This is a genomic window from Lacrimispora indolis DSM 755 (assembly GCF_000526995.1).
In the GTDB taxonomy this organism is placed as follows: Bacteria; Bacillota; Clostridia; order Lachnospirales; family Lachnospiraceae; genus Lacrimispora; species Lacrimispora indolis.
This window is the reverse complement of record NZ_AZUI01000001.1, coordinates 3,195,343-3,426,028: the sequence shown is the minus strand read 5'-3', so window position 1 is coordinate 3,426,028 and position 230,686 is coordinate 3,195,343. Positions and strand designations below refer to the sequence as shown.

196 protein-coding genes, 6 pseudogenes and 1 riboswitch (1 of these 203 cut by a window edge) are annotated in these 230,686 nt (G+C 45.7%); of the genes and pseudogenes, 53 read left to right on the top strand and 149 right to left on the bottom strand.

Translation table 11 applies throughout. The features are described from left to right. Positions 1–129 precede the first annotated feature (129 nt). A complete protein-coding gene (spoIVB, locus tag K401_RS0116425; protein WP_024293971.1) occupies positions 130–1,404 on the bottom strand; it encodes a SpoIVB peptidase in 1,275 nt (424 codons plus the stop codon). A 1,010-nt stretch (positions 1,405–2,414) separates the two neighbouring features. Here spoIVB and K401_RS0116420 point away from each other — a divergent pair. From K401_RS0116420 to K401_RS0116405, 4 genes are all read left to right on the top strand, one after another. Next, entirely contained in the window at positions 2,415–2,849 is a 435-nt protein-coding gene (locus K401_RS0116420; protein ID WP_024293970.1) for a phosphotransferase enzyme family protein, read from the top strand. Between the two features lie 25 nt (positions 2,850–2,874). Beyond that, entirely contained in the window at positions 2,875–4,254 is a 1,380-nt protein-coding gene (locus K401_RS0116415; RefSeq protein ID WP_024293969.1) for an aminotransferase-like domain-containing protein, read from the top strand. A gap of 95 nt (positions 4,255–4,349) precedes the next feature. Continuing rightward, positions 4,350–5,066 carry an AzlC family ABC transporter permease gene (locus tag K401_RS0116410; RefSeq protein WP_024293968.1) on the top strand — a complete coding sequence of 239 codons (717 nt, stop codon included), beginning with the start codon at positions 4,350–4,352 and terminating at the stop codon, positions 5,064–5,066. Beyond that, positions 5,059–5,391 carry a branched-chain amino acid transporter permease gene (locus K401_RS0116405; protein ID WP_024293967.1) on the top strand — a complete coding sequence of 111 codons (333 nt, stop codon included), beginning with the start codon at positions 5,059–5,061 and terminating at the stop codon, positions 5,389–5,391. Before K401_RS0116410 ends, K401_RS0116405 begins: the two co-directional genes overlap by 8 nt. Positions 5,392–5,450: 59 nt before the next feature. Here the strand turns inward: K401_RS0116405 and K401_RS0116400 are convergent, their stop codons facing one another. From K401_RS0116400 to K401_RS0116240, 32 genes and pseudogenes are all read right to left on the bottom strand, one after another. Beyond that, the gene (locus K401_RS0116400; protein WP_024293966.1) at positions 5,451–6,245 is read right to left on the bottom strand and encodes a YdcF family protein; all 795 of its coding nucleotides are present in this window, start codon (positions 6,243–6,245) and stop codon (positions 5,451–5,453) included. Between the two features lie 55 nt (positions 6,246–6,300). Continuing rightward, positions 6,301–7,017, bottom strand: coding sequence for a DUF554 domain-containing protein (locus tag K401_RS0116395; RefSeq protein WP_024293965.1), 717 nt, complete (start codon positions 7,015–7,017; stop codon positions 6,301–6,303). A 46-nt stretch (positions 7,018–7,063) separates the two neighbouring features. Next, entirely contained in the window at positions 7,064–8,722 is a 1,659-nt protein-coding gene (recN, locus tag K401_RS0116390) for a DNA repair protein RecN (RefSeq protein ID WP_024293964.1), read from the bottom strand. An 11-nt stretch (positions 8,723–8,733) separates the two neighbouring features. Further along, on the bottom strand, positions 8,734–9,183 hold the full coding sequence (gene argR / locus K401_RS0116385) for an arginine repressor (RefSeq protein WP_024293963.1): 450 nt from the start codon (positions 9,181–9,183) through the stop codon (positions 8,734–8,736). Between the two features lie 11 nt (positions 9,184–9,194). After that, positions 9,195–10,052 (bottom strand): NAD(+)/NADH kinase, encoded by an 858-nt coding sequence (locus tag K401_RS0116380; RefSeq protein ID WP_024293962.1) that lies wholly within the window; start codon positions 10,050–10,052, stop codon positions 9,195–9,197. Between the two features lie 10 nt (positions 10,053–10,062). Further along, positions 10,063–10,929 (bottom strand): TlyA family RNA methyltransferase, encoded by an 867-nt coding sequence (locus tag K401_RS0116375; protein ID WP_024293961.1) that lies wholly within the window; start codon positions 10,927–10,929, stop codon positions 10,063–10,065. Between the two features lie 25 nt (positions 10,930–10,954). After that, complete coding sequence (gene dxs / locus K401_RS0116370) at positions 10,955–12,856, bottom strand: 1-deoxy-D-xylulose-5-phosphate synthase (RefSeq protein ID WP_024293960.1); 1,902 nt, start codon at positions 12,854–12,856, stop codon at positions 10,955–10,957. 55 nt (positions 12,857–12,911) lie between these two features. Further along, a complete protein-coding gene (locus K401_RS0116365) occupies positions 12,912–13,799 on the bottom strand; it encodes a polyprenyl synthetase family protein (protein ID WP_024293959.1) in 888 nt (295 codons plus the stop codon). Then, the gene (gene xseB, locus K401_RS0116360) at positions 13,789–14,001 is read right to left on the bottom strand and encodes an exodeoxyribonuclease VII small subunit (protein WP_024293958.1); all 213 of its coding nucleotides are present in this window, start codon (positions 13,999–14,001) and stop codon (positions 13,789–13,791) included. The genes K401_RS0116365 and xseB overlap by 11 nt, the downstream gene beginning before the upstream one ends. A gap of 14 nt (positions 14,002–14,015) precedes the next feature. Further along, positions 14,016–15,368 (bottom strand): exodeoxyribonuclease VII large subunit, encoded by a 1,353-nt coding sequence (gene xseA / locus K401_RS0116355; protein WP_024293957.1) that lies wholly within the window; start codon positions 15,366–15,368, stop codon positions 14,016–14,018. Positions 15,369–15,373: 5 nt separating this feature from the next. Next, a pseudogene (nusB, locus tag K401_RS0116350) lies at positions 15,374–15,814 on the bottom strand (transcription antitermination factor NusB); the annotation flags it as partial. A 65-nt stretch (positions 15,815–15,879) separates the two neighbouring features. Next, complete coding sequence (locus K401_RS0116345; RefSeq protein ID WP_024293955.1) at positions 15,880–16,794, bottom strand: D-isomer specific 2-hydroxyacid dehydrogenase family protein; 915 nt, start codon at positions 16,792–16,794, stop codon at positions 15,880–15,882. A 59-nt stretch (positions 16,795–16,853) separates the two neighbouring features. After that, on the bottom strand, positions 16,854–17,639 hold the full coding sequence (locus K401_RS0116340) for an aspartate dehydrogenase domain-containing protein (protein ID WP_024293954.1): 786 nt from the start codon (positions 17,637–17,639) through the stop codon (positions 16,854–16,856). Between the two features lie 146 nt (positions 17,640–17,785). Beyond that, positions 17,786–19,213 (bottom strand): sensor domain-containing diguanylate cyclase, encoded by a 1,428-nt coding sequence (locus K401_RS31940; protein ID WP_051464040.1) that lies wholly within the window; start codon positions 19,211–19,213, stop codon positions 17,786–17,788. Positions 19,214–19,376: 163 nt separating this feature from the next. Continuing rightward, positions 19,377–19,763, bottom strand: coding sequence for an Asp23/Gls24 family envelope stress response protein (locus K401_RS0116325; RefSeq protein WP_024293952.1), 387 nt, complete (start codon positions 19,761–19,763; stop codon positions 19,377–19,379). A 144-nt stretch (positions 19,764–19,907) separates the two neighbouring features. Beyond that, positions 19,908–20,696 (bottom strand): SpoIIIAH-like family protein, encoded by a 789-nt coding sequence (locus tag K401_RS0116320; protein WP_027352419.1) that lies wholly within the window; start codon positions 20,694–20,696, stop codon positions 19,908–19,910. 15 nt (positions 20,697–20,711) lie between these two features. Beyond that, positions 20,712–21,338 carry a SpoIIIAG-related protein gene (locus K401_RS0116315; RefSeq protein WP_024293950.1) on the bottom strand — a complete coding sequence of 209 codons (627 nt, stop codon included), beginning with the start codon at positions 21,336–21,338 and terminating at the stop codon, positions 20,712–20,714. Further along, positions 21,286–21,969: a stage III sporulation protein AF gene (locus K401_RS0116310; RefSeq protein WP_024293949.1), complete on the bottom strand. Its 684-nt coding sequence runs from the start codon at positions 21,967–21,969 to the stop codon at positions 21,286–21,288. Before K401_RS0116310 ends, K401_RS0116315 begins: the two co-directional genes overlap by 53 nt. Before the next feature lie 5 nt (positions 21,970–21,974). Continuing rightward, positions 21,975–23,150: a stage III sporulation protein AE gene (locus tag K401_RS0116305; RefSeq protein ID WP_027352421.1), complete on the bottom strand. Its 1,176-nt coding sequence runs from the start codon at positions 23,148–23,150 to the stop codon at positions 21,975–21,977. Positions 23,151–23,167: 17 nt separating this feature from the next. Then, on the bottom strand, positions 23,168–23,554 hold the full coding sequence (gene spoIIIAD, locus K401_RS0116300; protein ID WP_024293947.1) for a stage III sporulation protein AD: 387 nt from the start codon (positions 23,552–23,554) through the stop codon (positions 23,168–23,170). A 9-nt stretch (positions 23,555–23,563) separates the two neighbouring features. Continuing rightward, entirely contained in the window at positions 23,564–23,758 is a 195-nt protein-coding gene (spoIIIAC, locus tag K401_RS0116295; RefSeq protein WP_013273849.1) for a stage III sporulation protein AC, read from the bottom strand. Between the two features lie 10 nt (positions 23,759–23,768). Continuing rightward, on the bottom strand, positions 23,769–24,299 hold the full coding sequence (locus tag K401_RS0116290) for a stage III sporulation protein AB (RefSeq protein ID WP_024293946.1): 531 nt from the start codon (positions 24,297–24,299) through the stop codon (positions 23,769–23,771). Next, the gene (spoIIIAA, locus tag K401_RS0116285; protein ID WP_024293945.1) at positions 24,292–25,299 is read right to left on the bottom strand and encodes a stage III sporulation protein AA; all 1,008 of its coding nucleotides are present in this window, start codon (positions 25,297–25,299) and stop codon (positions 24,292–24,294) included. Before spoIIIAA ends, K401_RS0116290 begins: the two co-directional genes overlap by 8 nt. A gap of 170 nt (positions 25,300–25,469) precedes the next feature. Continuing rightward, positions 25,470–26,015 carry a C40 family peptidase gene (locus K401_RS0116280; RefSeq protein WP_024293944.1) on the bottom strand — a complete coding sequence of 182 codons (546 nt, stop codon included), beginning with the start codon at positions 26,013–26,015 and terminating at the stop codon, positions 25,470–25,472. Positions 26,016–26,041: 26 nt separating this feature from the next. After that, entirely contained in the window at positions 26,042–26,581 is a 540-nt protein-coding gene (locus K401_RS0116275; RefSeq protein WP_024293943.1) for a DUF3877 family protein, read from the bottom strand. Positions 26,582–26,858: 277 nt separating this feature from the next. Further along, complete coding sequence (gene ahpF, locus K401_RS0116270) at positions 26,859–28,388, bottom strand: alkyl hydroperoxide reductase subunit F (protein WP_024293942.1); 1,530 nt, start codon at positions 28,386–28,388, stop codon at positions 26,859–26,861. Positions 28,389–28,400: 12 nt separating this feature from the next. Then, positions 28,401–28,964 (bottom strand): alkyl hydroperoxide reductase subunit C, encoded by a 564-nt coding sequence (ahpC, locus tag K401_RS0116265; protein ID WP_024293941.1) that lies wholly within the window; start codon positions 28,962–28,964, stop codon positions 28,401–28,403. 419 nt (positions 28,965–29,383) lie between these two features. Next, positions 29,384–30,031 carry a DUF1062 domain-containing protein gene (locus K401_RS0116260; RefSeq protein WP_024293940.1) on the bottom strand — a complete coding sequence of 216 codons (648 nt, stop codon included), beginning with the start codon at positions 30,029–30,031 and terminating at the stop codon, positions 29,384–29,386. A gap of 126 nt (positions 30,032–30,157) precedes the next feature. Beyond that, positions 30,158–30,442: a CD3324 family protein gene (locus K401_RS0116255; RefSeq protein ID WP_024293939.1), complete on the bottom strand. Its 285-nt coding sequence runs from the start codon at positions 30,440–30,442 to the stop codon at positions 30,158–30,160. 229 nt (positions 30,443–30,671) lie between these two features. Continuing rightward, on the bottom strand, positions 30,672–31,331 hold the full coding sequence (locus K401_RS0116250) for a pentapeptide repeat-containing protein (RefSeq protein ID WP_024293938.1): 660 nt from the start codon (positions 31,329–31,331) through the stop codon (positions 30,672–30,674). Between the two features lie 230 nt (positions 31,332–31,561). Further along, positions 31,562–32,488 carry a DMT family transporter gene (locus K401_RS0116245; protein WP_024293937.1) on the bottom strand — a complete coding sequence of 309 codons (927 nt, stop codon included), beginning with the start codon at positions 32,486–32,488 and terminating at the stop codon, positions 31,562–31,564. A gap of 19 nt (positions 32,489–32,507) precedes the next feature. Next, a complete protein-coding gene (locus K401_RS0116240; RefSeq protein ID WP_024293936.1) occupies positions 32,508–33,068 on the bottom strand; it encodes a helix-turn-helix domain-containing protein in 561 nt (186 codons plus the stop codon). Positions 33,069–33,308: 240 nt separating this feature from the next. Between K401_RS0116240 and K401_RS0116235 the strand changes: the two genes are divergently transcribed. Then, positions 33,309–33,782, top strand: coding sequence for a peptide-methionine (S)-S-oxide reductase (locus K401_RS0116235; protein WP_024293935.1), 474 nt, complete (start codon positions 33,309–33,311; stop codon positions 33,780–33,782). Between the two features lie 181 nt (positions 33,783–33,963). Here the strand turns inward: K401_RS0116235 and K401_RS33605 are convergent, their stop codons facing one another. Beyond that, on the bottom strand, positions 33,964–35,271 hold the full coding sequence (locus K401_RS33605) for a hypothetical protein (protein ID WP_242842314.1): 1,308 nt from the start codon (positions 35,269–35,271) through the stop codon (positions 33,964–33,966). Positions 35,272–35,545: 274 nt separating this feature from the next. Here K401_RS33605 and K401_RS0116220 point away from each other — a divergent pair, with 274 nt between their 5' ends. The 9 genes from K401_RS0116220 to K401_RS0116180 all read left to right on the top strand — a co-directional run bounded on the left by K401_RS0116220 (position 35,546) and on the right by K401_RS0116180 (position 45,247). Then, positions 35,546–35,944: a PaaI family thioesterase gene (locus K401_RS0116220; RefSeq protein WP_024293932.1), complete on the top strand. Its 399-nt coding sequence runs from the start codon at positions 35,546–35,548 to the stop codon at positions 35,942–35,944. A gap of 258 nt (positions 35,945–36,202) precedes the next feature. Further along, on the top strand, positions 36,203–37,387 hold the full coding sequence (locus K401_RS0116215) for an acyl-CoA dehydrogenase family protein (protein ID WP_024293931.1): 1,185 nt from the start codon (positions 36,203–36,205) through the stop codon (positions 37,385–37,387). A gap of 71 nt (positions 37,388–37,458) precedes the next feature. Beyond that, entirely contained in the window at positions 37,459–38,685 is a 1,227-nt protein-coding gene (locus tag K401_RS0116210; RefSeq protein WP_024293930.1) for a CaiB/BaiF CoA transferase family protein, read from the top strand. A 26-nt stretch (positions 38,686–38,711) separates the two neighbouring features. After that, a complete protein-coding gene (locus K401_RS0116205) occupies positions 38,712–39,854 on the top strand; it encodes an acyl-CoA dehydrogenase family protein (protein ID WP_024293929.1) in 1,143 nt (380 codons plus the stop codon). 12 nt (positions 39,855–39,866) lie between these two features. Then, a complete protein-coding gene (locus K401_RS0116200) occupies positions 39,867–40,655 on the top strand; it encodes an electron transfer flavoprotein subunit beta/FixA family protein (protein WP_024293928.1) in 789 nt (262 codons plus the stop codon). Between the two features lie 16 nt (positions 40,656–40,671). Then, complete coding sequence (locus tag K401_RS0116195; RefSeq protein WP_024293927.1) at positions 40,672–41,682, top strand: electron transfer flavoprotein subunit alpha/FixB family protein; 1,011 nt, start codon at positions 40,672–40,674, stop codon at positions 41,680–41,682. Positions 41,683–41,722: 40 nt separating this feature from the next. Next, positions 41,723–43,357, top strand: coding sequence for a medium-chain fatty-acid--CoA ligase (gene fadK, locus K401_RS0116190; protein WP_024293926.1), 1,635 nt, complete (start codon positions 41,723–41,725; stop codon positions 43,355–43,357). A gap of 6 nt (positions 43,358–43,363) precedes the next feature. Beyond that, a complete protein-coding gene (locus K401_RS0116185) occupies positions 43,364–43,918 on the top strand; it encodes a hypothetical protein (protein WP_024293925.1) in 555 nt (184 codons plus the stop codon). 27 nt (positions 43,919–43,945) lie between these two features. Next, a complete protein-coding gene (locus K401_RS0116180; RefSeq protein ID WP_024293924.1) occupies positions 43,946–45,247 on the top strand; it encodes a GntP family permease in 1,302 nt (433 codons plus the stop codon). 70 nt (positions 45,248–45,317) lie between these two features. On the opposite strand, the gene K401_RS0116175 is transcribed toward K401_RS0116180, so the two are convergent. The 13 genes from K401_RS0116175 to K401_RS0116115 all read right to left on the bottom strand — a co-directional run bounded on the left by K401_RS0116175 (position 45,318) and on the right by K401_RS0116115 (position 58,429). Then, positions 45,318–46,202, bottom strand: a complete 885-nt coding sequence (locus K401_RS0116175; RefSeq protein ID WP_024293923.1) for a LysR family transcriptional regulator — start codon at positions 46,200–46,202, stop codon at positions 45,318–45,320. 210 nt (positions 46,203–46,412) lie between these two features. Further along, the gene (locus K401_RS0116170; protein WP_024293922.1) at positions 46,413–47,555 is read right to left on the bottom strand and encodes an iron-containing alcohol dehydrogenase; all 1,143 of its coding nucleotides are present in this window, start codon (positions 47,553–47,555) and stop codon (positions 46,413–46,415) included. A 17-nt stretch (positions 47,556–47,572) separates the two neighbouring features. Beyond that, the gene (locus K401_RS0116165; protein WP_024293921.1) at positions 47,573–48,460 is read right to left on the bottom strand and encodes a dihydrodipicolinate synthase family protein; all 888 of its coding nucleotides are present in this window, start codon (positions 48,458–48,460) and stop codon (positions 47,573–47,575) included. Positions 48,461–48,468: 8 nt separating this feature from the next. Next, positions 48,469–49,728 carry a GntP family permease gene (locus K401_RS0116160; RefSeq protein ID WP_024293920.1) on the bottom strand — a complete coding sequence of 420 codons (1,260 nt, stop codon included), beginning with the start codon at positions 49,726–49,728 and terminating at the stop codon, positions 48,469–48,471. Positions 49,729–49,757: 29 nt separating this feature from the next. Beyond that, positions 49,758–51,431, bottom strand: a complete 1,674-nt coding sequence (ilvD, locus tag K401_RS0116155) for a dihydroxy-acid dehydratase (RefSeq protein ID WP_024293919.1) — start codon at positions 51,429–51,431, stop codon at positions 49,758–49,760. Between the two features lie 183 nt (positions 51,432–51,614). Then, entirely contained in the window at positions 51,615–52,367 is a 753-nt protein-coding gene (locus tag K401_RS0116150; protein ID WP_024293918.1) for an IclR family transcriptional regulator, read from the bottom strand. 72 nt (positions 52,368–52,439) lie between these two features. Beyond that, positions 52,440–52,919, bottom strand: coding sequence for a 23S rRNA (pseudouridine(1915)-N(3))-methyltransferase RlmH (gene rlmH, locus K401_RS0116145; protein WP_024293917.1), 480 nt, complete (start codon positions 52,917–52,919; stop codon positions 52,440–52,442). A gap of 11 nt (positions 52,920–52,930) precedes the next feature. Next, positions 52,931–53,959, bottom strand: coding sequence for an alpha/beta hydrolase (locus K401_RS0116140; protein WP_024293916.1), 1,029 nt, complete (start codon positions 53,957–53,959; stop codon positions 52,931–52,933). 29 nt (positions 53,960–53,988) lie between these two features. After that, a complete protein-coding gene (locus K401_RS0116135; RefSeq protein ID WP_024293915.1) occupies positions 53,989–55,845 on the bottom strand; it encodes a DUF6320 domain-containing protein in 1,857 nt (618 codons plus the stop codon). Between the two features lie 12 nt (positions 55,846–55,857). Further along, positions 55,858–56,364 (bottom strand): GNAT family N-acetyltransferase, encoded by a 507-nt coding sequence (locus K401_RS0116130; RefSeq protein WP_024293914.1) that lies wholly within the window; start codon positions 56,362–56,364, stop codon positions 55,858–55,860. 114 nt (positions 56,365–56,478) lie between these two features. Continuing rightward, on the bottom strand, positions 56,479–57,177 hold the full coding sequence (locus K401_RS0116125) for a response regulator transcription factor (RefSeq protein WP_024293913.1): 699 nt from the start codon (positions 57,175–57,177) through the stop codon (positions 56,479–56,481). Positions 57,178–57,199: 22 nt separating this feature from the next. Then, positions 57,200–57,901, bottom strand: coding sequence for a helix-hairpin-helix domain-containing protein (locus K401_RS0116120; protein ID WP_024293912.1), 702 nt, complete (start codon positions 57,899–57,901; stop codon positions 57,200–57,202). Positions 57,902–58,003: 102 nt separating this feature from the next. Continuing rightward, the gene (locus tag K401_RS0116115) at positions 58,004–58,429 is read right to left on the bottom strand and encodes a DMT family transporter (RefSeq protein WP_024293911.1); all 426 of its coding nucleotides are present in this window, start codon (positions 58,427–58,429) and stop codon (positions 58,004–58,006) included. A 134-nt stretch (positions 58,430–58,563) separates the two neighbouring features. Next, positions 58,564–58,662, top strand: a riboswitch (TPP riboswitch). A 26-nt stretch (positions 58,663–58,688) separates the two neighbouring features. Between K401_RS0116115 and thiT the strand changes: the two genes are divergently transcribed. Further along, positions 58,689–59,360, top strand: coding sequence for an energy-coupled thiamine transporter ThiT (gene thiT, locus K401_RS0116110; protein ID WP_024293910.1), 672 nt, complete (start codon positions 58,689–58,691; stop codon positions 59,358–59,360). A gap of 83 nt (positions 59,361–59,443) precedes the next feature. Here thiT and K401_RS0116105 read toward each other — a convergent pair whose 3' ends face one another. Both K401_RS0116105 and K401_RS0116100 read right to left on the bottom strand, forming a co-directional pair. Continuing rightward, entirely contained in the window at positions 59,444–60,280 is an 837-nt protein-coding gene (locus tag K401_RS0116105) for a bifunctional 5,10-methylenetetrahydrofolate dehydrogenase/5,10-methenyltetrahydrofolate cyclohydrolase (protein WP_024293909.1), read from the bottom strand. A 14-nt stretch (positions 60,281–60,294) separates the two neighbouring features. Then, the gene (locus tag K401_RS0116100) at positions 60,295–60,927 is read right to left on the bottom strand and encodes a cyclodeaminase/cyclohydrolase family protein (RefSeq protein ID WP_024293908.1); all 633 of its coding nucleotides are present in this window, start codon (positions 60,925–60,927) and stop codon (positions 60,295–60,297) included. 165 nt (positions 60,928–61,092) lie between these two features. Between K401_RS0116100 and K401_RS0116095 the strand changes: the two genes are divergently transcribed. Further along, positions 61,093–62,724, top strand: a complete 1,632-nt coding sequence (locus K401_RS0116095; RefSeq protein WP_024293907.1) for a PucR family transcriptional regulator — start codon at positions 61,093–61,095, stop codon at positions 62,722–62,724. A 3-nt stretch (positions 62,725–62,727) separates the two neighbouring features. On the opposite strand, the gene K401_RS0116090 is transcribed toward K401_RS0116095, so the two are convergent. The 10 genes from K401_RS0116090 to K401_RS0116045 all read right to left on the bottom strand — a co-directional run bounded on the left by K401_RS0116090 (position 62,728) and on the right by K401_RS0116045 (position 73,991). Continuing rightward, a complete protein-coding gene (locus tag K401_RS0116090) occupies positions 62,728–63,687 on the bottom strand; it encodes a DUF1177 domain-containing protein (RefSeq protein WP_024293906.1) in 960 nt (319 codons plus the stop codon). A 74-nt stretch (positions 63,688–63,761) separates the two neighbouring features. Beyond that, positions 63,762–65,015, bottom strand: a complete 1,254-nt coding sequence (locus K401_RS0116085; protein WP_024293905.1) for a M20 family metallopeptidase — start codon at positions 65,013–65,015, stop codon at positions 63,762–63,764. Between the two features lie 22 nt (positions 65,016–65,037). Further along, positions 65,038–66,024, bottom strand: coding sequence for an ABC transporter ATP-binding protein (locus tag K401_RS0116080; RefSeq protein ID WP_024293904.1), 987 nt, complete (start codon positions 66,022–66,024; stop codon positions 65,038–65,040). Next, positions 66,017–67,051: an ABC transporter ATP-binding protein gene (locus tag K401_RS0116075; protein ID WP_029700846.1), complete on the bottom strand. Its 1,035-nt coding sequence runs from the start codon at positions 67,049–67,051 to the stop codon at positions 66,017–66,019. The genes K401_RS0116080 and K401_RS0116075 overlap by 8 nt, the downstream gene beginning before the upstream one ends. Continuing rightward, positions 67,044–68,231 carry a M20 family metallopeptidase gene (locus tag K401_RS0116070; protein WP_029700845.1) on the bottom strand — a complete coding sequence of 396 codons (1,188 nt, stop codon included), beginning with the start codon at positions 68,229–68,231 and terminating at the stop codon, positions 67,044–67,046. The genes K401_RS0116075 and K401_RS0116070 overlap by 8 nt, the downstream gene beginning before the upstream one ends. 9 nt (positions 68,232–68,240) lie before the next feature. Then, entirely contained in the window at positions 68,241–69,137 is an 897-nt protein-coding gene (locus K401_RS0116065; RefSeq protein WP_024293901.1) for an ABC transporter permease, read from the bottom strand. Next, positions 69,138–70,091: an ABC transporter permease gene (locus K401_RS0116060; protein ID WP_024293900.1), complete on the bottom strand. Its 954-nt coding sequence runs from the start codon at positions 70,089–70,091 to the stop codon at positions 69,138–69,140. Between the two features lie 152 nt (positions 70,092–70,243). Beyond that, positions 70,244–71,869, bottom strand: coding sequence for an ABC transporter substrate-binding protein (locus tag K401_RS0116055; protein WP_024293899.1), 1,626 nt, complete (start codon positions 71,867–71,869; stop codon positions 70,244–70,246). Between the two features lie 118 nt (positions 71,870–71,987). Continuing rightward, on the bottom strand, positions 71,988–73,157 hold the full coding sequence (locus K401_RS0116050; protein ID WP_024293898.1) for a M20 metallopeptidase family protein: 1,170 nt from the start codon (positions 73,155–73,157) through the stop codon (positions 71,988–71,990). Positions 73,158–73,319: 162 nt separating this feature from the next. Then, positions 73,320–73,991 (bottom strand): AroM family protein, encoded by a 672-nt coding sequence (locus tag K401_RS0116045; RefSeq protein WP_024293897.1) that lies wholly within the window; start codon positions 73,989–73,991, stop codon positions 73,320–73,322. Positions 73,992–74,326: 335 nt separating this feature from the next. Here K401_RS0116045 and K401_RS0116035 point away from each other — a divergent pair, with 335 nt between their 5' ends. Then, positions 74,327–74,866 carry an ECF transporter S component gene (locus K401_RS0116035; protein ID WP_024293896.1) on the top strand — a complete coding sequence of 180 codons (540 nt, stop codon included), beginning with the start codon at positions 74,327–74,329 and terminating at the stop codon, positions 74,864–74,866. Between the two features lie 41 nt (positions 74,867–74,907). Here K401_RS0116035 and K401_RS0116030 read toward each other — a convergent pair whose 3' ends face one another. The 10 genes from K401_RS0116030 to K401_RS0115985 all read right to left on the bottom strand — a co-directional run bounded on the left by K401_RS0116030 (position 74,908) and on the right by K401_RS0115985 (position 85,721). Next, positions 74,908–75,795 (bottom strand): ribokinase, encoded by an 888-nt coding sequence (locus K401_RS0116030; protein ID WP_024293895.1) that lies wholly within the window; start codon positions 75,793–75,795, stop codon positions 74,908–74,910. Next, on the bottom strand, positions 75,792–76,823 hold the full coding sequence (locus K401_RS0116025; RefSeq protein ID WP_024293894.1) for a LacI family DNA-binding transcriptional regulator: 1,032 nt from the start codon (positions 76,821–76,823) through the stop codon (positions 75,792–75,794). Before K401_RS0116025 ends, K401_RS0116030 begins: the two co-directional genes overlap by 4 nt. Beyond that, a complete protein-coding gene (locus tag K401_RS0116020) occupies positions 76,792–77,982 on the bottom strand; it encodes a M20 family metallopeptidase (RefSeq protein WP_024293893.1) in 1,191 nt (396 codons plus the stop codon). Before K401_RS0116020 ends, K401_RS0116025 begins: the two co-directional genes overlap by 32 nt. A gap of 10 nt (positions 77,983–77,992) precedes the next feature. Next, positions 77,993–78,739, bottom strand: a complete 747-nt coding sequence (locus tag K401_RS0116015; RefSeq protein ID WP_024293892.1) for a glutamine amidotransferase — start codon at positions 78,737–78,739, stop codon at positions 77,993–77,995. Beyond that, positions 78,732–80,015 carry a M20 family metallopeptidase gene (locus tag K401_RS0116010; protein WP_024293891.1) on the bottom strand — a complete coding sequence of 428 codons (1,284 nt, stop codon included), beginning with the start codon at positions 80,013–80,015 and terminating at the stop codon, positions 78,732–78,734. Before K401_RS0116010 ends, K401_RS0116015 begins: the two co-directional genes overlap by 8 nt. Positions 80,016–80,020: 5 nt before the next feature. After that, the gene (locus K401_RS0116005) at positions 80,021–80,959 is read right to left on the bottom strand and encodes a nucleoside hydrolase (RefSeq protein ID WP_024293890.1); all 939 of its coding nucleotides are present in this window, start codon (positions 80,957–80,959) and stop codon (positions 80,021–80,023) included. Between the two features lie 14 nt (positions 80,960–80,973). Continuing rightward, a complete protein-coding gene (locus K401_RS0116000) occupies positions 80,974–81,906 on the bottom strand; it encodes an ABC transporter permease (RefSeq protein ID WP_024293889.1) in 933 nt (310 codons plus the stop codon). 14 nt (positions 81,907–81,920) lie between these two features. Beyond that, positions 81,921–82,952 (bottom strand): ABC transporter permease, encoded by a 1,032-nt coding sequence (locus K401_RS0115995; RefSeq protein WP_024293888.1) that lies wholly within the window; start codon positions 82,950–82,952, stop codon positions 81,921–81,923. After that, the gene (locus tag K401_RS0115990; RefSeq protein WP_034620688.1) at positions 82,949–84,466 is read right to left on the bottom strand and encodes an ABC transporter ATP-binding protein; all 1,518 of its coding nucleotides are present in this window, start codon (positions 84,464–84,466) and stop codon (positions 82,949–82,951) included. The genes K401_RS0115995 and K401_RS0115990 overlap by 4 nt, the downstream gene beginning before the upstream one ends. Before the next feature lie 139 nt (positions 84,467–84,605). After that, a complete protein-coding gene (locus K401_RS0115985; RefSeq protein ID WP_024293886.1) occupies positions 84,606–85,721 on the bottom strand; it encodes a BMP family lipoprotein in 1,116 nt (371 codons plus the stop codon). Between the two features lie 309 nt (positions 85,722–86,030). Between K401_RS0115985 and K401_RS0115980 the strand changes: the two genes are divergently transcribed. Further along, entirely contained in the window at positions 86,031–87,929 is a 1,899-nt protein-coding gene (locus K401_RS0115980; protein WP_024293885.1) for a PfkB family carbohydrate kinase, read from the top strand. Positions 87,930–88,045: 116 nt separating this feature from the next. Here K401_RS0115980 and K401_RS0115975 read toward each other — a convergent pair whose 3' ends face one another. The 6 genes from K401_RS0115975 to argC all read right to left on the bottom strand — a co-directional run bounded on the left by K401_RS0115975 (position 88,046) and on the right by argC (position 93,392). Further along, the gene (locus tag K401_RS0115975; protein WP_024293884.1) at positions 88,046–89,245 is read right to left on the bottom strand and encodes an aspartate aminotransferase family protein; all 1,200 of its coding nucleotides are present in this window, start codon (positions 89,243–89,245) and stop codon (positions 88,046–88,048) included. After that, positions 89,235–90,131: an acetylglutamate kinase gene (gene argB / locus K401_RS0115970; RefSeq protein WP_024293883.1), complete on the bottom strand. Its 897-nt coding sequence runs from the start codon at positions 90,129–90,131 to the stop codon at positions 89,235–89,237. Before argB ends, K401_RS0115975 begins: the two co-directional genes overlap by 11 nt. 105 nt (positions 90,132–90,236) lie before the next feature. Then, positions 90,237–91,460, bottom strand: coding sequence for a bifunctional glutamate N-acetyltransferase/amino-acid acetyltransferase ArgJ (gene argJ, locus K401_RS0115965; RefSeq protein ID WP_029694925.1), 1,224 nt, complete (start codon positions 91,458–91,460; stop codon positions 90,237–90,239). Between the two features lies 1 nt (position 91,461). After that, positions 91,462–91,854, bottom strand: a complete 393-nt coding sequence (locus K401_RS0115960) for an ACT domain-containing protein (protein ID WP_024293881.1) — start codon at positions 91,852–91,854, stop codon at positions 91,462–91,464. 14 nt (positions 91,855–91,868) lie between these two features. Next, the gene (locus K401_RS0115955) at positions 91,869–92,312 is read right to left on the bottom strand and encodes a GNAT family N-acetyltransferase (protein ID WP_024293880.1); all 444 of its coding nucleotides are present in this window, start codon (positions 92,310–92,312) and stop codon (positions 91,869–91,871) included. A gap of 39 nt (positions 92,313–92,351) precedes the next feature. Further along, positions 92,352–93,392, bottom strand: a complete 1,041-nt coding sequence (argC, locus tag K401_RS0115950; RefSeq protein ID WP_024293879.1) for an N-acetyl-gamma-glutamyl-phosphate reductase — start codon at positions 93,390–93,392, stop codon at positions 92,352–92,354. Between the two features lie 312 nt (positions 93,393–93,704). Between argC and K401_RS0115940 the strand changes: the two genes are divergently transcribed. Beyond that, positions 93,705–94,931 carry an argininosuccinate synthase gene (locus tag K401_RS0115940; protein ID WP_024293878.1) on the top strand — a complete coding sequence of 409 codons (1,227 nt, stop codon included), beginning with the start codon at positions 93,705–93,707 and terminating at the stop codon, positions 94,929–94,931. Positions 94,932–95,008: 77 nt separating this feature from the next. Here the strand turns inward: K401_RS0115940 and K401_RS0115935 are convergent, their stop codons facing one another. Beyond that, complete coding sequence (locus K401_RS0115935; protein WP_029700843.1) at positions 95,009–95,482, bottom strand: GNAT family N-acetyltransferase; 474 nt, start codon at positions 95,480–95,482, stop codon at positions 95,009–95,011. A gap of 289 nt (positions 95,483–95,771) precedes the next feature. Between K401_RS0115935 and K401_RS0115930 the strand changes: the two genes are divergently transcribed. Beyond that, a complete protein-coding gene (locus K401_RS0115930; RefSeq protein WP_024293876.1) occupies positions 95,772–96,461 on the top strand; it encodes a helix-turn-helix transcriptional regulator in 690 nt (229 codons plus the stop codon). Positions 96,462–96,617: 156 nt separating this feature from the next. Here K401_RS0115930 and K401_RS0115925 read toward each other — a convergent pair whose 3' ends face one another. The 5 genes from K401_RS0115925 to nifS all read right to left on the bottom strand — a co-directional run bounded on the left by K401_RS0115925 (position 96,618) and on the right by nifS (position 101,728). After that, positions 96,618–97,505: a patatin-like phospholipase family protein gene (locus K401_RS0115925; RefSeq protein WP_024293875.1), complete on the bottom strand. Its 888-nt coding sequence runs from the start codon at positions 97,503–97,505 to the stop codon at positions 96,618–96,620. Positions 97,506–97,667: 162 nt separating this feature from the next. After that, positions 97,668–98,807 carry an N-acetylmuramoyl-L-alanine amidase family protein gene (locus K401_RS0115920; protein WP_024293874.1) on the bottom strand — a complete coding sequence of 380 codons (1,140 nt, stop codon included), beginning with the start codon at positions 98,805–98,807 and terminating at the stop codon, positions 97,668–97,670. After that, positions 98,804–99,883 (bottom strand): tRNA 2-thiouridine(34) synthase MnmA, encoded by a 1,080-nt coding sequence (gene mnmA, locus K401_RS0115915; protein WP_024293873.1) that lies wholly within the window; start codon positions 99,881–99,883, stop codon positions 98,804–98,806. Before mnmA ends, K401_RS0115920 begins: the two co-directional genes overlap by 4 nt. A 154-nt stretch (positions 99,884–100,037) precedes the next feature. Further along, complete coding sequence (gene nifU, locus K401_RS0115910; RefSeq protein ID WP_024293872.1) at positions 100,038–100,475, bottom strand: Fe-S cluster assembly scaffold protein NifU; 438 nt, start codon at positions 100,473–100,475, stop codon at positions 100,038–100,040. 68 nt (positions 100,476–100,543) lie between these two features. After that, positions 100,544–101,728: a cysteine desulfurase NifS gene (gene nifS / locus K401_RS0115905; protein WP_024293871.1), complete on the bottom strand. Its 1,185-nt coding sequence runs from the start codon at positions 101,726–101,728 to the stop codon at positions 100,544–100,546. A 167-nt stretch (positions 101,729–101,895) separates the two neighbouring features. Between nifS and K401_RS0115895 the strand changes: the two genes are divergently transcribed. Then, the gene (locus K401_RS0115895; protein ID WP_024293870.1) at positions 101,896–103,446 is read left to right on the top strand and encodes a putative polysaccharide biosynthesis protein; all 1,551 of its coding nucleotides are present in this window, start codon (positions 101,896–101,898) and stop codon (positions 103,444–103,446) included. Between the two features lie 86 nt (positions 103,447–103,532). Here the strand turns inward: K401_RS0115895 and K401_RS0115890 are convergent, their stop codons facing one another. From K401_RS0115890 to modA, 4 genes are all read right to left on the bottom strand, one after another. Continuing rightward, a complete protein-coding gene (locus K401_RS0115890; RefSeq protein WP_024293869.1) occupies positions 103,533–103,742 on the bottom strand; it encodes a TOBE domain-containing protein in 210 nt (69 codons plus the stop codon). Between the two features lie 229 nt (positions 103,743–103,971). Beyond that, the gene (locus K401_RS0115880) at positions 103,972–105,024 is read right to left on the bottom strand and encodes a sulfate/molybdate ABC transporter ATP-binding protein (RefSeq protein WP_024293867.1); all 1,053 of its coding nucleotides are present in this window, start codon (positions 105,022–105,024) and stop codon (positions 103,972–103,974) included. A 1-nt stretch (position 105,025) separates the two neighbouring features. Further along, positions 105,026–105,724, bottom strand: coding sequence for a molybdate ABC transporter permease subunit (gene modB, locus K401_RS0115875; protein ID WP_024293866.1), 699 nt, complete (start codon positions 105,722–105,724; stop codon positions 105,026–105,028). A 29-nt stretch (positions 105,725–105,753) separates the two neighbouring features. Beyond that, positions 105,754–106,650, bottom strand: a complete 897-nt coding sequence (gene modA, locus K401_RS0115870) for a molybdate ABC transporter substrate-binding protein (RefSeq protein WP_024293865.1) — start codon at positions 106,648–106,650, stop codon at positions 105,754–105,756. A 276-nt stretch (positions 106,651–106,926) separates the two neighbouring features. On the opposite strand from modA, the gene K401_RS0115865 reads away from it, so the two are divergent. The 3 genes from K401_RS0115865 (at position 106,927) to K401_RS0115855 (ending at position 110,315) form a co-directional block, all read left to right on the top strand. Next, positions 106,927–107,901, top strand: a complete 975-nt coding sequence (locus K401_RS0115865) for a substrate-binding domain-containing protein (protein WP_024293864.1) — start codon at positions 106,927–106,929, stop codon at positions 107,899–107,901. A gap of 178 nt (positions 107,902–108,079) precedes the next feature. After that, complete coding sequence (locus K401_RS0115860) at positions 108,080–109,621, top strand: DUF1538 domain-containing protein (RefSeq protein WP_024293863.1); 1,542 nt, start codon at positions 108,080–108,082, stop codon at positions 109,619–109,621. Continuing rightward, positions 109,608–110,315, top strand: a complete 708-nt coding sequence (locus K401_RS0115855) for a hypothetical protein (RefSeq protein ID WP_024293862.1) — start codon at positions 109,608–109,610, stop codon at positions 110,313–110,315. Before K401_RS0115860 ends, K401_RS0115855 begins: the two co-directional genes overlap by 14 nt. 88 nt (positions 110,316–110,403) lie before the next feature. Here the strand turns inward: K401_RS0115855 and K401_RS0115850 are convergent, their stop codons facing one another. Further along, entirely contained in the window at positions 110,404–111,762 is a 1,359-nt protein-coding gene (locus K401_RS0115850) for a glycoside hydrolase family 18 protein (protein ID WP_166435276.1), read from the bottom strand. Between the two features lie 324 nt (positions 111,763–112,086). Here K401_RS0115850 and K401_RS0115845 point away from each other — a divergent pair, with 324 nt between their 5' ends. Beyond that, on the top strand, positions 112,087–112,653 hold the full coding sequence (locus tag K401_RS0115845; protein WP_024293860.1) for a nitroreductase: 567 nt from the start codon (positions 112,087–112,089) through the stop codon (positions 112,651–112,653). 281 nt (positions 112,654–112,934) lie between these two features. On the opposite strand, the pseudogene K401_RS31305 reads toward K401_RS0115845, so the two are convergent. The 4 genes and pseudogenes from K401_RS31305 to K401_RS0115820 all read right to left on the bottom strand — a co-directional run bounded on the left by K401_RS31305 (position 112,935) and on the right by K401_RS0115820 (position 118,521). Continuing rightward, positions 112,935–114,520 (bottom strand): annotated as a pseudogene (locus tag K401_RS31305) (transposase). A 243-nt stretch (positions 114,521–114,763) separates the two neighbouring features. After that, positions 114,764–115,699: a homoserine O-acetyltransferase MetA gene (metA, locus tag K401_RS0115830; protein WP_024293859.1), complete on the bottom strand. Its 936-nt coding sequence runs from the start codon at positions 115,697–115,699 to the stop codon at positions 114,764–114,766. 73 nt (positions 115,700–115,772) lie between these two features. Beyond that, positions 115,773–117,743, bottom strand: coding sequence for an NAD-dependent DNA ligase LigA (ligA, locus tag K401_RS0115825; protein WP_024293858.1), 1,971 nt, complete (start codon positions 117,741–117,743; stop codon positions 115,773–115,775). Further along, on the bottom strand, positions 117,733–118,521 hold the full coding sequence (locus K401_RS0115820; protein WP_024293857.1) for a pseudouridine synthase: 789 nt from the start codon (positions 118,519–118,521) through the stop codon (positions 117,733–117,735). The genes ligA and K401_RS0115820 overlap by 11 nt, the downstream gene beginning before the upstream one ends. Before the next feature lie 246 nt (positions 118,522–118,767). On the opposite strand from K401_RS0115820, the gene K401_RS0115815 reads away from it, so the two are divergent. Then, positions 118,768–119,169 carry a bacteriohemerythrin gene (locus K401_RS0115815; protein WP_024293856.1) on the top strand — a complete coding sequence of 134 codons (402 nt, stop codon included), beginning with the start codon at positions 118,768–118,770 and terminating at the stop codon, positions 119,167–119,169. A gap of 93 nt (positions 119,170–119,262) precedes the next feature. On the opposite strand, the gene K401_RS0115810 is transcribed toward K401_RS0115815, so the two are convergent. The 7 genes and pseudogenes from K401_RS0115810 to K401_RS0115770 all read right to left on the bottom strand — a co-directional run bounded on the left by K401_RS0115810 (position 119,263) and on the right by K401_RS0115770 (position 132,419). Beyond that, the gene (locus tag K401_RS0115810) at positions 119,263–119,490 is read right to left on the bottom strand and encodes a hypothetical protein (protein WP_024293855.1); all 228 of its coding nucleotides are present in this window, start codon (positions 119,488–119,490) and stop codon (positions 119,263–119,265) included. Between the two features lie 66 nt (positions 119,491–119,556). Next, positions 119,557–120,291: pseudogene (locus K401_RS0115805) on the bottom strand (nucleoside recognition domain-containing protein); the annotation flags it as partial. 53 nt (positions 120,292–120,344) lie between these two features. Beyond that, positions 120,345–121,970 (bottom strand): recombinase family protein, encoded by a 1,626-nt coding sequence (locus tag K401_RS0115800; protein ID WP_024293853.1) that lies wholly within the window; start codon positions 121,968–121,970, stop codon positions 120,345–120,347. Positions 121,971–122,166: 196 nt separating this feature from the next. Next, positions 122,167–123,873 carry an AAA family ATPase gene (locus K401_RS0115795; RefSeq protein ID WP_024293852.1) on the bottom strand — a complete coding sequence of 569 codons (1,707 nt, stop codon included), beginning with the start codon at positions 123,871–123,873 and terminating at the stop codon, positions 122,167–122,169. A 504-nt stretch (positions 123,874–124,377) separates the two neighbouring features. After that, positions 124,378–129,984: a bacterial Ig-like domain-containing protein gene (locus K401_RS31935; protein WP_024293851.1), complete on the bottom strand. Its 5,607-nt coding sequence runs from the start codon at positions 129,982–129,984 to the stop codon at positions 124,378–124,380. 259 nt (positions 129,985–130,243) lie between these two features. After that, a complete protein-coding gene (locus tag K401_RS0115775) occupies positions 130,244–131,755 on the bottom strand; it encodes an ABC transporter substrate-binding protein (RefSeq protein ID WP_242842312.1) in 1,512 nt (503 codons plus the stop codon). Then, a complete protein-coding gene (locus K401_RS0115770) occupies positions 131,727–132,419 on the bottom strand; it encodes a polysaccharide deacetylase family protein (RefSeq protein WP_024293849.1) in 693 nt (230 codons plus the stop codon). Before K401_RS0115770 ends, K401_RS0115775 begins: the two co-directional genes overlap by 29 nt. Before the next feature lie 239 nt (positions 132,420–132,658). Between K401_RS0115770 and K401_RS0115765 the strand changes: the two genes are divergently transcribed. After that, positions 132,659–133,432 carry a sialate O-acetylesterase gene (locus tag K401_RS0115765; protein ID WP_024293848.1) on the top strand — a complete coding sequence of 258 codons (774 nt, stop codon included), beginning with the start codon at positions 132,659–132,661 and terminating at the stop codon, positions 133,430–133,432. A 104-nt stretch (positions 133,433–133,536) separates the two neighbouring features. Here K401_RS0115765 and K401_RS0115760 read toward each other — a convergent pair whose 3' ends face one another. The 6 genes from K401_RS0115760 to K401_RS0115735 all read right to left on the bottom strand — a co-directional run bounded on the left by K401_RS0115760 (position 133,537) and on the right by K401_RS0115735 (position 142,489). Beyond that, on the bottom strand, positions 133,537–134,388 hold the full coding sequence (locus K401_RS0115760; RefSeq protein ID WP_024293847.1) for a carbohydrate ABC transporter permease: 852 nt from the start codon (positions 134,386–134,388) through the stop codon (positions 133,537–133,539). A 4-nt stretch (positions 134,389–134,392) separates the two neighbouring features. Continuing rightward, entirely contained in the window at positions 134,393–135,295 is a 903-nt protein-coding gene (locus tag K401_RS0115755; RefSeq protein ID WP_024293846.1) for a carbohydrate ABC transporter permease, read from the bottom strand. Positions 135,296–135,362: 67 nt separating this feature from the next. Then, the gene (locus K401_RS0115750) at positions 135,363–136,754 is read right to left on the bottom strand and encodes an ABC transporter substrate-binding protein (RefSeq protein ID WP_024293845.1); all 1,392 of its coding nucleotides are present in this window, start codon (positions 136,752–136,754) and stop codon (positions 135,363–135,365) included. A 175-nt stretch (positions 136,755–136,929) separates the two neighbouring features. Further along, on the bottom strand, positions 136,930–138,456 hold the full coding sequence (locus tag K401_RS0115745; RefSeq protein ID WP_024293844.1) for a response regulator transcription factor: 1,527 nt from the start codon (positions 138,454–138,456) through the stop codon (positions 136,930–136,932). Beyond that, positions 138,446–140,209: a sensor histidine kinase gene (locus K401_RS0115740; protein ID WP_024293843.1), complete on the bottom strand. Its 1,764-nt coding sequence runs from the start codon at positions 140,207–140,209 to the stop codon at positions 138,446–138,448. Before K401_RS0115740 ends, K401_RS0115745 begins: the two co-directional genes overlap by 11 nt. A gap of 219 nt (positions 140,210–140,428) precedes the next feature. Then, positions 140,429–142,489: a glycosyl hydrolase 115 family protein gene (locus tag K401_RS0115735; protein WP_024293842.1), complete on the bottom strand. Its 2,061-nt coding sequence runs from the start codon at positions 142,487–142,489 to the stop codon at positions 140,429–140,431. A 291-nt stretch (positions 142,490–142,780) separates the two neighbouring features. Between K401_RS0115735 and K401_RS0115730 the strand changes: the two genes are divergently transcribed. The 3 genes from K401_RS0115730 to K401_RS0115715 all read left to right on the top strand — a co-directional run bounded on the left by K401_RS0115730 (position 142,781) and on the right by K401_RS0115715 (position 144,019). Further along, complete coding sequence (locus K401_RS0115730; RefSeq protein ID WP_024293841.1) at positions 142,781–143,011, top strand: HPr family phosphocarrier protein; 231 nt, start codon at positions 142,781–142,783, stop codon at positions 143,009–143,011. A gap of 451 nt (positions 143,012–143,462) precedes the next feature. Beyond that, positions 143,463–143,603 carry a hypothetical protein gene (locus K401_RS32915; RefSeq protein ID WP_156945286.1) on the top strand — a complete coding sequence of 47 codons (141 nt, stop codon included), beginning with the start codon at positions 143,463–143,465 and terminating at the stop codon, positions 143,601–143,603. 206 nt (positions 143,604–143,809) lie between these two features. Further along, positions 143,810–144,019, top strand: coding sequence for a hypothetical protein (locus tag K401_RS0115715; protein WP_024293840.1), 210 nt, complete (start codon positions 143,810–143,812; stop codon positions 144,017–144,019). Positions 144,020–144,257: 238 nt separating this feature from the next. On the opposite strand, the pseudogene K401_RS34330 reads toward K401_RS0115715, so the two are convergent. The 17 genes and pseudogenes from K401_RS34330 to ilvD (K401_RS0115625) all read right to left on the bottom strand — a co-directional run. Further along, positions 144,258–144,380 (bottom strand): annotated as a pseudogene (locus K401_RS34330) (nucleoside recognition domain-containing protein); the annotation flags it as partial. Positions 144,381–144,392: 12 nt separating this feature from the next. Further along, complete coding sequence (locus tag K401_RS0115705; protein WP_024293838.1) at positions 144,393–146,027, bottom strand: recombinase family protein; 1,635 nt, start codon at positions 146,025–146,027, stop codon at positions 144,393–144,395. Then, positions 146,024–146,167, bottom strand: coding sequence for a hypothetical protein (locus K401_RS32910; RefSeq protein ID WP_156882234.1), 144 nt, complete (start codon positions 146,165–146,167; stop codon positions 146,024–146,026). Before K401_RS32910 ends, K401_RS0115705 begins: the two co-directional genes overlap by 4 nt. A gap of 79 nt (positions 146,168–146,246) precedes the next feature. Further along, positions 146,247–147,080, bottom strand: a complete 834-nt coding sequence (locus K401_RS0115695) for a DUF6544 family protein (RefSeq protein ID WP_024293836.1) — start codon at positions 147,078–147,080, stop codon at positions 146,247–146,249. Positions 147,081–147,084: 4 nt separating this feature from the next. Continuing rightward, positions 147,085–147,546 carry a MarR family winged helix-turn-helix transcriptional regulator gene (locus K401_RS0115690; RefSeq protein WP_024293835.1) on the bottom strand — a complete coding sequence of 154 codons (462 nt, stop codon included), beginning with the start codon at positions 147,544–147,546 and terminating at the stop codon, positions 147,085–147,087. Positions 147,547–147,686: 140 nt separating this feature from the next. After that, the gene (locus K401_RS0115685) at positions 147,687–148,253 is read right to left on the bottom strand and encodes a bifunctional transcriptional activator/DNA repair enzyme AdaA (protein WP_029694929.1); all 567 of its coding nucleotides are present in this window, start codon (positions 148,251–148,253) and stop codon (positions 147,687–147,689) included. Further along, on the bottom strand, positions 148,247–148,924 hold the full coding sequence (locus tag K401_RS0115680) for a DNA-3-methyladenine glycosylase family protein (protein WP_024293833.1): 678 nt from the start codon (positions 148,922–148,924) through the stop codon (positions 148,247–148,249). The genes K401_RS0115685 and K401_RS0115680 overlap by 7 nt, the downstream gene beginning before the upstream one ends. Next, a complete protein-coding gene (locus tag K401_RS0115675; protein ID WP_024293832.1) occupies positions 148,911–149,381 on the bottom strand; it encodes a methylated-DNA--[protein]-cysteine S-methyltransferase in 471 nt (156 codons plus the stop codon). Before K401_RS0115675 ends, K401_RS0115680 begins: the two co-directional genes overlap by 14 nt. A 298-nt stretch (positions 149,382–149,679) precedes the next feature. Beyond that, positions 149,680–151,197 carry a response regulator transcription factor gene (locus tag K401_RS0115670; protein ID WP_024293831.1) on the bottom strand — a complete coding sequence of 506 codons (1,518 nt, stop codon included), beginning with the start codon at positions 151,195–151,197 and terminating at the stop codon, positions 149,680–149,682. 22 nt (positions 151,198–151,219) lie between these two features. Continuing rightward, a complete protein-coding gene (locus K401_RS0115665) occupies positions 151,220–152,989 on the bottom strand; it encodes a sensor histidine kinase (RefSeq protein ID WP_024293830.1) in 1,770 nt (589 codons plus the stop codon). Between the two features lie 132 nt (positions 152,990–153,121). Continuing rightward, positions 153,122–154,492 carry an ABC transporter substrate-binding protein gene (locus K401_RS0115660; protein WP_024293829.1) on the bottom strand — a complete coding sequence of 457 codons (1,371 nt, stop codon included), beginning with the start codon at positions 154,490–154,492 and terminating at the stop codon, positions 153,122–153,124. A gap of 19 nt (positions 154,493–154,511) precedes the next feature. Continuing rightward, on the bottom strand, positions 154,512–157,592 hold the full coding sequence (locus tag K401_RS0115655; protein WP_024293828.1) for an alpha-mannosidase: 3,081 nt from the start codon (positions 157,590–157,592) through the stop codon (positions 154,512–154,514). Between the two features lie 15 nt (positions 157,593–157,607). Next, positions 157,608–158,459 (bottom strand): carbohydrate ABC transporter permease, encoded by an 852-nt coding sequence (locus tag K401_RS0115650; RefSeq protein ID WP_207641462.1) that lies wholly within the window; start codon positions 158,457–158,459, stop codon positions 157,608–157,610. 12 nt (positions 158,460–158,471) lie between these two features. Beyond that, positions 158,472–159,362, bottom strand: a complete 891-nt coding sequence (locus K401_RS0115645; protein ID WP_024293826.1) for a carbohydrate ABC transporter permease — start codon at positions 159,360–159,362, stop codon at positions 158,472–158,474. A gap of 558 nt (positions 159,363–159,920) precedes the next feature. After that, entirely contained in the window at positions 159,921–160,058 is a 138-nt protein-coding gene (locus K401_RS32905; RefSeq protein ID WP_156882235.1) for a hypothetical protein, read from the bottom strand. Beyond that, entirely contained in the window at positions 160,039–160,197 is a 159-nt protein-coding gene (locus K401_RS32900; RefSeq protein ID WP_156945285.1) for a hypothetical protein, read from the bottom strand. Before K401_RS32900 ends, K401_RS32905 begins: the two co-directional genes overlap by 20 nt. Positions 160,198–160,343: 146 nt before the next feature. Beyond that, positions 160,344–162,059 carry a dihydroxy-acid dehydratase gene (ilvD, locus tag K401_RS0115625; protein ID WP_024293824.1) on the bottom strand — a complete coding sequence of 572 codons (1,716 nt, stop codon included), beginning with the start codon at positions 162,057–162,059 and terminating at the stop codon, positions 160,344–160,346. Positions 162,060–162,354: 295 nt separating this feature from the next. Here ilvD (K401_RS0115625) and K401_RS0115620 point away from each other — a divergent pair, with 295 nt between their 5' ends. After that, a complete protein-coding gene (locus K401_RS0115620) occupies positions 162,355–163,047 on the top strand; it encodes a FadR/GntR family transcriptional regulator (protein WP_024293823.1) in 693 nt (230 codons plus the stop codon). Positions 163,048–163,135: 88 nt separating this feature from the next. On the opposite strand, the gene K401_RS0115615 is transcribed toward K401_RS0115620, so the two are convergent. The 3 genes from K401_RS0115615 to K401_RS0115605 all read right to left on the bottom strand — a co-directional run bounded on the left by K401_RS0115615 (position 163,136) and on the right by K401_RS0115605 (position 166,244). Then, positions 163,136–164,449: a redoxin family protein gene (locus K401_RS0115615; protein ID WP_024293822.1), complete on the bottom strand. Its 1,314-nt coding sequence runs from the start codon at positions 164,447–164,449 to the stop codon at positions 163,136–163,138. 167 nt (positions 164,450–164,616) lie between these two features. Continuing rightward, positions 164,617–165,939: a ferrous iron transporter B gene (locus tag K401_RS0115610; protein WP_024293821.1), complete on the bottom strand. Its 1,323-nt coding sequence runs from the start codon at positions 165,937–165,939 to the stop codon at positions 164,617–164,619. Beyond that, positions 165,930–166,244, bottom strand: a complete 315-nt coding sequence (locus tag K401_RS0115605) for a FeoA family protein (RefSeq protein ID WP_024293820.1) — start codon at positions 166,242–166,244, stop codon at positions 165,930–165,932. Before K401_RS0115605 ends, K401_RS0115610 begins: the two co-directional genes overlap by 10 nt. A gap of 263 nt (positions 166,245–166,507) precedes the next feature. On the opposite strand from K401_RS0115605, the gene K401_RS0115590 reads away from it, so the two are divergent. The 3 genes from K401_RS0115590 to K401_RS0115580 all read left to right on the top strand — a co-directional run bounded on the left by K401_RS0115590 (position 166,508) and on the right by K401_RS0115580 (position 170,580). Further along, complete coding sequence (locus tag K401_RS0115590) at positions 166,508–168,256, top strand: LytS/YhcK type 5TM receptor domain-containing protein (protein ID WP_024293819.1); 1,749 nt, start codon at positions 166,508–166,510, stop codon at positions 168,254–168,256. Continuing rightward, positions 168,253–168,996, top strand: a complete 744-nt coding sequence (locus K401_RS0115585) for a LytR/AlgR family response regulator transcription factor (protein WP_024293818.1) — start codon at positions 168,253–168,255, stop codon at positions 168,994–168,996. The genes K401_RS0115590 and K401_RS0115585 overlap by 4 nt, the downstream gene beginning before the upstream one ends. Positions 168,997–169,140: 144 nt before the next feature. Beyond that, the gene (locus K401_RS0115580) at positions 169,141–170,580 is read left to right on the top strand and encodes a carbon starvation CstA family protein (RefSeq protein ID WP_024293817.1); all 1,440 of its coding nucleotides are present in this window, start codon (positions 169,141–169,143) and stop codon (positions 170,578–170,580) included. A gap of 50 nt (positions 170,581–170,630) precedes the next feature. On the opposite strand, the gene K401_RS0115575 is transcribed toward K401_RS0115580, so the two are convergent. The 3 genes and pseudogenes from K401_RS0115575 to K401_RS31930 all read right to left on the bottom strand — a co-directional run. Beyond that, entirely contained in the window at positions 170,631–172,628 is a 1,998-nt protein-coding gene (locus K401_RS0115575; protein WP_024293816.1) for a heparinase II/III domain-containing protein, read from the bottom strand. A 14-nt stretch (positions 172,629–172,642) separates the two neighbouring features. Further along, positions 172,643–174,238, bottom strand: a complete 1,596-nt coding sequence (locus tag K401_RS0115570) for a response regulator (RefSeq protein WP_024293815.1) — start codon at positions 174,236–174,238, stop codon at positions 172,643–172,645. After that, positions 174,238–176,220: pseudogene (locus tag K401_RS31930) on the bottom strand (histidine kinase); the annotation flags it as partial. The pseudogene K401_RS31930 and the gene K401_RS0115570, both read right to left, overlap by 1 nt. On the opposite strand from K401_RS31930, the pseudogene K401_RS34410 reads away from it, so the two are divergent. Continuing rightward, positions 176,137–176,343, top strand: a pseudogene (locus K401_RS34410) (DUF6783 domain-containing protein). The pseudogenes K401_RS31930 and K401_RS34410 overlap by 84 nt on opposite strands. Here K401_RS34410 and K401_RS0115560 read toward each other — a convergent pair. From K401_RS0115560 to K401_RS0115550, 3 genes are all read right to left on the bottom strand, one after another. Continuing rightward, complete coding sequence (locus K401_RS0115560; RefSeq protein WP_024293813.1) at positions 176,287–177,150, bottom strand: carbohydrate ABC transporter permease; 864 nt, start codon at positions 177,148–177,150, stop codon at positions 176,287–176,289. The pseudogene K401_RS34410 and the gene K401_RS0115560 overlap by 57 nt on opposite strands. Before the next feature lie 12 nt (positions 177,151–177,162). Beyond that, positions 177,163–178,101: a carbohydrate ABC transporter permease gene (locus K401_RS0115555; protein WP_024293812.1), complete on the bottom strand. Its 939-nt coding sequence runs from the start codon at positions 178,099–178,101 to the stop codon at positions 177,163–177,165. Positions 178,102–178,165: 64 nt separating this feature from the next. Next, positions 178,166–179,608, bottom strand: a complete 1,443-nt coding sequence (locus tag K401_RS0115550) for an ABC transporter substrate-binding protein (protein WP_024293811.1) — start codon at positions 179,606–179,608, stop codon at positions 178,166–178,168. A gap of 179 nt (positions 179,609–179,787) precedes the next feature. Here K401_RS0115550 and K401_RS0115545 point away from each other — a divergent pair, with 179 nt between their 5' ends. Both K401_RS0115545 and K401_RS0115540 read left to right on the top strand, forming a co-directional pair. Then, positions 179,788–180,171 carry a BlaI/MecI/CopY family transcriptional regulator gene (locus tag K401_RS0115545; protein ID WP_024293810.1) on the top strand — a complete coding sequence of 128 codons (384 nt, stop codon included), beginning with the start codon at positions 179,788–179,790 and terminating at the stop codon, positions 180,169–180,171. 2 nt (positions 180,172–180,173) lie between these two features. Beyond that, the gene (locus K401_RS0115540) at positions 180,174–181,970 is read left to right on the top strand and encodes a BlaR1 family beta-lactam sensor/signal transducer (RefSeq protein ID WP_024293809.1); all 1,797 of its coding nucleotides are present in this window, start codon (positions 180,174–180,176) and stop codon (positions 181,968–181,970) included. A gap of 969 nt (positions 181,971–182,939) precedes the next feature. Here K401_RS0115540 and K401_RS0115530 read toward each other — a convergent pair. The 4 genes from K401_RS0115530 to K401_RS0115515 form a co-directional block, all read right to left on the bottom strand. Next, positions 182,940–183,272 carry a DUF2019 domain-containing protein gene (locus K401_RS0115530; protein WP_024293808.1) on the bottom strand — a complete coding sequence of 111 codons (333 nt, stop codon included), beginning with the start codon at positions 183,270–183,272 and terminating at the stop codon, positions 182,940–182,942. 11 nt (positions 183,273–183,283) lie between these two features. Then, the gene (locus tag K401_RS0115525; protein WP_024293807.1) at positions 183,284–188,731 is read right to left on the bottom strand and encodes an RHS repeat-associated core domain-containing protein; all 5,448 of its coding nucleotides are present in this window, start codon (positions 188,729–188,731) and stop codon (positions 183,284–183,286) included. A gap of 16 nt (positions 188,732–188,747) precedes the next feature. Continuing rightward, positions 188,748–189,803: a hypothetical protein gene (locus K401_RS0115520; RefSeq protein ID WP_024293806.1), complete on the bottom strand. Its 1,056-nt coding sequence runs from the start codon at positions 189,801–189,803 to the stop codon at positions 188,748–188,750. Positions 189,804–190,413: 610 nt separating this feature from the next. Beyond that, positions 190,414–190,836: a hypothetical protein gene (locus K401_RS0115515; protein ID WP_024293805.1), complete on the bottom strand. Its 423-nt coding sequence runs from the start codon at positions 190,834–190,836 to the stop codon at positions 190,414–190,416. 1,227 nt (positions 190,837–192,063) lie between these two features. Here K401_RS0115515 and K401_RS31925 point away from each other — a divergent pair. Both K401_RS31925 and K401_RS31920 read left to right on the top strand, forming a co-directional pair. Beyond that, complete coding sequence (locus K401_RS31925; RefSeq protein WP_156945284.1) at positions 192,064–192,534, top strand: hypothetical protein; 471 nt, start codon at positions 192,064–192,066, stop codon at positions 192,532–192,534. Further along, on the top strand, positions 192,531–192,779 hold the full coding sequence (locus tag K401_RS31920) for a hypothetical protein (protein ID WP_024293803.1): 249 nt from the start codon (positions 192,531–192,533) through the stop codon (positions 192,777–192,779). The genes K401_RS31925 and K401_RS31920 overlap by 4 nt, the downstream gene beginning before the upstream one ends. 450 nt (positions 192,780–193,229) lie before the next feature. Here K401_RS31920 and K401_RS0115505 read toward each other — a convergent pair whose 3' ends face one another. Both K401_RS0115505 and K401_RS0115500 read right to left on the bottom strand, forming a co-directional pair. Next, positions 193,230–195,347, bottom strand: coding sequence for a penicillin-binding transpeptidase domain-containing protein (locus tag K401_RS0115505; protein ID WP_024293802.1), 2,118 nt, complete (start codon positions 195,345–195,347; stop codon positions 193,230–193,232). 26 nt (positions 195,348–195,373) lie between these two features. Further along, a complete protein-coding gene (locus K401_RS0115500) occupies positions 195,374–198,238 on the bottom strand; it encodes a penicillin-binding transpeptidase domain-containing protein (protein ID WP_024293801.1) in 2,865 nt (954 codons plus the stop codon). Between the two features lie 335 nt (positions 198,239–198,573). Here K401_RS0115500 and K401_RS31915 point away from each other — a divergent pair, with 335 nt between their 5' ends. The 6 genes from K401_RS31915 to K401_RS0115470 all read left to right on the top strand — a co-directional run bounded on the left by K401_RS31915 (position 198,574) and on the right by K401_RS0115470 (position 203,891). Then, positions 198,574–199,104 carry a hypothetical protein gene (locus K401_RS31915; protein WP_024293800.1) on the top strand — a complete coding sequence of 177 codons (531 nt, stop codon included), beginning with the start codon at positions 198,574–198,576 and terminating at the stop codon, positions 199,102–199,104. Between the two features lie 228 nt (positions 199,105–199,332). Then, complete coding sequence (locus K401_RS0115490) at positions 199,333–199,752, top strand: metal-dependent transcriptional regulator (protein ID WP_024293799.1); 420 nt, start codon at positions 199,333–199,335, stop codon at positions 199,750–199,752. 72 nt (positions 199,753–199,824) lie between these two features. Further along, on the top strand, positions 199,825–201,021 hold the full coding sequence (locus K401_RS0115485; protein WP_024293798.1) for an NADP-dependent isocitrate dehydrogenase: 1,197 nt from the start codon (positions 199,825–199,827) through the stop codon (positions 201,019–201,021). Between the two features lie 41 nt (positions 201,022–201,062). Further along, positions 201,063–201,992 (top strand): LysR family transcriptional regulator, encoded by a 930-nt coding sequence (locus K401_RS0115480; protein WP_024293797.1) that lies wholly within the window; start codon positions 201,063–201,065, stop codon positions 201,990–201,992. A gap of 107 nt (positions 201,993–202,099) precedes the next feature. Further along, a complete protein-coding gene (locus tag K401_RS0115475) occupies positions 202,100–203,260 on the top strand; it encodes a cobalamin-independent methionine synthase II family protein (protein WP_024293796.1) in 1,161 nt (386 codons plus the stop codon). A gap of 82 nt (positions 203,261–203,342) precedes the next feature. Further along, positions 203,343–203,891: a GNAT family N-acetyltransferase gene (locus tag K401_RS0115470; RefSeq protein WP_024293795.1), complete on the top strand. Its 549-nt coding sequence runs from the start codon at positions 203,343–203,345 to the stop codon at positions 203,889–203,891. Between the two features lie 314 nt (positions 203,892–204,205). Here K401_RS0115470 and K401_RS0115465 read toward each other — a convergent pair whose 3' ends face one another. The 5 genes from K401_RS0115465 to K401_RS0115445 form a co-directional block, all read right to left on the bottom strand. Further along, positions 204,206–204,973: a FadR/GntR family transcriptional regulator gene (locus K401_RS0115465; protein ID WP_029700823.1), complete on the bottom strand. Its 768-nt coding sequence runs from the start codon at positions 204,971–204,973 to the stop codon at positions 204,206–204,208. Between the two features lie 161 nt (positions 204,974–205,134). Next, on the bottom strand, positions 205,135–206,325 hold the full coding sequence (locus tag K401_RS0115460; protein WP_024293793.1) for a mandelate racemase/muconate lactonizing enzyme family protein: 1,191 nt from the start codon (positions 206,323–206,325) through the stop codon (positions 205,135–205,137). Between the two features lie 23 nt (positions 206,326–206,348). Continuing rightward, complete coding sequence (locus K401_RS0115455; protein ID WP_024293792.1) at positions 206,349–207,530, bottom strand: mandelate racemase/muconate lactonizing enzyme family protein; 1,182 nt, start codon at positions 207,528–207,530, stop codon at positions 206,349–206,351. 74 nt (positions 207,531–207,604) lie between these two features. Next, positions 207,605–209,002: an APC family permease gene (locus K401_RS0115450; RefSeq protein WP_024293791.1), complete on the bottom strand. Its 1,398-nt coding sequence runs from the start codon at positions 209,000–209,002 to the stop codon at positions 207,605–207,607. 35 nt (positions 209,003–209,037) lie between these two features. Beyond that, positions 209,038–210,234, bottom strand: a complete 1,197-nt coding sequence (locus tag K401_RS0115445; RefSeq protein ID WP_024293790.1) for a mandelate racemase/muconate lactonizing enzyme family protein — start codon at positions 210,232–210,234, stop codon at positions 209,038–209,040. A gap of 481 nt (positions 210,235–210,715) precedes the next feature. Here K401_RS0115445 and K401_RS0115440 point away from each other — a divergent pair, with 481 nt between their 5' ends. After that, positions 210,716–211,594, top strand: coding sequence for a LysR family transcriptional regulator (locus tag K401_RS0115440; protein WP_024293789.1), 879 nt, complete (start codon positions 210,716–210,718; stop codon positions 211,592–211,594). Here K401_RS0115440 and K401_RS0115435 read toward each other — a convergent pair. Then, on the bottom strand, positions 211,591–212,529 hold the full coding sequence (locus K401_RS0115435) for a LysR family transcriptional regulator (protein ID WP_166435275.1): 939 nt from the start codon (positions 212,527–212,529) through the stop codon (positions 211,591–211,593). The two genes, K401_RS0115440 and K401_RS0115435, sit on opposite strands and share 4 nt — an antisense overlap. Before the next feature lie 236 nt (positions 212,530–212,765). On the opposite strand from K401_RS0115435, the gene K401_RS0115430 reads away from it, so the two are divergent. The 3 genes from K401_RS0115430 to apgM are packed head-to-tail and all read left to right on the top strand — an operon-like array spanning position 212,766 to position 216,311. After that, positions 212,766–214,253 (top strand): SLC13 family permease, encoded by a 1,488-nt coding sequence (locus K401_RS0115430; RefSeq protein WP_029694941.1) that lies wholly within the window; start codon positions 212,766–212,768, stop codon positions 214,251–214,253. A gap of 42 nt (positions 214,254–214,295) precedes the next feature. After that, a complete protein-coding gene (locus K401_RS0115425; protein ID WP_051464037.1) occupies positions 214,296–215,033 on the top strand; it encodes a hypothetical protein in 738 nt (245 codons plus the stop codon). Between the two features lie 24 nt (positions 215,034–215,057). Beyond that, entirely contained in the window at positions 215,058–216,311 is a 1,254-nt protein-coding gene (apgM, locus tag K401_RS0115420; protein WP_024293785.1) for a 2,3-bisphosphoglycerate-independent phosphoglycerate mutase, read from the top strand. 90 nt (positions 216,312–216,401) lie between these two features. Here the strand turns inward: apgM and K401_RS0115415 are convergent, their stop codons facing one another. From K401_RS0115415 to aspS, 5 genes are all read right to left on the bottom strand, one after another. Continuing rightward, positions 216,402–217,694, bottom strand: coding sequence for an aspartate aminotransferase type Ic (locus K401_RS0115415; protein WP_024293784.1), 1,293 nt, complete (start codon positions 217,692–217,694; stop codon positions 216,402–216,404). Between the two features lie 31 nt (positions 217,695–217,725). Beyond that, complete coding sequence (gatB, locus tag K401_RS0115410; RefSeq protein WP_024293783.1) at positions 217,726–219,159, bottom strand: Asp-tRNA(Asn)/Glu-tRNA(Gln) amidotransferase subunit GatB; 1,434 nt, start codon at positions 219,157–219,159, stop codon at positions 217,726–217,728. After that, on the bottom strand, positions 219,160–220,725 hold the full coding sequence (gene gatA, locus K401_RS0115405; RefSeq protein WP_084492900.1) for an Asp-tRNA(Asn)/Glu-tRNA(Gln) amidotransferase subunit GatA: 1,566 nt from the start codon (positions 220,723–220,725) through the stop codon (positions 219,160–219,162). A gap of 11 nt (positions 220,726–220,736) precedes the next feature. Then, complete coding sequence (gene gatC, locus K401_RS0115400) at positions 220,737–221,030, bottom strand: Asp-tRNA(Asn)/Glu-tRNA(Gln) amidotransferase subunit GatC (RefSeq protein WP_024293781.1); 294 nt, start codon at positions 221,028–221,030, stop codon at positions 220,737–220,739. 119 nt (positions 221,031–221,149) lie between these two features. Then, positions 221,150–222,481 (bottom strand): aspartate--tRNA(Asn) ligase, encoded by a 1,332-nt coding sequence (gene aspS / locus K401_RS0115395; protein ID WP_024293780.1) that lies wholly within the window; start codon positions 222,479–222,481, stop codon positions 221,150–221,152. Positions 222,482–223,176: 695 nt separating this feature from the next. On the opposite strand from aspS, the gene K401_RS0115385 reads away from it, so the two are divergent. The 3 genes from K401_RS0115385 (at position 223,177) to K401_RS0115375 (ending at position 225,787) form a co-directional block, all read left to right on the top strand. Beyond that, complete coding sequence (locus tag K401_RS0115385) at positions 223,177–224,547, top strand: MATE family efflux transporter (RefSeq protein WP_024293779.1); 1,371 nt, start codon at positions 223,177–223,179, stop codon at positions 224,545–224,547. A gap of 20 nt (positions 224,548–224,567) precedes the next feature. Next, positions 224,568–225,089: an NYN domain-containing protein gene (locus K401_RS0115380; protein WP_024293778.1), complete on the top strand. Its 522-nt coding sequence runs from the start codon at positions 224,568–224,570 to the stop codon at positions 225,087–225,089. 134 nt (positions 225,090–225,223) lie between these two features. Next, on the top strand, positions 225,224–225,787 hold the full coding sequence (locus K401_RS0115375) for a manganese efflux pump MntP (RefSeq protein WP_024293777.1): 564 nt from the start codon (positions 225,224–225,226) through the stop codon (positions 225,785–225,787). Here K401_RS0115375 and treC read toward each other — a convergent pair. The 3 genes from treC to treR all read right to left on the bottom strand — a co-directional run bounded on the left by treC (position 225,784) and on the right by treR (position 229,674). Beyond that, the gene (gene treC, locus K401_RS0115370) at positions 225,784–227,442 is read right to left on the bottom strand and encodes an alpha,alpha-phosphotrehalase (protein ID WP_024293776.1); all 1,659 of its coding nucleotides are present in this window, start codon (positions 227,440–227,442) and stop codon (positions 225,784–225,786) included. The genes K401_RS0115375 and treC overlap by 4 nt on opposite strands. Beyond that, positions 227,443–228,852 carry a PTS system trehalose-specific EIIBC component gene (treP, locus tag K401_RS0115365; RefSeq protein WP_024293775.1) on the bottom strand — a complete coding sequence of 470 codons (1,410 nt, stop codon included), beginning with the start codon at positions 228,850–228,852 and terminating at the stop codon, positions 227,443–227,445. It abuts the gene before it with no gap. A 108-nt stretch (positions 228,853–228,960) separates the two neighbouring features. Beyond that, positions 228,961–229,674, bottom strand: coding sequence for a trehalose operon repressor (treR, locus tag K401_RS0115360; protein WP_024293774.1), 714 nt, complete (start codon positions 229,672–229,674; stop codon positions 228,961–228,963). Between the two features lie 334 nt (positions 229,675–230,008). Between treR and K401_RS0115355 the strand changes: the two genes are divergently transcribed. Continuing rightward, positions 230,009–230,686: the 5' portion of an HD-GYP domain-containing protein gene (locus K401_RS0115355; protein WP_024293773.1), read on the top strand. It continues 648 nt past the right edge of the window; 678 of the gene's 1,326 nt are visible here — the first part of the coding sequence; the start codon lies at positions 230,009–230,011; the stop codon falls past the right edge of the window.

The following is a 230,686-nucleotide window of genomic DNA, read 5'->3' as shown; positions in this document are numbered from 1 at the left end:
AACACCGAAAATCTCAGTTCTTTCTCGAAAATCTGCCGTAACAATTATTTTTAAACTAAAATGTGAAAAAGAAAAGAACGGCGCTGCAAATATTTACGCTCCGGTTCTTTTCTTTCCTTGTTGTCAGACTCAGTGATTGATCATGTTTTCTATGAAGATCCCATATCCTCTTGTTGAGTCCTGGATGAACACATGGGTAACGGCTCCGATCAGCTTGCCATCCTGAATAATGGGGCTTCCTGACATGCCTTGAACAATTCCTCCGGTCAGGGCCAGAAGATCCGGGTCAGTGACCTTGATCACCATTCCCTTGCTTTTATGAGTTGTGGAATAATCCACTCGCTGTATCTCAATCTCATAATCCCGGACCTTACCGGATACATCGCTTCTGATGTGGGCCGTTCCCTTCTTCACATCCTGCCGGTAGCCGATGGGAATGGCATCCTGCGCCAGACTCTGCTTAAATCTGTCATTTACACTTCCAAATATTCCTTCTTCCGTATTGGCGCTGATGGTACCAAGAGTAGAACCTGGTCCGTAGTAGATGATGCCGCTCATCACTCCCGGCTTTCCAAAGGTTCCCTTTTCAATTCCAAGGATCGCTGTTTCATATAGTGCTCCATCTGTGATCTGCACCACATTACCGGTATCGCTGTCGCTGATTCCATGACCCAATGCGCCGAACTGACCGTTCATATCCACATAGGTCATGGTGCCGATTCCCTGAGTATCATCCCGCACCCAGACACCCAGCTTATAGGTTCCGTCTTCCGCTTCCGTGGGATTCATTTTTACATCAATGGTTTCCCCGTTCCGTCTGATTTTTAACACTGCCTCGGTAGGGCCGATTTTGCTCAGTTCACTCATCAGCGCTTCCTTGTCCTTTAAAGGTGTTCCATTGATGGCCTCGATGTAATCTCCGGACTGAAGAATCCCGAAGGCCGGTTCCACAACCATTCCGTCTTTTTTTGTTACATCTCCGGTACCGATCACCATGATACCATCTGATTTTAAGTAGATCCCAATGGGAGTGCCGCATGGAATGGCATATTTGGTATCTACTACATTCACCTGTATATCTTTTAATTGAATCCATCCAAATAGCTTCAGCCCCAGCTTGTAGCTTCCCTGATTTTCCGAATATACGGAAAATGGCTGGTTTACCTGAAGATGGATCTGATCGGAAGGGATATTTGATCCGTTATTTAATACCACTTCCTCGCTGTCGGAATACAGCGTCACATCAAAAGGCATGGAGAAATGAAACTGTTCTTCTTCCTGTGCAACAATATTCAGTTTGTCAGGAATTACCCGCTTCATATAGAACCAGGAAAATCCGATGCAAAAGATCAAGCTGATCCAAAATGCTCTTATAATAATCCTATGAATTTTATTTTTTCCCATCTCACATACCTCCTTAGGTGAATGAAAGGAGACAATTTTTTTGCTCCTCTCTTAGTATGTGAGAAATTAATTAAATCACACTGTCATATTTTAGTTGTAACTATTTTCTTTCGGTGGCAGCTATTGCAACAGAATGAAAATCTTTTTACGCATTTTGCTTGATTCGGCAGGGATATTTTTTTGTATTTCAGATATGGCTTTTTCAGTTATAAAGACATACCTTGGAAACACATGATAATCCGTCCGTAGGATACAAACTAAAATTAATTCTCACAAAAAGGATGATGCACCATATTCCCGCATTTTATTAATTGCATTTCCTTTTTGTCCACAAAAGTTTAATAAAATAGGATGAAACTCCTTCTAAACAGTCGGAACCTATTGACGTATTTTCCAGGTTCTATATACTTGTCAGGCTTTATGAGACTCAGGCTTTGGATAATTCCGGCGACAGCCTGCAGCTGCCCGGCTGAATATTGTCTGGTTAAATTGTCCAGGTGAACAGTTTCTTTCATGAGAATGTTTCGCATTATGACTTACATATTTTTCCAGGGTGCCTTACTTTTCTTTGAAAAATTTTCAGTTACTCTATGTTGGTATAAAGCCTTTTTCTGTGATAAAACAATCTTTATTCTATCCCTTTTGGAATCATCATTTTATTTATAATTATAATCTCCAATTTTTAATTTTTTATTGATAAAATAGGTGAACTGAGATTTATAAATGACTACAAATCCCTCAAAAGGGCGGTCTAAATCAGAGGTTTTTTTACACTTTCTTATATTTCTGCATAACTCGTTACAGTGCAGTTTTCAGAGGTCCGGCATCACAAATATTGCTACAATATCAGTTAAAATGTTCTATTTTATTCGTTTCATTTTCTTTCCGGTATGATATATTTTGAAGAGCACTCATAAAAAATAAGTATCCTATTTTGTAAATGTGGTGGCTGGAGTCAGCCCTGACCCCTGCTGATTTTCAGTAATCATTATTCATGACTGTGACATAAAATGAAATTGTCAAGCGGACTTGAGGAGTATATTCAGGCAGTAAATTTGCAAAAGCCCATTTTGGAAACATTATCCGATAAGTTCTTTTCAAACCTTCCGCAAGGTATCACTCATTCAGACTTTGCTGCTGATAATATATTATTTAACGGTGATGACGTATCGGCAATTATTGATTTTGATACGAATAGATATGGGTATGTCTGGAGAGATATTGGACGGGCTTTGATTTCATTTACATTAAATAAAAATACCATAAGCAAAAATAAAATAATTTCGTTTATAGAAGGCTACTCTCAGCACATGCCTCTTGATTTTTCTGACGCACTTAATTCCTTACGCCTAACGTGGTGCCTTGAAGTAACATGGTGGATCCAACTCCATTGCTTCCAGGAAAAACATGATATTCATTGCCTTATGCACCAAACAATATTATAATTGTATGGTATAAGGAGGTCACTTTATGCCATTTAACTCTTTTGAAAACTACCCCATGTCATGGAAACCTGTTATAGACAAAAGCCAAAAATCCCTCTATTTGCAGCTAGCCCGTCAATTAGAGCAAGATATTATAAAAAGCCGGTTATTGCCGGGAACAAAACTGCCTCCGCAAAGAGAGCTGGCTGATTATCTTGACATCAATGTGAGCACTGTTTCAAAAGCCTTTCGTGTTTGTGAATTAAAGGGGCTCTTGTCCTCCACAATCGGGCGGGGAACCTTTGTGTCATATGACGCTCTGGCTAACAACCGTTTATTAAGCGAGGGAAATACCGGGAAGTTAATTGAAATGGGGGCCACGGTCCCTGAAAAATCTTCAAATGAATTATTATTGGAATTATTAAAGACAATGCTCAGCGAACACGACGCCGGTAAATGGTTCAGCTACAACCGGCCTGCTGATACAATATGGCAAAAAGATGCTGCCGTACGGTTCCTTTCCCGCTGCGGCCTAGCAGTTTCCCATGAAAACATTCTATTTTCAAATGGTGGACAGAATGGGCTTACAGCCATACTAGCCGGTTTATTTCATTATGGAGACAGGATAGGCGTCGACGCTCACACCTATTCAGGCATTAAGACCAGCGCTGCCGCATTGGGAATACAGCTGATTCCCATAAAGCAGCACAACGATGAAATGGATCTGGATTCACTTATTAATGCCTGCAAAAATTCCGGAATGAAAGGAATCTATGTTATACCGGCACATCACAACCCTACTGCAAAAACCATGTCATTGGAGAAAAGAAAGGACATTGCCCGAATAGCAAATGAATATGACTTGATTGTCATTGAGGATGGCACTTATCAGTTTATGGCTGAAACCATTACTCCAGTCGCATCCCTTGTTCCCCATAGGACCATTTATGTAGCCAGCCTTTCAAAATCAGTTGCTCCGGGGCTTCGTCTGGCATATATTGCTTCACCGCCTCTGTACCGCTCAGAAATCTCAGAGGCACTTTATACGTTGAACGTCTCTGTATCTCCTTTGATGACAGAGCTGTCTTCAAGAGTCATCGTATCTGGTCTGTTAGATGATATAATTCAAAGACACAGAACAAATACAAAAGAACGCAACCTGATTGTAAACAGATATTTGAATCAGCTGGATTGTAAAGGAGATCTCTGCTGTATATTTCGATGGTTAAAACTTCCTGGGAATATTTCCGGCTTGGAATTTGAAAGAAATGCGCGTTTAGCAGGCGTACAAGTATACGCAGCCCAGCGATTTGCCGTAGGAACCACGGCTCCGGAACATGCGGTGCGCCTGGCAGTTTGTGCGCCTGAAACAATCACGGAGCTTGAAACAGGCCTGAGGATCCTGAAAGAATTACTGGAGCAATAATTGTACGCCATACAATTATTATATTGTATGGCTCACCGATGGACGATATAATAATTGTAGAATCAGAGTAACTATTACGAAAAGGAAAAGACTTTGTGAAATCACTGAATTATGCCATAAAACAAATAATCCCGTTGGTTTTTTCTTATGTATTTGTGGGCCTGGCAAGCGGTATTCTGCTGAATAAAGCAGGGTATTCACCTATATGGGCATTTTTATCCGCCTTACTGATCTATGCAGGTTCTATGCAGATTGTTATGGTAACACTTATGACCTCCGGTGCTCCGTTATACATGATAGCTCTTATGACACTGTTCATTAATGCCAGGCACATCTTTTACGGCATAAGTTTTATTGATGAATTCCGCAACATAGGAAAACAAAGGAGATCATACTGGAAATATCCTTACATGGCTTTGACAATGACAGATGAAACATACTCTGTCCTATGTGCTTTAAAATGTCCAATTGGGCTGGATAAACAAAAGGTCCAATTCTATATCTTATTCCTTTGCCACATCCTTTGGATTATCAGCTGTTCATCAGGTGCAGTGATTGGAAATGTACTGCCAATTGACATGGCAGGTATTGAATTTTCCGCAACAGCATTTTTTACAGCAGTCGTTGTTAATCAATGGAGAGAATTTGAATCTCATATTCCGGCTGTCATCGGTTTTATAAGCGCAGTATTATTTTACTTTTTAACAGGGCCTGATCATTTCATCCTTCCGGCCCTGTCTGTAAGCATGATTTTATTAGTTATCCTTAAAAACCATATTCATAAAGGGACTCTGGAGGGCAGAAATGAGTAAGAATCTGATGGCCGCAGCAACCATTGGCATTGTTGCAATGATAACATGGATCTCGCGAGGTCTGCCTTATCTTCTGTTTATGAAAAAACGTCCTCCGCAAATAATATCATATCTCGGTACCGTTCTTCCTGCTTCCATTATGCTGATTCTGGTCATCTATTGCCTTAGGAACACTCAATTTACGGTATATCCCCATGGCGCCCCGGAGATTATTCCAGTGGTGCTTGTTATCGTCATGCAATTTTGGCACAAAAATACGCTTATCAGTATCTTTTCAGGAACCCTTTGCTATATGGTTCTGATTCGTACCGTGTTTCCCATATAAGGAATGTTAAACCGGCCACCAAAACCGGAACCGGAAAATCAGCACAGAAAAGGGAGAAATCATTCCGCTGACGCATACAAGGGATTTGCTGTCCGTATTTTATCAGCGAATTCCTTTTTCAATTCCTTAAAAGCATCCTTTACTTCTTTCGGCATATCCACATGAGCAATATAGCCTTTTCCCTTCGGCCCATATCCGTTCCCATCATCTGATAATCGGGGAATCTCGCCCATTAACAGCGTTATATATCTGTCCATGTCCCACATTCCCCATATTTCTTTTTCAAAAACAAGCTTTGAATCCTTTACAATCACATGGGCACAGTAGACGGCATAATTAATGATGGTCACATCGTCAGAAACATACTTCCGGAGTCCTGCCTCCATTCGATGCTGCATTGTTGCGTCCTGTGCAAGAATAATACTTTTAAAAGGAATATTATGTTCCTTCAGCAATTCCAGAAGATATGTTATGTTGTTTCCGCAGTTTGTAGAATTGCATTCCAGAATATCTGCTTTTAATCCATACCGGTGCTCAATATATGCATCAAATATTTCCGCTTCCGGCAAACCGGCCGTTTCTATATCCGGGAACTCCTTATGCATTTTCAGGCGCAGGGTTTCTGTTGTGTGACCTGCTCCGCCTGCAATTACATATTTTTTTGCTATCCCTGCCTGCATTGCATGTGCCAGGACATCCCCGCCGCACATAATGCTGCCGCCGAAAAGGACCATTACATCTGCCTGTTGTATTCCATACTTTTTTCTCAGCCCATCACAAGTCAATGCAGGAATATCTCTCTTCCCGCAAAAACTGCCTAACATGTTTATGCATTCAGCAATATTATCCTTCAATGATTTTTCCTTTCAACGCCAATTCATGGTGATACAACTCAAGCGCCAAGAGATACTAAAAAAGAAAAGCAAAAGCGACGGACAAAAAGATGGCCGGAAGCAAATTTGCCACCTTTATCATCTTCCCCCAGACCAGATTCACGCCTACACAAAAAATCATAACCGAACCGGTTAAGGACAGATTTGACAATGCCTGCTCCGTCATAAGGGGTTCAATAAGTCTTGCCAGAAGCGTTATGGTTCCCTGAAATATGGCAACCGGAATCGCTGAGAAAATACACCCTTTTCCCAGAGACGCGGTCATGACCAGAATGATAATCAAATCCAGGAGCGCTTTGGCTGCAAGAACCGTATAATCTCCAGAGATTCCATCCTTGATGGAACCTACCACTGCCATGGCGCCGATGCAGACCGTTAAGGAGGCTGTTACAAATCCGTCTACAAATCTTGTATCACCGCTGCTGTTGGTTTTTATCTTAAGCCATTCCCCAAACCGTTCCATGGCTGATTCAATGTCCAGCCACTCCCCAAGCAGGGACCCAATGAAAAAAGACAGGATCAGCATCATCGTTCCTCTGCTGGTAAGCTCTCCCTGCCGGATGACCAGCATTTCTCCCATAACGCCCTCAATACCAAGAAACACCACGCAGATACCGGCCGCATTCATCAGCGTGCGCTGGTACCGCTCCTCCATCCTCTTTCCAAAGAGAAGACCTCCCAAGCCTCCTGCCGTAATTCCTACCACATTTATCAGCGTTCCTAATCCAATCATGCTTTCATACTCCCGGTTTTCATTATCATTTGCAAAAATTCACAGCTTATCTGCTTTCTTTTGCAAGCCGCTTCATTTCCCTTGCATTGGCTCTCACAGCCTCGGTGATCTCCGCACCGCCTAAAAGCCTTGCCAGCTCCTCTACCACCTCTTCTCCGCCCAGGCGGTGTATGGAGGTGGCTGTCCGGCCTTCTTCCACCGCCTTAGCGATCTCGTAATGGCAGTCAGCCATGGCGGCGATCTGAGGCAGGTGGGTGATGCAGATCACCTGATGGTTCCCGGCAATGTAAGCCAGCTTTTCCGACACCTTCTGGGCCGTGCGCCCGCTGATGCCGGTGTCGATCTCATCAAAAATCAAAGTCGGAATGTCATCCGTATCTGCCAGCACAGTTTTAATTGCCAGCATGATCCTGGACAGCTCGCCGCCGGAAGCTACCATTCCCAAAGGCTTTAAAGGCTCACCGGGATTCGTGGAAATCAAAAATTCGGCCTCGTCAAAGCCGTTAGCCGTATAATGTCCAAGGCGTGAAAATTCCATGGAAAATTCCACATCAATGAAATTTAAGTCCTTTAATCCTTCTCTTATCTTTTTTGTCAGCTCCTTAGCCGTATGCTTTCTCATTTCAGATAATTGCCCGGAAAGATGTTCCAGCCGGTCCGATACCCTTTGAAGCTCTTCTGCCGTTCTCTTTTTAGCCCCGTCATAATCTTCCAACTCGTCCAGGCGTTTCTGCTTTTCTTCCAGATTTATAAAAATCTGATCCAGACTTCCCCCGTATTTTGCTTCCAGATTGTGAATGACATCAAGCCGCTCCTCTATCTGTCCGTATTCCTCTTCATCAAAAGACATGTCATCCATATAAGAGGTTATTTCCCGGTTGATATCACTTAAGATGGAATCCGCATCAAAAAGCTGGTCCCTTATGGCAGAAAGTCTTTCATCGTAGGAAGCAACTGACTCCACTTCTTTTAAAGCACGGCTGATAAAGTCCGAATCCACGGCGGAATAAGCAATGGAAAGGCTTTCGGTTATTTTTTTTGCGTTCACAAACAGCCGGTACCTGGAAGACAGTTCTTCCTTTTCTCCTTCTTTTAGACGGGCATTCTCGATCTCTTCTATCTCGTAACGGATAAAATCCATTTCCCTGAGCCTGACCTCTTCGTCTAGCTGGAAGGCGGAAAGGCGGTCTTTCAGCCGGACATATTCCTTATATGTATCTGCAATATTTTCTTTTAGCTCATGGGACTTTTTCTCCTGGTAGCGGTCCAGAATCTCAAGATGTTTGGATTTGTAGAGTAAAGACTGATGTTCATGCTGTCCATGAATATCGATGAGAAGGCCCGTTATATCCCGCAGCTTCCCTGCGGTCACGGTTTCGTCATTGATTTTGCTCAAGCTTCTGGAGGGCATGATCTTTTTTGAAATAATGACCGTACCATCTCCGTCAGGATAAACGTCCAGCTCTTTTAACAGGCGGACTTTCTCTGTGTCCCTGACCGTAAAGATCAGTTCAATATAGGCGTATTCTGTGCCCTTTCTAATAATATCCTTTGGCGTCTTGCCCCCAAGAGCAATGGTAACGGAGCCGATAATAATGGATTTACCGGCTCCGGTTTCGCCGGTGAGGACATTAAAACCCTGTCCAAACTCCACATCGGCTTTTTCGATCAGGGCTAGGTTCTTTACGTGTAATTCTGAAAGCATGGCGGCCTCCTTTATCCCGTAATGAGTTTTTTAAGCTTGTCCATCATGAGTATGGTATCATCAGAGCTCCGAATGGCGCACATGATGGTGTCATCTCCTGCAATACAGCCCACCATTTCACTGAAATGAAGGGCGTCTAACGCAGCAGCCACCGCCATAGCCATGCCGGATACGGTCTTTATGACCAGAATGTTCTGTGCCATGTCCATGGATAAATAGCCATCCCGCAGGATCCGGATGTACTTATCACTGAAGGAACTCTGGTTTTGAAGCACCACATACCGCTGCTTTCCTGACTCAGACTGAACCTTTGTCAGCTTCAGCTCCCTGATATCTCTGGAAACCGTTGCCTGGGTGACTGCAAAGCCTGCCTGATTCAAATAATCCGCCAGCTCCTCCTGAGTTTCGATCTCGTATTTTCCGATGAGTTCCACAATTTTGCTGTGTCGTTCCAGTTTCATAGTGCCCCTCCCTATATACCAGCCATTTTGTTGCGCAGGTTATCTAAAAATGATATGTTTTTCAGCTTTATCAGAATGGTCTTAACCTCTGACCGGCGTATCTCTATGCAATCCCCCGGATAAAGCTCTGTAGCGGTGTCTCCGTCAAATACTGCAGCCTGACATACGCCCTTTTTTCCCGTCATCTCGATCTGGATCCAGTCATCGGCAGAAAGGACGATGCTCCTTGCCCCAAGGGCATGAGAGCAGATAGGGGTCAGAACCACCATTTTGGAATCCGGAACAATGATCGGCCCTCCTGCGGAAAGATTGTAGGCAGTGGAACCGGTAGGCGTTGCTGCTATAAGCCCATCCGCCCGGTATTCATTTAAGAATTCCTGGTTCAAATAAACCTTAAACTGCAGCATCTTTAAATTATCGCTTCTGGCTACCACGATCTCATTTAAAGCGATATCCTGACATACAGGCTCTCCTTTTCGGTAAATACAGCCGTCCAGCATCATCCGTTCTTCCAGCTTATAGTCATTGGCAAGAAGAGCGGAAAGGGCGTCATTGATTTCCTCTGTGCGGGATACCTGGGTCAGATACCCAAGGGTCCCCCGGTTGATCCCGATCATAGGGATATTCCGGCCTGCCAGATCTCTGGCAGCCTGTATAAGGGTCCCATCGCCGCCTAAGGTGATAAGGCACTCCGTTTCTTCCGGCACCATGGCAGCATCAGTATAATGGCTCTTCTGATGCCGCTTATCCTGGCCTTCTCCCCCGATCAGGCAGACGGCTCCATGATCTGTAAGATAATCGCGAATGGCTCTTGCAGTCTCTCTGGCCCCCTCTTTATCAGGGTTCATGATCACATAAAAATACTTCATAATAAACTCCTTACCTGCAAGAATAATCCGGGTCCCCTTCGGTGCCTTCTCGTGGCAGACCGTTCTCGCGTCCTGTTAAGTCTGCATGAGCTTCTTTTACGATCTTTTCCGGATCCACCTGGCTCTCCGGTTGTTCTTCGCCTGGCCGGTGGTTTTTTAAGTGAAGAAGATACTCAATATTTCCTTCCGGTCCCTTAATTGGGGAATATTCCAGATGAAGCACTTCAAACCCAATGCTTTCCGCGTGGGAAATAACCATTCGGATCACTTCCAAATGGACGGACCTTTCCCTTACCACGCCCTTTTTTCCCACCTTTTCCCGACCGGCTTCAAACTGAGGCTTGATCAGGCAGACAATCTCCCCTTCATCCGTAAGAAGGGCTTTTACAGGGCCCAATACCTTTGTCAGGGAAATAAAGGAAACATCGATGGAGGAAAATTCAATAGGGTCGGCCAGATTCTCCGGAGTAACGTAACGGATATTGGTTTTTTCCATACACACCACACGCTCATCGTTCCGAAGCTTCCATGCAAGCTGGCCGTGGCCCACATCCACCGCATAAACCTTTACGGCCCCGTTTTGAAGCATACAGTCCGTAAAACCGCCTGTGGAGGAGCCTACATCCATGCATACCTTGCCTTCCAGGGTCACGCCGAAATGGGTCATGGCCTTTTCAAGCTTCAAGCCGCCCCGGCTCACGTACCGCAGGGTGCTTCCCCTTACCTCAATAATTGAATTTTCATCAAATGTGGTGCCGGCTTTGTCTTCCTTCTCCCCGCCTACATAGACGATCCCGGACATGATGATTGCTTTGGCCTTTTCCCTGGACTCAGCCAGTCCCTGCTTTACTAAAAGCACATCCAACCGTTCTTTCATTCCTTTTCATTTCCTCTGTTTTATCTTAATAATTTGTCCTTTTCCATTCCGCGTTCTGACGTTCTGTGTCCAGATATTCCTTTTTAAGCCTCCATATGATGGAATCACTGTCAATGCCCAGTCCCTTGCGAAGAAGGGACACGTTGCCATGCTCCACATAGGAATCCGGCAAGGCGATGTTCATGACCTTTACATATGGATAATGCTCATGAATATAGCTGGCAACCGCAGGGCAATAACCTCCCTGAAGTACATTTTCTTCCATGATCACCAAAAGCCAGTGATTCTTTGCCAGCCGGTCCACCAGTTCTTTGTCAAAAGGCTTCACGAACCGTCCGTTAGCCAGAGTGCAGTTCCAGCCTTCCGCCTTCAGCTTTTGCCTCACATGCTCTCCCGTGCTCACCATGCTTCCCACTGCCAGAAGAGCGATATCACTTTCCTCATAAATCATCTCTCCCTTGCCGTATTCAATGGGGGCGCGGAAATTCTTTAAACCCTGGTATGCCTCTCCTCTTGGATAGCGCACCGCAAAAGGGCCATTATAGGAAAGAGCAAATTCCATTCCATCCATGAGCTCCCATAAATTTTTCGGTGCAAACACGCTCATATTGGGGATGGCAGTCAAATAGGACAAATCAAAAATCCCCTGATGAGTCTCCCCGTCGCTGCCTACAAGTCCCGCACGGTCTATAGCAAAGACAACCGGCAGGTTCTGGATGCATACATCATGAAGAATCTGGTCAAAGCCACGCTGTAAAAATGATGAATAAACGGCCACAATCGGCTTTAAGCCGCCGGCCGCCATTCCGGCCGCCGAGGTCACCGCATGTTCCTCCGCAATTCCCACGTCAAAAAAACGGCCCGGATATAGACGGGAAAACCGCTTTAAACCTGTTCCATCCGGCATGGCCGCCGTTACCGCCACGATTCTTTTATCTTGTTCAGCCAGACGACAGACGGTTTTGGAAAACACATCCGTATAGCTGGGATTTTTCTTCTTCTTTTTCGATTCTCCGGTGATAATATTGAAAGGCTCCACTCCATGGAATTTGGAAGGATTCCTCTCCGCCAGGGCATATCCCTTGCCTTTCTGGGTGATCACATGGACCAGAACCGTATGCGGAAGCTTTTTCGCCTCCCTTAAGGTCCTGGAAAGAGCCTTTACATTATGGCCATCCACAGGTCCAAGATAGGTAATTCCCATGTTTTCAAACAGCATCCCTGGTATGAGAAGCTGCTTGATGCCGTCCTTTGTCCTGCTGATCTTATCGATGATCTGCTCTCCGATGACCGGGATCCTGGACAGCACATTGGTCACGTGCTTCTTTAAATCCAGATACCCCTCTCCGGTACGGATGCTGTTTAAATACGTAGACATGCCTCCCACATTTTCGGAGATGGACATGTTATTATCGTTTAGGATAATGATGAAATTTTTCTTTATCCTGGCCGCATTGTTTAAAGCTTCATAAGCCATTCCGCCTGTTAAGGCTCCGTCTCCGATGACGGATACCACGAAATGATTCTCACCCAGCACATCTCTTGCCTGGGCCAGTCCCAGCCCGGCGGAAATAGAGGTAGAGCTGTGACCGGTATCAAAGGCATCACAAGGGCTTTCTTTTCTCTTTGGAAAGCCGCTTATGCCGCCGTACTGCCGCAGATCATCAAACTCTCCTCTTCTGCCGCTTAATATTTTATGGGTATAGGACTGATGTCCTACGTCCCAGATGACTTTATCCTTTGGAAGGTCAAAAGCCAGATATATGGCCATGGTCAGTTCCACCACTCCCAGATTGGAAGCCAGATGACCGCCTGTGACGCTTATTTTCTCTACCAAAAAATCACGAATTTCCTGGCTTAAAATATCAAGCTCCTGCTTTGTCAGCTTTTTGATATCCTCAGGCCCATTTATTAATTCCAGTATCATATTTTTATCAGATCCTCTATTTGCGTTAGGTTTGGCCATACAGCCGGACTTCCGCTTACTTTTCCCGGTTCACCAGCATCCGTATGAGTGCTTCCAGAAATTCATTCTGTCCGGGAAGCTCATGGAGGCAGGAAATCGCCTCTTCTGAAATCATCTCCACATCCTGCTTCGCCTTTTTTATTCCCTCCAGGGTTACATAGGTGGTTTTGTGGTTCTTTTCATCGCTGAGTACAGGCTTTCCAAGAACCTCCTCACTGCTGATTAAGTCCAGGATATCATCCTGGATCTGAAACGCCATTCCGAGGCAGGAAGCCATGTTCTCCACCAGCTTCAGCTGTGCTTCATCCGCTCCTCCAAGAACGGCTCCGATCATCATGGAAGCCTCTATAAGCGCTCCTGTCTTCAGCCGGTAAATGAAATTCAGCTTTTCCTTGGGAATGGGTTTTCCTGCCAGCTCCACATCAACGGTCTGACCGCCTATCATTCCATAGATTCCTGTTTTCTCCGCTAAGATCCCCATGCATCTGGCAACCAGATCCGGCCTGCCGCTCATGGAAAGAGCTTTTGCAGCCGTCTCCATGGAATAAATCAGCAGGCCGTCTCCTGCCAGCACTGCCATGTCATAGCCGAATTTCACCCATGCCGTAGGCAAGCCCCGGCGCAGGGTATCATTATCCATACAGGGAAGGTCATCGTGGATCAGGGAGGAGGTGTGAATCATCTCAATCGCCGCCATAAACGGCTCGATCTCTTTTCCCCTGCCGCCGAATAATCGGTAGGTCTCCTCCATCAGCATGGGACGAAGCCTTTTTCCTCCGGCCCTGACGCTGTAATCCATCGCCGCCAGCACCGTACTCTGATAGCCCTCCACAGGAGGAAGGTATGTTTCCACAATGTGCCCCACTTCTTCTGTGCGGGCAGAAAACACTTCATTAAAGTTCATGTTCCTCACCATTTTCCTCTAACACGATAATCTTCTTTTCAACCTTATCTATTTTTTCATTGCAGAACTTTACAAGCTTCATGCCTGTCTCATAATACTGGAAGGATTCCTCCAGAGAGCTTTCTCCGCTTTCCAGTTTCTTAATGAGCTCTTCCAGCTCGCTGAATGTCTCTTCAATGGTCTTTTCTTTTTTTGCCGCCATAAGTCCGGTTCTCCTTATTCAGTTTCCTTTTCCTGCCCGTCTTCCAGGGGAATACAGTCATACCTGGAAGCTGCTTCCTTCCGGCTTTCTGATAAGCCGGATTCCTCCGGGGCAATGCGGGAAACCACTGCCTCCATGCTGCCATCCTTAAGCCGTACTCCTATCCTGTCTCCGGCCTTTACCTGGTTCACGGAATTGATCCGCTTATTTTTTCCGTCGGTCACAAAGCCGTACCCGCCGCCAATTCTTTTTAAAGGGGATCCAGCTTCCAGACGGCTGATGAGAAGCTCCAGCCTGTGCCTGTCCCGCACCGTCTGCTTTTCTATGAGCTGCTGCATGCGGAGCCTTCCTTCTTCTGCCCTTGTCCGGCCTGCAGCCGTCTTTACAAGAATAAGGTTTTTCAGCCTGTCCTCTATGTCCGCAAGCCTTTGACGGCTTTCATGGATCCGGCGCTTTGGGTCGTATATTTTCAGTTTTAAGGCGTATTGGTTTCCCTGAAAACGATATCGTTCCAGTTTTCTTTCCATGGTCCTTAAAAGGGTATTGCCATACAGCCCCACCTGTTCTTCGAACAGGCGGTAATCAAATACAGCCAGCTCGGCCGCTGCCGAGGGGGTTGGCGCACGCATGTCCGCCACATAATCGGTAATAGTCACATCGGTTTCATGGCCCACGGCAGAAATCACCGGAGTGGTGCAATGAAAGACAGCCCTGGCCACAACTTCTTCATTAAATGCCCACAAATCCTCAATGGAACCGCCGCCCCGCCCCACGATCAGGACATCAAGGCCCATCTGGTCCAGGGTTTCGATTCCCTTTACAATACTTTCCTTTGCGTTCTCCCCCTGGACAAGTGCCGGATAGAGAAACAGCTGCACATAAGGGTTGCGCCTTGCCGAGATATTCATGATATCCCGGATGGCCGCTCCCGTAGGAGCCGTCACGATCCCTACGGTTTTTGCATGCCTTGGAATTGGTTTCTTATATTCAGGGGAAAACATCCCCATCTCTTCCAGTTCATCACGGAGTTTTTGGAACCTTTCAAATAAATCGCCGATTCCTTCTTTTGTGATCTCCTGGGCGTAGAGCTGATATCTTCCGTCCCGCTCATAAACCTCCACGCTGCCCTTTACCACTACCTGCTGTCCTTCTTCCAGTTTAAAAGCAAGCCCTTTCCTGTGGCCGGCAAACATCACCGCTGCCATGGAAGATTTCCCGTCTTTTAAGGTAAAGTAAATATGGCCGGAGGTATGGTACTTGCAGTTGGACACCTCGCCTTTGACAGAGATCCGGTTTAAGGCAAAATCCTGGGCAAACATATTTTTAATATAAGCATTGACCTGGGTAACGGAATATACACTTGCCATAATTACACCAGCTTTGCCAGGACTCCGTTTATAAATGCCGGAGATTCATTCCCGCCGTACTTTTTAGCCAGTTCCACAGCTTCATTGATGGCTACCTTTTCCGGCACTTCCTCATCAAATAAAATCTCATAAAGGGCCAGGCGGAGAATGGTAAGTTCCGCCTTACCCATACGTTTCGTCTTCCATCCTTCGGCTACTTCGTTGATCTTTGAATCCAGTTCCGGGATTCTGACCATTACGGACTCTGCCTTTTCCCTTAAATAAGCAGCATTCTCTTCACTCATATCAACATCGTGGATGATCTCCTCCACGCCCTCGGCGTTTAGGTCATCCTCTTTCGGTTCCTCAAAATATTGGATAAGCTGCCCGGTCTTCTCCTCTGCGGGATAAAAATCCGCACAAAAGAGCATCTTAAAGCAGTGTTCACGCAATTTACTTCTGGTCATTTCCCATGGTCCTCCTATTGGTGATTTTCTGGACATTTGGAATTATTATACCTTAACAGGGTTTTTTATACAATAGAAACTTTCCTGTTCTCCAAAAACCTCCGGATATTATCAAGCACCTTTTCACTTAAGATGCCAAAGGCCTGCCTGGTTCTTCCGGCCGAAGCATTGACGCAGAATACCTTTGGATGCTTTAAAAGCTCTCCGGTAATATCTCCAATTGCTCCCGCGGTATCACAGGCAAACCGGTTATCCCCCGCATCCAGCCAGTTTTTTAAATCCTCCGGCTCAAAGGCAGGTCCAATGGATGTATTAAAGAGGATCTTTCCATTTCCAAGCCTTTGGAATTCCTCCTCGTGAAGCAGAATCACGTTCTTGTTTAAACAGGTAAACACCACCTCACTGCTCTCCAAAAGCTCTACCAGGGGAAGATACTTCATTCCCTTTTTTTCATGATCCGGCTTTCTGCTTCTGCTGTAATAGGAAACATCCGCTCCCAGAAACTTTAAGGCATCAGCGATCATTCCTCCGGAAACACCCATTCCAATGATCCCTGTCTTTAATCCGGTGATCTCCACAGGCATATCCTTCCACATGGGCCTGTCATATCCGTGAAGGAACCGCACCAGCTCACAGATGGCGTATTCCACCACTCCCGCATCACCGTAATCACGGATCCCCAGAACTGTGATCCCGTGTTCTTCGGCATAGGCGATGTCCACGTTGGCACTTTCCTTTGAATAAAGGCTGCAGCACATCCCAACATACTTTACATTAGGGCATCTTTCAAAGACAAACCGGCTGATTCTGGAGGTATAGCTTAAAAGCACTCCATCCGCATCTCCGATCCGCCTTACGATCTCCTCATCGTCACAAGGAATGTCCTCATACATTACCACCTGTTTTGCATAGCGAGAAAGCTCTTTCTCCGCCTCTTCCACCAGGCTTACCGGCTCAATGGCAACTAATTTCTCAAACATTTTCTCTTCCTCCAGTCAAACGGATATTCCCGATCCGCTTCGCTTCTTGCTTGATTCGGTTAAAAAACCACCGGTGACACAATGTTTTGCAGCACAGCCACCACACTCCAGCCGGCAATGGCACTGTTGCTTGAATAAATATCCACCACCGCTTTCACTCCGTCAATTTCCGCGGTGATCTTATGATCATCCCCGATCATTTCCGGAACGCTGTGAATGTTCACCTTTGTCCTATCAGGGCCTGCCGTTGCCAGGGAAGACGCTACTGCGACATTCACCTTTGTGGGAAGAAGACCAATGGCCTCCTTTGCATTGCCTTCAAACACCATGGTGCTTTCTTCATCAGTCAACAGATGCTCCCCAAAAAGAGGGGTATTTCTTAAGGATTCCGGTCCCTTTCTGGTCTCGATCCCGGCTGTTGCCTCTCCCATAAGGGAAACCGTGCGGAGCACATCAAATCCGCCTACAGCTCCTGAGGCAATGTATACCCTGGTATTATGTTTTTTGGCTGTTTCCTTCACCTTTTCATAAAATTCCTGATCTGCAAAGGCGCCGATGGACAGTACGATGAAGTTGGAGCCATTTGTCAGGATCTTTTCCGCCATATCCTTAACGGAAGCTACAGATGCTGCCTCAGCGATGTAATCCGGTTTTAATTCCAGCAGTTCACCGATCCCGGAGCAGGACTTACAACCCATCTCATTTGCCAGGGCATCCGTCTTTTCCTTTGTCCTTCCCATAATTCCCACCAGCTCATATTCCGGCAATAAACCATCTCTCCATGCTCCCGCAATGATTTCTCCAAGATATCCGTTTCCTATAATTCCAAGCTTAAGCTTATTCATGCTTTTCTCCTTTTCGTAGTTTTAAAAACAGTCAAGCGGATATCCGCAATCCGCTTCGCTGCTTACTTAATTCGGTTAAATTTCATTATACCTGAAATCCATAGGACTTTCAAGGAGAGGCAGAACAATGGGCTTACCCGAAAGCATCAAAGCTGGAGCGCAAACTGATTCTTTCCTTTTCTCTTAGCCTGGTATAAGGCCTGATCCGCCCGTTTTAAAATGGCATCGTATTCTGTTTCTTCTTCTCCTACCAGGGTGATTCCAATGCTTGCATGAATGGTTCCTGAAACGTGAAACGCATTTAATATCCGTTTTGCAATGGCCTCCGGCTGCTTCCTCCCGCTGACGCCGTAGAGCCATATGCAGAATTCATCCCCGCCAAAGCGGACGATCACATCCTCTTGCCTTGTACAGTCGATTAAGATCTTTCCCGCCTGGGTCAGAACCAGGTCTCCCTTTTGATGGCCAAAGGTGTCGTTGATCTTCTTAAAATCATCAATATCAAGGAACATACAGGCATAAAACCGTTTTTTCCCTCCGGCTCTCAGCCCTTGTTCCACCAGCTTTTTGGCTGTCTCCCTGGTATAAACCCCTGTTAAATAATCCTTTTGCGCCCGTTTGGATTCCTTTTTCCGCAGATGGAGAATACAGATGATCAGCAAAACCGTACAGGCCAGCAAAAAGGTAGAACCTGCAACAAAGCGTTCCGACAGCCTTTCGATCCTTTGAAGAGTGCTCTCATAGCCTTCTGTTTGCACCAGAGAAGCCACCATCCAGTCCCCGATTCCTGCAGGCTGATAATAAAGAAGCTCCCTGCTGCCATTGCGGTCATAGACAGTATATCCGGAAAGCCCGCTCTCCACCGCCTTTTTTAGCTGTTCCAAAGACTGCCCGTCCTTAAAATCCATGAGCTTCAGCATATCGTAAATGGTGCCGTAATTTTCGTATCCAGGGCAGAAGGCCACCAGTTCTCCGGTCTTTGTGAAAACCAGATTGGCTCCGTACCTGCTTATTTCCGTGTTATTTAAATATTTCCCCAGTTCCGCACCGGTATACTCCATGCAGGCTGCTCCCTTTACCTGACCCTCCCTTATTACAGGAACCGTCAGAACGATCCCCCCATGGCCGTCAGAATCATTTAAAGACAATCTGGAAATGCTGTTCTTTCCGCTTAACGCCCTTTGGTAATCACTGCTTTTGGAAACATCCCGTGACTCATTGTTTCCATAATACATGATCCCCTGGTCATCGGAAATCCCCAGCCGTAAGCCCCCTGTTTCAAACGTCTCTGAATTTCCCCGCCACTTTTCTATATCCTGTCCTTCCGGAGGATCACCGTATGCAGAAAATATTTCAAGCATTTCAAGCCTGTCCTGGATTATTCTCTGAAGTTCAGCCAATGTCCCGTCACTTTCCTTCTCCAAATCCTGATAAGTCTGTTCTATCAGGATCTTTTCCACCTCCTTGAAATAACAAATGTTTAAAGCGAATACTCCCACAATTACCGTAACCACCAGGCCAAACAAAATCATTACCTTCTGCGAGTAATGGTCCTTCTCCCTATCAGTCATCATATACGTAAACACCTGTCCCTTAAGAATCCGTTGATATATTCCGGGTTCATTATAAATCCTGAGCGAAATCATTACAATAAATTTTTACTCATTTATGCACAAAGAAAAGCGGGGGTATGAACCTTTTCCCGGTTCGCCCCCCGCGATAGACTTTTCTAAAAATCTATTTATTCTCTTCCAATGCAACACCGGCAATCCGAATGTTTACATCCAGGACCGTTAATCCTGTCATGTTCTCAATAGCGTTCTGCACTTTCTCCTGAACTTTCTCACTGACAGCAGGTATGCTGTAACCGTATTTGATGTTTAAGGATAAATCCACAGATACGTGTTCTTCGGTCAGTTCTACCTTAACGCCTTTTGATAAATTTTTCATGCCCAGCTTCGCCACCAGCTCATTGGTGATATTGCCCGCCATGGAATCTACGCCTTCTACTTCTGTTGCGGCAAGGCCAGCAATGATGGCCACCACATCGTCTGCAATCTGTACTTCGCCGATTTTATCTTTTTCATATACTTTGTGAGTATTTCTGCTTTCCACTTCTGCCACAGCAATTCCCTCCTGTACTCATATTTCTGGGTTCTGGAATTATTATAGCAAAACTGGCCGAAGTTTGCAAGTTACAGTTAGCCATGCAGAAGTGTTTGCACATTATGAATGGCATGGCTGAAACGTAACATTTGCCGCGGCTTTTTACTCTTCCAGTTTCATAAGGGTGATCACAATACTCTCCGCCCCTACTTCTGTTTTCCTCTTTACGATGTCCTCAATCTGGGCCCGCTGAGGATCTGTAATGCTGGGAGCATTAATGACCACATCCACTTTTCCGCTGGAGATGCTGACCACAGGGTCTGCAAAGCCTTTGGCAAGCAATAAGGTTTCTGCTGCATTTTCTTTTTCAGAAACAGCCGTCATTTCGATCATTTCCTGAATGGCCTGCTGTTTTGCCGCTTCCTCAATGTTAGGATTGTTGATTAAGTTCATTAAGGTTTCCTTGTTCTTTGCCCTTACCTGCTCTCTGTTTAACTGTACGCTTGATATGTAGTCCGATACGTTCATTCCGCTGGTAAGCACTGCTTCTCCAGGGTTGTCAAGGCCGGTCTGGGCCGCCTGTGTCTCATTTGCTGCCAGATCCACGGATCCGTCGCTTTCTGCAGCTGCCAATGTCTCATTTTCCTCCAGCTTATCGATATCTTCCGCATCCTGGTCAAGGCTTGCGATTTCCTGATTTACATCACTGCCTGTAAGGGACTGGTTTTCTGCTAAAATATCTTCTTCAGAAATATCAGTCATCCCCGCCTCATAGACGTCTGTCCCGGAAGCGGCCTCCTGCTTTCCGGCATAGTTTAAATATCCAGCAGCAGCTATCATAACGGCCAATGTGGTGATAATAATCTGGTTTCTTCGGAACAGTTTCTTCATATCCATTTTCTTTGGGGTTTTAGGGACTTTGGGTTCATTGCTTGTTTTCCAACTTCTCATACATGACACTCCTTTTTATTCCACCCTCTTTAATACTTTTATTTTATGTGGGGGCAGGTTAAATAATGCTTCCATGGCACTGGAAATTTCAGCTTTTACCGTGGGGCTGCCTCCGCCCTGGGCACTGATGACGATTCCTTCTATCTCCGGACGTATCTCCTTCTCCACAATTGGAGATGTGTTTTCTCCTGAACCGGTAAGAATAGTGCTTTCTTTAAGCTCTGCGCTGGTGTTCTTTCTGGTCCCCCCGGAGCTGTCCTTTTCCTCGGTAGAGGAATCCGAACTGTCCTTATCGACACGCAGTACCTTCTCCTCTGACGATTTCAGCACGATCATCACTTCTACCTGACCGACCCCATCCACGGTTTTCAAAATTTTCTTTACCCTCGCCTCCAGCTGCTCCTCATAGGTCCGGTCTGCTCCTGCCGCCGCAGCCGCTTCTCCATCTGCAGGCTCTGTTACGATTCCTTTTTGCAATGCCGTCTGGTTTTTGCTTTCTGCAGTCCGCTCTACCTTGGCGGCCATACCCGAACCGGAGGGAAATGTAAGGATTAGGATAATCATTCCAACAGCCAATAAGATCAGCCATTTATCCTTTCCCATCTTCCATTTGAATTTCAATATCCTGTTCCTCCAAATCATAATATTCCGCAATCCGCCTTCTAAGACCTGAAAGCCGTGAATTTTCTTCCTGTTTCTGCCTCCTCACGTCCTCCTGTCCCTTATCCTCACCTTTTTCCGGCTCTGACCCGGCTATTTTCACCTCTTCTACTTCCTGTACCTTTTCTACGGGAACCGTCCCATTTCCGGAAACAGCCACACCCTTTGCTTCTTCTCCTGTTTTCTGCGGCACCAGAACCATGGAGACCTGCATTACATGGCCAAAGGAACCGCTTTCCTGATCCTTGTTGATTTCCACCCTGGATGTCCTGCAGTCAAAGCCTTCGGTTTCTGCCATGGATTTTAAATCCGTTCCCACCGCCTCCTCATATCTGGCAATCATGGTTTCAAGCCGTTTCTCATCCATGCTTGAAAGCTTTCCCGTCAGCTCTCCTGCTTCCTTTTTAAGACTGATGGCCTCAAAATAGTAAGCCAGGGTATCATCAAGCCTTAAGCCTCCTGTAATTGGTTTTAATACCAAAAGGATCAACACCATGCCGGCAAATAATTTTATGTACTTTTCATATTTCTTATCCGGCAGGAGGTTTCCCACCACGGTTATAAAAATCAGGTAATAGGTTATATTGCGTATCCAGTTAAACAATTCTTCCATGTCTCTCACCCGGTATAATAGGTCACATTGGTGGAAGCGCATACAAGCGCTATGGTAACAATAAAGAGAATCACCCCTGAGGCCGCAACGGAAAGGAGCATCCGATGGCCTTTTGCCATATCGGAAATGCAGGACACGATCCTCTTATCGCAGACCGGCTGCAAAAGGGCTGCAACGCATTGGTATAATACCATCAGCACCACCAGCTTTAACAGCGGAATCACGGAGATGATGAGAAGTATGATAATACCGGCTGCTCCAATGGTATTTTTAATAAGCACCCCGGACCCCAGCACCATCTGGGCAACGGAGTTAACACCCTGGCCGATCCCAGGAATGGCTCCGATCAGCTTCTGGATGGCTCCCGTTTTCATGGAATCCACATAGGGCAGAACCATGGACTGAATGAGGTGAAACCCGAGCACAACTCCTACCAGGGTCTTTAAACTCCAGGAAACCACCTGTTCCAAAAGCTCTGTAAGCTTTGAGAGCATGTCCTCTTTGGCAATGTGGCCTGCCATGACCAAAAGGGCATAGACCCTTATGAGAGCCAAAAGCACCTGCCCCAAAAGCCACTGGGCGGAAGCGATGATAAATAATGTGAACTCATAGGAAGCTGCCGCAGACGCGCTGCTCCCCGCAAATGCCGCTGCCAGGAAATAGGCCGGCATCAATATTTTAGTAAAATCCATGACCTGCCCCACCACATTTCCCGTAATGGTAACACTGGTAAAAAAGCTGGCAGCCAGATAAGTAAACAGCAGCAGATAGGTGACGAAAAACCCGGTTTCAGAAATCTGGCTTCCCGTAAACACGCTGGAAAAGTTGGAAAATACCGCTCCAATGATCCCCAGCACCATGATCTGTCCCATCATATGTCCGCTGTTTTTAATCTCTCCCATCAGCAGATCCTTCAGCGCTTTTCCGGCCTGTCCCATGACTTCATTTAATTTTCCATCCATCAGATCCTTCATCAGCTCTTTAAAGGAAAGGTTCATGCCCTGGTTCCCCTTAGCCTGGTCCAGAAATTTCTGGATATCCGTTAAATCATATTGATCTAAATCCAGCTCTCCCACTGAGGCCGCCTCCTCCTGCCCGGAAGAGACTTCCGCTCCAGGGCTGTCCCCCGGGAAAAGCAGCAGGATCAAAAGACACAACAGGAAAAAGGCGGTTCTTTTCATGGTCTTACTCCCTTCCGTCATGATAAAAATACCTGCAGCGTCTCAATGAGGGCCAGGAGAATGGGCATGCTGACTGCCAGAACAGACAGCTTTCCGAATATTTCGATCTGGGTCCCAACGGCTCCGTATCCCGCATCCTTGCATATCCCGGCAGCAAATTCTGCGATATAGGTGATTCCTATCATCTTTACCAGGGTGGATAGATAGATGCTGTTGATCTTAATATAGGTCTGGATCTCCTTCATGGTATCCAGAATGGTAGTGAGCTTTCCCATGCCGTAAAAAAAGATAAAAAAGCCCGCCGCCATAACCAGATAGGTCCCATATTCCCCCTTCATCCCTTTTAAGGAAACCGCTAAAAGCACTGCAACGATCCCTGTTATGGCTATGGTCACTACGGTCATGTCTCTCACCTACAATGCAAACAGATTTTTAATGGATTCAAATAACTGATAAATATAAGGCACCAGCCAGAACAGCACCAGGATCAGCCCCGCGAGGCTTGTTAAGAATGCCTGTTCTTCCCGTCCGCTGTGTTTTAATACCTGGCAGATGACGGAAACCAGGATTCCAACTGCTGCAATTTTAAAAATCAAATTGACCCCCATGCTATCCTCCTTAATACATTACGATTGTTAGGAATAAACCGCCCATTATACCCAGGCTGGTATAAAGGCGGCTTTTTTCCTGCTTATGTTTTCTCAAATAGCCGATGGTTAAATCCAGCTGTTCCAGGTACAAAAGAATGTTCCGCTCCTGCATGTCCATGTCTAAGTATCCCAGGTGCTCACCCAGGCCTTTTAAATTCTGTTTGTCCTCTTTGGACAAGCAGACCTCCCTGGGAAGTTTGTCGATCTCTTCCTGCCAGATGGTATAAAAGGTTTCTCCCTGCTGTCCGGAAAGCCGCTCCGACACCTTCTCAAACAAAACGCCTATTTCACCTCCGGCCTTTCTGCCGGTGCGCTCAAAAGCCTCTGTAAGAGGAGAATTTGCATAAACAATCTCGCCTTTTAACAAAAAAATCATCTTCCGGAGCTTTTCCACGGTCTTTAAATGCTCGTTCCATTGGGCTGCCATAAAAAACCCAAGACCGGAGCTGGATATAATGACCAGTACTGCTCCTAAAATCCTCAGCCACGTATTATCCATAAGCAATACACTCCCGCCTGTCCCATCGTATTCCCATCTGATGTACCTGGGATTTGTAGAGCTGAGTTCCTCTGGAGTCATAGATCTGATCGATGTTTCCGATCTTTCCTAAGTTGTTTAAGACAATATATCTCTCAAAAATCCGTTCCTCCACCAGCTTTCTTAATATGGGCTTCTGCTTTAAGTCATCGATGGAGTTCCCGTGAACCGTTGCGATCAGCTTACAGCCGCAGTTCATCACGTATTCCATTGCCTCTAAATCCTCCCTGCTTCCGATCTCATCCACGGCAATCACCCTGGGAGACATGGTCCGTATCAGCATCATCATCCCTTTTGCCTTGGGACAGCAGTCTAAAATATCGGTACGGATTCCCAGCTCATTCTGAGGGATCCCCTGATAACAGGCCCCAATTTCAGAACGTTCATCAACCACGCCCACCGTAAGCCCTGAATGATCCTCAGAACCATTGGAAACCTGACGGATTAAATCTCTTAACAGAGTGGTCTTCCCGCATCTGGGAGGGGAAATGATCAGCGTGTGATAGATTTCTCTCCCTTCCTCGTATAAATAAGGCAAAACCTCTGAGGCGCAGCCCTTTACCTGATGGGACAGCCTGACATTGATAAAGGATATGTATTTCATTGCCTTGATCCCGGATTCGTCTAAAATGGTCTTTCCTGCGATCCCGATCCGGTGGCCTCCCTGAATGGTGATAAAACCCTGTTTCATCTCTTCTTCAAAAGCATACAGGGAATAGTTGCTCATGTACTCCATGGTTTCCTTAAGCTCATTTTTAGAGACCGCATAGGCGTCCTTTCCTTCCTTGCTCAGGGAACCTTTCGGAGTTACATAATACTCCTCATTCCGGTATACCATTAAAAGAGGAGCCGCCACCCGGAGTCTGATTTCCTGAACCTCGTCAAAGTCAACGGTCACCCGGTTTAAAATTTCTCTTATGCTCCTGGAAAATATATTGATAAGCTCGTCTTTCCTCTCCACCTTCATCCCTCCTCTTACCTCAATATATGTAGGGTGGGACAAATTATGACTGAAAAACTTCCGGCTTCTTTCATCCTGTTTCTTAAGGGAAAGGGGGTGTAAATTAAAAAAGAGCTTATCCCAGATGATCTTTACAAACCATCCGGATAAGCTCAAATGTGCCTTTTTATTTAATTTCCCAATACTCTTCTCACTGAAACCACAGGCTTAAAATCCACAGTGGAAATTTTAATTCCGTCCTCCGGGCCGCTTGCATGGATCAGCTGATTTTGTCCCACGTAAATGCCGATATGCCCTATGTATGATACAAGATCCCCTGGCCTTGCATTTTCTATTCCGCCTACATCAATCCCTGCTTGTCCCTGGTCCTCAGAGGTTCTTGGAAGATTTATGCCAAATTGTTTATAAACGCTCAGTACAAACCCGGAGCAGTCAGCACCTGATGTAAGGCTTGTCCCTCCATATACATAAGGGTTTCCTAAAAACTGCTTTGCATAAGCCACCACCTGTTCTCCTGTTCCGTTCTGGATTTCCGGCCCTGTCTGGGAAAATCCTTTTCCCGGACCGGTTCCCGGGCCGGTCTGCCATTCAGAGGGCGGCGGAGCCACCATGAGGATTGCCATGTCGGAGGCTGTATCCGCTTTGGCAGTAAAATGATTGGTGGTCATAAATACAAGACCTGTAAGCAGGGTAACTATCCACTTTTTTCTCTGCATTGTTCTTTTCTCCTGATATGATATCGTTATATGCCCATATCCGCTGCATCTTCGGACAGGAATCTGTGGTATGTGACGTGATTTTCATGAAATTTGATATAATACCGATAATTATCAATAGAAGGATTCTCAAAAAACAGAATGTAATCAAAATCTTCTTCCTGGGATTTCTCACAAATGACCCTGCCATCCCCGAATTTACGAAAGACTTTTAATATATCTTCCAAGGCAGTGCTGTGATTTTCCACGGTTTCTATGAATTCCTTTAAGAAACCATTGTCTTTTTCATGCTCATATACGTATTCCACTCCTTCCGGCGGAATCTCAAAGCAAAAACGTTCCTGGCTTTTTGTGATCCTGATATCTCCCAGACGTTCCTTTACGGATTCCTTAAAGCCTTCCATTGCGGCTTTCATTTCCCTGTCAGAGTCTTCGGAGATCTTCAGTATTTTCGTCAGTGCATGTTGAGGATAGTAAAAGCGAATAGGCTCTTTTTCATATCCTAATTTTATCTGTACTTCTTTTATCGAGTTAATGAGCATCCGCTCCAGCGCACCATATTGCATATCCATCACTCCAGTCATTTTCCAGCAGTACCCAAAACAAGCAGATATTCGCAATCCGCTTCCATGTCTGTCAGTTAAATTATACTGTTCCAGGCGGGACATGTCAAGGTTCCGGAAAACAGCATTTCCTAACGGGACAAAACGCGCTCCGCGAGTTTTGTCCCGTTATCGCGGCGGTCGCCCAATGGACATGCAGGCATGTCCGCTCGGCTCGCCGCCCGCATAAAAAAAGATGCTGTTTCCCGTAAGTCATTGGCGAGGAAACAGCATCTGAACATTAACTTCTTATTAAATAGTCAAAAGCGCTTAAGGCTGCACTGGCTCCGGAACCCATTGCAATGACAATCTGTTTATAAACGCTGTCCGTGCAGTCTCCTGCTGCAAAGACTCCCGGCACACTGGCAGCATTGCGGTTATCAACAACAATCTCTCCAATGCGGTTGCGTTCAACGGTTTCTCCCAGCCAATCCGTATTGGCTGCAAGGCCGATCTGAACAAACACTCCCTGCAGTTCCACATGATGGACTGCTCCAGATTCACGTTCCACATAGGTTATTCCGTTTACCTTATCAGTGCCGGTAATTTCTTTTGTCTGAACATTCTTTATGACTGTCACATTGGGAAGGCTGAAAAGACGCTTCTGCAGTACAGCATCCGCTTTCAGCTCAGGCATAAATTCAAGCACTGTCACATGACTTGCAATTCCTGCAAGGTCAATAGCCGCTTCAATGCCGGAATTACCGCCTCCAATGACTGCCACGTGTTTTCCTTTAAAAAGAGGACCGTCACAATGGGGACAATAAGCAACTCCCTTGTTCTTAAACTCTGCCTCACCCGGTACGCCTACATTTCTCCAGCGGGCACCTGTGGAAAGGATCACCGCCTTGCTTTTTAAAACAGCGCCGTTTTCCAGCTCCACCTCGATGAGTTCTTTTCTTTCCAGGCGTTTGGCACGCTGGGAATTCATAATATCCACATCGTAATTTTTAACATGCTGCTCCAGGGTTTCTGCAAATTCAGGGCCTTCGGCATACGCCACACTGATGAGATTCTCGATCCCCAGCGTCTCTCTTACCTGACCGCCGAAGCGTTCGGCAACTACACCTGTACGAATTCCTTTGCGCGCCGCATAAATGGCCGCGCTGGCTCCCGCAGGGCCGCCTCCGATGACAAGTATATCAAAAGGCTCTTTCTCCTCAAACTCTGATACATCAGGGCTGCTGCCTAATTTCCCCAGAATCTCTTCCAGTGTCATGCGCCCGCTGCCAAAAACCTCACCGTTTAAGCAGACCGTAGGCACAGCCATGATATTTTTACTTTCCGCCTCATCCTTAAATGCTGCACCGTCTATCATGGTATGGGTGATACCAGGATTTAAAATGCTCATTAAGTTAAGGGCCTGCACCACTTCCGGGCAATTATGGCAGCTTAAGCTGATATAGGTTTCAAAGTGAAACTCACCCTTGATCCTTTTTACCTGGTCAATTAATTTGCCGTCAACCTTTGGAGCTCTTCCGCTCACCTGTAAGAGAGCCAGTACCAGAGAAGTGAATTCATGGCCAAGAGGGATTCCGGCAAAAGCCACTCCGGTGTCTTCCCCCACACGGTTAATGCTAAAGCTGGGTGTTCTGGGCAGCTTTACCTGCTCTGTCTTAATTCTTGGGGACAGGGCGGTCAGTTCATCTATCAGAGCCTTCATATCCATTGATACGCTGTCAGAGCCTTCACTGATTTTAATCAGCACATCATTTTCCAGAAGCTGGAGATACTCAGCCAGTTGTTTTTTAATTTCAGCATCCAGCATCATAATATTTGCTCCTTAGATTTTTCCTACAAGGTCAAGGCTTGGCTTCAATGTGGCTCCGCCCTCTTTCCATTTTGCCGGGCAAACCTCTCCTGGGTTATTTCTTACATACTGGGCAGCCTTGATCTTATCAATAAGAACGTTTGCATCACGGCCAATGTTTCCCGCATTGATTTCTACGGACTGAATGATGCCATCCGGATCAACGATAAAAGTACCCCGGTCTGCAAGTCCATCTGCTTCAATCAGCACATCAAAATTACGGGACAAGGTATGAGAGGGATCCCCAATCATAATATAGGTCAATTTACGGATAGCTTCGGAATTGTCATGCCATGCCTTGTGGGTAAAATGAGTATCCGTAGAAACGGAATAAACCTCTGCTCCCAGTTTCTTAAATGTCTCGTAATTGTTCTGTAAATCTTCCAGCTCCGTCGGGCATACAAAGGTGAAATCTGCGGGATAAAAGCAGATGATGCTCCACTTTCCCTTAAAATCTGCTTCTGTAACCTCTACGAATTCACCGTTATGAAAAGCCTGGGCCTTGAATGGTTTTACTTCTGTTCCGATTAATGACATAATAATTACCTCCTGTGTTTTATATTTATAATTTGACCGAATTGCAGCTATCGCTGCTATTCGGTTATGCCCGATAAAGCAGGGTTGAATATCTTTAAATCTTATTGATATTCTTTATCAATAATAGTAATGATTACTGATATTGTTATAATATAGCATTCCAATCAGATTGTCAAGTGACTTTTTCCAAAATTTTGATTCTTTTTAACCTTCTTAATTAATAAGTAAGGATATGAAAGAAGGAAATCCGGATCAGTGGTTCAAGCTTTATATGCTTTTTTCATTTTTAATATACAGCCTTTTGTATCACTGAAAAAGTCCGTCTGTTCAACTGGAATGAAAAGAAGAGACAGCGGCCGCCCACAAAGGCTCCGCTGTCTTTAAAACAGATGGATCATCACTTGGTTTTTCATCAGTAATCAACACCCTTGTCCATTTTGACAAAAGAAATACTCCCATTTCTCTTCCGCTTCTGACCGGACGGCTTCCTTTTTTATCTGCAGGATCATCCCGTCTTTCACTTTCCCCTTTGGAGACAAAACTTCGCTGCCGTTTAAAATCAGCCCGTCCTCACACCATTTCTTTATTCTGCTTCTGGATACGGACAGCTGTTTCATCAAAAAAACATCAGCTCTTAAATCAAATCCAGACGGAATCCTGATTTCAATTTCCATGGCATGGTCCTTTCCGCAGGGAAATGCAGTATCCACAGTCGTCACGTGGTATTCCTCTTTTGAGGCAGCTGCCTCCGCCTTATTGCGGGCAAATATTTCCCTGTCATTTCCGTATTTTGCTGCCAGATCAGGATCATTGTTTAAAAATCCTTCATACTCTTTCTTTTCTAAGCGGCCTGCCTCCACCCGTTCCCACAGGGTCATATTCCAGGAGGTCTCGCATTGTCCGCACCGGTAGACCAGCCAGACGTCTAAAAGACGGCCGTTGGCGTTGACCCTGAATTTTCCGCTGTTTATAAATTCCGTCTTTTTTCCGCATTTGGGGCACCTTCTTATGATGGCTGGAAGCTGGTCCGGCGTGACGATCCATTGTTTTCGTAAATTACGATTCATGTTCTTTCTCCATTTTTACAATTGTTTCTCAGACAACTGTAACACGCCCTCTTTTTTTATCCCACCTCATACTCATTTATGAAATAAAGAAAAGGCGGCACACCATTTTCTATTTGATGTGCCGCCCTATTTCATTTCCATATTTTTCTTTTCCTGAAGTACGATCCTCTGGATGCTTTTCTCGGATAAGTAATAGCGCTCTGCTAAAAGCCTCACGCATATACCGGATACATAATCCTCATAAATAGATACATCCCGGCGTTTCCTTTCCTCTCTGGCTCCTGTCCTCTGGCCCCAGGTTCGTTTATTTTCCTGTTTTCTGGGGATGTAAACATATTCCCCGTCTATATAATTCTGAATTAATTCCACCAGCTCTTCCGGTAAAATTTCATTGGCTTTCTGATAGCGCATCGCTGCCTCCCAAACATATTTTTACTGTCAGGAATAGCAAAGGCTATACAATTACTCTTTTATTTTAACTGCATAACCCGTGCTATGCAGTCTTTGAGGGTTCCATCATAAAAAAATCGCCTCCTTAAAGAAACGCTTATCTTGCAACATAATTACAGCCATTTTATCACCACGAGGGCTCATTAAAAACCTCATTCTTGATTCAGAAACGTATTTGAGCAGCAAAGTGTCAGCTTTTTATGACAACTCCTAAATACTTTGCCAGTTCTGCTGCCTGGTATAAATCCACCACTGCACCTTTTATCTCCGGGCAGCCGTCAGACAGAACCAACCCCTGTATCATGCTGCTGGTAAAATCCATTCCTCTCATTACGGTTTTAAAAAAACTGGCGTTTTCCAGATTTGCCCGGTTCCATTCTACCGCCTTACAGCGGCATTGAGTCAGGAAGCCGCCGCGGATCTGAGTATCAGAAAAGCGGATGTGTTCCAGCCTGGAAGAATCAAAATTCCCATAGTTGAAATTACAGTCAAGGATCACCGTATGAAGCATGGTATTTCCGCAAAACTTTACGCCCAGCCCCTTTGAGGAGAGGAATTCCGTCCGGTTAAAATAGCTGTCCTCAAAATTGCAGTTGGATATATCACAGGCGCGAAACACCACATCAGTAAATTCCCCTTTTTCAAAGGTGCAATCCTGAAATATACAGTTCTCAAATATGACGGCGGAAAAACGCATGCGGGAAAGGTCTTCCTCCGCTATATGAAGGTTTCTTATGAGTACATCTGTTACCGCTTCCTCCTGGTCTTTTCTGCGGGATAATTCCTCCATATCTTCCAGTACAAAATCCATTGTCTCCGGAAGGATTGGGGTAAGAAGTTTCTGGCCCATATACCCTATCCTTTCTCATCTTTTTATCCAAAGGGTCTCTCCCTCTGTGGTGTCTTTCACTTAACAGACTGTCTTTTATTTTTCAGCTTCCATATCATCTGACAGTTTAAACGAAATGATCTGTTCCTTATATTACCAGACTATCATGGAACTTTCAAGTTCCTGGAAGGCGAAACAGCTGTAATACTTTTTGTTTTTTATCCGTCAGAGGGCAGGTATCGGCCGTTCCGTTACGGGTGATTGATCTCTGGCTTCTTAGAAAATGTCACAATCAGGCTGTTTAGGATCATGCCCAACACAATAAAAGATATACCGATCATTCCCAGATAATCAGGCTGTGAATCCCCAAGGAGCCAGATGCCCCCCAGCAAAGTAAATATGACCTCACCTGACTGTGTGGATTCGATCACAGCAAGCTGCTTATGGTTTGACTTGACCAGATCGGTGGCTTTAAAAAACAGCAGGGTTGCGATCACTCCGGAAAAAACTGCGACGCACAGGGACTGGAGGGTCTGATTTACAGAAGGGCCTCCGGTATTTACCAGGCCAAATACAGCTAAAACAAACCAGAAGGGGAGGCTGCATAACGTCATGCCGTAGGTGCGTTGGATTGTAGAAAGCTGATCCCCGCTTGCCTCCATGATTTTTCTGTTTCCCAGGGGATAGGAGACAGCCCCTATAAGGATAGGAAGCAGCGTCATAAGGGTCCTCTTAATATCCAGATCAGCTATATCATGTACCTGCAAAAGAAATACTCCGATTAAAATGAATCCTGATATACATAGGTTTTTTATGGGTACACGTTTATGAAATACAGGAGACAATAAGATACCCATTACGATTGTTACCTGCCAGGATGCCGCAATCAACCAGGATTCCCCGTAATCGGCCGCATAAGAGAGCGGTGCATAAAAAAAGCCGAATCCAACAGTACTCCAAATGAGCCAATTGAAAAGATTCTTTCTTATGACTTTATGGACATGCTGAAATCCGCGGTGTTTTCCCACAATCATAGCCAGAATGGGAAAAGTAAACAAATAGCGAAGGCTTGCGCTCCAGATCCAGCTTCCTCCGGATAAGTGCATGCTGCGGTTGAACACAAATGTAAATGCAAAAAAGAAAGATCCGGCAATACCAAATATAAGTGCTTTTTTCATATTTTTCTTATGTACTCCATTATGTCATCATCGGGTAAAAAATAATGTTCAGGATGCAGCACGTTTCCTTTGAAGAGTTGATATAGCAATGAGGAACATCAGCTTTAAAACGAAAACACTGGGTTTCGGTCAAAACAGTCTCATCCTGATTCAGGCGCATTTCCAATTGTCCTTTCTGGACAAAGATATATTCTTCCACGCCATCCATATGTCTGGCGGATTGGTGAACGCACCCCGGCTCAAATTCGATATACAGCATCTCTAAGTTCTGAGCAGGATTATAGGGAAAAAGGGGGAAGGTCCGCATCTTTTCGTTTTCCTCATAAACAGGCTGGGTATTCAATGTGTCTATTTTGGTGTAATTACTCTTTTCCTGCTCTAAAAAATAGGTGAGCGGAACCTTGTACCCTGTGGAGATTTTCCAAAGTGTTGTGATAGTAGGCATAGACTGCCCACGCTCGATCTGGCTCAGCATGGCCTTGCTGATCCCGGTTAAATCCGCCGCCTGATCTAAGCTTAACTGCTTGCTGTTGCGTACTGCTTTCATTCGCTCTACAATGATTGATTTTAAGTCATTCATACTGTTCACCATCTATTATAACGTATTTTTTTCATCATAACATATAGGGAAGGCAAAGTAAATACTAAAAAATCCATGAATTCAAAACATCATAAAGAGCAGTCTGCAGAAAAAGCCAAATGATATAAACATTTCTATATTTTTGCGCCTGGTTCTGATATAATTAAGTAAAATGGGAATCTTCTGTTAGTCTTTAACTGTTGATCATTTATACTTGACGAAAGAAAATAGGTGAATACTATGGTTGAAACAATATATTTTGCAGGTGGCTGCCTATGGGGTGTACAAGCATTTATCAAAACACTAAAAGGTGTTATTCATACTCAGGCTGGACGGGCAAATGGTTACTCAAATACTCTCGAAGGCGAGTATGATGGTTATGCTGAATGCGTAAAAACAGAATTTGACCCTGATATTGTATCTGTTTCCCAACTAATGGATTATTTTTTTGAGATCATAGATCCTTACAGTATGAATAAACAAGGGAATGATGTGGGAAAAAAATACCGCACAGGCGTATATAGTAAAGTGCCCCGACATTTGGAAGATGCTAAGAATTATATAATAGAAAGAGCAGATAGGGACAAAATTGCAGTGGAAGTCCTGCCACTTATGAATTACGTTAAAAGTGCAGAGGAACATCAGGATAGATTAGATAGGTGCCCGAATGACTATTGCCATATTCCGAAAGAGTTATTACATAAATATTCATAACCAACAGTTATGGGCATAATGAGAATTCTGGAAAAAAGAAAATACTGGAATACAGTTTATCTGCAATCTGCGGAGCCAGTAATTATACCGGCTCCAAAAGTTATTATCTGCCTTCTGTCTTTCCGGGTGCTGATCAAGCATTGGGTATCCCCGGCCTTCCATCTATGTACAAACATTCCAATCATTTACCTTTTAACACTTTAAATGGAATCCCCCCATCCTGCCATCCAATCATCACATTTACTATAGTGGGCAAAATCAATGTGAACAGGTTAATATAAGACACAAGAGTCAGCCCCTTGGACACCAGGCTTGTAAGCCCAACCTGGGAGACGCCCCAGGTAAGTATGATATAAAGCAAGGTGAGCATTGCTCCTCTCCTGTTCCGTTTTGCAGCGGAAACTTCAGGATTTTCACTTATTTTCCCCTGGTACCAGTTTAAAACCCGGTCATTGAAGCCCTGAGCATAATTGATTGCCGTTGAAATCGTTGCAAAAAAGATGGAAACAGTGATCAGGGTCAGCAGCACGGCCTTAAATGCGGAAGCTCCCACCCCGTTTTCCACTACCAGGATGGTATAAACAGCTTTGCCGGCCTTCCAGCCTTCAAATACTCCGGAATAATTTGCCGCCAGATTTATCACCGTCATCTCCAGAAACGCCCAGTTTAAAATGACGGAAAGCACCACCGCCCAGCGGAGAGTCCTTTTATTGGTAAAGAGCTGGGCATGGTTTACATACGCCCCAAATCCGCCTAAATTCTGACCCGAAAAAATATAGGCCCAGCAGAATGCGGTCAAAAGGTATTTTAGAAAGCTGCCGGCTCCGGAGGAAATTCCCTGGTTCAGTGAGCCGCCCATCACCTGCATTTCATTTCTTAAATTTCCGTTTGCCAGATTGTAGATCACGTTTGGCACATGAATCACAACCAGAGTGATAAAAATGACTGCGCTCATAAACACCGCATTTTTGCGCACCAGGCCGCTTCCTTTCATGCAGAGTATAAACATGATAATGCCCACAACAAACGTGGTTACAAGATATGGCATGCCGGAAATCTCCGCAAGGGCTGAACCTGAGGAGGAATAGGCCAGAGCCATACATACAATGAGCAGCCAGTTAAAATTGAATTCATATACGATTTGCATTGGCTTTGCCAGCTTTCCTCCTAAAAAACGCGCCCCATATGCTCCAAGGAAGCTTCCATAATCAAAGGTTCTGAAATCCATGGCAAATTTCATAAAGAAATAGATCATAAAACAGTTGATGGCCGCAACTACCAGGGGCATGAACAGGCAGAAATAAGGCTGCGTTACTTTGGGCAAAATCCCGTAAAACCCTGTGTTTGCAAAAAAATAAGACCAGGGTGTTGATCCGGCAGCAAAACCGCCGCCGCATTGAGAGCTGAACGCTATGGATACGAATACGACAACCGTCTTCCAGTCAATTTCCTTAACTCCAGCTTTGTTTCCATTTCCCCCATTTCCCATGGTAAGATCCTCCTCGTATAATTATTTGTTATTTTTTTAACAAATAGATGAAAAATAAAATATCTCTGCTCTTTTCTGCCGGCTGCTTTTGCAGGTTCTTTAATATTTAGATTCATTATAGTTTATGGCTGATGGAATATCCAATCGGCCGATTCTATGCATTCCCGCCTGATCCATAGTTTTTTTCCTATATATTTATTTAATACCTTGTATCATCCCTTCTGACTGTGTTATAGTGCAGAATAATAATATCGTCATACGGGAGGTAATGGAAATGAGAGAAGAAATTATGGAAGGGATCAGACGCCATATTCTTCCTTTAAGCGGCTTGGAAAAGGCACAGCTTTTGGAAGTATGGCCTGGCCATTCAAAGATATCCATTGAGATCCCGGAGAGCGCCTTAAACTTATACGGTAATCTACACGGAGGTTTTTTATTTTCTCTATGTGACATAACCGCAGGCATGGCCACCTATGCATATGAATATACCAATGTGACCCAGCACGGGTCTCTTGACTTTATGCGCGGTATCAAAGCCGGCCTGATATTTGTGGAAGCCAATTCCATACACAAGGGGAGCCGGTCGGTGGTAAACCGGGTTGAGGTAAAATCAGAAGACGGGAAAATCATTGCGGCAGGGGACTTTACCATGTATCTGCTGGAGGCGCTGTAAAAACATATAAAAATAAAAAGAGAGAGCATGGATTTTTGCCAAAGCAGAAAACCCATGCTCTCTCTTTTTGCTCATCTGCGGCTCCACCCATATCCCAATTAATCCCTGCTTGTAAAAAATAAATACATAGACAGCAACTATCAATCATGCCCAAAAAGCCGAATACAGCCGATTGGATTTTTAAAGACCCGGTGTTTATAATAAATGTATCAAGATTGTTAAAAAAATACTAATCAAAATCTTTAGGAGGAATGAAACATGAGTAAATTATCCAAAGAAGAATTTCAGGCATATTTAATGCAGATCCGGAAGCTGGCAGAAGGTCCCCTGGAGGAGATCCAGAAGGAAGTGGAAATCACTAACAAATTTCCACAGGAATTCTATGATCTGGCCATTCAGAATGATTTATACCGCTGTTCGCTGCCAATAGAATTCGGCGGCTATGGTTTATCCGAGCTGGAGATCCTTCAGGTACAGGAGGAATTTTCCAGAGGACCGGGCGGCATGAGAATGCATCTCCACTATGCAATGGATTTAAACTGGAGAATCTTAGATGACTACGGCAACGAGGAACTGAAAGCAGAATATATGAACAAATTCCAGGATAAATCCGTATTTACCTGCTTTGCACTGACAGAAGCAACCGGAGGAACTGGCGCTGACTTACATACCATGGCTGTAAAAGACGGTGACTCCTATGTATTAAACGGAGAAAAAACACTCATCTCCCACACGGACTGCTGCGAATTTGCTTATGTCATTGCAGTCACCAACCCGGATTCCAATAAAAATGACAGGCTGTCCGCATTCTTCGTGCCAATGGATGCTCCGGGTTTTGAAGTCATCAACATGCCTCATATGATGGGCTGCCGGGGAGCCGGACATGGAGAGCTTAAATTCACGGATTGCAGAATCGACAAGAAATACCTGTTGGGCAAAGAAGGCCAGGGCCTTGAAATCGCAATGCATTCCTTATCCGTTTCCCGTGCCCACATTGCGGCAAGCAATCTGGGAATGGCACAGAGAATGCTGGAACTGTCCCTCCAGTATGCAGCTGACCGTGTAACCTTTGGGAAACCGATCGGAACCCGTCAGGCCATTCGCTGCAAGATCGCCGATATGTCCATGATGGTACACGCACTTCGCTGCATGGTTTATGACTTTGCAAAATCTTATGAGGAGAACCCAACCGGCGAATACATCGAAGAAAAGGCAGCCATGTGCAAGCTTTTCAGCATTGACACTACCAGAAAAGTCAGTGACGAAATGCTGGAGATCTTCGGCGGTGTCGGTTACTTTGAGGATTGCAAATATGGTCCGGTGGAACGTCTTTACCGTGACTGCCGCGCCATGTGGTTAGAGGAAGGTGCTCCTACCGTACAGCGCATCACCATCTCAAAAAACACCATCAAACATGGGGCTAAGATGGAATATATCTTTTAATAATGATTTGACTTGGGGTCATCAGGTTCGGTCTGGACCTAATGACCCTGCTTTTGTAAAGGAGGAAATTGATGAAACCATTAGAAGGAGTAAAAGTAGTTGACTTAACCACCTATTTAGCAGCCCCCACCACTGTCCGCGTACTTGGAGAATGGGGAGCCGACTGCATTAAGATCGAGTCTGCCAAAGGGGATCCGGCCAGAACACAGGGAGCGGTGTTCAACATGCCCTATGAGGATGATGAAAATCTGGCATTTGACGTAGCGAATATGAACAAACGGTTCATTACCCTGGACTTAAGGTCAGAAAAGGGAATTGAAATAGCCTATAAGCTTTTAGAAGAAGCAGACGTTTTTGTCACCAATACCAGAACAAAATCCTTAAAAAAGCTGGGGCTTGACTATGACACCTTAAAAGAGAAGTTTCCAAGACTGATCTTTGCACAGGTTCTTGGCTACGGGGAAAACGGGCCGGAAAAAGATACCGCAGGCTTTGATGTCACCTGCTATATGGCAAGAGGGGGCGTATTCGGTACCACCGTAAACAGGGGCGATGCGCCCATGATTCCCACCAACGGCTTTGGTGATTTCCAGGTGGCCTTAGGACTTGCGTCCGGAATCTGCGCCGCTCTTTACGCCCGGGAAAAATCCGGTGAAGGCGACAAGGTCACCGTAGGCCTTCACCATTCTGCAGTATATGCGCTGAGCACAGGAGTCATCTCCGCCCAGTACGGAAACCAGTATCCCAAGAGCCGGAAGGAAGTCCCCAATCCATTTAATAACGTATACCGCACCAGTGACCAGAAATGGGTGGTCATCTGCTGTCCGGAGTATGACCGGGACTACGAGAAAATCATGACCCTCCTTGGCAGAGCGGACATGGTGGGAAATGAACGTTATATGAAATGTGCCCAGGTAAATGCTGACAACTTAAACCATGAAGTCATTGACATCCTGGATGAAGCCATTGGCACGTTCACAAGAAAAGAACTTCTTGCCATGTTCAAAGAAAACGATCTGGCCTGTGAGGCGGCATACGAGCCCCTTGATATGTATGACGATGAACAGGTTTGGGCCAACAACATCATTGCAAAGATCCCCTATCCTTCCGGAGAACGCTGCATGCCTACAAACCCGGTAAATTTCAGTTCTCTTGGCGTACCGGAATATCACATCGGCGGCTCCCAGGGCGCTCATACGGTTGAGATCCTGAAGCATCTGGATTATGCCAACGGAGAGATCGAAGAAATTCTGGCTTCCGGTGCTGCCACCGGCGAAACAAAACTGAAAAAGCTTTGAAAAATCAAATGGAAAGGTGAGATGACATGAGTTTACTATACACCGAAGAACAAAAGGAACTGCTGGCTCTTGTAAGGGATATGGCGGAAAACGAAATCAAGCCCCGTGTCCAGGAAGCAGACGAAAAGGGCGAATGTCCCAGAGAACTGTTTAAATGGGGATTTGACATGGGACTGCATATGCTGGAGATTCCGGAAGAATACGGCGGAACCGGCTTAAGCTATGAAACCACGGCCATGATTTTTGAAGAGCTGGCAAAAGTAGATGCCGGTTATGCCATTACCTTTGTAACTACCTTTGTTGCCTTAAGAAACGTAATCCTGGCAGGAACCAGGGAACAGGGACAGTATTTTGCCGACAAAATTGCCCCCGGCGGATTTGCAGGCTTTGCCTTAACCGAACCAAACGCAGGCTCCGATCCGGCTGCCATGCGGGCAACTGCTGTGTTGGACGGGGATGAATACATATTAAACGGTACAAAAACTTTCATTACCAATGGCGCTCTGTCTGATGTATTTGTGGGCTTTTTTAAGACAACACCTGGGGCAGGACACAAAGGAATCTCCGCATTTATCATCGATGGGGATACCCCCGGAGTAACGGTAGGTGCCCATGAAAATAAGATGGGCCTTCGTCTTTCCAACACAACGGACTTGATTTTTGAGAATGTCCGGGTAAAGGCCTCTGCCATGGTGGGACCGGAGGGCTCCGGCTTTAAGCTTGCATTAAATGCCCTGAACTTATCCCGTGCCTTTGTTGCCACTCTGGCCGTGGGCATCATGCAGAGAGCTCTTGATGAATCTGTAAAATACGCAAAGGAACGGAAACAGTTCGGCTCTCCGCTTATTAAATTCCAGATGGTTCAGGCCATGCTGGCAGATATGGCGATCAAGGTGGAAGCTTCCAGGTGTCTGGTCAACAACACCATGAGGATGATGGATCAGGGAATCATGGTCCAAAAAGAAGGCTCCATCTGCAAGACCTTTGTATCCGACTGCGCCCAGGAGGTGACCTCCAACGCCGTACAGATTTTCGGCGGATACGGATTCAGCAAAGAGTATCCGGTTGAAAAGCTGATGAGGGACTGCAAAGTATTCCAGATCTTTGAAGGCGCAAACCAGATTCAGAGAATGACCATCGCAGGCGTATTGGATAAGGAATATAAATAAGGGGGAATGAAAATGAATATCGTTGTTTGTATAAAACAGGTTCCTGATACCACGGAAATCAAGATCGACCCGGTAAAAAACACTTTGATCCGTACCGGAGTCCCCAGTATCATGAATCCTTTTGATAAAAATGCATTGGAGACAGGACTTCAGTTAAAGGATCAGTACGGCGGCAAGGTAACGGTGATCTCCATGGGGCCTCCCCAGGCAAAGGCCGTGTTAAGGGAAGCTCTTTCCATGGGCGCTGATGAAGCGTATCTCATCACCGACCGGGCATTCGGAGGCTCCGATACTTATGCTACCAGCTATATCCTTTCCCAGGCAATTAAGAAGCTGGGGACCTTTGATGTGATCCTGGGAGGCAAACAGGCCATTGACGGGGATACCGGCCAGACGGCTCCCAGCATTGCAGAGCACCTTGGAGCGGTCAGGCTCACCTATATTCTGGATTTAAAAGTGGATGGTGACAAGGTCATCGCACGCCGTCAGGTGGAGGAAGGGATCGAAGTCATTGAGGCCGGACTCCCGGTTTTGTGCACGGCAACCAAAGAAAGCAACAAGCCCAGATATGCTACCATCAGGAATAAAATCGCCTCCTTAAAAGCTGAGATTCCGGAAATAACGCTGGCAGACCTTCCCGGCTCTGATACCACCAAAATGGGATTAAAGGGCTCTCCCACCAAAGTTAAAGCAACCTTTACCCCTAAAAGATCTGCGGACGGCGTGACCATAACAGGGAACAATCCCGGAGAAATCGCATGCTCACTGATCAGCAGGCTGGCCGATGGGAAAATACTGTAGAAGGAGGTTTTAAGTGATGAGTTTTGAAACATGTAAAGACGTATGGGTATTGATTGAGTGCTTTAGCGGCCGGCCAAAAAGCGTTGGGCTTGAACTCCTGGGACAGGGCAGAAAGCTTGCCCTTGGATTAAAACAGGAATTATGTGCCGTTGTTATTGGAAAAGAAACGGAGGAGGCGGTGAAAGCTGCCGGTGAGTATGGAGCCGATAAGATCTATGTGGTGCAGGGTGATGAGTATGAGCATTATTCAGCGGATGCCTATGGCCATGTGTTCCTGGAATTATGTAAGAAGTATGATCCCAATACCATTTTAGTGGGTGCAACCGCAAACGGAAGGGATCTAGGTTCTAAGATCGCAGTCAGCCTTCGGACCGGACTGACCGCAGACTGTACCGCATTAAGTGTTGATGAGGTAACCAGAAACGTAGTATGGGAACGACCTGCCTTTGGTGGAAACTTATACGCCCAGATCCTCTGCAGCGAAACCAGACCCCAAATGGGAACCTGCAGGCCCGGCGCATTTAAAAAACCGGAAAAAACACCGGATAACCGTCCGGTCATCATTCAGGAAGAAATAAAGACACCGGAACAGGAAATCCGTACAAAAGTCATTGATTTTCTAAATGCCTGTGAAGACAATGATTTGCGCCTTGATGACGCAGAAGTCATCGTATCCGGCGGACGAGGCATGAAATCAGCAGAAAACTTTTCTATCTTAAGAGAACTGGCTGATGTATTGTGCGGAACCGTCGGCTGCTCCCGTGCAGCCGTGGACGCAGGCTGGATGCCCCAGTCCAGGCAGGTGGGCCAGACCGGTTCCACCGTGTCACCAAAAATTTACTTTGCCTGCGGAATATCAGGAGCAGTACAGCATGTGGCCGGCATGAGCGAATCAGGGACAATTATCGCGATTAATAAAGATGAAACAGCTCCTATTTTTGAAGTTGCGGATTATTGTATCGTTGGAGATGTATTCGAAATCATTCCCGCCCTGGTAAAAGAATTAAAAGCGAAAAAACAGGGGTAATGCGGAATGCAGCTTCTCTTTTATCCAAAGGAGGCGGGTTATGTTTGAAGAAATTAAAATCAATCCCCACCTGAAACGTCAGTATCTGGAAAAAGGCTTCTGGACAGACAGAACTTTACTGGACTGCTGGGAGGAGTCGGTGAAATGTCATCCGGACCGTGAATATGTGGTGGATGACAGAGGCTTTCGATATACATACAGGCAAATGGACGAAGGTGCTTCAAAAGTGGCGGCCTTTCTCCTGAGCAAAGGGATAAAACCACGGGACACAGTCTCTTACCAGGTCCCTGTGTGGAGCGAATTTGTTATGATCACCATTGCCTGTTTTAAAGCCGGCGCAGCGGCACATCCTATTGCAATGTCTTATGAAGAGAAAGAACTGGTGCACAGCATAAATCTGACGGAATCCAAAGCATACTTTGGGCCCACGTTCTTCTATAAAACTGATTATGAAAAACAGATCTTGTCGGTAAAGGATCAGATTCCCGGTTTAAAAACCATTATCTTGCTGGACTATGCAAGAGAAAAGGCAAGTGACAATATAACCATGAATGAGATCCTTAAGCAGTATGAACCGCTTAAGCCGAAGCAAAGCCTCCCCTTAACCGGCCAGGATATTGCCGTAATTCTAGGCACCTCCGGAACTACCTGCGGGACAAAGGGAGTACTGCTGACCCATGACAATGTCAGATACAGTGAGGAAACATTTAATAAAGAACTTGGGCTGACAAAAGAAGACATCATGTTTATGCCGGCACCCTTAAACCATGCCACCGGTTTCCATCATGGCATCATTGCAACCATGCTCATAGGGGCGAAGCTGGTGCTGCAGCAAAAATACTGCTGCCGGGAAGCCATCAACTTAATGAATCAGGAAAAATGTACCTATTCCATGGGAGCCACCCCCTTTATTTACGATATCCTGCGGGACTTGGAGAACAACGGAGGAGCGCTGCCCTATCTTCGGTTCTATCTCTGCGGAGGCGCTCCGGTCCCTGGCTATATGGTACAAAAGGCATGGAACTTCGGAATCCTTCTCTGTGAGGTATATGGTTCCACGGAAAGTGTTCCTCATGTATATGTCAGACCTGACCAGGTGCTGTCCTTAAACGGGTCGACTTCAGGAAGAGCCATGGAGGGCATAGAAATCCGGGTGATTGATGACGATGGAAAGGATGTCCCTCCCGGCACTCCGGGCGAAGAGCTTTCCAGAGGTCCCAATGTTTTTGTGGGCTATTTAAAAAACCGGAAGATCACGGATGAAGCCCTGGATGACGAAGGATGGTTTCACAGCGGAGATATCTGCGTGATGGATGAAACCGGCAATATCCGAATCATCGGGCGGAAAAAAGATATCATTGTCCGGGGCGGAGAAAATTTAAATTCTAATGAGATCAATGACAATTTAGAAGGTTGTCCCGGAGTGGCGGAGCATACGGTAATTGGTATGCCCGATGAACGGCTGGGAGAACGGATCTGTGCATTTGTGGTTCCCCTTTCAGACCATAAGGATTTAACTCTTCATGATGTAATTGCCTTTTTAAAAGAAAAAAACGTGCCGAAACGATTCTGGCCGGAAAGGCTGGAGCTGATCGACAGAATCCCCCATACAGGCAGCGGTAAGGTAAAAAAATACCTGCTGAGGGAAGAACTTATTAAGAGAATGAGGGGATGACAGGCAATGACTGAACAGAAATTCGGACCAAGAAGATGCCGAGATACAAGAAAACCACCGGCAGGCCAATGCCCTGAGGTTGTTTTTTATCGCTGCGGGGAATGCAGAACCCTGTTTCCGGTCACCGGAGAAAAGGCATTGGAGGAAAAAGAAATTCTCTGCTGCAATCATAAAGCAGAACGCCTGGTCCCATCCGCCCCGGAACAGGCAGAAGACAAAATAAAGGTCAGCTACCAGATCACCGGCGGCTACAATGACAATGCTGTCCAGGTTTTCTGGAAGGCAGAGAAGCTTAAATACGCACCGGAGTGGATCTATTTAAAAACATTTACCGGCGGATATTTGAAATATGTGGCTGAAACGAAACGGCCGCCAATGGTATTTGCACTGGCAGATACCGATGCATTCGCATACTGTGATGAGGATCCATGCCTGGAATGTGTGTTCCGATGCAAGCGGGGATTTGTGATTTATATCTATTCAATGGAAGCGGGGCTTGTTCATCTCCCACTTGATAAAATGACGGCCCATTGGCAGTCAGGAGCAAAAGAAAAAGCATAAAAACTATTTAATATTGGAGGGAAACTTATGTTAGCTACGATCGGTTTGATAATTGCCATCACGCTTCTGGTCATTATGATTATCAAAGGCATCGATATGATTACAGCAACGGTGATCACAGCATCTATTATCCTGGTGACCAGCGGACTGAATTTTAAGGAAGGACTTCTCACCACCTTTTCCGGCGGTGCAGGCGCTTTCGTTGCATCCTGGTTTTTGATCCTGGGACTAGGCGGCGTCTTCGGACAGCTGGTGCTGGAGACCGGGCTTGCTACAAAAATCGCCAAGACCCTTACAGAAAAACTTGGGACAAAAATGGTGGGATTGGTAATCCTGATCTGTACCTTTTTTATCACCCTGCTTGGTATCAACGGATACATCATGGTATTTGTCTTATACCCCATCGCAGATAACCTGCTGCGCCAGAATAAAATGGACCGCCGGGTGCTGCCCTTTCTCCTTCTGGGCGGCGGCGCATCTGCCAACGGCTTTGCATATTCCCTGGATATCTGTAATGTATTGCCAAGCAATTACTTAGGCACTTCTCTTGGATCTGCCCCATTATTATCCGTTATATTTACCGGAATCCTGGCGGTATGTTATTTCGTATATTTTAATTACGCCCAAAAGCAGAGCCATAAAAACCATACGGAACAGGAGCTTCTGGCCATGTATAAGGACAACACCACCGCCGTAAATGATGAGGAACTTCCTGGGATTTTTATCTCTGTTCTGCCTTTTATCCTGGTTTTAGGATCAGTGGTTGTCACCTCCGGCTGGGGTACATCACCCAGTATCATGTTTTCTCTGGTCCTTGGCATACTTTTGATCATCTGCACACAATTGAAACACATCAAAAATATGAAGTCATCCATTAAGACCGGAAGCAGCTCAGGCTTAAGTTCCATGCTTACGGTAGCGGCAGTCATGGGACTTTCCAAAGTCCTGGGTGCCTCTCCTGCTTTTCAGAGTCTCCAGCAGGCGGTACTGGCGATGAACATGCCTGCATATTTAAAGGCCTTCTTTGGCACCACGGTCCTGACCGGCTTAACCGGCTCAGCCATCTCCGGCGAAACCATCTTTATGGAAAGTTTTGGGCAGGCGTTTGTAGACATGGGCGTCAATATCCAGGCTTTGCACCGTATTGTCACAGAATCAGCCTTAATCCTAAATAAGCTGCCCAACTCTTCTGTTGCGATCCTGACCATGTCCATCTGCGGCTGCAGCCTGAAAGAGAGCTATAAGCATATTATCCTGGGCACCACCATCCCGGCCTTTGCGGCAGGACTTATTATCGCCCTTTTGGCCACTGCAGGGGTTGTATTCTAAATATATTTCCATATAAAAAGGGGGAGCCATCGTCAAGACAGCGCCCTCTTTTTTGCATCCGGCCGGATGCTTATGGCAGATTCATTTCATGTGCAACAATAAAATCCGCAAAAGCTTCTACAGCAGATGATATAAAATTCTTTTTGCTGTAAGTCATATAGATCAGACGGGTGTCCGCGGGAACATCGGTCAGTTTAATGAGAACCAGGTTATCAAACTGTTTTAAAAACGGAGTCCTGGCGACAATGGCGGCCAGCTGGTTCTCGGAAATGACACCGCCGATGGAAATCTCATCATCATAGGAAAAGGTGGCTTCCACCCCATGTTCATTTAAGAGTCCCCTCACCACCTTTCCAATGGGGATGGAATCCCGGTATGTAGTAAGCTTATAATCCTTTAAATCGCTGAGACGGACCTCCTGCCTGCCTGCCAGAGGATGGGTGTCATTGACGATCAAAACCAGCTCCTGTGCCATAATCGGCACAAACACCAGATCAGGCTCATCATCCACCATGGAGCAGAATCCCAGATCAAATTTACCTGCCGCCACCCCATGGGCCACTTCAATGGACATTCCATGGAATATATTGAATTTTGTCTGGGCACCTTTTTTCATATAATTCTGGATCGCAGTTGGCAGAAAGTCTCCTACAAGCGTTGGAATGCAGCCCACATCAATGACACCGCCGATCTGCCCGGAGTGCCGCTTCATAGAAGCAATCCCCCGCTCCAATTCGTTCAACGCCTGGGACACATGAACGTAAAATTCCTGTCCGTATTTTGTAAGCTTCACATTGCGTCCTTTCTTCTGAAACAAGGAAATCCCCAATTCCTGTTCCAAAGATGCAATGGAATCACTTAAGGAGGGCTGGGATATATACAGTTCCTTTGCGGCCTTGGTATAATGCTGAAGCTCTGCCAGTTTCAGGAAATAGTATAGCTGTGGCAAATTCATGTGAAACCCCCTGTATGTTTTGTCCAAAAATTAACATAGTTCTACTGCCAATTATATAAAAAAGGGCACGGTTTGACAACCTTATTTATGATTTCTGCACCAAAATGCCATGAAACTTCTTTTGAAAAACAGGCTTTGTCACTTAAGTGAGGTTCTATATAGTGTATACAGGGATAAAACATAGAAGCGCCGGAGACCGGCGCTTCCCTTCTACTGAATTTTTTTAAATAATTCCACAAGCTTTTCTTTATCAAAGAAAACCGGATTGGCTCCTGCACACGCATCTTTCATGGCATTTTCCGCCAGCAAGTCAAAATCCGGCTCATCCACTCCAAGCTCTTTTAAAGACTCCGGAATATTAACTTCTTTTGATAACTCCTTCATTTTCCTGATGACATCATCAACACATTGCTGATCTGATTTCCCTTTTGTATCACAGCCGGCAGCTTCGGCAATTAACCGAAAACGTTCCGGCACATGCTTTGCATTCTCTTCCTCCACAACAGGCAGGAGCATCGCATTACATACACCGTGGGGCAGATCATAAAGGCCGCCCAATTGGTGGGCCATCGCATGAACATTACCAAGCCCGGCATTACTGAAAGCAATTCCATTTAAAAAGCACGCATATCCCATCTGCTCTCTTGCCTCAATATCGTTTCCATCCTTTACGGCACCCGGCAGATACTCAAAGATTTGTTTGATTGCGTACAGCGCCGTTGCATCAGTAACATCCATGGCTCCCTTGGCAACTACAGCTTCCACTGCATGTGTCAAAGCATCCATGCCGGTCGCTGCCGTTAAGGCTGCCGGTTTTTCCAGCATCAGTTCCGGATCATTTACAGTAATCTCAGCCAGGGTGTTGGAATCCACCATTATCATTTTCACATGGCGTTTCTCATCTGTAATCACATAATTAATCGTCACTTCTGCCGATGTGCCGGCGGTTGTTGTTATTGCAACAATAGGCAGAGACTTTCTGGCAGACTTGTTGATACCTTCATAATCAGTAATCTGTCCGCCGTTTGCTGCCAAAACAGCAATTGCCTTTCCACAATCCTGGGGGGAACCGCCTCCCACAGAAACAATAAAATCGCAATTTTCTTTCTGTAAAAGCTCCAGACCTTTATTTACGTTATCAATGGTAGGATTGGGTTTTGCTTCCGTGTAAACCGCATATCCTATATTCACAGCATCAAGAATGGCCGTGACCTTTTCAACTGTACCGTTTTTCTTCAAAAAACCATCACTGACAACCAATGCCTTTTTACAGCCCAATTTCCGGATCGGTTCCTTCAGTTCCTTTAAGCACCCTCTCCCCATTAAGTTTACTGGCGGAATATAATAAATCATAAGTATTCTCCTTTTCTTTATTCTACGGATTCTATTAATGCCAAAGCCTCAGTGACAGATTCCTTCCTTACCTGGTCAAACGGGAACATGGACTGAGAGCAAATATCCAGCCCTTTTGCCTTTAGCACCGCTTTGAACAGACCGGAACAATTGGTTTCCAGCTGATAAAGACGCATCAGCTTATGGATTTTTTTCTTATATGTAATAACCTCCTCCCAGTTTTCCATATTTCTTGCTTTTACCCAGCCTGCCCATAATCCGGGCAGCAGATTGGAAATAGCTCCGATGGAACCTTGTCCGCCGTAATCAATATTATCAAGAAACTGGTCATCAAAACCGGAATACATTTGAAAATCCGGAAATTCATCCTGAATCAGGTCCAGGACATCTCTTGTATGAGTAAAAGAAGAAACCGATTCTTTCATTCCTACGATATTTTTATGTTTGCGCAGCAAGCGCAAAACGGTTTCCGGCTCAAATGTTGAATTTGTTCTGGCAGGAAAATTATACAGGTACACATTTCCTTCAATCCGGGAAGCCAGAAAGTCATAATAATGGAAAATCTCCTCCTGGGATATTCCGTAATAATACTGGCCGATAACGAGAACTCCATCCGCGCCATTTTGCAAAGCAAAGTTGGACAGCTTTACCGTTTCCTCGTGATTGATACAGCCTGTTCCGGGCAGCACCTTTACTGCTCCGCTTATTTCCTTCAGATAAAACTCCAGAAACTTTTTCTTTTCTTCAAAAGGAAGGATGGTAAATTCACCGGTACTGCCAAGGGGTACCACGCCATCAACGCCATTGTCTACCAGATGACGGATCAACGTTCCATTGCCTTCATAATCAATTGCACCTTCCTGATTAAAAATGGTGAGGGTTGGGGTTACTATTTTTGCTTTCATGCTGTCTCCTATCCTGCTATTTTAATTACACCATATACAATGGTTGATACCGTTACCATGCAAAAGCCAATGAATGATTCATAAGCAATCAATTTCAGTCTCTCATTGATTTTCATATTCACACAACCGGCACTGACATGGAAAAATGAACCGTGGGGAAGTCCGTCAAACACAAAGCTTCCGGCGTGGATCATGGCACCGGCTGCCAGTGCTGCAACACCGTAAGAAAGAATGGTATCACCAAAAATCTGGCTGGCTAAGGTCGTGCCTGCTGTGGAAGAAGCGGAAGCCGCTCCCATAAGGGTTCCAGATATTGGCGCAAGCAGAAATCCCGGCAAACCGGCTTTTTGCAGCAATTGGACAATCACCTCTTTTAGGGTGGAATTGGCAATGATTCCGGCCAGTGTTCCGGTTCCTATGAGCAGCATTGCCACGCCGCTCATTTTTCCCAGTCCGAATTCCAGGTATGATACAAAATCTTTTAACTTTCCCATTACGGCCATACCTACCAGGCCGCCCACCGGAAGGGCAATCAATGGATCAATGGTAATACCTGCAACCGGCCTTAACAGCAGCAGCATAATGGTCACAAGCGGCCCAGCCAATGCACTGCCAAGGGAGGGCAGCAGAGCGGTATCCGCCCCGTCGCTGTCAGCCGCAACATCTGTCCCTTTATAAGCCAGGCTTTTGGCAAGGAGTGTTGTAATCACAATAGCTGTCAATGCGGCGGGAATTCCTGCCGCCATCATGGAAGTAAGCGGGACATGAAAGGTCTCTGCTGCGGCAATTCCGTTGGGATTTGGACTCATTACATTGCCGGCCTTAACGCCGCCGATCATGGCCAGCAATATGCCAAGTTTCTTATATCCTGTTTTCTGGGCTATCTGAATGGCAATCGGTGATACGGTTATGATCGCAACATCACCGAAAACACCGATTGCCGTAAGCAGCCAGGTGGCCAGAGTCATTGCCAGCATGGAATTTTTATCACCCAGTTTTTCCACAATGGAATTGGCAATCCGGGCTGCTGCCCCTGATTTAATCAAAGCTCCTGCCAGCACACCGGCAGCCACAATTCGAATAATTGCCGACACAATATCCTTTGTTCCGTTTATCATATAAGTTACCGTATTGGCCAGCCCGGCTCCGCCGATTAAGCCGCCCACAACAGCGCCCGCTATCATGGCATATGTAGGAGGGACCTTTTTCAAAATTAAAACGATGGCAACTACCAGAGCCAATATTGCTCCTAATGCTGATACACTCATAGGTTTTTACCTCTTTCTCTTATGATTCATTAAATCTTCAAAATTCCGCCCTCTGAACCGGAAGCTGCAAATTTGGAGTAAAGCGCTAAATATCCCCTCTTAAACTTCGGCTCCGGCCGCTTCCAGCCTTCCATTCTCCCAGCGATCTCATCATCACTAACCAGCAGGTTAATGCTTCTGTTTTCCACATCGATCTCAATCTTATCTCCGTCTTTTACAATTGCAATGGGTCCACCTTCAGCTGCTTCCGGGGAAATATGACCGACAAAACACCCGTTGTTGGTTCCTGAAAATCTGCCGTCAGTAATCAGTGCTGTAGTCAGCGCCAATCCTCTTCCATAGAGATACTTCATGGCTTTGAACATTTCCCTCATTCCCGGTCCGCCTTTGGGTCCTTCATAACGGATTACCACAACATGCCCATCCCGTACTTTTCCTGCCAGAATCGCCTCTTCCGCTGCCTCTTCACTGTCAAAGCAGATCGCTTCACCGGTAAAATGGTAAAGACTCTTATCAAATGCTCCTGGTTTCGTCACACCGGTGTCAGGAGCAAGATTTCCTCTTAACACAGCGACACCGCCCTGGAAACCAAAGGGATCTTCTGCCGTTTTAATTACCCTTGGGTCCGCCGGATATGCATATATGTGATTTTCGATATTTTCTCTTACTGTTTTTCCTGTGACTGTCATCTCATCTAAATCAATCTGTTCTTTTAATGCTTCCATTACCCGGGGTACTCCTCCGGCCCGGTGAAAATCAATGCAATTATACTGGCTGGAAGGATTAATCTTGGCAACCTGCGGCGTTTTCCGGCTAAGCTCGTCAAATTCTTCCAATACATTGATATCCAGTTCTGCTTCGTGAGCAATTGCGGTTAAATGCATTACGGCATTGGTACTTCCACTGATTGCCATACAGACTTTGATGGCATTCCTGATTGACTCATTTGTAATAACTTTTCTTGCTGTCACCTTATTTCTGGTCAGTTCCACAATCTTAATTCCTGTTTCTTCTGCGATTCTAAAACGCTCGGCTGATGTGGCCGGAGCCATGCCCCCATTAGGCGGCGTCATCCCCAGGGCTTCCGACAGGCAGCACATAGTATTGGCAGTTCCAAGATATGAACAGGAGCCACAGCTTGGACAGCTTAAATCTTCCAGCTTCTTATATTCTTCCTCCGTGATCTTATTGGCACTTAACATCCCTAATGCTTCCGCACTGGAGGTCTGGTCTGACTGACGGCCGTCAAATACAATTCCGCCTTCCATGGGACCGCCTGGCAAAAGAATGCAGGGGATGTCAAGCCGGGCCGCCGCCATCAGCATTCCCGGAACAATCTTGTCACATGATCCCAGTAAAACAATCGCATCCAGGAGCTGGGCCTGGGCAAAGGTCTCAATACTGTCGCTGATAATCTGGCGGGAGGGAAGAATAAAATGCATTCCGTCATGTCCCTGGGCCATTCCGTCACAGCATGCAATGGTGCCGAATTCTACTGCGGTTCCACCGGCACGGTTAATACCGTCTCTTACTTTCTGTGCCACCTGACGCAGATTAAAATGTCCCGGTACCCCCTCAGTCCACGAATTTGCAATACCGATAATCGGCCGTTCCAGATCATCACTGGTAAATCCCATTGATTTATAGGTTGCACGGTAGTACTGATTCTCAATTCCTCTTAATGTTTTTTCACTTCTGAACATTTTATTTCCTCACTTTCTTTTTGTATATATGATAATTTATGTATATATGATAACTCGTGAACGACGGAAAATCAATAGTTGTTTATAAAAATGTCATTTCGCCAATAATTGGCCTCTATTTTTGTATCAATTGCACAAAAAAAACACTTTGAGATTTCCTGGAAATTTCAAAATGTTTTTTATTTAAATCAAAGAATTATTCACTAATATCTTTTCAATGTTATTTTTGCACTTGATTAATGCCTGCCGGATTGTCTGCGCTTTTTCTTCTGATTTCCTGAAAATCGGAAATACGACGCTTAAACCGGCAACAATTTCTCCATTCTGACAAATCGCCGTTCCAATACAAGCGGTATGTTCGCCGCTTTCCCCTTCTTCATAGGAAAACCCGCTGCTCTTTATGGCTTCTATCTGTCTGTTCAATTCTTCCATATCAGTTACGGTATTAGCCGTGAGGGCTTTCAGTCCGTCCGGGTAAAGCGTCTTTAATTCAGATGCTTCATACTTTGACAAAATCGCTTTTCCCAGGCCCGTGGCATATGCAGGCAGGCTGCCTCCAACCTCAGATACAACCCGGATGGACTCATTCCCCTCCACCTTTAACAGATAGAACACCTCGCCTTCCCGCAAAATCCCCATCTGACAGGTTTCATTGCATTCCTTTGACAGCTTCTCCATTTCTTTTCTCACCAGCTCCAGAGTGGTACTGCCCTTTGAAAAGGCAAGTCCTATATAGTAGGCCTGCATACCAATCTTATAACGGTTCCCAGTGGGCGCCATCTCCAGAAAGCCTTCTTCCAGCAATGTCTTTAAAATGGGTGAGATAGTACCTGTCAATATTCCTGTTTTTCTAGTCAATTCACTTAACGTATACCCTTCCTGACTGTTGGAAAGGGCATTTAAAATCGAGATCACCCGATATGTAGGCATATGCATAGATATTATACTCTCCTGTAAAATAATAAACTGATTATATCATCTTTTGTTGTATGAAACAAGGTTTGAGGGTTACTTATGGTAAGGTTCCCCACTAATAATCCGATAACTCCGATAGATCTGCTCCAGCAAAACAACTCTCATCAGCTGATGTGGAAACGTCATCTTAGAAAAGCTAAGCCTGTAATCCGCCCTCTTTAAAACAGCATCAGAAAGCCCCAAAGACCCGCCGATCACAAAAACAATATGGCTCACTCGTCCGATCCCAAGCCCGTTTATTTTCTCCGAAAGCTGAATCGAATCCAGCATCTCCCCATCAATGGCTAATGCGATCACATAGGCCCCGTCCTTAATCGAAGAAAGGATCCTTTCCCCTTCCTTTTCCTTAATCAGTCTCTCCACAGCCTCGCTGGCCGAGTCCGGCGTCTTTTCATCGGCCAGCTGTACAATATCCAGCTTGCAGTAGCGGCTCAGCCTTTTGCTGTATTCCCCTATGGCGTCTGTATAAAACTTCTCCTTTATTTTTCCCACAGTTACCAGAGTGATCTTCATTGGTATCTCCTTTATGTGTCCAGTTCTTTCTTCATCATGGCAATCAGAAGCTTCACCATGTCTCTTGCCGGCTTTGTGTGCTCTGTTTTCACCTTGCGCACCACTTTCCCATCTGGTTTCACATTGATATGAAAAATGATCCGCAAAAACGATTCCACCTCATCCCAGGCTTCCCGGCTCTCTGGGATCAAGTCCAGTCCCATCTGAAATACATGGAACATCCCTTCATAAACCGAGACCCGCCGCCTCACCCCGGCCTCTTTCAGCTTTTCCGCCACAGTCAGAGTATCGCTTAAAAGCACTTCATAGCTTCCTACCTGCATGAGAACAGAGGGAAATCCCTCGTATTCCCCGAATATGGGAGAAATGTAAGGAATGGCCGGGTCCTGACCGCCGATATAATCCGAATTGTAAAGCATATTATCCGTAGAATTTCCAAAGAGCGGGTCAATCTCGTAATTGGACACATGACTTTCCCCGCTGTTGGTTAAATCCGTCCATGCGGACATGGTGATAAATCCACCGGGAAGGGCGATCCCATGATCTTTAAGATACAGCCCCAGGGCCAGGCCTAACCCGCCTCCTGCAGAATCTCCTGCCACCACAATATGCTCCGGCTGGTATCCTTTTTCCTCAAGAAGCCACTCATAAGCTGCCACCGCATCCTCCAAAGCAGCAGGATAAGGATGTTCCGGGGCCACCCGGTAATCTAATGTCAAAACGTCCCCGCCGTAGCTTAACTTGGAATACCGGACCGCAAACCTCCGGTAAATGTTCTTCATCGGCCCAATGTATCCGCCTCCGTGAAGCTGTAAGATCACCCGCCCCGTCACCACTCCTACCGGGCGTAAATACTCCATTTTCAAATGTCCCAGCTCAATGATCTCATATTCATATCCCGCCGGACAAACCCAGGCAGGCTCCACCGGATTCTTTCTCAGTTCTCCGGTCCTGATAGGCTGTTTCAGCGAAGTTTCCATTACATTCTGCATCATATCCCTCACCAGATTTCCCCGTACACTCACTTTTCTACGACTCATCAGCAGCGTCCTCCTTTTCCGGCATTTTTTTAAACATGAAACCGTCTTTTCAGTTCTGTTTTCACACTTCTATCCCCAAGCACAATGGTAACAACCAGAATAATTACTGTTACCACCACGGTAATCAGGGCCAGAGACGGCCTTGTAAGAAGACCGGCTCCCCACAATATCAAAGGAATAAAGCTGAACACCGTGACAGCAATCTGGTACATGAAATAGCTCTGCCAGTTCATCCGGTTCACCAGAATTAAAAAGACTATCGACAAATCAGCAAACAAAATGGTACTTGGAATCCCGTAATTCACGGACCAGCCGTTATAGCCCGTAGAATGGTCCAGAGCCACTAAAAGCACCTGCGCCGCCACTGTCTGCAAAAGGATCTTTGATGCCAGATTGGCATGGCGCAGAATGGAATATTCAACCGTAAGAGCCGTATAAGCCATAAGTCCGATGGCAATGACGGACCATAAGGAACCGGAATAAGTGGCATAATTAATGACCCCCAGAACAGCCCCTACAAAAAACAGCAATCCGTAAAAAATGGTTACCAGCTTCTTCAGCCGTTTCCGGTCATACCGGATCTGAGGATACATGCCCAAATCATCCCGGTTATCCGGGACGCCGTTGCTCTCCAAGTTTACCGGAATCCCCAGTCCTCCCAGAAATCCGAAGAAGCGGTCCTGAAGTCTGGTGTCCTGAAATACGGAGGTAAAGGTCACGATCACCTTTTCCCCGTAAGCACAGACCGCACACTTCAATGGCTGCCTTTTGGAAACGCCGATCATTATGGAAAACCTCTCGATCTCTTTCCTGTAATCCTCCTCTATTTCTATTGGACCGATATTGGAAAGAGTCATGGTGTAGGCTTTATCGTTTTTCCGGAAAACCAGGTTTAAGGCACACCATTTTACAAAAAGAGGGGCGATCCGCAGATACCATTTCTTTTCATTGGAAACATTATAGGAAATGATTTCCTCCATCTTTTCCTTAGTGATCTTTAAAGCCATCTGGCGGCTTACCGCTTCCAGCACCTCTGAAAAGGTATGCTCCTCACTGGTGGACAAAAAATCAATGAGGGTCACGGCAAAAAAATTGGCGGTTGTTTCTGAGGCGAAAAAGGACCTTAAATTAATGGGAATGCTGATGCCGATGGATTTCTCACAGGGCTTTCCCCCCAGATATTCCTGGTAAATCGCCCAGATCAGTGCTGCCGTCAGAAACCTGGTGATGCTGACCCCGTAGCTTTTGGAAACCGCCTTCAGAGCTTTTAAGTCCACATAACCGTGAAGAACGTTTTCCTCGTCAAGGGGAAGGGTTTCACCTGTGATATGATAGGCCTTTCTGGAACTGTATTTGCGCTTTACGGTCTTTTTATAATGGCGGACGTAGCTATCCTCCACGTTCATGGAAACATCGGACGATATTTTCTGAGGAGCCTGATAGCCTGTTCTGGAATCCTGCTTAAGATCCAGATACCGGTAAACCAGGGCCTTTAAAAAGTTCACGGCTCCCAGTCCGTCTGTGACCGCATGGAATACCTCCAGATTGATCCGCCTGCTGAAATAAGTGACCCGGAACAAAAACAGCTGGTTGCTGTGAGGGTCAATGTATTTGCATGGGTAGGTCGTTTCCCGTTCAATGACAGGCATCCTCTTGTTGTTTTCAAAATAGTACCAGAAAAATCCCCTTCTGAGCCTCACCGAAAATCCTTCAAACTGGGGAAGGATCTCTTCCAAAGCCCGCTGCAGGGTGCCCGGATCCACCTCTTCTTTTAAAACCGCTGAGATCCGGAATACATTGCTTAAATTCTCGCTGGCTATGACCGGAAATATTTTTGCCGTATTGTCAAGCCGCCTCCACCGCTCTCCCTGTGGGCTTCGCTTCATACTGACAGTGCCTCACTTCCCTTTATCCATAAAATCAAGACGCATATCATACCAGATGGCTCCTCCGTGCACAGACCCGGACACTCCCATGTTCCGGTATCCGAATTTTTCGTAATAAGGAATCAGCCTGTCCTTGCAGGTGAGGATCATTCCTTTCCTTCCTCTTTTCTTTGCTTCCTCTATAAAACGCTTCATAAGGGCAGCGGCAACTCCCCGGCCCCGCCACTCTTTTATCACATCAAGTCCAAACACGCTTTGATAAGCACCATCCGGATTATGAAAATCCGTTCTTTCAAACATTTCGTCACAGATAGTATCCCCATCTGTAACGCTGCCATTAATAAAACCGATGATCTGCCCAAAAGAAAGCTCTGCCACCAGGAAGCTTTCTGGAAAACCTTTGATCCTCTGCTCAAGGGCTTCCCGACCTGCCGCCTCTTCCGGCGGAAAGCAGAGAGCCTCTACTTCTGCCACACGGTCCAAATCCTCTGTTTTCACTTTTCTGATATTGTAATCCATTCCATTATTTCCCCATTTTCCAAATTAGCTTAAACCATGTTTTTTTCTTTCCCGGAATTTAAAGAAAAGGCGGATTTCCCCGGTCTCCCGTCAGAAATCCTCCTCTTTCTTTTCCTAGACGCGGAAATAATATCCCACGCCCCACTTGGTATGCACATATTTAGGATCGCTGGGACTGGGTTCAATCTTCTCCCGAAGGCGTCTTACATGAACGTCTACCGTGCGGACATCCCCCGTATCCATAGCTTTATTTCCCCATACGTAAGTAAGAAGCTGTTCCCTGCTGTAAACCTTACCTGGATTGCAGGTAAGAAGCTCCAAAAGATCAAACTCCTTTGCCGTCAAATTGATCTCCTTCTCAGCAATAAACACTCTCCTGCTGTCCCGGTCCAGCTTTAAATCGCCTTCCGTTATCACCTGGCTGTCTTCCTGGCCCTCCCGCTTATTCTTCTTTGAATTCCGGCGCATAATGGCCTTGATCCTGGCTTTTACCTCAAGGATGTTAAAGGGCTTTGTAATATAATCGTCAGCGCCGTATTCCAGGCCCAGGATCTTATCCATATCATTTCCCTTGGCCGTCAGCATGATGATGGGCATCTCGGAAAATTCCCGGATGGCCTGACATACCTCGTATCCGTCATATTTGGGGAGCATGACATCCAAAAGAACCACGTCATACTCTTTCTGCTTTGCCAGATTAATGGCTTCCTCTCCGTCATAGGCACAATCCACATCCATGCCATCCTGTTCCAGACTGAATCTCATTCCTTTTACGATGAGTTTTTCATCATCAACTACTAAAACGCTTGCCATACTACACCTCTGTCTTCTATATTTAAACCGTTATGTCTTCTTTTATTTTTTGAAAAGCCGCATCTTTGATGCCGGATATCTTCATGATATCCTCGATTTTCTGAAATCCGCCCCGGCTCTCCCGATATTTAAGAATATCATTGGCCTTGGCTTCTCCGATTCCCCGAAGGGTCATCAGCTCCTCTTTGGTGGCGGTATTTAAATTCACTTTCTGTTTTTGCAGATTCGATGAAGCCTCTGCCGGCAGAGAAATCTCTCCGCGGGCTTTTGCAGCCTCTGCCTCTTCCTTATTAAGGACCACGATTTTCATGCCATCCGCGACCCTCTCTGCCATATTTAAATATTCTGCTGCTGCCTGGTCTGTGAATCCGCCCGCTTTCTCCACTGCCTGAAAGACCCGGCTTCCTTCCTCAAGCTCATAAACGCCGGGAGAAACCACTTCTCCGCAGATATGTATGTAGAAAGGCAGGGCCGTTCTGCCTCCTGCACTTTCTAAGACGCTCTCTGCCGCTTCTGATACTTCTGTTCCGGTTCCGCCTGGAACTGGCTGATCACCGGAAACCGGCTGACTATCGTCTCCGGCTTCTCCTGCCTGAAAAGCAGATGCCTCCGATAAGGAGATCCCTGACTTTTGGTCTTCCCGGCTTCTGCCAAAGCCGTAGCAGATACCTGCGGCTATTATACACAGGGCAATCAGAGCGATTTTTATTTTCTGATACTTCATGATATCCCTCCTCTTACAAAATTTCCCAAAAAAGGATACCATCTTCAGCCTATGTTACTATTCTACCTAAAGAAATAGGTAAATACAAGCACTATTTCCAAATTAATTAAATATCATGATTCCGATGATGGCAACCACAGCACCGATCAGCTTTTTCCATTCAAATCCCACTTTTTCAACGCCGAATAAACCGAACAGCTCCACGGCATAGGCTACGATGATCTGGGATACTACGATAAGCAGAGCCGCTTTGGCAGGTCCTAAGGTTCCCATGCTCTTCACTACCGTATAGGTGATAAATGCGCCGATAACACCACCCAGCAGCATGTATTTGGGCTGCACATCTAAAAGTCCGGAGATGCCATCCCTGCCGGAAAAATACCACAGGATGAGACAGGTCAAAAATGCCGTCAGCTGCACCCAGCCTGTTGATACCCACATGCTGGTTTGTTTTGTCACCCCTGTATTTAAAACTCCCTGAATGCTCATAAGCGCACCTGATATGAGTGCAATAATAAAGCCTGTCATAAAAACAACCTCCGTGTTTCCATTTTCTTTTTACTAGGTTGCACTTTATTTGCATTTTTATTCTGATTTTACTTTTTGATGCGGCTTGACAAGCTTATGGATTTGCGTTATACTCACAGCGAAATCAAATATCGTATACACGCTAGGGGAGCCTTAGGCTGAGATCGGAATAAACCGAACCCTCACTACTTGAACCGGATAATGCCGGCGTAAGGAAGCATCATTACTCCCCTCCTGCGCGCGCAAAGGAGGATTTTTTATGTCATTTTTTCTAACTTACTCTGCTGAAAACGAAGAGTATTTACTACAACCGGCCGGATACGGGCTGTTAATTATTCTGTTGGCGGCCATCCTTTTTGCCCTGCACCTTCTGGGTAAATCCGCCTCAAAATCCAAGGCCATGCAGACCCGCCAGCTGGTTTACTGCTCAGGTGCAATGGCTCTTGCAATGGTAACTTCTTTTATTAAATTTGCGTCCCTTCCCTTCGGCGGCTCCATCACTCTGTTTTCCATGCTGTTCATCTGCCTGATCGGCTATGTTTACGATGTAAAAACAGGAATTATGACCGGCGTGGCATACGGAATCCTGCAGTTTATTACAGAGCCCTATATTTTTGCCCCGCTCCAGGTTCTTCTTGACTATCCCCTGGCCTTCGGCGCCCTTGGGCTTTCCGGGCTGTTCAGCAATAAAAAACACGGTCTTGTGACCGGGTATGTGGTGGGTGTAGCGGGCCGTTACATATGCCACGTCCTTTCCGGATATATATTCTTTGCTTCCTATGCTCCGGAAGGCATGAACCCCATGGTCTATACTCTGGGCTATAATGCCACCTACATCCTTCCGGAACTGATCCTGACCGTTGTGATCCTGTATCTCCCTCCCGTGCTGGGAGCCATCGGGCAGGTGAAGCGGCAGGCTGTTAATGGGTAAGGAAATAAAACGTACTCTTTTGTAAATCAAAAACAAGCGGTATGGAAGGATCGGTAGGCTTCCATGCCGCTTGTTTCATTATTTTATTTTATAAGTGCAGCCAATACCAGATGCCTTGCCAGCACAGCCGTTGTCACCGTTCCAACTCCTCCTGGTACCGGAGTTGCCATGGAAGCAGTCCCTTCCAGGGAATCAAAATCCACATCCCCGCAAAGTTTTCCGTTTTCGTCCACATTGATTCCCACATCAACCACCACGGCATCCGCTCCCACATAAGAGGCATCCACCATTCTGGCGCGCCCGGCTGCTGCCACAAGGATCTGGGCATTTTTACAGGTTTCCTTTAAGTTTTCCGTGCGGGTGTGACAGATGGTCACCGTTGCATTTTCCTTAAGCATCAGCATGGACAGAGGGCGCCCCACTACCATGCTTCTTCCCACAATGGCCACCCGCTTTCCGGTCAGAGGGATATCACTGGACTTTAAAACCTCCACCACTGCCTCCGCCGTACATGGGGCAAATCCCGTATCATCGCCTGCAAATACTTTGGCGATATTTTCAGGAGATATGCCGTCCAAATCCTTTCCAGGATCAATCATGTGCTCAATGTCTTTTTCCCTGATCTGCTTTGGCAGAGGGCGCAAAAGAAGGATGCCGTCAATATCCGGATTTTCATTGATTTTTGCAAACTCCTCCTTAAATGCTTCATCAGTTATATCCTGGGGAAAGGCAAAACTTTCCCCCTGCAGGCTAAAGCTTTCCATTTTCTTTAAAGCTCCCCGTTCATAGGATAAGTCGTCTGGCCGTTCTCCCACCCGCACAATGGCAAGCTTTGGAGTTTTTCCTTTTAAGCCGGCCAAAAGTCCTTCCACCTGTTCTTTGATTTTTGCAGACACAGCTGCACCTTTTAAGGTTATCACGTTTTTTCTCCTCCTTATTCTGCCTTTAATGCAGATTCCACCTTTGCATAAATGGCGTCAGCCTTTCTGGTCCCGTCCTCTGCCAGCTTATCCGCCCTGGCCTGAAGCTGTCCGGCCTTTTCCCGCTGCTTCATGGATCCTGTATTAATGGAAACATTCATCTTTGCTCCCAATAAGGCGGAACGGATAAACTGCACGCCAACGCCTACGTCACTGACAGCCAGGCGGCTTCCCTTTTCAGCCAGAACCTCCATGATATCAAGGGCTTCCAGGGCCCGTTCCATGACCATGAGAGGGACCAGGCTGGCAGCCAGGAGATGGTTTTCCAGGACTTCAGCCTTATGTCTTTTTTCTTCCTCTGTGCCGGTTGGAAGGCCGTATGCGGCAGCCAAAGGAACAAATACCACTTCATCTTCATCCGCAAGCCTTAAAAATTCGCTTTTTAAAGCTTCCAGCTTTTCAAGAAATGACTGCATTTCTTCTTCCACGTCGGCATACCGCTTTTTGCCAAGGGTTAAGTTCACCACCATTTCTCCCAAAGCCGCTCCTATTGCACCGCCAAGTCCTGCCGCTCCGCCGCCGCCCGGGGTGGGGCTTTTTGAAGATAATTTTTCAAGGAATGTGTGAATTGTAAAGTCCTGTATCATAACTATTGGTCCGCCTTTCCATACCGCATTTTATTTTCCATTATTATATAAGGGTTTCCATAAAAAAACAAGTTTAACTTGTCAAGGAAAACAGTCAATGCTATGATTGTCAAAAATAGTCAAATCCCCGGTTAATCTCTGTTTTTAAATGAAAAGGAGCATGAAATGAAATATCCTCCCTTGACCCTTGGCTGGTTTTTATATGAAACCCCCATTGATAATCTGGAATTCATCGGAGAAGATGAAGCTCTTCATAAAACCATTACCGGTATCAGTGTACTGGATAATCCTGACGGTGTAAAATGGATCAAAAAGAATGAAATCGTTCTTACAACGGGTTACATCTTTTATAATGATTTTGAAATCCAGAAAAAAATAATTGCGGATCTCCATGCCATTGACTGTACCGCTTTCTGCATTAAGGTCAAACGCTTTTTTGACAGGATTCCCGATTCCCTGATCGAAGAAGCCGCCAAGTATGGACTTGCGCTTGTTTCGGTGCCTTTTTATCACGGTTATTCCAATATCATAAACGTAATTAACGAAAATCTCATTGAGCAGAAGATTTTAAAACAGCAATTCATCCTCAGAGAAGCAGAAAAATTTCATGAATCCTTTTTTAATAAAGAAGGAATTATGAAAATGCTGGAGCGGATATCCAATTATACCAATTCCATGGCAATGATCACAACAACATCTGATTTTCCCATATATTACCGCATTCCGCCAAAAGAATACGGGGATTTTTCCAGGATAGACAAATTGCAGGTCCAGCCTTCCAATTCTCTGCCTGAAGAAAGACAAAAGGAGCACGCCAGAAAACGCAATTTTTACTGCAATGACACACTCCTCACGTTTCATGCCTTTCTGCTTCCCGACAACAAGCATTACTTATGCATTGACATCACCCAAAAAGAGATCGACGATACCACCCTGGAAGTCCTTAAGCAGATATTCTCTGTTCTTGCGCTGGAGCTCACCTCCATGCAGATCCAGAACAGGGCCTTTTCCCAAAAAAATTATTATGATTCTTTTTTCTATATGCTTACGGATATTAAAAACAAGTCCATTGAGGAAATACGTCTGGTCTGCGACGCCTATTCCTTTCCCATTGACTTAAAAAAGGTATGCATCACCCTGGAATGCCAGTCAAAGGAAAGCAAGCTGTTCCGCAGCCTGTACAATGCCGTAAACCAGAGGCTTATCCATTTAGCCCATAAATACTTTTTATGCCACAGCGAAAACCACATTGTTATTTTTCTCCTGTATCCGAAACAAACGCCCAATGTGGAAGCCCTCTCACTGGCCAATCAGATTGCCCTGCAGCTGTCGGATTATTTAAAGGATTACCAAACCTTTTTCAGACTGGGGATCAGCCGGTGCCACACTTCCTGTGCCTCCATTGCAAAGGCATATGAAGAAAGCCTGCAGACATTGCATCTGCAGACCTCTGACCGCCAAACTGCCTCCATTCATTCTTATACCAGGCAGTTTGCATTTCATCTTTTAAACCAGCTGACCTCTTATGAACGGGAAAAAATATACCAGGATACTGTCAGCATCCTGGTTATCTATGATTCCGAAAATAAAGGGGAGCTTCTTGGGACCCTTAAGGCGTATTTGGAAAACTCCTTAAATCTCACGGAAACCGCCCAGAAGCTTTTCATCCACAGGAATACCCTGACTGCCCGGCTGTCCTCCATCAAAAAGCTTCTGTGCTGCGATATCACTTCCATTGAGGACATTTTCCGCCTGTATTTGGGAATCTGCGCCTGGGAGCTGCTTAAAAACACTTAAAGTCTAGGCATCGTCGTCGCATTCATTGCCCGTGCCAAGGGTTTGAAAGTGTTCCATATTTCCATACAGATACTGGATCCGCTCAAATTCCGTTTCATCGTAGAAGCTGCATTCTCCCCGGCCGTAGGCCTTTGCAACCTCCAGCATGAATCTGGCCGCCTCTTCACAATCCGTGATATGGGTGGCACCGGTCGCACAGCCTGCCACCGGCGCCTCTGTGGTTATGGCAACTCCGATCACAGGCGCTTTAGTGGCGGTTGCCGGCTGAAGAATGCTGTTCAAATGATACAGCCCGTTTCCATAAGGCGTGATATCCTGCTGGGAAAGGGCGTATACATAAGGCAATTTCCCTGTTGTGGTCTGCATCAGATCCAAAATGCTCTCGGAAACCCGCAGTATGTATCCTTCCTTTACGGTAGGAGAGACGGCAAAGCCTCTGTTGTTGATGATCCTGTTTCCCTTTGTGGTATCAACGGATAAAATGGCATCCAGCTCCTCTGTCACCTCTTCCTGATTCACCTGCGCCATATTCACCGGAGAATCCATAAACGGAACCGGCTTGTGCTCCCTTGTGGGTGCATCCGGACAGATATGGGTGGATATGAAAACATCCCCGTCCAGACAGTCCCCTTTATTCTGCATATCCAGAAGCTTTGCTGCCAGGGATAAGGCGATAAGGGCTCCGTCCCCGTCGGAAACAAAACCGATCCTCTCCGGTCTGGCTCCTAAGCCTCCCAGCCTTCCCAGCAAGCCGATAGTTGGGGCATTAAAGCCCTTTCCCTTTCCTTTCACTCCGGGAATCCTTACCTTGATCATATCTGTTTTTCCCTTTTGTCCCTCCAAGGTATACACCTCCACATCAGCATCCGGCCTGATGGTTTTTAAATACTCCTTTACCGTCTTTCCGCTGGCATAGCTGCTGTCAAGTAAGTCATGTACCTCTATCAATTGCTTCATCAACATTGCGAATCCTCCAAAAATTTATTTTTGCAAAAGCAGTTTTCAGACACGCCCTTGGCAACTGCCCGCAAGGTGTTTCACTGAATTTCCATAAGATCACAAATAGCCCCTATATAGGTTTTGGCAGCCGTGATCACGTCCTGGATCTGGACCGTTTCATTATAGGAATGAATTCCCACCGTATTGGAAGGCCCGAACTGGATGGTGGGTATGCCCAGCATCCGGTAATCTCTTGCATCGCTTGACGCCCACTGGTAGGCAGGTATGACCTCTTTTCCCAATAATTCTTCCGCATTTTTCTTAAATGCCAGAACAATTGGGGCCTCATGGTCAGTGAAGTTGGCCTCACTCTTATAATGAAGCTCGTACTCCACTCCCTCTGCTCCGCCGGCCTCTATCACACGGCCTAAAACCTCTTCGATCTCTTCCCTGCGGACTCCGATTGGCAGCCGCACATCCACAGTTGCCTCACAATAATCGGGAACCATATTGTGCCTGGTTCCTCCTTTTATCTGGCCTATATTTGTGGTCACATGATCAATGACCCTTCCTAATCCGGGAATGTTGTTTTCTTTCTCCGCAAGCATCTGGGAGTCTTTTAAGGGTTTTTGCTGCCTGTCCGTAAAATGTCCCTTTATTTCCGTCAGCATGGAAACATGGGGCAACACCCTGGATAGTTTTAAAATGGCATTCTCCCCTTTAAAATTCCCCAGGCTTCCATGAGCCGACTTTCCAAAGGCTTTTAAGGTCAGAAGCAGGCCTCCCTTCTGCCCGATCTCAATGGTGTTCATGGAGGTTGGCTCCGCTACCAGACAGGCATCGGCGTGATCCGCATATCCATTGGCACACAGCCACTGAGTTCCGAACTGGCCTCCGCTTTCTTCATCGGAAACAATGTGAAGCCTGATGTTCCCTTTTAAGGGAACGCGCTTCCTTGCCAAAAGGGAAAGGGCAAATAAGACACCGGCCACCCCTGCTTTCATATCAGAGGTCCCTCTGCCCAAAATCTGGGTTTCCGTGATCTGGCCGGAAAAGGGATCAAACTCCCACTGGCTTAAGTCTCCGGCAGGCACCACATCCACATGGCCGTTCATGATCATGGAAAAGCCTGCCTCACTTCCGATCTCTGCCACAATACAGGGATAATCCGGATTGCACCCTGTCTCTTGATATTTGATCCCGGCTTCCTTCAGAAATGCTTCCACATAATTGATCACATCCCTTTGGGTTCCGGTAGGATTTTCGCTTTTTATCTGAATCAGTTCAGATACCAGCCTTATTAATTCTTCTTTATGTTCATCCACATATTGCAAAAGTTCCTTTTTCGTCATCCCATAATCCTCCGTTTCCGGTTTACTCTTTTTCGTATAAAAAGCAGGCTACCTGGTGTCCTTCTTCTCCCTGCTGTTTTAGCTTTGGCATTTCATTTCTACATAAGTTCATGCACCGGGGACACCGTCCTGCCAGGGGGCAGCCCTTCCTCTCCCCAATAGGGCTTGGCACCTCTCCCTGAAGCACGATCCTCTCTTTTTCTTCCTCAGGGCTTTCCGGGGGAATGGCCGACAAAAGCGCCTGAGTATACGGATGCAGAGGATTTTTATAGATATCCCCTCCCTTGCAGATTTCCACGATCCGTCCCAGGTACATGATCACAATTCTGTCGCTGACATATTTTACAACGCTTAAATCATGGGATATGAATACATAGGTAAGGTTGTATTCCTTCTGAAGTTTCTTTAAAAGATTGATCACCTGGGCCTGTATGGAAACATCAAGGGCTGATACCGGCTCATCACAGATGATCACCCTGGGATTTATGGATATGGCACGGGCCACATTCAGCCGCTGTCTCTGCCCGCCGGAAAACTCATGGGGATACCGGTTCATGTGCTGTACATCCAGTCCCACCTGCTGAAACAGTTCCAAAACCCTTTCTTCCAGGGCCGCTTTACCCTTAACAGTCTTATGAACCACCATTGGCTCGGATACGGAATCAGCCGCCGTATGCCTGGGATCCAGAGAGGAATAAGGATCCTGGAAAATCATCTGTATATTTTTGCACAGCTTCAGCTTATCCTTTGACTTAGCCCCTGCTATGTTCTTTCCTTCAAACAGAATTTCTCCTTCCGTTGGTTTATGTAGACCCACCAGGCATCTTCCCAGGGTGGACTTTCCGCATCCGGATTCTCCTATGACCCCGAGCACCTCCCCCTCATGGATTTCCAGATCAATTTCCTGCAGCGCATGTAAAACCGCATTTTTACCGGCCAGCTTCTTTCCCTTTATCTGAAAATCCTTGGACAGGCTTTTTACCTGTATAATCATCTTTTTCTCACTCATCCCGTTTCACACCTCCCCGCAAAAGACGGCTGCCTTGCCTTTGCCTGTGACAGGCAACGAAATGCCCCGGTTCCAGCTCCTTTAGGTCCGGCACCTGGTTTCTGCACAACTCCTCTGCATAAGGACACCGGTTGGAAAAATTGCAGCAGGTCCCCGTCAGCCGTAAATCCGGCGGCGTTCCCTGAATCGTTGCCAGCTCTTCCCCGGAATTGCTGCTCAGCTTTGGCATGGAATCCAACAGTCCCCAGGTGTAAGGATGGAGAGGATTGTTATGCAATTCCCCGCAGGCGGTGTACTCAACGGTCTTTCCCGCATACATCACCATAACGCTGTCACACATCTGCCATACAACGCCCAGATTATGGGTGATCAGCAGGATGGCCATCCCGTTTTTCTCTCTCATGCCCTTTAACAGCTCCAGCACCTGGGCCTGAACAGTCACATCAAGGGCCGTGGTAGGCTCGTCCGCAATGATCAGCTTTGGATTGCTGCACAAGGACATTGCTATGATTACCCGCTGGCACATGCCTCCTGACAATTCATAGGGATAGGAATCCATCCGGCGCCCGGCATCTGGTATTCCCACCTTTCTTAACGCTTCTTCCCCCATGCGGTAAGCCTCCTGTCTGCTCACCTTATGGTGGGCGCAGATCATTTCCGCCATCTGATAACCCACTTTAAATACCGGTGATAAGGAGGTCATGGGATTTTGAAAGATCATGGAAACGTCCCGTCCCCGAAAGGCCAGAAGCTCCTTTTTTCCCAGCTTCAATACATCCGTGCCGTCAAAGTCTATGCTGCCGCTTACAATCTTTCCGGTTCTGGCCGGCAAAAGCCGGATGAGGGAAGAGGAGGCAACACTTTTTCCTGATCCTGACTCTCCCACAATTCCCATGATTTCTCCCCGGTTTATGCGGAAGCTGACTCCATCCACCGCTTTGCTCACACCGCTTGCCGTATAAAAATATGTTTTTAAGTCATTTACCGTTAATAATACATCACCCACAGCAGCACCTCCTTTACTCATATCGTTTTTTCATTTCCCCAAAGCTTTGTTTCACCTTTTCCATGGCTTTGGGAGAAGACAGTAAATCTGCCGCAGTAAAGGCCATGGCCTTAGCTCCCACCAGCACTGCCCTTTTGCCTGCCATACTGCCGCAGGCTTCCTCAAATTCCTTTGTGTGGCCCCTTAATTCGGGAACCACCTGGATATAGGACTGGAGCGCGGGGAGGACATGGGTGAGATTCCCCACATCAGTACAGCCGATCCCAAGGTCTTTTCTCCTTGGCATAACCGTCTCTCCAAGATCCATTAAATTTTTTTCAAGAAGTTTTTCCAGCTCTCTGTTGTTGCGTATGTCTTCATAGGTGTACCCATCCCACTCATACCGGAACCGGGTTCCTGTCATGGACCCAAGGAGCTGCCCTGCTTCCAGAAACTCCTGCAGTATGGTTTCTTTAAACCTTTTGTCAAAGGACCTGACCGTAAATTTTGCCTGGCAGAAATCAGGAATATGGATGGGATCCCTGCCTCCGTTTGTAATAACGCCCAGAATGGTTCCCCTGCCGTTCCAGCGCAGGCGCTGCCCGCCTATGTACTGGAATAAATGGAGCAGGGGGTCCAGGGCACTGTTTCCTTCCTCCGGCCAGGTGGCTCCGTGAGCGCCTTTGCCGTAGTATTCCACAATCAGATCTGTCTTTGAATAGGAGATATCGTTAACTACCGTTTCATTGGCAGAGTGAAGGATCATTGCCGCATCAAGGCCCTGGAATGCTTCCTTTTCCAGCATGATGACCTTTCCTCCTCCCCCTTCCTCCGCCGGGGTGCCGAACACCGAGAGCTTTCCTCCCAGCCGGTGGATGACAGATTTTACGCCGACTCCGGCTCCAACGGCCATCGCTGCCATCAGGTTGTGGCCGCAGGCATGTCCCATTCCGGGGACCGCATCGTATTCAGCCAGGAAGCCGATATGAGGTCCGGGCTTTCCGCTGTCATACACTCCCTGGAAAGCCGTATCCAGGCCGCAGATTCCTTTTTCCACCTCAAATCCATAGCTCTCTAAAAGCTCCCATATGGCTCTGCTGGATTTTAATTCCTTAAAGTTATACTCAGGATTTTCCCAAAGGTATCTGGCAAGCTTCCACAATTCTTTCCCATGTTCCTCAATGCTCTGTTCTATCTCTTTTTTTATCCCATTTATGTCCATATGTATTACCTACTTTTTCATTTTTGGATCCAGCACATCCCGGATTCCGTCTCCCAGAAGATTAAAACCGATCACAGTGATCAAGATGAATGTACCTGATACGGCTGCAATATGAGGAGCCGTATTTAAGCAGTTTCTCCCGGACCGCAGAATACTTCCCCAGGAGGCGGTAGGCAATTCAATGCCAAGGCCCAGAAAGCTCAAGGCCGCCTCTGAAATAATGGCGCTGGCTATATTGAGCGTCCCATACACGATTACTTCTGAAACCGTGTTGGGCAGAATGTGGTGTGTCAGCATACGGAAATGAGATATCCCGATCACTCTTCCTGCATTGCAGTATTCTTCCTTTTTTACAATCAGTACCTGTCCTCTCACGACTCTGGCAAACCGTGGGATCTCCGCAATACCGATAGCCAGGATCACATTGATGACACCGGAACCCAGGACCGTCATAAGAACAATGGATAAGAGGATAAAGGGAAAGGCCAGAACTCCATCCATGATTCTCATCAGGACGGCATCCACAATTCCTCCCATATAACCTGCAATAAGGCCCAGGATCACCCCGGTCACACCGCCGATGATGGTGGCTCCGGCTGCAACCAGCAGGGACACCCTGGCCCCATAACAGATTCTGGTAAATAAATCCCTCCCAAACTCATCGGTGCCCAATAAATGGCCTTTTTCAAAAAACTTCAGATAGGCATCAATGGGATGGATCTCATTGGGCTTTCCGTTTGTGATTACCGGAGCCAGCACGGCAAGGGCGATCATAAAGCTGACGGCAAACAATCCTAAAAGGGCTGTTTTATTCCTCTTTAGCTTGCTCCAGGCACTGTTGGATTTTCTTTCTTTTCTTAAGATCTCTTCGTGGGACTGCTGATCCAATCCAAGTGTTTTCGCCATTTAGAATCCTCCTTCATAATTGACATTTGGATTGATGATCATATAAATCACATCCACAAACATATTGATCATTACAAAGGCCAGGGCTATGACTAAAACCGCACCCTGGATCAAAGTATAGTCCCTGTTGTCAATGGCGCCCACGATCAGTGTTCCCATGCCCGGCCAGGAAAATATGGTTTCCGTAAGGATGGCACCGGCAAAGCAGCCGGCCAGCTGTAAGCCCAGCACCGTTACCAGGGGCGGCAGGGCACTTTTCAAGGCATATTTCCAGATCACTACAGACTCCTTGATCCCTCTGGCCCGCAGCGCACGGATAGAATCCCCGTGAATGGATTCCAGAATGCTGGAACGGGTGATTCTGGAAAAAGTGGCCGTTGGGATGGTTGCAAGGCAGAAGCACGGAAGCACCATATGGCGGATCACATCACCCAGCCCTTTGGAAATATCTCCCATGCCAAGAACCGGCAGCCAGCCTAAATTCACGCTGAACACTAAAACAAGCATAAGCCCCAGCCAGAAAATCGGCATGGAGACGCCTACCAGAGCCAGGATCATGAACACATAATCAAAGAGCGTCCCCTGATGCACGGCAGAGGTAACCCCTATGAGCAGTCCTGCGATCAAAGCGATCAAAACCGCAGGCAGGGCGATCAGCAGCGTACTTGGAATACGCCTTGCGATCAATGAAAACACAGGCTGATTGTAGGAATAGGATGTTCCGAAATCCCCTTTTACGATGTTTATCATATAATCCTTGTATTGAGCTGCCAAAGGCTGGTTAAGCCCCATGGTTTCCCGCATTTTCTCCACATCCTCCACCGAGGCCTGAGGCCCCAGAACAGCTCTGGCAGGATCCCCCGGTATCATTCTGGTCAGTACAAAGGTCAGCGTAACAACCACAAAAAGAGACGGGATGATCTGCAAACATCTGATTAAAATTGTCTTTAACATATATCTCCTCCTGTGTCTTTAAAATCAGGGATATTGTGTAAATATTTCTATTAAACCTGAACCCGGCATAAATCATTTGGCGGCGAACACATCTGCCTTACGGAAATATGTTCTGTCCGCCAAATGATGAATGGAGCAGCTAAACTGTAACCTTACCTGGATAACCAGACATTAATGTCCGAAGTACAGATCTTAACCTTGCCGTCAGCGCGCTGTTCTAAGCCCTGGACCTTTGGGCTTACGCCCCAGTTTACATTTTCATTTGCATAGAAGATGCCGGGGTACTGCTTTACGATAACTGCAAGCGCCTTCTTATATAATTCCGCCCTCTTTTCCTGGTCAGTGGTCAGCAGGGCGTCATCTAAGTATTTGTCCACTTCCTGGCTGCTGAAGCCCTGGCCGTTTCCAAGGGAACCAATGGAGCTTGTATGGAATATTTTATTTAAAAAGAAATAGGGATCCGGATACCATGTCCAGGACATTGCAAATACATCTGTTTTCCCCGATGCTGCGATTTCGCTGAAGGTTCCCCATTCGCTGGTATTGATGTTCACATTAATATTTAAGTTTTCTTTTAAGTAGGCCTGGAATAAGGTTGCCATCTTAACCCTGGCTTCTGTATTGGAAATGTAAATATTCATGTCAAACCCATCAGGATATCCGGCTTCTGCAAGAAGCTTCTTTGCCCCCTCGGGATCATAAGCAGGAACTTCTGATTCCAGGCTGGAATCGTATCCCCAGGAACCTGGAGGCAGAGGCAGACTGGCAGGCTGTGCTTCCTGGTACTGGTACACCCCTGCAGTGAGCTCCTCGATGTTAACAGCCTTGATGATGGCTTCTCTGACCTTTATATCAGCAGTCGGACCGTTGACCTGATTGAAATAAATGTAAGCAACGTGAAGGCCCGGCATCTCTAAAAGCTTTACGGACTGATCTTCTCTTGCTATTTTAACGGCTTCCCCGCTAAGGCTGGTGGCCAGATTGACCTCTCCCGTACGAAGGGCGTTTACTGCCTGGTTTCCGTCACTGACCGGCTTAAAGGTGACTCCCTCCAGATAAGGGGTTGCTGCCCAGTATTTCTCATTGCGTACCAGAACAGCCTGCTGATCCAGCTCAAAGGTCTGGAGAGCAAAGGGGCCTGTGCCTACCAGATGGGTACCAAAATCCTCTCCCCAGCCTTCTGCTTCTTCCTTTGGCACAATCACATTGCCTGCATCCGTCAGTGCTGTTAGGAAAACGGCATTTGGTTCGGACAAGTAGCAGACCACTTCCGTATCACTGATAACCTCACAGTGATCCAGCATATCCAGCCTCTTCATGGCAGAAAGTTCAAGAGAACGCTCCAGAGAGTATTTCACATCCTCTGCCGTCATTTTTCTTCCATCCTGATACTTTCCCGGCTGGAATGTAACATCATCGCGCAGGGTGAACGTGTAGGCAAGACCATCGTCGCTTACGGTCCAGGATTTTGCCAGGGCAGGCTGGATTTCCGTAAGGTCCGTATTATATTCCACAAGAGTATCGCATACCGTGCCGATGATCTGAGATTCATAGGTTCCCGTATACTTGACAGGATCCAGGTTTTTGGGTGAAGAAGAAAGGGAAATGGTCATAACACCCCCTGAGACCGGCTCCCCTGCCGGTGCTGTCGTTTCTTCCGCTGTTTTCTGAGTTGCCGCTGTCGTTTCCGCCGTTGTGGCCGAAGAACCGGAACCGCATGCGCTTAAACCGGCTGTGACAGCTACCGTCAGGATTGCTGCTAACATTCTTTTTTTCATAATGATTCCTCTTTTCTTGTATATTAATAAAACGACAGTCAAAGAAAGCATAGTCGCCTTTAACTATCGTTATATTCGAAACATATGTTATTTTCGTATTCCGGTTTTCAGATACACCCTATGGGTGCTCTCTCAGCCACTTGATGGCCGTATTGGCATATATGGCAGCCATTTTGTGAAGGCTTTCCTCACTAAAGGTCACTCTTGAGTCATGGACGCCGTAAGGGTATCCCTCTTCTGCTGAACCGGTTCCCACCCACAAAAGTACAGATGGTACGATCTGGGAGATCACGGAGAAATCCTCGGAGCCGGTCATTCTGGGCAGCTCCCTGCAGGTTCCCTCTCCCAGAAGGCCGTCGATATAGCTGACGGAAGCCTCCAGAAGGTCCCCGTTATTTTCCATGGGCGGAACGCCCTCATGGAGGAATTCCACCTCTGCTTTCCCCCGGAACGCACCGGCTGTCTGTTCTGCGATCTGAACCAGACGTTCTCTGGCAAAGCTTCTCACCTTTTCATTCATGGTGCGGATGGTTCCTTTTAATACCGCTGTTTCAGGAAAAACGTTGGCAGCGGTTCCCCCGTTTATCTGGCAGATGCTGCATACCAGCATTTCATCAGGATTTACCTCCCGGCTGTTTAAGGACTGCAGTGCCATATGGATGTGAACTGCAATATGAATGGGGTCAATGCAGAGATGAGGTGCGGCTCCGTGTCCGCCTTTCCCTTTTACCGTAATGGTAAAAATATCGCTGGAAGCGCATGCCGTATTCCGGGAATACCCAACGGTTCCCGACTTATCATGGAGTACGTGGAGAGCCATTGCCCCATCCACGGAAGGGTTCTCAAGAACCCCAGCCTTTACCATGTCCGAAGCGCCTCCCACCCCTTCCTCACAGGGCTGGAACATGAGCTTTACCGTTCCCTTTAATTCCTCTTCCCTCTCCTTCAGTATCCGGGCGGCCAGCAGCAATGCGCCGGTGTGAATATCATGGCCGCAGGCATGCATAAAGCCGTTTTCCGATGCAAAAGGCAGTCCTGTTTCCTCTTTCATGGGCAGGGCATCCATGTCAGCTCTCAATAAAAATGTTTTTCCGGGCTTTCCGGCCAGCGCCGTGATCCCTGCAATTCCGCAGGCAGAAGGCTCATAGCCAAGGGACTTAAGCTCTTCCCTCACAAGCTTTACCGTCTCCGGAAGGTCAAAACCGATTTCCGGTTTTCTATGTATCAGCCGTCTGATATGGATTCCATAATCCTCAAGTTCCTTTGCCCTGAATAGCAGGTCATTCATCCCATCAATCCTTTCAATTCCTGTTGGCGGATATTTGATAAGTATTTTATCAAGGAGAATTTTTTTTGTAAATAACAGTTTGCACGGTTTTTCATACACAATTTAAGCATCATGCACAGGGATGAAGCCGTATTTAAAAATTCACCCTGTTTTCTCTTTTCATCAGACGTCTGTCAATTCAGAAACAAGGCGGGCCAATAAGGTTCTGGGAAGAATGACCGGCTTTCCGGTTTCTTTTGCAAACAGCTGTTTCATTTCCTGGCTGAACCCAATGCAGTCCAAAACCACCAGATCTGCTTTTGTATCCCTTACAAGACTGGCTGCTTCCTCCAGCTCCTTCCATTCTCCATAAGGGGAACAGGCGGTAACGGAAACCTGCTCCACGATCCTGGACCATTTTTCCTCACTTTGGGTTATTTGCAAAGGTGACGGCGTTACCACAAGAATGGAAGAAGCTGCGGTCAGAAGAGGAACGACTCTGTCTAAAATTTCACAAGGATAGATGAGGGGTACTTTTGCTTTCAGGGTATCCGGAAATTTTCCTGTACAAAACATCATAATAAAGGCGGTTCCCTGCTCTTCCAGTTCCTGGATTGCCTGCTGAAGTCTGGGAATGATATGGCGTTCCGCAAAGGTAACGGAAGTTCCGTCATTTAACCTGGAGACCAGCACGTAATCTCCCTCCTTTGGGGTGAATTCCTGGATCTGCTCTCTTGTCAGGCCGTCCAGCCCTCCCCTTTCCAGGATTTCCGCCTTCCCGTTAAAAATACCCATGATATCCGCTGTAACGTCTGTTCTCGGGCTCTGCCCGACTGTTATGGCACCAATCTTCATTTTTACTTCTCCTCTCATTTCATTAATACCCATTATTGTACCTACTGCCGGGTCCCTATGTGGATAAATTGATTTTTTTGATTTTAACAGGGACATCCTCTGCTGTCAACCTCACATGAAAAAACACGCAGCCATGGCCCTTCTGAAACAGGCATGGCTGCGTACCGCAAACACTCAGGCTGATATTTGCAGGCCTCTTTGGTCAAGCCTTTTAGGCTGCGGCGTCAAAACTGGTATGTATAATTTTATTCAAATTGGATATTTAAAAAATGCCAGTTTTTCTATATGATAGAGCATAATAAAACGATCAGAAAATTTTTATGGGAGGAAAAGATATGAACAACAGCAGAACAAAAAAAATCGTTTACAGTGCCTTGATGGCAGCCCTTACCACCGCCGCTACTATGGTCATACACATACCATCTGCATTCAGCGGTTATATTCATTTAGGTGACGGGATGGTATTGCTCAGCGGCATGCTTTTAGGACCGCTGGCCGGCGGAGCCGCAGGAGGGATCGGCTCTATGATGGCGGACTTACTGTCCGGCTACGCCTTTTATGCGCCGGCAACCTTGATCATTAAAGCATTGGCTGCATGTTCAGGCGGATATTTGTACAGACACTTACCGTCTAAAGGACAGGCGGGCAGCTTTCGGCCGCTGCCTTTTCTGACCGCCGGAATAGTATCCAGCGCAGTAGTCACCGGCGGCTATTTTCTATTTGAACTGCTGGTATATGACTGGCCTGCCGCCGTTTCCAATGTTCCCTTTAATCTGGTGCAGAATCTCTTCAGCCTGATTGCAGCCGGAGCTCTCCTTCCTGTTCTTCTGCGTGTCCGGGAGATCCGGGAACTGAGTGGAAAATCGGCTTTATAGCAGAAAAGGAAGCCCCGGTGGCTTCCTTTTTCTCTCTAACCTCAATAACTCCTCATAACCTCGTCTCTTCCGGGAATCGAAGGCGCTGCCCCGGCTCTGGATACTGCAATGGAGGCCGCCTTTGCCGCATGATCCAAAGCCTGTTCCGGAGATTCTCCCAGCGAAAGCCCTCCTATGAAATAGCCGGTAAAGGTATCTCCGGCCCCGGTGGTATCAACCACATGCACAGGATAGATCTTCTGCTCAAACACCTGCTGGCCGTCCTTGTATAAAGAACCATCCTGGCCCAGAGTCAAAAGGACCTTTGCCTTGGGAAATTTTTCAGCCAGCTGATCCAAAAGCTCTCTGCCGCTTCCGCTCTTTTGACAGATATCCCCGGCTTCAATCTCGTTCAATATAAAAAACTCCACATAAGGAAGAGGATACGTCCATATTTTGCGGTCCATTGGGGAAGGATTTAAAATAATTCTCATCCCTTTCCCATACGCCTGTTCCATAATGTATCCCACTTCATTGATTTCGTTCTGCAGAATGAGAAAGTCCCCTTCTCCAAATTCACTTAAAACTTCATCCACCTGATCTCTTGTTATTTCCTGATTCGCGCCTCCATACAAGAGAATGCCGTTTTGGCCTTCCTGATTCTTTTGTATGATGGCATGGCCTGTCTTATTTTTCAGCCTCTTAATATTTCCCGTATCAACACCGAACTGCTCCAGCTCCTGGATCAGGATCGCGCCATCCTGCGCTCCCACCGCTCCTGCATGCCAGACCTTAGCCCCGCTTTTGCTCAGCGCCAGAGACTGATTCAAGCCTTTTCCTCCGCAAAATATCTCCAGAGAATCAGAGGAAATGGTTTCTCCCTCTCTGACAAAATGATCCACCTGGTAAACATAGTCAATATTCAGAGAACCAAAATTCAATATTTTCATATCCTGCACTCCTGTCCCATTCCTACGGTACTGCTTCTAATCATCAATTTCGGTTCAAATACCGCAATTTTATTTTCTGTTTTTTTCCCTTTGATCTGGGAAATGAGCCGTTTTACAGACTCCACGCCCATCTCGTATACCGGCTGTCTGACCGTTGTAAGGGGAACTGCCATCATCTCCGCATACAAAACATCATCATATCCCACTACCGATATATCTTCAGGCACCTTCTTATGATATTTAGACAGCTGCCTGCACACGCCAAAAGCGGAAAGATCATTACAGGCAAATACCGCTGTAAATCCATAGTGCATCAGCGCTGCCACAGCCCTCTCCCCGCATTCCATGGTATAATCGCCTTCATAAATCAGTTTTTCATCAAAAGGAATATGAAATTCCTCCAGTGCACGGACATAGCCTTTTAATCTTCTCTCAGAATCCGCCAGATTAACAGGACCTGTTACGCAGGCGATCCTCTTGTGGCCAAGCTCTGCTAAATGCCTCCCTGCCAAATATCCTCCCAGTTCATGATCCAGGATTATTTCAGCACAGTCTGCATCCGTAAGAAAACGGTCCAGGAGCACAAACGGCATCTGCAGCTGTTCCAATAAGCGGACCGATTCCTCACCGGCTGTCTCATCGCTTTCCCTGGACATGACATAGATGATCCCGTCCACGCCCTGGTCAGCCAGAAGATGGATATACTCCATGTCTCTTTCATGGAGATCGTTGGTATTGCACAGGATCAGCGTTCTCCCGTGCTCCCTGCAGCATTCTTCGATCCCCTTTACCATATGGGCATAAAAGACATTTCCAATGTCAGGAATAATAAGGCCTATGGTTTTGCTTCTCTTTTTAACCAGACTGACTGCCAGCTGATTGGGCCGGTAGTTAAGCTTGCGCGCCGATTCCATTATGCGCTTTTTCGTATCATCCGGTATCTTATAGGCTTTCCCGTTTAATACCAGAGAGACCGTTGTCACGGAAAGTCCCGTGTCATTGGCAATATCCTTTATTGTTGCTCTCATCCTCAATCCTCGCTGCTGCCAAATTTGTCAATGCCTGTATTGCCCTTAAATACTTCTCGATCTGCACACATTCGTTGGGCTTGTGTGCCATATCCGCCGAGCCCGGTCCAAATAAGACAGTGGTAAGCCCTTCTTTTCCTTCCGCCAATATGGAAGCATCCGTAAAATAGGAGATCCCGGAATAAGTTTCCCGGATCCCGGCAGCCTCCATGCTTTTTACCAGTCTGGAAACTCCTTTGGAAGACTTGTCCGCCTCAATGCTTATTCTGTGGTTCTTAATCCGGATGACCAGACTTGGAATGCTTCCGTATTTCCGGCTGATTTCCCGAAATACCGTTTTCAGCCGGCTGTGAATGCTTTCATAAGTAAGTCCAGGCACGGTCCGGATATCCATTAATACCGTGCACAGATCAGGCGTCATATTGGGCTGTATTCCGCCCTGGATTTCCGTAATCTGGGCAGTGGCACTCCCCAGAACCGGATGGTCATGCTCACGGATCCAGCTGCCCAGACGCTCTGCCGTTTCATAGGCGCAGATAACTGCATTGCAGCCTTCTTCCGGATAGGCTCCATGGCTGGTTTTACCTCTTACCTCCAGCTCCAGCCAGATACAGCCTTTCTGGGCGATTCCAACGGTGCAGCCGGTAGGCTCTCCGATCAGCAAAACAGACCCTTCCATCATATGGCCTCCGGAAATAACGGCTCTTGCCCCGGCTCCTCCCCGTTCTTCGTCACATGTTCCAAGAAACTGGATGGAATTCCCCGGCTTTTTCCCGGTCTCCCCCAGCTTTCCCAGAACATATACCATGGCAGCCAGTCCGCTTTTCATATCACTGGCCCCCCGTCCGAAGAGGCAGCCGTTTTCTATCACCGGAGTCCATGGTTCTGTATCCCAGCTCTCCAGTTCTCCGTAATCCACAGTATCCAGATGACCGTTCCAGATCATCCCCTCTCCCGTTTCCTCTCCCGGGATCAATGCAATCACGTTTCCCCTTTCTTCTCCAATATCCTGGACAAAAGCCTTTATTCCACGGCTGCTTAAATATTGGCAGATATATTCCGCAGCCTGTTTCTCTCCGTCTTTCCCGTTGACGGTTCTGATCTCCATCAAATCCGTTAAAAGCTGAATTGCTTCCTGTTCCCAGCCTTCCTTTTCCATTTCAACCCCTCTACTTCTCTGTCAGCCAGTCAAAAATCCCCTTCCAAAGCTGGTCGTAATATTCCCACTCACAAAATTCCGGCGGAGCCCAGTGAGGGGCACAATCCGTGGTAAAGGCCGCACTTCTTCCTTTTCCGTAGGTTCCCAGCGCGAGGAAGGGATCATTTTCTATGGTAACGGGCACCATTGCTTCCGGCTTTGCCACTGTTTTGTTGTATCCCAGCACCTCCGGCCAGTCTGAAGGAAGTCCGGATATGGCATCATGGCTTTCTCTTACAACAGGCTTTGCCCCGTCACAGTGTTCCATTCTGTCATCAACAGTTAAAACCTCCACAGGAAGAACTTCCTGAACAGCCGTGTCATGCCATTTTCCCTTTCCATCCACACCGGAAAATGTTAAATATCCTCCGATCATCAAAAGAGCACCTCCGGCCAGGACATAATCCCTGATCAGTTTACAGCGGTCCGGCATCTTTTTGCTGTGGGTGAAGGTCGCCGCAGGCAAAAGCAGGGTATTGGCTCCGATATCCGACAAAATGACCCCGACATACTGTTTTAATTCTTCCATGGTAAAAGGAAACTCTTCTGATGCCAGGTGGTTGGGAAGAAACGTCACCTCATAACCGGCATTTTCCAGGGCCTTTTTTAACCACTTTTCTCCGGTCTCATAGGAAGAGGTATAAAAAGAATCAAACCCCTTTACATGTGTAGTATAACTCATCCAGGATTCTCCTGCCAATAGTATTTTCTTATTCATCTGTCCTGTCATCCTTTCCCCATTCTAAAATCAATTGTGCATAGATATGAATCGCCTTTAAATATTCCTCAACCGAAATATATTCATTTACGGAATGGCATTGCTCCAGATTTCCGGGACCAAACTGAATGGTCGGACATCCGGCTATGTTCTTCCACAGCCTGGAATCACAGCCGGCCGGTGAACCCTTTATGACCACGGGTTTCCCCTCAGCTGCTTGAAACGCTTTTTCAAAGCTGTCTGTAAGCAGCCCTTTTTCCATCTCAAAAGGTCCGCCGGACTGATAAATACTGATTTCCGGCATATGCTCTCTCAGCCATAAATCGCTTTCTGCAAAACGTCTGATTTCGTCTGTGACCTCAGCCACCACCTGTTTATGGTTCATCTGGCCGGGAAGGTAGTGGATGCACATTTCAAATTCGCAGTCCCCGGCCACCGTGGATCCCGCACTTCCTCCATGAATGGTCCCTACGTTTAAATTAGGGGAAGGAAGAAGGGGGTGCTTAAATTTAAGCAGCCAGCCATGCTCCAGCTCATCAAGCCTTTCTATGATCCTCATTGCCTTTTCAATGGCGCTTACGCCCAGCCATTTGGCACCGGAATGGTTGGATTTTCCGGTTATCTCTACTTTCATAAATACAAATCCCATATGAGCCAGAATCAGTTCTCCTGATGTGGGTTCACAGACTACCACTCCATCTGCCCTTTTTCCTCTCATGACCGCTAAAATGGAGCCGTTGCCGCCTCCTTCTTCGTCACACACCGAGCAGATATGGACAGGAACAGGAAGAGGGATACCGGCATCCTTTAAAAGCTTTACAGCCATGACGGAAGCCATAAGCCCCCCTTTCATATCCGCTGCTCCCAGGCCATAAAGCCTGCCGCCTTCGATCCTGGGAGAATGGGGAGGCACCTTCCACAAGGACTCATCCCCCGGAGGCATGGTATCCATGTGTCCGTTAAACATCAGGCTCCTGCTCCCCTGTCCGTTAAAAACAGCATAAACATTATACCGGTCCTTATAGTCATGGCCCGGATTGCCTTCTCCAAATTTCTCAATGGAGGCAGCGATCATCTCTTCTGTCATGGGATCCCGCTCTATCTCATCCGCTCCCATTTCCTCCAGGAGCCGGATCAAATATTCCTGTCCTTCTTTTTCTCTGCCCCCGGCGATCCCATGTCCCAGATCCTGGGTATCGATGGCGATCAGCTCTGATAAATATTTAACGTATTCTTCCCTGTTTCTTTCCAGCACTTCTCTTAAATCTTCCATCATTCACCTCATGAGCCGTAAGCCCGGATTCCCTCCTCGATCAGATCCCAGAAACGTTCCACATCAATATCTATGGCCACGTCAACATTGGCTTCTCTGTGACTGTAGCCAAAGAAGTCACAATTGGTCCTGCCATAGCTTTGTACGCTCCTGATATCCACTTCCGTATACATGGGTTTTGTCACCAGAAGTTCCGGATCAATAATGGAAGCAATGGTCACCGGGTCATGGAGAGGCCCGCCTTCCCACCCAAAAACCTCTTTCTGGCTCTTATTGAAATGCGCCATGAGATCCGCAAACAGCCGGGCGGCCGGATTGCCCGCCGCTTCCATCCGTTTCACGATCTGGGGATAACAGAGCACCTTCCTGGTCACATCAAGTCCCACCATGGTAATGGGGCTGCCGCTGGTAAATACCACATGGGCTGCATCTGCATCGGCTATGATATTAAACTCAGCAGCCGGTGTCACATTCCCCAGCTGATAGCAGCCTCCCATGAGGACAATTCTTTTTATCTTCGGTATGATACGGGGCTCCATTCTCATTGCCATGGCAATATTGGTCAAAGGCCCCGTCGGCACCAGGATGATGTCTCCTTCCGATTCCATCAAGGTGCGGACGAGAAAGAGTACCCCATGCTCCGCCTCTTCCCTTCTCTTTAAGGGTTCAAAAACAGGACCGTCAAGTCCGGTTTCTCCATGGATATCTCCTGCAAGAAGCTGCTTATCCCGGATCATGGGCTGTCCGCAGCCGGCATAGACCGGGATATCCAGTCCCAGGTGCTGGCAGACATTCAGGGCATTTCTTATGGTTTTTTCAAGGGACTGGTTTCCTGCCACCACTGTAATGCCCAGCACTTCCACCCCGCTGTTTCTTCCTGCCAATAATATGTTCACCGCATCATCGTGTCCCGGATCACAATCTAAAATAACCTTCTGTTGTTCCATTCATTCTTCTCCTTTCAGGCTTTTGCCAATGCGCTCTTTTTTTTCTTTTCCCTTGCTGCCTTAGATGCCATGGAAACTGCAAGGGTTGCTATGGTCACCACATAAGGCATTAAGAGCACCAGCTGGGACGGCACTCCATAGGCCTGAAGCCTGGCTCCTATGGAATCTGCAAATCCGAACACCAGGCACCCGGCTGCAGTTAAAATGGGGTGGGCGCCTCCGAAATACATGGCCGCCACTCCCATAAATCCCCTGGCATTGGTCATATTCTCCGTAAACATTTTGCTGTATCCAAGGGATAAATGAGCGCCTGCCAGACCTCCGATCAGTCCGGATACGGCAATGGCGCGGTATTTCATGGAATTCACATTGATCCCTGCCGTCTGCGCTGCCATGGGAAACTGGCCTACTGCCCTTAACCGAAGCCCCCAGACCGTTTTGTAAAACACAAACCAGATCAGAAGTATCAGTACAATAACAAACCACTCGGTTACACACCAGTTATCAAAGATCTCCTTGAGAAATGGAACTTTGGCCAGAAAAGGAAGGCTGACCCTGGGAATGGCAATGATTCCAGGCTCTGAAAACGTACCGCTTTTTCCCAAAACGCTGTTTAAAAGAAACTTGGTAATTGCCAGCGCAAATAAATTGATTCCCATGCCAATAGCGCAGATCTCCGCTTTATAACGGATATGGCCTACTGCCATGATCATTGCCATGATAAGCCCTGCAATCATGGCAACCGCAACTCCCAGAACCCAGCTTCCTGTTAAATAGCTGACCGCTACTGCCGCAAATGCTCCGGTGAGCATGATTCCTTCTGTTCCGATATTTAAAATATCCGCCTGCTGGGTAATGGCCGCGCACAATGCCGCGTAAATAATAGGCGTGGCAGAACGAAAGGCTGCATATATCAAAGATACACTGAAAATTTTGCTTAAATCCATACTTCTGCCTCCTCCTATTTGCTCTTTTCTTTTTTATGTTTCTTATCCTTAAACTGGAACAAAAGCTCCATGGTTGCCACGATAATAAAAACTGCCGTTATGGTATCCACGATGGATTTCGGTACGCCGGTGCTCTGCTGCATCCCCATGGCTCCGGATTTTAACACTGCCAGGAAAAATGACATGAAGGGAGCAAAGATTAAGTTGTTCTTGACGATCAGAGAAGCCAGCATGCCATTGGAGCCAAGTCCTGCCGCAAAATTGTTTAAAAAGTATCCGTGAACTCCCAAAACCTCAATGCAGCCGGCCATCCCGCCCAATGCTCCGCTTACCATCATGGACTGTATAAAAATCTTTTTCGGGCTGATGCCCACGTACTCCGCATGAGCAGGATTTGTTCCCACCGTTTTTACCTTATACCCAAAGGTGGTCTTATTTAAAACCCAGATCATAAGAACCACAGTGACCAGGGCAATGAAAAGTCCTGCATTGACACTGCTGGGTTTCATAAACTGAGGCAAATTCACTGTCACTGGAAGAGACTGGGCATTGGCTACCCCCGCACTCATGGGTCCGCTGACCAGATAGGAGGTTATGTACAGGGCCACACTGTTCATGAGAATGGTCACGCAGACCTCGCTCACCCGGTAATAAGCTTTCAGTACGGCGGGGATCAGGGCCCACAAGGCTGCCGCTGCCATTGCCCCCAGAAAACAGGCTGCCAGGCGAAGAGGTGCAGGAAGAAACGTCCAGTTGATCCCGATGTAGGCGGCTGCCATGCCTCCCAGAAACACCTCGCCTTCCACTCCAACATTAAATGCTCCCGCCTTTGCAGCCACCGCAAACGCGCAGGAGGTGAGAAGAAGGGGCGTAAAGCTGGCCAGGGTGGTGCCTATTTTAAGCTTTCCGTTAAATGCTCCCCGCAGCAGGGCACCATAGGCTTCTAAGGGATTTTCCCCGATAGAAAGGATAAATAAGGCTCCGATCGCCAATGCAAGCAGCATGGTAAGTAAAATTTTCTGTATGCTTTTTACCGTTACATTCATGTTGTGCCCTCCCTTTCCTCAGCCGGTGCAGTTCCGCCCATCATCAGCAATCCCAGGTTATCCTCATTGGCCTCCTCTGCTTTCAGCCTTCCTGTGATCCTGCCCTCGTGCATGACAACGATCCGGTCTGAAAGGGACAAGATCTCCTCCAAATCTGCGGAAACCAGCAAAACTCCCATTCCTTTTGATTTCACTTCCTGCAAAATCCTTCTGATGGATTCAATGGCTCCAATGTCAACCCCCCTGGTGGGCTGAGAGGCAACCAGAAGCTTTCCCCCAATGGAAACTTCTCTTGCAACCACTACCTTTTGTGCATTTCCCCCTGACAGGGACTGAGTGGATATCTCCGGATCCCTGGGACGGATGTCAAAAACCTCTGACAGTTTCCTGGCATATTCCAGGATATCCTTATCATTTTGCACCATCCCCTTGCAAAACGGAGCTTCGCTCACTTTAACGGCTATGAGATTTTCCTTGATGCTCATGGACCGGTTTAAGCCCCTTGTATTGCGGTCTTCCGGGATATGAGACAGACCTGCATTCCGGATCTGTCTGGGACTTAAGTCCTTTATTTCTTTCCCGTTTAAGAGCACGCTTCCTTTCTCAACCTGCCGAAGCCCTGTAATTGCTTCAATCAGCTCACTCTGCCCGTTTCCGTCGATTCCCGCTATCCCTACGATCTCTCCTTCCCGGACATCCAGTGATACCCCGCGGATCTTGGAAATTTCCTTTTCTCCGGAAACCCATACATCCTTCACTTCCAAAACCTTTTCCCCCGGGTTTGCCTGGGCTTTTTCAATATTTAAAAACACTTCCCTTCCGATCATCATTTTTGCAAGCTCTGCCGGGGAAGTCTCTTCCTTATTTACGCTCCCCACATAATTTCCCTGCCGCATCACGCTGATGCGGTCCGAGATTTCCATAACCTCATTTAATTTATGAGAAATAAACACCAGGGATTTTCCGTCTTTTTTCAAATTCTGCAGGATCACGAAAAGCTGTCTAGTCTCCTGGGGCGTTAAAACCGCCGTAGGCTCATCCAGAATGATCACATTGGCTCCCCTGGTTAAGGTTTTGATGATCTCCACCCTCTGCGCTTCTCCCACGGATATCTGATTGATCTTTTTCCCCAGCTGTATATCCATTCCATACTGGCTGACATACTGTTCCACCATCTTTCTGGCCTTGTCAAAATCAATGGTGATTCCATGGCGGGGCTCAAATCCCAAAATAATATTTTCCAGCACCGTCAGTTCATTGACCAGCATAAATTCCTGATGTACCATTCCGATGCCTTTTTCAATGGCAGCTTTCGGAGTGATGGATGGGAATTCCTCTCCATGGATCCGGATCACTCCGTCATCAATGGGATACATACCGTAGAGCAGCTTCATCATGGTGGATTTTCCGGCCCCATTCTCTCCGATTAAGGAATGGATCTCACCAGTTTTTAAAGTGAATTGTCCGTTCTTTACTGCATGAACATTTCCGAATGACTTCACAATGTCCTTCATTTCAATCACATAGTCACTCAAACTTTCACCCTCTTTCTCTTGTCAGGAGTCTTCTCCCGCTCCTTTTAACCGGAAAATGGTTTGGAAACCCGAGGGGTCTCAGGAAATCCAAACCATTCTCCATTCTTTTCAGTTTCCGCTATTTGTTTGCGCCAAAACCGGTATAATTCTCTACCACAATTTCTCCTGAAACGATCTTCTCTTCCAGTTCTTTTACTTTTTCTACAATGTCTTCGGGGAATTTATCTCCCAGATGTTCTTTCATCACGCTGAAATCGGTCAGGCCTACGCCTTCTTCCTTTATGGTCAGATAAGAAGTGGAATTTCCTTTAAATGTACCTTCAACTACTGACTGGATCGCCAGATAGCAGGCTGTGTCCACACGCTTTACCATGGAAGTCAGCACACTTCCCGGCTGGTCATTATCCTGGTTTAAATCCACGCCAATGGCATATTTTCCTGCTTCCTTAGCACCTTCCAGAATTCCGGGGCCAGTGCCGGAGGCTACGTTCATTACGATGTCCGCACCCTGATCAAACTGTGCCAATGTCAGCTCTTTTCCCTTTAACGGATCATTCCATGTTCCTGCAAAGGACTGAAGAACCTGGATTTCCGGGTCAATATATTTTGCACCCTGCTCATATCCAACGTAGAAATCATGAAGGACCGGAATATCCATTCCCCCTACCCATCCAATGATCTTGTCCTGGTTTACCCCTTCAATATCTGTTTTCTGGGTAAACATGGCTGCTGCCGCACCTGCCAGGAAAGAACCCTGATTCTGTGCAAAGCTGATGGATACGATATTATCACCTTCCACCGTGGTATCAATAATGGCAAATTTTACATCCGGATAGCTGGCGCAATGCTCTTTCATGTACTCTTCAAAGTTCGAGGATGAGCAGATGACAAGATCATAACCGTCCTCGCAGGCGGACAAAAAGTTTGCTTCCCATTCCTCTGCGGATGTCCCCTCCAGATTTTTAATTTCCACTCCAAAATCCGCGGCAGCCTCTTTTGCACCCTCATTGCAGGAATCATTGTAGGACTTGTCCCCTAAGTTTCCGGAATACACAATACATACCCTTTTTCCCTCCCCTGGCTTTTCCTTTGCCGTCCCATTTTCCGATGGGGCCTGTGTGGTGGGCTCTGCTGTTTTCCCGCTCTCCTTTGCTGCACCTGCCCCGCCGGAACAGCCGGCCAGAGACACTGCAAGCGCTGCCGTCATCAGGATGCTACAAAATCTTTTTTTCATTGAAATTCCTCCTTATAAAATATAATATAAAAGGATTTCATCTTACCTTCCTCTTTGGTAAAACGTTTTTCCTTTTAGTTAAAAAATAAAACAGCCAATGATCTGCATTTCTTTTAAGCAAATGCTACCATCCTCAGAATGAGATGTCAAGTATTTTTGCACAAAAAAATATTTTATTAAACCATTTTCCTTAAATAATTTACCTATTGCTTTTTATTGTTCATTGACAAAATTAAATATTTGTCCCATAATTAACGGAATATCACGAATTATTTGTTACAATCAATAAATCCAGGGGGAGAAGGTCACATGACAATTAAGGAAATCGCCCAGTTGGCCGGTGTTTCTATATCCACCGTATCAAAAATAGTGAACAACAAAGACAAAAACATAGGTCCTGAAACAAGAAACCGGGTTCTTAAAATTGTAAAAGACTATCATTATACTCCATACAGTACGGTTAAAAATAACCCGGAAGCAAAAACCTTTATTTTAGGCCTGCTCCTTAAATCCATGGGGAAAACCAGCCAATTGATTAACGGCATCATAACCGAAGCACAAAAAAGCGGCTACAGTATTTTAATCAATGACAGCCTGAACAGCCCGGAACATGAACTGAAAAACATCACATCCCTTTGCAAAAATCATGTGGACGGGGTCATCTGGGAACCGGTAAACGGGGACAGCCTGGATCACAGGCACTATTTCGAAGAACAGGGCATAGAAGTCTGCTGTATTAACAGCAGGAAGTATCCCCTATCCTATTCCATTAATTTTACAGGTATGGGCTATGCTGCGGCGGAAATTTTGGTTCAGCATGGCCATACAAAGCTGGGCTGCCTCACAAAACAGAACAGCCTGCGTTCTGAAATGGTTCTGGACGGGTTTAAAAAGTGTTTATTTGTTCACGGCATCCCCTACAGCAGCCCCATGGACCTTTCTATTGAGTCGGAAGACTGGTACAATGCCATATTGACCCACACCCTAACGGGAATTGTCAGCACTCATTATGCGTCCGCCCTTATCCTTCTGGAACATTTATCAAAGCTTAAGTTCCATGTTCCATCGGATTTATCCCTGATCAGCTTAAGAGATGACGCCCGTGAAAACATTGCTTTTCCAGGCATTTCCAGCCTGCGGATCCCTTACTGTGAATTCGGGGCTTTTGCCTGCAGGCGTATCATAGAAAAATGTGAGAAACGGGAAGAGGAATTTTCAGCCTTTCACGTGGACTTTCCCTTGGAAAATACCCAAAGCCTTGGCCTCCCCTTTACCTCTCAAACGAGAAAAATCGTGGTGGTGGGAAGCGTCAACATTGATGTGACCTTAAACGTGGATGAACTTCCCCAGCCCGGACGGACCGTCAGCACCAGCAGGCATTCCGTCATTCCGGGAGGAAAAGGCGCCAATCAGGCCGTAGGTGCTGCAAAACTTGGAAATGAAGTTTCTCTCATCGGCAAGGTGGGAAGCGATTACGACTCCAACATCATATACACCTGTATGGAAGAAAACCAGGTGGATGTCCAGGGGTTAAAAAGGGATGCCAACAGGGAAACAGGAAAAGCCTATATCCATGTCCAGAATGACGGCGAAAGCATGATTACCATACTGACAGGGGCCAACCAGAATTTATATCCTGAGGACATTATTGCTTATGAAAAAGTCTTTGAACATTCCGGTTACTGCCTTCTTCAGACCGAAGTCCCTGAAGCTGCTATAGAAACAGCCGCCAGGCTGGCAAAAAAATATGGTGCAAAAAACATTTTAAAGCCTGCTGCCATGAAATCCATCCGCCCTTCCCTTATGAAGCTCATTGATATATTTGTTCCCAACCACAAGGAAGCGGAGCTGTTGTGCCCGGATATTCCCGGTATAGAAGGAAAAGCCGCTGAATTTATAAGACAGGGAGCGGAAACCGTGATCATCACCCTGGGGCATTCCGGCTGCTATTTAAAAGCCCCCTCCTTTCAGGGATATCTGCCTGCCTCTCCCTTTCCACCTGTGGATACTACCGGAGCAGCAGATGCTTTTATTGCAGCACTTTCCGCATATTTATCATCAGGATATTCTATGGAAGCATCGGCCAGAATCGCCGCATATGCTGCAGGCTTTTGCGTATCCAGACAGGGGGTAATTCCCGCCCTCATTGACAGAAATTCCCTGGAAACTTATATTAACAGGGTTGAGCCGGAACTGCTGAAGGGGTGAAGACAAAACAGCTCTTCTCCTATCACAGAATACAGGATTGATCACTTTGCCAACCCAATCATTACACAAAAAAACCGGAGCCTTCAGATATCCTTCTGAAGACCCCGGCAAAAGGTTTAAAGCTGATGCTTCAGTACTTCCTCCAGCTTTTCTATCATTTCATCCACATGTTCTTTTTCGATCACCAAAGGAGGAACAAAGCGGATGACATTTGTTCCTGCGCTGATAAGCACCAGCTTTTGCTCTGACAAGGCCTGGCTCACAATGGGGGCAGCCGGCACAGAAAACTCAAGGCCCCGGATCAGCCCAATGCCTCTTTGTTCTGTTATGATTTCATACCGTTCTGCCAGAGAATTAAGCTTCTTTGCAAGATACTCTCCCATTTCCTTTACATGATCCACGATCTTTCGCTTTTCAAACAGTTCCAGCACCTTAAACGCAGCAGCCGTCACAAAAGGATTTCCGCCGTAGGTGGTACCATGATCGCCGGGAGTCATGGCTGTTGCGGCCTTTCCTGCTGCCAGAAATGCTCCCACAGGCACGCCGTTTCCCAGGGCCTTTGCAACGGTCATCACATCAGGCTTTACGCCGTATTTCTGCCAAGCAAACATGGTTCCGGTCCGCCCCATTCCGCATTGGATCTCATCAAGGATCAGCACCATGTCATGTTCATCGCAAAGGGCTCTCACACCCTTTAAAAATTCTTCACTGGCCGGATAAATGCCGCCTTCTCCCTGGACCGTTTCCATGATTATGGCGCAGGTCTTATGATTGACCAGGGCCTTTACGCTGTCCAGATCATTAAAATCAGCAAATTTAATTCCTGGAAGCAAAGGCTTAAATGGCTCCTGGTAATGGTCATTTCCCGTTACGGAAAGAGCGCCAAAACTCCTGCCGTGAAAGGAGTGGTTCATGGCGATTATTTCATGGTCATGACCCCCGTCCTTATTATAGGCGTATCTTCTGGCTATCTTTAAAGCGCCTTCCACCGCTTCTGTCCCGCTGTTGGTAAAAAACACCTTATCCATGCCGGATGCCTTTAAAATCAGCTCTCCCGCTTCTACGGCAGGGACATTGTAAAAGAGGTTTGAGGTGTGAAGAAGCTTATCCACCTGCTCCTTTAAGGCCTCATTAAATTCCGGGTCATTGTAGCCCAATCCCATCACCGCGATCCCGGCGCCGAAATCTAAGTATTCCTGTCCGTCCGTATCATAAAGATGAATGCCGTCCCCGTGGTCGAAAACAACAGGAAAACGGTTATAGGTCTTATAAATCTCAGACTCTGCTTTCTCAATATATTCCTGTTTACTTAGCATGATAAAAACGCTCCTCTCCCGGACTTATAATGGCTGTTCCGATTCCTTTATTGGTAAATATCTCTAAAAGCAGACAATGGGGAATCCGCCCGTCCATGATATGTACCCTGGATACCCCCTGTTTCATGGCGTCAATACAGTTTTGAAGCTTTGGGAGCATTCCTCCTCCCAGCATCCCGCTTTCCACAAATTCCTCCGCTTCGTCGATGGACATTTCGGAAATCAGAGATTCCTTATCCTGAAAATCCTTATAAACTCCTTCCACATCAGTCAAAAAGGCCAGTTTCTCCGCCTCCATGGCCGTGGCAATGGCGCAGGCCGCATCGTCGGCGTTAATATTATAGGTCTCAAAATCCTCGTCAAAACCCACAGGGCAGATGATTGGGAGGAAATCCTTTTCCAGTAAATCATATATGATCTGAGGGTCCACCTGGGTGATATCTCCTACAAAGCCGATGTCCTCTCCGTTTGAATAGCGCTTTTGGCACTTTAACATCATGCCGTCTTTTCCGCTGATTCCTACTGCTTTTACGCCTAATTCATTGACCATCTGCACCAGGCTTTTATTGACACGGTTTAATACCATTTCAGCAATCTCCATAGTGGGCTCATCAGTCACCCGGAGTCCATTGACAAAATGCGGCTCCATGCCTGACTTTTCCACCCACTTGCTGATTTCCTTTCCTCCTCCATGGACGATGATGGGCTTAAAGCCAACCAGCTTTAAGAGCACCACATCCTGAATAACACTCTTTTTCAGCTCCTCATCCGCCATGGCACTGCCGCCGTATTTTACCACAATGATCTTTCTGTTGAAACGCTGTATATAGGGAAGGGCCTCTATCAGCACCTCCGCTTTTTCCATAATGCTGTGATCCAGATCCATAGTAATTTCTCCTTTCCTGCCCATGTTTTCCGGGCAAATCCCACCCCGTTTTAGAGCCTGCCCCGCCTTCTCGGGCATCGGATGTACAGGTATTCCAAATTGATTTTATGAGCGGTAATCCGCATTAATCTTCACATAATCAAAGGTCAGATCACATCCCCAGGCAGTTGCAGCTGCTTCCCCCATCTTCACATCAGCAATTGCGGTCACTTCCGGCTCTGATAAGATCTTTGTGGCTTCTTCTTCGCTGTAGGGAAGAGCAACCCCGTTTTCAATGATTTTCAGTTTTCCTGCTGCGCTTTCGAAATATAAATCCACCTGTTCCGGGTCAAACATTGCCCCGGAATATCCCATGGCACAAAGGATCCGTCCCCAGTTGGCATCGTGGCCGAAAATAGCGGCCTTTGTCAGGCTGGAGGTGATGACGGATTTAGAAAGGGTCACAGCCTGTTCCTTTGTCTCCGCTCCGATGATCTTTACCTCAAACAACGCGGTACAGCCTTCCCCGTCACCTGCCATTTTCTTTGCAAGAGTTTCATTAACGAAGTTCAGGGCTTTACAGAATGCCTTATAATCCTCATTTTTTGATGTGATCTCCTCATTCCCCGCCATTCCGTTTGCAAGGAGAAGCACCGTATCATTCGTAGAGGTATCTCCATCCACGGAAATCATGTTGTAGGTGTCCTTAATGTCCTGCCTTAAAGCTTCCTGCAAAAGCTCTTTGGAAATGGCCGCATCTGTTGTAACAAAGCTTAACATGGTGCACATGTCAGGATGGATCATACCGGAACCTTTGCACATGCCGCCCATGGTAATTGTCTTTCCGCCCATCTCAAACTGGACCGCAGCTTCCTTTTTCACCGTGTCAGTAGTCATAATAGCCATGGCTGCGCCTGTTCCGCTTTCCAGGCTGCCGTCAAGAGCCGGTACAAGAGCCTTTACCCCGGCGGTAATACGGTCCATGGGAAGCTGCTTGCCGATCACTCCGGTAGATGCCACCAGTACGGAATTAACGGGAATGGAAAGGCTTTCCGCAGCCGCTTTTGCCGTTTCCTTACAATAGCGAAGCCCTTCCTCTCCTGTACAGGCATTGGCGATTCCCGCATTGATAACCACTGCCTGGGCGTAAGGGGAATTTGTTACAACATCCTTATCCCACTTTACAGGGGCCGCTTTTACAATATTGGTGGTAAAGGTTCCCGCCGCCTTGCAGGGAGCCTCACTGTAAATCATTGCCATGTCTTTTCTGTCTTTATATTTAATTCCTGCCGCCGCAGATGCCGCCTTAAATCCCTTTGCTGCCGTTACACCGCCGTCTGTCTGCTTCATATCATTCATCCTCCTTTGTTCCAATGACCGTATAGCCTGCGGTCTCCAAATGCTCCAAAGCCTTTTCGTAATTTTCCTTTTTCACGAGAATATAGTCCGTATTAAACGTAGATAGCGCGAAGATTCCGATTCCGTGATCTGCCAGTACCGTTGATATCTTCGATAAGATCCCGATGAGGGAAAAATCCAGGACCCCCTCAATGCAAAATGCCAAAAAACCGTCCTCCTGCTCTTCCACATCTTCAGGGACTGATTGGGATTCACATACCAGAGATAACTCCTGGTCTGTTTTTCCCAGAAACCAGAATCCGGATGTCATGTCAAGCTTTCCCAAATCCGCTGATCCTGATAGCTTGCATACGGAAAATTCTGCTGATATCCTCTTTAAATTCATCTCTTTCCTCCCCCTTAATCAATAAAATTTGTAATGTTAGCCCCATTTAAATCAAAATCATAATAATTCAAATCATCGCGAAAGGTCCAGCCTACTTTATTCCAGAATTCGTTGCCAACGGCATTGGATTTAAAAGCGATCAGGCTGACCTTATTGATTCCTTCTTCTTTCAGCCTTTTCATTGCTTCCAGAGCCATCTTTTGGCCTATTCCATGCTTCCGGTATCCCTCTGCCACGCACACGTGGTACATGCAGCCCCGCCGCCCGTCATGGCCGCAGAGAATGGAGCCGATGATCTTTCCATCTTCTTCTGCCACCACGCTGGTTGCCGGATTTCTATTTAAAAACATTTTTACACCTTCCCTGGAATCGTCCACAGTTCGCAGCCCAAAACCTTTAATCCCAGACCAGAGTTCATAAACCTTGTCATAATCCTTTAATGTCATCGTACGAATCATCATAATATTTTCCTTTATTTAAGCATTCATTTGTAAGCCTTACGGGAACATGGGAATCAGCTTAAGCCCCTTGTTCTCCGGCAGTCCAAACAGGATATTCATATTTTGCACCGCCTGTCCCGCTGCCCCCTTTACCAGGTTATCCATGGAGCCCATCATGACCACCCGGTTCGTCCTTGGATCGATCTTAAAGTTTACATCCACAAAATTGCTTCCTTCCACCCACTTGGTCTGGGGAACCACATCCTTTTCCAGCACCCTGACAAAATACTCATTTTCATAATACTTATCATAAACTGCCTTCACTTCCTCATAGGAAACAGATCTGGCAAGAGTTCCATAGGCAGTTATGAGAATGCCACGGTTCATTGGCACCAGATGGGGAGTAAAGCTGATGGTAACAGGACGTCCTGCCCCATATGACAGCTGTTCCTCAATTTCAGGCGTGTGGCGGTGAACGCCTACACCGTAAGCCTTGATATTCTCATTGACCTCGCAGTATAAGTTATCAACCTTGGCTCCTCTTCCTGCACCTGATGTCCCGGACTTGGCGTCAATGATGATGGTACCGGGATCAATCAGCCCTTCCTTTACTAAGGGATAAATGGATAAAGTGGAGCAGGTAGGATAACAGCCTGGATTGGCGATAAGCCTGGCATTTTTGATCTTTTCCCGGTTGATTTCCGGAAGACCATAAACCGCTTCCTTTATAAACTGGGGGGTCTTGTGCTCCATTTTATACCATTCTTCATAGATTGCCACATCCTTGATCCGGTAATCGGCGCTTAAGTCAATGACCTTTGTTTTCTTTAATATATTCTCATTCATAAGGGAAGCGCAATAACCCTGGGGCGTTGCCGTAAAAATCACATCTGCCATTTCTGCCAAGGCTTCCATATTATCATCCAGGCAGGAATCATCAACGATCTGAAACATGTTTTGATAAATAGAAGCGTATTTTTGATCCACATAGCTTTTGGATCCGTACCACAGGATCTCCACATCATCTCTCTGAAGCAAAAGCCTTGCAAGCTCGCCGCCTGCATATCCGGTTGATCCTATTATTCCAGCCTTAATCATAATCATCTCTCCTTTTATTCTTCATGAGTAATCTATTTTTATTTCTGCAGTATCCCCAGTCGTTTGCTGCCGTGTATCTGACTCTGCCGGATTCCGGCATTTTATGCATTGATGCTGTCGGCTCCTTTGAAAAAAAGAGCGTCTTTCCATATATTTCATTTACTGATAGTTCATAATTATACATCCACAACGCATAATATGCAAGTTTTTTTTATATTTTTTCATTTTACCCTTGCATTATTCAGGATTTTGGTGTATATTTATGAAAGTCCAATGAAAGAAAATCCAATTATAACTGAGGAGGATGTATAAATGAAAGAAAAAGTTATTTTAGCCTATTCCGGCGGCCTTGATACCACTGCCATTATCCCGTGGTTAAAGGAAAATTTTGATTATGATGTCGTCTGCTGCTGCATCGACTGCGGCCAGGGAAATGAATTAGACGGTTTGGAGGAAAGAGCCAAATTATCCGGCGCTTCCAAATTATATATTGAAGATCTGGTCGACGACTTCTGTGACAATTACATCGTACCATGTGTTCTGGCAAATGCAGTTTATGAAAACAAGTACTTATTAGGTACCTCCATGGCCCGTCCGGCCATTGCAAAAAGGCTGGTGGAGATCGCAAGAAAAGAAGGCGCAACCGCCATCTGCCACGGTGCTACCGGAAAGGGCAACGACCAGATCCGTTTTGAACTGGGCATCAAGGCTCTTGCCCCAGACTTAAAGATCATTGCTCCATGGCGTATGACTGACGTATGGACCATGCAGTCCCGTGAAGACGAGATCGAATACTGCAAGCAGCATGGAATTGACCTTCCCTTCTCCGCTGACAACAGCTACAGCCGTGACCGTAACTTATGGCACATCAGCCATGAAGGCCTGGAGCTGGAAGATCCGGCAAACGAGCCAAACTATGACCATTTATTAGTATTAGGCGTATCTCCTGAAAAAGCTCCTGATGAAGGGGAATACGTGACCATGGCTTTTGAAAAGGGCATTCCGACCAGCGTAAACGGCGAAAAGATGAAGGTTTCTGATATCATCACCAAGCTAAACGAACTGGGCGGCAAACACGGAATCGGCATTGTGGATATCGTGGAGAACCGTGTTGTTGGAATGAAATCCCGCGGCGTTTATGAGACTCCAGGCGGAACCATCCTCCTTGAAGCTCATCAGCAGTTAGAGGAACTGGTATTAGACCGTGCTACCATGGAAGTAAAAAAAGATATGGGCAACAAGTTTGCACAGATCGTTTACGAAGGAAAATGGTTCACTCCCCTGCGCGAGGCAGTTCAGGCTTTTGTGGAATCCACACAGAAGTATGTGACCGGAGAAGTGAAACTGAAGCTTTATAAGGGAAATATCATTAAGGCAGGAACCACCTCACCATACTCCTTATACAGCGAGTCCCTTGCTTCCTTTACAACTGGTGACTTATACGACCACCACGATGCAGACGGCTTCATCACCCTGTTCGGACTTCCCTTAAAGGTTAGGGCTATGAAGATGCAGGAAGTTGAAAAAACAAATAAATAATTAAGCAAAAAGGACGTACACAAGGGTATTTTCCCCGGTACGTCCTTTTTTATAACTGTGATAAAGGCATACTGTCATTAGTCTGCCAGCTCCTTTAAAGTATCACCGGCTATGCGGTAAACCGTCCAGTCCTCCATTGGTTCCGCTCCCATGGAACGGTAGAAATCAATGCTGGGTTTGTTCCAGTCCAGGCACCACCATTCCAGCCTTCCGCAGCCACGTTCTGCTGCAACTGCTCCCAGCTTCTTTAATAACGCCTTTCCGATTCCACAGCCTCTGTACTCCGGTTTAACATACAGATCTTCCAGATAGATTCCGGCTTTCCCTAAAAATGTGGAGAAATTATGAAAAAACAGTGCAAATCCGGCCTCCTTCCCATCAGCCAGGGCAAAAATCACCTCAGCTTTTTGCTTGTTAAAGATCCATTCTTCCAGCAGTTCTTCCGTTGCCACCACCTCATCAAGCATCTTTTCGTATTCAGCCAGTTCTTTTATGAATCTCAAGATAAGAGCCCTATCCTTTCTCTCGGCATATCTGAATGTCAATTCCATTTTCTTTCCTCCTAAACGTGTCTGCCTGTTTCATAACCCACCAGGTGCTGTCCAATAATTGGTTATTAATTTTAATATATCACTTCTCTATGTCTTTTTAAAGCAAAATTGGGGATTGAATGGGTTGCTGACCAACTTTAGATATTAAATCCTGACCGCTATATTAAGATAAAAAATGCCGCCATGCAACCTCAGGTTGCGTAAACGTTCTGAAAAGAACGCTGGAATTGGTAGAAAAAATTCTATTTTCCAGGTATCATGAATTTATCAAATGAACAGGAGAAACCATATGAGCTTTGGACAAAACTTACAGTTTTTAAGAAAAATGCATAATGGAATGACGCAGGAAGAATTGGCTGAACGAATGGGGGTAAGCAGGCAGACTATTTCCAAATGGGAGCTGGATGGTGCTTATCCTGAAATAAATAAAGCGATTGAGCTATGCCAGTTTTTTTCATGCTCCATGGATCAGCTGATCAGGGAAAATATGAATGTGAGCAACGAAGCATACTCTGATACCCGCATTGAGGATGTTCCGGCATTACGGTATATCAGATACGCAGTCATCAGCAGAGAGCCGGAAGATGATGCAATCAGGCATGTAAGGGATTGGGCTGCAGATTTGGGAATCCGGGATCCGGAAATCATAGGCTGGGACTTCCCCATAGTATCCCAGGAACAGATCAATGTGCATCATATGCACGGGTATGCCGCCGCATGTATTTTATCATCAGGCGTGGAATGCAATGACAGTCTTGCCGAAGTGATTTTACAAAAAAAGCACCGTTATGCCGTGATTACCATAAAGGAACCCATGAAATCACCTTTCCGGTTAATTCCCAATGCCTATAAAACATTGATGGCTTACATTCAGGTAAACGGACTGGAATGGAATGATAAAGACTGTCTGCCGTGTTTTGAAAAAGAATATGGAAAAGAGGGAATCCACTACATGGATGTGTATATGGCGGTTGATTGAAGAAACCTTTCAGCTCTCTTTTACAGGAATGTAAGGAAACGCCGATAACCGGATAAACCTGGTATCTATCCCAGTTCCCGGCGTTTCATGTTCATACCTAAGTTATATTTTCAGTCCCGTCTTTCACTCCTGAAACCTATTTTGTTCCTGGTAACCCTATCTTTTTTCCAGTACACGCCTGATCCGGGGCATCATCTTTTTTGTATACACATAGCCGTTTTCCATACACTTTTCCATGCATTCAAAAGTCAGAAGCCCTGCTCCTCTTGGCATAGGCGGCTTTAAGAGCAAAATCTCACCGCTGGAACGACAGTCCTTTAACTCTCTGCTCATAATGGAAAAGGAATGGAATGCAGTTTCAATGATGGAATAATCATGGGGCATCTCATATTCTTCTCCAATGTCCACTGCAATGACTCTGGTTTCCCCTGCCGAAATGAAAAGATCCACAGGAAGGTTGTTGGTCACTCCTCCATCCACCAGAAGAAAACCGTTCATCTGCCTTGGCTGGAACACGGCCGGGACCGAAGAGCTTGCCATCATAATATCACAGAGAAGTCCGCTCCGTTCCCATTTCACATGCTCCTGCCTTAATGCGGAAAGGGGAATCTCTTCCCTGAATAAGTTAGTAAAGGTGACCGTATCCCCGCTGTTTATATCCACAGCCGGAATCAGCAGCCCCCGGCAGTTTCCCTGTATCTCCATCCCATCTGTTAAATCACAGAGGAATCGCTGGAGCCTGTTTCCTTTTATGAGCCCTTTCAGCGCTGTCTCCCTGCCCAGCAGAATCTGAGGCAGAAATAAGGCAATTCCTAAAATATCGGGATCAATCAGGCTTCTGCCATGTTTGGAAAGCCACCGCACAGTTTCCCGCATATCTCCGGTGTTCATGCCTGCCGCATATAGTCCGGCAACAATGCTTCCGGCGCTGGCTCCTGCTATCCGTTGGGGAAGAAGTCCTGCTTCCTCCAGCGCCGTCAATACTCCCACATGAGCCGCGCCTCTGGTCCCGCCGCCTGCTAACGCCAGTCCGTAGTCCGCCATGAATCATTCTCCTTGATTTTCAGCCGCATTTCAGGAAAATGTATGCCCTTTCTTCTTCATTTATGCCTGGCCAGGCAAATACAAAAAAGAACAGCCTCTTTGAACCATATCCCTTTCTAAAGGAAGGCCGACCCAAAACAGCTGTTCTTTTCTTATATAATCTTATTTATAATATGCATCAATTCCGTCGGCAATCCCTTTTGCGATCTTGTCCCGGTATTCTTCGGTTGCCATCTTCTTATCTTCTTCTGCATTGCTCATGAATCCCATTTCCACGATGGTCACCGGTATATTGCACCAGTTGATGCCGCTCATGGAATCCGTTTCCTGAACCCCCCGGTTCTTAAACCCGGTCTGGCTGCAGATCCCGTTTACAACAGCTTGGGAAAGAGAGAGACTTTTACTGTATAGGTTTCCATTATAAGGATTTTTAGAGGTCTGGCACATGGTAAGCGCCCCCTGGATACTGCTGTCATTTAAGGAGTTGGCATGAACCCGGATGAATATGTCCGCTCCGCTTTTATCCGCCATCTGGGCCCGTTCTGCATTGCTGATGTTCACATCATGGGTTTCCCGGATCATATAGACCTGATACCCTCTGTTGATAAGCTCCTGCTTTAACTTTAAGGAAACTGCAAGGGTCAGCTGGTATTCCGGAATGCCGGTTGCCGTTCCCTGGGTTCCGGAAGCCACTTTTGCCTTCATTTCAGAAGCGCCAGGCCCAATGGGTTCCTTTTCGGAATTGCCCTTTGCCTGATGGCCTGCATCAATGGCAATGAGCTTGCCAGTTCCGTTTCCGGAAACAGCAGGCGCGGCAGCCGTTGTCTCCTGTACCGGCTTATCCTTTGACACGTACTGAGAGGAAATATAGCACTCCTTATCCTGGTAAATCACCCGGCTCCAGCTGTCACTGTATCCGGTTCTTTTTAAGGAAACTCCTTTTTCAAGCTTTCCTAGGATCTCTCCCTGGGCAGAAGGAGATTTTCTTAAATTCACCTGGGAGCCGGTAACGTAAACCGTCTCATCGGCTGCCGCAAAGGTCGGAGCAGTCTCCATCGTCACCGCAGCTTCATGGGAACTTGTCTCCGCCGGCTTTCCGTCGGGAGCCTCCCCGGTTTTGTCCTCTGCAATGGATACAGGGGCGGTTTCCTCCCCTTCCTCCTGGCCCAGACCACCCTGGGCTTCTTCCAGGGCAGGCACTTTTACCGTTTCATATTTCCTGGCACAGCCTGCCAGCACAAATGCACAAAGAAGGACTGAGGCCAATAACAGCCACCCATTTTGTTTTCTTAAATTCGTCACAGTATGGTTCCTCCTCCGACAACATAATCTCCATCATAAAATACCACAGCCTGTCCAGGAGTGATAGCCCGCTGGGGTTCATCAAACCTGCATTCCACCGCACCATCCTCTGCTTCCCGTATGGTGCACATGGCTCCCTTATGGCTGTAGCGGATCTTTGCAGAAACCCTCATGCTTTCTCCTTGAAGACCGGAGACAGCCATCCAGTTGATGTGATTGGCCCGCAGAGTATCAGAATACACGTCATCGCCTGTCCCGATCACCACTTCATTTGTCTCGGGCCGTATCTCCACTACGAAGACCGGTCTGCCCATGGACAGATTCAGTCCCTTTCTCTGGCCAACAGTATAATGGGTGATTCCCTTATGCCGTCCAATGACCTGACCGGAAAGGTCCACAAAGTTCCCCTCCGGCGCTTTTTCCCCTGCGTTCTCTTCAATAAATCCCGCATAATCATTATCAGGAATAAAGCAGATCTCCTGGCTGTCCGGCTTATGGGCAACCATTAAGTTGATCCTGTCCGCGATCTCACGGATCTGGTCCTTGGAATAGGCTCCCACCGGCATCAGGGTATGGGACAACTGATTCTGTGTTAAATTGTAAAGGGCATACGTCTGGTCCTTTGCCGCTGTCACGGATTTCTTTAACGCATATCTTCCATTGGGGAGCTTACCGATCTGGGCATAATGGCCTGTTGCAATATAATCTGCTCCTATATCCAGGCTGCGCTTTAAAAGTGACTCCCACTTGACATAACGGTTGCAGGCAATGCACGGATTGGGCGTGCGCCCCTTCTGGTATTCTCCTACAAAATAATCAATGACCTGGGATTTGAATTCTTCTTTAAAGTTCATGACATAGTAAGGAATCCCAAGGTCCCAGGCCACCCGCCTGGCATCGTCCACGGCACTTAACCCGCAGCAGCCTCCGTTTTCTTCCTGGGTCCCGGTATCCTCATCCTGCCATATCTGCATGGTGACGCCTATGACGTCATAGCCTTGTTCCTTAAGCAGCCACGCCGCCACAGAAGAATCCACGCCTCCCGACATTCCTACTACTACTTTCGCTTTACTCATAGACTCACATTTCCACTTTCCAGCCCACGCTTTTTGGGCATGAAGGTATACCCGCAAGGGTGTTTCCACTTTCCAGCCCACGCTTTTTGGGCATAAAGGTATACCCGCAAGGGTGTTTCCATTCTTTCTTCCGGGTAAGCAAAAGCCCGGAATTCTAATATTCTTCTACCACTTCTTCCTCGCCGATATCAGACTTTGGTTTCTTCAAGCCATCAATCTCGATTCCGTTTTTCTTTGCATAGTCCCACAGAGCAGCGTGGATGGCTTCCTCTGCCAGAAGTGAACAGTGCACCTTTACAGGCGGTAATCCGTCAAGTGCCTCACAGACAGCCTGATTGGTCACAGCCATTGCCTCCTGAACGGACTTTCCCTTTACCATCTCGGTAGCCATGCTGCTGGTTGCAACTGCGGCTCCGCAGCCAAAGGTTTTAAATTTCACATCACGGATGATCTGATTTTCATCTATATCCAGATAAATTCTCATAATATCGCCGCACTTGGCATTTCCTACGGTACCCATACCGCTGGGGTTATCAATTTCCCCCACATTTCTTGGATGCTCAAAATGATCCATTACTTTTTCTGTATACATAATCTATTTTCTCCATTTCTAGGTAATACTCCCACTTTGTTGCCGGCCGCCGTCAGCGGTGCTTCGGATTATTTCCTCTGATGCTTGATATAATCCTCATAAAGCGGGGACATGCTGCGCAGTTTTTCCACGATTTCTTTAATGGATTCCACAACATAGTCCATCTCTTCCTTTGTATTTTCTTCATCTAAAGTCAGACGAAGAGATCCATGAGCGATCTCATGAGGCAGTCCAATGGCAAGAAGCACATGGGATGGATCCAGGGAGCCTGAAGTACAGGCAGAACCGCTGGAGCCGCAGATGCCCTTCATATCCAGCATGATGAGCAGAGATTCTCCCTCAATGAACTGGAACGCAAAATTCGCATTGTTGGACAGCCTGTTTTTCCTGTGCCCGTTAATTCTTGTATAAGGAACCTCCGCCATGACCCGGTCCATGAGATAATTACGAAGCTCACATTCCTTTTTCGCTCTCTCTTCCATGCCTGCCACCGCAAGCTCCACAGCCTTTCCAAAGCCTACGATTCCCGGCACATTCTCCGTACCGGCACGGCGTTTTCTTTCCTGTCCGCCTCCGTGAATGAAGGAACGGGATTTGATGCCGCTTCTGATATAGAGGAAGCCAATGCCCTTGGGACCGTTGATCTTATGGCCGCTGGCACTGAGCATATCGATATGATAATCATCCACATTGATGGGCACATGGCCAAATGACTGGACCGCATCCGTGTGGAACAGTATTCCGTGTTCTTTTGCTATTTCTCCGATTTCCCTGACCGGTTCTATGGTTCCTATTTCATTATTGGCAAACATGATGGAAATGAGGATGGTATCAGGACGGATGGCTTTTTTAAGCTCTTCCAGTTTTATGACCCCATTTTCATCCACATTTAAATAGGTCACCTCAAAGCCCTGCTTCTCCAAATACTCACAGGTGTGAAGCACAGCGTGGTGTTCGATTTTGCTGGTGATAATGTGTTTTCCTTTTGAAGCATAAGCCTCCGCAGTTGCAATCAGTGCCCAGTTGTCGGCTTCTGAACCGCCTGCTGTAAAATAGATCTCGTTGGTCTTGGCGCCCAGAGCGTTTGCAATGGTCTCTCTGGCTCCTGCCACGGCCTTCTTTGAGATGCCGGAAAACTCGTATACGGAGGAGGGATTTCCATAATACTCCGTAAAATAAGGCAGCATGGCTTCCACGACCTCTGGCCGGGTTTTGGTAGTCGCTGCATTGTCAAGATAAATCAGCTGTTTCATATTGTTAGTTCCGCCTTTCTGTAGTCCTAAAGTTAAAAGCTTCATCTACAATTATTATTATACACACATTTCCTAGAATTTCAATAGGAATGATTCTCATTATGAATATGTCATGAAGAAGAAGCCCATTCCATATATTATAATAATTCTCTTTTTCAGGAGATTCCATGAATGACTCTCTGAAATTTCCCCAAAAACTTTCGCCAAGAAAATATGCGCTTCTCACCGGTACCCTTCTATTGACTTCTGCCGGACTGGTTACCCGGCTCCTGGGCTTTGTTTACCGGATTTTTCTCTCACGGACCATTGGCGCAGAAGGACTTGGAATCTTTAACTTGATCCATCCGGTGTTCGGCATCTGCTTTGCCCTGTGCGCCGGTTCTATTCAGACCGCAATATCCCAGTCCGTGGCAGCTAATGTGAGAAAAGGCCGTTCCATTTTCCGAACCGGCCTCGTTATATCAGTGGCAATTTCCATAATCCTGGCATATGCCATCATTCGGTTTAAGGACTTCCTGGCAGCCAATGTCCTGATGGAACCCCGCTGCGCTCCCCTTCTTCTCTTTCTCGCAGTATCCGTTCCCTGTTCGGCCATTCACGCCTGCATCAATGGATATTATTATGGTATGCAGCGGCCCCATGTCCCGGCATTTGCCCAGGTGATCGAACAGACAATAAGAATCGGAGCCGTATTCCTCATTGCAGATATCATGATCGAATCCGGGATCAAAATCACCGTCCAGCTTGCAGTCATGGGCCATCTCATAGGGGAAATTGCTTCATCTCTTTTTACTGTTATGGCATACCGTTTCTTTTCGCCCAAAATGCCCCCAGGCATTACATTGGTTTCTTCTTCCTTTCGGGATACCGCTCCCGGGCTTATGCAACTGGCCCTGCCTCTTATGGGGAACCGCCTGGTTTTAAACATCCTTGCAAGCGCGGAAGCCATTTTAATTCCAAGCAGACTGCAGATGTCCGGACTTTCCGATTCAGCAGCATTTTCCGTATACGGCGTATTAACAGGAATGGCCCTGCCCTTTATTCTGTTCCCTTCCACCATATTTAATTCCCTGGCAGTGCTTTTACTTCCAACGGTGGCCGAGGCCCAGTCAGAGGGAAATGAGCGGAGGATCGGAGATGCCATTTCCATGTCACTGCGTTACTGTCTGTACGTAGGAATCCTCTGCATCGGCATATTCACCCTGTTCGGAGATGACTTAGGCGTCAGCGTATTTAAGGACAATACTGCCGGAACCTATATGACCATTTTGGCCTGGCTTTGCCCCTTCATCTATCTGGTAACCACCATGGGAAGCATTTTAAACGGCCTTGGAAAAACCTCAGTCACATTTATCCAGAATGCCATCGCTTTGCTGATCCGTCTGGGATTTGTCCTTTTTGGGATCCCCAGGTTCGGGATCTTAGCCTATTTGGTGGGAACCCTGGCCAGCGAGCTGCTTCTGGCCATGATGCATGTGCTGACCCTTCGGAAGAAGGTGGACTTTGTTTGGAACGCATGGGATATGATCGTAAAACCGGCAGCTCTCATGGTGCTCGCCATTGGGATTTACTTTGCGGTATTTTCCCTGGCAGATCCGTTCCAGGGGATGTCTTTATTCATAAAAACGGCTTTCCATATCGCTATATTAAGCATATTCTATCTGGTGCTTCTTCTTGGCGCCCATATCATGAAAGGAGAGAAAACCGGGGATCACTGAATTATTTCCGACAGGTGAATTTTTATGGTCTACATAATGAAAGTAAAAAACGGACTGTTGTAAGTCCGTTTTTTATAAATCCTCTTTTAGTCGATTCCAACCATTACAGAAGTGGCTTTAATGATGGCATATGCATCCTTTCCCACTTCCAGCTTTAAGTCCTTTACCGCTGCCATGGAAACCGTAGCAGAAACGATGTTGCCTCCGCCGATGTCAATGGTTACGATAGCGTTTACCGCGCCAGTTTCAATTCCTATAACTTTTCCTTTAAACTGGTTTCTTGCGCTGAGCTTCATCTGATATGTCTCCTCTCATCCAAACCTGCCTTTAGAAACACCCTTTTGGCATACCTTTACGCCCGATGCCCGATAAAGCGGGCGGCCCCTGCCAAAAAGGCACGGACAGGAAAGTGGAAATATCTAGCAGTAATTATGGATTATAAACCGGAAGATTATACTGCTTTTTATAAATTTATTGTAAACATTTCCTTTTTCATTGTCAACCAATTCCTGGAAATACAAAAAACTATAATAAAAGCAGGAGATCTTCCTTTGGGAACCGGATAAATGAAGGAATGTTCTGAACGGCTCCTTCTTCAAAATCAATTTTATCCTGAATCCACCAGATCTTTATAGAGGTCTTATCATTTATGTTCCTCAGCAGGTACTGCCTTTGAAAGGGAGTATCGGCAAACCCGGCCAATTCAATGCCCATGGCATTTTCCTCTTCCGGTCCTAAGGCAGGGATCAGGTTATGTCCCCGGATTCCTACATACCGGACAGAGTCTCCGATTTTCTCCTCTGTCTTAAGCCTGATCTTCCAGTCGCAGGCAAAAAGCTCATAATCACTGATTTTTTCTATGGAGGAAATATTCTTGCAGCCGGTCAGCTTTGCTGCCTCCATTCTTTCCGGCCTTCGGAAAATGTCCTTTGTACAGCCTTTTAATATAGTATTTCCCTCTGAAAGGAGGATCATGCGGTCACAAAATTTATAGATCTCATCTCTGGAATGGGATACCATAAGCACATCACCGGTATAGTCCCTGATCACTTCCAGCATCTCCATCTGAAGCGTGTCCTTTAGAAAGCCATCCAATGCGGAAAACGGCTCATCCAGCATGATGATGTCAGGACTGTACAAAAGCATGCGGGCAAGCGCCACTCTCTGCTGCTGGCCCCCTGAAAGCTGGGAAGGATACCTTTTTTCCAGCCCTTCCAGCTGAAAACGCCTTAACTGTTCCGCAACAAGGGGCAGCTTATCCTTTTTCTTTCCCGGAATCACAATCTTTAAGTTTTCTTCTACGGTCATGGTAGGAAACAGGGCATAATTTTGAAACAGGTAGCCCACACGGCGTTCCCTTGCAGGCAGATTGATCCCCTTTTCCGAATCAAAGAGCACTTTTCCGTTTAAAACGATCCGGCCCTGATCCGGCTTTTCGATTCCTGCCACGCATTTTAAGGTCATGGTCTTTCCGCAGCCGGAGGCTCCCAAAATCCCCATGCAGCCGCCCTCGGCCTCAAATTCCACTTTTAATTCAAATCCTGAAAACTTTTTTCGTATGTTTACCTGTAATGCCATATCAAATCCACCTGTTCACATGTTTCATATTTTTTCCGGATATATAATTGATAACCGCAACTATAAAAAATGACAAAATAACGATGACGCATACCCAGAACCCGGCCGTATCCCAGTTTCCTGCCGCCACCTCGGAAGCGATTGCAACGGAAACCGTTCTGGTCTTTCCTAAAATATTTCCTGCCAGCATGGTGGTGGCTCCATATTCCCCGATGGCTCTTGCAAAAGCCAGCACGGTTCCCGAAGCCAGTCCAGGCGCCGATATGGGAACGATGATCTTCCAGAAAATCTTCCCTTCCGACATCCCCAGAGTTCTTCCCGCATGGATCATGTCAACATCCACCTGCTCAAAGGCCGCCCTTGCATTCCGGTACATTAAAGGAAAAGCGATAACAAAGGCAGCTATGACACACCCAGGCCATGTCTGCACCATCTTTATATTAAATTCCTCAAAAAGGAATTTACCGAAGGGCCTGCGGAGGCTGAAGATCAAGAGAAGAAAGAATCCGGCCACAGTGGGCGGGAGGACCAAGGGCAGGGTCAATATCCCATCCACAATGGATTTTGCCGTATTATTCAGCCTCATGATCAGCCTTGCGGCGGCTATCCCCAGAAAAAAGGTCAGCACAGTTGCCAGAATCCCCGTTTTAAGGGAAATAAAAAGGGGACTCCAATCTATTGTTTTCATAAGATCCAGCATAGATTTTCACCCCCTTTTATGTGTATGATTTATTTTGCAGGTTTTGCAAATCCGGCATCCGTAAACATCTTCATAACGCCTTCATCGCTAACCAGATACTCTTTAAAGTCAGCTGCTGCCTTTGCCTGTTCCTCTGATGCCTCCTTGTCAATGATTAAGCCTACCGGATAAACAGCAGGATCGATCATGGTCTGATCTGCTTCTGCGATAATTTCAACCTTGTCTGCCATGGAAGCTGCATCGGTTGCGTAAACAACGCCTACTTCATTGCTTCCTTCTGCAACAGCTGTTAAAACAGCGGTAACATTGGCGCCTTCATTGATTTCCATTTTCATAACCTGATCAAGATTTCCTAAGTTGGTGAACAGTTTTCTTGCATACTGGCCTACAGGTACATCCTCTCCTGCAAGAGCAAGGCTTGATGCTTTTGTGATATTGTCAAAACCGGTTACCTCAGTTTTTCCGCCTGTTGGCTTGATCAGAACGATCTTATTTTCAAGCAGATCGGTAACGGAACCTTCTACTACATATCCGCCTTCCTTTAACGCATCCATCTGCTTGGTTGCTGCAGAGAAGAACACATCGCACTGAGCGCCCTCTTCGATCTGTTTCTGAAGGGTTCCGGAGCTGTCTGCATTATAAATAATATTAACATTTGGATGATCTTTTTCATAGGTTTCTTTGATCTTTTCCATTGTGTTTTTTAAGCTGGCGGCAATAAACACGTAAAGGTCCACGTTCTCTGCCTTTGCTTCAGCCGTAGTCGTTTCCGCTGCTGCCGTAGTTTCCTCTGCCTTGCTGGTCTCCTCTTTCGCAGTTGTCGCCTGCGTTGCAGCGGTTGAACCGCCTGAGCCGCACCCCACAACCGCACCGGCAGCAAACATTGCCGCCATCATAACCGCAAGTAATTTCTTTCCTCGTTTCATAATACTTCCTCCTGGTTTCCATTTGAACAACAATCTATATTGTTATTCATTTTAATTGGGTTTTATTCGGTTTTGTTCCGTTTGGTAATTCCCAATTCATTTTAGATGATATTTAATCGAATGTCAATGCCAATCTATCTTTATAATAACATCGGACTTTAAGCTTTTAGCCTCCATATGACAGACAGCTCTTAAAGCCTTTCATTGACAATGGATTAAAATATGCTATAACTATTTATAAATGATAAAAACCACAGGAAGCAAAGAGGAAACCGTATGGAAAAAATATATACTACCCAGGAAGTTGCCGACCAGCTTAAAATCAAAAAATCGACCGTATATGAACTGATCAAACGGGGAGAATTAAAGGCTGCAAAGGTCGGCAAACAAATACGGATCAGCCAGGATCAGCTGGATGAATATTTAAAGACTCCAAAGAACGGCAGCTCTTTCCAGACGGAAGAGCCTCTTCCCCGGATCATGGATATTCCACAGTTTACAGCTGATGCCGCGATCCGGCAGATGGATTACCTTCTTAATACCAGCGGCCTGATCATAAGCAGCCAGGAATCCAGGGTGGCGGAGCTGCTCCGAAGCCAGCTCAGCCTTCACCCTGACAGCCTTCCTATCCTGCATTCCTATATGAATGATTATAACAGCCTGTATTCTCTTTATTATGAAAAAACTCATATGGCCCTCACCGCCTTCTGCACCGGCCGGGAAGGGCAGGAAATCAGTCAGATCCAAAATCTTCTGCCTGGAAAGGAAGTCGTAATCCTTCATATCTGCAGTCTTCAGGCAGGCCTTTACGTGAAAAAAGGGAATCCAAAGAAGCTGCGGGCCTTAAAGGATCTATGCCGCCCTGATGTCCGTTTTATAAACAGGGAGAAGGGAAACGGGTACAGGATTTACATGGACTCCAGCCTCTCAGCCCAAAACATTGTAAAGACTTCTATTTCGGGATATCAGAAAGAATGCCTCTCCCACATGTCAGCCGCAAACGCGGTCGCATCGGGAGATGCTGATGCGGGCATTGGTGATGTGTCCCACTTAGCTGCATATCCCCAGCTGGATTTTATTCCTTTGTCTGCTGCCTCCATGGACTTAGTCTTCTCCAGGGCGGCCATGAACCATCCGGCCTTTCAAAGCATTGCCGACACGGTAAACTCCCAGGAATTTAAGAACGGCCTTCTTCCTTTTAAGGGCTACAAGATCGAAAACACAGGGAAATGCACCTTTGTGGACGGCTGAATGAAACGACATTTTCCCCCATTAATAAATATTCGGCAAAATTTTAGTTGCATTCGCAACTATTTGTGTGTTAAACTAATTTAGAGCTAATAGAGTCTGCAGGCTCATGCACAATTCTGTGCAGATAATTATTCTTAAGAATCCCTATCATAAAAAACGGACAACAGGAGGTATCTATTTGAACCAAAAATTAAAAGAAAAAATTGTTGAATCTTTATCATCTGTCCTGCCCGTTACATGTATCGTGTTGATCTTGTGCATAACAATCACTCCCATGCCTCTTGACCCACTGATGCTGTTTCTGGTAGGGGCAACCCTTTTAATCGTTGGAATGGGCTTTTTTACACTGGGTGTGGATATGTCCATGATGATCATCGGAGAAAAAGCGGGTGCCCAACTGGCAAAATCAAAAAAGCTGCCGCTCATTGTTTTTGCCTGTTTTATCATTGGTTTTATCATTACCATAGCGGAACCGGATCTTCAGGTCCTGGCGGGGCAGACGCCGGCCGTTCCTGACATGGTCCTGATCCTTTCTGTGGCCGCAGGAGTCGGACTGTTCCTTGCAATCGCATTTCTAAGGACCTTATTTGGCTGGAGCTTATCCCATATCCTTATGATCTGCTATGCCGTACTCTTTGTTACATCCGCCTTTGTTCCCAAAGAATTTCTGGCTGTTGCCTTTGACTCCGGCGGCGTTACAACAGGCCCCATTACGGTGCCCTTTATCATGGCTCTTGGTGTCGGCCTCTCCTCTATCGGCAGAGGGAAAAACCAGGACAGCGACAGCTTCGGCCTGGTCGCCCTATGTTCCGTGGGACCCATTCTTTCTGTTATGATTCTGGGCCTTGCCTATGGATCTTCTGCAGCTGATTATGAGCCCATGGTGATTCCCTCCATAAATAATTCTCAGGACCTTTGGCTGGCCTTTCAGCATGAACTTCCTCACTATGCCTGGGAAGTCTTTTTGGCCCTCTTTCCTATTTTGCTGTTCTTCCTCATATTTCAGCTCTTCTTTTTGAAGCTAAGGAAAAGACAGCTGATCAAAATTATGGTTGGGCTCATTTACTCCTACATCGGACTGACGCTTTTCCTCACCGGCGTCAATGTTGGCTTTATGCCTGCCGGCAATTATCTGGGTCAGCAGCTTGCATCCCTTCCCTATAACTGGGTCATGGTTCCCATCGGCATGCTTATCGGTTTCTTCATTGTAAAGGCAGAGCCGGCCGTACAGGTCTTAAATAAGCAGGTTGAAGACATAACGGGAGGCTCTATTTCGGAAAAGACCATGATGACCGGATTATCCATCGGCATGGCCATTTCCCTTGGATTATCCGTCATAAGAGTCATGACAGGTCTTCCCCTTCTGGCTCTCCTGCTTCCCGGCTATGCACTTGCCCTTGGTTTATCCTTTGTGGTCCCGCCGATTTTTACATCCATTGCCTTTGACTCCGGCGGCGTTGCTTCCGGCCCTATGACTGCCACCTTCCTGCTTCCCTTTGCCATGGGAGCCTGCGAGGCTTTAGGAGGGAATATCGTAACTGATGCCTTTGGCATCGTAGCCATGGTCGCCATGACGCCTCTCATCATCATACAGCTCATCGGTGTCTCCTATCGCTACAAGACTAAAAAGGCCAATGTACCGGCAAGTACACCGCTCCTTAATATGGAGCTTGAATTCATCGAATTAGGAAAGGAGGAGGCTGATGATTTCCAATCGTAAAGTAAACTGGATTACGGTAATCGTAGACCGGGGAAAGGGTGAAAAAGCAGCTTCCGTTTTTAAAGAACACCATCAGGAACTGCTTCTCATCACCAGAGGACATGGAACCGCAAGCTCTGCCATCAAGGACTGCCTGGGGTTAGATGAACCGGAAAAAGATCTGGTCATCGGAATCGTGGAGGAAGCGGCTACCAAACGCTTATTATCTGCTCTTCATGAAATATTAGAGCTTGGAAAACCAGGTTACGGCATCGTATTTACTATTTCCCTGTCGGGAATCAGCGCCGCAGCTTCCAGTATATTAGAAGCTAACCTGTCAAAAGGGGATACGCCCCCTGTCACAGATTATCTCAAGGAGGATCGCTCTATGTCAGATACGATCAGATACGAACTAATTGCTGCTGTTATCAATACCGATCTTTCCGCTCCCATCATGGAAGCTGCCAGAAATGCCGGCTGCAAGGGCGGAACTCTGGTCAAAGCCAGAGAGGTTAGTACGGATGATTCCAAAAAGCTTTTTGGCCTGACCCTTTCCAATGAAAAGGAAATCCTTCTCATTCTGGTTCCCCTTGCGGATAAACAGGCGGTCCTTAAATCCATTTGTGAAACAGTGATGAAGGAAACAGGGGAACATGCCATCGCATTTTCTCTTCCAGTAGATGAAGTGGCCGGACTAAGCACTCTTGTAAAGTGAGTGAATGCTCTATGGACCGGTCCATAACCAAAACAGGCGGCAGTTTCGTATTCCCTTCATGGGACAGGAAGCTTCCGCCTGTTTTCTGCTATCTTAAGCCGCGATACAGGGCGCCAAGAAGCTCTCCCTTCGGATCCTGGCTCAGTTCCCAGACCATAGCGCCGCCTAAGTTTTTCGATTTGATATAATCAGATTTATAACCTATGGACTCTGGATCTTCATAGCTGATAAAGATCGTACCGTTAAACAGCCAGGGAACCTTTGACTGAGAATGGAGATGTCTGGTATAGCCTGCTTTATTTAAGTAGTTATCCTTAATATCCTGATATCCGATGGAACTCGAACCTCCAAACGGCTGGTATAATCCTTTGTTTGAATCATTTACAGAAGAATATAAGTATCCATAAAGCGGAATCCCCATTACCAGCTTTTCTGCCGGAAAAGAAGCATTCAGCCAGGCAGTGATCCCCTTATCCACACTTATTTTATACTGGGGGGAAGGATCGTCGTTGTCATATAAAGGAGCCAGAAGATCCGTGTGGGAATCCCAGTAGCCATGGAGATCGTAGGTCATGACATTTGCATAATCCAGATACTGGGCCAGCTTTGACAGCTCCACATTGTCTATGTAAGAGCGGTCCGCTCCCCCTGCAATGGTCAGTAAGTAATGCTTATTGTTAGCAGCCCCTCGTGCATCCAGCTTTTCACGTATCTTTTTAAGAAGCAGGGTGAAATTCTGCTTATCTTCCCCACGCCTTGCGTTTTCCGCCAAACCTCCGCTGACCGGATATTCCCAGTCTAAGTCAACTCCGTCAAATCCGTATTTTATAATGAAATCAACACAGCTGTCCGCAAATACGGTCCTGGACTCCTCTGTCAGAGCCGCATCTGAGAATTTCCCGGACCAGTTCCAGCCTCCAACGGAAATCAAGGTTTTTAAATCCGGATTGGTCTGTTTTAAAGAATTTAAAAGCTTTATATTGTCAGGATCCACTTCAGGATATCCAAGCGTAACCCTTAAGTCAGCGCCGATGTTTGCAAAGGCATAATTAATATGGGTCAGCTTTCCGGCATCTATCTGGTTTGGATAGTAATTATAGTAAGCAGCCCATGCTGCATAATATCCGACTAATTTGCCTGTCTGCCGGGGAGATGGCTCCGTGACAGACAAGGCTGACAGCTCTGCGACCGGCAGGGCTGATGATTCCGCTGCAAGTGCTTCAGGCGATGCAGACGATTCTGCGGAAACAAGAGCAGCCGTTTCAGAATTATCCGGAATGGGGCTGGGGGAAAGGGGAACTGCAGTGTCTGCAATGCTGGCTGCTGCCGGGCTTTGGGATTCTGCCAGGAAATCCTTGCCAGACTTTTCTGTAAATGCATCTCTGCTTAAAAGACATCCCAGGATGATCAACATAAAAACAGAAACAAACAGAAATGTTTTCTTCATAGTACTTTTTTTCATTACGTGATCCTTTTCTCTCTTTTATTTTTTCAAGTATAACATGCTGGTTTTTCTTTGAACAACGAGCAAAAAATGGATCAAATGCATATTTATGGATAATTTTCTTCTTGATTTTTTGTGCCTGAAATCTCTGACCTTATTGCAATCACAGGAAAAAGGCCCGCTCACCGCCAGAATACAGGCATACAGAGTTTATTTAATATCTGAAATTCCAAATAAAATACAGTCTACTCTTCGTCGATTGAAACATACTTTTACGTATGGTATGATTGGATAAAACCGACCTGAATAATGAAAGGGGTGCATACAATGAATGAAACATTGAATGTAATAGCTAAGCGGTATTCCTGCCGCGATTTTAAAAATGATATGCCGTCAGACGAAATACTCCGGGCCATCGCCGAAGCCGCCATACAGGCACCAAGTGGAATGAACCGTCAGGCATGGAGGGTAATTGTTGTAAAAGACAAAGATTTGATACAGGATATGGAATCGGAGGGCATGGCCTATCTGGCCGGCATGGAGGACAAATCCTCATATAACAGAATCATGGAACGGGGCGGCAGATTGTTTTATGGCGCACCATGTATGATCGTAGTTCCTATTGATCCGGCACAATATGCTCCCGCACTGATTGACTGCGGGATCCTGTGTCAAAATATCACTCTGGCTGCAACATCTTTAGGCATAGCCAACATTATGTGTGGATTTGCCGGCCTGGCCTTTGCCAGCGGAACACGTGCAGCGGAATTTACCAAACGTCTGGGCTTCCCTGATGGTTATGCCTTTGGCTGTTCCGTATTGCTGGGATATGCCAATACGGAAAAACCGCCTCATGTTCCGGATCATGATAAAATTACTTTTATTGAATCATAACCAAAATGGTAAATGATCAGATTTTAAGCGAAATCAGGACATGTCATAAAAAAGAATTGACCATATGAGGATCTTTCTTTATATTCATTTAAAGGGGCTGTAAAATAAGTCCCTCCTGAAATAGGATTCATATCAGCGAACGCTGATATGAATCCTATTTCAAATTTTATATTGATTTCGCCCGGAAAAATAATTATGATATCTTTGTTTAAGCAAAAAATGCGCACTCAATGTTACCCTTGGGAATCCAAGGGGATAAATGATTCCATCCCGCTGGCTTTTTATGCAGCTGTCAGTAACCGGCTTTTTTTATTATGATACTTGTAAAGATTATAACTACATGAAATTAAAGTGAGCTCAAGACTTACGTTCTTTTCGCCTCGTCTTTAGAGCCGTTTGTACGACTTATCCCACTTGATTACCCAAAGGTTCCCTCTGCCTGAATGCTTCGATTCATTCGCAAAAGTGCTCCATGAATGGATTCCAGGTTACTCATCACTTCTTGGTGGATTGCTGTTAATTCCTGATTCATGCATATGGTTCTGTTCCCGGATTTCTTTTTACAGCAGTCAGGCTTATATGGGCAGTCCTCACAGCTTTCACATTCGTATATTTCTTCTGTTCTTCCATACTTGTTTTTATATACTTGTTTCTTGTATTTAAACTTAAATCTTTTTCCATTCAGACAGATAAGAGCACCTGACTTATCTCTTTTAAAGTTGACAGCCCGGTATGGATCATTGTGGTATTTCTTATCCGTGGTTTCTTTTTTAAACATGGTAAACTTCATGAACTTTTCCATGCCGTGCTCTTCGCAGTAAAGATAATTATTATACGAACCATACCCGGCATCTGCAACTGGATATTTGGGATAATGTCCATAGATGCTGTTGAACTTTTCCATGAGCGGCACAAAGCATTCCATGTCAGAGGCGTAGGGTTTTACATCAACTGTTGCTATGTATTCATCACATATCGCCACCTGTAGATTGTAGGCCGGAAGGAGCTGGTCATTTCCCATATAGTCCCGTTTTATTCTCATGAAAGTAGCATCGCAGTCGGTCTTCGAATAGCTGTTTCTTTCATTTCCACATATTTCTATGTGCTTTGCATATGATTTCAGACGTTCCAGAAATCTTTGCATCTCCTGATATTGGCGCTGCTCCATACTTTTTCTGTGCCCAGTCCCTGACACAAACTTTATCATATCCAGGCCGGTTGCTGTTTTATAGTTTTCAAGTAATTCTGTGACATAATCAATGGCATATTCATTTCGCTTTTCAAGTTTTATTCCCATATAGTCTAAAACATTTGTATTCATCGAATCAATTAATGCCGATAGTTTTTCAAAAACTTTATCACGGTTACGAAGACATGATTTTTTCCACACCCAGGTATAACGGTTCGCATTTGCTTCGATTTTTGTGCCATCAATATATGTATGCTCCAGATCCACCTGATCCTTTTTAAAAATGTAGCTGTTAATATCGGTAAAGATCTGTTCAATTGAATCCGTCAATTCATTGCGAATTAGATTCCCAAACGTCGCAAAAGAAGGAGCCTTCATATCATCAAGGAGATAGATATATCGAATATCATTCCTGCAAAGTTTTTCTATTTCACGCAGAGAGCAGATGCCGTGCGCCATGAAAGCAAAGAGTATAACTTTAAGGAGTTTTTGTTCATCACATCTTGGACGACCTGTTTTGTATCCCTTCTCTACAAAATATCTTGATAGGTCAATGTGATCCATCACCTCACAAAAAGTGTATACCGGATCAGAAACATTAATTATTTTTTCGATATCTAATGGTAATTTCAACTGACGTGAGGTATAATTACCATTGGTGTGGTTTTTTAGTCGCATAATTAATTATACCAAAAAATCGCTGTGGTCTCACGACCTCAGCGATTTTTTTAGGGAAGTTTTTTTACAGCCCCTTTATTATTTATCCCGGTCAGTCATTCATCATTTCTCTTGCGGCACTGTTCAAAAACTTTATGAATGCAGACGGAATCTTCTGATATGTGATTCTTGTAACTGGAAACAGAATTAAAATCTGCAGCATCGTCAAACATACCATGGACTTATTTAGAAGGCAATACATTTCTATTTCACGGAGTCCTCTCCCTCTTCCGCCTCCAGCAAATAAGGTGTGATCTGATATACATAGAAATTCAGCCAGTTCCCATACAGCGTATTTGCCCCATTCCTCCAATTTAACACAGGCAATGTATCCGGATCATCATCCTCATAATAATTACAGGGAATAGCAGGATCCAGTCCTTTTCCCAAATCCCGGTGATACTCTCCGTCCAGGGTCATGCGGTCGTATTCCGGATGGCCCTGGATAAATACCTGCTTTCCATCCCGGCTCATCACAAGAAGGATCCCGGCCTCTTTTGACTCCGCCAGAATGATCAGCTCCGGATGCTTTTCAATGTCCTCCCGCCGAACCTCCGTATAGCGGGAATGAGGCGCCATCACATAATCATCCAGGCTGCGCACAAGGGGCACCTTCCGGTCCAGGACCTTGTGGCGGTAAATACCGGACAGCTTGCTGTCTCTCTTATATTTTGGTATGCCATAATGGTAGAAAAGTCCTGCCTGGGCTCCCCAGCAGATATGAAGGGAGCTGGTCACATGGGTTTTACTCCATTCCATGATCTTTTTTAACTCTTCCCAGTAATTGACCTCTTCAAATTCCATGTTTTCCACCGGGGCTCCGGTGATGATCATGCCATCGAACTTCTTTTTCCTCACTTCATCAAAATAGACATAAAATTTATTTAAGTGGCTGGCCGACGTATTCTTGGAAGTATGGCTCTCCAGCATCAGAAAGGAACAGTCCACCTGCAGGGGCGTATTGGACAAGGCCCGGAGAAGCTGGGTCTCAGTCTCCTCCTTTATCGGCATAAGGTTAATGATCAAAATCTGAAGAGGGCGGATGTCCTGGCTTAAAGCCCGGTCCTCATCCATCATAAAAATATTCTCTTTTTCCAGTATGGCTTTTGCAGGTAAATCCTTTTGTACTTTAATCGGCATAATTTATTCCTCCAGCATTTTTTATACGAAAAATCAAGCAGATATGTTCACATATCCGGTTGATTCACAACCCCTAGGTTGAAAGGCGATCTTCTTTCAGCCTTATAAAATCCTCTTCTGAGATAATGGGCACTCCTAGTTCCTTTGCCTTTTTATTTTTGGAAGAATTGGATGTAGTATCATTGTTGATCAGATAAGTCGTCTTGGAAGTCACTGAACCGGTGGCCTTGCCGCCGTGGGCTTCAATGTCCTCCTGAAGGGCTTTCCGGTTTTCATAGTGGTTCACAGAACCTGTAATGACAAAAGTCATTCCTTCAAAGATTCCATCTTCCCGGACCTCTGCCTCTCCCTCAATGGTGAGCTCAGGCAACAGGCGGTCCACCATCTCGTTGTTCTTTTCTTCCTTAAAATAAGTGATCCAGGCATCTGCAAGCACCTTGCCGATTCCGGGAACTGCTGTCAGCTCCTCTTCCTCAGCGGTGCGCATTTTCCCAAAATCAAACTTAAATTCCTGGCACAGCGTCTTTGCATTTGCCAGACCGATTCCAGCGATCCCCAGGCCATAGATCAGCCTTGGAAGGGTGGTATGGGAGGCCGTTTTTACTGCCTGAATCAGATTATCGTAGGATTTCCTTCCAAAGCCCTCCATCTGGGTAATGGTTTCCTCATGCTGCTCCAGATGGAAGATATCTGCAAATTCCCGGATAAATCCGGCTCCAATGAATTTTTCCAGGGTTGCTTCCGACAATCCGTCAATATTTAAGGCATTCCTGCTGACAAAAAGGGAAAAGCTTTTCAGCCGCTTGGCCTGACAGTCCGGGTTGGTGCAGTACAGGCTCTTCACATCATTAACCTTGCGGATCTCTGTTTTTCCGCTGCAGACAGGACATTGATCTGGGATCTGGATTTTTTTGCTTCTTGTCAGGTTATCGGCGATCTGAGGAATAATCATATTGGCCTTATAAACCGTGATCTCATCGCCCTCTCCCAGCTCCAAGGCCTCCATAATGCTTAAGTTGTGGACACTGGCCCGGCTCACTGTGGTCCCTTCCAGCTCTACGGGGTCAAAGATTGCCACCGGGTTGATGAGCCCGGTCCTGGACGCACTCCACTCAATGTGGTCAAGCCTTGTTTCCCGGATCTCGTCGGCCCACTTAAATGCGATGGCATTACGGGGAAATTTGGACGTACGTCCAAGGGCTTCTCCGTAAGCGATATCATCAAACAAAAGCACCAGGCCGTCTGATGGAACATCATAGCTGGAAATGGACTCAGAAAACTCCTCTACAGCCTCCGGCAGAGTATCCCTTGTCACCATACGATAATCCACCACATCAAAACCCTGCTTTTTTAACCATTCAAACTGTTCTTTTCTGGAATTAAGAAAATTAACACCTTCTGCCGTTACAAGAGCAAATGCCTTAAAGTTTACATTTCTCCGGGCAGTGATCTGGTTGTTTAGCTGCCTTACGGAACCGCTGCATAAATTCCTGGGGTTTTTGTATCTGGCGGCTAACTCCCCGATCTCTTCGTTGATCCGGTTAAAATCCGAATACTTAATCACTGCTTCCCCACGCAGGATGAGTTCTCCCTTATGGGATATATTTAAAGGAATATTGGAAAATACTTTTGCATTGTTTGTGATGACCTCACCGATCTCTCCGTTTCCCCTGGTTACGGCCTTTTGAAGGGTCCCCTGGTTGTAGGAAAGGACTACGGTCAGCCCGTCAAGCTTCCAGGACAGCACTCCCGTCTGGCTGCCCAGCCACTCCTGCAGGCTTTCCACGCTCTTGGTCTTATCAAGGGAAAGCATGGGTGTTTCGTGGGCTTCCTTGGGAAGCTCGCTTAAAACCTGGTATCCCACGTTCTGCGTCGGGCTTTTGGAGAGAATGACTCCGGTTTCCTCTTCTAAATCCTTAAGCTCATCGTAAAGCCTGTCATATTCATAATTGCTCATGATCTCCCGGCTTTCCTGGTAGTAGGCCTTTCCTGCTGCCGTGAGAAGGCTGACCAGCTCTTTCATTCTGCTTATTTTAGCGTCCATCAGATATCTCCTTTTTCTGTTCTTTATAGGAACGATTTGTCGAGCCTTTTAAGGCCTCTTTCATCTGGTGGTACTCCCTTTTCGAAAGCTCCCGGTAAGCTCCTGGCTTTAAATCTCCCAGTTCAACATTCATGATCCGCAATCGTTTTAACATCCGTACTTCAAAGCCCAGCTGGCCGCACATTCGGCGGATCTGGCGGTTTAGCCCCTGGGTCAGAATAATGCGGAATGCTTTTTCTCCTGCCTTTGTCACACGGCAGGGACTGGTGGTCACATTTAAGTCCGGAAGAAATACTCCCTTTTTCATCTTCCGGATGAAATCATCGGTAACCGGGCGGTTGACCTTCACCAGATATTCCTTTTCATGAGCATTTCCGCTGCGCATTATTTTATTCACCAGAGAGCCCTGGTTGGTCATGAGGATCAGCCCTTCCGAATCCTTGTCCAGGCGTCCCACAGGATAAATCCTCGCGGGGTAATTCACCATATCCACGATGTTGGGGGCACGGTCTTTATCCGATGTGGTACAGACGATGCCTTTTGGCTTATGGACTGCCAGAAGTACCGGATCTTCCTTATGGGTTTGATCTCCCTTTCCCGCAGAAACGGTCCGTCCGTTTACGGTAACTGACTGGCCGGGAAAAACCCTCTGACCGGGCGTGGCTGCCTGTCCGTTTATGGAAACCTTTCCAGCCTCAATGAAGCGGTCCGCCTCTCTTCGGGAACATATCCCAGCTTCACTTAAAAATTTATTCAGACGGATTCCTTCTGTCTCCATGTTTGTTCTCCCTTACTGTATACTAAATTAAAATTATAGCATTACCGGGAAGGTACGTCAATTTTATCCGCACATTTTGACCGGGGTTTTCTCCCATTTCCTGGGCAGCCGTATATTTAATAGAAATTTTCAAATTTTTACGTAAAATGCCCTTCCATTTTATATCTAGAGTTGAATTTTCTGGAATTTTATTATAAAATATAGGAAGATACATAAATCTTTTTATTTACTTTAGGAGGAATTGCTATGCCGTGGACACCAAATTTATCTGTAGGAATATCAATGATTGACGATCAGCATAAAATGTGGTTCGATAAAGCAGAAAAGCTGTTTGAAGCAGGGAAGAATAACCGGGCCAAAGAATATGTAGGAGAACTTCTTGACTTTTTGGATGATTACACAAAAAAGCATTTTGCAGACGAAGAAAGGTATATGATCAGCATTCACTACCCCGGCTATGGGGAGCAGAAGCAGGCTCATACCGCTTTCATCGCACAGCTGGACAAAATACGCAGTGAATACAAGTCTTCCGGAGGCAACTTACTGGTGATTTTAAATGCCAATCAGATGGTCGTGGATTGGCTCACAAAACATATTTCCAACATGGACAAAAAAATAGGTGAGTACGCAAAAAGTGTTCACAAATGATTTCTCACGAAAAAGGGCAGCCTCTTTGGCCGCTCTTTTTCGTGTAATGTCAAGCGGATATTCGCAATCCGCTTCGCTGCTTGCTTGATTCGGTTAAATAAACTTATATTTCACTTCACATCCGTAGGATATCCGGCTGCAGATGTTCACCACCCGCTCCATCACAGCAGATATTTTTCCCGTATCAACCTCAATATCCATTTCTTTTAAGTCTTCCGAGATTCTGATATCCTGCACCCCGTCAACCTTGGCAATCTCGCCCTCGATTCTTCTGGCTTTCAACCGGTCTGACAGGGCGTAAACGTGGTAGATTCGGCTCACGCTTCACCCTCCTTTCCCATTGGGTATTCTACCCCTATTGTAGACAAATAAAAGGGGTTTTAAACATCAGAGAAAGGCCCTTGCAACGGTCGTGAATAAAAAGCACACCACAAACCCGGTTACAGTGGGTACCAGCCAGGAAACAGCCGTCCATTTTATGCTCTGGGTCTCTTTCCTGATAGTAAGGCAGGTTGTGGAGCAGGGCCAGTGCATCAGGGAAAACAGCATGGTGCTGACAGCAGTGATCCAGGTCCAGCCATTGGCTACAAGAAGTTCTCTTAAGACGGATAAATCGCTGATATCCCGCAGACTCCCTTCTGCCGTGTAAGCCATGATGATAATGGGAACCACGATTTCATTGGCCGGAAAACCCAGGATAAATGCCAGAAGGATAACTCCATCCAAGCCCATGAGTCTGGCAAAAGGATCCAGAAAACCGGAACAGTGAGCCAGCAGTGTGGCATTTCCCACCGTTATATTGGCCAGAAGCCAGATGACCAGGCCGGCCGGAGCCGCCACTGAGATGGCACGGCCCAATACAAACAGGGTTCGGTCAAATATGGAACGCACAATGACCTTGCCGATCTGAGGTCTTCGATAAGGAGGCAGCTCCAGGGTAAAGGAAGAGGGGACCCCTTTTAATATGGTTGCCGACAATAGCTTTGATATGACAAGTGTCATGAAAATCCCCAGAATGATCACGCCTGACAGGATGGCCGCCGACAATATGGAGGAAAATGCACCGGAGGCTCCTCCTACAAAGAACATGGTGATAATGGCGATCATGGTGGGAAATGCGCCACCACCCAAAAGGCAACTTTACTCCGTACGACGAGTAAAGGGCTGACAGTTCCTTACTCGCCGTCAATAAAAATATGAAGATCCTTTCCATCCCAGACAATTTTCTTGACCAGCAATTTGATTAAGGTCCGCTTCTCCTCAATGGACAGCCTGTCAAAATTATCCTTGAAGCTGGATAGTACCGTAGACAGCATATCCACTTGAATTTCCCTGTCGCTTATGATATTAATATCTTTTTGCAGATAGGCTTGCTCTTCTTTTAAGGAAGATAATTCTTTGTCAAGCTCCGTGATTCTGGCGTTTATTCGTTCAATGAAAGCAGTTCCTAAATTCCCATGTGATAATGTATTGATTAAGTTCTCAATCTCACTGTTGCTTTTTTTTATTCTCTCATCAATATCTGCCATGGGGTTTTTTTGAACTTGCCCCTGTAAATCACGTTTCAGCTTTTCCAACAGCTTGTAGATACCTGAATTTTCATTGGTATACTGCAAAAGATATTCGCAAACCAAATCATCTGCCTGCTGGCCGTTGATATTCTGACAGTCACATAAGGCTAAACCTCCACGCAATTTATTGTTACAGATATAATCATACAAATCACGGTTTCCGCTTTTTCCGCTCCTCTGCTTTGCAAACATGCGGCTTTGGCATTTGCCACAGAAGATCAAACCAGACAGCAGGGAATAGTCATTGTGCATGACCGCAGGTTTCTTTCCTGTCGGTATATTGTTCTTCAGGGTATTCTGAATTTCTACCCACTTTTTACCAGATATACGCCCCTTGTGCTTTCCAATGGATACAATCCATTTATCTATATCCTGCCGCGGAGCATTCTTTTTTCTGTAATCACGTTTATTATAAGCTAACAAAGCATATTTCCCGGAGCACTCAGACTTATTAAAGCAAACATCTGCCTGATGTTCTGTAAAATAGTCCCACGCATCTTCATCAGCAATACAATAAACCGGATTTTGTAAAATCTCTTTTATGCCTGATAATGAAAATATTTTTCCGGTACGTGATACGATTCCCTGCTTGATTAAGTATTTACTGACACCCGACACACTGCGAAGTTCCAAAAATTTTTCAAAAATACAGTCAACGGTTTTTAATTCTTCCGGATTGTCCTTTAATTTGCATGAAGTTTTGACTTTACCATCAATAACGATTTCCTGCATTTTTTCGGAGGTGAATCCTGTTGGGGTAGTACCCCCCAGCCAGCGGCCAGTCCTTGCCAGCATCAGCATATTATCACGGACACGTTCTGCTATGGTTTCTCTTTCCAGTTGGGCAAAAACAGAAGCTATATACATCATAGCTTTTCCCATAGGTTTTGATGTATCAAATTCTTCTTTGATGCAGATAAAAGAAATATCGTGATTATTCAGATCCTCAATCAGGGAAGAAAAATCACTGACATTTCGACTGACACGATCAAGACGATAACAAACAACATAATCAGGTTTATTGGCCTTTATGTCACGGAGCATTTGCTGAAACTGTGGTCTGTCTGTGTTCTTTGCAGAAAAACCTTCGTCTTCATAAACAGTTATCACTGCTTGATCTGCATGGGGGAGTTTGGTAAAAATATACTCTTTGCACATTTCAATCTGATTTTCAACACTTTCCCCCTTGCCAGTGTAAATCGACTTTCGGCTGTAAATAAAGATTCTCAAAAGTTATTCACCGTCCTTTTTCTGTATCATAGAGACAATTAGCCAGAAAAGAGGAGGTTCTTTAAATCCTCCCCTTTTCTAATTATTAAGAGATAAAAACAGTAATGAAATGCCATTCCATATCTTGTTTCGGCAGCATTAAATATAGAACCAAGCTGATTATTTTTCCTTTAAATATTCCTATGCTTTTTAACAATCACACCAATCGGGAAGTCCCATTCTCTATATTTAATACCTTATACTTCATACTGCACTGTTTTTTATCGTGAGCCAAGCCAATACAGATTACTTCGCCTTTCAGTCCCGTATAATATCGGTTATCAAGTATTTGCTGTAACGCTTCCTCCTTCAGACGTTCTAAATCTTCCCCCTGCTTAAATTCAACAATCACATGACTGTGGGTAGGCATCAAGGCCTCCAGAGTAATATCACTTCTCCCATATCCAGCTTCAATGTTACTAGTCACCTTATAAGACCCTCTAAGCGCAATGCACATCCCCAAAAACATCATATGATACGCATTTTCTCTGGCATCCATATAGCTGGTGCATGATATGACAATATTCTGATATAATTCTAAAAAGCGTTTCATATCCTTTTTAAGAAGGCAGGAAAGCATCTGCTGTAAATCCAGTCCGTCAACTCCTGATATTTCAGCAATCAGCATCTGAAACTCCGACATCACTTCATCATTAGGTATCTTTACAACCACAGTATTGGAATCAATCCGTCTTAAGGCCGTCAAATATCCGGAATTTACCAGAAGCCCCCACAAGCTGTAATTACTATCCCTCTCTATATAGGAAGTCTCTAAGGTAAGCCATATGGGGATTTCTTTTCCTTCCGCCAGCTGATCAAAGTCATCCCAAAACTGCTTATCTGCTGTCTCCAATGCCTTTTTCACCAAAAAGTTAGAAGATGTATTAATCCAGTAATTATCCAGAGAACCCATGTCAGCATAATTTAAAATGGACCACGGATTATACATCTCTATACCTCCAAAACAATAGCCATCGTATTTGTCTTGCACATTTTCATTCAATGTAAGTCCATAATCCATTAAAAGTTTTTCTGTCTCCGGAGCAGTGAGACCAAAATATGAGGCATATTGTTTGTGCAGCACTGTATAAACCCTTGCATTATTAAACTGAGAAAATATGCTTTCCTTGGCGACCCTCTGTACTCCCGTAAGAAGCGCCTGGCTTAATGCAGCATTTCCTTTCATTGCACTCCCATAAAGATTGGAAAAGAATGTTCCAACTTCATGGTGGTAACCAAATTCATAGCTGCTTATAATGGGCTGATCATACTCGTCAATTAAAAGAATTGGGCTAAAGCCATAAGCTTCCTTTACAAAGTGCGTCAACTGTTGAATGGCAGTAGAATAAAGGGCATGAGGAGCTTGTGGATCTCTCAGAATCTGAATCATAGCATAAAAATCTTTTGATTCAAAAGAGTCCTTATCCATTTTATCCCGCAAAAGTTTTTCATATCGCAGATATTCCTGATACAGCTTCTGTTTAACAAGAAGTAACAGTTCATCAGCAGTTGTTCCTTTACAATCTTTAAATGTAAAATAAATAACGGGCCTTGAATTCATCAGATCCACATATTCCGTATTCATGATTGCCAATCCATCAAAAATATCCCTGCTATCTATTTCAATGTCAAAAAATTCCCTAAGCATTGTCATATTTAATGTCTTTCCGAATCTCCTGGGACGGGCAATCAGGGCCACTTCATCCTTCATCTCAATAAAATCCTTTATCATCAGGGTTTTATCCACGTAATAGGAGTCATTTTCACGTAATTTACGGAAATCATCATTTCCTATCGGTAAGATTCTTTTTACTCCCATGCCTTCTATCCTTTCTAAAATATTTGCAGTACATCTTATCCACATAATATCATATTCCTGCCATTCTTACCAGTCCAGGTTCCATGTATTATACCGATTATACTATTTCATCAGTTCCTGAAGCTTCCGGCAATTTATAGATTAGTAAGAAACTTTTTATTTAATACCTTATTATAATATACAATTCTCCAAACAAAAGCTAACAACACTCATAAAAATCCCACATTTTTTATTATATTTTCTCAAATTATTTGTATAACTGTTGATGATTATCTCCTTATAGCACTCCAGCAAATTAGTGCATGTGGATATATGCACTAATTTGCTGGAGTACTATAGTTGCTACTGTTAAACGATCCATAGATAAATCTTCAATCCCTTAAGGGACCTAAGTTCCTTAAGACTTTTAAAATTAGAGACACTTTAAGTAATATCCACCTCCCCCATAACAATATTAATAAAATTAAAGCATAATCCCCTGGTATAATAATTGGGGGGAAGAAACAACTAATTTTCTGTTGTATCTTCCCCATTGATTATTGATTCAAATTAACGTTTCCAGCGTCCTTCCTGGTCAATCAGATATCCATCCGGTGTCATTCCATTAACCAGCATGTCTCCATCAGCCCCGAGATAATACCAGCTATCTTTGTAGAAATACCACTCATTACACTTCATCGAGCCGTCCGAATTGAAATAGTACCACTTTTCATTCACCAGTGCCCAGCTATCGGCACACATGGAGCCGTCCGGATTCAGCAGATACCATTTATTCTGGTCAATCAGCCAGCCGGTCTGCATATTACTTTCCTGATCGAAATGATACCATTTCCCATTGATCTTCGCCCATTCATTTGTCGCATACGTTCCGTTATTCTTTTTAAACTTCCATGGCTCATTCTGTCCACCCAGCCACGTTCCGGTTACATTGTCATTCGGCGTATAGGTCACATTATCATCATCGTTATCGTTATTATCGTCATTATTTACCGAACGTCCCAGAACCTTGACTGTGAAGCTGTCACGGAAGGTTTTTTCCTCACCGTTTTTATCCACGCCGTCATACAGCACTTTGATTGTCTTGCTTCCCTGGGCTTCAAAGGACGGAATGTCCAGATCATACTCATCCTCCGAGAGCACTCTTTCCCTGCGTTCTGCATTGCTGGAGCTTGCCCTTCTTTCATAGGCCACTACCTTCATGCCTTCCGGATCAAAGTCCTCGCCGGTCTTATAAACCGTCTTATCCGGTTTTTTCTTTACTTCAATTCCTGTTGTATAATACTCTTCCCAGGCTTCCGCTACTTTTACGGTAAAGGAATCTGTAAATACTTCGTCTTTCCCCTCCTCATTTACCGCCTCGTACCGTACCACAACTTTTTTCGTTCCGGCCGTATCGAACTCTTCATGTTCTACCTGGTACTCATCCGGTTCAAGTTCCCTCGCCTTCCGGGTCGCATTACTGGCACTTGCTTTTTCGTAAGCCACAACCTTCATTCCTGCCGGATCAAACGCTTCACCGGTCTCATACGACAGTTTATTTGGTTTTCTCGTAACTTCAATTTCGGTAGTATAAACTTCACCCTCCGGTACTTCCATCACTTCAACAGTAAAGGAATCACTGAAATCCTCTTCTGCCCCTTCCTTGTTGACTGCATGGTATACAACGGTCACTTTCTTCGATCCCGGGGTATGGAAGCTGTCATGCTCTACCTCATATTCCTCCGGAGAAAGTTCTCTCGACCGGGCGGCGTTGCTTGCGCTGGCTTTCTCGAACACAGTGACTTCCATTCCGTCAGGCCCGAACACTTCACCGACTGCATATTCTGTCTGGTCAGGCTCTTTTGTTACTTTAATACTTTCCGTGTAATAACCGTTTTCTGTTCCCTTCAGTTCATCAACAGCCTTCTTAAGCACCTTTATCTGATCGTCTACTTCCTTCTGGGTTACATACGGTTTTTCTGCTGTCTTTCTGGCCTCTTCAATCACCTTTTTGATGGTTTCAATCGCTTCCGGAGAGTAGATATCTGTCTTCTCTGCTTCTTTTTCAGCTTCTTCAATCAGAGCTGTCAAGGCCTCCTTCTCTGCTGACGGCACCTCAGGATTGCGCAGCGCCTCAGTAACTGCCGGCAGATAGAATTCTTCAATTGCAGCAAAGTTTGGATGCGTTCCTGATCCATTTGTTCCAGGCAGACCATTACTGCCCAGGGAATCAAAAGTATACTTATTCTTGTGAGTCTCATTTCTGGTATCTAATTCCGCGTCGTCATAGAGATTGGCTACAGCCACATCCCACTTTGCACAGGCCATCAGTTCCAGCTCATGAAGTTTTTCCTGTACAATTTCATCCCGTGAACCGAGTTTATGTACCGCTACATAGATTAATTGCGCTCCCGGCCATTTCTGCTTCATTTCATGGATTGTCTTCTCAAATGCCCCTGCAAACGTATCTGGATCAAAGGACTCCGGATCACTGCTTTCACCTATGGTACCAAAAGCTTCATTGTCCTTATCCACAAGATACTCCGCGTCATTTGTCCCGCCGTTAAAGATCACGTAATCCGGTGTTTCTTCCGGCGCGTCATTAATCTGGGCCAGGATCTGTCCGCCTGAATAATTGGCCTCCATAATTGTTGCACCGTTTACCGCAAATTTCCGAAGCTCCATTCCCTCCTGATCTGCTGCAAAATCGGCAAAGCTGTGTTTCGTATACTGATGTCCGGCAACGATACTGTCACCAAAAGCATATACCGTATTTCCTTCCAGAGGCAGTTCCGATGTTTCTTCCGGCGCAGTCAGCTTGAAATTATCAATATACTGAGGCTTGGCATCCCACCAGTTGCAGGAGATCATTTTCGCCAGATTGACAGCCTCTGTCGGTTCGTCAACTTTCTGTGCAACAACCTTGCCGTCTGCTTCCGCGATGGAGTAGCTGACCGTTTTCTCCTCAAAATCAGCATGTATACGGATTTTATAAGTCGTGTTCTTGTTCATGTCGATATGGTCCCAGACCGGTTCTTCCGTTGCTGCCGCCTTTGAATCATCCACGGCGCCTCCGGTTACGGATGATCTCAAATCATTCTTATCTGCTGCCGCACAAATTGCAAACAACAGTCTTCCGTAGGAATCCCGGAATTCAAATCCCTGTTTATTTCCTGCTTTGCAGAAGTAATCAAACGTTAAGTCGATTCCCCTCTGTCCTGTAACTCCAGGTCCAAAGGTTTTGACTGCGGTAGTTGCATTTCCCATACCGCCTGCCGTAAGTACCAGCTTTCCATCCTCAACTTTCGTTCCAAATGAAAATCCGAAGTTCTCAGGCTCTGTCGGTGCATCAAAGTTCTCATCAATTACCGTATTTAAAAATGCTTCCGGCATCTCCTCCATTGGAATCGCTATATCGTGCTGATTAACCTTACCGCCTTCCAGCGTAATAGTATCAGTTATGTCTTTTCCGCCATGCGTTACTGTGATCTTAGCTTCACCGGGAACCAGTCCTTCCATAATGGAGTAGGCACCGCTCTCATTAGTCTTTGCTGTAACGGTCTTGTCCCCAATCGTCACTTCCACATCCACACTGGCAGCCGGATTTAACCCCTCCGTAACGCTGCCCCGGAGAATGACTGCATCAGGAGCCAGACGGACTTCAAACATGCCAATTGTCGGTGCGGCACTGTCCGCTTCAATCTGTGTCTTTGCTGAATCAAAAACCGCCTCAACACCCGCTTTTTCAAATGTAGGATAATCCACTCTTCCAATGTTGATACAGTTACCCAGGAAATCGGTATCTGACTGATCCAATGGAGTAAAATTAAACTTCGTTCCCCTTGATTTCAGCCCCTCATTTATGCTGTATCCGTTAGGATCCTTATCTACCCCTGCTCCAATCAGAGGAGAATTCGCTTTGGGTCTTAAGCCATTTGCTTCCAGAAGAACACCGGTTTCAAAACTTCCCATTCTTTCCAGAGACGGTGCTTCACCCTCAAATGGATCTTCTGTCAGCAGAATCGGATTTTTGTCCTTACTTGTAGGTGCTGTTCCGTAATATGCATTATTGTCAAAAGCAAAGCTGCTCCCGCCGCTGAAGTTAAATCCCTCTTTTTTGCCGTCGTAGAATACATTATTGAAGTAGGCAACATTTCCACCGCCCCATGGGTCGAAATTGCTGGTGCCGTTACCGTCTTTGCTGCGATAGAATATATTGTTATAAATCTGGAAGTATCCGCTTCCCATGGAATAATGGACGTAGCTGCTGCTACAATCCTGTACCAGATTATAACGGATCACTCCGGAGTTAAACTCAACACCGCACAGAAGGAACCCTTCTCCTGCATCGTGAATGTAGTTGTACTGGATCAAAGCGTTTGTTACCCGCCAGTCCGGATCAATAGCGTTGTTATCGGCGCCGCCGCCCTTATGAATTATGTCAGACACCTCATTATACTGAACTGCCACATTGTCTGTAAAATACAGTTCGATTCCGCAGGTTCCGATATGTTCCAGAACATTCCTCTGAATCACGGAATCCCTGCTGCTGGTTAAGTAAATACCATTGCAGGCATAAGCCGAAGCACCCTGGTTGATGTAGTTATCCTGAATGATAATGTTGCTGTGGGGATACCAGTTTGAATCGTAGTAGTCCGGTGCCCCATTTGTTTTGCTTCGATTCGCCCAGCCCGGATTTGTCGAGTATTGATTGCCGGAACCGTTCCACTGCTTAACAGTAACAGCACAGAAGGAATTATTGATAAATTCGCTGTCCTCGATCAAAATATCACTGAACTGAGTCGGCTGGTTGCCGCTGGGACTCAGACACTCAATCAAGATTCCGCCGGTACGCTTGGAGCCGTCAAGTCCTGCGTTGTTCATAATCCCGGCATCCTTAAGTCCTGTATCTCCAATCCAGCTCACTACTCCGGTCACATCATGTATCTTTAGATCATGGAGATGATAGCCTTTTAAAGAAGCCACATCACGGCCTGCGATATGGATTCCCCGGTAATCGCCCAACAGTTTGCCGTCCTTCTCATCGCGGGCGGCATTATTGGTTATGGGTGGAGTTCCGTCTCCGGTTCCATTTCCCGATAATTGCGAAAATCCTTCCACGGTATTAGAAATATCCAAACCGGTAATTTCCCAGTACTCCTGATTGTACAGGCATACTGCATCAGCGGCTTTACCATTTGTGGAAATCTTAGGCATGGCACCTTCGCCATAGGCACCGATGACTATTTTTTCTTCTGCGCTGCCGCTTCCCTGGGGAAACAGCGTCTCGTTCTCCCACTCGCTGCCGCACCGGAACAGAATCTGGTCTCCGGGAATAAAATGTTCCCGGTTCACACGGCCAAGAGTCTTCCATGCGGTTTCCTCAGAAGTACCGGCCGCGTTGTCGTCGCCGTCGCTGCTCACGTAGTATGCCGCGGCCGTTTCATGCTTTTGCTGGCCCATTACTTTTACAGACTGGATATAAACGGTTCCACGGCCCCAGCTGTCCGAATAGAACTGAATCGTATCAAGACTGTCTCCCACGGTTCTCGCCTTCTCATCATACAGCACATAGGCGCCATCCACAGAAACACGGAATGTATCTGTTTCAAGGTTAATATCCATGCGGACAGTCTGCCACGTTCCCGGAGCAGCAGCGCCTGCCGCCTTCTGGTTATTCTTATTTTCAACATGCGTCTTAAACTGATCCCAGTCTCCGTCAACAAAGAGTGTGTAAGCCACTTGTCCGCTTTTATCTTTCATGTACGGGATGCTCCACTGATTTGCATGGCTTTCCGTACCAAGCTTCAGCTTCGTCTCTACGGACACATAAGTGTACTGACTTTTCTCGATTCCCAGTGAATTTTTTACTAATTGTGTGTTGCCCCCATCCCCTGTCCGTGTGAGCTTAAGCGTTTTTCCCTCCGCTCCTTCTCCTGCGTCAGCCAGCTCCGCCGTTCCGGAACCTGCGCTGACCGTCCAGCCGCCGGGCAATGCATCCAGGCTGTCCATGCCACTGAAATCTACTGCTGTAATTTCTTTCCAGTAACCCGTATCGGCTGCTTTTCCTCCGCTTTCCGGTGAGGCCAGTGAAAACATACCCGATGCCATTGTCATACTGGTCACAAGGACTGCTGCTGTCATACGCCGAAACCATTTTCTCTGCTTCAATCTCATACAATTCTCCCTTTCCTTTTTTACTCCTTCTGCTGTTTAAGGCTCCCTAAAACAGCCTTCAAGATTTTCCTATATTCTATCCAAACCGGGCTTCCTTTCCTATGTAATATTCCGATAACTTGGCTGAAAAAATCCGACTTTGTGGTAATTTTAATATACTTATATACTTCAATCAGGTTAAAATCACCATTATGCACAAAATCGGAGGCATCTTCTGAGAGATGTCTCCGATTCTATTTCTGCGCCGCCAGTATTATAATCAGTTATTACGTGCTAATATTTCATTTGCCTCTTTTCGGAAATTTTCTGCCGCTTCTTTTGTCGATATCTGTCCATAAAATGCTTTATATGCACTGTTCTTAAAACTTTCTCCCACTTCTGCAATGCCAATTGGGTCTGGTGCAGGAGTTTCCCCGGAGAACTCTATTACCGTATCTGCATATTCAAACATTTCTTTTTGCTTCTCGTCCATTTTTCCAGAATTAATTAAAAATTCCCGCACGTTTGCAGGAGCCGGCACGCCTCTTTCTGCCATCATAATTTCATTCGCTTCCTCTGAGTTAACAAACCAGTTTATAAACGCCGCTGCCTCTTCCTTAACTTTAGATGTTTCTGATATACAGAGGAAATACCCTGGCTTATTCCACATTGCCTTTTTATTATCAGGATTGACTGGCGGAGTTGTAATTTTCAGATTACTGTTTCTGCTGCTCATCTTACTTGCATAATTATTATTTTCATTAATCATGCCTGCTTCTCCGGTTACTACAGGTCCGGCTTCCTGTCCTAATGTCTGAATCTGTAAATATTCGTCTGGATTAGCCGCAGCGCCTGCATCCATCAGCCCCTTCCACATATCCAGATAATCTGCCAGGATCTGATCCTCCTCATATCCCAAAGATTTTTTATCATCACTGAACAATTGTTCTCCATGCTGCCTTACCCAGTAATTAAAAAGGTTTGTATCATCAACCGGACCTGAAGCAGCACCTAACTTTCCAGTTGCCTCTTTAATCTCCTTTGCTGTGGCTACAAAATCATCCCACGTCCAATCGCCTGACGGATTTAGTTCTTCCAGTCCTGCTTCCTTAAACACTTCTGGATTATATCCCACTGCAATTGTCCCTGTTGCGCCAACGATTCCTGCCATTTTATCGTCTATTTTTCCTGTGTTTAAAACATTCTCGGAAATTTCAGAGACATCGATCGTACCATTATCAATATAAGGCAGTAAATCTGCAATTGAATGATTCTTCGCATAGGTTGCAATATATAAGTAATCCATTTGGACGATATCGGGCATAGCCCCGGAAGCAGCCTGTGTTGATAATTTATCAAAATATCCGTCCCAGCCAGATGGAAGTGCTTCGAAAGTAACATTTGGATGAAGTTCCGTGTATTTATCCAGAATTTTTTGAGTATATTCGTGTCTATTTTGATTTCCCCACCATGAAAATTTTAAGGTTACAGGTTCCCCGGCATTCCTATTTGCCTGTTCTCCCTCGCTTGTGTGATCTGCCGAAGCACTGACGCTTTGAGCCGCATGATTACTTTCATTGCCGCCGCAAGCTGCCAATGACCCCATCATGATACCAACAAGCCCCAATGCCAGCACATTCTTCATTCTTTTTCTCATAATATATCCTCCTCTTACAAAACTTGATTTTTCTTCTAACATTCTATCATAATAATTTTTTATACAAAGGTAATTTTCAGACAAGAGAACAGGAAAAAACCGACTTTTAAAGCAGTATTTCCTTATTTGTTCCATAAAAGATATCATCATGTCCAGCCATCATTTCACAGAATTTTTCAAATTCATTCCAACTATCATAGTAATCAAATTCATAGCTGTGTCCCCAAATATAATAAACCTGCAAAACCTCTGTATTTAACTTTAAAAATTTCTCTCCAAGTTCCATCATTTTATCAAATTCCAAGTGATACACAGTGGGCTTATATTGCAGTAAATCTTTCTGTATATCAAAATTATAACTGCTTATTGTAGTTCTGGCATACTGTATTTTTGTATTTCTCCTTATGATATCTGCTACACGTTCATCATAATTGATCCCGCCTCCGGGATATGCCATTCCCACCACCTCTTGTTTTATAAGACTCTCTAACTTCTTTCTATCCTCTTCAACCTGATGAATTACTTCATAATCATTTAATTCCGTCAGACGGGGATGCGTAAGTGTATGAGCCGAAACTTCATGATTTTTATATACTTCAGATACTTCTTCCGGTTCAATTTTATTATGTCCGATCCACATGTTTTCCCGTCTTAAATACCCCGGAGTTCCAAGTAATTCGGAATTTATATTAAAGGTAGCTTTCAGTCCATATTTATTAAATATTTTCACAAGCCGCTTGTCCTGTGTTACCCCATCGTCATAACTAAATGTCAAAAACTTTTTCTGGCCCTGAAACATAGTACTTTATACCTCCTTTTTTTTCTATCATACCCTTTCTATCTGGAATTAAAATGGATTTTACCTGCTTAAAATCTGAAAAAAACCTACAATTTAGAAAAATCAGAAAATAATGTTTGACACTATCTTCTTCCTCTGTATAATGATTACATATAAATAGCACGGCTCACACTGAGTCTGATTACCATACGGCAGCTTAATCATACACATAATTTATTCATGGTAAAACGGAGGAAGATATGGAAAAAGAATTTGACGTATTTCTGTTTCTCGGTCAATCGAATATGGCTGGACGAGGCATTACTTCACAACAGTGGCCTGAGACTGCACCAACACTGACGCCTGGGGCTGGAAATGAATATCGTGCGGTTTCCGATCCGGAATGCCTGCATGCAGTTAAGGAGCCTTTTGGAGAGGCTGAAAACAATCCGGAGGGTATTTATGAACCGGGAATGAAGACCGGTTCCATGGTAACGGCTTTCATCAATGCATATTATGCAAAGACCGGAGTACCGGTTATTGGGGTTTCAGCAAGCAAGGGCGGCTCTGCTATTGGTGAATGGCAGGGAAACAGCGATTATTTATCCGATGCACTCGTACGCTTTGACCGCACAGAGAATTATCTGAAAGAACAGAAAATAGCAGTCCGCCACCGCTATATGCTCTGGTGTCAGGGAGAGACTGACGGGGATCTGGGGACTTCTCCGACTGATTATAAAACAGGATTCAAAAATATGTTTGCTCACCTTAAAGGAAAAGGAATTGAAACCTGCTTCCTGATTACAATTGGCGAATACAATGGTAAAAGGGGATTTGATTATTCAAAAATCCGTCAGACGCAGTTAGACATAGCAGCCGAACTTCCAGATGTGGAGTTGGTTTGTGACAATTTTCACACCATGCGCGGCCGCGGCCTTATGAAAGATGAATTTCACTATTATCAGAAGGCTTATAATGAGGTGGGGACTGCCGCAGGAAATGCGGCTGGAGAATTTGTAAATGGATTGTATTAAGCAAATTCATAAGCAAATGATTACAGATACAGTATTTTGCTTAATCGATCGGGATAATCACAATACGAGCAGGGGAGAGTTAATCACTCCTGCTCGTTTTTTAATTAACCTTTTATTCCATCCATAGCGATTCCATCCACCAGATACCGCTGAAAGATGATAAAGAACAGAATAACCGGCAGCAGTGAAATCACGGACATTGCAAACAAACCGCCGTAGTTATTATAAGAGTTCGGATCGAGATACATATTTAACGCCAGCGGAATCGTAAAGCGGTTTACGCTGTTCATAAAGATGAGCGGCTGGAAGAAATCCTGCCAGATCCAGTAAAATGCAAAGATGGATGACGTAATGATCGCCGGTTTTACCACCGGTACGAGGATACGGAACAGAGTCGTTATCTTCCCGCAGCCATCAATTTCCGCCGCCTCATCCAGTTCTCTCGGAATTCCACGAAAGAACTGGACCATCAAAAAGATGAAAAATGCGCCTCCAAATATCCACGGAAGGACAAGCGCCGTTCTCGTATTGATTAAATGCAGCTGCTTTAAGATAATATATTGCGGAACAACCATAACCTGTGGGGGGATCATCATGGTCATCATGACACAGCCGAACCAGAAACCGGAAAATTTAAATTTAAGTCTGGAAAGCGCATAAGCTGCCAGCAGGGAAGTAATTACGCAGCCCAATGTACCAATAACCGTTACAATCAGTGAATTGGTAAAAAATGTGATAAATTTCACACCGCCAATTCCTGAAAAACCACTGTTATAGTTGGTGGTCATGTCCCATACCTTCGGGATCAGAGAATATGTATCCAGAAACATGGTATCATTACTCTTAAAGGAGCTGGCTAAAAGCCAGAGCAGGGGATAGATCATCAAAAATCCAAGCGCGCACGCTCCTACATGAAACAAAAACGAATTTATTTTTTTCTTTGTATGCATTCCCATTCTCTCACCCCTCCTCAGACTCGTAATATACCCAGTTCTTCTGCGTTTTGAAGATAATCACGGTAAAGACTGCGATAATTGCCACCAGTATCCAGGCAAGAGCACAGCTGTAGCCCATATCAAAGTAGGTAAATGCCCTGCGGTATAAGTAAAGCACGTAGGACAGCGTGCTGTCTAACGGGCCGCCATCGGTGATTACATAGCTTTCTGTAAATACACGGAATCCGTTGATGATCTGCAAAATCAGGTTAAAGAAGATCGTTGGGGTCAGCATCGGAAGCGTGATTCTGAAAAATGTGTAGGAAGGCTTCGCCCCATCCACCATAGCCGATTCATACAGAGTAAAAGGAATCTGCTTTAATGCGGATAAGAAGATCAGCATAGAGGAACCAAACTGCCATACGCCCATGAGAATAATGACACTGAGCGCCGTTTTGGGATTACCCAGAAATGAGGTGGTCTGATGGATTCCAAACACAGAAAGTAAAGTCATAACCACACCCTTGTTTCCGAATATTTGTTTCCACACGACAGAAACTGCAATGCTTCCGCCTATGATGGATGGAACGTAATAGAGTGTCCTGTAAAGTCCAAGCCCTTTATGCTTCTTATTTAAAAGCATGGCTACAAACAGAGCAAATGCAAGTCTCAATGGGACCAGTATCAGAACATAGAGAACTGTTACCTTAAGCGCCTGCACAAAAGTTTCGTCCTGTGTAAAAGCACGAGCATAATTTGCAAATCCGATGATTTTCGGATCATTTAACAGATTAAAATCCGTAAAGGAGTAATAGATGGAAATAATCGCCGGAATCAGCCACATTCCAATAAATCCAACGAGCCATGGCGTCATGAGCAGGTAAGCAACCGCATTGTCGGCGTGCCTGATTTTCTTTTTACTTTTCATAATTATAATTCAATCTCCTCTTTATTATCAGAGGGGACCATGTTGTATGGTCCCCTCCTTCTGACGATCAGTTATTCCGTGAAAGTATTGCATCCGCGTCTTTTCTGAACTTAGCAGCTGCTTCCTCTGGAGTTACCTGTCCGTAGAATGCGCTGTAAGCCGCGTTCTTAAAGGACTCGTTCACCTCTGACATGCCCACAGGATCAGGATCAGGTGTCTCACCGCAGAGTGCCAGAGCATCTTCCACGCCCTTAAACATTGCTGCCTGCTGATCCGATAATTTACCTGATGCGACCATGTAATCACGGATCTCGGATGATACAGGGGTTCCTCTTTCCGCCATCATGATATCGTTGGCTTCCTCTGAATTGACAAACCAGTCGATAAATTCAGCTGCTTCCTTCTTAACCTTGGATGTCTCTGCAATCGAGAAGAACATGCCAGGCTTCATCCACAGTCCCTTGGTGCCAGAACCGGCAACCATTGGCGGAGTCACCATTTTCAGCTTGTCATTGGTTCCGCTTACCTTTGTCGCGTAGTTGTTCCACTCTGTCAGCATAGCGCCTTCCCCGGTTACAACCGGTCTTCCTTCCTCACCCAGAGTCTGAATCGCCGCATACTCATCCGGATTCGGTGCTGCGCCCTTTGCCATTAAGTCAGCCCACATTTTTATAAAGTCAGAGCAGAGCTTGTCATCCGCGTAGCCGATTGCCTTCTTATCCTCACTAAATAGGCTCTCTCCATGCTGTCTGACCCAGTAATTAAATAAGTTGGTATCATCGACCGGACCGCCAGCCATTCCGTACTTACCAGTCTTTTCCTTCACTGTTTCGGCTGTTTTGATAAAATCGTCCCAGGTCCAGCTGCTGGCCGGCTCTGCCGCTCCCGCTTCTGCCAACACCTCAGGGTTATAACCAACTGATAAATAAGAGCTGCTGAGCACCAGTCCGTTTAATTTTCCATTTATATTCCCTGTGTTAAGCAGATTTTCGTCAATCTTTGATGTATCAATGGTTCCGTCATCCACAAACTGCTGTAAGTCAGCCAGTGAATTGTTTTTCGCATATGTTGTGATGTAAAGGTAGTCCATCTGTACAATATCAGGCATGGAACCGGAAGCTGCCTGGGTTGCCAGTTTATCGAAATATCCATCCCAGCCTGACGGCATCGCTTCAAACGTTACATTTGGATGGGAAGCCGTGTATGCGTCCAGCATCTTCTGTGTGTAATCGTGGCGCCCCTGGCCGCCCCACCATGTAATCTTTAAGGTAACCGGTTCACCGGCGCTTTCCGCACTGTTTGCCTGTGTCTCTGTCTTTGAGGTTTCTGCTGATGGAGCCGCCGTGCTGCCTCCGCTTACGGTTGTCTCCCCTCCTTTACCGGAACCACAGCCTGCCAGCGAGAACGCCATGGCCGCCGCCATACCCAAAGCCGTAATTTTTTTTAAAGACCTTTTCATAAATACAACTCTCCTTTTCTTACCTGATTTTTGTTTGTTTTGATAACCTTATTATAGCGTTTTTGTATATAGATCAGAATGGAATTTCCAGATTACCTATCTGTAAAATTCCGACAAAAACAGCTTTAAAAAAAAGCATCTTTGAAAGGATTTATCTTTCTTAGACGCTCTTTTTTCATTCATTTGTAATTTTCCGACTTTCATTGACTGTTAATATTTTTCGGTATTCAGACGGTACCATCCCTGTGTTCTTTTTAAACACTTTAGCAAAATACTGCCCATCTGCAGGATATCCGATCTGCTCGGCTAATTCGGATATCCGGATATCCGGATCAAAAGTCATCAGCCGTTTTGCCAGCTCCACACGAATCCGGACTAAAAACGAAGAATACTTTTCGTTGGTGTAGCGATAAAAAAAACGGCCAAAATAGTCTTCGTTCATAAAAAGCACTTCCTTCGCCAGATACTGTAAGCTCAAGTTCGGATTTTTGATATTCTGGTATATGCCATACAGGATATGCTTGATACGGCATCCATCCTTTGTATCTGGTAATGACAATTTCAAGTAATCGGCACATTTATCAATTACTACTTGGAGGAAATCCCAGGTATTCTCGTTTTTTAGATCGATGTTTTCTTTTCCACAGAAAACTTTCAAGAAGAAACGAAAGGAATCCGCAATCCTGTTTTTTGAAAATCCCTGCATCTCCATCTTTACAAAGGAAGTATAGATCTCAAAAATCACCTCGGCGTAATCCTTCGCTGCCCTTATTCTATCGTAATCCAGCACCATAATGGAATTTTCTTTGGTCCCGCCCAGCAGATCAAAGCTTATAAACTCCATTTTCCCTTCCAGATCCCCAAAAAAGAACAGTTCCTGAAGCTGAGAATAAAGAATGCTGACTTCCTCCATACTTCCTGCTCTACTGATCGCCGAACGGAGCTTCATCTGTTTATATTTTCCATACTCCTTATGAACCTTTATGATCAACGGCCGCAGATTTCCTGCCATTTCTTCCGGAATCAGATAAATCATCTCATTCTTTGTGGAAGTGCTCATATAGACATTTTCCACACCTAAAAGCTCTGTTAAAATGTTTGTCAACGCAAACTGATCCAGCTGATCCCACTCCTGGGGGGACTGAATACCGAGCAAAACAAATGAATTTTTGACATCCTCCATAAATTTTTCCAGAAGAATTTCATCAGACATGGATACTTCCTTTTTTGTGATCAAAATCCCCAGGATCTGTTCTTTTACACGGGGAAGCATTCGATCAAAGGTACTTTTATATTCCTGTTCTGATTTTCTCCTATTCTCCAACTCGGCCAGTTCCTTTTTCACGCCCTGCAGCACTTCTACAATCTTTTCCTCATCACAGGGCTTTAAAATATAATGCCTGATTCCAAGCTCCATAGCTCTGCTGGTGTACTCATATTCCCCGTATCCGGAAAGCACCACAAAAAGTATATCCGGGTATAGCTCCTTTGTATTTCGGATCAGTTGAATTCCGTCCATAACCGGCATTTTGATATCCGTAATTACAATATCCGGAATGTGCATCCGTATTTTTTCCAGTCCTTCAATGCCATTCCATGCCATATCTACCAGTTCCATATCCAACTTCTTCCACGGAATAATCTCTGCCATCGCTTCGCGCTCAATATCCTCATCGTCTACCAGCAATACCTTAATCATCATCTTTCATCACCTCTACCTTCGGAATTGTGATCGTCACAGTAGTCCCGTTTCCGCAGACACTGCTTATACTAAATCCCGCGACCTGATCAAACGCCATTTTTAATCGTTCATAAATATTTTTCAAACCAATGCCGTGGCCTTTGGGCTCTGCGGTAAAGGAACGGACCGCTTTCAGTTCTTCCTCTGTCATACCAGGGCCGTTATCAGATACGGTTATTGCAATCCGCTCCCCATCTTCTCTTATTGTAACGGAAATCGTACACGGCATCAGCATCTTTTCGACTCCATGGTAGATAGAGTTCTCCACCAAAGGCTGCAATGTCATATGCGGGATTAAGTATCGGCCTGCTGCTTCGCATTCTACAGAAAAAGTCACACGCTTTCTATACCTGTACTCCTGTATTGTCATATATTTTCTCAGACTGTCCAGTTCTTCCTCAATGGTGACATACTGCTGTTTGTTCAGGGCAGACCGCAAAATCGTGCCCAGCGCCACCGTCATTTCCGCCGCTTCCTCATTTTTTCTGGCTCGGATCATCCAGTTAATACTATTTAAGGTGTTATAAAGAAAGTGCGGATTGATCTGCGCCTGCAGCATCTTGTATTTTGTATCTTTTAACAGAAGCTGCTTTTCATAGTTTTCATGAATCAGATTATCGATTTTATCCAGTGTTACTTTAAATTCCTGAGTCATCAGACCGATCTCATCCTTCTGCGAACTGGTTCCCAAATACGCTCTTGCCCGGTCAAAGTCCCCAGTTTCCACGATCTGCATACTTCCCGTTAAATGTTCTAACGGTTTCACAATCATATGCGCAAGTTTCTTCAAAATCAGCGCGGTGACAAGAAACAGCAGCAGAAACCCTCCGATCATCAGATATCTCAGGTTCTGATTCTGTCCGTAAATTTCTGAATAGGGAAAGACATTCACATAGGTCCAACCCGTCTTGGAAGATTTTAAATGACATACAAAATATCTCTGCCCATTCTCTTTTATAATTTGATATCCTTTTTCATCTTTCAGGTTGGGAATCCGCTTCATCATATGCTCCTGGTTTTCATAGATCACGCCCTCATCCGAGTAAACACAGAGAGCCGAACTCTCTGCTTCCAGATCGTCGATATTCTTCTCAATCATTCCAGATACATCACACGTAATCAGTAAACTCCCAAGATACTCCAAGCTTGCATCAATATGTTTTCTGATGTCCCGTCCTGTCAGCAAATATGGGTACTCTGCCATCGGCTGCTGCACGACATAGGCCCCTTTCGCTTCATGAATTCTGTTCATCACAGAGTTATACAGTTCCTTACTGATCGTTCCGGTCGCAATTCCCACAACAAACTGTGTTTTATCTCCATCCGTATATACCATATTGGAAATCATATTAGAATTCGTCAGCTCGTTATTAAACAGCATCCGGAGCTGATAAACCTCATAAGAATAGTCCGCGGTAAAACGTTTTAAGCTTTTCATTTTAGAAAGCTGTTCCTGTATTTTTGTATCCAATGCTATATTATAGGAGATTCCCTCCACCTCATCTAAACTCCGGTTAACCTCCTGAATAAAAAAATCCAGTTCCTGCAGAGATTTTTCATATAATTTCCCATCATATATATTAAAGCTGACCTGTAGTGCCACAACACTTATAAGGAAACAGATCCCCAGCATCATGACGTAAACGATAATCATTTTTTCGGCCAGTTTCAAATCGCTGTATTTCCGGTACCAGTATCCCCGATATTTTTTCATCGAACGCCTCCTTTTTTAATACAGTACCGTTTTATTTGCAAGTATAATTCTTTTCCCCAAAAATTAGAATGTAATTTTCCTGTATTCTGTATGAAAAATACCGACTTAATCCTCCTGATCATCCCCGGCATTTTTACTATATACAGTATAAGGCAAAATATTATAACCGGCAACAGATTAACCTGTAAAGGAACCTGTTGCCGGTTATTTTAGTTTCCATTAGTATAGGTTATTACAAAATTTACCAGAATCTTTTTCCTTCATTGCCTGGTACAGTTCTTCATCCGTTAAGTGATTCTCATAGTTTAACAGGAGCATAATTTTTCTGTCCCTTTCCGGATAGATCACCTGCCTCTGCCACTGATAAAAATATGGCCCGTCCCCCAGATTCCTTATGTATCCCATTAAAAGCTTAAGAAGGTACGCCGTCTCCTTTACGTCTGTCTGACAGTCATTATCATAAAACCCGTTCCATTTATCGTGGGAGCATTCCTTCATGGCCTCATCCGCCTGCCCGAAGCAGTCTGCCGCCTGGCCGATTTCGTAAAATGCCTTGTAATAATCATTCTTTTCATAAGCGGAATATCCCCTGCCAAAATGGGTCACCCCCTCCAGGCAGTACGTGTGAATTTTTACCTGAAGAAGAATGGAATCCGTCCAGAGCATGCCGTTGTCATCGTTCAGTCTGCTGACCAGACCGGCGCATACATCCAGAAGGCTCTTAAAGCCAGGATACCCGTTTTCGCATTTTGATACAAACCACTGAAGCTGTGCGGAAAAGTTTTCTGCGGGGCCACACCACCGGAGTTCCTCACAGGCCGCTTTTCCTCCATCCTTCATCCACTGATGGATCAAAACTCTGGTGACATAATTATAAAACTGTTCGCCTGCGTGTTCATCCTCCTTCTCCCCATAAGGAACCGCAGCCTCAAAATATTTTAGAAAGCAGTCCTTCATTTCCTCCAAAGCTTCATTTCCGTAATAGTTTCTCAAGTACTGTTCCAGATGTGTTTCAGGTTCTGTTTCCAGGGAGTTCCATAAAGAGGCAGTAAAATCCAGCGGGTAAACATGGGGCTTAATATTAGAGCAGTTTACGAGCCACAGTGTTGTAATGCCGCAATTGTATGCGTTTTCAAGCTCTTTTTTTACAAATTCCATGTTATTAGGAAGCATGGTGAGCACATTGGCGGCCTGAAGATCATAGAAAGACACATGATAGTATACTCCATGCTTTCTGTCTCTCAATCCTTCACCGGGAAGCGCCGGAACCCTTGGGTTATGGTTTCCCTGTCTTCTGGACACCATTTTCCCGTAACCGTTATCGGCCCAGATCATGATAACATTCTCCGGCAGTTCTATGAAGCCCTGCTGGTACAGCTCCATAGTTTCTCCATACAGATTCGTGCCAAAAACGGGATCGTCAACATATTTTTTAACCATATCATACTGTTCCTGCATGATGCTGCTGATCAGACGCCCTCTCTTTTCCGGGGTGTCATATTGGGGATCGTTCTCCCAGAAAGGAGCATCTCCCTGACCCCGAAAACCAAGATTCCAGATGATCTTATGGTTCATCTGTCTTTTAATTCCTTCCTCCCAAAGTCCTCGGAATAAATCTGGATACTCTTTGTAGGAAGGATTTTTATCCGGATAGGCCCGCAGAAACATCTCCGCCCCCAGCGGCTCCGCATGATGCTGGGTAATCCACAGCCCCATATCTCCCGCCAAACCGGCATATTTTTTCGAATTCCTGTCTGTTCCCGGTATTACCGTGTTGCCGCCGCAGCGCAGCAGCGCTTCAAATGCCATTTCCCATGGATATTCCGCATTTTCTTTTGCAGCCCAGCGACTGATTAAAACCTCATCATTGATAAACCAGCCTCTGTAGGCAACCGGCCTTTTCTCTGAATGGTATTCCATAAATGGAACCGGGATTCCTTTCTGTTTTACAAACTTCTGGTCATTCCAGAACCAGAATGGAAGAATTCCCAGGCAGTGTTCGCTGATATAAAGCAGCGCGTAAATAAAGCCCAGCTCCTCCGAGGCCGAAACAATCAGCTTCCTGTTATTTTCCACATGAATCTGAAATTCTTCTGCTGCAGCGCTTCCTTTTTCCAAATATATTTTTCCCGGACCATCCTTCTCCAGGCCCTCCTCTTTCGGTTCTAATACCATTGCAAGATCCCTGTAGAACCGCATGACCGCCCGCCGTACCGGTTCACTTTTAATTTCAGTATCTATAATCACATTACCGGTCAGTATAAAAAAATCTTTCTGCATATTTGCAAACTCCTCTTCCTCTTAAGATTTATATCTTAATTTTAATCCTTCCCTCTTATAAAACAAATGACTTTTTCCTATATTATTATTGGAAAAAAACGACTTTCTTACAAATTACCGCTGCCAGACCCAGAAGGAGGAGATCGTTAACTCAATCATTTCTCAATATTTAACCTAATAAAGTCTGTTTTTTTCAAATAAGCTCCCGGTATAATCCATTCTTTTTTTCAAAAAACGTCAAACGGAAGCTATCACCGAAAAAAGCACCCGTACAAAAAGGAGGAAATTATCATGGAACATAAATTTATAACGTTTCAGACTACACAGCAGATTATCCGGTTTGTTAATCTGGTAAGTAAGCTGGATTTTGATGTGGAGGTCAAATATGGAAGCCGCATTGTTGATGCAAAATCAATTCTGGGACTACTTTCCCTGGCCTCGTTCAAGGCTGTGAAAGTAGTCTTTCATACCGTCGCTTATTGTAATCCGCGGTTAGATAAGCTGTTTGCACCAGCTTCATGATTGTCGTCAAATACCGGCCTTTTAAAGCAAGGCGCAGAAGAAAAAATCAAAGAGCCCGTTAAATGTCAATACCGTTAAAAGGGACAATGATGTCAAACAGGTTCTTATCTCTTCAATTCCTCATCACAAATCTAAATCGAATGAGACGGAGCATAAGTAATTGCCTCATATTTTAGCGCATAATAAAGCGCCCACTCCTGATCTTTTGCCCATAAATCATAAAACTTTCCCTCTACTCCATTCACAGTCCGTGGAAATACCATGGCGCAGGATGCCCTGCCTTCTTTTGTAAGCAGGTTTAATCTTGTTATGCATAGTAATTATCACACAATGACTTCCAGAAAACTGTAATTGGAGCGGATGGCATCCTGAAGCTGTCTCATGAAAATGGCTATCTTTCCATGATAAATCAGGGCGTCTCGTACGGGTCAATTAACAGGAACTGGTTTTCATGAATGCAATAAGAGACGCCTCTGTATCTTTGCAGGACAAGTGCTGGGGTAGTACTGCAACAATTGAAAATTTCACAAAGGAGTTCTTTGAACAGAATCCGGAAATGGCAGCTAAGTATGAAGTGGAATGGGTCGTGTAAGGAAAAGGTGACAACGATATGACAGAGAGAGTCCGTCTGGCCTAATACGCAGCCAGGATGAGACTACAATGCACTTTGCGGAAGCGGTTCTATTTATTTATTACAAGAAATACATACTTACCTGAAAAGAACCGTTTCCCAGTGTGTCATAGGACATACAGATATTTTCATAGATATAAGTTAGTTGATTTAGAGGGAGGGAGCGAATGAAAAAGAATTGTATTCAAAATATCATAATCCATGTTTCTGACAATATGGATTCTCACTCCCTCTCGGATAAAATAAATGAATTCCATGTAGAAGTAATAGAACGTAGGTTATGTAATTCTAATTTATCGGTTAAAGAAAAAATAGCCGTTATTGACAGAATACTGGAAAACCTAAAATCACGGGAGCATGAGGGAATCATCAAATAAGTGTTTGTAAAGCCGCCATATATGATAAGGCGGCTTTACCTGTTTTTGTTCCCAGCTGCGAAGCGTAACGTGTTTTACTCCCATAAACCGTGCCAGTTCCTGCTGTGTAATAAATTCTTTTTTCGGTAAGCTTTCATTCTATCTGCGCAATCGTCAAGGCTATAAACTGGTATTGCTAATTTGGCTGTTTCTTCCTTGTCAGCTCCAAGGAACAGTTTTGTTTCCCTTTGTATGGTTGCGGAAAACGTCCGTTGCATGGCACAAAATTATTTGTGATCATGGCAATCAGCCGTTCTCTAGGGGAGTCGATGATCCGGCAGCCGATAATTCCGGCAGCATTGCATCCAAACCCCATGCACATGACAGCGGAAATTTATGCCCTATCATCCCTTTCTTCTGACGGAGCCAGAATCCTGTAATAGATCCGGATGGTCTGGCATTTATTACCTTTTCTCTCTTCTTCGCAGCTTTGGAAAATCTCAATTCTGTCTATGAACGTTCCCAGCAAATCAGAGGAAAGACCATTTTCCTTGCTTAATTCCCCCAACAACTTAGAAAACAGGCAGGAAGCGTCAGACCCTCCTTTCTGGTCCAAAGGGCATGGTTTTTGGAGCAGGGCCAGGCTGTCCCTGATATCTTTTTCTTCCTTTTCAAAGAAGTCCAGCATTTTATAAAACCGTTCTTCCCCGATCCGTTCATTTACCCGGTCTTCGTAGAGCTTTCCGATCATGCATTCAAGCTCCCTCTCTCTCCTTATGAGTTGGGACTCCGCCTTTTTTTCGCCGGACATTTCTTCAGGGATGCAAAGTTCCCGAAGCACTGCGTCAATTTCTGCCTTTTCCTCTTCCGTGAAGGAAAGAAGACTTCGTATTTCTTCCAATATCACCTTATAAAGAAGCTCGTATTCCATGAAATGATTGGTGCATTCTCTTTTTCCATACAGCTTATACCCTCCGCATACCAGCTTGGGGGATCCCCTTTTTCCTCCTGCTCCAGTGAAGGACATGTTCCTGCCGCAGTCCCCGCACCTGGCAAGCCCGGAGAATACGTTGGCAAAACCTGTTTCCGCAACCTTTTTACGGGGAACACTCCGTCTCCTTACCCGTTCAAAAACCTCCAGAGAAATGATCGGCTCATGCATATTCTCAACCACCACCCACTCTTTTCTGGGTTTTCGAAGGGTCATGCTGCTTTTAAAGGAAACCTTTACCGTCTTTCCCTGGACAATGTGGCCTATATATACAGGATTGCTTAACAGCTTGCAGACCGTGCCTGATGACCATTCCTTCCTTATGGAATAAACATCAGGATTGAGGTAAGGCCGCCCGGCACAGCGGTACATGGCCGGAGTCAGCACGTTTCTCTGATTTAAAAGCTGGGAGATCCGGGAAGGGGGTTCCCCTTCCTCTGCCAGCCGAAAAATTTCCTTTACAATGGAAGCTGCAACAGGGTCAACAAGAAGGTGGTTTTTATCCTCCGGGTCCTTCTGATAGCCATAAGGAGCAAAATTCCCGATAAATGCTCCCTCTTTTATTTTAGTCTGAAAGGCACTGCGGATCTTTTTTGAAGTATCCCTGGCGTACATTTCGTTTATGATGTTCTTAAAGGGTGCAATATCGCTCCACGGACTGTCAGAATCATACCCGTCGTTGATTGCTATGTAGCGGATTCCTCTGGAAGGAAAATAGATTTCCGTCAGCTGTCCTGTCATGATATAATCCCGCCCAAGGCGGGATAAATCCTTGGTGATCACTAAGTTCACCTGTTTTTCTTCTATATCCTGTAACAGCTGTTTCCAGGCCGGGCGGTCAAAATTGGTTCCGCTGTATCCGTCATCCACATACTCCCTGTATATGTCAAAACCATTTTCCATGGCATAGGAGCGAAGCATTTTGCGCTGGGTGCTGATGCTGGAACTTTCCCCTGCACCATCATCATCCTTTGACAGACGCATGTAAAGTGCCGCTCTGCAGCGGTCCGGCTGGCTGCCAGATCCAGGCCCGGTCATAAGGGAAGCGCTCCTGTTTTACACCGTATTTTGAAAAATCCCGGAATCAGCGTTTCTACCCTTTCTTCTTTTGAAAAGATACGCCCTGCCTTTGTAACGGAATACTTTTCCTCATAGGCTGCCTGATTTGATAAATCCATCTCATACACCTCCTGAAAAATCATATTCCAGCAGGTTTGTACCATATACTTCAGAGGATTTTTCCGGTTACTCAGCCAATCATTGATACCGGATAGAAATCTCTGATCCATTTTGATTAAAGTAAATACAATCTCCCTTTTCATAATGCCAGACAGCCTGAATGGCTTTCGGCTGTAAGATTCCGTTTACGGAGTGATAATCACGGAAATAAGCCGACCAGTCCGCTTCTGTTTCATTTCCCTCCATGTCAACGGCCACTCTGTCTCCGGTACGGAAAGAGAGCAATTTTCCGGAAGCATCAAAAGTAAAGACACCCTCTGCGTTTATCCCTTCCCATGTTATGCTTGCTCTCACGTTGGTATCATCCATTGGCTCCCATTTTACGAAGTCCTGCAATGCGGCGCCTGGCACCATTAAGCATTCGGCCAGCCAGGTTACAAGACAGGCACGGTCCATGTTTTCTCCCCGTTGGTCAAATAAAGGAATGACCTTTGCAAGCATCCCCCTCATACTGCCTTTACCGTTTTCATAAGAGTCAAGCCCTTCAAAGGGAATACCTGACAGGGAGGAGGAAATCAGTGCAAACCGTTCCGGTTTTTCCATAAGGTTATATTGTTTATAATCAATTTTTATGGTTTTTGTATCTGACATAACAAAATCCACATGGTTTAATTCAGCCTTCATGTATGCCATTTTAGGGGTTCCAAGAAACCCGCAATGCCTGAAATACTGCTGTACCGGCCTTGGCAATCCCTCTATGTCCCCCTCTGTAAAGATTTCTGCTGTATGATCGGCTCCTTTGGTTTTTATCTCCGTAATGCGTTCAAAACTGGCTTTGGCCGGTGAAAAAGGAAGCAATAAAAATATCACGATTCCCAAAATCAATAAAATGATTACCGTTATCCCAATCATCCCTCTATGCCTTCCTTTCGTCATATTTTAATCCCATCTCATTTACATTTCCTTCCAGCCGCTGAAACATTTCAGATAAAAAGGATATGTCTTCCGGTCTGAAGTTCTCAAACAGTTCCTCAATGAAGCGGTCCTCCATCTCTTCCCGCTGCTTTAAATATTCAACGCAGGCATCGGTGAGATTGATGCGGACCACTCTCCCATCTTCCGGATCCTTCTCCATCAGAACAAAGCCTTGTTTTTCCAGAAGAGACGCAATTTTCTTAACATTCTGGCGCGAGCTTCCGATTTTCGCCCCCAATTCAGAAAGCGTGGGAGTATTGCTTTCGCATCTCAATACACCGGCAAGAAAAAACCACTGCTTGACTGTCAGGCAAGGATCCATTTTGTCTCCAAGAATCTGCAGCTTGTTTGACAGCAAGAAGATCATGCCAAACACATACGCCTTGTTTTCCATATCATTCATCTCAATGACCGCCCTTCAACATATAAGTAACCAACAAAAAACAGTAACTGGTTACCTATATTATAAGTAACCAGTTACCCTTTGTCAATATGCATGGGATACCACAATTTGATTATTGATGCAAACAGATCCTCAAACAGTTATTGATCAGCTTTTTTCCGTGTAAGGCCCTCACGGTATTCATTGGGAGAAACGCCCGTTATCCGTTTAAACTGGGTGTAAAAGGCCGAAAGGCTCTCAAAGCCGCTTTGTAAAGCAATGGGCAAGATATTGTCCGGCGTACTGGCAAGGAGTTCCCTGGCCTTGTTTACCCGTAAGCCGTTTAAATACTCCACCGGAGTCTTTTCATATTGATTCTGGAATAACTGTATGATCCTGTTTCTGCTGAGCCCAAGCTTTTTTAATTCCTCCATTAAGCGGCTGTGGTCAGTAAAATAAAGATCATAAACTGCTTTAATTTTTTCCCCATTCTCTTTCTGCGGCTGAAATTCCAGCAAATCGGGACGGCAGCGCTTACAGGGGCGAAGGCCGCTTTCACGGGCCTGCTCCGCCGTATCAAAGAACTCAACATTCTCCCGTTTAGGACTTTTGGATTTGCAGGAAGGGCGGCAGAAAATACCCGTAGTTTTTACTCCGTAATAGAAGCTGCCGTCATAAGCCTCATCACAGGCCAGAGCCGCCTTCCACTTCTCCTCTTCTGTCAGCATATTGACATACCTCCTCTTCCTTTGTTTTTATTTTCTCCTTCCAGTTCAGCTGCTCCGCAAAAAGGAAGTCTCCACAAATAAATGGAGGCCACCGAGCCATAGGGGGAATACCGTTCTCTGCACATCTCAAACTGGCTCTTTGTCAGCTTCGGAAAGCCATATAATTTTTCCATGCCCCGGCGAATGGCCATATCGCCCCAACTGACCACATCGGGACGTTCCAGACAGTTGATGAGCAGCATTTCCGCAGTCCAAAGCCCCACCCCTTTTATGGCCGTCAGACGGCGGATGACCTCCTGGTCCGGCAATTCCCGCAAATCGTCAAACCATACCTTTCCCTGTAAAATATCTTTTGACAGATCTGAGATGGTAACCGCCTTTTTCATGGTCATACCGCAGCGCTGAATGTCATCAGGGGAAACAGCCGACAGGTTTTCAGCAGTGATATCCCCCAGCCTTTCCTGTACACGGCCCCATACGGTATTGGCGGAGGCTGCAGATACCAGCTGACCTATAACAGCGTACACCAGCGCTGCAAACGGATCAGGAATTACCTGACGTTCTACCCGTCCCAGCCGTGTCATCGCCGCCCCAAGCACAGGATCGGCTGAGGAAAGATACTCCACTTCCGTTCTGCCGTAGTCAAATAATTTTATCTCAACGGCCGGCATGTGTCCGCTCCAGCTCCAATAATTGTTCTTTGACCTCCAAACCGGCTGCATAACCTGTCAGTTTGCCGTCTGAGCCGATTACCCGATGACACGGTGTCAGGATCAAAATCGGATTTTTATAATTTGCCATTCCCACGGCGCGGGATGCGTCCGGGCGCCCGATCATTTCCGCAACCTGCTTATAACTTCTCGTTTCTCCATATGGAATTCTGCCCAGGGCTTCCCATACGGCTCTTTGAAATTCCGTCCCCTGGACGGCAAGAGGCAGATCAAATGCCCTGCTCGTCCCAGACAGATATCCTCTGATCTGCTTTTCCGCCTTCTCCAGCAAAGGGGTTTTCTGACCGCCCAAGGGTTCACGGGCATCTTTTGCAAAAAACAATTCCGTGATAAACCCATTCATTTCAGATATTCCCATCAGTCCCAGCGTGGTTTTAATGAATGCCGTATGTTTCATAAGACTCGCCTCCTTCTTATAATCCTAATATATACGAAACCGTTCCGCGTGTCTTCCTATTTTGCACCATTTAATTTTTATATAAAAATAGTTTTTACGCTGCACGGTTGTTTTAAAAGAAAATCCTGAAACAAACCACCTTCTTCCGCACAAATTTAACGGAAATTCCATCTTCTTACCAATGTCAGAAAAGAACAGGGCTGAAATAATGTATTTTTATAAACAAAAAGACCATCATCCCTATGGATTCCGGCCCTTTTGCATCATTGATAAAATTCTCCCATATCTCTTTTCCCTTTTATCCTGACGGATTCTTTCCCTTGTATTTAGAATAAATCTTCCTGAAATATTCATAATTCGGATACCCTACCATCTGGGCAACCTGATACAATTTGAACTTTCTGCTGGCAATCAGGGCGTCTGCCTGCTCCAGGCGTATGGTTGTCTGATATTCCCTGACCCCGATGCCCAGATTTTTTTTAAAAAGCGTTCCCAGATAATTAGGGGAAATGTAAAACCTGTCAGCCAGCTCATTTAAGGTAATATCGTCTGTATAATTTTCACTGATATACTTTGACACCTCTTTGCAGAGATTGGCGTTTTTTCCCCCTCCTCTGCTCTCCTGCAAAAGTTCTGACTTTACAAAGGATATGACGGCTTCCTTTCCCCCTTGATAATCTCCTGCTTTTAAGGGTTCATAAAGATTAGCCACGGTCCTGGAGGCAATGCCATGGCGCATAAAATAGATTCCCAGGCTGTAAACCAGACGCTTCATAAGCCTCAGACGGTACTTTGCTTCGGTTTTATCAATCTTCAGCATCCAGTTCTTTAAACTCCACAGCACAATCTGCTGATCCCTGTCCTCAACTGCTGCCTTTAACACAGTATCATTGCCAAGGGTTCTGTATAAGTGCTGGACTGAGGCGGGCATATCCAGGGAAAACAGGCTTTCCAGAGAAGTTTCGTACGCCTTTCGGATCATGCCAAACTCCTTATATATCCTGATCTTGGAACAAAGCAGCTCCTTTCCGGTCTGTTTTCTGAGTTTCCGTCTTAAATCTTCCATGGCTGCATCGATCTCCGCCTCATCAGAACCTGAAAACACAAAGGAAAAGGAAAACTGGTTTTCAAGCAGCCGCAGCCTGTATTTGCGGACTTCCTCCAATTCCCTTGCCAGCTCATTTAAGCATGCGATTCCCTGCACCTCTTCTTCTGAGGGCGGCTGCTCTTCAACCGTACTCCTTAATGCCACCGATACCACGGAAAAGGAACAGCCCCTTTCCCGTTCCACAAACTCCGCGTAAAGCTCCAGCAGTTTGTCATATAAAGACCTGTTTCCGCTCATGATGCTGTTATAAACCGCATCTTTAAAAACCTTCATTCCAGCCATGACCAGCTCTGCATCCGCTTTCTGTTTCTCATCGTTTATCCGCCGTTCATCCAGCCGTTTCTTGATCCTTATAAATACTTCTATGATCTGTTCCGGAGCAGAGGGTTTTAAGACATAATCCACCGCTCCTAATCGAAGAGAAGACTGGGCAAGCTCAAAGTCATCATAACCGCTGAGAAACACCACTTCTATCTGACTGAACCCGGCCTCCCTCAGTTCCCGCACCAGGGAAATGCCATCCTGAATGGGCATCTTGATATCAGTAAGTATGGCCTCAGGCGGCTGGTTTTTCATGGCTTCCCCGGCTTCCCTTCCATTGGTATATGTCCCAACAATCCGAAATCCTATTTCCTCCCATTTGATGGCGTTCTGTATCCCCGCTAAAATCCAGTCCTCATCATCCACCAAAACCAGATTGTACAACATAGATGTCCCCTCCTTGTTGTAATTATGTCTGCTGATTCGGTACTTCATTTAAAATTTTAATCTCAATGGCCGTGCCGATTCCCACTGTGGATTGAATGGTGAGCCCGCACCCCTCCCCATAGTAAAGGCCAATCCGTTTCATCACATTTTTCAGTCCATGTCCCACGTCGGATTTCATATCATAAACAGCCTCTACAAGCTCCGCTTCCATGCCGCATCCATCATCAGTAACCGTAAAATAAATATAGTCTTCTTCTGCAAATGCCTTCACCCATATCTGCCCGGCACCTCCCCGGAAATCAAAGCCATGAAGGATGGAATTCTCCACCAAGGGCTGAAGGAGAAGCTTGATCATACGGAATTTTAACACCTGGGAATCCGCATCCAGGGAAAACTCGATTTTTCCCTTGCAGCGGATATTCTGGATGTCCATGTAGCTCTTTAAATGGTTCAGCTCATCACTTACAAAATACACATTCTTCCCCTTATTTAGGCTGAGCCTTAAGAAATTCCCCAAAAGAATCACCATATTGCTGATTTCCTTCTGTTTCATGCTGAGGGCCATCCAGTTAATGGCCTCCAGGGTATTGTATAAAAAGTGGGGGTTGATCTGAGCCTGAAGGATTTCCAGCTCTTTTTTCTGTTTCAATTTTTCCTGCTTTAACAGGCTTTTTATCAGATCGTCGATCTGTGTGGTCATATGGTCAAACTCAGTGCACAGCACATCAATTTCATAAATCCTGCTGCTCTTTCCTGTCCTTAAGCCCCAGCCCCTGCCCTTAAAATTGGTGACTTCTTTGGACAGCATCAGAATGGGTTTTGATATCTTATAAGCCAACAGTGCGCTGAACGCCACAAACAGGCAGAGAAGGCCAATGGAAGATACAAATACCATTTTCTGGGTCTGCTTAAATGCCGCCACGGTTTTGTCATAGTCGGTCACTGCCATGACATAATACTTGTGTTCTTTCAGCTGCTTTTTGTTAAAAATCTTAAGCCCGGACTCAATATCCGGGTTCTGTTTTCCTGTTAAAATCTTCTGGTATTTATCATAGACTGTTTCCGGCAGGCGCTTTCCGATCACGCTTCTGTCGGTGCTGCTTATGATGTTGTCCTGGTCATCAATAAACAGGATTATTGATTCCTCATCCTGGCAGTATTCCTTCATCTGATTATAAAACAGGTTTTCATTGAGATTAATGACAAGGTGTCCGATTCCCTCTCCATAGTAAAGCCCTGAATAAATCCTCATGACGTAAGTATTGATATATGGAGTATGTACCTGGTTTAACAAGTCGTTTTCCCGGGTGGTAATCCAGCCTGAGGACATATTCTGTATTCTCTCACAGCTTTCTTCACCAGTATAATTTTCATAGTGGTAAACGCCGTTGATTCTGGTTGTTTTCAGCGCATCATCCTCCATCAGGATATTCACGGACACAATATCCCCCATGGTATAAGCCAGAGAAGAAAGATTCTGGTTCATATTGTTCTGAAATACCATCTGTTCGTAGGAACTGCTGTTTTTCTTATAGTTTAAGATGTTATTGATGATATTATAATTGTTGGCCGTTGACCTGGCCAGCAGCTCAATGGAATTCATGCTTTTATCCAGAGTATCGCTGATATAGACCAGCATCTGGTACTGCTTCACCTCAAATTCCTGATCTAAAACCTTCTGATAGCTTTTCTGGCTGAAAAATGAACTGATACAGAAAAAAGCCGCCATAATCAGACAGTTGCTGAGTATCAGTAATTTGCTGATGGAAATTTTAAACACCTGTCCTTTCATGGCAGTCTCCCTCCGGATCAAAAGGTTTTTTATCCAGCTTGGGCCGCTGCAAAATAAACTATAATTCAGTCACTTTACAGCAGCCCTGTATTCATTTATTATATCATGTTTTATAAATCCGTACTATCTCCCTTATTTTGAATTATTCACCGATTCAGAAATAATCTTAAAGGCATTGGCAGCTGCCTCAAGGGGTGTTTTCTGTCCGTATCCTGTGGCATACTGCTCATCCATAATGGTGTTTTCGATCACCGCGCTTCCTGGCACCAGCCATTCATAATCAATCCGCTTTGTGTTCTCCACCAATAGGTTCACCCCATCCACTACCAGCAGCGCATCTCCTTCCAGCATTGGAGAGATGATTTCACGGATGGATTCCGGGGCCGGCACTCCGCGGACAGTCATGAGTATCTTGGCCGCTTCTTTGTCATTAATCAGGAAATCGATCAGGGTTGCCGCTTCCTCCGGATGCTTGGAGCCCTTTCCCAGAGTCCATGGCATAGAAGCCAGCATGTAGGCTCCGCCGTTCTGAGCTGTGCCCGGCACTAAGGAGACGCCCAATTCTGCTTCTTCTGCCATGGCCGCATGGTCCTGAGGCATGGTTGCAATATGGTTTACTTCACAGGCCGCATCACAGCTTAAAAACAGATTGTCCTGCTGGGATTCCTGGCCCACGGTTAAGTCCAGAGGCGGAAATACTCCTGTTTCCCTCCATTTATTATACTGCTCATAAGCTCCGGAAAGAGCCTCTGTAAAGTCTAAAAGCTCACCTTCTTCTGTGGCAAACCACTGCCCAGCCTGTCTTACCATGGTCATGGTAAGGAAGTAGGAGGGCTCCTTCATTCCATATTTTCCGGTCTTGTCATAGATTTCCTGACAGGCCTTTTCAAAATCCTCCCAGGACCAATCGTTTGTGGGATAGGCCACGCCTGCTTCGTCAAATATCTTTTTGTTCCAGATAAAGAGGGGACCGTTAAGTCCGCTGGGCACCCCGTATTGGACTCCATTATAACGGGCCCATGTCAACGCGCTTTCCGGATAATCGTCCAGGTTCAGCTGTTTTCCGATGTATGGGGTCAAATCACCCAATTTGTCATTGGCTGCAAGGCTGGCAAAATACACATTGTTGTCCAGCTGGTACACATCCGGCTCTGTTCCGGATGAAATCTGGGTCATCAGCTTATCGTGGTAGCCATCCCAGCCCTGATATTCCGCGGTGACCTTAATTCCTGGATGCTTCTCCATAAATAAATCCAGGGCTTTTAAGGTTGCCTCATGCCTGGCATCGCTTCCCCACCAGGATATACGAAGCTCCACCGGTTTCCCGTCCCCTGCTTTTTCCGTTTCAGCACCGGAAGTATCTGCGCCTTTTGTATCCGCGCCTGATGAGTTTGCCTGCGCATTTGGTGCGGCGGTTCCTCCCCCACCGGAACTGCACGCCGCCAGCATGAAAGCAGTACCTGCTGCTACCACTGCTGTCTGTAACCTGGACATTTTTTTCATTTTTGCTTCCTCCTTTTTATTATTTGCAATGAATTCTGAACGTTTTGATCTCATAAGGATTTATTATAAATGATATCTTTTGCTCCGCAACCGGCACATCTGCCATGTGCCTTTCCAGCAGATCTGTTTCCTCACATGCTTCCACCGGAAAATTGAAGTAAATCCTTGCCTCACTTACCGTATTATAGGTTTCAAAAATTCGGATGACAATGTCTTCTCCGTCTTCTGATCTCTTAACTGTGTCAATGATGATGTTGTCACAATCCGTATACAGGTAAGACCTTTCCTTTGCCTTCTTCTTTCCTTCTGTTATGATCAGCGGAACATTCACCTCATAACCGGTCTGTGCCACCTTCCCCTCTTTGACACCGCCCCTGTGGGGATAAATCCAGTAAGAAAAGCTGTGGATGCCTTTATCACAGGTTTCGGAAGGATGGTCAGCGCCTCTTAACAGGCTCAGCTCCATATTGGAATTCTGAATGGAATAACCATATTTGCAGTCATTCAGCAATGATACACCAAAGCCGCCGTCGGAAACATCTCCCCATTTATGTCCGCACACCTCAAATCTGGCTTCATCCTGGCTGGTGGTGGAATGATTTGGATGCTCTGCATTGCCGAATGCCACATCATATCTGACGTTCAGCGCATGGACAGCCACAGGAAATTCCACCCGGAGCATCTTATGTTTTTCATCCCAGTCAACCTCTGTTTTAAATTCCATATAAGGTCCATGATGGTACACGATGATCTCCTGCTTTATTCTGGAATGATGAACCTGGGATTCTATGGAAACCACTGTGTAGAGACAATGATGCTCTGTCACCTTTTGACTTACAATATGGAAGGGCAGGGAAGGCTTATCCTCCCGTTTTCTGGTGGTCTCCCACGCCGATCCCCATTCCACCGGAATATCCTCTAAAAGCTTTAAAAGATTTCCTCTTTTGCCTTCTTTTAATACTTGGCGGCGGGCAGTTTTATCATATAAGGATATCAGGGTTCCTTCGCTATCCAGCTCCAGATCCAGCCACTCATTGCTTATTTTTATGCTGTTTTCCCCTGCTTCCCAGAATGCAGCCATGGGTTCACAGCTCTCCTGTCCCTCATCCGTCCGTTCATAAGTCCGGTATCCCAAAGCCGGCACATCTTCCGCCAGGAACACAATGGTTCCATCCGCTTTTTTAAACTGCCTAGGGCAGTTTCCGTTTAAATCCTTAACCCCCTGTTTTCCCTGTCCGTCTATGGATACCACCTGGCTCCGGCTCCATGACAGAGAATTATAAACAGTCACCCCTTCTTCCGGCAAACAGGCCATGGAATCCAGATTCTGACGGATGCTTTGCTGTCCGATCCGGCTTATTTCCTCATAATCCCGGTCACATTCCTCGTAAACCTCACCGATGCAGGTGCCTGGCAGAATGTCATGGAACTGGTTCAGCAAAATAAGTTTCCAGCCTTTTTCCAGATCCGTTCCCTGAAACCTTCCGTTTTCCAGGTACTGGAATACGGAAACGATTTCCGCATCCCGGAATAAAAATTCACTCTTTCTGTTGTTCTTCTTATTTTTTGCCGCAGTTGTATAGGTGCCTCTGTGTTTTTCAAAGTACAGCTCTCCGGCCCATACAGGATAATCCTTTTCTCTATCCAGTTCCTCAAAATACTGCTTTACGGTTCCAATTTCCACATTAGGCGTCATGGGAACTTTCTGAAGCCTTGTGACTGCTTCCAGCATCTCTTTTGTTACGCCGCCGCCACCGTCTCCATGTCCATAGAGGTAAAGGAGCGGGTCGCCGTTTCCTTTATTCTTGAAATGGTCCATGGATAACCGGACGCCGGAGGCAGACAAATCCCCATTGTAAAGACCCAGACCTTTTTCCGAACACATGGACATCATACCGGATAAGATTTCTGTTCCATCCAATCCTCTCCACTTAAATACACTGTAAGGGAACTCATTGGTTTCATTCCAGGTAAGCTTCGTTGTGAAGAAATAATCGGTGCCCGCTTTCTTTAAAATCTGAGGCATGGCAGAGGAATATCCAAATACATCAGGAAGGAAACAGATATTGGAATCAGAGCCAAGCTCCTGGTTGTAGAATTTTTTCCCGTACATAATCTGCCTGACAAAGGATTCCCCGTTGATTAAGTTGCAGTCAGGCTCTAAATACATACTTCCCAGGGTCTCCCATCTGCCTTCCTCCACCCTTTTTTTCACCTGGTCATACAATTCCGGATAATATTTCTTAGCCATTTCATAAAGCACAGGCATGCTCTGGCAGAATTTGAAATCCTCATACTGTTCCATCAGTCTCAGCATGCTGGAAAATGTCCGGCTTACCTTTCTGACAGTTTCCTTTAACGGCCAGTGCCATGCCACATCAATGTGGGAATGTCCCGCAAAAAGCATATTCACAGGCATTTTTAAGTCTTTATAGTCAGAAATTCCTTCCAGATAGGCAGCCATGGCCTTTGAAAGGCTGGCCAAAAGAGCTTCCTCATCGGAATAATCCAGCTTCAGCAGAGAATCATACAGCACATGAAGGGTGCGCTGCCTTGTATACTCCTCCGCACATCCCAATATGAATTCAAAACCCGTTTTTATCTCAAAGTAATACTCCCAAACTGGCCGGTTGATGGCTGCTATTTCGGACTGGGTGATGACAACATCACTTTTAAACACATTGCTGCTGTCTAAAATCAAGTCCTTACAGTAGGTTTCAATTTCCAGCTCATATTCCTCGCCGCCTTTGGCACAGGGGCTTAGCATGACCATATTCCGGTTGAAGTCAAGGCCGTTATAGTGCTTTCCATTGACAGAGATACAGCCCTCGCCTCCCACCTTCAGTAACAGCACCGCCGTATGCCCTTCATAGCTTTGATCCAGGGCCACTCCGTTCTTTAAGAATACTGTGTAATCCTTTCCCCCAATATGTTCTCCTTCTGAAAGAGAAAACCACTCCTCATCAAGCATTTCATACTGGCCAGGCCCCTTGTAAAACCCCCGTTTTGCCTTCCAGCCGCAAAACGGCGCCCTGTGATAATACAACAGCCCCTCCAGGCGGTTTAATTCTGACTGAATCTTTTTCTCAATCTTTAACATAAAATCCCCCTCCTTTTATCCTTTCAGACCTGACGTGCTGACTCCATCTACAAAATATTTCTGCATACAGAAAAACATCACGATGGCAGGTAATACTGAACATAACGCCATGGCCATCACTGCGCCCCAGTTATCCGCGCCGGTGGCATCAATGGTGGTTCTCATTGCCAGCGCAACCGTATATAAATCAACCTTGGTAAGATAAATCAGCTGGTTCTGGAAATCATCCCAATTCCACATAAATGAAAAGATGGCAACGGAAAACAGGGATGGCTTGCAAAGGGGAAATATGATTCTCAGTATAATGCCCAAGGCAGAGCAGCCATCGATTTTCGCCGCCTCATCCAGTTCCTTGGGAATTCCGCGTATGAACTGGGCGACAAGATAGATGAAAAATCCGCCTCCATTTCCAACGCCCAGGGCGGCTGGAATGATAAATGGCAGATAGGTGTTCAGCCATCCGATCTTGCTGAAAATAACATACTTAGATACCAGGGTGGCCGTAGCCGGCAGCATGATGGTTAAGAATAACACACTGTACCAAAATGTCTTGAATCGAAAATTCACTCTGGCAAACGCATAACCCACGAACAGGCTGATAATTAGGCTGCAGATAACACAGGTGATGACCAGGACAAAGGTATTAATAAAGAATTTATCAAAGGTATACGGTCTGACCAGTTTCCAGCCCGCCGGGAAGTTGTCAAACCGAAACTCGCTTGGAAACAGGCTGGGGCTTGACAGCACTTCTTTCGATGGCTTCAATGCCGCAAATATCATCCAGATCAGGGGATACAGCATCACAAGTCCCAGAAGGCTGATTAAGAGATAGATGACAATGCTGCTTATGGTTTTTTTCCCTTTCACGTTCCTTCCTCCTTAATCGTCGAAATTCAGAAATTTCTTCTCCAAAAGATGCAGTATCAGCGCCGTTCCTGCAATCATGATTAACAGGGCCCAGGATAAGGAGGAAGCATATCCCACATTGAAATACTTAAAGGCATTCTGGTATAGATAGATTACATAAAGCATACAGGAGTTTAAAGGTCCTCCCTTTCCATTAAATATGGTATATGGCGCGGCAAACATCTGGAACGCGTTGATGGTCTGCATCAGGATATTAAATGACATCATTGGCATGATACCTGGGATTGTGATGCTGATAAACTTGGCAACTTTTCCCGCTCCATCCACGCTGGCCGCTTCATAAAGGGATGAGGGTATCTGCTTTAAGCCGGCTAAAAATACCACCATAGAGGACCCGAACTGCCAGACCGTCAGCAGCGAAATGGTAAACAGGGTGTACTTGGGATTGCCAAGCCATGATACCCCTTCGATTCCTATTTCCGACAGCAGCGCATTGATCACACCGTCTTTTACAAAAAGGGCCTTCCACAGAATCGCAACAGCAATACTGGAGCCTAAGATCGACGGGATATAATAAATCGTCCGGAAGATGCCGATACCCTTGATCTTCATATTCAGTATCATGGCAATACACAGTGCAAAGACGATTTTAGCCGGTACTGCAATAAACACATATTTGAAGGTCACCTTTACAGCCTGGTAAAACACCTCATCCTCAAACATCTTCTGATAATTTCCCATACCAATAAATGCCGGCGTATTCAGAAGATTGTAATTGGTAAAGGACATCAGAAAGCTATGTAATATGGGCCATAGCTGAAAACATAAAATCCCCGCAAGCCAGGGTGCAATCAGGGTGTAACCAATTAAGTTTTCCCTGGATTTAATCCTTTTTTTGCTCATGTACCTTTATCCCCCTCTTGTTTCGTCTGTAATTATCTTATTGGAAATCCCTCCTTTTCTCAACGTAACAAAACTACAGTTTTTCTTCTTTTTTAACAATTCTTCCAGTTTTTTTCTCTATTTTAACTTTTTCATGTGCATATAGCACAACCTTGGTTTACTCACTCCAGGGTATGTAATATCAATAGTATAACAGGCACAAAATCCTCTGAATTTATCCAATATTTACCATATTTTGGCAGTACAGTAAACCGGCGTCCTTTTCCTTTCAATTCACAGGCGGAATCAATCTTCAGTTTTTCCGTCCGGATTGTAAAATTCGTGGACTACTGAATCCCAATCATCTTACAGCCCGGACCGATGGCATGAGACACTCCGTCTCTTACCAGATAGTTTCCCCTTCCTCCACCTTGATGCGTTTTTGAATGGGCAGCATACGGTCATAATCCTGGGTCTCGAAGCAGGAAATCAAGTCATGCTTCTTGATTCCAGTCCTAACTCCCAGACAGAATTTTGCTCAAATTGAGTATAAAAAAAGGGCTTAACCAGTTCCCCTCCTTAATTGAGGGGCTGATTAAGTCCTGTTTCATCGCCGTCACACACATACTTCCAGTAACTTTCAAAGCCGCTATCCAGGTCATAGGTGCAAAGCATATTGAGCCGGGTACCGGAGCGGTCATGTCCGACACCGTTCATGGCAAAGCTCCCCGGCCTCCCAACGTTTTCTCAATAATTCCAATACCAGCTCCTTTGCTGTCTTTTCACCGATAAAAACCCGCTCCACCTTTACGGTCATATTTTTTTCCTCATAGGTTACCTGATCTGATGAATCCATTTCATGCACCTCCTGAGAAATATTATTCAAACGTGTTTGTACCATATACCGTAACACATGCATGTACTGTTTATATTTTAGGAAAGACTCAGGAAATAAAAAAGGTATGGCAGCCGCTCTGCCATACCTTTTTTCTACTCTTTTCATCACTCCATATATCCGCCCTTCATTGGAGATACCGCACGTTCACTGAATATTTTCAATACTCCTGACGAATATTTTGACGGTCTAGGCTGCCATCTTTCCCGCCGTTCCTTAAGGATCTCTTCCATCTCACGTTCTGATTTCCTCTGACCATTTACGCCCACGATCGCAAGAAGGCGGTTAGGTATGTCTATTTGTATCATATCCCCCTCCTCTACCAGCGCAATGGGGCCGCCATCCGCCGCTTCCGGTGAAACATGACCGATAGAAGGACCTGTGGAAGCCCCGGAAAAACGTCCGTCTGTGATCAGGGCAATGGTGTGTCCAAGCTCCTTATCTGACGAGATGGCCTCAGAGGTGTAAAACATTTCCGGCATTCCGCTTCCTTTGGGACCTTCATACCGGATAAATACGGCATCCCCAGGCTTTACCCGGTGTTTCAGCACCGCATCAATGGCCTCTTCCTCACTGTCAAAGGGGCGTGCATTTAACACCGCCTGGAACATCTCTTTTGGACAGGCAGTATGCTTGATGACCGCACCTTCCGGCGCAAGATTTCCCTTTAAAATGGCAATGGCCCCATCTGTTCCTATCGCCTCCTCAAAGGGACGGATTATTTCTTCTTTTTTCACCCCGGCTTTTACGCAATACTCATCGCATTTTTCATAAAAACCGCTTTGCTTCAGCATCTCCAGATTTTCACCCAGGGTCTTTCCTGTCACAGTCATTGCGTCCAAATGAAGCACTGACTTGATCTCTTCCATGATCCTTGGCACTCCGCCTGCATAGTAGAAGTACTGGGCCGGCCATTTACCGGCGGGTCTGATGTCAAGAAGGTAATGGGCGCCTCTGTGCAGCCTGTCAAACATTTCAGAATCTATTTCCAAACCGAATTCATGAGCAATGGCAGGAAGATGTATCAGGGAATTCGTGGACCCGGATATGGCGGCATGGACCATAATGGCATTCTCAAAGGATTCCATGGTAACCATGTCTCTCGGCTTAATTCCCTTTGCAGCAAGCTCCATGATCTGGCGGCCTGCTTTTTCAGCAACCTCCTTTAAATCAGGACAGGTTGCCGGCATAAGGGCTGATCCTGGAAGCATGAGCCCAAGGGCCTCTCCCATGACCTGCATGGTTGACGCCGTACCCATAAAGGAACAGGCTCCGCAGGATGGACAGGCATGCTGCTTATAATATTCCAGCTTTTCAGGCTCCAGTTCCCCTCTCTGGCACATGGCACTGTACTTTCCGATCTGCTCCAGGGTAAGAAGATCCGGACCTGCATCCATAACACCGCCGGTCACCAGAATGGAAGGCATATTAACCCGGCCGATTGCCATCAAATGGGCAGGAACCCCTTTATCGCAGCTTGAAACAAATATCCCGCCGTCAAATGGAGTTGCGCCCGCGTGGATTTCAATCATATTGCAGATCGTATCCCTTGAAACCAGGGAATAGTTGATGCCGTCATGCCCCTGGGCCATTCCATCACAAATATCTGTTGTAAAATATCTTGCCGCTTTTCCTCCTTCTTCCTTCACCCCATCTGCCGTCCTGTTCACCAATTCCAGCAGGTGAGCGCTTCCCGGATGGCTGTCACCAAAGGTGCTTTCCACCATGATCTGCATTTTGGAAAGGTCTTCTGCCTTCCAGCCCATGCCCATCCGAAGCGGGTCCATTTCCGGAGCCAGCTTTCGAATCTCCTGACTAACCATAATAACGCTCCTTTCATATTCATCTTATATTTTATATTTTCATTATAATAACTCATCAGATGATTGTCAATTACACTTTATGGCTTTATTTTAAATTCCTGCGTATCCTTCACACTTATTATACATTTCGCCTTATTTATTTTGTTTTTCATTCCAAAGTCATCTGCTCAATTTATCATTTCATATTCAATTCATCTGATTTATTAACACATCATCTAATTTATTTATACTTGAAGGAATCAGAAATTACGTTTATAATCAGATGAGATAACCACATAGCTGAAAGGAACACACTATGGCCTCAACTCATAAATCCCTTGCCGATACAACGGCTGAAAGAATCATCAAATACATCATTGACAACAAATTAAAAGAAGGTGCCCAGCTTCCTAACGAAACCACCCTTTCCTCTCTTATGGGTGTGGGACGAAGTACCCTTCGGGAAGCCGTACGGGCTCTTGTTTCACGCAATATTCTTACAGTTCAGCAGGGCTCTGGAATTTACGTCTGCCACAATACAGGCGTATCTGATGATCCTCTGGGCTTCATTTTTATTGAAAATAAGGAAAAGCTGGTAGCCGACCTTTTGGAATTCCGCATGATGATCGAGCCCCGGGTGGCTGCCCTGGCCGCCTCAAAAGCCACTCCGTCACAGGCCGGGGAACTGCTTTTCCTGGCAAACCGGGTGGAGGAATGCTACCATGAAGGGATATCCCACACAGAGACCGATGCCGCCTTCCATGCCAAGATCGCGGAGATCAGCGAAAATGTCATCGTCCCCCAGCTTGAACCCCTTATCATGCATGCCATTGACATGTTTATCGACATCACCCATTCTGCATTAAAAGAGGAAACCATAAGGACACATAGGGCCATTGCAAATGCCATACAAAAAAACGATTCCATTGCCGCCCAGGATGCCATGACCCTTCATCTCATTTACAACCGGGACCGTCTGCGCAAGGTTCTTGAAAAAGATCCTGCCTAAAAATTCCGCCCATAAAAAGAGCATTCCAAAGGTCCCTTCGCACCATTGGAATGCTCTTTATTATTTTTCACTTACAAATAATGCCGGATTATTTCCGCTCCCCCTTCATGGTCTGCTCAATGATGCTGCGCATGGTGTCTTCGGAAAGCTGGCCGCTTGCATAACCAAATACATTTCCATCCCGGTCAATCATAAACGTGGTGGGATAAGAGTAGATTCCGTAAGCAGTAAACAGTTCTGCATCTGTATCCATCAGCACAGGGTACGTATATCCGTTTTCTTCCAGGAACTTTTTAATCCCTTCCTCATCTGTTTCCCTTCCATAATCAGGGGCCGCTACTCCCAAAACGATCAGTGCATCGTCGCCTTCCGTATTGGCAGTTTCATATATTTTCTGAATATCCGGCATCTCCGCCCTGCAGGGAGGACACCAGGTTGCCCAGAAATTTAAAAAGATCGTCTTTCCTTTATAATCGGAAAGGGAATGGGTATTGCCGAACTGGTCCGTCAATGTGAAGTCTACCGCAGGCAGCGGCTGATTTGTGTCGTCTGACTCCTCAGTCTTTTCCGGCTCTGATGCGGATTCTTCTTCCGCCGGTTCTGAGGTTTCTGCTGATTCTGTGGCTTCTGCTGTCTCCGGCGTCTCTTTTGATTCTGTGACTGTGGGAGACGGTATGGAGGAAAGATATCCTGTCACCGCATTCATTTTTCCGGTAAACATTAAAATTCCCATAAAAACCATGAGAACTCCGCCGACTTTTACTGCATTCTTTGCCAGATTTCCGTGAGCCTTAAAAAACTCAAGCACCGAGGTGGTGAAGAATCCCACTGCCAGGAAAGGAAGGACAAAGCCCAGTGTGTACACACCAATCAGGACAAAGCCCATGGCCTTTGTAGAGGCCGAGGCGGCCATAAGAAGCACGCTGGCAAGGGCCGGTCCCACACAGGGCGTCCAGGCAAAGCTGAAGGTAAATCCCATAATCAGTGCAGTTAAGGGAGACATGGCCAGTGTATTAAGAGAAAATGGCAGCCTGCGCTCTCTTCCCAGAACCGAAGAAGTGCCAAAAGTGCCCAGCTGGTATAAACCAAACAAAACCACCAGGATTCCCCCCACTCTTGCAAAGAGAAGCTGGTTTGATTTAAAAAAACTGCCAAGAGCAGAAAATCCCAGCCCCAGCAGAAAGAATGCAAAGCTGACTCCAACAACAAAGCAAACGGTATGAAGCATGACCTTGCTGCGTTTATAATAAATCCGCCCGTCTTCCCCCCGGACTCCCGTTCCTCCTGACAAATACCCTATGTAAAGGGGGATGAGGGGGAGCACACAAGGAGAAAAGAAGCTGATTACCCCCTGAAGAAACACGGTCAAAACAGGAATACTCACATCAATTGAAAATCCCAAATACTGTACCTCCTTTTAAGCTTGCGCCATATCTTACCGGCTTTTTGCATTTTTCTGCAACTATTCTGTACTATTTTTAGTTACAGTTTATAGGTGTAACTATACCATTTCCTTGAAAAAGTGTCAAGTCAATTATTGTAAAATAAAAAAAGCATAGATTTCTTCTGTCACATGGTAAGCGCCTGCTTTCCGCAGGCTGAACACCGCTTAAAGCAGCGGTCCAAGTTAAATGCCACTCTGGGAAGGTATCCAAAATCCTCTAAAAGCGTGAACAGAGGGAAAAAGATCGCCATAGGAGGAAGCATAACTGATACCACCCAGGCCAGGACCCGGTAAACACCATGGATCAGCAGATCTGATATAATGGCCGGCACCCCGGCAGCATCGGCCAGGCCGCTCATCCACGCCTCCACTTTAAACAGCACGTTGCTCAGCATTTCCGAAGGATAATTGGCTCCCGTTATGGTGAGCCAGAAGGTTCCAAGCAAAATCAGGAACATGATGGGAAAACCCGTGGCCTTACTGGTAAAAAGCTGATCCAGCTTCCGGTCCTTCCTGTCATAGGTCTGGTTTTCATATTCCACCACACCTTCGCATAAAGATTCCGCCTTTTTTATGAAAACAGCAGCCATGTCATCGCTTACCTTTTCCTGGGAGATCCCGGCGTCCTTCCATTCCTCCCGGATTTCGGCCAGGCAGGCAGCCACTTCTTCCGATTCAGCCACAGGCTTTCTGTATTTCCTTACGGCCTCCATTAAATTTCCGTTGGCGTCCAGCAGTCTGGCACACAGCCACCGGACCTCTGTCTCTCCCTCAGCCGCATGTTCCACCGACGGGAGAAGCCTGGCAATGGCCTCTTCAATATATTGGGGGTAACGGATGAGAACAGGTCTTTCCTCTGGCCCAGTCTGTTCCCCTTCTTCTTTTTGTTCCAGGCAGCGCTTTAAGCCGGTGTAAATCTGATCCAGTCCCTTGTTGCTCCTGGCTGCCGTTCCCACAACAGGGACACCAAGGCGCTGTTCCAGTATGTCAAGGCGTATATAAATCTTTTTCTTTTTGGCCTCATCCATAAGGTTTACACAAACCACTGCCTTTGGTGCTGCCTCCATGATCTGCAGCACCAGATTTAAGTTTCTTTCCAGACACGTGGCGTCACAGACCACCACTACTGCATCCGGGTTTTCAAAGCAGATAAAATCTCTGGCAACCTCTTCTTCCGTGGAATGGGCCATCAGGGAATAGCAGCCCGGAATATCCACCATCACGTATCCCTGACTGTTGTCCGTACACCAGCCCTGGGCATTGGCTACGGTTTTCCCCGGCCAATTTCCGGTATGCTGGTTCAGCCCGGTAAGCTGGTTAAATACCGTACTCTTGCCCACATTAGGATTTCCGGCCAGCGCAATGACCTTATCCTCTTCCTTCCGCTTTTTGATTTCCAGACCGCAGTCCACAGATTTTATTCCCATTGAGTCCCTGCTTAATCCCATACCTGCTCCTCCAAGGAAACCGCAGCAGCCACCATCTCTCCGCCGCAGTGATGTTTTGCTTTTTCCTCTGCCTTTGACTGAACCAGAACACGGCCTGAGTCCTCGCTCCTAAGGGCGATCACCGCACCGCGTATTAAAAATGCCGTAGGATCTCCTAAAGGGCTTTTTCCAAGGCATTCCACAATGGTGCCCTCAATAAGTCCGATATCCTGCAAGCGCCTTCTCATATCATCATAAGCGGCCAGCTTTGCGATGACCGCTTTCTGGCCTCTTTTTAAATCTGTTAAATAAATATTTTCTGACATTCTTTCTGCCTCCACGTATCTTTCAAATGTTTCCATATCCTAACATATGCAGGAAATAAAAATCCGGTTCCTTTTTATTTTCAATGCTTTTATCCTTCACAAAACACCAGTCTGACCCTGACCGGCCGGCTGAAAGACGGTACAAGCTTTTTTCATCCAGATTAAAGATTTATGCCTTTTTGAAAGATGAAAGTAATGCTTCATTTTTATTCATTATCTGATATAATTTTATTAATACCTTATGTTTAAAAGGAGGGATTCCCATGCCTGATACCATGTTCTTCAGTCTTCTGTTAAATATCGGTCTGCTGGTGCTCATCGCCACATTGCTGACAAAAATACCCATCGTGCGCGGCATGCTTTTATACGATAATAATTCTCCAGGGTGCATGGCGGCTCTTTCGGTCATATTCGGTCTGGTCAGCATCATTTCCACCTATACGGGTGTACGTGAGCAGGGCGCCATCGTCAACACCCGTGTGATCGGTGTGCTGGCCGCAGGCCTTTTAGGCGGTCCCTGGGTCGGTATGGGTGCTGCCCTGATCGGAGGACTTCACCGTTATCTCTTTGATATCGGCGGCTTTACTGCCCTTTCCTGTGCATTGTCCACCCTTATGGAAGGCTTTGTAGGATCCGTATTTTCCCGCCGTTTTAAGATGGGAAAGATAAGCAGCACCGGCATCTTTCTGATCACCGCACTTGTGGAAACCGGACAAATGGGAATCATTCTTTTAATTTCCAGGCCGTTTTTAGCCGCCCTGCAGCTGGTGGAGGTGATCGCATTTCCCATGATCATCATGAATGCTCTGGGCATGATCATCTTTTTAGGAACCTTTAACATGGTATTCATGGAAGAAGACAGCCAATTTGCCGAAAAAATGCGTCTAGCCCTTGGGATCGTGGAGCAGAGCCTGCCCCATCTGCGTAAAGGCTTATACAGTGCCGCAGATATGGATGCTGCTGCGGAAATCATTTATCGTTCCACTTCCTGTGCCGCCGTACTGATCACAGATACCCGGAAGATTCTGGCCATGAAATCTGATGCAGGTCTGTGCGCCTTAAAAGGGGATTCCATCCTTGCCCCTATTCTGGCATCTCTTCACGATCAGAAACCTACCATTTTTGATTATGCAAAAAAGGATGATCCTTTTTATCCTATTTTAAAAAACCACATGATCGTAGCTGCCCCTATGATTGAGATGGACCAACCCATCGGCAGCCTGACCATGGTGATAAAAAAACACTGGCACAATTCCCAATCAAACCTAAATTTTACTTCCGAGCTGGCCCGGCTTTTCTCTACCCAGCTGGAGCTTTCTTATCTGGAATACCAGAAAAAACTGCGGCGCAAAGCAGAGTTTAAAGCCCTGCAATCTCAGGTGAACCCTCACTTTCTATATAATGCCCTCAATACCATCTCCTACGTCAGCAGAGAGAATCCGGACAGGGCCAGAGAACTTTTACTCTCCCTTTCTTCCTACTACAGGCAGACTCTGGAAAATGACCAGTACATGCTGAACCTTCATACAGAGCTTTACCACATCTCCAGTTACCTGGATCTTGAAAAAGCGAGATTTGAAGAAAAGCTTCAAGTAGAAATCCACGTAGAAGAAGACTTAAACTGCATGGTCCCTGCCTTCATTCTCCAGCCTCTGGTGGAAAATGCCGTGCGGTACGGCGCTGACCAGACAGGAAACCGCCTGGTTTCCATTCATGCCCATACCACAGAAGATAAGATCGAAATAGCTGTTTCTGATAATGGAACTGGGTTTCCCCAGGAAGTCCTTGACCGGCTGTATGCGGGAGAAAGCTATGGCGGTGTGGGTCTGGAGAACGTACACAAACGGTTAAAGAGCATATACGGGCCGGATCACGGACTTTATATTCAAAGCTCTGCCAATGGTTCCAAAGTTTTTTTCCTGATCCCATCGGCTGATACCGAATTCAGATTTGGAGAAGAACTTGCCGCAACTGCTCACTTAAAAAATAATTTTACGGAGAGATTATTATGAAAATTGCAGTGATTGATGACGAACGCCCCGCCCGAAATGAACTGATTCACCAGATTTTATCTGTTTTTCCGGAAAGCCAGATTCAAGAAGCCGACAGCGGCGCTGCCGCCTTAGAGCTTCTTGAAGATCATTCTTTTGATGTTTTGTTCCTGGACATCAATTTAAACGATATGGAAGGAACTACCCTGGCCTCGGCTGTAAAGCGAATGCTGCCGGAAGCCCAGATCATTTTTGCAACCGCTTATTCCCAATATGCGGTAAAGGCATTTGAACTGGGTGTGGATAACTATATCTTAAAGCCTTTTGACCCTGAAAGAGTGCGCCGGGTCCTTGAAAAATGCAGCAGGGATTTAAACAGGCTGCAGGCAGAATGCACCCAGGCAGACAATGCGCTTTTGCCCTTTTCCTCTAATAAGATGCCCATCTGTGTGAACCGGACCATCATCCTGCTGGACATCAGCCAGATCGTATATATAGAAACCTGCTTAAGAAGCTGCATCATACATACCGTCTCAAAGGATTATACGGAAAACCAGCTTCTGGGGGAATACGAAAAGCGTCTGGCTCCTTATGGCTTCTGCCGCATCCATAAAAGCTTTTTGGTGAATTTGAACTACATCGCAGAAATGTTTCCCTGGGCCAGCAACAGCATGGCCGTCAAGATGCAGGGGTTTGAACAAAACATCCTTCCTGTTGGGAGGGAAAAAGTCAAACATCTAAGGCAGCTCATCGGAATTTAAGCCAATTCATCCTGTTTATGATTATCATTCTGCTGTTTGTGCATTTAGCACTTACGTTCATGCAAATATCATTTATTTTTGTGCATATTATAGTACAATTTTAAATATGAATGGTTTTCATAATATTTTACAGGAGGTATGAATATGATAAGTTTCTTTCTATGTCTGGCACTGCTGATCATCGGTTTCTTAACCTACAGCAAGGTTGCCGAAAAGGTATTTGGACCAGATGACAGAAAAACTCCCGCTCTGACCATGACAGACGGGAGTGACTATGTACCCATGGGAACGCCAAGGATTTTTCTGATCCAGCTTTTAAACATTGCAGGTCTGGGGCCAATTTTCGGGGCTCTGGCCGGGGCCTGCTGGGGACCCAGCGTGTTCCTCTGGATCACCTTAGGTACTCTTTTAGGCGGAGGCGTCCACGATTATATGGTCGGCATGATGTCCATGCGCCATAAAGGCGCCAGTGTTTCCGAGCTTACAGGCACCTATTTAGGCAATACCATGAAGCAGGTCATGCGTGTATTTTCCGTGATCCTGCTGGTGCTGGTGGGGGTCAGCTTCTCTACCGGCCCTGCAAATCTTCTTGCAATGCTGACTCCGGAAGTGCTTGATGCCCGTTTCTGGCTTGCAGTCGTATTGATATATTATTTCATAGCAACTTTTGTCCCCATTGACAAGGTCATTGGTAAGATTTACCCGTTTTTCGGGGTCTGTCTGATTGTTATGGCCCTTGGGGTAGGAGGAGCTATACTCTTAAAAGGCTACCATATTCCTGAGATCACCTTATCAAACCTTCATCCGTCAAATACTCCTATATGGCCTACCATGTTCATATCCGTCGCATGCGGCGCCATATCCGGCTTCCACGCAACCCAGTCTCCGCTTATGGCCCGCTGTCTTACCAATGAACAGGACGGCCGTAAGGTGTTTTACGGGGCAATGGTGGCTGAAGGCGTAATTGCCCTGATCTGGGCTGCTGCAGGTGTTGCTTTCTACGACGGCACCGGCGGTCTTTTGACCGCTCTTGGCAATGGACAATCCAGCGTGGTTTATGAAATCTGCTTTAAACTTTTAGGACCTGTGGGTGCTGTCATCGCTATGATCGGTGTAATTGCCTGTCCCATATCGTCTGCAGATACCGCTTACAGAAGCGCCAGACTCACACTGGCCGACTGGTTCCAAATGGACCAGAAGCCGGTGAAAAACCGGCTGCTCCTCACGGTACCCCTTCTGGCAATCGGCTCCGTACTGACTCAGTTTGACGTACAGATCGTATGGAGGTATTTCTCCTGGAGCAACCAGACCCTTGCCATGATCGCACTGTGGTCTGCAAGCGTGTACTTATACCGCAGGAAACGTTTTTACTGGATCACAGCGCTTCCGGCAACCTTTATGTCAGCTGTTTCCTGCACTTACATCCTGATTGCAAAAGAAGGGTTCCAGCTTTCCACCGGCATTGCTTATCCGGTCGGAATTCTGTTTGCAGCAGCCTGCTTCGGAGCTTTCGTCTATACCTGTGTTCTTGGCAAAGGCAAAAATGCCAACGCCGCTGCAGAAGAAGAGCAGTCGGCCGCTTAGTCCTAAAAAGGGCTGTCCTGTCAAATGACAGGCAGCCCTTTTCCTATGTTTTACATTTTATGGCACCGGCTCCACTTGCTTCCGTCTCTTTCTCCTTCCACCACAATGGTCATGGGATCCCCATCTGGAGCAAATGTCACATTCCTGACCGGACAAGGCCCATTGCTGCTGGTGATCACATGAGCAAATACAACCTCAGGGCCATAGGCACGTTCGATCTGGTAGTTGATATCAGATACAGAAGGATTATCCGGACCCATTCCGGCATACAGTTCCTTCCCCTGCCCCCAGGAAAATACCCGGGTATGGATGCCCTCATCGTCGTACTCGTGGACAACGCTGAGTTGTTCTTCTGCCGGAACAGTCTTTTTCATGTGATGGAAGTAACTGTATGGCTTCCTGTCTGAAAAGGTTTCTATCCGGACTCCTTCAGGCTGTTTGATCCGTGTTCCTGAAAAATGCATGACCCAGTCCACCGGGAGATTTCTATCTGCTCCCTCAACCCGGAATACTTCCCCGAAATAATTCTCCGCCCATACAATCTTTCTTACCATTTTTACAGGGCGGTAATGTTCTTCCTTCCACTGCACAATGGTAAAGCTGTCAGGCATTTCATACGGAACGGTCCAGTCCGCTTCCGCCTCCACATATACGATCCCATCCGTTTCTTCATAACGGGTAAGCCTTGCATTCACAGGAGCCTGATTCTCTTCACCGATGTTTACCGTATTATGGGAACCTGTATTTTTATAATAATCATAATGCATGACCGCACCGTATCCGGTGGTTCCAAGATCAGGGGAAATTCTTTTTCCACAGGCTAAGTAGCTGATATCCAGCCGGTCGTAGTGGTCGTGCTCCCCGCCGTAGCGGTCATGCTTAAACAGCAGATATCTGCCGTCCTCCCCCCTTAAAACCGTGCTCCCTGACCGGCCTTCTTCCACATGATAATTCCCTGGCTCAACAGTGCACCCGGGCAGCTCGCGGGCCCCATAGATAAATGCTTCCAGACTATCTCTCTTTTCTTCTTCATAAAGCCGGTTCAATACAAAAAGAAGCTTCTCTCCTCCCAGCTCCCGGTAGGCAAATTCATATAAATACAGACTTGAGGACGTATGTCCGTAATTGGTATCATTGAGCATAGGAATACGGAATCCCGGTTCCACATAGGACACCAGAAGCTCCATCATTGCCTTGTAATTGGGATGACTGATGTGACTGTGAGGCGTATGAAGGGCAAATTTTTCATAGGCAAAAAAGCTGGTAAGGGCGTAAAAATGATATCCGAACGCTCCTTCAAACCACATGTGATCGGCAAGCATTCCCTTTTCCAGCTGATACAGGATCCCATAAGGTTCATAGACCGCAAACCGGACATACCGGTCAATTCCAAAGATCAGGCCAATGACCGCAATGGCGGAATTGATGATCACCTCATGATTGTGCAGCTGGTTATGCCGGTGTTCCATGAGAAATTCCGCCCCAGGGATGAGCATTTCCTTTCCAATAAACGCTTTCTCCTCTTTTGTCATGAAATCAGACAGCAGATCATAGCTCATGGCAAAGCTTCTGAGGAAATTGGCTTCATCAAGGGTCTGGGCGCCGGACTTTCCAGGCCCGTTGTAAGGAATATTTCCGTGTACCTGGTAATCCTTATAATAACCGGAATATTCCATCATGATATCCACGGCCTTTCTTGCATAAGCAGTTTCCTCTGTGATCAGATGGATCAGCCCCATCTGAAATGCCGCCGTATAATTCCTGCTGTTAATGATCCCCCACCAGGTACTGTCATATGGTTCACCGGAATACACCCGCCCGCAGGAGGGACAGCCATGATGATGCGGATCGTTCCGGTCAAAGGTCAGCCTCACAGAACAATCCGGGCAGTAATAATAAAGGGACCAGTTGGCAATCCCTGTTTTGGGAACCAGAACCGGCTCCGCCATTATTTCTTTCACATCTTCCTTGATACGATTAACAGCTGACCGCTGCTTTTGGAATTTATCCCTTAAATGCCGGATCTCCTGTTCCGTAAATTGAATCATCTTTCTTAGCCCTCCTAATATAAATGCTCTTCTTCCACCGCTTTTTTAAATTCCGTTGGAGTGCAGCCGTAAAATTTCTTAAAGCTGCTGGCAAAATACCTCTGGTTTTCATACCCGCACTGGTCTGCCACCTCCTGGATTTTCATGCTTGTTTTCTGCAGCAGCCGGCCGGCCCGTTCCATGCGCTTTCGGATCAAATATTCTCCAAAGCACTCCCCCGTGTACTGCTTGAAAATCTGCCTGACATAGCTGGGGCTGAAGTGCACCTTTGCAGCCACTGCCTCCAAGTCCAGCTCTGTTTTGTGCAGATCATTATCAATGATCTGCTTCATTTGCTTCACCACTGCATCCGCCTTGGTTTCCTCAGAATTCTCCTGTACCACCCGGCAGCACTGTTCAATATAGGAAGCCAGCATATGGTTCATATCCATCAGACTTCCGTAAGTGATCCGGTCCTGCATAAAGGACAGGGGCTCCGTATCCGCCCGGTCATATCCATCCTGCTCCATATCATTTTGAATGGCGTAAACCAGTTCCCCCACAGATACGCCCACATAGTCGTTCTTCCTGTTGGACAGGGAGGCATAACACTTCATCAGACCGGAAAGCCCTGTAAGTGCCTCAGCCTCCTGTCCGGCACGCACGGAAAGCCGGATCTGGTTTTTCCACTCCCGGATCTGGCTGCTGCTGGTTTCCTCCTTCCTGCTGGTTTCCTCTCCATAAAACAGGAATTTCTTTTCTGTGTCTAAGTTCCCACGCCACACGGCCATGGCCTCCCGGTAAGAATCCACCAGCTCTGCCTGACTCCGGTAAGCGCGGCCAAGAGCGCCGTTCATCTGGATATGGTAATACTTCTCCAGGCTTGCGCTGATTTTATCTAAGCTTGCCCTGATCTTTTTAAGGAAATGTTCCTCATGTTCCCCGTCACCGCACCAGATGGCTGCCAGCTGGATCCCGTCAAAGCTGACTGCATACAGGCTTATTCCGGCAGAAAGATAACCATTCCGTATGAGCATGAGAAACTCCTCCACATGCTCCTGCTTGCCGAAATCCCATGCTCCGCCTTCCATGCGGATCACTCCTGCCGCATAAAACCTTCCTTCCAGTATAAGGTCCGGCTCTTCCCCCCACTCCTTTCCCTTAAGGAGTGCCTTCAGCGCCTTTTCCCTGGCAAGGCCGGCCCGGCTCATTGCCTGTTCCTTTAACAGGCTCATATTTTGCTGCAGCACCTTCTGGCTGTCCAGTTCCTGTATTACCTTTGTTAATACTTCAATCATTTCCCTGGGTAGAAAAGGTTTTAACAGATAATCCTTGACCCCAAGTGAAATAGCCTGTTTTGCATAGTCAAATTCATCGTAGCCGCTTATGACCACATTTTTACTGTAAAGCCCGGCTTCCTGAATCCTGCGGATCAATTCCAGTCCATTCATAAAGGGCATGGCAATGTCCGTAATGACAATATCCGGCTTCTTTAACAGAGCTTCTCTCAGCCCTTCCTCTCCGTCGCCTGCCGCCGCTACCACATCCACTTCCAAAGCGGAATTCTGGATGTTTCTCACCAGTAAATCTCTTACATAGTCTTCATCATCTACGATCAATATGCGATACATCACTCCACCTCCCCTGGCATTGCCGGAATCCTAAGTACCGCTTTTGTCCAATGGCCGAAGCTGCTTTCATAATGCAGTCCATATTCTTTTCCATAAAACAGCCGGATTCTTTCATTGACATTATAGATGCCATAGCCTGCTTCACAGTCCGTTCCGCCCTTTTTTAAGGTTTCATTGATGAAAGCAAGCGTTTCTTCCGGAATTCCTGCCCCATTGTCCCAAACTTCAAGCTCTGTGATCGTTTCCTCGCCGGTCCCCTCTTCGCTGACAGAGATTTTTATGATACCGGCTCCCTGTTTCTCCTTGATTCCGTGATAAATGGAGTTTTCAGCCAGAGGCTGCAGAAGCAGCTTGATCATCCGGAAGTCCAGACATTTGTCATCCACATGGATCTCATAGCTTAAACGGGAATGATACCGGATGCTCTGGATTTCTAAATAGCTTGTCACATGTTCCAGCTCTTCCCGAAGGGATATCACCTCTGCCCCCTTGCTCAATCCGATCCTGAAAAACTTCCCCAGAGAATTGGAAAGGATGCTGATTTCTTCCGCCCCCTGGTCAGCGGCCTGCCAGGTGATGGCATTTAAGGTATTGTAGAGAAAATGAGGATTGATCTGAGCCTGCAGAGCCTTTAATTCAGCTTTCCGCTTCTGCTTCTGAACTTCAGCCACATAATCCCGTTCCCGTTTCAGTTCCTCAATGGTCTCCTCCTGTTTCCGGACCAGGCTCTGGATCTCTCCGATCATGTAGTTAAAGGACTTTGCCAGGCTGCCCACCTCATCCTTGTAGGGATAGAAAAAGCGGACTCCTAAGTCTCCTTTTTCCACACAGCTCATGCGCTTTTCCAACCGTCTTAAAGAATCCGTCATCTGGTGGGACAACAGCAGGATGACCACTACACCTATTAAGAATACGACCCCCATGATCTCAAAAATCATGTTTCTTAAAATGTTTAAGCTTCCCAATAAGCTCTGCCTTGATTTCAGACCATAGATCTGCCAGCCGTTTTCCTTTAAGCGTTCATAGGTGACCAGATAGGAATCTCCCTCGTACTGATAGTCGCTGGTAATGACATTGCTCCCCTCTTTCCTGGCCTCTGACAGCTTCATCAGTTCCCCAGGGTCCATGTCAGAAGAACCTGTCATTACGTTTCCTGCCCCATCCAGGATGAGTATCTTATCGAAAAATTCGTATTTTCCTTCCAAAAGGCGTTCCAGCTCTGTTTTCTTTATCTGGATCACCAGATATTCCATTCCCACATAGCCCTGAACGCTGAACTGCCATACACAGGGGATGACCAGGTCATTATCCTGGAAAATCTCATCCTTCCATACCGGGAACCAGCGGATTGCCCCGCCTCCGCTTTCTTTATAGCTTTTGTAAAAAATGGACTCCTTAAAATCAAACCCCCAGTTTCTCATGCGGACAAAATTATCAAAGCTCCCTTTATCCGTGTAAATATAGGTGGAGTGGATCAGCCCCTCTCCTGTCTCAAAGTCTCTCATAAAATCCGGAATGGTTCCAAGAGCTTTTACCAGGTTGATGTCATTGGGATTATTGAGATAATCGGAAAGAGTCACCATAAAGGTATAATTGGCCAGCATCCCCTTGGCCCTTTGGTTGATAACCCCCAGCCGCATGCCTAAAGTGTCCACGATCTGGGCCAGAACATCTTCTGCTCCCACTTTAAAATTCTCTTCAATATCATTGGAAGCGTACCTGTAATAGGATAATCCGCTGATGGCGGTAGTAAAGAAAAACATGATTCCAAACAGCCAGATGATTTTGCTGCGGAACCTTAAATTATTTATAAATTTCTTCATGCTTTCCTCCCGTTTTCCTGCTCGTCTGCTTTTTACCAGTATATCACAGGATCCGCCCTTTTTCCCAGGGCGTGTTTGAAAAATGCTTGTTCCAAGCTGTGGGTTCCTCTTTGTGGGAGATTTGTTCCAGATGAAGGCGGCGTAGTGGGCTACGCCAACTGAATCTGGGGCAAATATACCGCAAAGTGGGGCGTGCAGATTGGGCCAATGATTTTTCAAACACGCCTACCCTTTTACCGCACCTGCCGTAAGGCCTGCAATAAACTGCCGGTTGGCAAATAAATAGACGATCAGAATGGGGATGATGGCAATGGAAGCTCCCGCCAGCATGATGTGCCACTCAGCTGCTGCATTGACAGAATATTTCAGCTGGACAACCGCCACGGTAAGAGTCTGGAGCCTTGGCATGGAAATCGTCATGATCAGGCTGGTGATATAATCATTCCAGGCATTCCGGAAGGAAAACAGGGCGACTACCGCCAGGATAGGCTTGCTTAAAGGCAGAATGACCCGGGAATAAACCCCGTATAAGCTGCAGCCGTCAATAATGGCCGCTTCATCCAGCTCTCTTGGGATTCCCTTGGTAAAGCCCATGACCAGAAAAACATTGGTAGCCTGCCCTCCCGTAAGAGCCACTATCAGGGCAAAGATGGACTTATTTAACTTTAATGCCCTCAGTAATTCATAGATCGGATATAAGGTAACAGACCCTAAGGATACGAACATCATGGATAAGTAAAGGGCCATAAGCACCTTTTTTCCTGCAAACTCTCTTCTGGCCAGAATAAAACCGGCCAAAGAACAGGTAACCACAGCCAGAAGGGTAACAGAAACGCTGACCAGGATGCTGTTAAATGTATATTTTGTAAAGTCTGCCTGAACAAAGGCCTGGTAGTAATTCTCAAAATGCCATTCCTGGGGGAAAAAACCGCCTCCCTGAGTCAGCTCTGCATTGGTTTTCAAAGACCCCAGCACCGTATAAATGACCGGATAAAGGGTGAACAGAATCATAATTCCTAAAAATACCCATTTACCGATCATAGGAAGCCAGGCTGCTTTTGATATGTGTTTCTCATTCCGGTTTTTCATGCTGCCGCCTCCTTAATAAATGTCATCCAGTTTTTTAGATATTTTCAGATAACCAACCGTTACGATACCTGCGATCACTGCGGATATGACGCTGACTGCGGCACCGTAGCCGTATTGGGGCACCGTGGCCTCTGCCGCAGATATTGGGAAGAAATAACGGTACCCGTATAAGGACATTACCATGGTGGCATTGTTAGGCCCTCCCTCGGTCAATACCATCACATTGGTGATGTCGTGAAAAGCTGAGGTGATGGCAAGCATAAGTATAATCTTTAATATGGGCCCAAGCATGGGTATGATGATGTACCAGATGGTCTGGAGCTTTCCGGCTCCGTCGATCCTGGCGCTCTCTATGGCCTCCCCGGATACCTGCTGGATTCCTGCTATAAAATACACCATGTAATTGCCCACGCCGCCCCAGACCGCCGTCATGATCAGGGTTTTCATGGCATGGTCTTTTCCCAGCCAGTTTATGGGCCTTTGTATGAGACCGGCCGCCATCAGATACTGGTTGACCTCCCCATTGTAGGCATTGAATAACAGATAAAACACCAGACCCATGACCGCAGAGCTCATAATGGTAGGTAAAAATATAATGCTCTGGGCGGCCCCATTCCCCCGCTTTTGCTGATTTAAAAGAAACGCCAGGAAAAAGGCAAGAGGTATGATAAAAATCACCTTCCCAAAACCATAGGTAAAGGTATGGACCACACTTTCCCAATAAACCTTATCCCGGAATACCCGGGCCAGATTCCCAAGGCCGACGAATCTCGGTACTCCTGTTCCATATCCCCCATACTGGTAAAACACATATTTCAAGGTCCACACCACCGGGTAGAGGGAACAGACGCTGAACAAAATCAGGTTGGGCAGCATAAACGAATAGGCCTGCAGGTTTTTTTTCACAGTTTTGCTGCTTGGCAGGACACTTCTGCTATTCCAGTCTTTCATCTGCATACTCCTTTCTTTTCAAAGAAAGAGGGGCCTCGCTGATTTTGCGCCCCTCTTTCAGATGTTACTGTAAGGTTGGATTCATTGGATCATAGTTGTCAATCTTTACTTCATGACCGCTTCCGTTTTTCACTGCTTCCTGATACGCTTTATTGTAACGGTCCGTTAAATCCTTTAAGGTGGATTCAATATCCGCATCTCCGTAATAAATGGATTCGCAGGTTTTATACATATCCTCACCTTCCACTACCATACCCGATGCAAAAGCACTGTGAGGAGGCTTTGGAAGGAGTGCATCAATGTCACTGATGAGCAGCCACTTTTTATTCTGGAAATCCTCGCTTGGCTTTGCCTTTCCGATAACGCTTGGAAGGATGCTCACGCCAAATCCGCCTTCGTAATATCCGATTAAATATTCCTCATTAGCAAAAATATCCTTATAAACCTTAAATGCCTTTTCCACGTTAGGGCTCTTGGCATTTAAAACATAGCTTCCGGTACCGGTAAAATACTGCTTTCCTTCGGTCTTTCCCCCCACGGTAGGAATGGGAACACAGTCCCATTTGGAGGAATCCATGGGGAACTGATTCTGGTATACTCCCGGCTCTGCATGGCTGTAGGACATATACATGCCGATCTTTCCGGCGGCAAACTGGGTTCTTAATGGGTCAATATCCAGAGATTCGCAGCCAGGGAAGGCACATTCGTCAGAAAGCAGTTCTTTCCAAAGCTTTAAAGTATCCGCCCACTGGGTAAAATCATATTCTCCCTTTGCAAAATCATATCCCCGAACCAGTCCGGTCTCTCTCTCCAGGCCGATGCACATAGAACGCTGCAGGCCGGAGCTGGCGCTTTTCATGTTTTCCGCAAATCCATAAATTCCTTCTTTGGACAATTGGGAATTGATTGTTTTAGCGTACTCCACCACCTCTTCCAGAGTCTTTGGCGGTTCCGTAATTCCTACACGTTCAAAGATCTCTTTGTTATAGAAAAGACGGCAGGTGGTTCCGCTGGTTGGAATGAAATACAGCTTCCCATCCATTTCATTGTAACCGGGATAAACCACGGACTTAAAATATTCTTTCATATCAGAGTCCATGAAATCATATAGATTTGCCCACTGCCCTTCGTTCACATATTTATCAAACATCTGCTCCTGCTGTACCAAAATGTCAGGAAGTTCCCCGCTCTGCACCGCCATATCAATAGCCTGCACGTAATTATCCGTATAAAGCTGGTAATCCACCTGAATGTTATCCGTGTTGTTGGCATTATAATCATCAACCTTTTTCTGAACATAAGTGGCGTCATGCCGGTCTTTGGACCAAACCTTAATAACGGTCTTCTCCCCGCTTGCTGCCTGGGTTTGCTCCGTTCCTGCCTGGGCAGTGGTCTGTCCCCCTGCTGCCGCTGTTGTGGCATCTGTCTTGCCCCCTGAGCATCCGGCCAGTGTTCCTGCCGTCATAAGCCCTGCCATCAGAATGCCGCTTAATCTCTTTAATCTCATCCCTTTAACCTCCCGTGTTTGTTTATAAATTCATTTTACGGAAAAACAGATGTTATGTAAATGCAATATCTGACGGTTGCATGTTTAAAATCAGTTTATATTCTCCTTCCTCCCATTGACATACCGTCTCCCTGCTCTTATAATGTTTATATTACATTTGTAAGAACAGGAGACCGCATATGAACCATCTGCCGCAAATATCCGAAGCAGAATATGAGGTAATGAAGGTGTTATGGAATGATGCCCCCATCAGTACCAACGACGTGACGGAAAAACTGACGAAAACCACCAGCTGGAACCCAAAGACCATCCACACCCTTTTAAAAAGGCTGGTCCAAAAGGGTGCCGTTACCTACCGGAAGGAAGGCCGCGTTTTCGTCTATACCCCGCTTGTAGAGAAAAAAGAATATTTAAAGAAAGAAAATGATCATTTTTTAAACCGCTTTTACAACGGGAAGATCTCCGGCATGGTGACAAATTATATAAACAGTGACCATGTATCAAGGGAAGACTTGGCAGAGTTGAGAAAGCTTCTTCTCAATGGCCAAGAGGAGGAAAACTGATCATGCCCGGTTCATTTTTGATACGCCTCTGTCTTAACAGCATCGTCCTGGCCGTTCTTCTGACAGCTATCCTGCTGGCCAGGAAAGCATTCAAACATCAATTGACTCCTAGAATCCGGTACCATCTGTGGTTTTTGTTTCTGTTTGTGCTGGCCGTCCCGTTTCTGCCCTGTTCTGTTCTGTTTCCCGGATGTGCGGTTAAGCTGCTGCAGTTTTTAGGCAGCTCTTTTTCCCCCGGGAATGCCGGAACCATGGGAGCTGCCTATCAAACCGCAGCAGCCACCGAATATTTCCTTCAGGACTTTTCTGTTTCCGTAAGCCGTGCTGCGCCTCCGGCCCTTCCCTCTACCTTAACCGGAATCTGGATAGCCGGCATGGTATTCATGGCCGGCTTTAACATTTACTCTTGTCAGAAAATCAGGCAGCTGAAAAAGTCCTCTCTTCCTCTTCAGAACAAAGAGGTACGGGACCTGTTTGCAGCATGCAGGGAAGAATCGGGTATAAAAAAAGAAATTCCGGTCTACAGCAGCGCTTATATATCCTCCCCTATTGCGGCCGGATTATGGAAACCCTGCATCATTGTTCCCATCCATATGCTTTCCGGGCTTTCTAAAAAAGAGATCCGTTATATCCTTCTCCATGAGCTTTTACACTGCAAGCACAAGGATCTTCTGGTAAACAGGCTTATGGCCCTGGCACAGATCATTTACTGGTTCCATCCCCTTGTCTGGTTTGCCTTTAGCGAAATGCGAAGCGACCGGGAGATCGCCTGCGATTCATCGGTCTTATCCCTGCTGGATCCGGACAGCTACTTAGATTATGGAAGCACGCTGATAAATTTTGCAGAAAAGATATCTCTCTTTTCCTATTCCGCTGCCAGAATCGGCGGTTCAAAAAAGGAAATTAAAAAGCGCATCTTAAACATTGCCTGTTACCGCAGAGAATCCAGATGGCATCAGGTGAAAAGCAGGATTCTTTTCACCATAATCACAGTCGTGGTGCTGGGCTGTACTCCGGTGCTGTCTGCAGATGCCTACACCGGTTCCCAATATGTTTTTGCTGCGGAAAATGTAACAGAGCTGGATTTAACCTCTTATTTCTGCGGATACAAAGGCAGCTTTGTTCTGTATGAGCTGAATTCAGGTCAATACTGCATCTATAACCGGGAAGGTGGAACAAGAAAGGTATCTCCAAATTCTACTTATAAGATCTACAGTGCTTTAGCTGCCCTGGAACATGGATCCATAACACCGGAAGCCTCACTGCGTTCCTGGGATGGGACCAGCTATCCTTTTAAAGCCTGGAATCACGACCAGACTCTTGACTCTGCCATGGAGCATTCGGTCAACTGGTATTTTACTGCCCTGGACGAAAAGACCGGGCTTTCCAGATTAAAACAATGCCTGGATGACATAGGCTATGGCAACAGGGACTTATCCGGTGGCCTGGGGCGTTACTGGCTGGAATCTTCTTTAAAAATTTCACCGGTGGAACAGGTAAAGCTATTGGCCCGTTTCTGCCAGGATAAGCTTCCTTTCCGTCAGGAAAATATAAAAGCAGTTAAAGAATCCATATTCCTTTCATCCTTCAAGGGTGCTTCCCTGTACGGAAAGACAGGGACCGGGACTGTTGATGGAGAAAATGTGAACGGCTGGTTCATCGGGTTTGTGGAGACCGGAGGGGAAACCTATGTGTTTGCAACTAATATTCAGGGGGAAACACAGGCTAATGGTACCATGGCGGGAAAGATTACATTGGATATTTTAAATGATAGAGAAATTTATACGCAATTACCATAAAAATGCTGCTGTACCGGTGAAATTTGACCGGGGCAGCGGCATTTTGTTTTCGAGAAAAGTGTTATTTTCCTCGCTTTCGTAGCGGGAATCAGCATTGTCCTTTGTTACCATTTCTTTAACTCCGATAGGTATTATGGATAGATTTGCGACATTATTCTGGCATGATTATTGTATATGCAAACAGCCTCTTTCTTCCTTTTTAGAGCGTTATAAAACCTAGTGTAAAAAGAAAAAATAACTTTCAATCTGAAAAATCAGTTATAATATACTTATCTCAATGCTACCCAAGGACAACGTAGCAAAGCTTTTAATTCAACAGACGGTTGATCAACTTAATATCGCCTCAAAAAACATAGAAACACTTCGCCTCCTTATGAACCAAACAGCCACAAAACTTCCCAAATACCTTGTGGTAATGAACATGACTGGAGTAGAAATAACTCTTTATCCACAACGGTGCTTTGACAGCCTATACCGGTGTTGATCAAGGTGCTAATCAATCAGAGACTATGAGTAGCAAAACGTTAGTACCTTCAAACGAGGAACACCACAGCTTAGAAAAATTTTGTTTCTTATCATGGATTCGCTTAAGAAATTAGCTCCATTATACGATCTAGTTTATAAGTTCATGATGAAAAAACGTGCCCAAGGTAAAGGCTATTATGTCTATATGACAGCTTGTTCCAACAAATTCCTCCGCACTTATTACGGACATGTTAATGAAATATCTTTCATCATTGAATGTCCAATGCTGATTTCGACATACCTAATTTTAAGCCGGCAATATTGGGCGGCCTTATTGTGCTTCCATTTTTTAATATAATTTTTCTTAAAATAATACCTGATTTTTTCTTTGCTGGCTACCGTGCGGATTCGGGATTTTCACTCGTTGAAACGTGCGCCCGCCAGGCACACCATAATAATGACGAGTACAAAACCCGAAACAATCAGGCTTTGTACTCGTCTCTTTTAAAACTTTAAATTGCCTTTTCTCCATTCACGCAAAGTCATCTCAGAATTAAATGCCACAGGCCTTCCTTTAATATTTGAAAGTTCTTCTAAAGTTTTCTCAGCGTTCACTGGGGATATTTGTAATGTATAACCAGCCGCCCACGATCTAACATAAGGATCATCGTGGTTAAGTAACTCCAATAGTTCATTTAGGCGTTTTTCTTTTTTTAGTAGCAAATAAATTGAATTTATTACTTTATATTGTTTATTACCATTTTTACTATCACCAATTTCTTCATACTTGCCCTTAATAACACAGGCATCTGCAAATTTTTGAATATCAGAGTTCATATTCATTCTCCTTACTTAAATGGTGTAAATATCCAACCTATATCTATCGATATCATAGTTCCATATTTGTCTAATTGTCGCAAACCGTACTCAAATTGCTGTTGATAGCTTTGCCCTGAAAGCCATTGTCTAACGGTTTGTCCATTTGTATATTGTTGAATTGATGAGTAATGTCCACTTATTTGACTATGAATACTTCCAGAAAATCCAGATTCAATTGATACTAAATTCTTGGTGTTATGAATATCGGTTGCATTAAACCCAGATTTAATTATTTGGTTTTGTTCCACAATATGATGCCATGCTTTGCCATCCCCTGCGGAGCCTAAGGCTTTTTTTGCATCACTAAAGGTATTAAACCCTTTACCCACGCCATTTACAGTCTTTTCTACTACCTGTTGACCTCCCGCAGCTACTGTAGAAATGCCAGAACTTGTAACTGATATACCGCCTACTCCTGTGGCAGATGCTACTGCCGGTCCTGCTAAATATCCTACTGTAGCGCCAACCGCCGCTCCGACAACTACTCCGCCAGCAATATATTTCCACCGGTCTTGGCTTGCTGCGTTAACTTTATTAGCAATGTAGTTTCCAACGAAACCACCAACTACTGCACCCACTGCTGCCAATCCAATAGCCACAAGAACAGTAGTACTTATTACAAAGTGTCCACCCGGATCCTGATAATAAAGAGGATTATTATGGGTATATGTGTAAAGGTTTAAACTCAATGGGTCCGGAACTTTCATGTAGTTAGGAAGTTTTCTCATGATTCCGCGCACACTATCTTCCGTCGAAAAACGTCCTGTTTCTGGCCTATAACTTCTTGCTCGTAAGTAATAAGTATTCGACTCTAAATCCAGATACTCCCCACAATACCTGAACGGATTCTCGTCCTCCTTATCTGGGCTTCTCTCAATTCCAAAAGCATCATACTCATACGAGGCTTTACACACTCCGCTTTGGCTCCACAGTTGGGTTACATCCCCATGTTCATTAAATATATAGTAGTATATCACACGGTCTATTTCTCTGGCAATCAAATTGATTCCTCTTAAATAGGTTTTAATCTTTTCGCCGTCAGTCTGTTCCGCTACGATATCGCTTCCATCCCAGCAATACAAATTCGTTTTGCCCTGGCTTTCGGTCAGTTTCCGCACCTCAGCACTATGGCGCAGGCCATCTCCTCGGTACTGATATGTGATCTCTTTGTCATCCTGATTGATCCGGTACAGTTGGTTGAATCCATCATATTGTCTCCACTCATAAACGGTCGCAGCCCCCTTCTGATAGTTCCCCGACAACTTAACATTTCCCGGATAGTCCGGCGTTGGCGCTGTTTTCTCCCAAATCCGGAAAGTTTCATTCCCATTATCATCATAACGGTACCGATACGTTTCGGTTATTTTCCCCTGCTTTTTTGTCTCCTTTTCCAATCGGTTGTTCAAACCATATTCATAGCTGGTAACACTGACCAACTCATCCTTTGTTCTTCCTTCCACCATCATTTTCATACGGTTGGAATAGGCGTCATAGGTATAAAGCGTCCGCTTCCAGCCGGAATAATCTTCTTCTGTCAGACGGCCCAGCCGATCATAGCAATAGGAAATCGTAACTGGGGCAGAACCGGCTTTGTTAATCTTGCTTAGAATGTTCCCATCCACATCATAGCCGTATTCCCATGCAGAAATTATGGTTCCCTGCCGTTTATTCTCCAGTGTTATTACCCTGTTGCCATCATTATATTTATAGATGGTTTCCATACCGGACTGCGGATAGCGGAGGGTTTTACGGTCGCCTTTTTCATCATATTCGTACTCTGCCAGTATCACCCCGGCAGCACTGTTTTTTCTTACCTGCTTTAAACGGTATAAATCATCATACGTATAATACAGACTGACATCCGGGCTTGCATTTCCTTGGCGGGTCAGTTGAAAGGACTGGCGGTTTCCATATATATCATAAGTATAATCCTTCCCTGTATTTCCCGGATCCTCCTGGCGGCACAGCTGGCCTTTATTATTATAACGGTACTTCGTCTCCAGGAAGACGGTTTGTTTTCCTCCCACGGATTCCCGGCTGACTTCTTTAATCCGCTTACCGTTCTTACCATAGAAATACTCCCGCTCGCTCATTACCAGTCCATCAGGAGTTCTCTTTTGCACGGTTTCTTTTGTCAGGCGTTCCAGGGCATCATGCTGATAAATGGTCTGGTCCTTGTTCCTGTCCGTTTTTTTCTGCAGTCTTCCGGCTTTGTCATACTCGAAGTATTCCGTGCAGCCACGTGAATCTGTCATTGCCATGACATTTCCAAAGCGGTCATAGGCATATTTTGTTACCTCCCGCCCTTCGCCGGCTGGGGTATCCCCGGTTCTCCTTAGAATGACCTGATTCATCGCATCATACCGGCAAGTGGTCCTGATCCAGCTGCCCGGACTTAGGTACTGGTAGGTATCAGTCAGCCGGTTCCTGGCATCATAAACATACTGAGTCTCCTGCCACCCATCTTTTTGTGCCTTCTTTTCCCCTATTACATTTCCAGCTCCATCATAGTTATATTTCACAATCTGGCTGCGGTGGTCAAACGGTGCAGTGATTTGAATCAGGCGTCCGGCCTTATCGTATTGGTATTCAGTTTTCTTTCCGGCTTCATCCCAATGAAACCGTTTATTGCCTAACGCATCATATTGAATGCTGGTAATTCTCTCCTGGCCGGAGTCCATCCATATGGATTTTACTGCCCGGCCTGCATAATCGTATTCCCAGCGTTCCACATTGTTCCTGACATCAATTTTCCGAATATTGTTTCCTGCATTGTCATATTCGTAGGTAAACAGCTTCTCCCCGGCTAAAATTTCCTTCCGAACCTGGCCTTTCTGGTCCTTATAACATTCTGTCACGATATCTGGAGCGGAAGCATCCCCTATGACTTTTTTCAGTTCGCGATAGTACTTCCTGCCATCAGCCGGATCGGTAAATACCTCATTGTATTCATACTTCTCCTCATGGCCTACTTGCGGAATCGTATGGGATAACACCCGGCCAAATGAATCGTAGGTATAGCGCTCAGTCTTTCTTACATGATTCGCTGCTGTGCCGTTCCCATCATATGTGACTGTTTCTGTCAGCTCTCCCCATGAGTTATACCGAAAATCCTGCAGTACTACATCACCGGAAGTTGGTTCATTGGATACGGCCAGGCAGACCTGTTTAATCTGTCCAAACGGTGTGTATTGAATTCGTCTCTTTTGGTGGTTCGCATCTGTTTCCGTGATAAAGTTTAAACGGTCATTATAATAGGTTTCATTTACTGCCTGCTGGCCGTCTGCCGGAGGCAACGTCTCTGCTTCAACTCGCCCCATACCGTCATAGCGGATGGTACTGACCTGATTCCTGGAATCCTTTTTGGAGATGAGCCGCCCCCAATTGTCATATTGAAATTCTTCCTTGATTAGATCGCAGGGCCTTCCGTCCGCATCTATGATACCGGTTTGTTCTTTTGATATAAAGTTATGTGTGTATCTGCTGGCAGTACTGGAAGGAGAACTGTATTTATAAATTATTTCAGCATAATCACCTGATTGCTCCAGATTCCCGCTGCCTGCCAGGAAATACCTTCTTTCGCTGGTCACACAGTAGGGATTTTTCGAATCTTTATAATCATATCCTGTTTTTTCTTTTAAGACTCCATTTTCATAGATCCGATGATATTTTATTACCCTATTTCCCAATTCCGTATGAAGCTCATTTGTTTCTCTGATCTGGTCAGAGCCTTTTTTTCTCGCTGTTTCAATAATGATGCTGTAGTCTCCATAGCTTGTATTAATTTCCTGGCTGCAGGAAGGGTCATCCGGATATTCTTCAATGAGCTGGATGATATTTGCTTTTTGATCTGCGGAATATTTCCAGGAGGTTTTCTTTTCCAGAAATATTGATTCATTATTCCTGTCAAATACCTGGTCAACGGCTGATACGATTAGTTTATTGCTATATTTATAAATGCTTTTAGAAATAAGGGTCTCCTGATGCCGGACCTCCTTTTTTATTAGCTGCCCTTCCCGATCAAACTGATGGGTTTCCAAAATGTCCTGATGATGTTTTACTTCTGCATATTCGATATACTTACCATTGCCATATTCATAGGAAGCTCCGGATTCAAGCCTGTATCTGTATTCTGCCCGGTTGTATTCGATTCCGTCAGCAATATCCTTTTTCATCGTCAATGCAAAATGGGTAAGCTTTCCACCGGCATCATTTACAATGCTGATTTCTCTGCCATATGTAAACTGTGTGGATGCATGATTTGGATATGTGACACTTTTTAACAGCAGATAATTGCGTTCCTTATTTCCGGTAGTATTTCCTACAGCTTTCTTGGAGGCATAACTCATAATGCCCTTGTAATCTCCCGGATTATAGTAGTTATATTCAGTCCTACAGCCTGCGGGGTCTGTTACTGCGGTGAGCTTAAGCGGCTGCGCCTGATCGATATGGTAGGAAAGTTCACATGCCTTTCCTGCTGTACTTTCCGGCAATCTCCAGATAAATCCATAATCGGTCTTCTCCAGGCTGATTTTACGACCCCAGGTGTCCACAATCACCATACCGCCGTAATCCTTTAAATCGTAACAAATCACATTTCCAAACTTGTCCTGCCGGGCAACCAGTGTAAACTTCTGGGGCGTCAGTTTATCCCGGTCTCCATCATTTCCAAATAAATTTTTGAAATAATCTTTATTACCATTTTTGTATTCAATAATGATATCATAAGCTTTTGTAATATCGGCTGCATAAGGGTGGTGAATCATGCCTGATCTGGTAAAAATCCTGACATCTTTTAGGCTATGATCTACAATTCCATCTGAAGACCGACTTATTTTTAAACTTCTGCCGTCTTCCAGATGCAGAATATAATCAAAAGCGGGGAATCCCATTAAAAATGATTCCGGAGGATCATAAGATAGGATCAGGTAAGAACATTTAAGATACGGTACCGTCTCAATGGAAGGCAGGACAAAGGACCAGCCATATCCAAGTCCATAAGTCTTGGTATAAAAACTGTTATCCCTGGAACCTGTATATATCTTTTCTTTTTTGACATATGGATCCATATCCACTAAATTGGCACAGCCGGAATCATAGCGTCTGGCAATGGATACGTCGAAGCCATCCCTGCCCGGCAGTACAAAGTCTGTTGTCTCATATTGAACATTGCCAGTGTTCAACTGAACATTTACCTGATTTGTTTCGAAGTAGGTAAATGGGGATTCCGGATACTCTTTTATATCGGAAAATTCTTCCTCCTCCGTAGGCAGCGCTGCCCGGCTAAGCAGTGTTTCCCGGATTTTTGCTTCATTCTGTTCTCCGCCTGATACATCCTCCGCAGCCTTTGTATCAGGCTCTTCCCATTCATTTTTAACAATGTGATTTTCTATTATCTCTTTCTCTTTCTCTTTCATCTATTCCCTTCTTATCTTAAAATAATGATACTGCTGCGCTTCCGGTTCCCCTTGCGATAAATTCTACCAATGCAATGGAACCGCTAAAGCATTCGTTTTGACTTAGCTGTCTGGTTGACTGAAACCACAGCTTTCCCGGAATATTGGAATATATTCTTAAATTTTCTTCCGGATAATTTCCTGGTTCTATTATGCTTCTTAGATTGCCGGCTGCGAGGCTGGTTAATTCCAGTAAGTATGGATCATACCGGAGGTTCATGCGGATCTTGTCCAGACCGCTGACCTCCTGGGCTTTCAGCAGAACTGCGTAACGTTTACCGGTCTTTACCGGGTATTCCATGGTGCTGCTACGGTAAAATACAGGAATAACCGGCATTTGTTCTGTTGTTAAATAATCAGATTCATCACCTTGTGAATCATATGCTTTAATCCGGTACATTGCGTTAGATGCCCCAATTGGAATGAAATCTGTCATTCCCCGGTGCTCTTCTATCTGTTTCTGTGTATCCAATTCATGGAAGGTCAAGCCTTTTCCTTCCCATTCGTCAAATGTCAGCCATCTGGATTCAAAACTCTCCCATGAGATACCAGGCAGCGTCACCTTCTCCCCCTCACCCCATGAATGTCCGGATTCTTCCAAGCGGCTCCATGTTTTATTAAGCTCGTCCAGTTCCAGCCATGTACGTCCCTGCTCAATGCCGGGGTGTTCATCGCCTAAACCTTTAAATATTTCAAAACTGATTTCCCGGTTTTCTAACTGTTGCCAGGTATACGAATGATTCTCAAACTGTGACCAGCTTAACTGCTGATAATCCAGGCGTTCCCAATGCTGACCTTTGCCTGTTCTGGTTTCGATTTGATGCCAAGTGAGGGCATCCTGATCATACCTGCTCCATGGGTCATTGGTACTGTCAAAATTGTCCCAGGTGTATCCAGACAGGCCCTGTAAAAATGATTCATTAAATACCCGTTCTAAAATATAATTTTTATCTGCTTCCACAGCTCCCCAACTGATTTGTGCCTGTTCTCCCTCGTGGAGGGTGGGGATATGTAAACATTCCGGTCGGTTCATAAATAATAGGTTTCTCCTTTCGTTTTCTATTGGTAATCTTAGTTTTTATTTCATAGTTGATTGTATTTGGAGTATTTCGTCTGGTACTCCGCACTTGTATCTCGGGTGGTTATGATATTTTCCATTTTAGTATCATGCGGGTTTTTGTCGTTTTTATTTTTTGGCAGTAGGGGATTACCTAATATAAAAAATCATTTATTATGCTGATACTCATCCAATTAAGAGGAAGAAGAAGTATTAGCAGTTCCGTTTGACTTAACTAAATAGTGATTTAGATAACAATACAATTGTTTCATCTGGTTTATACCTATCATGGGGAACGATAGCTGATGGAGGATATACGCAGATTGGAAAAATGGTTTTTGTTAATATTAGAATAGTCACCAATTTTGCCCTTACTGCCGGCACCAGTTATACTATAAGCGGCTTCCCTCGATGCCGTAATACCAACGCACTTAATACGGTTCCAGTGCAAATCAGCAGTCCAACAGGGATGTCTAATGGATACTTGACAATTGGTGGTATTTTTACATTTACACCAAGTACAGGCGCTGGTATTGGCAGCGGTGCCGCACTGATATTTGGAACGTCATATGTTACGGTATAATGATCATTTATACAATATGTACATGTTATACATAACCGTGCCGGTATAATCGGAGCATATCTGCACCCTAAACCCTACAGACTCTGAATACATGCTTGACACACTAATTTGATGGTAAGTATTTCCGGGGAAATAGCGCAGTGTTGTTATAACACCTATAATAGTTTTTCCTGTTAAGCCAAACTCAGAAACTGTGTAATCCTTTTGAAATAGTGTGTTCGCTGTTATCGCTGCCCCGGATGATGCATAATGCAGGATCTTTGTCAAATTGCTATTTGTTGTAGCAATCTGATTCTGTAAATCACTATTTAACTTAGTAATCTTCTCATTAATAATAACATTATCATTAACGAAATCCTGTCTTACCGGCTTATCCGATGCTTCCCACATATTTAATCCTAATGATGTTTTATTTGTACTTGACATATTATTTTTCCTCTTCTAATTTGAATTTTTTTTCTTTGATTTCTTTAGCTGTAAAACTATTTTACTCATTTTCTTTCAACAACTCTGGCATAAATCTTATTTTAAACATTTGTAAAATAAAAGAAGGAATTCAGCAATATCTATTAATGGCCAATCTTTTAGTCAAGTGGATATTCGCAATCCACTTCGCTACTTGTTCACGGCGTCCCCGATAGTGCGGGGGAGGCCCTGCCCTGCTTTATCGGGCATAACCGAATAGCAGCTGACGCTTGTGTCAGGTGAAGCTTGTACTCCACCTGACACAAGCAAGTCCCCACCCACCACTCAATGCTTTTCGCATTTGAAGTGGGGGACTTACTTGATTCGGTTAAAATACAATTAGTACCACGTTATAGGCTCATTAAGGCATAAAATGTTTACCGCTTATCACGTTTATTCAGATCATTTAACTGTTACATACATTGCTACAAACAATCTCTGATCCAATGCGCTATCCTTCTCGCATACTCGAACATATGTTCTGTTTTGTCGACATCTGAATTATAATACTCTTGAATCATGTTGTCAATACTTTTTCCGAACATATGTTCTATTTTTAATAAATTTAAGATTACAACTAAAATAAAGAAGTAACTTCTAGTTTCAAGTATTAACTTCTACAACTATCGAAGTTAGGTGTTCTACTATCTTACAATAGTAGAACTGTCTGTTCAGAAGGCAGGCATTTATTAGTAAGCACATACATGGCGGATAACTTCTCGCCCTATCTCAAAGAGTTCAATTGAGAGGGGCCTAACTGATAGAAAACCATTTTCTGTAGTACCACGGATAACTGGAACGTCACCGAGTACCATTTCTAAAGAGGTGTCGAGACATAGGGCACTCTGTAAAAAAGTCGATCAGGAAAGCGCTGTATGAATTTTATGTTCAGAATATAAACCGAAAGAATGTGAGAGAATGAAGAAGCCTACATACGTCTGCAAAGGCTGCAAAAAAGCAATAATTGCCTTATGCAAAAAGCCCACTACATCGCACAGATACTCAGGAAGAATACTTTGAAGTATTGATTTCGTCAAGAGATGGGATTAATCAGAATGTATCAGATATAGCTCTTCTGGGCCAGCGAATCTCTCCCCTTCTCAAAAAGAGGTAAGCATTGCACATATCCATGCAAACCATGGCGGCGAGATTCCATACAGCCGCATGACGCTCTGCAACTATATTGATATGGGACTGTTTGAAACACGTAACATTGACATGAGAAAGATGGTTTATTATAAGCCTCAAAAAACACCAACATGTGTCAGTTTTGTGGACAAAGATTTCCGAATCGGACATACCTATGAAGATTTTCAAAAATATATGAAAGAACATCCAAATGTTTCTGTAGTTGAACTGGATATAGTGATAGAGAAACAATCAGGCGGCAACCAGATATTATTAACTGCTTTCTTTCACAGCTGCTCATTAATACCTATCATTCTTCTAAAGGAAAAAACGTCTGATTGTGTTATAAAGACATTCGACAAGCTTACAGCAGCCCTGGAAATACAGCGTTCCAAAATCTTTTCCCAGCAATCCGAACAGATAACGGACAGAATCTTATTATCTTGTAGACTTGAATACAATCCAAACGGCAATATCCCAACTAAAATCTTTTTTACTGTAATCCAAATGCAGTCCAGCAGAAAGGCATGATTAAAAAGAACCATGAATACATCAACCTTGTAATACCTAAAGGATTCAGCATAGACTATAATACAGAGGAAGATATCACAAGGCGAATGAACAACATCAATAACAAAGCAAGGGACAGTCTGAATGGCTGTAATCCATTTAAACTGTCCCTAATGATCTTTGATTATATACTGCATGATGTACTTCAACTAAAAGAAATCGCACCAAATAAGGTGTCACTATGTCCTGAACTAATAAAGAAATAAAATAATTGGCACAGGCGATTCACTATATCGAATTAAGTCCTATATTTGAGCGAGTGGAACTTAGTCCTGTACACTTTTTCCAATACCTTAAATAAGGTAATATAAAAAACATAATGATGCTTTAATTATTATTATAAACCTGCGATCGAATTTGTTAATTAAAAAGTGGAAATAAGTTCTGTATATTCAACCATTACGCTTTTTATTAAAGTCATTCTTTTAAAGTCACTTTTTCATTTAACCATTTCAGATTACAGTTCCTTCCCATCCAATTAAAAAACACATAACCCTATGCAAAATCAAGAAAACTAAAAAATCCCTAATTTTTTCTCTTAGGGATTTTCAGTATATGTTTATGCATAGTTTCCTGATATCATATTAACAATAAAAACAAATTTTACGAAAAAAAGCAAGAAACATCCCAAATTCAAACCAGCACATCAGCATTCTTTACCGTCCCCCCGGAATATAAGAATCCAATATAGCTTTATCCTTTCTCACCACATACCCGCTTCCTCCCCGGTCCTTTACATCCTCTGCCATACTGACCAGAAGAATAGGAGTCTCTAACTTTGGATCTGTCGTAAAAACAGCAAACCAACCAAGCTCCGTACCGTTTTTATCCTCTTTTGAAGCCTTGATCTCAGCCGTTCCCGTCTTTCCTGCAAGCTCTACATCATTCCGGTATGCCCCATGTCCGGTTCCATGCTGGGAACTGATGACTTCACCAAGAGCTGTCCTGATCCTGTCAGCAATTTCCGGAGTACATGCTCCCGGCAGCCAGACTTCCGGTGCTGGTTCCGGCTTGTACTGCAGATACGGCTTGATGACGTTTCCATTATTGGCAAACATGGTATAAAGGGATGCCAGGTGTATGGGATTGACCAGCATCTGACCCTGTCCGTATCCGCTGTCAGCCAGCTGAACCTCTGTTTCGATCCGCTCTGTATTGGAGTACTGAGACTTTGTTACGGATATATCAAAAGGAAGCTCCTGATTAAATCCCAGTTTATCCAAACCTGACATAAAATCATCATAGCCGATTTTTAAGGCAGCCTTTGCAAAATAAATGTTATCCGAATAAATAAATGCGTTTTCCAGGATGACAGGGCTGTAATCATGAAGGGTGGTAACATAGTAATTTCCCCAGCTTTCATCCTTTCTCCAGCTTAGCCCTACGTTTCCGTAATCCTCATTGGGATCAATAGCCCCGGTGGAAAGTCCGATGGCACCGGTTATGGGCTTAAAAGAAGATCCCGGAGCAAATCTCTGACGGAACCGGTTGAACATGGGTTTTCTCTCGTCATCATTTAAAGAAGCCCATGTTTCCTCGGACATTCCCAGGATAAAATCATTGTCATCGTAGGACGGCGTGCTGACAAGGGCCAGTACTTCGCCGGTATAAGGATTCATGGCGACCGTACAGCTCTTATCATCTTTAAATGCCTCATAAATTTCAGACTGAAGGTTGCTGTCAATGGTCAGGGTAATATCCTTTCCTTCTGTCCGCGGCTTTGCAGCCAGGGTTTTCTTAAGTGTTCCGCCAGAATCAGTAATGGAAACCGTCCGTCCATTGGTCCCTTTCAGCTCTTTCTCAAACAATGCCTCCATTCCGCTCCTTCCGATAACACTGTCAGAAAGATAATCCTCTCCCGGATGCTTTTCAAGATCCTCTGCCGTCACATTCTGGACATATCCCACCAGATGGGCACCGCTCTTTCCCAAGGGGTAATAGCGGACTTGCGTATCTGTGATCAGGACTCCCGGAACAGTCAGAAGCTCATCCTGGAATTCCTTATTTTTAACATTGTCCTCCCTGGGCTCCATGGAATTTAAATTCAGTTCATCTACCTTTTTAATGGTCTTTAACGGTACAAACGAATCTTCTTTTACCCACTTGGCGGACAATTTCTTTTTGATCGCATCCGCCGATATTCCAAGTAGGTTCCCAAGAGTCTCTAAATCCCCTTCCGAATCCTCACTCATTTTTCCGGGAACCAGGCCCACGGAAGAAGCGGTGCCTTTCCCTGCAAGAAGCAGCCCGTTCCGGTCAAAAACACTTCCCCTCTGTGCTTTGTCCGTTGATACCCTCACCTTATCGGTGCGCCCCAGCTCGGGAAAGATCACGCTGTCGTTCCACACCATCTCATAGCCTTTTTTCTTTTCCTTCCGGAATTTCACCTGATTGCTGAAGCTGATTTCCCCTGCAATACTGGTAAGGCTCATGGCGTAGCTGACCGTTGCCTCTCCGTCTTTTTCTTCTACCTGCTTAATCTGGGCGGTTATTCCGGAGGCCTCGATTCCTTCGTAGATATTTTTATGTCTGGTGATAAAATCCTCTTCCCTGATATTTATATGGCTCTGTTCATCCAACATCCCATACATAGCCTGATAGTCTGACCTGGTAAGACACTCCACATATTCCAAAAACAACGCATCCGGCTTTTTCCTAGACGCTCCGAATTTCCCCTGTATTTGAAAGAACAGTGCCGCTCCTGCCAGGCCGGCCAGCAATATAACGAGTGTGCAAACAGTGCTGAATAAAAATCTCCTTCTTCTGCGCCTCATGGCATACCTCCTGTCAATCCGTTTGCTTAATCTGTCCGCAGATTATTGGACACGCCGGAAGCAGTCCCGGTAAGGATATCAGCGGGATCTTCCAGATGAAAGTAATAATTTAAAATTCCTTTTCCTACCCCAACCACATTGCCGGAGCTGTAACCATTGGCGATCCGCACGGTTATGGCTATCTGCGGGTCCTCAAACGGGGCATATCCTATGAAAAGTCCGTGGTTTGGCCGTGTTTTGGATTCCTCTGCTGTTCCGGTTTTTCCGGCCGCATTAACTTTTAAGTCTTTTAAGGTTGCATTGGTTTTTACCAGCTCATTCATACCCTTGGCAACGTCATTCCATACGTAACCCGGAAGGGATACGTTGTTCTGAAGCGTTGGATTAAAGGACTGGACCGTGTTGTCATCAGTATCCGTTATTTTATAAATAAGGGAAAGATCATAGCTGGATCCATGATTGGCAAGGGTCGCAGTGTACCGCGCGATCTGTGTTGTCGTATAGTTATGGGTTCCCTGTCCGATGGAAGAAGGGATAGCAAATTGGTCTGTTACATGGGGTTCTGCTTCTCCGATCTCAATGCCTGTCTTTTTATCCAGATCCAGCAGACCGGCATATTCCTGCAGCTTACTTAATCCCTTCCCTTCTGAAAACAGCCCATCCTCTTCGGTTCCCAGCCGGTACGTGATTTCAGATAAGTATACATTACAGGAGTTTTTAAGAGCATCGGCACTGGAAAGTATGGTACCGTGACCTGACCGCTTCCAACAGCGCAAAGGCGGCTGCACCTTATCAAACACGCCGGTGCATACCACGCTGGTATCTGTAGTGATAACTCCTTCGCTCAGCCCTGCAATGACCGTTACCGGTTTAAAGGTGGATCCCGGAGCCGTCAGCTGGCTGGTTGCCCGGTTAAATAGGGGCAGGGATAAATCTGCTGCAAGCTTCTGATAGTAGGACGTGTCCATCTGATTTGCCAGACGGTTGTTATCATAACCCGGATAGCTTACGCATGCCAGCACCTGTCCGTCCTGGGGCCGGACCACCACAGCTGACCCGGAACAAGGATTTAAAGCCAACTGGGCAGGAGTGATCTCCAGATTTTTTATCTTTTTGCGTATGAACTGCCAGGCATTCAGCTGCCCATTTAAAAGTGGGGCATAATCCGGATCCTCTTTTGATAATATTCCCTGATCATAAAGGAGCTTTTCCACATCCTCTCCGGTCAGAGTTCCTTCCGTTATCATTGCCTGATATATCAGTAAATCAAAACCGGAATCTTTCCTTAAGCCGTCCAGGATCATTTCTTCAATCAAACTTCTGCTGTTGTCAAGTGTCATATATTTTTCAGAAGCTTCCACCTGGCTTAAATCAATCCAGCCATTTGCAATGCAGTCGGAAAGATACTGCCGGAAGCTTTGTTCCTTCTGGTCCCAGGCTCTGCTTTTTTCAGAAAGAATTTTATTCTTCCTTACTGTATCCAAAAGATAATCATAATAGCCTTTCACTTCACCGCTTAAGGAGTCATACCCGGCCCCTGAGACATCAAAGGAATCAGAAAATCCTTGAAAAACCTGCTCTTTCTTGCCGGCAAACCTTTCATAGACGGCCTTCTCCAAATCCGACGCATCCGTTTCCTGAAACCGGCCGGTATCAATGACATGATTTTTTATTAATGCAAAATACACTTCATCCGATGAAATCCGGATCTGGGAGGCATCGGCTGCTTTTGGCATGTCAGCCCTTTTGCTCTCTTCCATATTGGCAAGGAGAATTCCGGCAATCTGCTGTTCCAGCATCTGATAAACCGCATTCTGCAAATCCTTGTCAATGGTCAGGTAAACATCGTTTCCAGTATGGGGCATACTGGTAATTTCCGGGTCTGATTTCCGGTTTCCCACTACGTCCGTATAAAACTGTTCCATCCCATCCTGTCCACGAAGCTGTCCTTCCATAGACTTTTCAATTCCGCCTTTTCCTATAATGGACTGGTTCGTATAAATGGCACCATCCCGATTCCCTGCTTCCAGTTCCTCGGCGGAAACCGGCCCCGTATAACCCAATATGGAAGAAAGGCTTTCTCCGCCGTAGTAGACACGGACGTTTCCCTCCTGGATATCCGCCCCAGGCAGGCTGAGTTTCTTTTCCAGTACTTCCACCATAGCTTCCTCGGATACATCCGAGGCGACCAGATAAGGAAGGTATTTGCGGTATGAATTCAGGGAAAGGCCATAGCGGATGTTGGCTATCTGCAGGATCTCCCTGGGCGTAAGGGTATGGGGCAGTCCGTATTGCTCCCCTTCCTCTTCTGTATAGGCATCCTCGATCAGGAACTTTTCCTTGCTGCATAATTTTTTCATGAGTTCATCCGCTGTTACGGATTTTTCCGCATCCGTCAAATCATCCACAGAGTTTTTTCCATAAAAATCTGCCTTAAAACGGCTGAGCTTCCACCCTTCTTCGGTAAACTCATAATTTCCCTGTTCATCCACAGATATGGGCAGAACTGTATTTAACTTGTCCTCATCCTTGACCAGGCTAATCAGCTGATAGGCAATTCCGTTTAAGGACCGCTGGCGTTCTTTCGATGACTTGTAATTCTGGGAATCCTCCAGGGTAATATCATAGGAAAGCCGGTTTGAAGCCAGTAAATTTCCGTTCCTGTCATAAATGTTTCCGCGGCTTCCGGCAATTCTCCTTGTCTTCATAATGGAACTCATAAACTCTTCCTGATTGGCTGCCCCTTCCATGATCTGAAGACGGTACAGCCGGAAAATAAGCACCAGAAACAGAAATCCAAAAATAACGCCCAGAACCGCCAGTCTTGGTATCCGGTCCAATAATTGAAGTCCGGAAAAATTCTTATCTTTCCATAATTTATGATTGCGCAAAATGATCTCCTTTTATCTTACATTTGTAAGATTTAATTATACACGGATTTTGTCCTGATGTAAACTTTTTTTTAATCATATCTGCTATTGTATAACAAAACAGCGTTCCGTTCGCGTTCAATATAAGATTAACAGAAAAGCCTTCCAAGAGTGCCGTTTTAAATCTTTTACTGGCTGCGGCTGCTAATGACAGCATAGAAACCAGGCAGATTCAGTGTATTTTTATATATTTATATTGAGAAATACGGATTCTTTTGTTAAAATTTAATTAAGAATTTGTCAGATGGCCTGAGTCCGCTGGCATCTTAATGAAAAGATAAAATGGGGGTAGAATCATGAAAAAAATGAGACAATTAATTGTTACAGCTGTTCTTTCCATTGTAATGAGTTTTTCTGCGTTTGCCGGACAATGGAATCAGGATGCCAAAGGCTGGTGGTACCAGAATGATGACGGTACCTATCCGGTAGATTGCTGGCAATGGATCGACGGAGATGCAGATGGTGTCTCGGAATGCTATTATTTCAATGAATACGGCTATTGCCTGACCAATACCACAACTCCTGATGGAAAAACAGTGGATGCAAACGGAGCATTGGCCATTTCCGGCACAGTACAGACAAAAACCTCAGGCAATTCTTCATCAAACACTAAGTCAAACAGCGATACCGCAGCAGCCACGCAGCCAGCACAGGATACCTCACAAAGCACTGCAGCAGTTAACAATAAGGAACAGATGGTATGGGTATCCAGAACAGGCAAAAAGTACCATTCAAACCCAAACTGCAGCAATATGAAAAATCCGGCCCACATGACACAATCAGATGCAGAAGCATTGGGAAGAACTCCCTGTTCAAAATGCTATTAGCATACCGGTCAGCCAATCGTTATATTCAGCATTTGCCGCTTCCGGCCACGGCCCCTGTATAAAAATATCATACATAAGAGAAACAGACGGAAAGAATATGCCGTCTGTTTTCTGTTAATAAATGTATTTAAAAAGGAATCTTCACGCCTTTTATCCTCCTACTCATAGAACCACGAAACAAAGAATAAGTATAAGTAATATTTACAGGTAAAAAGAAAGGACTGAACCATGGCCCAAACCGATAATTTCTATACCTTAAAGGGTTACTCCCTTTTAGAGCATGCGCAAATCACCTCTTCCATGGAAGATTATCTGGAAATGATATGCAGGCTCCACCGTGACGGCCAGCCTATCCGCATCAAGGAGCTGGCGGAATGCCTCCATGTAAAGCCTTCCTCGGCCTCTAAAATGACTGGAAACTTAAGGAAACAGGGGCTGGTGCGCTTTGAGAAATACGGCACCGTATCCCTGACAGAGGACGGCCTGGAGCTGGGTGAATATTTATTATTCCGTCACGATATCCTCCGCCGGTTCTTCTGCTATATCAATCAAAATTCCGACGAACTGGAGCAGGTGGAAAAGGTGGAGCATTTCATCGAACCGGAAACAGTGTATAATATTCAAAAATGGCTGGATAAATTTACATAGACAGGCTTGTGTGATTTTACAATTCATCGTATACTATAGCATAACACGTACATTTCTAAGGAGGACAAACACATGGATAAGATTAAGATGACAACCCCCATCGTCGAAATGGATGGCGACGAGATGACCAGGATTCTCTGGCAGATGATCAAAGATCACCTTTTGCTGCCATATATTGATTTAAAGACAGAATATTATGACCTGGGCCTGGAATACCGTGATGAGACAAACGACCAGGTGACCGTTGACTCTGCTAATGCCACAAAGAAATATAAGGTTGCCGTCAAGTGCGCCACAATCACCCCCAATGCAGACCGGGTAAAGGAATATAACTTAAAAGAAATGTGGAAAAGCCCCAACGGCACCATCCGGGCGATCTTAGACGGAACCGTGTTCCGCGCTCCCATCGTTGTCAAGGGAATCGAACCATGTGTGATCAACTGGAAAAAGCCCATTACCATAGCAAGACATGCTTACGGTGATGTTTACAAAGGATCTGAAATGAAAGTCCCGGGAGCAGGAAAGGTGGAGCTTGTCTATACCGCTGAGGATGGCAGTGAGGAACGGGAGCTTGTCCACTCCTTTAATGGCCCTGGAATCGTACAGGGAATGCACAATTTAAACAACTCTATTGAAAGCTTTGCCAGAAGCTGCTTTAACTACGCCCTTGACACTTCCCAGGATTTGTGGTTTGCCACAAAAGACACCATTTCCAAGAAATATGACCACACCTTTAAGGACATTTTCCAGGAAATCTTTGAGGCTGACTATGAGGACAAATTTAAGGAAGCAGGCATCACCTATTTCTACACTCTGATCGACGATGCGGTGGCCCGCGTGATGAAATCAGAAGGCGGCTATATCTGGGCCTGCAAAAACTACGACGGTGATGTAATGAGCGATATGATATCCTCTGCCTTCGGCTCCCTGGCCATGATGACCTCTGTCCTGGTATCTCCTGATGGGGACTATGAGTACGAAGCAGCCCACGGAACCGTACAGCGCCACTACTACAAGCACTTAAAGGGCGAGGAAACCTCCACCAACTCCGTTGCAACCATCTTCGCATGGACCGGTGCTTTGAGAAAGCGGGGGGAACTGGATGGAAACACAGAACTTGCCGCTTTTGCAGACAAGCTGGAACAGGCGACCATCGATACCATTGAAGCAGGTGAAATGACAAAGGATTTAGCCCTCATCACTTCCATTCCCAACCCAACGGCATTAAACAGTGAGGAATTTATTAAGACAATTGCAAAAAGACTGTAAAAACTGCCATACCCTAAACCCATACGGAGATGAAGCATCGGATGACATTGCAGCAGCTTAAATATTTTATTGAAATCGTGAACTGCGGTTCCATCAATAAGGCGGCGGAAAGCCTATTTATTGCCCAGCCCAGCCTGTCAAATGCGGTGAAAGACTTGGAAACCGAGATCGGCGTGGAGCTCTTTACCAGAACGCCCAAAGGCATTTCACTGACCAAGGACGGCGTGGAATTTCTAGGCTATGCCCGCCAGGTCGCTGAACAGACAAGCCTTCTTGAACAGCGCTATTTAAGCGGGAAGCCCTCCCGCCGCCTATGCTCCATCTCGACCCAGCACTATGCTTTTGCCGTAAACGCCTTTGTGAACATGGTCCAGAAAACAAACGCGGACGAATATGAATTCACCCTGAGAGAAACGCGGACCCATGAGATCATTGAGGATGTGAAAACCTTACGCAGCGAGCTTGGCATTCTGTACATGAACCCGTTTAACAAACGGGTACTGGAAAAGCTGCTGCGGGAGAACGGTTTGACATTCCACCCCCTGTTTACCGCCAAGCCCCATATTTTTGTCAGCGCATTAAACCCACTGGCAAAAAAGGAGTACGTCACCCCTGACGACTTAGAGCCTTATCCCTGCCTTTCTTTTGAACAGGGGGAGTACAACTCCTTTTATTTTTCAGAGGAGATCTTAAGCACTGCCTTCAGCAAGAAAACCATCCGGGTCAGCGACAGAGCCACCATTTTTAACCTGATGATCGGCCTTAACGGCTACACCATATCAACAGGAATCGTAAGCGCAGACTTAAACGGTGACAACATTAAAGCAGTGCCGTTTCACATCGACGATTCCATAGAAGTGGGCTGGATCGGACATAATTCCATACAGCTGACCAAACAGGCGTCCATGTATCTTGAGGAACTAAAGCAGGTGGTTGCCCGGTATGATGTTCTCATGGATGAGAAGATATAGTTTATAACTATAACAAAGCATAGAATAATGACATTACCCTATATGCCCTCTTTTGTATTACAATGTTCTCATCAGACATTTAATCCAACATACAGGAGGGCTTTTTTATGAGCAAAAGATTTCAAACCGTCGGCAGTTTACTTCGTCCGGAAAAACTGCTGGTCTATAAACATCAAATTGAACACCGGGACGACATCACATACCCTTTCTATAACGATTTTCCAGGATATGAGGAATGCGAATACCAAGCGACCAAAGACGTGGTGGATAAAGAAATACAGCACAATTTTAGGATCATCACGGACGGCGAATACTCCAAGTCCATGTGGCATTTAGACTTTGTCTGGGGGCTTAAAGGCATCAGCCGGTACATTGCTGACCATGGCTATTTTTTCCGGGACAAAGATGAAGTTCAGAAATACGAAACCCGCCGGGATATCGGCCTGCGAATTACCCAGCCCTTAAGCGGCAGGAACCACCATTTCATTAAAGTTTTCCAAAGGCTTGCAGCCATTGCAGGGGACAGGAAAACAAAGCTCTGTATTCCATCTCCGTCCCACATCTTTGGAGAGCTTTCCTGGTCAGATAACATCGGAGGCAAGGATTCTGTCTATTCCACGCCTCAGGAATTAAAAGAAGGGCTTGTTCAGGCTTACAGGGAATTTCTTGAGGAATACGCAGCCGCAGGCGGAAAGATCCTGCAGCTGGACGACTGCCTGTGGGAGATTTTCGCCGATGACAATCCCAACTCTCCCTATACAGGAAAAAACATTGATCAGGAAACAGTTCTTGCCCTGGCGGCGGAATTTATTGACATCAACAACACAATCATTGACTTCGGCCACAGCCTTGGACTTATCATGTGGACTCACAACTGCCGCGGCAACTACGATTCCCGAAACATGGGAGGCGGCTCCTACTTAAAAATTGCCCAATTGTTCTTAAAACAACTGAAATACGACCGGTTTTTCCTTGAGTGGGATGACGACAGGGCCGGTTCCCTTGACGCCCTTTCCGTATTTAAGGATAACCCTCATGTTGAAATCGTGCTGGGCCTTCTTTCAAGCAAAACCAACACCCTTGATGATGAAGCGCGGGTCATCAGCCTGCTTGATGAAGCGACCAAAATCATTCCCAAGGATCGTTTGTTCCTCTCCCACCAGTGCGGCTTTGCCTCCTGTGACGGCGGCAACGAACTGACCGAAGACGAGCAGTGGGCAAAGATCGATCAGGGTCAAAAAATCGCCCTGAAATACTGGGGCGAATAATCAATGCAGCAGGGAGCCTGGAAAGAAATCTGCAGGCGTCGGCCTGGTCAGCTGCTTTTTCCTTTCAGGAGGTAATCATACTATGGAATACACACCAAAAGAAATCCTGTTAAAAAATGGGACTCCCTGTATCTTAAAAAGTCCCGGCCCCGAGGATGCAGCTGCCATTCTGGAGCTTATGCGAAAGACTTCAGAGGAAACCAACTATATGGCCCGGTATGCGGATGAGATCAACACCTCCCTCCAGCAGGAAGAAGAGTTTCTTTCCTCCAACTTAAAAAGCCATAAAGATTTAATGATCTGCGCAGTAATAAACGGAGAGATCGTTGCAAATTCCGGGATCAATCCTATTGGAGCAATGGAACGTTACTCCCACCGGGCCTCCTTTGGCATCTCCACCTGCAAGGCATACTGGGGGCTTGGGATCGGCTCCCATCTCCTCGCTGCCATCAAAAAAGAAGCCCGTAAAATGGGCTACGAGCAATTAGAGCTGGAAGTTGTATGTGAAAATGAACGGGGCCTGGCTCTTTATAAAAAATATGGCTTTGAGATCTACGGCACCAGGGAATACTCCTTTAAATACCGGGATGGAAGCTATGGGGCCGCCTACCAGATGATGGTAAGGCTTTAAAAAAAACTCCATACTTCTTCAAAATTTCTGTTCATATCATTACCAAGATGTTAAACAATAAAATCATTATATAACATCTTGGTAATGAAAGTATCCGTCTGCCTCCTCTGTTTGACCGTGTATCCCGCTATAAGCCCTGACCCCCGCCTAAAAGTCCTTGTAAACAATTCCCAGGAGGTTACAAATAAGTTTCTTAAAATAAACTGGATACCGGCCTGAAAGAGGGTAGAATCTTGATATCAGCTGCATGAACCATGTGGTTTTCCACAAATAAATACCAGGCCTTCATCAACCTGGTATTATTTGACTAATCATCAATCGAACACATCCATCCCGTGAATCGGAAGAATGCCTAAAACCTGTTCCCGCGCTTTTTTTACAGCCTCCGCATCGGCATTTATAATTCCCTCATAAATCTTATCATGGGTATCCGAAAGCGTTTCCAGTGAAACCCCAGCATCATGCATCCGATGAACACGGGCATTTAAAAGCCGGGTGATATGGCGCCGGATCAACTGCTGGACCATAAAATAAATATCCTTATACAGGCTGTTATGGCTCATTTTCACCACTTCATAATGGAATGCAAAATCCGCATCCACCATTTCCTCCAGGCATTCTGCATTGTCTATATTTTTATGAAAAATCCTCTGCTTTTCATGATATTGGTCCAAAACATCTTTCAGCCTCTGCTTCTCTTCATTTGAGGCTTTTATAATTGCCAGATTCATGCATTCGCCCTCCAACAAGTTCCTGAGCTGCTGTACTTCCCCGTATTTTTTATCATCATCATAAAACTCTGCGATTTCACTTAAAAACGAACGCATGGAAAATGCCTTCACAAACGAACCCTCTCCAACACGGGTTTCAATGATTCCCAGTGTATTCAGCTTCTGAAGAGCCATCCTAACACTTAAACGGTTTACCCCAAACATCTCCGCAAACTCTGCCTCTGACGGGATCTTTTCTCCTTCCCTCCAGACTTCGTTCACAATGTCACGCTTTATAGCATCTCCCACCTGATCCACAACGGACAAACGGCTGATTTTTGTTTTCCGTGCTTTCGTCTTTTTAATTTCCATGATCATACCATCCAGTTAATATTTTAAATAACTTTAATTGTATACATTTCTTACATTATACATAACTGTTTTCTGTTTGTCAAAAAAGAAAAGCGGTCTCTTCACCTGTATTGGGGGTGAAGAGACCGCCTGCTATTCCTGTCAGAATCACATGGGATTCATCAGGCAATCACCACTTTTTTCGCTCTTGCCATTTCTTCCTCGCTCATCTCCTGTCCGATACCCGGAAGCTCCGGAATTTCAAAGAATCCTCCGGACGGCTGATAATTGTGGATACCGGCGTCAATGCATGGTTTTGTCAGTGCCGCATTGTGATGCTCATGGATGCAGAAATTGGGAATCGCTGCCTCAACCTGAAGAGCCGCTGCCGTAGCAATAGGGCCGCCGCACACATGAATCTGGACACCGATGTCATAAACCTGAGCCATATCACATATTTTCTTTGTTTCCGTAATTCCGCCTGTATTACATAGATCGGGCTGAATAATGCTTAAGGTTCTGTCCTCAAAGAACTGACGGAATCCCCATCGTGTATAGCTGCGCTCTCCCGTTGCAAGAGGCAGGGAGCAGCTTTGTTTGATGTGCTTAAACATATCCGGATTGCAAGGCATGGTAGGCTCTTCATAGTACATAATCCGGTACGGTTCAAGGGCTCTTCCAAGCTCTGACGCAGTGTTGGCATCCAACAGAGAGTGGATTTCAACAATGATATCCAAATCCGGTCCGCCGGCCTCTCTCGCTGCCGCAATCCGGTCCACGGCCAGCTGCAGATCATGCTGTCTGAAGGAACTGCGGTGATGGGTTCCCTGTGACGCAAATACCTCCGCCAGTCCCTTCGGCTCATAGGGTGCGAATACCGGATCAATCTTCACCGCATCGTAGCCATCAGCCATAGCCTCCTTTACAACAGCATAGTAATCTTTTGGATCATACAGCAGTCCTAAGGCGCCTGTCTCTCCAATCAGTTTCTTCCACCCGAACTGAAGCTGACTCGCGTATGAACGGAGCTTTTTATTCGTCTTTCCGCCGATAAGCTTATATACCGGAAGCCCAAGGGACTTGCCTTTGATATCCCAGCACGCAGTATCAATCGCAGCCATTGCAGACGTCACAACAACTCCGCCTCCCATTCCCCAGAATGTATGACGGTGCAAATGCTCCCATATTTCCTCTGTATTGAAAGGATCCATACCTATCACAAGCTTTGCAAAATCCTGGCATTGGCCGAAAGCCGCCTCTTTGCAGTTTCCATAGGCAAGTCCCGCTTCTCCAAAACCACTGATTCCGGCATCCGTATTAACTTTCACGGTAATTGCATAACCTAGATAAACCTCTATACTCGTAATCCTCATGAATTTTTCCTCCTGAAACATATTTATTTGACAGTTGTCTTGGCTATATAATGTTCAAAACAGTACTCGGACAATTCATTGCCTATCCCCGGCGTCTCGGGAACGGTGAAATAGCCGTGTACCGGCTGCAAATCCAGTTTTCCAAAGTTTTTGTTGTACTGATGGCGGTTAAAAACATGATGCTCATGGATACAGAAATTTGGAATCACCGCCTCTAAGTGTAAGGCTACCGCTGTGGAAATCGGACTTGCACACACATGAGCCTGGACAGACACGTCATAGACGTGAGCCATGTCACATATTTTCTTTGCCTCGGTGACACCGCCGCAGTTTCCAATATCCGGCTGAATGACCTGGATTGACTGGTTTTCAAAATACGGCGCATACTGCCACCGGGTATACAGACGCTCTCCGTGGGCAATCGGCATCTGAAGTTTTTCACAAATATATTTAGCCGTCTTTGGAGTTGGGGTATTGGGCTCCTCAAAATAGAAAATGCCGTATTTCTGGACAATGCGGCCCAGCTGAACCGCTGAATTTGCATCCGGAAAAGAGTGGTTCTCCATGATAATGTCCACATTCGGACCTATGGCCTCACGGACAGCTGCAACCCTCTCCTCTATCAGCTGGGTATAATAGGGCTTTAACAAAGTGACTGATTCCAGCTCATTGTTGAACTTTCTTCCATCCCTGTCAAACATGAAGAAATCTATCTTGATTGCATCGTATCCCTCATCCATTGCCATCTTTGCATTTTCCACATACTCTTCCGTCTTTGCCGCCATTTCATAATGGTCGCTCCATCCAAACTGCAGCTGACTGGCATAGGACCGGAGTTTATCCCTCTTCTTTCCTCCGAGAAGCTTATAAAGCGGCACATTAAAATGCTTTGCTTTTATATCCCAGACAGCAATATCAAGGGCACTCATACCGGCAAAAATAATCGGGCCTCCATTTTGTCCCCAGAATGTATTTTTATACATTTTATCCCACATGACCTCATTATCCAGCGGATCCATCCCGATGATCATTTTCGCCAGATCACAAATCATGCTATAAGCGGCGGGAGCGCCGGTACAATAAGCAATTGCCGCTTCACCATCTCCGTAAATGCCTTCGTCTGTATATACGCGGCATACCGCCGGACGCCAGGACGGATTATTTTCACCTTCCAGAAGCATTACATCGACCTTCGTAATTTTCATAGTATTACCCTTCCTTTCCTTTTTTTAAATGCCGCAGCAGAAATACAAGCGGCACAATCTTACCTGTTATTTCATTAATCTTCCGCCCAGACAGAGGTATGAATCTCAATATTTCCCGACTTTGCACGCCAAATGCCAATAACTGCCATTACCAGCAGAGCTGTTATATTTGCCACTGCGAGAGACATATTCATTGACAGACAGGCTTTCCAGAACACAATAAGGAAGCAAACCAAAGATACAACGCAGACTGCATAGTACAGTCCGGCCGAGATATGAAAACGGGCTTTCTTCCATGCCTCCGGATATTTCTTCGGCATTTTTATGTATGCAACAAAATTGAGAAAGGCAAAAAATGAGGTGAAAAGCTGAACCATATTTGTGATAACCGTAATGGAAAGACCAAATAAAATCGGGATTATACCGAGCGCATACATAAAGGTCAAAATCCATATGCGGGCACCTTTGCCGTTCTTCTTTCCAAACGAAACCGGAAGCCAGCCATCATCACAGGACTGGCCGATTGTGATGGAGTTGTAGGCAAAGCTGGAATTTAAGGTAGAAAGTAATGCCATAATCGGCCCTCCGATAATGAATGCATAAAAGAGCCATGCCGGAAAGATACGCTGTGCTGCAAACACCAGTGTTGTGGAATTCCCGTATTCCTCAATGCTCATAACGCCTGTTCCCGCCAGCGCAACGCCTACGTACAGTACGAGGAGAGTAGGAACTGCCATGATCAGAACAACCGGAATATCTTTTCTGGCATTCTTTGCGTCACGGCCATAAGCGGTTGTCATATAGTAGCCCTGACAGGAATAAACAAAGAGAAGCACTGCGCCAAAAAAGCCTCCATTGATCTGCCCGTTTGCGAATGTAATTCCCCAGCCATTCACCAAAAATCCCGGATCTGTAAAATCAAAAATCGGCAGTTTCATCTTAACGATGCCGGCAACCGAAAAAATCACCAGTGCCGCGATCAGCAGCCATGTCATCATTTTCTGTGCTTTGGCCATGATATCAATCCCCAGCAAATTGACCACATAGAAGAAGGTCAAAAGAGAGATTCCCACAATGATCCGTGGCCCCCGTCCCCCTAATACCGGTATAATATCCCCCAGATATGCGGAAGCAGACGCTCCGAACAGGGAAAGCGAAAGACATTGTGTCAGATAAGCAAATGCGAAAATACCGGAAATCGTGGGACCCGCTAAATCACAGAGCATGGAGTAGTTTCCTCCCCCAAGCCTTAATGTGGAGGATATAAAAATATTAGGTGCAATCATGACAAATCCCATAATGATTGCGGCAAAATAGGCTAACCATGCAGAATATCCGGTCATCTTGATTGCCGGAACAATAAGGGTAATTACACCAGCTCCGATTACCTGCCCGATTGCCAGCGCATATAACTCTATCCTTCCAAGAGTTCCCGGCTTCGGATTCGGTTCTTTTACAATTTTTATTGCCATAATGTTTCCTCCGAATTTTTCAAATTATCATTTCATCACTTCTTCTCCACTGATTTATAAAGAATTGCATGATTGATTGCGGACTGTAAAAATTCGTTTCCAATCCCTGGACATTCCGGGACAGTGAAATATCCGCCTTCGGGCTGTAAATTATATTTTGTAAGATTTAGACAAGTTTCCATACGATTGCACGTATGGTGCTCATGGATGACAAAATTGGGAATGGTACACTCCACCTGAAGAGCCGCATTTGTAGCAAGAGGGCTGCCTGCCACATGGATCTGAATACCGGCATCATAGGCATGTGCCATATCACAAATCTTCTTTACCTCGGAGATGCCTCCGCAGTTTCCTATATCCGGCTGGGCAAGCTGAAGCAGATTGCGTTTAAAATGATCTGCGTACTGCCAGCGGGAATACAATCGTTCCCCATTTGCAATTGGTACTGAGGTATACTTTGCTATGTACTCAACAGTCTGGGCTGTAGGCGTATTGGGCTCTTCAAAAGCCAGGATATTGTATTTCTCAGCCAGTCTCGCCAGCTGTACCGCTCCCAACGCATCCGGGTAAGAATGATTCTCCATAATGATATCGACCTCATCTCCCGCCGCTTCCCTTGCGGCCTTCATACGGCTCTCTACCATTTTGAACTGCTTTGGCGTCAAAAATCCTGTCGTATCAAGAAAGCTTAAAGGTTTCCCCTCTTCATCCCTGTCAAAAAAATCTATCTTGACTGCATCAAAGCCCTCTCCGACGGCAAGCCTCACATTATAAGCATAATCTTCCGGGGTAACTGCCCACAGATGCCCGGACACACCTGTCTGCCCCCAGCCAAACTGAAGCTGGCTCGCATATGTGCGAAGCTTATCCCGCACTTTCCCGCCAAGAAGCTGGTATACCGGAACATTAAAGTACTTTCCCTTTATATCCCAGAGCGCCACATCAATAGCCGCAATTCCGGAGAATACAACCGGTCCTCCATTCTGTCCCCAGAAAGTCTTTTTATACATGGTCTCCCAAATCAGTTCCGTCTGCAGCGGGTCCATTCCTGCCACCAATTCAGCCAGATCACAAATCATGCCGAATGCGGCGCTTCCTCCCACCCCGTAGGCCATCCCTGCTTCGCCGTCGCCCCAGATGCCCGAATCCGTGTGCACGCGGCAGCCAACTGGGCTGTTCTGCCTGCTGTTGGCTGTTGGAAGACGGAATACCTCAATCTTGGTAATTTTCATCTCGCAATCCTCCTTTTTATTATTTCATTTATATAATCACTACATCATTTATTCACTTGTTCGCTATGTGAACATTATAATAAGTTCGAATTGATTTGTCAATTCTTTTTTGTACATTTTCAATATAATAATTTTTATTTTTATTTACAAATTATGCACATTAACATAAGAAATAAAAAACTTCGTTTTCTTTCTTGCTAAATTCTACCGATTTATGGTACATACTTAACAAAACCATTGACTGCCTGTATGATTCCTTGAAGTTATCTTAAAAATGTAATAGCATGTTTCTCAGCAAATAAAATAGACGGAAACAGAGTACATGGCCAGGTACACTCATGAATTCAATGCTTCCGTCTATTTGAAGATATTAATATAACAATATTTTCTATATTTTTCTAAAAATCCCTGTTCATCTCATTATCAAAATGATATAATGAAGATTATTATATAACATCTTGGTAATGGAAGGATCTTTGACATGAACTTAAGACATCTGACTATCTTTAAAACGGTGTGTGAAGAAGGCAGCATCACAGGAGCAGCCAAGGCGCTGTCCATGACCCAGCCTGCCATCTCCCACGCCATCAATGAACTGGAAGAATCCGTTGGCTCGCCTTTATTTGACCGTGTATCCCGCAGAGTGGTCATCAATGAGAACGGAAAATTTTATTTGTCTAAGGTCATCCCTCTCCTGGAACTGTATCAGGATCTGGAAAACTATTCCGGTGCCCTGCATCTTCAGGCTCCTTTAAGAATCGGCGCCTGCGTAACCCTGGCCACCTACTTACTTCCTAAAGTGGTATCCCGCTTTACCCTTACAAACCCTGATACCCAGCTAAAGGTGATAGTAAACAATTCCCAGGAGGTTACAAACAAGCTTCTTAAAAATGAACTGGATATCGGCCTGATTGAGGGAGTCATCCCTGATGAGAAATTGGAGAAGATCCCCTTTTCCTCCTATCCCATGGCAGTCATCTGCGCCCCCGGCCACCCCTTTGCAGACCGTCTTGCCCAGCCGGTGGCACTGGACCGGCTCATTGAAGAACCTCTGCTGCTGAGAGAACAGGGCTGTACCCTTCGGGATACCTTTGACTTCGCCCTTGCCTTAAACAATTTATCGGCTGAACCTCTCTGGTCCAGCACCAACTCCGATGTGATCCTCCAGGCTGTAAGGGAGAATATCGGGATCGGCATTGTTCCCAGAATTTTTGCCGATGAGTCCATTAAAAAAGGGGAAATCGTAGAAATAGAGGTAAAGAATCTGGATATCAGCTGCATGAATCATGTGGTATTCCATAAGGATAAATTCCAGACGGAAGCATTCCAGGCCTTCATCAACCTGGTATTATTCGACTAAGGACGGTTACCGGCAGAAGGAGTTTTGCCGGATCCCTGTGACTTCATATAATCCTTCACAAAATCCAGAAATACTTCATCAGGAAGAGATAAGGGCTGATCCTTATGAAACACCGCATAGATCTTCCTGGTGAGGCTTATGGAGTCTTTCAGCTTCAACACCTTGATCACCCCATATTTACGTTCTGTTTCAATTGCCAGAACTGACAAGATGCCGATTCCCTTATTATCCACCACACATTTCTTCACTGCCTCGATGTTTCCAATGGCGTGGATGTTCTTTTTCGGAAAGTTTAAGCTTCCGGCAGATTCTAAGTACTTAACAATGGATGACCGGGGATTGGTTGTCATGAGATTCTCTCCCACCAAATCCTCCAGCCCCACCTCATCTTTCCTGCTTAAAGGATTATCCGTTGAAGCGAAAAAGACAAGCGGGTCATCCGTCAGCTCCTCATACAACAGCATCTCTCTTTGAGGAGGAAACGGCTGGCTGACAAATCCAAAAGGAAAGGCCTTTGATTCAATATCCTCAAAAACATTCTGAGTGTATTCTACGTGGTTCACCACGGTCACAGACGGATATTTGGCTGAAAATGCATGAATGATGGGTGGAAAGATATAGGTTCCCGGGGTGCCGGAACAGGCAAACCGTATTTCCCTGTTTTTTAAGTTCTCAGAAGCATAGATCTCCTTCTCCGCTCCCCTCATGGTCTCCATGATGGTCTTCACATAAGGAAGCAGCAGCTTCCCTTCTTTTGTCAATCCTATCCGGTTGTTATCCCTTTCAAATAATTCGGTCCCAAAATGCTTTTCCAGGCTTTTCACACGTATGGAAACAGCCGCCTGGGAGCAGAACATCTCTGCGGCAGTCTGGGTAAAGCTGTGGTTTCCGGCGACTTTCAGAAAGGTTTCCAGGGTTTCCAGATTCATCATCATTCTCCTTTCAGTCTCTTGCATAAAATATATTTATGGAGATTATAGCAAATCCACAAATTTATGTCAATTTTTCTATTTTAAATAAACATTATTCCTAACCTCATAAGATTAATTTATAAAATCATGGATTCCTCCCCTGAAAATAAAATGAATATAAAAATCTATCGTTGTACTTTTTCCAACTAAAATTTTACACTTAGGCTACAATAAGATATTGTGAGAAAGGAGATGTTGCCATGAATGAAGCAAAAGCAACATTGTCAACGCAGGAAGTCAAAGTAAAAAAAGTCAAAAGCCCTTTTGAACTGAAAATGCAATTTTTCGGGCTGCCGGCCGCATTGATCGTATTCGGCCTTTTCTATTCCACCCCCATCCCTGTGGGCCTGTCCTATGCAGGAAAAATGGCCCTGGGCGTATTCTTGACCGCCCTCATCCTTTGGGTCACGGAAAGCATCCCCAATTACACGGTTTCCCTCCTGGTCATCGTAGCCCTCCCCCTCCTTGGCGTCTGGGAAGAGGAAAAGGCCATGGGCGTATTGGGCTATGAAGTCATCTGGCTGACCTTTGCAGCCTTTATCATCGCCTCAGGCATGGAAAAAAGCGGCCTTGCCAAACGTCTTGCCCTTAACCTCATAACCAGGTTCGGCAAAAGCGCAAACAGCATCCTGCTGCTTTTAATTGCCACCAACTTTCTCATCGCTTTTGTGGTGCCTTCTACCACCGCCCGGGCGGCAATGATGTTCCCCATCGTCCTTCTGGTGATCGAAGCCTTCGGAACTACCATGAATGACCCTAAGAATAACTTGGGAAAGCTTCTGGCCTTACAGGGAATCCAGTCCAACAATTTGTCCACAGGAGCCATTGTAACCGCAACCAGCGCCCAGATCATGGCCATTGGTTTTATTAAGGATTTGACCGGACAGAACATTTCGTGGACTTACTGGTTCATTGCCTCCGCCCCTGTCACCATCCTGACCCTCCTGGCCTCCTTTTTTATCGGAAAGATCCTTTTTAAGATTCCCGCCTCCAATGCCAAGGTAAACTTAAGCCTTCTGGAAGAAGAACGTAAAAATCTTGGCAAGATGAGTCTGGTGGAAAAGAAAGCTTTGGTCATCTTTGGGATCACCATAGCCTTATGGGCCATTGATACCAGACAGATCCATCTTTTCGGGTTCCAGCTCAGCCTTGTTATGGTGGCCATTTTATCGGCGGCATTGTTCTTCATGCCCTATCTTGGCATTCTGAAATGGAAAGAGGCCAAAATCTCCTGGAATCTGCTGATTTTCGCCTGCGGAGCTTACGCTGCCGGCGTGGCATTGGATGAAACCGGCGTGGCTGCCTGGGGACTTAACGCCCTGTTTGCACACTTAGGCATAGAGAGCATGAGCTTTACCTTAATATTTGCCGTTATCATGCTCATTGCCAGTTTCAGCCACTTCATCTTTACATCCAAAACAGTGCGGACCATTATACTCATTCCAACCATCATCGGTATTGCCAATGCAACCGGAATCAATCCGGTGGCCCTGGCTCTTCCGGCCGCATTTTGTATTTCCGACACAATCACTTTACCTCCTCACAGCAAAGTCAACCTAATCTACTACAACACCGGCTTTTTCAATGTGCTTGAACAGCTGCTTTACGGCACGCTGGTTCTGTTGGCAAAATGGGCCCTGATGATCATCGCCTCCCTGACATGGTTCCGGTTCATCGGGCTCGTATAAGCGGATTCAGTTGCATACCTTAACAGAAAGGAACAAAACCATATGAAAGCAATGAAAAAATTCTCTTATCTCTTATGCTCATGCCTGTTTATCACACTGGCTGCAGCACACACCGCCTACGGAGGCGACGCCGGTAAAGTGGTTTCCATGGAAGACAGGATTACCCCTGACGGAGAAGACGGAATCATCACCCAGACTATAAATGCCAAAACCAATGCTTCAGGAGAGGTCATCTTTCCTATTTGGAAGGATGCTGCCATTGAATCCATAAAAGCCATTTCCGGCACACTGGCAGCGGAAGAAATTAAGGAGGAATCAGACGGCGACCAGACTTATAATCAGGTGGTATTTGAGGAAAAGGAAACTCAGGTCTCTTTCCAGGTTGTTTTACGGGGAGAAGGGCTTTACGCAGGAGAAGACGCGGATTTAGGTGATACCTATCCCGGCAATGCCAAAGAACTCTCTTTTAAAGCCAAAAACACCACTCCCTTATCCGTCGGCTCATACCAGATGAAAATCGCTGTCCCCAAGGGAAAAGAGCTTCTTAATATTGTGGATTATTCCGATAAAAAACCTTTTACCATCACCAGCGAAGATGGATATACTTTCGGAGGATTTGATTTCGGAAAGATTTCCCCTGGAAAGGAATCAACCCTTGCCATCAACGTGTTCAGCAAAAAAAGCGGTTCCTCCGCTTTCCTGTGGATGATCATCGTCATACTATCGGCCGGGTTCATGTACCGCAATCTGGACCTGCTTAAAAAGCCGGTCAATCAATAAACTGAAAAAAGGATGAGTGATTCTATGAGAAAAAAACAGGGAATATTGATTATTTCTGATGGTCTGGGTGACCGGCCAATCAAGGCGCTGGGAGGTTTGACCCCGCTGGAATATGCAAATACACCGAATCTGGACCGTTTGGCAAAAGAAGGCTGCACAGGAAACGTTTATCCCATCGCCCCAGGGATACCTGTTGGCACGGATGTGGGGCACATGGAAATCTTTGGCTGCGATTCGGATATGTACTACCCCGGCAGAGGACCGCTGGAGGCTTTAAGCGGGGGAATGGAGCTTATGGAAGGAGATGTAGCCTTTCGGGGAAATTTCGGAACCATTGACGAGGAAGGCATTGTCATTGACCGGAGAGCCGGCCGGATCCAGGATGGAACTAAAGAACTGGCAAGGGCCTTATCAGGGATGCAGCTTAAGGATGGCACCATTGTTCTTGTAAAGGAGCTGACCCAGCACCGGGTCGCTGTGGTGCTTCGTGGAAAGGGGCTGTCCGCGGCACTTGTGCCCACAGACGTAGGAACTGCCAACGAAGGAGCAAAGCTGGTGGTACCTCACCCGGAAGATCCTGCCTGTAAAGAAGCTGCCCGGACAGCGGAAAACTTATGGGAATTCACCAGGAAAGCCATTGACATCCTAAAAAGTCATCCTGTAAACCAGGATCGGATCAGAAAAGGACTGCTGCCGGCCAATGTGATCATAACAAGAGGACCCGGACAGCTGAGGGCCATCCCCAGTACGGCCCAAAAAGCCGGCATCAGGGGCCTGTGCATCGCAGGGGATGTTACTGTAGGCGGGATCGCCAGGCTGGTTGGTTTTGATTATTACTTCCAGGAATCCTTTACCGGTGGTTTTACCACGGATATCATGGGAAAGGCCAGAAAAGCTGCGGAATCCTTAAAGGAAGGCTACGACTGGGTCATCGTCCATGTTAAGGGCACTGATTTAGCAGGCCATGATAATCAGCCCTTGGAAAAGGTCCGTATCATTGAAGAGATAGACTGTATGATAGGCTATCTCATGGATCAGATTGACAAGGATAATTGTTACATCGCCTTTACGGCAGACCACTCCACTCCCTGCGAGGCCAGGGACCATACGGGAGACGGCGTTCCCACCATGATCTGGGGCTGGGACGTGAGGCGGGATAAGGTGGAAAAGGCAGGAGAAACCTATTTTATGGAAGGCGCCCTGCAAAACTTAAGGGCAAGGGATATTTTTGCCCTTCAAATGGACTTAATGGGCTTTTCAAAAAAGAGAGGAGCCTGATCCGTCTGATACAAAAGGAAGCGCTGAAAAATGACGAAACCAGGGTCATTTTTCAGCGCTTCTTTTTTATTCTTCTTTTTATGCTACTTTTTATGCTTCTCTCTCAGCCAGAATCTTGTCTATGCTGACGATCTTCACACAAAGAGCAAATAATTCCATAGCCAGGATCAGATCAGATAAAGGAGGATAAGAGGGGGCTATACGGATATTGTTATCCCTGGGATCCTTTCCATAAGGATAAGTGGCTCCTGCACCAGTCATCACTAAGCCGGATTTTTTGCATCTTGCCACGATGGACTTTGCACATCCGTCAAGGGAGTCAAAGGAAATAAAATAGCCGCCTTTTGGACTGGTCCATTCACCGATCCCAAGACCGCCCAGCTCCTGTTCCAGGATCTGGATCACTGCCTCAAATTTCGGCCTCATGATGTCCGCATGCTTTCTCATATGCTCTACCATGCCGTGGATATCTCCAAAGTAGCGTACATGGCGCAGCTGATTCACCTTGTCATGTCCAATGGTCTGAATCTTTAACTGCTTCATAATGTCTACCAGGTTGTTCTGACTGGCCGCAATGGCTGCAATGCCGGAGCCTGGGAAGCTGACCTTTGAGGTGGAAGCGAATTTATAAACCATATCCGGATTCCCGGCTCTCTTACACTCTGCAAGGATCTCAATGAGATGATCCTGATCCCGGTCGTATAAGTGATGGATGGTGTAAGCGTTGTCCCAGTAAATGCGGAAGTCTTTTGCAGCCGGCTTTAAGCGGGCAAAACGGCGCACCGTATCATCGGAATAGGAAATTCCCTGAGGGTTGGAATATTTGGGAACGCACCAGATTCCTTTGATGGAATCATCCTTTGCAACCAGTTCTTCCACCATATCCATATCAGGGCCGGTGGGAGTCATGGGAACGTTCACCATTTCGATCCCAAAGTATTCGGTTATGGAAAAGTGTCTGTCATACCCTGGGACAGGACAAAGGAATTTCACCTTATCCAGCTTGCACCAGGGAGTGCTCCCCATAACGCCGTGGGTCATGGAACGGGAAACCGTATCATACATGACATTTAAGCTGGAATTGCCATAAATGATGATATGGTCAGGCGCAACCTCCATCATATCTGCAAGAAGCTCTTTTGCTTCCTTGATACCGTCAAGCACCCCATAGTTGCGGCAGTCCGTGCCGTCATCACAGATCAGATCACCATTGCTGCTAAGCACATCCATCATTCCCATGGATATATCCAGCTGTTCCGTGCTGGGCTTTCCTCTGGACATGTCTAGCTTTAAATCCTTGCCCTGAAACTCCTTATACTGCACGGAAAGCAGCTTCCTCAGTTCCTGTAACTCTTCCTTTGTCATCTCAACATACGGCTTCATAGATTTCATTTTCCTCCTCATATAGACTCCTTTAACCCAATAGGTTCTTTAGTATCCTGTTGACCGCTGCCGGATCGGCTTTTCCTTTCATGGAACGCATGGTCTGGCCTACCAGAAATCCAAAAGCCTTCTCTTTTCCATTGCGGTAATCCTCCACGGACTGCGGATTAGCGGAAACAATTCCCTCAATTACCCTGCGCAGTTCTCCTTCGTCATTGACAACCTTTAATCCTTTTTCTTCCACATACTGTTCCGGATCAACGTTTTCTGCGAAAACTTTTTCAAAAACTTCCTTGCCCACGGTACGGTTAATGGTACCATTATCCACTAAATCAATCAATTTTGCAAGGTTTTCCGGAGAAAATGTCATATTCTCAGGTTCCGTTTCCGTCTCTTTTAAGAGCCGCATAGCCTCCACCATGAGCCAGTTTGCAGCCTCCTTAGGCTTCCCGCAGATGGCTGTGACCGCCTCAAAAATATCCGCCATATGCTTGGAACCTGTGATAATATCCGCATCATATGGGGAAAGCTTGAACTCCTCCTGATAGCGTACCATCTTTTCCGTCCGCAGCTCCGGCTGCCTGGCCTTTATGCTGCTGATCCATTCATCGCTAATGACCACAGGAGGAAGGTCCGGGTCCGGGAAATAACGGTAGTCCTTGGCATCTTCCTTGAACCGCATGGCATAGGAGGATTCCTTGTTGTCATCCCACCGCCTGGTCTCCTGAACCACCATTTTTTCTTCCTCGATCAATTCGATCTGACGTTTCCTCTCCCCTTCAATGGCACGGGCAATGGCCTTAAAAGAGTTTAAATTCTTCATTTCCGTCCTTGTGCCGAACTGGGCCGAACCGGCCTCACGGACAGATAAGTTCACATCAGCCCTCATGGAGCCTTCCTGAAGCTTGCAGTCCGAGGCGCCCAGATACTGGATGATCAGCCTCAGCTTTTCTAAATATGCAATTACCTCATCCCCGTTTCTCATGTCAGGCTCTGATACGATCTCAATGAGAGGGACTCCGCTCCGGTTAAAGTCAACCAGAGAGCAGTCCTCCCACTCATCATGGATGAGCTTTCCTGCGTCCTCTTCCATGTGGATTTCATGGATTCCGATTTTCTTCTTTCCTGCCGGTGTATCGATTTCCACATAGCCGTCGTGACAGATGGGAAGGTAAAGCTGGGATATCTGGTAGTTCTGCGGATTATCAGGGTAAAAATAATTCTTCCGGTCAAACTTGCAGAACTGGTTGATCTGACAGTTTGCCGCAAGGCCCACTGCCAGGGCATATTCCACCACCTGCTTATTAAGGACAGGAAGGGAACCGGGCATTCCGGTGCAGACCGGACAGGTGTGAGTGTTGGGGGCTCCTCCGAATTCCGTGGAGCAGGCGCAGAAGATTTTTGTTTTTGTAGCCAGTTCCACATGGACTTCCAGGCCGATGACTGTCTCATACTGTTTGCTCATTTACCTCTCCTCCTTTCCTGCCAATGTATCCAGGGCAGAGCTTCCCACGCTATTGGGGGTGTAAAGGGATGCCTCCGGAGTGTTTCCGGAAGCAGCGTCTTCTGCCATTGGGGGCATCTCATAGCTTCTGCTCTGCTCAAAGGCAAAGCCCGCCCGTATGATATCCTTTTCTTTAAAGCAGTCTCCGATAAACTGGACACCAATAGGCAGGCCTCCTAAATCCCTGCCGCAGGGAACCGTAAGTCCCGGAAGCCCGGCAAGATTTACGGAAATGGTATAAATATCCCCCAGATACATCTTTAATGGATCGCTTAAGCTTTCTCCCAGCCGGGGCGCCGTGGATGGGGAAGCCGGCCCAAGAATCACATCGTATTTTGAAAATGCCTGGTCAAATGCTTTCTTGATCAATGCCTTTGTTCTTAATGCCTTCAGGTAATATGCATCATAATAACCGGAGCTTAATACAAAGGAGCCCAGCATGATGCGGCGTTTCACCTCAGGGCCAAAGCCCTGGGAACGGCTCTTTTTGTACATGCCGTGAAGTCCTTCGTATTCCTTTGCCCGATAGCCGTATTTCACGCCGTCAAACCTGGATAAGTTGGAGCTGGCTTCAGCAGAGGCGATCACATAATATGCCGGAATGGCATATTCCGCCATACCCAAGTTAAAGGTCTCCACAACAGCTCCCTTTTCCTCTAATACCCTGGCGGCTTTTAAAACAGCCTCCTTTACCGGCCGGTCAAGGCCCTCACCCAGATAATCAGACGGAATGCCGATCCGCATCCCCTTTACATCATCCGTTAAAGCCTGGGTAAAATCATAATCATTCCGCTCCACAGATGTGCTGTCCTTCTCATCATGGGAAGCCAAAACCTCCAGAATCGCTGCGCAATCCGTCACATCCTTTGCAACAGGGCCGATCTGGTCCAGGGAAGAGCCATAGGCAATCAGCCCGTATCTGGAAATAGTCCCATAAGTGGGCTTTAGTCCCGTAACTCCGCAGAAGGATGCAGGCTGCCTTATGGAACCTCCGGTATCAGAGCCTAAGGCATAGAAACATTCTGCAGCTGCAACTGCTGCACAGGAACCGCCGGAGGAACCGCCGGGAACGTGCTCCGGGTTCCATGGGTTTCTCGTGACCCCGTAAGCCGATGTTTCCGTAGTGCTTCCCATGGCAAACTCATCCATGTTGGTTTTTCCAAGGATCACAGCTCCTGCCTTGATTAAATGTTCCACGGCTGAAGCCGTATAAGCAGGAACAAAGTTTGAAAGGATTTTAGAACTGCAGGTAGTCCTCATACCTTCGATGCAGATGTTATCCTTCACCGCTACCGGTACCCCTGCCAAAGGGCCTGTAAGCTCCCCGGCTTGGATCCGTTTCTGCACATCTTCCGCCTGCTTTAATGCTCTATCTTCCTCTATTGACACAAAGCTGTTAAGCACCGGTTCCATGGCCTTAATCTGGCCCAGGGCTGCTTTTACCGCTTCTGGGGAGGTAACCTCACCGCTTTTTATTTTTTTCCCTAACTGTACCGCTGTGAGGGATAATATTTCTTTTGCTGTCATAAAAAATCCCCCTATTCCACTGTTTTCGGCACCTTAAAAGCTCCATCCTTGCTTTCCGGAGCATTTTTCAAGATGTTCTCTCTGTCGTCGCCGTTTTCCACCACATCTTCACGGAAAACGTTGTGTACCGGGAATACATGGGACATGGGTTCCACGCCGGCCGTATCCAGTTCGTTTAATTTATCAATATAATCCAGCATGCGGCCCATATCCTTTTTCGCCGCTTCCTTTTCTTCCTCGCCAAGCTCCAGCTTTGCCAGAATCCCAACGTATTCGATCATATCATCATCGATTATATGCGCCATCTTTTCCTTCTTCCTTTCCTCTTTACAGCCCATGTATTCTGGGCATAAAGGTATACCCGCAGGGTGTTTCCTCTTTCCTGCTCACGCTTTCTGAGCGTAAAGATATACCCGCAGGGTGCCTATGGTTCCAGTCTTGTCACATCTCTTGGAAACAACGTGGTCTCTCTTATATTTCCTTCGTCAAGAAGGCGCATGGTTAAGCGCTCCAGGCCGATCCCAAGACCTCCGTGGGGCGGCATGCCGTATTGGAATATCATTAAATAGGAAGAAATGTCTTCCGGATTCATGCCTCTGGCCTCCATTTTTTTAAGAATGGTATCATAATCATGAATTCTCTGGCCTCCGGTGGTGACTTCCAGACCCTTGAATAATAAGTCAAAGCTTAAAGTGAATTTAGAGTCTGTAGGATCATCCATAGCATAGAAGGGGCGTTTTTTTGACGGATAGTGGGTAACGAATACGAAATCGCTGCCATACTCTTCCTTGAAATAACGGCCGATGAGTACTTCCTCCTCAGGCTCTAAATCATAGGGGTTTCTGATTTTTCTGTTATATTTTCCGGCAACCAGTTCCTTTGCTTTGTCAAAACGGACCGTGGGAATATTGGACACATTGGGAAGAGTGACCTTAAGCATCTTAAGCTCTGTTTCATACTCCTCGCAAAGAAGGCCAAAGGTATACTGCAGCATGGCTGTTTCCATTTCCATGATCTCCTCAAAGCTGTCAATGTATCCCATTTCAAAGTCCATGCTGGTATATTCATTTAAATGCCGTGTTGTATTATGCTTTTCCGCACGGAAGACGGGAGCGACTTCAAATACCCGGTCGTACACGCCTACCATGGTCTGCTTATAAAACTGGGGACTTTGGCCCAGTTCTGCTTTCTTATTAAAATAATCCAGTTTAAATACGTTTGAGCCGCCTTCTGCTCCGCGGGCCACGATCTTTGGTGTACGGATCTCGGTAAAGTTCTGGGAGTGCAGAAAGTCCCGAAACCCTCTTACAATGCCTTCCTGGATGCGGAACTTCGCCCGTTCCATTGGGTTTCGTAAGGTAATGGGCCGCAGGGACAGCTTTGTCTCAAGGGAAGTATTTAATTTCCACTTGCTGATTGCCACAGGCAGCGCTTCTGCCGGCTGGGACAGCAGGTCAATCTCCGAAAGCCGGATCTCAAACCCGTGAGGAGCTCTCTCTTCCTCTGATACGATTCCGGTGACCCGGACCGCAGACTCTTCCTTTAACAGGCTTAAGTCAAAATTCGTTTTTCCTTCTTCATATACGCATTGTACCAGACCTTCTGCTTTCCGAAGGATCACAAAAGCAACCTCACCCATATCCCTTATGGTATGGACGCTGCCTTCCATTTTTACTGTCCGGCCCTGGTAACTGCCGGATCCGATCTGGTCCATGGAGACCGTTTCTTTTTCTTTTACACCACTGATAAATTCCATATCTGTATTCTCCTTACCTGAATGTAATTGTTTTGATTCCGGTGAAGGGGTTGTTGTTGTTCTGCCATGCATTCATCATCTGGCGAATACAAGAAATTTTTAAACGGCAACAAAATATCCCGCCCCGGAATACAGTTACATATTCCGGGACGGGATTTATATGGCTATAAGTTCCCGCGGTACCACCCGCATTGAGACAACTGCCTCTTCCTCCAGCCGCAGATATGACAGCCGGATAAGCAAATGCCTCCACTCAAACATTTAACGCATGTGTACGGATAAGCCTACTCATGTCACAGTCAATCCAATTAAAAAGGATTTCCTGCCGCTTCGGCATATCGGCTCCGGAGTGTTCCCTTAGCCAAGTCCCACGTGACGGCGCTCTCAGTCGGTGACGCCCTCTTCCTGTTGAGGTCCATAGGCCAGAGTCTCCTTCTCTGCCTTTCTCAGTATATCTTCTGAATTCCTGTAGGTTCATGATTCCCTGTTCAGACCTGTTTTATAACAGTTCATCACTTCACTATAATGAATTGCACTTATAATATCACAATCTATTTTACCGCGCAATATTTATTTTTCACAAATTCTCTCCAGCAATGGAAAAAGAACCTAATAAATCATACAATGTTGACTTTTCATGTCGAAAAGGTTACAATTATGATTATGCTTACTATAAGAATAGGGGGGCTTTTTTTATGTCTGAAACAACCGCTGCTTTAAGGCTGGAAGAAAATAAAATGGGAACAATGCCGGTAAACAAGCTTTTGCTTACCATGTCTCTTCCCATGGTCATTTCCATGCTCATACAGGCGCTTTATAACGTGGTCGACAGTATTTTCGTGGCTCAGATAGGGGAAACAGCCCTTACTGCAGTCTCTTTGGCATTTCCCATTCAAAATCTGATCATTGCAGTCGCCGTAGGAACCGGTGTAGGAGTCAATGCCCTTCTTTCCCGATCCTTAGGGGAACAGAACCAGAAAGCGGCCAACTTAGCAGCAGTCAATGGAATATTTGTTTTTATTCTCAGCTATCTGGTCACCGCCCTGCTGGCAATTTTCTTTTCCAGATTTTATTTTACGGTGCAGACAGGCAACGAGGAGATCATCAGCCAGGGAACCATTTATCTTTCCATCTGTACCATCTTCTCCTTCGGCGTTTATTTAGAAATCGCTTTTGAGCGGATCATGCAGTCCACCGGCCGCACCATCTACAACATGATCACCCAGGGGCTTGGAGCCATCATCAATATCATTCTGGACCCCATCCTCATATTCGGACTTTTCGGCTTTCCCCGCCTCGGCATTGCCGGAGCCGCCATCGCAACCGTTATCGGCCAGATCATCGCCATGATGCTCCTGCTGTATTTTAATTTAACCAGAAATCCTGACGTAAATTTAAATATGCGGCGCTTTCGCCCTCATAAGGAAACCATTGTGAATATTTATAAGGTGGGGCTTCCATCCATTATCATGCAGTCCATCGGTTCGGTCATGACCTTTGGGGTGAATAAGATCCTCCTTTTGTTCTCAGAAACAGCAGTCTCCGTATTCGGCATTTTCTTTAAGCTGCAAAGCTTCATCTTTATGCCCGTATTCGGACTCAATAACGGTATGGTCCCCATTGTGGCCTATAACTGTGGTGCCAAAAATAAGGATCGTATCATGAAGACCATTCGTTCCAGCATTATCGGATCTGTCTCCATCATGTTCCTGGGAGTCATCATCTTCCAGGTATTCCCCAAACAGCTTTTACTTTTGTTTGATGCTTCCGAGCACATGATTTCCATCGGCGTTCCCGCTTTGCGCATCATCAGCTTAGGGTTCCTCTTTGCCGGCTACAGCATTATCGTTGGTTCTGTTTTCCAGGCTCTTGGTAACGGCATCTACAGCCTCATCGTATCCGTTGCCAGACAGCTTGTATGTATTTTACCTATTGCATATATCTTCGCGAAAGTTTTTGGTCTTCATGCAATATGGTATGCCTTCCCTCTGGCCGAGATCATGGCACTGGTTTTAACCACCATCCTGTTTAAACGAATTTACGAAAACAACATCAAAAAACTTTAGGTTTTCACAGAGGTTATCATATGAGTTCCGATTATCTGCTAGTAGACGGCTACAACATCATATTTGCCTGGCCGGAACTGAAAGAATTGGCGGAGACCAATATGGACTCCGCCAGAACCAGGCTTCAGGATGTGCTCTGCAATTACCAGGGCTATAAAAAATGTAATGTGGTTCTTGTCTTTGACGGCTACAAGGTCAAGGGAAACCCGGGCACTGTTATGGAATATCACAACATTCACGTGATTTTTACAAAAGAAGCCGAAACTGCGGACCAGTACATAGAAAAAGTCTCCCAACAGATCGGCAGGCAGTACCAGGTGCGGGTGGCCACCTCGGACAAGATGGAACAGATCATCATCCTGGGAAAAGGCTGCACACGCCTTTCCGCCAGAGATTTAAAAAAAGAAATTGAGGATACAAATTCTGAAATCAAGAAGGAACATTTAGAACGGATTCCCTCAAAGAAAAACCGCCTCTTTGACAACGTAGACCCGGAGCTGTTTGAATATCTGGAAAAAATACGGCTGAATAAAAAGGATTAGGCATATATTTATATTACCGTAAGCCAAAAAACGCTTTCGATAATCGGATGGACGGGGCAAAATACGCCCTTTTATCTTCACTTGCATGGCAAGTTCAGATAAGTTATAAAACCAATACACAGGAGGAATATCACATGTCACTACTGGAATTGTTCATCATCGCGGTAGCCTTATCCATGGATGCCTTTGCAGTTTCCATCTGTAAAGGATTATGCATGCCAAAGATGAACTGGAACCATGCAGTCATTGCAGGCCTGTATTTCGGAGGATTTCAGTCCGGAATGCCCCTTATAGGATACCTGCTTGGGTCGCAGTTTAAGGAGGCCATTACCTCCTTTGACCACTGGATTGCATTTATCCTGCTTGGAGCCATCGGCTTTAACATGATAAAGGAATCCTTCAGCAAAGAGGAGGAAGAATGTGAGGTTTCTCCCATGGCCCCCAAAAACATGATCCCATTGGCAGTCGCCACCAGCATTGACGCACTTGCAGTCGGCGTTACCTTTGCATTTCTCCAGGTGCAGATCGTCCCGGCAGTCTCCTTTATCGGAATCACCACCTTCACTCTGTCCATCCTTGGGGTTAAGGTTGGAAATGTATTTGGTACACGCTATAAGTCAAAAGCAGAATTTGCCGGCGGCCTGATCCTGATCCTTATGGGGGTCAAGATCCTGATACAGCACTTACTGGAGTTTTAAGCCTTTTCACAGAAATGCAGCATAACCGCGCCAAAAGGTTCCAGAACAAGCTTTTTCTCCTTGATCTCCGGGCTGGCACAGTTGGATAACAAAATTTCCCAGCCCTCCAGTGTCTCATTTCCTTCAATCTCCTGGCTCTTTCCGGTGAAATTGGCAAAGACCAGAAGTCTTTCTTTCTGCCAGCTTCTTTTATAGGCAAATACCCCTTTCTGCTTCACCAAAACAGGCTCATAATTTCCTTCGCTGATCACCCTGCAGCGTTTTCTCAGCCCAATCAGCTTCTGATAGTAGAAAAATACCGAATCAGGATCAGCAAGGCTTTCCCTCACATTGATCTCTTCATAGTTTTTATTCACATCGATCCAGGGGATGCCTGTGGTAAACCCGGCCTGTTTCCCTGACTCCCACTGCATGGGGGTTCTTGCGTTATCCCTGGACCGTTCTCTTAAAATCCGGTAAATATCCTTTTCTTCCATTCCCTGTTCTTTTAAAATGTCAAAGTAGTGAAGGCTTTCCACATCACGATACTGGGAGATATGGGTGAAATAAGCATTAGTCATGCCGATTTCCTCTCCCTGGTAAATATAGGGCGTTCCCCTCATCCCGTGTAAGACGGTTGCCAGCATCTTTGCGGTCTGCTTTCTCTTCTCTTTGTCATCTCCGAATCTGGACACTGCTCTGGGCTGATCGTGATTGCACCAGAATACCGCATTCCACCCGTTTTCCTCAGCCATTGAAGCCTGCCATGTATGGAAAATCTTTTTCAGCTTTTCAAAGTCATAGGGCATCAGGGACCATTTGTCTCCCCCCTGATAATCCACCTTTAAATGATGGAAATTAAAACACATCTTAAGCTGTTTTTCTTCCGGATTGGTATAGCGGACACAGTGGTCAATGGTGGTGGAGGACATCTCTCCCACCGTGATGATTTCATCGGCATCCAGGCCTGTATCCACCACAATTTCCTTTAAATACTCGTGGATCCGGGGGCCATCGGTGTAAAACCGGCGGCCGTCTCCCTCCTCATCATCTTCCCAGGCGGATGGCTTGGATACCAGATTGATCACATCAAACCGGAATCCCCGTATCCCCTTTTCCTTCCAGAAACGGATCACTTTTTTTATCTCTTCCCGCACCATGGGATTTTCCCAGTTTAAATCTGCCTGGGTCTTGTCATATAAATGAAGGTAGTATTTTCCAACTTCTTCCGAATACTCCCATGCACTGCCTCCGAATTTTGACTGCCAGTTGGTAGGAGGATTCCCCGGCGTCCCTTCTTTAAAGAAATAGTAATCCTGGAACCTTTTATCACCTTGAAGGGCCTTTTGAAACCACTCATGGCTTGTGGAGGTATGGTTAAAAACCATATCAAACATCAGCCCCATGCCCAGCTCTCCTGCCTTTGCAATCAGTTTTTCCAACTCCTCCATGGTTCCAAACAGAGGATCAATCCGGCAGTAATCCTGGATATCATACCCATTGTCATTTTGAGGGGATAAGAAAAACGGAGTCAGCCAAAGGTAATCCACGCCAAGCATCTTTAGGTAATCCAGCTTTTCCAACACTCCCCCTAAATCTCCTGTCCCGTCTCCATTGCTGTCCATAAAGGATTTGGGGTAGATCTGATATACACATGATTTCTTAAAGCTCTCCATTTACTCGAATCCTTTCTTCTTTCCAAGTATTACTGTCAGCGCAAAGGGCACTGCAACGGCAATCAGCATGCAAAGTCCGAATATTCCCATATACTGGGGCTGGATGGACAGGATTCCCGGAAGGCCGCCAACTCCAATGGAATTTGCCATAACATTCATTCCCACGGAAATTGTAGCAGCTATGGCGGAACCGATCATGGCAGAAAGGAACGGAAAGCCCCTCTTTAAATTCACACCGAACATAGCAGGCTCCGTAACTCCTAAGTAACAGGAGATGCAGGCAGGAATGGAGATCTGCTTTGCTTCCTCATTCTTTTTTTGAAGGTACATCATTCCCAGAACCGCAGAACCCTGGGCAATGTTTGATAAAGCGATCATGGGCCACAGCATGGTTCCTCCGAATTCAGCCATGAGCTGTAAGTCGATGGCGTTTGTCATATGGTGAAGTCCGGTAATAACAAGTGGTGCATATACAAATCCGAATAAGGTTGCGAACAGCCAGCGGAAGCTGGAGGTAAGCCCTGCATAAACAATCTTGGAAATCCAGGAACCAATGGCCCAGCCAATTGGCCCTACCACTGCATGGGCAGCGATCACAGCGAGAAGCAGGGATAAAAATGGAACTACGATCATGGAAACCGCCTGAGGCGTGATCTTCTTAAAGAACCTTTCTAAGTAAACCAGCACAAATCCTGCCAGAATAGCCGGGATGACCTGGGCCTGATAACCGATCATCTCCATTTTCACGAATCCAAAATCCCAAACAGGCACTTCTGCCCCTGATGCCATTGCATATGCATTTAACAGCTGGGGAGAGACAAGGGTCAGTCCCAGGACAATGCCAAGAATCTGGGTTGTTCCCATCTTTCTTGTCACAGACCAGGTAATCCCTACCGGCAGGAAATGGAAAATGGCTTCGCCAAGGAGCCAAAGGAAGCTATGGACACCCGCCCAGAACTGGGACACAGCAACAAGGGTTTCCGTTCCCCCGTTCACAAGCTTGATCTCTCCTATGATGTTCCTGAAACCCAGGATCAGACCTCCTACAATGATGGCCGGGATCAGCGGAGCAAAGATTTCTGCAATATCCGCCACACCCCGCTGCAGAAGATTCAAATTTCCCTTGGCCTCTTTTTTTACTTCATCCTTGGATACTCCTTCCACGCCGGAAATGGAAACAAAGTCATTGTAAAAGGACTGTACATCATTTCCGATGATCACCTGAAACTGTCCGGCCTGGGTAAAGGTGCCCTTGACGCTTGAAAGGGTTTCGATCTGCTTTGTATCCGCTTTTCCCGGATCAACCAGAGCAAAACGCATCCTGGTCATACAGTGACTCACTGCCCCGATATTTTCCTTGCCCCCCACATACTCCAATAGTTTCCTTGCATCGCTTTCATACTTACCCATATTCATACTCCCTTCATACATGTTTTTAGCATCCATTGACTTATATGTTTATTTTGTAATTTCAATATAACATATACGTATATGTTTGTCAATATGCAGAAAAGATATTTATAACTTCCGTCGGGCAAAATCCACAAACTTAAACTTGTCAGGTCTGTGTCGTGATTCCGTGTACTGGAATAAGGTGGAGTCCTCCAGATACGTATAGCTTTTCACCACGACAACCATATCATAGCGCCCCATATCCAGGAGTCGGTAATCCTCATCCGTGGCCATATGGACCGTGATCTCCTTCATGGCAAAGCCGATTTTAAGGCCCTGTTCATTTTCCAGATATTCATAAACAGAATCCTGAGCCGCCCGCAAAGGGAGGTTTTCCACGATTTTTCTAGAAAAATAATCCTTATCAATGATGATTTTTTCCCCATCGATCTCCCGGACACGCTCCAGCACAAAGGCTTCATCCTCAGGTCCGATCTGCAGCGCTTCCATCAGCTTTTTATCATTCTTTACAATTTCTAAATTCTCCACAAAGGTCCTTGGCCTGGAATCTGAAAAACGGTAGATTTCCTTAAAGCTTGCGATCTCCGACACAGGGAAATTGAACTTGCTCTTATCCAGCACCTCAGCTGCCTTTCCCCTTGCTTTGCGAATGCAGCCATCTTCAACTAAAAGCTCCAAAGCCTTGCGGACAGTATCACGGGAAGCGCCGTAAATTTCCATCAGCTCACCTTCCGCCGGAAGCTTGTCTCCCGGACGGTATTCCCGCCTTTCTATTTTTTCAAAAAGCTCTTTATAAAGACGTCTGTATTTACTCTCCATATGTTCATATCCTCACTTTACCTGTCTTTTCCATTTTCCGCCCATGCTTTTTGGGCAGTGCCTGCCCCGCTCTACCGGGCATATAGGTATACCCGCAGGGTGTTTCCACTGATTTAGATATCAGCTTTTATTTTAACATATACGTATACCTTAGTCAAATAAATCGGTTCTATACACAAAAAAGGCAATCCTGGATCATTTTTTTACATACACCTTTTTCTTTTTTATAACAAATACAATGAAACAATAATCTATTTTCTTTTCTTTCCATATATGGTTTCATATGGTAAACTGTTTTTAGAGCAAAGATTACAAAGGAGGATTATGCATGCAAATGCAGTACACGAAAAATTTAAATAACAAAAGCGTCCTTGGCATTATCCGGCGCTTTTGTAATTACATTGATCCGCGGCTTACGGAACACGGTTCCCACGTGGCTTATATTATCTCCCGAATGCTGCGGGATACCGGGCAATACTCACAGCAGGAACTCCGGGACATTTGCTTTCTTGCCCAGCTTCACGATATCGGGGCGTATAAAACAGAAGAAATTTCCAGGATGCTTCAATTTGAAACCAATGACGTTTGGGACCATTCCTTCTACGGCTACCTATTTATACGGTATTTCTCTCCCCTCAAAGAATTGGCTCCTGCAGTCCTCCTGCACCACATCACCTGGAATTTCCTGGATAAGGGAAAAGAACCCAGCGCAAAATTAAAAGATTTATCGCAGATTCTTCACATTGCTGACCGCATTGATGTCTCCATGTCACTGGAAAAACGCTCATGGGCGGAAACCCTCCGATTATTGATCCAGGGAACTAACAATGTCTTTGCACCTCATATCGTAGATCTTGCAGCCAAACTTGACTTTCAGGAATCCATTGATATTGAATGGAGAAAAGATTCAGAATACTTCGACTTCTTAACCAGCATTCCTCTTTCCGAAGAAGAAACTACGGAATATTTGAAGATGCTGGTCTTTATCATTGATTTCAGAAGTCACCATACT

Bases quoted from the DNA above. Each gene is read 5' to 3' on its own strand.
- spoIVB (WP_024293971.1), bottom strand. From the start codon at position 1,404: ATGGGAAAAAATAAAATTCATAGGATTATTATAAGAGCATTTTGGATC.
- K401_RS0116420 (WP_024293970.1), top strand. From the start codon at position 2,415: ATGAAATTGTCAAGCGGACTTGAGGAGTATATTCAGGCAGTAAATTTG.
- K401_RS0116415 (WP_024293969.1), top strand. From the start codon at position 2,875: ATGCCATTTAACTCTTTTGAAAACTACCCCATGTCATGGAAACCTGTT.
- K401_RS0116405 (WP_024293967.1), top strand. From the start codon at position 5,059: ATGAGTAAGAATCTGATGGCCGCAGCAACCATTGGCATTGTTGCAATG.
- K401_RS0116395 (WP_024293965.1), bottom strand. From the start codon at position 7,017: ATGATTGGATTAGGAACGCTGATAAATGTGGTAGGAATTACGGCAGGA.
- recN (WP_024293964.1), bottom strand. From the start codon at position 8,722: ATGCTTTCAGAATTACACGTAAAGAACCTAGCCCTGATCGAAAAAGCC.
- argR (WP_024293963.1), bottom strand. From the start codon at position 9,183: ATGAAACTGGAACGACACAGCAAAATTGTGGAACTCATCGGAAAATAC.
- K401_RS0116380 (WP_024293962.1), bottom strand. From the start codon at position 10,052: ATGAAGTATTTTTATGTGATCATGAACCCTGATAAAGAGGGGGCCAGA.
- K401_RS0116375 (WP_024293961.1), bottom strand. From the start codon at position 10,929: ATGAAAGAACGGTTGGATGTGCTTTTAGTAAAGCAGGGACTGGCTGAG.
- dxs (WP_024293960.1), bottom strand. From the start codon at position 12,856: ATGATACTGGAATTAATAAATGGGCCTGAGGATATCAAAAAGCTGACA.
- K401_RS0116365 (WP_024293959.1), bottom strand. From the start codon at position 13,799: ATGAACTTTAATGAAGTGTTTTCTGCCCGCACAGAAGAAGTGGGGCAC.
- xseB (WP_024293958.1), bottom strand. From the start codon at position 14,001: ATGGCGGCAAAAAAAGAAAAGACCATTGAAGAGACATTCAGCGAGCTG.
- xseA (WP_024293957.1), bottom strand. From the start codon at position 15,368: ATGGCAAGTGTATATTCCGTTACCCAGGTCAATGCTTATATTAAAAAT.
- K401_RS0116345 (WP_024293955.1), bottom strand. From the start codon at position 16,794: ATGTTTGAGAAATTAGTTGCCATTGAGCCGGTAAGCCTGGTGGAAGAG.
- K401_RS0116340 (WP_024293954.1), bottom strand. From the start codon at position 17,639: ATGAATAAGCTTAAGCTTGGAATTATAGGAAACGGATATCTTGGAGAA.
- K401_RS31940 (WP_051464040.1), bottom strand. From the start codon at position 19,213: ATGATGACTGATAGGGAGAAGGACCATTACTCGCAGAAGGTAATGATT.
- K401_RS0116320 (WP_027352419.1), bottom strand. From the start codon at position 20,696: ATGAGAAGTTGGAAAACAAGCAATGAACCCAAAGTCCCTAAAACCCCA.
- K401_RS0116315 (WP_024293950.1), bottom strand. From the start codon at position 21,338: ATGATTTGGAGGAACAGGATATTGAAATTCAAATGGAAGATGGGAAAG.
- K401_RS0116310 (WP_024293949.1), bottom strand. From the start codon at position 21,969: ATGGAAGAATTGTTTAACTGGATACGCAATATAACCTATTACCTGATT.
- K401_RS0116305 (WP_027352421.1), bottom strand. From the start codon at position 23,150: ATGAAAAGAACCGCCTTTTTCCTGTTGTGTCTTTTGATCCTGCTGCTT.
- spoIIIAD (WP_024293947.1), bottom strand. From the start codon at position 23,554: ATGACCGTAGTGACCATAGCCATAACAGGGATCGTTGCAGTGCTTTTA.
- spoIIIAC (WP_013273849.1), bottom strand. From the start codon at position 23,758: ATGGGGGTCAATTTGATTTTTAAAATTGCAGCAGTTGGAATCCTGGTT.
- K401_RS0116290 (WP_024293946.1), bottom strand. From the start codon at position 24,299: ATGGATAATACGTGGCTGAGGATTTTAGGAGCAGTACTGGTCATTATA.
- K401_RS0116280 (WP_024293944.1), bottom strand. From the start codon at position 26,015: ATGCAGAGAAAAAAGTGGATAGTTACCCTGCTTACAGGTCTTGTATTT.
- K401_RS0116275 (WP_024293943.1), bottom strand. From the start codon at position 26,581: ATGCAATATGGTGCGCTGGAGCGGATGCTCATTAACTCGATAAAAGAA.
- ahpF (WP_024293942.1), bottom strand. From the start codon at position 28,388: ATGATGCTGGATGCTGAAATTAAAAAACAACTGGCTGAGTATCTCCAG.
- ahpC (WP_024293941.1), bottom strand. From the start codon at position 28,964: ATGTCATTAATCGGAACAGAAGTAAAACCATTCAAGGCCCAGGCTTTT.
- K401_RS0116260 (WP_024293940.1), bottom strand. From the start codon at position 30,031: ATGAATCGTAATTTACGAAAACAATGGATCGTCACGCCGGACCAGCTT.
- K401_RS0116255 (WP_024293939.1), bottom strand. From the start codon at position 30,442: ATGCGCTATCAGAAAGCCAATGAAATTTTACCGGAAGAGCTGGTGGAA.
- K401_RS0116250 (WP_024293938.1), bottom strand. From the start codon at position 31,331: ATGGGCCAGAAACTTCTTACCCCAATCCTTCCGGAGACAATGGATTTT.
- K401_RS0116245 (WP_024293937.1), bottom strand. From the start codon at position 32,488: ATGAAAAAAGCACTTATATTTGGTATTGCCGGATCTTTCTTTTTTGCA.
- K401_RS0116240 (WP_024293936.1), bottom strand. From the start codon at position 33,068: ATGAATGACTTAAAATCAATCATTGTAGAGCGAATGAAAGCAGTACGC.
- K401_RS0116235 (WP_024293935.1), top strand. From the start codon at position 33,309: ATGGTTGAAACAATATATTTTGCAGGTGGCTGCCTATGGGGTGTACAA.
- K401_RS33605 (WP_242842314.1), bottom strand. From the start codon at position 35,271: ATGGGAAATGGGGGAAATGGAAACAAAGCTGGAGTTAAGGAAATTGAC.
- K401_RS0116220 (WP_024293932.1), top strand. From the start codon at position 35,546: ATGAGAGAAGAAATTATGGAAGGGATCAGACGCCATATTCTTCCTTTA.
- K401_RS0116215 (WP_024293931.1), top strand. From the start codon at position 36,203: ATGAGTAAATTATCCAAAGAAGAATTTCAGGCATATTTAATGCAGATC.
- K401_RS0116210 (WP_024293930.1), top strand. From the start codon at position 37,459: ATGAAACCATTAGAAGGAGTAAAAGTAGTTGACTTAACCACCTATTTA.
- K401_RS0116205 (WP_024293929.1), top strand. From the start codon at position 38,712: ATGAGTTTACTATACACCGAAGAACAAAAGGAACTGCTGGCTCTTGTA.
- K401_RS0116200 (WP_024293928.1), top strand. From the start codon at position 39,867: ATGAATATCGTTGTTTGTATAAAACAGGTTCCTGATACCACGGAAATC.
- K401_RS0116195 (WP_024293927.1), top strand. From the start codon at position 40,672: ATGAGTTTTGAAACATGTAAAGACGTATGGGTATTGATTGAGTGCTTT.
- fadK (WP_024293926.1), top strand. From the start codon at position 41,723: ATGTTTGAAGAAATTAAAATCAATCCCCACCTGAAACGTCAGTATCTG.
- K401_RS0116185 (WP_024293925.1), top strand. From the start codon at position 43,364: ATGACTGAACAGAAATTCGGACCAAGAAGATGCCGAGATACAAGAAAA.
- K401_RS0116180 (WP_024293924.1), top strand. From the start codon at position 43,946: ATGTTAGCTACGATCGGTTTGATAATTGCCATCACGCTTCTGGTCATT.
- K401_RS0116175 (WP_024293923.1), bottom strand. From the start codon at position 46,202: ATGAATTTGCCACAGCTATACTATTTCCTGAAACTGGCAGAGCTTCAG.
- K401_RS0116170 (WP_024293922.1), bottom strand. From the start codon at position 47,555: ATGATTTATTATATTCCGCCAGTAAACTTAATGGGGAGAGGGTGCTTA.
- K401_RS0116165 (WP_024293921.1), bottom strand. From the start codon at position 48,460: ATGAAAGCAAAAATAGTAACCCCAACCCTCACCATTTTTAATCAGGAA.
- K401_RS0116160 (WP_024293920.1), bottom strand. From the start codon at position 49,728: ATGAGTGTATCAGCATTAGGAGCAATATTGGCTCTGGTAGTTGCCATC.
- ilvD (WP_024293919.1), bottom strand. From the start codon at position 51,431: ATGTTCAGAAGTGAAAAAACATTAAGAGGAATTGAGAATCAGTACTAC.
- K401_RS0116150 (WP_024293918.1), bottom strand. From the start codon at position 52,367: ATGCATATGCCTACATATCGGGTGATCTCGATTTTAAATGCCCTTTCC.
- rlmH (WP_024293917.1), bottom strand. From the start codon at position 52,919: ATGAAGATCACTCTGGTAACTGTGGGAAAAATAAAGGAGAAGTTTTAT.
- K401_RS0116140 (WP_024293916.1), bottom strand. From the start codon at position 53,959: ATGAGTCGTAGAAAAGTGAGTGTACGGGGAAATCTGGTGAGGGATATG.
- K401_RS0116135 (WP_024293915.1), bottom strand. From the start codon at position 55,845: ATGAAGCGAAGCCCACAGGGAGAGCGGTGGAGGCGGCTTGACAATACG.
- K401_RS0116130 (WP_024293914.1), bottom strand. From the start codon at position 56,364: ATGGATTACAATATCAGAAAAGTGAAAACAGAGGATTTGGACCGTGTG.
- K401_RS0116125 (WP_024293913.1), bottom strand. From the start codon at position 57,177: ATGGCAAGCGTTTTAGTAGTTGATGATGAAAAACTCATCGTAAAAGGA.
- K401_RS0116120 (WP_024293912.1), bottom strand. From the start codon at position 57,901: ATGAAGTATCAGAAAATAAAAATCGCTCTGATTGCCCTGTGTATAATA.
- K401_RS0116115 (WP_024293911.1), bottom strand. From the start codon at position 58,429: ATGACAGGCTTTATTATTGCACTCATATCAGGTGCGCTTATGAGCATT.
- thiT (WP_024293910.1), top strand. From the start codon at position 58,689: ATGTCATTTTTTCTAACTTACTCTGCTGAAAACGAAGAGTATTTACTA.
- K401_RS0116100 (WP_024293908.1), bottom strand. From the start codon at position 60,927: ATGATACAGGACTTTACAATTCACACATTCCTTGAAAAATTATCTTCA.
- K401_RS0116095 (WP_024293907.1), top strand. From the start codon at position 61,093: ATGAAATATCCTCCCTTGACCCTTGGCTGGTTTTTATATGAAACCCCC.
- K401_RS0116090 (WP_024293906.1), bottom strand. From the start codon at position 63,687: ATGTTGATGAAGCAATTGATAGAGGTACATGACTTACTTGACAGCAGC.
- K401_RS0116085 (WP_024293905.1), bottom strand. From the start codon at position 65,015: ATGACGAAAAAGGAACTTTTGCAATATGTGGATGAACATAAAGAAGAA.
- K401_RS0116080 (WP_024293904.1), bottom strand. From the start codon at position 66,024: ATGAGTGAGAAAAAGATGATTATACAGGTAAAAAGCCTGTCCAAGGAT.
- K401_RS0116075 (WP_029700846.1), bottom strand. From the start codon at position 67,051: ATGAGTAAAGGAGGTGCTGCTGTGGGTGATGTATTATTAACGGTAAAT.
- K401_RS0116070 (WP_029700845.1), bottom strand. From the start codon at position 68,231: ATGGACATAAATGGGATAAAAAAAGAGATAGAACAGAGCATTGAGGAA.
- K401_RS0116065 (WP_024293901.1), bottom strand. From the start codon at position 69,137: ATGGCGAAAACACTTGGATTGGATCAGCAGTCCCACGAAGAGATCTTA.
- K401_RS0116060 (WP_024293900.1), bottom strand. From the start codon at position 70,091: ATGTTAAAGACAATTTTAATCAGATGTTTGCAGATCATCCCGTCTCTT.
- K401_RS0116055 (WP_024293899.1), bottom strand. From the start codon at position 71,869: ATGAAAAAAAGAATGTTAGCAGCAATCCTGACGGTAGCTGTCACAGCC.
- K401_RS0116050 (WP_024293898.1), bottom strand. From the start codon at position 73,157: ATGAATGACCTGCTATTCAGGGCAAAGGAACTTGAGGATTATGGAATC.
- K401_RS0116045 (WP_024293897.1), bottom strand. From the start codon at position 73,991: ATGAAGATTGGTGCCATAACAGTCGGGCAGAGCCCGAGAACAGACGTT.
- K401_RS0116035 (WP_024293896.1), top strand. From the start codon at position 74,327: ATGAACAACAGCAGAACAAAAAAAATCGTTTACAGTGCCTTGATGGCA.
- K401_RS0116030 (WP_024293895.1), bottom strand. From the start codon at position 75,795: ATGAAAATATTGAATTTTGGTTCTCTGAATATTGACTATGTTTACCAG.
- K401_RS0116025 (WP_024293894.1), bottom strand. From the start codon at position 76,823: ATGAGAGCAACAATAAAGGATATTGCCAATGACACGGGACTTTCCGTG.
- K401_RS0116020 (WP_024293893.1), bottom strand. From the start codon at position 77,982: ATGGAAAAGGAAGGCTGGGAACAGGAAGCAATTCAGCTTTTAACGGAT.
- K401_RS0116015 (WP_024293892.1), bottom strand. From the start codon at position 78,739: ATGAATAAGAAAATACTATTGGCAGGAGAATCCTGGATGAGTTATACT.
- K401_RS0116010 (WP_024293891.1), bottom strand. From the start codon at position 80,015: ATGATGGAAGATTTAAGAGAAGTGCTGGAAAGAAACAGGGAAGAATAC.
- K401_RS0116005 (WP_024293890.1), bottom strand. From the start codon at position 80,959: ATGGAACAACAGAAGGTTATTTTAGATTGTGATCCGGGACACGATGAT.
- K401_RS0116000 (WP_024293889.1), bottom strand. From the start codon at position 81,906: ATGGATTTAAGCAAAATTTTCAGTGTATCTTTGATATATGCAGCCTTT.
- K401_RS0115995 (WP_024293888.1), bottom strand. From the start codon at position 82,952: ATGAATGTAACGGTAAAAAGCATACAGAAAATTTTACTTACCATGCTG.
- K401_RS0115990 (WP_034620688.1), bottom strand. From the start codon at position 84,466: ATGAAGGACATTGTGAAGTCATTCGGAAATGTTCATGCAGTAAAGAAC.
- K401_RS0115985 (WP_024293886.1), bottom strand. From the start codon at position 85,721: ATGAAAAAAAGATTTTGTAGCATCCTGATGACGGCAGCGCTTGCAGTG.
- K401_RS0115980 (WP_024293885.1), top strand. From the start codon at position 86,031: ATGACAATTAAGGAAATCGCCCAGTTGGCCGGTGTTTCTATATCCACC.
- K401_RS0115975 (WP_024293884.1), bottom strand. From the start codon at position 89,245: ATGCTAAGTAAACAGGAATATATTGAGAAAGCAGAGTCTGAGATTTAT.
- argB (WP_024293883.1), bottom strand. From the start codon at position 90,131: ATGGATCTGGATCACAGCATTATGGAAAAAGCGGAGGTGCTGATAGAG.
- argJ (WP_029694925.1), bottom strand. From the start codon at position 91,460: ATGAAGCAGACAGACGGCGGTGTAACGGCAGCAAAGGGATTTAAGGCG.
- K401_RS0115960 (WP_024293881.1), bottom strand. From the start codon at position 91,854: ATGAATTTAAAGAGGATATCAGCAGAATTTTCCGTATGCAAGCTATCA.
- K401_RS0115955 (WP_024293880.1), bottom strand. From the start codon at position 92,312: ATGATTCGTACGATGACATTAAAGGATTATGACAAGGTTTATGAACTC.
- argC (WP_024293879.1), bottom strand. From the start codon at position 93,392: ATGATTAAGGCTGGAATAATAGGATCAACCGGATATGCAGGCGGCGAG.
- K401_RS0115940 (WP_024293878.1), top strand. From the start codon at position 93,705: ATGAAAGAAAAAGTTATTTTAGCCTATTCCGGCGGCCTTGATACCACT.
- K401_RS0115935 (WP_029700843.1), bottom strand. From the start codon at position 95,482: ATGGAATTGACATTCAGATATGCCGAGAGAAAGGATAGGGCTCTTATC.
- K401_RS0115930 (WP_024293876.1), top strand. From the start codon at position 95,772: ATGAGCTTTGGACAAAACTTACAGTTTTTAAGAAAAATGCATAATGGA.
- K401_RS0115925 (WP_024293875.1), bottom strand. From the start codon at position 97,505: ATGGCGGACTACGGACTGGCGTTAGCAGGCGGCGGGACCAGAGGCGCG.
- mnmA (WP_024293873.1), bottom strand. From the start codon at position 99,883: ATGAGTAAAGCGAAAGTAGTAGTAGGAATGTCGGGAGGCGTGGATTCT.
- nifU (WP_024293872.1), bottom strand. From the start codon at position 100,475: ATGTATACAGAAAAAGTAATGGATCATTTTGAGCATCCAAGAAATGTG.
- nifS (WP_024293871.1), bottom strand. From the start codon at position 101,728: ATGAAACAGCTGATTTATCTTGACAATGCAGCGACTACCAAAACCCGG.
- K401_RS0115895 (WP_024293870.1), top strand. From the start codon at position 101,896: ATGAATGACTCTCTGAAATTTCCCCAAAAACTTTCGCCAAGAAAATAT.
- K401_RS0115890 (WP_024293869.1), bottom strand. From the start codon at position 103,742: ATGAAGCTCAGCGCAAGAAACCAGTTTAAAGGAAAAGTTATAGGAATT.
- K401_RS0115880 (WP_024293867.1), bottom strand. From the start codon at position 105,024: ATGGCATTACAGGTAAACATACGAAAAAAGTTTTCAGGATTTGAATTA.
- modB (WP_024293866.1), bottom strand. From the start codon at position 105,724: ATGCTGGATCTTATGAAAACAATAGATTGGAGTCCCCTTTTTATTTCC.
- modA (WP_024293865.1), bottom strand. From the start codon at position 106,650: ATGAAACGAGGAAAGAAATTACTTGCGGTTATGATGGCGGCAATGTTT.
- K401_RS0115865 (WP_024293864.1), top strand. From the start codon at position 106,927: ATGGAAAAAATATATACTACCCAGGAAGTTGCCGACCAGCTTAAAATC.
- K401_RS0115850 (WP_166435276.1), bottom strand. From the start codon at position 111,762: ATGAAGAAAACATTTCTGTTTGTTTCTGTTTTTATGTTGATCATCCTG.
- K401_RS0115845 (WP_024293860.1), top strand. From the start codon at position 112,087: ATGAATGAAACATTGAATGTAATAGCTAAGCGGTATTCCTGCCGCGAT.
- metA (WP_024293859.1), bottom strand. From the start codon at position 115,699: ATGCCGATTAAAGTACAAAAGGATTTACCTGCAAAAGCCATACTGGAA.
- ligA (WP_024293858.1), bottom strand. From the start codon at position 117,743: ATGGACGCTAAAATAAGCAGAATGAAAGAGCTGGTCAGCCTTCTCACG.
- K401_RS0115820 (WP_024293857.1), bottom strand. From the start codon at position 118,521: ATGGAGACAGAAGGAATCCGTCTGAATAAATTTTTAAGTGAAGCTGGG.
- K401_RS0115815 (WP_024293856.1), top strand. From the start codon at position 118,768: ATGCCGTGGACACCAAATTTATCTGTAGGAATATCAATGATTGACGAT.
- K401_RS0115795 (WP_024293852.1), bottom strand. From the start codon at position 123,873: ATGTGGATAAGATGTACTGCAAATATTTTAGAAAGGATAGAAGGCATG.
- K401_RS31935 (WP_024293851.1), bottom strand. From the start codon at position 129,984: ATGAGATTGAAGCAGAGAAAATGGTTTCGGCGTATGACAGCAGCAGTC.
- K401_RS0115775 (WP_242842312.1), bottom strand. From the start codon at position 131,755: ATGGAACAAATAAGGAAATACTGCTTTAAAAGTCGGTTTTTTCCTGTT.
- K401_RS0115770 (WP_024293849.1), bottom strand. From the start codon at position 132,419: ATGTTTCAGGGCCAGAAAAAGTTTTTGACATTTAGTTATGACGATGGG.
- K401_RS0115765 (WP_024293848.1), top strand. From the start codon at position 132,659: ATGGAAAAAGAATTTGACGTATTTCTGTTTCTCGGTCAATCGAATATG.
- K401_RS0115760 (WP_024293847.1), bottom strand. From the start codon at position 134,388: ATGGGAATGCATACAAAGAAAAAAATAAATTCGTTTTTGTTTCATGTA.
- K401_RS0115755 (WP_024293846.1), bottom strand. From the start codon at position 135,295: ATGAAAAGTAAAAAGAAAATCAGGCACGCCGACAATGCGGTTGCTTAC.
- K401_RS0115750 (WP_024293845.1), bottom strand. From the start codon at position 136,754: ATGAAAAGGTCTTTAAAAAAAATTACGGCTTTGGGTATGGCGGCGGCC.
- K401_RS0115745 (WP_024293844.1), bottom strand. From the start codon at position 138,456: ATGATGATTAAGGTATTGCTGGTAGACGATGAGGATATTGAGCGCGAA.
- K401_RS0115740 (WP_024293843.1), bottom strand. From the start codon at position 140,209: ATGAAAAAATATCGGGGATACTGGTACCGGAAATACAGCGATTTGAAA.
- K401_RS0115735 (WP_024293842.1), bottom strand. From the start codon at position 142,489: ATGCAGAAAGATTTTTTTATACTGACCGGTAATGTGATTATAGATACT.
- K401_RS0115730 (WP_024293841.1), top strand. From the start codon at position 142,781: ATGGAACATAAATTTATAACGTTTCAGACTACACAGCAGATTATCCGG.
- K401_RS32915 (WP_156945286.1), top strand. From the start codon at position 143,463: ATGAATGCAATAAGAGACGCCTCTGTATCTTTGCAGGACAAGTGCTGG.
- K401_RS0115715 (WP_024293840.1), top strand. From the start codon at position 143,810: ATGAAAAAGAATTGTATTCAAAATATCATAATCCATGTTTCTGACAAT.
- K401_RS0115705 (WP_024293838.1), bottom strand. From the start codon at position 146,027: ATGACCGGGCCTGGATCTGGCAGCCAGCCGGACCGCTGCAGAGCGGCA.
- K401_RS32910 (WP_156882234.1), bottom strand. From the start codon at position 146,167: ATGGATTTATCAAATCAGGCAGCCTATGAGGAAAAGTATTCCGTTACA.
- K401_RS0115695 (WP_024293836.1), bottom strand. From the start codon at position 147,080: ATGATTGGGATAACGGTAATCATTTTATTGATTTTGGGAATCGTGATA.
- K401_RS0115690 (WP_024293835.1), bottom strand. From the start codon at position 147,546: ATGAATGATATGGAAAACAAGGCGTATGTGTTTGGCATGATCTTCTTG.
- K401_RS0115685 (WP_029694929.1), bottom strand. From the start codon at position 148,253: ATGCTGACAGAAGAGGAGAAGTGGAAGGCGGCTCTGGCCTGTGATGAG.
- K401_RS0115680 (WP_024293833.1), bottom strand. From the start codon at position 148,924: ATGCCGGCCGTTGAGATAAAATTATTTGACTACGGCAGAACGGAAGTG.
- K401_RS0115675 (WP_024293832.1), bottom strand. From the start codon at position 149,381: ATGAAACATACGGCATTCATTAAAACCACGCTGGGACTGATGGGAATA.
- K401_RS0115670 (WP_024293831.1), bottom strand. From the start codon at position 151,197: ATGTTGTACAATCTGGTTTTGGTGGATGATGAGGACTGGATTTTAGCG.
- K401_RS0115665 (WP_024293830.1), bottom strand. From the start codon at position 152,989: ATGAAAGGACAGGTGTTTAAAATTTCCATCAGCAAATTACTGATACTC.
- K401_RS0115660 (WP_024293829.1), bottom strand. From the start codon at position 154,492: ATGAAAAAAATGTCCAGGTTACAGACAGCAGTGGTAGCAGCAGGTACT.
- K401_RS0115655 (WP_024293828.1), bottom strand. From the start codon at position 157,592: ATGTTAAAGATTGAGAAAAAGATTCAGTCAGAATTAAACCGCCTGGAG.
- K401_RS0115645 (WP_024293826.1), bottom strand. From the start codon at position 159,362: ATGAGCAAAAAAAGGATTAAATCCAGGGAAAACTTAATTGGTTACACC.
- K401_RS32905 (WP_156882235.1), bottom strand. From the start codon at position 160,058: ATGAACGGTGTCGGACATGACCGCTCCGGTACCCGGCTCAATATGCTT.
- K401_RS32900 (WP_156945285.1), bottom strand. From the start codon at position 160,197: ATGGATTCATCAGATCAGGTAACCTATGAGGAAAAAAATATGACCGTA.
- ilvD (WP_024293824.1), bottom strand. From the start codon at position 162,059: ATGGTTAGTCAGGAGATTCGAAAGCTGGCTCCGGAAATGGACCCGCTT.
- K401_RS0115620 (WP_024293823.1), top strand. From the start codon at position 162,355: ATGGCCTCAACTCATAAATCCCTTGCCGATACAACGGCTGAAAGAATC.
- K401_RS0115610 (WP_024293821.1), bottom strand. From the start codon at position 165,939: ATGGGATTAAGCAGGGACTCAATGGGAATAAAATCTGTGGACTGCGGT.
- K401_RS0115605 (WP_024293820.1), bottom strand. From the start codon at position 166,244: ATGTCAGAAAATATTTATTTAACAGATTTAAAAAGAGGCCAGAAAGCG.
- K401_RS0115590 (WP_024293819.1), top strand. From the start codon at position 166,508: ATGCCTGATACCATGTTCTTCAGTCTTCTGTTAAATATCGGTCTGCTG.
- K401_RS0115585 (WP_024293818.1), top strand. From the start codon at position 168,253: ATGAAAATTGCAGTGATTGATGACGAACGCCCCGCCCGAAATGAACTG.
- K401_RS0115580 (WP_024293817.1), top strand. From the start codon at position 169,141: ATGATAAGTTTCTTTCTATGTCTGGCACTGCTGATCATCGGTTTCTTA.
- K401_RS0115575 (WP_024293816.1), bottom strand. From the start codon at position 172,628: ATGATTCAATTTACGGAACAGGAGATCCGGCATTTAAGGGATAAATTC.
- K401_RS0115570 (WP_024293815.1), bottom strand. From the start codon at position 174,238: ATGTATCGCATATTGATCGTAGATGATGAAGACTATGTAAGAGATTTA.
- K401_RS0115560 (WP_024293813.1), bottom strand. From the start codon at position 177,150: ATGAAAAACCGGAATGAGAAACACATATCAAAAGCAGCCTGGCTTCCT.
- K401_RS0115555 (WP_024293812.1), bottom strand. From the start codon at position 178,101: ATGAAAGACTGGAATAGCAGAAGTGTCCTGCCAAGCAGCAAAACTGTG.
- K401_RS0115550 (WP_024293811.1), bottom strand. From the start codon at position 179,608: ATGAGATTAAAGAGATTAAGCGGCATTCTGATGGCAGGGCTTATGACG.
- K401_RS0115545 (WP_024293810.1), top strand. From the start codon at position 179,788: ATGAACCATCTGCCGCAAATATCCGAAGCAGAATATGAGGTAATGAAG.
- K401_RS0115540 (WP_024293809.1), top strand. From the start codon at position 180,174: ATGCCCGGTTCATTTTTGATACGCCTCTGTCTTAACAGCATCGTCCTG.
- K401_RS0115530 (WP_024293808.1), bottom strand. From the start codon at position 183,272: ATGAACTCTGATATTCAAAAATTTGCAGATGCCTGTGTTATTAAGGGC.
- K401_RS0115525 (WP_024293807.1), bottom strand. From the start codon at position 188,731: ATGAAAGAGAAAGAGAAAGAGATAATAGAAAATCACATTGTTAAAAAT.
- K401_RS0115520 (WP_024293806.1), bottom strand. From the start codon at position 189,803: ATGAACCGACCGGAATGTTTACATATCCCCACCCTCCACGAGGGAGAA.
- K401_RS0115515 (WP_024293805.1), bottom strand. From the start codon at position 190,836: ATGTCAAGTACAAATAAAACATCATTAGGATTAAATATGTGGGAAGCA.
- K401_RS31925 (WP_156945284.1), top strand. From the start codon at position 192,064: ATGGGACTGTTTGAAACACGTAACATTGACATGAGAAAGATGGTTTAT.
- K401_RS31920 (WP_024293803.1), top strand. From the start codon at position 192,531: ATGATTAAAAAGAACCATGAATACATCAACCTTGTAATACCTAAAGGA.
- K401_RS0115505 (WP_024293802.1), bottom strand. From the start codon at position 195,347: ATGAGGCGCAGAAGAAGGAGATTTTTATTCAGCACTGTTTGCACACTC.
- K401_RS31915 (WP_024293800.1), top strand. From the start codon at position 198,574: ATGAAAAAAATGAGACAATTAATTGTTACAGCTGTTCTTTCCATTGTA.
- K401_RS0115490 (WP_024293799.1), top strand. From the start codon at position 199,333: ATGGCCCAAACCGATAATTTCTATACCTTAAAGGGTTACTCCCTTTTA.
- K401_RS0115485 (WP_024293798.1), top strand. From the start codon at position 199,825: ATGGATAAGATTAAGATGACAACCCCCATCGTCGAAATGGATGGCGAC.
- K401_RS0115480 (WP_024293797.1), top strand. From the start codon at position 201,063: ATGACATTGCAGCAGCTTAAATATTTTATTGAAATCGTGAACTGCGGT.
- K401_RS0115475 (WP_024293796.1), top strand. From the start codon at position 202,100: ATGAGCAAAAGATTTCAAACCGTCGGCAGTTTACTTCGTCCGGAAAAA.
- K401_RS0115470 (WP_024293795.1), top strand. From the start codon at position 203,343: ATGGAATACACACCAAAAGAAATCCTGTTAAAAAATGGGACTCCCTGT.
- K401_RS0115465 (WP_029700823.1), bottom strand. From the start codon at position 204,973: ATGGAAATTAAAAAGACGAAAGCACGGAAAACAAAAATCAGCCGTTTG.
- K401_RS0115460 (WP_024293793.1), bottom strand. From the start codon at position 206,325: ATGAGGATTACGAGTATAGAGGTTTATCTAGGTTATGCAATTACCGTG.
- K401_RS0115455 (WP_024293792.1), bottom strand. From the start codon at position 207,530: ATGAAAATTACGAAGGTCGATGTAATGCTTCTGGAAGGTGAAAATAAT.
- K401_RS0115450 (WP_024293791.1), bottom strand. From the start codon at position 209,002: ATGGCAATAAAAATTGTAAAAGAACCGAATCCGAAGCCGGGAACTCTT.
- K401_RS0115445 (WP_024293790.1), bottom strand. From the start codon at position 210,234: ATGAAAATTACCAAGATTGAGGTATTCCGTCTTCCAACAGCCAACAGC.
- K401_RS0115440 (WP_024293789.1), top strand. From the start codon at position 210,716: ATGAACTTAAGACATCTGACTATCTTTAAAACGGTGTGTGAAGAAGGC.
- K401_RS0115435 (WP_166435275.1), bottom strand. From the start codon at position 212,529: ATGATGATGAATCTGGAAACCCTGGAAACCTTTCTGAAAGTCGCCGGA.
- K401_RS0115430 (WP_029694941.1), top strand. From the start codon at position 212,766: ATGAATGAAGCAAAAGCAACATTGTCAACGCAGGAAGTCAAAGTAAAA.
- K401_RS0115425 (WP_051464037.1), top strand. From the start codon at position 214,296: ATGAAAGCAATGAAAAAATTCTCTTATCTCTTATGCTCATGCCTGTTT.
- apgM (WP_024293785.1), top strand. From the start codon at position 215,058: ATGAGAAAAAAACAGGGAATATTGATTATTTCTGATGGTCTGGGTGAC.
- K401_RS0115415 (WP_024293784.1), bottom strand. From the start codon at position 217,694: ATGAAGCCGTATGTTGAGATGACAAAGGAAGAGTTACAGGAACTGAGG.
- gatB (WP_024293783.1), bottom strand. From the start codon at position 219,159: ATGAGCAAACAGTATGAGACAGTCATCGGCCTGGAAGTCCATGTGGAA.
- gatA (WP_084492900.1), bottom strand. From the start codon at position 220,725: ATGACAGCAAAAGAAATATTATCCCTCACAGCGGTACAGTTAGGGAAA.
- gatC (WP_024293781.1), bottom strand. From the start codon at position 221,030: ATGGCGCATATAATCGATGATGATATGATCGAATACGTTGGGATTCTG.
- aspS (WP_024293780.1), bottom strand. From the start codon at position 222,481: ATGGAATTTATCAGTGGTGTAAAAGAAAAAGAAACGGTCTCCATGGAC.
- K401_RS0115385 (WP_024293779.1), top strand. From the start codon at position 223,177: ATGTCTGAAACAACCGCTGCTTTAAGGCTGGAAGAAAATAAAATGGGA.
- K401_RS0115380 (WP_024293778.1), top strand. From the start codon at position 224,568: ATGAGTTCCGATTATCTGCTAGTAGACGGCTACAACATCATATTTGCC.
- K401_RS0115375 (WP_024293777.1), top strand. From the start codon at position 225,224: ATGTCACTACTGGAATTGTTCATCATCGCGGTAGCCTTATCCATGGAT.
- treC (WP_024293776.1), bottom strand. From the start codon at position 227,442: ATGGAGAGCTTTAAGAAATCATGTGTATATCAGATCTACCCCAAATCC.
- treP (WP_024293775.1), bottom strand. From the start codon at position 228,852: ATGGGTAAGTATGAAAGCGATGCAAGGAAACTATTGGAGTATGTGGGG.
- treR (WP_024293774.1), bottom strand. From the start codon at position 229,674: ATGGAGAGTAAATACAGACGTCTTTATAAAGAGCTTTTTGAAAAAATA.